Origin of the sequence: Aquabacterium sp., assembly GCF_029946005.1 — a bacterium.
GTDB lineage: Bacteria > Pseudomonadota > Gammaproteobacteria > Burkholderiales > Burkholderiaceae_C > Aquabacterium.
Genome location: NZ_JAQSDR010000002.1, coordinates 1 through 228152, shown reverse-complemented (window position 1 = coordinate 228152; position 228152 = coordinate 1). Strand labels below are relative to the sequence as shown.

Here is a 228152-nt window from a genome sequence, read left to right as displayed (position 1 = left end):
CTGTCAGGTTCTCCAGTGACAAGCCGGCGTCGTAAAAGCCTTGGGCTGGGTCGATGGTGTCGTCATCGTCGTTGTCGCCCACCAGGGTGTAGGCACTGCCGTCCTTGAGCCACAAGGTGAGGGTGGGGTCAAAGTTCAGGCCGTGGGTCCATGAGTCGGTCCACAGGCGGACTTGGCTGCTGTCGGCGTCGAGGGTGAAGGCCACCCGCACCACGTCGGTGTGGTGGGCGATGTCGCCCGCGAAGCTGAAGTTGGCGGCCTGGGCGTGCAGGCTGCTGAAGGCCAGCGCGGCGGCGATGGCCGCAGGGCGAATGAATGACAGGGCTTGCATCATCAGATTCCTTTGAGGTGAAGCGCGTTCAAGGCGCCAGTGCTGGAGCGGTGGCACGCGGCGTGGTCTGGGCCGAAGGCGCCAATCGGTTGCTGCCGTCTTGCACTTCAAACGCGGTGCCAAAAGTCTGCACATGGCTGACGCTGGCCACGGTGTCCACGAACCACCATTCACCCACCACGCGGCTGGGGTTAGCGTCGATCAGCATGTAGCCGCGCTGGTTCAGGTCGATGTACTTGAAGTGGGGGTTGACGCCGCGCAGGAAGGCCGCCGTGCTGCCTTGCGGGTCGGGGATGCCGGGCGAGGTGATGGAGGTGCCGACGAACTCGACCGCGCGCGAGCCTTCGCCAGTCAAGGGGTTGTAGCCCCCGGTGGTCACGATGGGGTTGTTGGGGTCCTGGCTCAGGTCGGCGGCCCAGGAGCTGTGGATGTCGCCGGTGAGCACGACCACGTTGTTCACAGCCGGCAGGCCGTTGGCGCCTTTGAGGATGTCGTACACGCGGTTGCGGGCGGGCTGGTAGCCATCCCATTGGTCGGAGTTAAGGAACAGGCCACCGCCTGCCGCATTGGCTGCCGCCACGCCCTTGAGCTGGGCGAACATCACACCCTGGCCCAGAAAGCGCCAGCGCGTGGCTGAGCCGCGCAAACGTTGGGCCAGCCAGGCCTCTTGCGTGCTGCCCAGCAGCGTGCGCGTCGGGTCCGCGAAGCTGCCTGTTTGTGTGAACAGATTGCCCAGGCCAGGCACCGGGATGGTGGCCTGCAATTGTTGCGAGCGTGCGCTCAGGCGTTCTTCCAGCATCACCAGGTCGACCAGGTCGCCGTACTGGAAGGCGCGGTGGCTGCGGGTCAAGTCCGCCGTGTCCACGGGGCGCACCGGCATCCATTCGTAGTAGGCCTGCAGGGCCGCATTTCGGCGGCCGATCCAGGTGCCTTCGGCGCCTTCAGTGTGGTTCTGCGCGCCATCCTTGTAGGCATCGTTGGCCGTCTCGTGGTCGTCCCAGATGATGACCCAGGGGTGTTGGCGGTGGGCCTCTTGCAGGTCGGCATCGCGCTTGTATTGGGCGTGGCGCTGGCGGTAGTCGCTCAGGGTGAGGATCTCGGTGGCGGGCTCCGTGGGGCGCACGTTGCCGTACTGGCCGTCGCCATACTCGTACAGGTAGTCGCCCAGGTGCATGACCAGGTCCAGGTCGGCGCGCTCGGCGATGTGGCGGTAGGCGTTGAAGTAGCCGTAGGCGTGGTTGGAGCAGCTGGCCACGGCCATGCGCAGGTGCTTGGTGTTGCCCACGGGCAAGGTCTTGGTGCGGCCAATCGGCGAGCTGCTGCCTTCAGCGTCGAATCGGTAGTAGTAGGTGGTGTTGGGTTTGAGGTGGCCGGCGTCTACCTTGACGGTGAAGTCGCGGCTCGGGTTGGTCTTGGTGGTACCGCGCAGCACGACCTGGGTCAAGGCCGGGTCGGTGGCGACGGTGTAGATCACCGTGATCGCGGCGTTGCGCGGCGATGAAACACGGGTCCACAAGATCACGCGGTCGGCGAGCGGGTCACCACTGGCCACACCATGTTGAAACAGCTTGCCGGTGTGGGGCGCGGCCAAGGCGTTGCCAATGGGCAGTGCAGGGCCTGCGGCCAGGACCATGGCCGCTGATCCGGAGCGCTTGAAGAACTCGCGGCGATTGGTGCCCTGCGGGCGTGGCGTTTGGCGTTGTGGGCGACCCATGGTGTTTCCTTGCTTGCTGGCTGACAGAACGCCAAAGCGGGCATCGCTTTGGCGTCAGGCAAGTATGGAAACCTTGTTTGACAGGCTGGCGACAGTCGCCAGCCAGACAGATCATGGACGGCCCAAGCAGGCCCTCACTGAGTTTTCTCGGTGGTTCGCCATGGCGCGCGCATGCCGTTGTCGTGTCGCCTCTCTCGGGCCTCTTCGATCAAGCCAGACGATTGCAGGGTGTCCGCCATGTCCTGCGGGCCTTGCTGAAACTTGCAAACGCGGGCCAGGGCATCGAGTGGGGTGAATCCATTGACGAGCAGCAGCAGCCGACGGTGTTCGTCGTTCATGGAGGGCGTTGCCGACGGCATGGCCGCAGCTTGCCCTTTTAGGGTGCGGCGGTAGACAACATTGGTGCGTGAAGATGCTTGCGGGTTCATGTTCATTACTCCGGTGCGTTGGGTGAATGACGAGAAGACATCGGCACATCCGCCTGGTGCGAGGAAACAACAGCGCGGGTGAGCGGGCCGCGAGCATGCAATTTTCATGCGCAAAAAACAAGGAGTCACAAGCGGCGGCGCATGAACAAACCTCCGGCCATCAAGCTCAGCAAGGCGAACACCGCAGTGCTGGGTTCGGGAACGGCCGAGGTGAGTGCCACATTGTTCACGGTCAACAGCGAGCTCTTGTCACCCGCCTCCAGGTCAGCGACGGCCAGCGACAAGGTCACTGAACCAGCGCTTGCGAAAGTGTGGCTGAACTGGTGCTCACCTGTTTGCAGCAAGTCACCGTTGCCGGGCACAGCGTTGATGGCCTGAGCGGCATTGCCCAAAGCGAGTACCTGCAGGCCGTTGGCCAAGTGCGTGTCGATCACGATGAAGGCCTGGTCGGCAAAGTCGCGGTCGGCGCTCAGCAGGTTCCAGTCAAAGTGCAAGGTGTCGCCCGCCTGCACAGTGAAGCTTTGCCGCACGGCCGAGCCTTCCCATAAAAAGCTGGTGTGGTTGACCGGGTCCGGGTCGAGCGAGCCCAGCGCGACGCTGACGAAGTCCTCCAGGCCGCCAGGCAGGCCGATGGCGCCTGCGTCCTGGCCTGACACGTTGTAGTGGCCATCGGCGAAGGGGTAGTCGTCAGAGCCCAGGGTGGCCGTGCTCAGCACCAGGGTGCTACCAGTGATGGGCAGTGCCAGGCCGACGGGGCTGCTGCTCAAGGCGGCCGCGTCACCAAAGGTTTGCCAGCCAGTCAGGCCTGCAGAGAAATTGCCGTTGCTGATGCCTGCATGGGCCAGGGTGCTGATCATCAGACTGCCCAGCAAGGCAGTGATCCGCGTGAGGTGTGGTGTGAAATGGTGCATGTTGTTTCCTAGGGTGCTTCAAGGGATCACAAGATCAGGTCGCGGGCCGTTTGCAACTGGCTGGCGACCACACCGCGCAACACGGCCACGGCCTTGGGCACGGCCGGGCCTGCACTGCCATCGGCGTCGATCTGCACTTGCACGCCAGCGCTGCTGTTCACCAGGCGCACGAAGCCGCCCGAGATCGCCTGGGCCGAAGGCACGCCCAAGGTGGCCAGCAGGCCGCTCAGGTCGATGCGGTCGGCACCGGGGGCAAAGTCGGTGACGGTGTCCAGACCATCGCGCAGGCTGGCGTAGACCAGCACGTCGCGGCCGACTCCGGTGGTGATGTTGTCGCTGCCCTCTCCGCCGCTGATCAGGTCATCGCCTGCCGTGCCGGTGAGCGTGTCGCGGCCGGGTGTGCCGTTGACGGACTTGAGCAGGTTCAGGCCCACGATGACAGGGTCGTGGTCAGAACTGCGGTAGGGCAATGCGCTGTAGTAGTCGGGGCCGCAGGCGGGGCAAGCCGGTTGCTTGAACTCGGTGTTGTAGTCGATCACCGAGGGCTCATCCGCGTTGATGTGCCATTCAATGGCGCGGGTGACTTTGGTGGACAGTGTGGGCGTGGTGATAGCGTGGTCGAGGCGACCGGCGGCGCCGTCAAAAACGTAGGAGTAGCCGAAGCTGTTGAAGCGCGCGATCTCGTCCACGTAGCCATGGCTGGTCAGCTCCTCGATCGGGTCTTCCTTGGCGTAGGCGTTCAGGTCACCGATCACGATGACGTCGGGGTTGCCGCTGTTGGTCTGCACGGTGGTCACGAAGTTGCGCAGGCGCGCGGCTTGTTGAACGCGCTGGTCGTTCCAGCAACCTTGCAGATCGCCTTGGTCAGCATCCGGATCAGAAGCGCTGCTGGGGCAGCTGCCCTTGGACTTGAGGTGGTTGACCACCACCGAGAACTTCTCGCCATTGGCGGCGACAAAGGTCTGGGCCAGTGGTGGGCGGTTGTTGATGGCGTCGGTGTCCGACAGGGCCGCGCCCGACAGGCTCAGCTTGGCGGGCTTGTAGATCAGGGCCACGCGGATGGCATCGGTGCCGGTACTGCCCGCAGGGGCGGGGACCACCGCGTAAGTGCCTGAGCCCAGCTGGGCGTTGAGTGCGCTGACCAGGTTCAGCACGGCGGTGTCGGCATTGGCGCCCGAGCCACTGGCGTTGGGCACGTTGTTCTGGATCTCCATCAGGCCCACCACGTCACCGTTTGCGCTGGCGATGGCTTGCACGATCTTGGCGCGCTGGCGGTTGAACTCGGCCAGGTTGTTGGCGCCACGGCAGTTGGACGCTGCCACCGCGCCACCCAGGGTGCAGCCTTGGCCACTGAGGCCTGCGGCCGTGTTGCCATCGGTGAAGGTGGTGAAGAAGTTCAGCACATTGGCACTGGCCACCTTGATGTTGCCGCCCACCTCTTCAGGCACGCTGGTACGCACATTGATGCGGGTGAAGGTGATGGGCTGCGTGGGGTGGATCTTGTAGTCGGCCAGACCGGTGTTGGTGGTCGTGGCCAGGCCGTAGTCGATCACGCCGGTGATGGCATCCACCGTGTCGCCAGCGCGCAAGGTGTTGTCCACCGCGAAGTAGGGTGTGGGATTGGGGTTTTGCTGTGTGGTGCCATCGTCCAGCATGATGCTGCTCAGGGCATTTTGCTGTGCCAAGGCTTGCGCGCTCGCACCAGGGCGGAAGCGGTTGGTGGGCACTTCAAGGCGGCCGTTGGCCGACAGCGTGACCTGGCCAAAGCGGCCCAGGAAGAAGTTTTGCGACGCGGTCAACTGGCTGTTGATGGTGACCAGCATGCCTTCCACGCGCTCCAGTTCTGCATCCGTGGCCACCGGCAGGGTGATCGGCGTGGGCGTGATGCTCTGGCCGCTGCCCTGAATGGTGACCGTGGGGGTGGTGATCTCAGTCACGGTGTGCGCCAGGGTCTGCGCGTTGCTGGCAGCGCCCACGTTGAACTCGGCCACTTTGCCGCTGACCTGGACCAACTGGCCCGCCGTCACAGTGGGGGCCGTGCTCGTGAACACGAGGATGCCGTCCGAGGTCAAAGGGTTGCCGTCGCCCAAGGGGTCTTGCACATAGAAGCCGTTGTTGGTGACCTTGGTGACCACACCGCTGGTGACGACGTTGGCGTTGACAAAGGGGCTGGTGCTGCCCGTGCCCTGGATCTCGTGGATCTTGAGCGCGCTGCCCGTTGAGCCACCACCCGTTCCGCCGCCACCACCGGTGCCGTTGCACACGTTCAATGCCGTGGCGGTGTTGCGAGGGGTTGGCGCGCCAGCCACAAAGTCAGCGCCGTTGACGTCGGTGTCGGTGCAGCCAGCGTTCAGGCGGATCACTGCGGTAGTGTTTGATGGGGCGGGTGTGGGGCTGGCGCCTTCCGACGCATTGGCGTTGGCACCAAAGCCCACATAGTCGACCACGGTCGGTCCGGTGGGGGAGGTGCTGGGCAGCGCGCTCGTCGAGCTGACCAGCGCAACCTTGCCAGCGGTGCCTGACATGGCAATGGTGTTTGGCGTGCCTGACTGGGCATCGGGTGTGGGCAGCGCGGTGCTGCCGCCGTTGCCCTGGGCTTCTTGCACAAGGTAGTACTGGCCCGGCTGCAGCAACACATTGCCCAGTGCGGTCATCTGCCAGCTGGCCCCAGTGGCCGAAGCGTACTGAACTGACCAGCCGTTCAGATTGACCGGTGCGTTGCCGGCGTTGAACAACTCGATGAAGTCGTGGGTGTACGTGGCGCCGGTGTTGCCGCCCCCGCCATAGACTTGGCTGATCACCACCCCACTGGTGGAGGCTTGCGCCATCAGGCTGATGGTGGCGAGCGCGACGGCGCTCAGCAGGTGCACCGCACGGCGCGAAGAAGCAGCAGCTGACATGAAAGAGATCCTCAGTTGGATGGGCAACAGCGAGCAGTGTTTCAAGAATGTGTGTCAGCCGTTGACTTGTCCTGGTGTCAGCCCGTGGGTCGAATGGATCTAAAATTTTCAGGCATGAAAAAAGCCACCCCGCCCAAAAAGGCCGAGTGGCTTCGTCCAATCAGATCGAACGGGTGTCAGTTCTGGCGACGGCGACGCAGCAAAGCGACGGCGCTCAGGCCCAGGGCGGCCAGCACCATGCTTTCCGGTTCCGGCACCGCTTGGGTGTAGGCAAAGTTGTCCATCACCACGCCGTCACCTTGCACGGTGATGTAGGCGATGTCGGCATGGGCCAGGCGGATGCCTTGCGTCACCGAGAAGTTGGTGGAGTAGATCAACTGGCTGTCATCCAGGTCCACGCCATCCAGCGAGGTGGCGAACGAGCCCAGGGAGAAGCTCTCCGAGCTGCCGTCGATGCCGTAGGCCGTGACCGTGGTCAGGCGGTTGTCGTTGGCTTCTTCGTACATGCTCCAGTCGGCCAGGAAGGCGCGGGTCTTCAGGCCGTTGAAGTCGATGCGCAGGGTCATGTCGCCAATCTTGTCGAACGACAGGAAGGACTTGCCCGCACCCCAGCTGCCATTGATGCCCAGGTCGGTGGCGATGCGCTGGCCGACGGTGAAGTCACCATCTTGCGAGCTGAGCGTGACCGGGGGGAGGTTGGCGCTGTAGGACGAACCGATGCCGATGAACAGGCCGTCTTCCGCGTTGAAGTCAATGACTTGTGCGGGGGCGGGCAGTTGGCTGGGCTGGGTGATCAGCGCGGCTTGGGCCTGGGCCTGGAAAGCCATGGAGGCGAACCCCAGGGCGGCGATGGTGAAAATGTGACGCATGTGGATACTCCTTGATGGGGGCGGATCAGCTGCCGACGATGCCGCCGTTGGCCTTGGTGATGACCACGACGCCCGAGCGGGGGCGACCGCCGACAACGGTCTGGCCCGCCGAGTTGGTGGTGAATTGGCTGGCAGGCCAGTTCGAGAACTGGGTGGGGTTGGCCGGGTTGGCGGCTTCTTCGCCGGGGTGTTGCAAGCCCACGAACATGCTCTTGCCGTCCGGGGTCATGGTGATGCCGGTGACTTCAGACTGCATCGGGCCGGTCAGGAAGCGCTTGATGGCGCCCGTGGCCGGGTCGGCACACACCATGCTGTTGGCGCCGATGTTGACCCAATCGCCCGTGGCCGTGCCGACCTGATCGGTCTGTACCCACAAGCGGCCAAACTGGTCGAACCACAGGCCATCGGGGGCGCCGAAATCGGCCGTGCCATTGGGCGTGTCGTTGATGTTGCCGACGTAGCGGGTGGCAGGCGTCTTGGCGGTGGCCGTGTCGCCGCATTGCACAAACAAGTCCCACGCGAAACCGGTGGCCGTGACGTTCTTGCCCGCTTCGCGCCAGCGGATGATGTGGCCGTAGATGTTGTCGGCACGGGGGTTGGCCGCGTCCACCGCAGGGCGGGCACTGGCGGCGGTGGTGGAGCCATCCGCGTTGTTGCTGCTGGGCGTGGCCGAGGAGCCGCGGCGGTTGTTGTTGGTCAGGGTGCAGTAAATCTCGATCTCGTCGAAGCCGCAAACCTTGGGGCGGGCACCGGTCCATTCAGGGCGGTCCATCATGGTGGCGCCCAGGGCGTCGGCGGCCATGCGGGTTTTGATCAGGATCTTGGCCAGCACTTCGGCGTCATTGGCGCCCGCGAAGTTGGGGTTGTCGCGAAGGGCCATGCCATTCACGCCGATGGAGCCTGGCACCAAGGGAAGCCACAGGCCCATGCCGGTGTCCAGGAACTTGGCCACGTAAAGCACGCCGCTGTCCAGCAGGTTGCGGTTGGCGCCACGGTCGGTGGGGTTGTAGCGGCCCGCGGCCACGAACTTGTAGATGTACTCGTTGCGCTCGTCGTCGCCCATGTACACGGCCAACTCGTTGTTGGGGCCGAGCACGTATTGGGCGCTTTCGTGCTTGATGCGGCCCAGGGCGGTGCGCTTGACGGGCACGCTGTACGGATCGAAGGGGTCTACCTCAACCACCCAGCCAAACAGGTTGGTTTCCAAAGGGTTGCTGGCGGCGTCGAAGCGGGGGTCCACCTTGTGCCAGAAGTAGCTGAAGCCGGCGGCAGTCACGCCATAGCGGTTGTGCAACTTGCCGATCTCGGTGCTGGTGGCGGGCAGGGTGGCATCGCTGCCAAAGTTGCCGTTCCAGTTCTCTTCGCAGGTCAGGTAGGTGCCCCAGGGCGTGTAGCCATGGGCGCAGTTGTTGATGGTGCCGTTGGCTTCAAAGCCGTTGTTCACACCGGTTTCGGTGGACGCGGTGGCGCTGATGTCGAACTTCTTGGACTTCATCAGCGCATGGCCAGCAGCCGGGCCCGAAATGCGCATGGGCGTGTTGGCCGACAGGCGGCGGCCATAGGCCGAGTTGGCCACCACCGACCAGTTGCCTGCGGTCTTGCGCACTTCAACGACGGACATGCCGTGGGCAGCTTGCGACTTGCGGGCCTTGGCGATGGTTTGGTTGTTGGCGTTCAGGCCATCGGTGTGCAGGATGGCTTCGTGCGTGTACTCGTTGTTCACGCACAGCAGGCCGCGCTCGCTCGACTCGACGCCGCGCGAGTTGAAGCCGAAGTAGTGCATGCCATCGTTGTGCTCGCCAAACTGCTTGAGCTGTTCGGCGGCGGTCTCGGAGGCGTCGCCACGGAAGGTCGTGCCGCCGGGCATGATTGGGTCGCCCCAGGCGACCAGCAAGGCAGCCTGGTGGCCGGTGGCCACGCGCACGGCGTCCACCACGGGGGCCAGGGCGGGCGACAGGTTGTCAAAGCCAATGCCCACGGTGGTGTTGGCCACGCCACAGGTGCCAGCGGCTTGCACGGTGCCAGCCAGGCCCGACAGGGTCAGGCCACCAGCGGCGCTCAGCATGGAAGCAGATGCGGCGCCCTTGATGAAGGTGCGGCGGCTGGCGTTGGCACGTTGGGCCACGTCCAGGATCGACTCGTTGCCTGACGGGTTGATCGTCAGGTCATTGGTCGGGTGGTTGATACCTTTCATACTGCGTCTCCGGCTGGTAAGTGGATGTGAATGGAGCGCAGGATAGAAAAGTTACGTGTCAGCATGAAGACAACTGGCGCGCTGAAAGGGCTTGTCACAAAGCTGTCAGCAATGGGCCGATAGGATCATGGTTCTTCCCGTCGCGAGGTTTGGCGGGGTATGAAGGATCCCCCTGATGAACAAGTGCAAAACGCCCCGAGGTGGGGTGTTGGTTGAGCTCGTCCCCAAGTTTCGCCAGTCGGGCTTCACCTTGCTCGAACTGCTGGTCGTGCTGGTCATCATTGGCCTGCTGGCAGGCTACGTGGGCCCGAAGTTCTTTGCCCAGATCGGCAAGTCTGAAGTCAAGACGGCGGCTGCGCAGCTGGACGCGCTGGGCAAGGCCCTGGATCAATACCGCCTGGACACCGGCCACTACCCCGCGACCGAACAGGGCCTGGGCGCCTTGTGGGTCAAGCCCGGCGACGAGACCCGCTGGTGGGGGCCCTATCTGCGCAAGGCGCCACCCAAAGACCCCTGGGGCCGTGAGTACCAATACCGCGCGCCGGGCGAACATGGCGACTACGACGTGTTCTCGCTGGGCAAGGATGGCCGCGAAGGCGGTGAGGGCGAAGACCAGGACATCACCAATTGGTGATGCAGGGCCCGACCATGAGCTTTCCTTCCCTCAACACCTTGTTCGCGCCGGGCACGCCTGCGTTGCGGGCCAAGGACTTCCCGCGTCGCCTGTTCTGCCAGGAGCTGGCGGTGCTGCTGGATGCCGGCATTCCCTTGCTGGAATCCTTGATCACGCTGCGCGAGAAAGAGGCCGCCAAGCCCGTGGTCCAGGTGCTGACATCCTTGATCGAGGCCTTGTCGGAAGGCAAGACCTTGTCGCAGGCCATGCGCCTGACACCAGTGGCCTTCAGCTCATTGTTGATCGCCTCCATTGAAGCCAGCCAACGCACCGGCCAGACGCCCGAGGCCTTGCGCCAGCATGCCGTCTACCTGGCCTGGTTGAGTGGCCTGCGCGACCAGCTGGTGGGCGCGGCCATCTACCCGGCGATCCTGATCAGCGCCAGCTTTCTGGTGATCACCTTCCTGACCGTGTTCGTGGTGCCACGCTTTGCCGACATTTACGAGGGCATGGGCGGCGAGTTGCCCTGGTTGTCAGGCGTCTTGCTCAGCACGGGCAAGGCGGTGGGTGAGCACCCCTGGCTGGTGCTGATGGGCTTGGGTGCTTTGGTGGCAGCAGCGATGGCGGCCTGGCGTGCGCCCACGGTGCGCGCGGCGGTGTCCGACTGGTTGTGGCAAGTGCCTTATGTGGGCGAGCGCTTGCGCCTGGTTGAATTGGCCGCGCTGTACCGCACCTTGGGCCTGCTGCTGCAAGCCGGTGTGGCCGTGGTGGCGGCGCTGGAGGCCTCGGCCGAGCTGGTCAGCCCTTCATTGCGCCCGGCGCTGGCCTCAGCAACGCAACGGGTGCGCGAGGGCGCGCGCCTGTCCGACTGCCTGCACCAGCATCAACTGACCACGCCTGTGTCATTGCGCATGATGCGCGTGGGCGAACACACTGGGGAGCTGGGCCCGATGCTGGACCGGGCCGCCACCTTCTATGACGAAGAACTGGCCCGCTTCACCGATTGGGTCGGGCGCGTGGTCAGCCCGGTGCTGATGCTGATCATGGGCGTGTTGATCGGTGGCATCGTGGTGCTGATGTACCTGCCCATCTTCCAGGTGGCGGAGCAGATCCAATGAGCGCGGTCTTGCAGTCGGTCCTTCATCAGGCGCCTGAGCCTGTGCCTGCGCAGGATCACCAGCCGGATTGGTCCCGCTGGTCTTTGGCGCAAGCCATGCGCCTGCGCGTGGTGGTGGCCCGTGATGCGAGCCAGGTCCTGTGGGCCCTGAGCCCCACACCCGACGATGTGATGTTGCGCGATGCCGTGGGCCGCCAGGTGGCCCAATCCATGCGTTGGCGGCAGGTGAGCGATGAGGTGCTGTCGGGCTTGCTGGCCCTGGGTGAAGCCGACTTCGAAGCCCGGGGCACCTTCGCCCACGTGGGCCACGATGAGCCGGGGTCGGAGGAGGCCGGTCATGCGCTGTCGGTAGACACCATCAGCCGCCAGAGCAGCCCCGTGGTGCGTTTGCTGGACGCCACCTTGTTCGATGCGCTCAAGGCCCAGGCCAGTGACCTGCATTTGGAATCCACCGCGACAGGCATGGTCATCCGCCACCGCCTGGATGGCGTGATGGTGAAGGTGGGCGACGTGGGCTCACGCGAAGTGGCCGAGCAACTGGTGTCGCGCCTGAAGGTGATGGCCGAGCTGGACATCGGTGAGCGCCGCTTGCCGCAGGATGGCCGCTTCAAGCTGCGCGTGCAGCAAAGCACCGACAGTGGCGTGCGTGATGTCGATTTCCGCGTGTCGATCATGCCGTCGAGCTTTGGCGAAGACGCGGTGCTGCGCATCCTGGACCGATCGCGCTTGTCAGCCGAGGCCGAAACCCTGAGCCTGGAAGGCCTGGGCTTCGATGCCGACGACAGCGCCGTGGTGCGCCGCCTGGCGGGCAAGCCTTACGGCATGCTGCTGGTCACCGGCCCCACCGGCAGCGGCAAAACCACCACCTTGTACGCCGTGGTGCAAGAGATCAACGATGGCCGCGACAAGATCATCACCATCGAAGACCCGGTCGAGTACCAGCTCAGTGGCGTGGTGCAGATCCCCGTCAACGAGAAGAAAGGCCTGACCTTCGCGCGCGGCCTGCGCTCCATCTTGCGGCACGACCCAGACCGTGTCATGGTTGGCGAAATCCGCGATGCCGAAACCGCGCAGATCGCCTCGCAAGCCGCGCTCACGGGCCACCTGGTGCTGTCCACCATCCACGCCAACAATGTGTTCGACGTGGTGGGGCGCTTCATGCACATGGGGCTTGATTTGTACAACGTGGTGTCGGCCTTGAACGGCGTGGTGGCACAGCGCCTGATGCGCAAGCTGTGCACGCATTGCGCCAGGCCCTGGCAGCCCCAGGCCAGCGACCTGAAGACGGCCATGCTGCCGCTGGACACCCACGGCAAGTTCCACCAGGCCGTGGGTTGCCCGCAATGCCGTGGCACGGGCTACCGGGGGCGCAAGGCCATCTCCGAGATCCTGCTGATGGATGACACCTTGCGTGACCTGATTGTGAGCCGTGCCTCGCTCATCAAGATCAAGGCGCATGCCCGATCCAGTGGCACCCGCCTCTTGCGAGAATCGGCCCTGGCCTGCGTGCTGCGGGGCGAGTCCACGCTGGACGAGCTCAACCGCGTGACCTTGGCGGAATGATGCGCTTGACGACGAGCTGGCGTCCCCACCAGGTGTGCTTGCGGCCATTGAGCCCGCAGGCGGGGCACGAGGTGGCGCTGAAGGCGTGGGCCCAATGGTGCGAGCAGAACGCGGGCAGCACGTGCGAGCTGGCCTTGTCGGGCCACTGGTTGATCACGTGCGCCGCACCACGGGAACAGGCTTTGGCGCAATGGGACCACTACCTGGGCTTGAGCGCCATCGCCCTTGAGCAGGCCTGGGTGCTCCGCTCGGTGCAGAAACCCACCTTGAACCTCAGCTGTGCCGCCCCACGGGCGCTGATGGAAGGCATCCAAAAAATCGCACGTGAGCACTCGGTGAAGCTGCAGTGGGTCGGGCCCTGGTGGGCACGCGATGCGCAGCGGTGGCTGACGGCCCTGGGCAAAGCACCAGCCTCGTCTGGGGATGAACAAACCTTGCAGGCGCTAGAGCCTGGCTTGAACACGCACCTCACAGTCGGCCTGGACGACCAAGGCAAGCGCTGCCTTCGCCAAGTTTGGGCAGAGGCCTCTGATGAGGCCGGTCCGTCGAATGCCGTGGTGCCCACTCAAGCGCGCACCGAACAGACCAGGCTGGACATTTCCGCCGACACGTCGCTGGCCCCTTGGCCTAACCCGGGGTCCAGCACCTGGCAGTCTGGCTGGGCCGACGAGTTGGATTTTGCCGGGCCCCGCGTGCGCACCGCGTTGTGGTCCTGGGCCCTGTTGATCCTGGGCGTGGCCGCTTGCATGGCCGTGGCCGAGCAAGCCCAGGAAGCCGCTGTGGCCCAAGCCGAGGCCCAGGCCATGCTGCACCGGCTTGAGCGTGCCCAGCACCAGCAAACGATGGCACGCGCGGCACCTCGCGCGGCTTCGGCGGCGGGCCCGGCTGCGCGCCAAAAACTGGATGAAGCCGCCACACGCCAGGCGGCCCAGGTGGCGCAGTGGCTGGCCTATCCCTGGTCAGCGGTGATCGGGCGTGTGGAGCAATCGGCGTTGCAAGAGCGGGCGGTGTTGACTGGCTTCAGCCTGGACATCAGCAGCCTGGGCGCCGCCAAGCTGGATGTGCGCCCGCCCGTTCGCCTGCAGGCCGCGTTGCGCGACGATGCGTCCGCCTTGCGCTGGGTGGCAGCGCATGGTGAAGGCGCTCAAATGCTGGGGCGCAGCGCCTTGAGCACGCCCTTTGAGGCCATGACAGGCCACTATGGTCTGCGCGCCGAGGCCACCTGGCCCGCCGGGGCGACGCCATGATGGCCAGCACGCATTTGAAGCGCCTGGGCTTGCCCGGACTGCTCGGCATCTTGTTGCTCAGCGGTGCGGCTTGGTGCCAGTGGGATCGGTTGCCTCGGCAGCGCGAGCAGGCCGAAGTGCACGCCTCCAAAGCGCGCCAACTCCGGCACGAGTTGCTGCAGGCCGGGCCAGCGGCCGCAGGCGCCGTCAGCATCCAGACGCCCGCCGAGGCCTGGCAGACTTTGTGGCAAACCCTGCCTGAAGCAGCGCAGCGCACACCCATGCAATCCGCCGTGATGGCCTCGGCCCGCGAGCGTGGCTTGATCTTGACGACGGTGCAGTTCACTGGCGCCGCGCAAGGCACCACGGGGCTGTGGCGCCAGCGTCTGATCCTGCCGGTGGAAGGCCGCTACGCAGACGTGCGCTCCTGGCTAGGCCAGTTGTTGAGCCAACCCGCCTTGAGCCTGGATGCGCTGGACCTCCAGCGCACCGACGTGATGAGCGACACCGTCCAGGCCAAGGTGAGCGTCTCGCTGTGGTGGCGTCAGGCGCCCGTGTTGACCAAGGGAGTGCGCTGATGCGGCCGCCCATGTTGATTGCTTTGACCCTGGCTTTGGCATTGACCGCCTGGGTGGCCTTGCAAGGTGACGAGGCCACCGTGGAGCCCGTGCGCCAAGGCGCCAACGCTGAGCGCCGAGGCGGCGGGGCCCCTGCCAGGCCCCCCGCCAAGGCAGACGAAGACCAAGCCCAACGGCTGGTGACCAGCGTGGCGCAATGGCAGTCTCGCCAGCCCCTGCCCCCTTTGACACCGGACACCGCCATGCCGTGGGGATCACAACGGCCCCCGCCGCCACCTGTCACTGAAGTGGTGTCGGTCGCCCCGCCACCGCCCATGGCGCCGCCATTTCCTCACGCGTGGGTGGGCCGCTTCAATGACCCGGCCCAACGCGCCATCGTCTCCGGCACGGATTCAACGTGGGTGGTGGCCGTGGGCGACGTCATCGATGGCCAGTGGCGCGTCGATCAAATCCAAGAACGGCAGATGAGCCTGACCTATCTGCCGCTGCAGCAACACCAGACCGTTGCCATGAAAGCACCATGAAGCATTTCCTACCAACGCTGGCCTGCGTGGCGGCCTTGCTGCTGAGCGCCTGCGCCAATCCGGCCTTGCGTGATGCCCAGGCGCTCAGCCAGGCCGGGCAGCACGAGGCCGCCCTGGCGCAGTTGCAGTCCGCCCTCAAGCAGCGGCAAGACGACCGTGAGTTGCGCATCGCCGTGCTCAAGCAGACCGACACCACCGTGGCCTACCTGATCTACCAGGCCGATGTGGCCCGCGCGGCAGGCCGCCTCGACGAAGTCGAGGCCGTGCTCAAGCGCCTGGAGGCAGCGGCCCCAGAACACCCGCGGGCTGTGTGGCTGCGCAGCGAGGTGGACCGGCTCAAGCGGCACCAACGCTTGCTCAGCGAGGCCCAGCAGTCCTTTGACTCGGGCGCTTACGAGCGTGCCGAAGTCACCTTGCGAACCATCCTGAGTGAAGACCTGGGCAACACCTCGGCCCGCAGCATGCTGACGCGCGTGGAGGAACTGCGCGCCAACCAGACGCGCCAGGTCAGCACGGTACAACTGGCGACGGCGGGCAAGCCCATCACGCTGGAGTTCCGCGAGGCCAGCTTGCGCAGCGTTTTTGAATCATTGGCCCGGGCCGCCAATGTGAACTTCGTGTTCGACAAGGATGTGCGGGGAGATGCCAAGGTCACCCTGTTCTTGCGCAACACCACCGTGGACGAGGCCCTGCGCGTGATCCTGAGCACGCAGCAACTGGGCTCCAAGCTGTTAAACGACAACACCATGCTGGTGTTTCCCAACACCGCGCAGAAACAGCGCGATCTGCTGGACACCGTCACGCGCAGTTTCTACCTGGTCAATGCCGACCCCAAGCAGGTGCAGACCCTGATCCGCTCCGTGGCCAAGTCCCGCGATGTCTACGTGGACGATCGGCTCAACCTGGTGATCGTGCGCGACACGCCCGAGGTCATCCGCCTGGTCGAGCGCCTGGTTCAAAGCGTGGACCTGGCCGACCCTGAAGTCATGCTGGAGGTTGAGGTGATGGAAGTGTCCAGCAAGAAGCTCACCGAGATCGGCATCACCCCGGTGGACAAGGCCAGCTACGGCGCGCTGCCCACCACCATCAACACCCTGACCTCGCTCAAAGGCCTGCAGTGGAGCACCACCAACCCGCTGGCGATCGCGACCCTGCGGGGCTCCAGCGGCAGCACCAACATGCTGGCCAACCCCAAGATCCGGGCCCGCAACCGCGAGAAGGCCAAGATCATGCTGGGCGAGAAGCTGCCGGTGTTCACCTCCAACCTCGTGGCCGGTACCGGCGGCGGGGCATCCACCACCATCACCTACCTGGACGTGGGCCTCAAGCTGGACATCGAACCCCAGGTGCAGCTGGACAACGACGTCACCATCAAGATCGCCTTGGAGGTGAGCACCGTGACCGGCCGAGTGGATGGCCCGGCGGGATCGGGCTCGTCGGCCTACCAGGTGGGCACGCGCCAGGCCACCACCACCTTGCGTTTGAAGGATGGCGAAACCCAGATCCTGGCCGGCCTGATCAACGACGATGAAAGCCGCAGCTCGGCGGGCATCCCCGGCTTGCATGACCTGCCGGTGGCGGGGCGCTTGTTTGGCACCACCAAGGATGAGCACAACAAGACCGAGATCGTGCTGCTGGTCACGCCGCACATCGTGCGCAACCTGCCACAGCCAGACACCGCCGGGTCGTCCATGCCTTCGGGCACCGAGGCCCAGCCGGGGGCTGCGCGCTTGTTGATCAAAGAAGGCACGGCCGGCTCCAACGCCGGCCAAGGGGCATCGCCGCGTGGCGCGGTGCAGAACCGCTTCCGCCCCGGGGCCGCCGCCAAAGCACAACCCGAAATCACCGGCCCTGAAGAAGTCATGCCGGGCGCCTCTTTCCAGGTGACGGTGCGCAACCCCACCGACCTGCCTTTGCAAACCACCGTGCTGTTTGATTCTCAATGGCTCGCCGGGCCCGGGGGCGCCGAGGGCGGCGTCGCGATTGAGGTGCCACCGCAGGGCACGCAGGTGGTCACCTTGTCGGCCAAGCCATCCAGCGGCCCGGCCGAGGCTTCGGTGAGCCTGGCCAGTGGTGGCGGGACACTGTTGTTGCGCATCCGCCCAGCTGGCGGTGTCGAGGCCCCGGCTGTGGCCGAAGACCCGGTGGCCCCCACCCCGGACCGCTGACATGGCCTCCAAGCCATCCCGCCAGCAACGCGGCTTCACCCTGATCGAGATGGTCGTGGTGGTGATGATGGTGGGCATCCTGGCCAGCGCCGCCATGCCATTGGCCGCCTTGCACAAGCGCCGCGCGCAAGAGGCCGATCTGCGCCAGGCCTTGCGCACCGTGCGCACCGCCATAGACGACTACAAGCGCGCCTGGGACCAAGGCCGCATCGAGAAGAAAGCCGATGAAACGGGCTACCCACCCAGCCTGGAGGCGTTGGTGCAGGGGGTGCCCGATGCCACCTCGCCCAAGGGTGAGCGCATCTACTTTTTGCGCCGCCTGCCCCGCGATCCCTTTGCCGATGACCCCAGCTTGCCGGAGGCCGCCACCTGGGGACTGCGCAGCTACGCCAGCCCACCCGATGCACCCGCTCCGGGCAAAGACGTGTTCGATGTCCATGTTCTGCGAGACGGAACGGCCATGGATGGCACGTTCTACCGTGATTGGTGAGGTGGCCATGAAGAAACACCGCGGCTTCACGCTGATCGAACTCATCGTGGTCATGGCCATCATTGCGCTGCTCGCCAGCATCACCGCCCCACGCTACTTCCGGTCGGTGGAGAACGCCCGCGAGGCCAGCTTGCGCACTTCGCTCAATGTCATGCGGGATGCCATTGACAAGTACCTGGGCGATCGCGGCACTTACCCGGCCTCTCTGGATGACCTGGTTCAGCGCGGCTACATCCGCCAGATCCCGCCAGACCCGGTCACCGGGCAGTCGGACAGCTGGCAGATGTTGCCGCCGCCTGCGGACAGCATGAACCAGGGCGGCATGGCCGATGTGCGCAGCGGCGCCTCGGGCAAAGGCCAGGACGGCGTCCCCTTCAGTGAATGGTGAGTCAGTGCCCATGCTTGCGCGCACCAAGCGCCTTGGCGGCTTCACCTACCTGATGTTGCTGTGGTGGGTGGCCGTCAGCAGTGTGTTGCTGGCGGCTTTGGGCCAAAGCTGGGCCATCGAGGCACGCCGCCAACGTGAAATGGAGCTGGTGTTTCGCGGCGAGCAGATCAAGGCAGCTTTGCTGTCTTACCAGGAAGCCTCGCCCACGCTGCCCAAGACCTTGCCGACACGGCTGGAGGACTTGATTGAAGACCAGCGAGGCCCTGAGGTTAAACGCCATTTGCGGCGCTTGTGGCCCGACCCCATCACGGGGTCCCTGACCTGGGGATTGGTGCGCGAGGGGGGTGTCATCACTGGGGTTTACAGCTCATCGAACCAACATCCTTTGCGAGCACCTGCTGGCGTGACGCGTTACGACGAATGGCGCTTTGAAAACGGCCCTTGATGGATTTTTCATGTCGTCAACAAACCGTCATGCGCTATTTCTAGAATGTGCTCTTCCTGTCATCGGCCCACCCATGTCATCACCCACCATCGCGCCGGAAAACTCGGAGAGCCTGTTGCGCCTCATTGAGGCAGCGCCTCAGGTTTGCAGGAGATTCCAATTTTTTGTGTGGAGCCAAGGCGATTTGCAGCGTTGGTTGCCGCACAAGATCTTGGTGTGCGGATCCTATGATCGGGATCACCGCGAAGTGGTCTTCGACATCTTCAACAGCGTTCCCTTGCCTGACCAGGTGGTGATGTCCTTGAAGGACACGCGCTCTGCCTTGATGGCCGTGGCGGTTCAGATCTGGCGCAAAGGCCGTCAGCAAGCGGCGCGCATCTCCTTGAGCCAGATGGACGCTTCAGATGGGCTGTGGTCGTCATTGATGCAGGAGGGGTACGACCAGATTCTGGTGCATGGCCTTTGTCGACCCGGGCGCCCCGAGGAAATCGAGAGCTTCTTCGTTTTTGCGCAACCGGGGCATGTCTATGACGACAGTGCCGTGCACGCGCTGGACATGCTGTTGTCCTGTGTTCACTTGACTTACCAGCGTGTGTGCGTGACCGAGCGCCAGATGTCGAGCACGCGCCAACCTGCTGGCCCCCAGGCGGTCACCACCTACCAACGCCAAGCGGTGATCACCCTGCGAGAGCGCGAAATCCTGCTGTGGGTTCGTGATGGTTTGAGCAACCAGCAGATCAGTGAGCAATTGGGCATCAGTGCGCTCACCGTCAAGAACCACGTTCAGAAAATCCTGCGCAAGCTTGGCGCCGCCAACCGCGCGCAAGCCGTGGCCAAGGCCATGACCATGAATGCTTTTGGCACGACCCAGGTGGGTTCGGGCGACTCTTACATTTGATCTGCGAAAACCATGAACCGGAAGAAGGCTTTTGCTGTTGGTTTGATGACTTTGCTGGGCACGTCGCTGTGTGTGGCCCAGGTCAACAATGGAGGTGGCGTGAATGAGTGGGCATCCTTCCTGGTGCCGCCCGTTGAGCCTGACCGAGTGGGCCCTGTACCCGACCATCAATTTCAAGCCTTGAAGCAAAGCGGTCCTTGGCAGCCTGAAGCTGCAGGTGCTTTGGCTGGCAGCGAACTGCAGTTGATGACCATGGCTCGGCAAGGGCGGTGGGTCGAGGCCTTGGCACTGCTCAAGGCATCCAATCCAGATCCCAATGTGAGCGATGAACGGGGCGTGACGCCCTTGAGTTTGGCGGCGGGAGGCGGCCAGACAGAACTGGTGAAAGAGCTTTTGCGCCGGGGCGCAAGGCCTGATCAGCGTGGCGCTGGAGGGATGACCCCTCTGGGTGTGGCCGCCTTCAACGGGCATGAGTTGGTGGTGCGTGAACTGCTCAGGCAAGGCGCGCGCACCGATGTGCCGGGCGCCACGGGTCAATGGCCCTTGCACTTGGCCTGCGCCACCGGGCAGCAACGCATCGTCAAGCTGCTCTTGGGGGCGGGCGCGGATCCGCAGGCACCCAACCGGCAAGGCCGTCATGCTTTGGCCGAAGCGGCGTACTTTGGGCAAGTGGGCGTGATGCAGCAACTGGTGGACACCGGTGTGAGTGCCGACCTGCTGGATCAATACGGGCGCAATGCCCTGCACGCTGCGGCCATGGGTCAGCAAAGCCAGGCGGTGGCTTGGTTGGTTCAGCGGGGCGTTCAGCCCACCAATGCCTTGACCCAGGTGCTGCTGGACCAGGCTGATCAATGGGGCAATGGCGCATTTGGCTCACCCTGAGGCCTGCACGCCAGTCACAGGCCGACCGCACGATGGCACTTCTTTTACTGAAGGGAGATCCATCAAATGAAACTGCAAACCATCCTGGCTGCTGCAGCCATGGTCTTGACCGGGGCTGCAAACGCCAGTCTCGATCAAATGAACGGAGGCTCGACCTTCGGTGACAGCTCGCTGATCTTTGTGAACCTGGACAGCACGGGGGCCCGCACGCAATCCTTGACGGTTGACCTGGGCTTTAACTTAAGCTATTTCACCAGTGGCATGAATACCGGCCACTGGTTCGGTGGTGCGGACATTGTTTGGGATTTCAACGCAAACACCATCACCCACAACGGCACGATGCTGACAGGCATCACCAACGACTGGGCTGCGCAGCGAAGCATCTTTCTGGCCAATTCTGATTTGGCTGAATCGAAATGGGCCGTTTTGGCGGGCTCGCAAAAAGGTAACGCACCTGGCAAGTTCCTCGCCACGGGCAGTCCCACTGCCACGCAATTGGTGCAGCACACGGCCACCAACACGGCCAATATGGTGCAGGTCAACCAGCCTTTGCTCGACACACTGGTCACGGGCAACAAGGGCACGATCCTGTCGGCTGACAACGGCGCTTATGCCTCAGGCGCGGGCGAGGCCTCTTACGTTGGCTCGGCTTACAGCTTGACGGCCATCAATGGCTGGAAGAACAACATCAAGTGGAAGACCTGGGGCGTCTCGGGCGAGGCCTTGGGGTTGACCCTGTTGAATGCCAATGGCACTGAGCTTGGCTTGGATGGCCAGTTCATGTTTGACGCCGACGCAGGCACGTTGATTTACGGGGTCTTGCCTGAACCAGAAGGCTATGCACTGGCCTTGTTGGGCCTGGCAGGTGTGGGCTTCATGGCTCGCCGCCGCCCAAGTTAATTTTTTTCCCCAGGCTCAACTTAAACGCCACCTGCGGTCAAGCAGGTGGCGTTTTGCTTTGTGCTTGGAATGCGGGATACCCCTTGATTGAGGGGGTTGGGTCCCAGAAACACCTGCGAAGGGGCAACTGTCACCGTCAGTGGTCCGAACGGACCATGGTTGGCGGATTTTGCAGGGCATTCACCCGTCACTTTGCGTAGCTATCTTGGGTGAATGGGCCATGAGCCGATTGCTCAGGGGTCCAAACGGATCACGCCTGCTCAGGGTTCACCCGCAACGGCTGTCACACGCGGTCCCGACACTGCAAACCACTTGAGCAAGCCGTAACCGCGCAAGTACCCAAGAAATTAATCCTTCCCTATTTTTCATTCTCCGGAGATCAAGCAAATGAAACTGCAAACCATCGTGGCCGCTGTGGCCCTGACCCTGGCTGGCGCCGCAAACGCTAGCATTGACCAAATCAACGGCAACACCGTTTTCGGTGACAGCTCCTTGGTGTTCATCAACCTGGACAGCACCGGCGCCTCCACGCAATCGCTGACGGTTGACCTGGGCTTCAAGTTCAGCCAAATCGCTGATGGCGGCGCTTTGAACACGCCCGGCCAAACGATCGTGTGGGACTTCACTGCCAACACCATCACTCAAAACGGCACCTTGCTGACGGGCATCACCAATGCTTGGTCCGCTCAACGCGACATCTTCCTGGCCAACTCCGACGCTGCTGAAGCCAAGTGGGCCATCGTTGGCGGTTCGCAAAAGGGCAACACGCCCGGCAAGTTCCTGGCCACAGGTAGCCCCACCGCCTCGCAATTGACCCAACAAACGCCTACCCAAACAGGTGGGTTTGTGTCGGTCAACCAGCCTTTGATCAACACCCTGGTCACTGGCAACAAGGGCACCATTCTGTCGGCTGACAATGGCGCGTACTCTGCCGGCTCTACTGACGGTTCCTACGTCGGCACCGCCTACAGCCTGACCAGCATCAATGGCTGGAAGAACAGCGTCAAGTGGAAGACCTGGGGCGAGTCTGGCGACACGCTGGGTCTGACCCAACTGAACGCTAACGGCACCGAAATCGCTTTGACTGGCGAGTTCAGCTTTGACGCCGCCTCTGGCCAGTTGACCTATGCAACGGCTGCCGTTCCTGAGCCAGAAAGCTATGCCCTGGCCCTGATCGGCCTGGTCGCCATCGGCGCCATCACCCGCCGCCGCGCCAAGTAATTGACGCTTCAGGGGTCATGTCATGTAAGGCATGACCCTTGTTGGTTGCCCCACTGCCCCCGCTCGCTCCCTACTCATTTCAAAGGTCAGTCATGAAACTCACCCAAATCGTCGTCGCTTCGATGGCCCTGTTCGCCGTCGCTCAACAAGCCCAAGCCGTCACCCGCATGACCGGCGCTTCGGCCACCTCCATCAACCTCGTTGAGGCCCTGTCCACCAACAACGTTTGCGCCAGCAACAACGTGTCCGTGTTCAAGCGTGGCTCGTCCACCTCGGCGCTGGGCAACAACTTCACCGTCAAGTGCAACTCGGGCAACTTCGGCACCTCTGGCGAAAGCGAAGTTCAAATCGACGTGACTGGCGGTTCGGTCAACGCCATCCTGTTCTCGGCCGCTGGCGCTGCTGAACCTGGTGCGGGCAACGGCGGGTTCCTGCCTTCCACCACCACGGGTTGCACCGGCGTGGCCGGCACGGGTGCTTTGAGCTTCCTGACGGGCACCAAGTTGAAGAACTGCGCTGCCGCCGCCCCGCTGACCACGGCCAAGTCGGTCGGTGGTTTCATGGACGTTGAGCCAGCCTTGTTCGTGGCCAGCAGCGTCATCACGGGCGATTACACCGCCAGCATCGTGCCTGCCACCTTCAGCCAAGTGTTTGGCGTGGCTGTGAGCAAGGACCTGTACGAAGCCCTGCAAGGTGCGCAAGGCCTGACCGTTGGCATTGCCAACGCCACCCCAGCCAACCAGCCCACGATCTCCAAGGCGCAACTGACATCGTTGATCAACAACATTGACTTCAACGATGCCAAAAACCTGGGCCCCAAGTTCCTGGTGCCCACCACCACGCAAACCAACCTCAGCTACTGCCGCCGCCCGAACACTTCGGGTACGCAAGCCGCTGCTGAAGCCTACTTCCTGGGCAACCCTGGCTTGACGGGTGCACTGGTTGGTGCTTTGAACATCCACGATCCAGTGGCCGATGGCGCTGCCAACGTGGTGGTTGACAACGGCACGGGCAACTTCGTGACTTTCAAGATGAACAGTGGTTCGGGCAACGTCAGAACTTGCTTGAACACCGCTGGCTTTGCTTTCGGCTTCCTGTCCGCCGAGAACAACCCCATCGGCACGACCGACACCTACCGCTTCATCAAGCTCAGCCAAGCCGAGTTTGCTGAAGGCGCCGCTGGCACCTCGCAAACCGCAACCGCCGTCAAGGGTGCTTACGACTACGTCTTTGAAAGCGTGTTGTTCAACCCCACCGGCAGCGCCGTGTTGGACCTGATCAACGCTTCGATCAAGACCGGCCCCACCACCCCTGGCGTGTTCCTGAACATCAACTCGGCCACGCCCGAGTCGAACTTCACCCGCGGTGGTAACTCCGTGGCCCCTTACGCCTCTAACTAAGAATCGGCAGCTTTCAAATCCTCGGTGCTTATTGCGCCGGGGATTTGAACAAAGCCTGAGATTTGAATGTGTTGTTTTCGCAGTCCCCACCCCGTGTGGGGACTGCTCGTTTGTGTTCAAAGCAAAATGAAAAAACTGGCGTTTGTTGTAGCTTGGTGTTTCTGTGTGGCGGGGTCCATGGCCGCGGACGCGCCAGTCCGTTTTGATGTGCTGGAGTTCGTCATCGAGGGCAACACCGTGTTGCCAAGCGACGTGGTTGAGAAGACCGTGACCCCATTCATGGGCCCGGACAAAAACTTCAAGGACATCGAGTCCGCCCGTGAGGCACTTGAGAAAGCCTATCAAGACGCAGGCTTCCTGTCGGTGGTGGTCAGCTTGCCGAATCAGCGCGTGGATGCTGGTGAAGTTCGCCTGGAGGTGACCGAAGCCGCTGTCGGCAGCCTGAACATCGCGGGGGCCAAGTACCACCGGCCCAGCAAGCTGCGCGATCAGGTGCCCAGTTTGGCTGAGGGGCAAACACCTTACTTTCCCCAGGTTCAGCAAGAACTGGGGCGACTGCAATCTGCCGACGTGCAGGTCACTCCTTTGATCGGAGCTGGCTCTGAGGCTGACAAGATCCAGGTCGATCTGAAAGTGCAAGACAGCTTCCCCTTGCATGGTTCGGTCGAGGTCAACAGCCGCCAAAGCTTCAACACCACCCAAGGGCGGCTGTCTGCGGCCATGAACTACGGCAACCTCTTTCAATTGGGCCATCGGGTGGGCGTGAGTTGGCAGTATGCGCCGATGCGCCCTGGCGATGCCAACACCCTGTCGTTCATCTATGGCTTGCCTTTGAGCGATCAGGACGACCTGACGGCGTCCATCACCAACAGCGAAAGCGACACCCCCACCAATGTGGGCGCCGGAGGCAGCACGCTCACGCGCGGCAGCTTCTATGGCCTGCGCTGGCAGCGTGAACTGGGTGCCCTCAACTGGCCTGTGCGCCACAGCATCTTCACCGCCATTGACTACAAGAGCAATCGCGACAAAACAGACATCACCGATGAGTTGGCAAGCGAAAAACCGCCTCTAAAGTACACCGCTTTGTCCGCGGGCTACAGCCTGACCTGGATGGGCAGCGATGACCGCACGGTGGGGGCCTCCACCTCCGTCACCACCTCCACCGAAAGCCTCTCGGGGCGCCAGGTGAACTGCGATGGCCGACAACTGGATCAATTTGAATGCAAGCGGCAGGGTGCCAGCCCCGACTTCCTGGCCTGGAAAGCTGGCTTGGATTACCGGGGGCCCGCCTGGGGGCGTTGGCGCATCAACGCCTCCGCCGATGTTCAGGTCTCTTCCGGCCCCCTGGCTTCGGGTGAGCAGTACAGCGTGGGTGGGCCCGACACGGTTCGCGGCTACTACGACTACGAGCAATCGGGCGACTGGGGCTGGAACACGCGGTTGGAGCTGGTGTCTCCCCCATGGCTTGAGTTGGGGAGCTGGCGCTCGACGGCGTTGGGCTTCTATGACCGAGGTTTTGTGTTGTTGAAAGAGCCCCAGGTCGGCCAAGCCTCGCGCGTGCACCTGGGCAGCTATGGCCTGGGTTGGCGCCTGGACAACGGGCAAGGCCTGCAAGTGTCCGCCGATGTGGCCATGCCCATTTATGAAACGGCCCGCGCTGCCGACAGTGGTGGCTATGAAGCCGCCACCAAGCGCGAAATCCATTGGTATCTGAGCATTCGCCAAGCGTATTGAGGAAGTGTTGTCATGAACAAGCAAGTACACCGTCTGGTATTCGACCGCAACCGTGGCATGCGCGTGCCCGCAGCCGAGCATGTTCGCTCAGCGGGCAAGGCTGGCGGTGGCCAGACCCGCGCCGTGGCGGTGGCTTGTGCCTTGACCTTGGCGGGGATGGTGGATGCCAGCGTGGCGGCCACTCGATCGCTGAACACGACCGTGCCGCGTTCTGCCACGGTCTGGGCCAACCGCACCAATCCCGGCGCCAGTTTGCCGGTTCGCAGCACGGCGGTTGGGCGGATCGCTGGTGACCGGGGGCGCTTTGTCATCTCCAATCCCGATGCCACGAACCTGCTGGTTGAGCAGAGCGACAAAAGCATCGTCATCAACTGGGACAGCTTCAACATTGGGCGTGGTTATGGGGTGCATTTTGAGCAGCCCAAAGACGGCACGGCCCTGAACAAAATTTGGGACCTCAATCCCACGGTGATTCTGGGCAAGCTCACGGCCACAGGCCAAGTGATTCTGGAGAACACCAACGGCGTGATCTTTGGCCCCACTGCCCGTGTCGAAACGCAGCGCTTTGTGGCCACGGCGCTGGCTTCGGCAAAAAATACGCGTGACGATCAACTCAACACCGACGACAACGGCAGGACGGCCGCCTTTGGCGGCGATGACGCCAACCCCTACGGCTTCGTGTCCGTGGAGCGCGGGGCTGAAATCAAAGCCCTGGCCGGCGGGCATGTGATGCTGATTGGCCCCAAGGTCTACAACGAGGGCCGCATTGAAACCCCCGATGGCCAGACCGTTCTGGCCGCAGGCCAGAAGGTGTACCTGTTCAACTCCCAGGATGCCAATCAGCACGGCTTCCTGGTGGCGGTGGACTCATTTGCTTCGGGGCCTGAAGGCGTCAACACCGTTGAGAATGCCCAGGCCCAGCAGCCCAAGAACGACGATGGCACCGACGATCTCTCTCAGCAGATCAACGCGATCGTGGCCGAGCGCGGAACCATCAATCTGGTGGGCCTGACGGTTCGCCAAAATGGCTTGCTCACCGCGACGTCGGCGGTGGCTGATGGCAAAGGCGGCATCTACCTACACGCGCAGAAGGCCACCAAGTTTGATGAAACCACTCAGCGCCGCGTGGTCACCGAGCTGGGCACGGTCGAGCTGGGTGCCACCGGCCAGACACGGGCTCTTCAAAGTCAAGAGCAACTGGACAGGCTGACCGATCCCACGGCCAATCTGACAGAGCTGGGCAATCAGCTTTCTGCGACTCAGGCAGAGCTGCAGGATCTCCAGCAGCAAAAAGTAGCGCTGGAAGAAAACTTGCGAGGTTTGCTGGAGCAGGCGGCACAAGCCGAGCCCCCAGCCGAGTTACCTTCGCAGATTGCGGATGCCAAATCCCAACTGGCCGTGATCACTTTGGGCGTTGGGAAGAAACAAGCCGATTTGGATGTCGCTCAAACACGAGTGACGGACCAACGAGCCGTGGTGAGCCAGATTGGCAACCACCTCAACCAGAGCCTGGTGGTTGACATCCAGGCCAAGAACATCGTCAATGGTCGCCAAACGGGCGCAGCCACAGGCGGTGAGGTTTTGTGGGCGAACTACCAGATCGACCGCCCTGATTGGCTCAACCCCACGGCATCGGCGTTGTTCAGAGCCATCTCGGTTCAAGATGGCACCAATGTGCTGATCCAGCAAACGCAAGACCGGGCCATATTCACGTGGGACAGCTTTGACATTGGGCAGGGCATGAGCGTGGCGTTCGAGCAGCCGTTGAAGGCGTCAGTGCTGAATCGAGTGGAGGGCGTGTCTCCCAGCACCATTGCCGGAAAACTCAAGGCCAACAGCGAACTCATCGTTGAGAACCAGGCAGGGTTGACCTTCGAATCAAGCGCGCAGGTTGAAGCGGGCCGGTTTGTGGCCACGGGCTTGAGGGTGGACGACGCGGCTTTCAACAAGGGTTTGCGCAAAGACATTGGTTCCGGTGTTGTTTTTGGTGGCGATTCGGCCTCCAGCAGCAGCTTTGTGCACATCCAGCAAGGCGCGACCATCACCGCCCGTGCGGTGGAGGGCCAGGCCAGCGATGTGCTCATCGTGGGGCCTCAAGTGACCAACGCCGGAACAATCACGACCCCTGACGGGCAAACCGTGCTGGCCGCGGGTCAGAAGGTGTTCCTGAGCGCCTCGATCGACCAATCGGCGCGCGGCCTGAATGTGCTGACCGACGGCTTTGAGCAACCGCCCGGCAGCCAGCTTGATCTGCCCGTAGGCACCAACACCGTGGTCAATGAAGGCACAGTGAAGGCCGAGCGCGGCACCATCACCCTGGTGGGCGAAGCCATTCGCCAGAATGGCCAGTTGCTGGCTACCACGGCGGTCAAGGGCAAGAATGGCTACATCTCCCTGCACGCCAGCAAGAAGAGCTACAACGCCAATACCGAGGTGCCTCGCGAGCTGGATCAGCTTGGCAGCATCGAGTTTGGCGTCAACAGCGTCACTGCCATCACGCCCGAGTACGACAATGGGGCGGGCGCCAAGCAAGCCACCCAGAAGGACTCCGACAAGTTCTACCGCTCGCGCATCGACGTCATTGGCAAAGAAGTGCGGGTGCGGGCTGATGGAGCCCAGGGCGCAAAGATCATCGCCAAGGCAGGCGACATCAATTTGTTGGCCCTGGCCGGTACAGGTAAAAGCACGTCGAACAACTCACCGATCGTTGGGCCAGCGATCGGAGATATTGTGGCGGATGACAGCCATCTGGTGGTGGACAGTGGCGCGTTGATCGATGCGTCGGGAGAGCGCGATGTGGCCGTGGCCATGGACCGCAATCAGCAGTCTGGGCGCCTGTTCAAGATCGAATTGGCGGATTCTCCAGTTCAGCGCGGCGGTGTGCTGTATCGAAGCACGGTGTCGTTTGACGCCAGCAAGGCCATTGGCATTGCTGATGTTTCAGGCTTTTATAACGACATTGAGCGCGACGCGAAAGAGCTGTCCACCCGCGGCGGCAATGTCCGCATGGAGTCGCAAGGTGCGGTGGTGGTGTCCAAGGGCGCCACAGTGGACATCTCCGGTGGCAGCATCAAGTACCAGGATGGCGTCGTGTCGACCTCGTTCCTTCGCCAAGGACAGCGCCTGGTTCGCTTGAGCGATGCCAAGGCGGGCCAGCGCTATGACGAGTTGATCAACAGCACCGGTACCACTGTGCAACTTGGCTATGTGGAGGGCTTTGATGCGGGCACCTTGACCGTGGCGGGCATGAAGAGAACGGCAACGGACTTGTCTGGGCTCAAGGCGGGTGTGGTGGTGGGGCCGAAGCAGCGCAATGGACGGTCTTTGAAACTGTCTGAGGCCGAGCGTGAACTGTTCAAGAAGAAGTTTGGAGTTGAACCGGAGTCGTTTGAGAACCTGATTGAAAACGACAAGAAGGCAACTCCCGTCGTGCCTCAGGCGCGCCCCACGCATGTCGAAGTGGCATCGCTGTTGAAGCTCTATCCTCATCTGTATGGATCGGTGAAACCGCAAGCGGGACTGGTCACCGTTGGGAAAATTTTTGGCGATGATGCTCAGTCTCAGCTTTTGAACCAGGTAAATGTGGTCCAAACGCGCACCGCTGCCGTCGGCAACGTGCCGATGGGTGCAGCTGCCATGGCTGATTTCATCAACGCCTTGCAGGCGTCCACGGAAGTGGTCATTGATGAGCTCAAGAGTTCGAGCCTGGGCAGGCTGACCTTGAATGGCAACCAGGTTGCCGTGAGCCAGGGGGCTTCATTGAACCTGGGCAGTGGCGGAGAATTGGCCATCAATGCCAATGACCGTATCACGGTGGCAGGCAGTGTGAAGGCAGAAGGGGGCAAGTTCACAGCCAAGCTCAAGAAGGCCGGCGACTTCCTGTTGAAAAGTGGCGCCATGGTCGATCTGTCTGGCCGTCAGCTCGACGAGCTGGGCACCCCTGGGGGTACCGACGCCTTGTCGGTGGACGGTGGCATCTTCGAGGTCAAAGCCGGGCATTCTGCGGTCTTGGCGGCAGGCAGCCAGGTGGATGTGTCTGCAGGGGTGTGGAGAGCCGGATCCGGCACCCTCACCAAGGGATCGGCGGGCAAGGTTGATGTCGGGGCCAACACCAGTGAGGAGCCCTTTGTCGAGAATGGCCAGTTGAAGACTGGCCAGGTGGTGCTGGATGGCACTTTGTCGGCTTTTGATTTCAACAAAGGCGGCACCTTGAGCGTCAAGGGCATGCGCACGCTGGCCATTGGCGGTGAGGCCTTCAACGGTGGGCTGGCATTGACGCCAGAGTTCTTTTCTGCCAGCGGGTTTGGTGCGTTTGACCTGTCGGCCTTGGGCGACGTGCGCGTGGCGGACAACACCCAACTCACCCCGGTGTTGAGCAATCTGGTGATGGGCACTGGCCGAGGCGGTATGACTGGGAAAGCGGTGCTTGACCCAGGCGCAAGGCAGTCGACCAAGTTGGCGCTGACCGCCAGTTTACAACCCTATACCCCTGACAGGTTGCCTTATGAAGGGCTGGACGACGGTAGCAGCCTGACCATCGGTACCAATGCGTTGGTGGATGTGGGGGCAGGTGGTCAGATGACACTGAAGGCCGGGCGCAATCTCGTGGTGGACGGGCGCCTTCAGGCCCACGGCGGGGCAGTGTCTTTGTCATTGCTGGGCGAGCGTGGTGGATCCGACGCTCAAGCGAGCCTGGACAAAGTCGGCTACCTGGCAGATCAAGTCATTTTGCTCAAAGCGGGCTCGGTCATTGATGTGTCGGGTACCACCAAGGCCAATTCGGTCAATGGCCGCATGATGGGCGAAGTGTTGGGTGGAGGCACGGTCAACCTCAACTACGCGCCTGAGAAAACCGCCGTGCGCGGCCGCGTGGTGACGGAGGGTGCATCTGAAACAGAAGCCGCTTCTGAAATCAATGTCAGCGGCGCGGCAGATGATCTGAACCTCAATGCCGGATCAAGGAAAACGCGCATTAGCAAAGGCGCGGGCGCCATCAACGTGGGGTCCACCGATGGCTTCTTGCTGCAAGGCACCATGACGGCCAGCAGGCCCGATGCCAGTGTGGCGGGCGGGCAGTTCTATGCCTCCATCAGCCGTGCGGGTGCTGGCAGTGCCGTGGTTTCAACAGGTGTGAATTACCCAGAGCAGAATGACCCTTCGATCAAGCGCGAACTGATTGTGGAGGCGACCAATGACCAGCTGGCGCAACATGCCCAGAATGGTTACGCCAAGGGCGTCGTGTCTGCCGCACAACTGGCCAGCGCCGGATTTGACCGCATCCAGCTGCGCGCGGATGACCGCATTGTCCTGGGCGAAGGCGCCAGCTTGGGTGCCGCCGAAGGACAGCAACGCTTGCGGACCCTGGTGCTGAACACACCGGTGCTGCAGGCCTTGGGCTCGGGCAAAGCAGGCGAGCACACCCTGCAAGCCAGCCATGTCTCCTTGGGTGATCGGGATTTGAAACCCCCATTTGGTTCATCAGAGGCCTCCAAGCCGCAAGCATCCACAGGCGACGCCACGCTGGCCGTCAACGCAGGCCTGATCGAGCTGAGCGGCCACAGTGCCTTGCAAGGCGTGAAGGAAACCACGCTGGCTGCCACCCTGGGCGCGGCTGATCATCAGCCAGGTTCGCGCACCGATGGCGAGATCCGCTTCATCGGGCGCCCATTCGATGTCACCACGTCCAAACTCGAAGGCTCTTTGAACTTTGCGGGAGACCTGAACCTTCAAGCCGGGCAAATCTACGCCACCACCTTGTCTGATTTCAAGGTCACCGGCTTGCCGGACCAATCAAAGTTGACGGTGTCGGCCCTCCAAGGCGGCTCCACCAGCCGCACGCCTTTGTCGGCCTTGGCAAAGTTGACTTTGGATGCGCACGATGTGCTCATCAAAGGCGTCATCCGGCAGCCCTTTGGCCTGATCACCATCAAGGGCGCCACCACGCCAGTGCTGAGCGCGGACAGCGTTCTGTCGGTGACTGGCGATGGCGTGACGGTGCCTGTGGGCACCATGCTCAACGGCAGCAAATGGGTGTATGGCACCCAAGGCACGCAAGACAACGACAACGCAGTGCCTGACACCACCGTCAAGCAGCTGGATGGCCTGACCATGGCCAAGGGCATCACCATCAGCGGCAACAGCCTGTCGATTGACGGGCAGTCTCAATTGCTGGCACAGGCAGGCGGTGATTTGCTGGCCACGGAGTTTGTGGCCGGTGCGGGCGGCAGCACAGATACGCTTAAGCGCGCCAATGTGTTCGCGGTGCTGCCCAACTACAGCTACGACTTTGCCCCCTTTGACACCGAAATCAACGCCAACACCAAGGTGAATGGCGTCAGCCTGACGGCCGGTGACCAGTTCAGCGTCACCACCGACAACGGGGTATTGGCCAAGGGCATCTACACCTTGTTGCCCGCGCAATATGCGGTGTTGCCCGGTGCGGTGCTGGTGTCCGAGGCCACCTTGCCTGCCGGCGTGAATCTGACCAAGGCCTCGATTCAAGACGACGGCAGCGTGCTGGTCATGGGCCACAAGACTGCGGTGGGCACCACCATCAATGGCGGTCAAGACCCGCGCTTGGCCCTGTTGCTGGAGCCTGAAGCCACCTTCCGCGCCAAGTCGGAGTTGCAGAACACGTCCATCAATGGTTTGTTGGCAAGCCAGGCCAAGAAGCAGGGCACGGCCATGCCCAGCCGACCTGGCGACGCGGGGCGCGTGTCGCTGGAGGCCACGGGCGCGGCTTTTGACTGGGCAGCCCAGTACAACCTGGCCGGGGCCGAAGGCTTTGCCGGCGGCCAGTTTGATCTGGCCATGACCGATGCCATGGCCTTGATCAAGCAGGGCGATGCCAAGCCCGAGGGTTTCAGCGCAACGGTCACGGCCGATGCGCTGAAGGCCACGGGTGCCGAGAGCATTCTCCTGGGCGGCATCCGAACCACCAATGACGATGGAGACACCGTCATCCAAACCAAATCAAGCAAGGTGCTGTTGGGAGCAGATCTTTCAATCGGCGAGTTGCTGGCGGTGGCCAAAGACCAGGTGGAAGTGGCCGACAAGGTGAGTTTGACTTCCACTGTGGCATCCAGCGACCAAGCCGCGCCACTCGTCGTGCAGGGTGGAGGCGCCGCCTTGGTGGTCAGCAACCGCATTGACACCGACCTGCAGCGTGATCTGTCCGCAGGGGATGCCACTGCACCCCTTGGTCTGCTGAAAATCGGCCAGGATGTGAAGCTGGCAGGCCAAGCGGTTCAGCTGGATGCCAGCCAGCAGGTGAGCGCGGATGCCAGTCTTCTGATTGACGCCAAGTCACTGGGGCTGGGTTCTCAGCGCATTGCCATCGGCGGGGCTTCGGATCATGCCGACGCTTTGGTGGTGGACAGTGCCCTGCTGGACAACAAAGAACGCTTGCAATTGCGCAGCTACAGCAGCATTGACATGGTGGGCTCTGTTGCCTTGGGCAAAACTGCCACGGATGGCACGCCCACCCTGAAGAAGCTGACGCTGGACGCCCCCGTGATTCGCGGCGTGGGCCAAGCGGGTGACGCGGTGACGGTGGTGGCCCAGCAGGTGACCCTGCGCAATGGCTCGAAGCTTGCGCCATCTTCTGCGCCCACTGATTCCAAAACCACCTTGTCGATTCTGGCCAAACCGCCTGTCAAGGATGCCACGGCTGAAGGCATCACCTTGGGTGGTGGCCAGCAGCACCTGGCCTTTGCGTCAACCCAACTGACGACCACCGGCGACGTGGTAGCCCGTGACAACGGCAAGCTGACCACGCAGGCTGACGTCACCATCAAGTCCGCCCGCCTGACCGCAGGCACAGGCGTTGACCAAGCCATTGAAAGCCAGGCCGGTGTGCTGACCATCGCGCAAGCCCCGGTGGCCAATGACCAGGCCCGAACCCTGAACGACCGGGTTGGCGCTGGTGCCAAGTTGAGCTTGACCGGGCAGCGTGTTCTGCAGCAAGGCACCATTGACTTGGCGTCAGGTCAGATCAACATCACTGGCAAGGGCCAGGATGGCCAACTCGAAACTGTGGTGTTTGCCGAAGGCTCCAAAACCTTGGCCAAGGGTTGGGTTGCCTCGGCAGGCAGCACCTGGTCCACCGCCGCACCAGGTGGCAAGATCAGCGCCTTGGCCGATAAGGGCAACATCGTCCTCAATGGCTTGCTGGATGTATCAGCGCCCTCGGGCGCCGCTGCTGGTGCGGTCAACTTGACGGCGGCCAAGGGCCAGTTGGTGGTGGGCAGCGCGGCCAACCTTCAAGGCGGTTCCACCAGCCAAGGCACTTCCGGCATCGTCACCGTTGATGCGGGCAATTTGGTCAGAAACAGCGGTGAAACCACGGCAGTCGCCAATGCCAACCAGGCACTGGATGACCTGATCAAGCTGTCTCAAAAGGGCGGCTTCCAACGCGAGGTGGAAGTGCGCGTTCGCGAAGGCAACCTGTCCCTGAACGAAACGATGGCGGCCACACGGGTAGTCATGAGCGCCGACAAGGGCAGCCTGACATTGAACGAGACCGCCAAGATCGATGCCCATGCCGAACGGGGTGGCGTGGTGCAGTTGTCTGCGCGTGACGACGTCATTCTGAAGAAGGGGAACCTAGGCGCGGCCCAGATCGTGGCCGACTCATCACCCGATGCGGCTGTTGGCGCCAATGGTGGCGACATCCTGCTGGCTTCCACGCAAGGCAAGGTCATCCTGGCATCGGGCGTGACCGTGTCGGCCAAGGGGGATGATGCCGAGGATGGCCGGGTGGTCATCCGCGCCAAGCGAGACAGCGCCACCACCTTTGGGGCTGATCGCGTGCAGCTTGATGCTGACGACGTCGTGGCGGGCGAGGTGGTGATCGAAGCGGTGCAGACTTACAGCGGCGAGAAGCTGGCCAGCGGTACATCGGTGGCGGCGACCAAGACCATCGGGCAAGAGACGCTGAAAACGGACACCAAGAACTTCATGGCCAAGAAGGCCAACGTCTTGAATGCTCTGGGCCTGACCGCATCAAAAGTGCAATTGCGCGCTGGAGTGGAGTTGCAGTCCGATGGCGATTTCCAGGTCGCGAATGACTGGAACCTGTGGGAAGCAACTAGGGCCGGAGGCGAGCCCATCACGCTGACCATTCGCGCCAAGGGTGACCTGAGCATCAACGGATCGTTGAGCGACGGCTTTGCGACAGCCACGCGCGCGGCCGACAATGCCACGGCACCCACGGAGATCAAGTCGGGTGATGCCGCGTCGTTCCGCTTGGTGGCTGGGGCTGACACGAAGGGGGCCAATGTGCTGGCCACGAACGGCCCGGCCACCACGGGGTCTCTGACGATTGCAGGTGGCAAGATAGTGCGCACCACCTCTGGATCGATCGATCTGGCGGCAGGCAATGATGTGGTGCTTGGCGCGGGCACGGGGCCAACGCCTGTACAGGGCGTGGCCTATGTGGCCGGGCGGCCTTCGGCCAAGCCTGCCAATCTGGCGATGGCGGCAAGCGGCCTGCCCAAATGGGGGCAGTTCACGGAACATGGTGGCCGCTTGAGTGTGGCGGCGGGGCGCGACATCGTGTCGCCATTGGCCAAGCAGTGGATCGGCAACTGGTTTTATCACACGGGTAAGGATGCTTCATCCGTCACCTGGTGGTCGGCCTTTGACGGCTTCAAGCAAGGCTTGGGGTCGATGGGTGGTGGCGATGTGCGCGTCACGGCTGGTGGCGACATCAGCAACCTGGGTGTGGTGGCGCCCACGTCTGCCCGAACGGTGCGGAATACCGTGGGTGGGGCATCGGCCTTGAGCCAACTCACCCAGAACGGTGGCGATGTGCTTGTGCGTGCCGATGGTGACATCTCGGGCGGGATTTACTTCCTGGGGAAGGGCCGAGGTCGCATTGAATCGGGCGGGACCGTTGACAAGGGCGGTGCGCAGAAAGAGTCCGATCTGGGCTTGGTGCTGGGGCTCATGGATGGCCAGTGGGCTGTTCAGGCCGGAGGTGACGTTAATCTGGCGTTGGTTTACAACCCGACCATGTTGGATTCGACCGCGCCACGAGCCACGGCGTCTGCTGATTCTGGGGCCTATCTGACCTATGGGGATACCGCTGCGGTTTCGTTGCTCAGTGTTCATGGGGATGTGGTGTGGGCTGCCAACAGCGTGACTTCCAAAGAAGCCATTGAGGAGTTCCATGGCAACAGTTCCATCCCTGTTCAGGAAAGACTTGCCCTGGCCAGCAGAGCCAGCGTGGTTCGGGACACACTGAATCTTGCCCCCGGCACCATGAGCTTGTCTGCCTTGAGCGGGGACGTGGGGATTGAGTGGTCTGGCAACCTGTATTTGGCACCAAGCGCCGTGGGGGACTTGAGCATCTATGCCGGAGAGGATGTTCGCCTTGGTACGCAGGCAAGCAAACGGTTGGGGCTGTTGGACACGGATGTGACCAACTGGAATGCCTGGACCGTGAGCAAACCAGCTTTGAAAGCATCGGCACAGATCATTCTGGAGGGCAACCTGGCGAGCGGCATGTTGGACGATGGCAAATCGGCCCCCAAGATGTTGCATGAAGCTGATTCACAGCCAGCAAGCGTTCATGCGAATGGCGATCTCTTGTTCCAATCCTCAACCAGTCTCGTCATTGCCAAGCCAGCAGACATAAGCGCTGGCGGAGACATCGAGAATATTTCGTATGTTGGCCAGAACTTCAAGAACGCTGACATCACGCGGATCGTGGCTGGTGGCAACGTCAACGGGGTGGTCAATGTTGACCCGACGCGTCCTAACGGGAAAATCCAGCTTGGTGGACCTGGTGAGCTTCAAATTGAAGCTGGGCATGACATCAACTTGTTCAATGCTTATGGCATTGAAACCATTGGCAACCTTACAAATCCTGCGTTGTCAAACCAATCTGCCAGCATCCGAGTGGCAGCAGGCATGGACAAAAAGGTCGATGTCGATGAGTTTGCAGCGCAATACCTGAACACAGACAGCGCTGCGCAAGCCGCCTTGGTGACCTTTGTCCAAAAGCAGATGCAGGTATCTGGTCTGACCTACACCCAGGCTTTGGCGTACTACCGGGACATGACGCCGGCGAACCAGAACAAGTTTGCCGATGACCAGTTGCTGCCCAAGTTCCTGGCCACGTACATCACGCCAAAATCATCCAGTCTGGTTGCTGACTACGCTGCTTACAAGCAGGCGCAACTCCAGGCGAATGACATCGCGCAGACCTTTGTGCCCAGCAGTGCGGCCGAAGAAGCGGCCTTGATTGCATTCGTCAAGCAAAAGCTGGTGAGCCATGGCTGGTCTGAAGCAGAAGTCAATGACTTGAATGCTGACCAGGCTCTGCGCCGCTACCGCGGCGAGACCCTGGCGGGGCACCGCCCCATGAACAGTGCCGACCGGCTGGAGTTCGTAACCGATCAGGTCTTGCTGCCGCGTTTTGTGGCCACAACCTTGAGCACCGATCCCGCCAAGGTGGTCAACATTTTGTCGGAGCACATGGGCAGTCAGCCCGGTTTGGCCCTCGGCGAGTTCGTTTCGTGGGCTTGGTCGGGCGATGCCGGTGTGCGCGATGCGGTGCTCGGCTTCGTGGAGTCCAAGGGCGCGGTCGGCAAGGTGGGCCAGGCTCAGGCCCTGGACGTCTTCCGTCAGATGCCACTGGCCGATCAGCAGCAGTTCGCCACCGGGCAAGGCCTGGCGCCGTTCATGTCGGCCTACCTTCAGTCGTCAACCTATGCCCAGGCTTGGTCTGCGGCGGCAGCCCAGGCTGGCGTGGCTGGCACGGGCAATGAGTTCACCTCGGCCCGCTTCCGCCAATTCAAGGACGATGTGATGATGAAGGAGATCCAGCGCCTGGGCTCCAATGTGACCAGCGTTGCCTTGTCCAGCAATGCCATCGAGAACGCCCAACGCTTGGCCACCAGGCAGGTGGTGTGGGACTTGATGAACAACACCATCGGCCTCACAGGCCTGGGGGCAGGATTTGACTTCACGGGCGACATCAACCTGGCCGGTAGCAAGGTCCAGACTCAGGGGCCTGGTGACAAGAGCAGTGGCGGGATCGACCTGTTCGCCCCGGGTGGGCAAGTGTTGGTGGGCTTGACCAAAGCCACCGCCTTTGACCGCCAGCAGGGCGCCACTCGCGGTCTGATCGCGGCCCAGGGTGGCGGCATCCGCTCGTTCTCGGATGGTGACTTCCAGGTCAACTCGCAAAAGCTGTTCGTGGTGGGCACGGGCGATGTCATGCTGTACTCGGCTAATGGCGACATCGATTCAGGCCGTGGGTCGAACACCGACGTGGCCGCGATTGACGTTCAGGTCGGCCAGGATTCCTTCTTTGGCGACACGGTTTACACGGTCAAACCGCCGGTGACCGGTAGCGGCATTGGCATCGTGCGAAATGGCCAGGGCGAAGCCGATGGCAGGGTCAGCTTGCTGACCCCGAATGGTGAAGTGAGGGCCTTGGATGCCTTCATCCAGGGGCCCGGCAAGATCGAGATTCCCGGCCCAGTGCTGGGTGCTGACAATTTGAAGGGTGCAGTGGTGGGCCAGGCAGCCGCGCCGGTGGTGACGGTCAATCTGTCGGTCAACACGGGCCTGGGTACCGAGACGGCGGCGGGTGAAGCCGTCTCGGCCGAGGCAACGCAACGCGGCAAGACGAAGGAGCGCAGCTCGCTGCTGACCGTGGAGTTGCTGGGGATGGGGGACCAGGAAGGTGCGGGGGCTGCACCCGCAGAAAAAGTCTGCCCGGACGACAAGGAAAAGAAGAGCGGCAAAGACAACTTGAATTGTGTGAAATAGCCGCTGTCGATGTCAGCTCATGTGTTGCTTTGCCCTGGCAGCACATGAACCAACCTCCGAGCTCATTCCTGTCTCAATTTTCCTGACGCTCGTTTCCCAAAAGGCGGTGAATGCCCAAACCAACCATCGCCCCCACAAGCTGCGCTACCGCAAACGCAAGCACGCCGCTGGGCGCGATGCCGGCAAACGTGTCAGAGAACATGCGGCCGAACGCTGCAGCGGGATTGGCGAACGAGGTCGACGCCGTGAACCAGTACGCCGCCCCAATGTAGGCCGCGACCAACGATGGCGCTTGCGCCTTGGGCGCTCGAAGAATCACCAAGAGCAGGCCCGCCGTGGCCACCGCCTCGGCCAGCCACTGAGCGTGCCCGGTGCGAACTTTGGCTGACCATTGCAGGATGGGCAAATCGAACATCGCGTGCGCCAACCATGCGCCGCAGGCGGCACCCATCAATTGAGCAACGACGTAAGGCGCCAAGTTTGACCATGGCAACTCGCGTCGCATGGCCATGACCAGGCTCACGGCTGGGTTGAAATGGGCCCCGCTGGCAGGGCCAAAGGTATGGATGAGAAAGTAAAGGCCCCAAACCGTGGCCAAGGTGTTGCCCAGCAAAGCAATGGCCGTGTTGCCGGCTGAGAGCCGCTCGGCCATGATGCCGCTGCCGATCACGATGGTGAGCAGCAATGCGGTGCCCAGGGCTTCGGCCATCAGCCGGCGAGGTAGTGCAGTCATGTCAACGCTTCAGCCTTCGCAGATAGAGATCAAAGCCCGCTGAAGGTCTTCATTGCTCATGGTTTCCAATGGCAACTTCAGCAGTTGGAGCATGCGATAGCCAATGGCTTGTCGCGTCAATTCAAAGGCCTGGCGCTTGCCATCGTCCCCACCTGGGGCATTGGAAGGGTCTGCATAGCCCCAGTGCACCTTCACAGGGCTGCCGGGCCAGTATGGACACGTCTCTGCAGCAGCGCTGTCGCACACGGTGATGACGATGCGCATTTCAGGAGAGTTGGGTGTTGTGAACTCATCCCAGCTTTTGCTGCGGTAGCCGGTGATGTCAATGCCAGCATTGGTGAGTGCTTCCAGCGCATAGGGATTCAAACGTCCGCTTGGCGCGCTGCCCGCGCTGTAGGCGCGCACATCAAGCCCCCATTGGTGGGCCCAATGGTTGAGCATGCCTTCGCTGAGGACGCTGCGGGCGGAGTTGTGGGTGCAAAGAATGAGGACGTTGGTGGTCATGGCTTAGCAGGCATTGGCTTTGTAATTATTTGATAATATTTGAAATATCAAACCATTGCAATGGGCCAGCCAATTGGCGTCTCCCTGGCCAAAGGTGTTGTCACATGACAAACCGAGAATGAATTTGGTTTTTCCAACACACATGAAATTCAGGGAATCGATCATGAATGGTGCTCATGCATTCGGCGGAAAGTCAAAGCCCGTCTGGTTACTGGTCTTCGGCATCGTAGCCAGCCAAACGTCGTGGGCCCAGGCTCCCACGCCCTTGAAGATACCCAGGGCCTCCATTGGGGCCAACGAGCTGGGCATCGTGATCGCCCAAGGCGATCCGGTCTCCGAGGCGCTTGGCACCTACTACCAATCGGTTCGAGGCATCCCCGAAGCCAATGTGGTCCGCATTCCCTTGACCACTGGTGGCGAGCAGATCACTGCCACTCAATTTGCTCAACTCAAATCGCTGGTGGACAGCCAATTGCCAAGCAGCGTTCAAGCGACCCTTCTGACGTGGACCAAGCCGTTTCGGGTGGTCGGCAGTTCTTGCGGCATGGGCATCACCAGCGCCTTCGCGTTCGGTTACGGCTGCTACGGCCTAGGGGCCCCATCTCCCTACTTCGATTCGGTCAGCACCAAGCCCTGGAGCGACCTCAAAATCAGGCCGTCCATGATGCTTGGCGCTACCACCTTCGAGGCCGGCAAGAAGATCATTGATCGCGGCCGTGCCGCCGAAGCCACCTACCCCTCGGGTAAGGGGCGTCTGGTCACCACGACGGACTCGGCGCGCAGCAACCCTAGAGCAGCGGACTTCGCGGCTGTGCCACCTCGGTGGGCGTTGCCCGGCGGCTTGAGCATGCTTCACGTCAACAACGCGGCGGGAACGGGCTCCAACCTCATTTCCAACGAAACAGACATCCTGTTCTATTTCACGGGCCTGACCTCCGTTGGTCTGCTGAATACCAACACCTACCTGCCTGGCGCGGTCGGTGATCACCTGACCTCTTTTGGTGGCATCTTGACGACCACCTCAGGCCAAATGCCCGCGACCGCTTGGCTCGACGCCGGCATGACCGGCAGCTACGGTACCGTGGAAGAACCCTACGCTTATGAACAAAAATTTCCCAAGGCCTCCGTCATGGTGGACTGGTACTTTCGTGGTGCCACTTTGATCGAAGCCTATTGGAAGTCAGTTTCGTCTCCGTGGCAGGGCCTGTTCCTGGGTGATCCCTTGGCCCGGCCCTTCCCGGACGCGCCGTCGTCCAGCGTGGGCAACGGGCAGTACACCTTCAGCACCCGTTCTTTCAGGCAAGGCGACAGATACTGGGTTGAGTGGCGGCCCACCGACTTATCCGACTGGAGCACGATGACCGCCCTGTCCGTGCCGCAACACGGACAGCAGACTTTCGTCGCCCCGGCTCCGTCCTCCAGTGCGGACGCCCGGGTGATCGGTCCTTGCAAAGTGAACTACCGTGCCCTCATTGATGTGCCCTCGCCCTTGGAGGCGGTGGCGCAAGGCGGCAGGGCTCAGAATCTGTACGCTCAGACCAGCATCGTCATCAATGACAAGGTGGGTTGCGCGCAAGACTTGAACCTGAAAGCCGAGACTCTGCCCAACGGATCGACGGTCTCGTTCGAGCCAGCGTCGGTGCGTCTGACAGGAGTAGACAGTGCTTATGTCACCGCGAAGATATCGGTGCCAGCGACTGTCGCGATGGCGTCTGACGTGAGCTTTGCCGCGCCGCTGCAGATACAGAGCCGTCGCCTTGGCATCATTGAAGGCAGCTCGCAGATGAATGTGCGCATGAAGGCTTCTACCGCGCCTCTTTCGGAAGAAGCACCGCTGCTGCGCATCGCCAGACCCCAGGCCGACTGGTATGTGGCTGATTTTCCGGAGCCCCACTCGACCTTGTCGTACTCGATACCGGTAGAGCTTGACATCAGGCCGGGCTCCGGGATCGTCAAGGTCAAAATCGCCTTCGAACCCGTTGAACTGACAGATCCGCTGGCCGTCGTTGCCACTGAATACATTGAGGCTAACACGGAGGAGGCACAGTTCCGGGCCGAGTTCATTCCCAAGTTTGTCGCGAGCGGCTACTACAAATTGACGGCCACGGGCTTGAACGCCGATGGGGTGAGCGTGGCCTCGAAGGAAATACCGTTGGCAGTAGCCGGCGACTTCAAGACCCATGTTGGCGGTAGCGCCAATGGAGGCCGCGACGTGATGGTGGGCACCATGGCCAACGACGTCTTCATCGGCGCCTTCGGTGCCGACACCCTGACTGGTGGCGGCGGCAAAAACCTGTTCGTGTACCGCTCGATGGTCGATGGCAACGATGTCATCACCGATTTCAAGCCGGGGGTTGACCAGATCGATTTGCGGCCCTTTCTCAGCCGGTTTGGTTGGACCCGATTCGAGGCCAGGAGCAAAGGGGTGGTCGTGCTGACGGACACAGCCGGGGGCTTGCAAATCTCGCTTGACCACGATGGCTTGGCCGGTTTGTCGGCGGCCAAACCCATGGTGCTGCTCAAGGATGTCACCCTGAGCATGATCGATCCGGTTCGTGATCTGGGGCTCTGATCTGCCCGAAGTCGGGCTTGGTACCTACGACGCCAAGGCGTGGTGCCAAGCTTGCCGGTAGGCAGATTCAACGCCGTTGGTGAAGCTGTGTCCCGCTGTTAAAGAACCCTGGGCCATACGCGGGCGCAAGTTTTTGCGCAACTGTTCCAGCATCCCGATGTTGCCCACCAGCGCCTGGCATTTGCCCACGAAGGCAAGCTGAGTACCCACCGCGTGGTCTGCTAGGCCCAAGGCCGTCAATAAGGTTAAGCCTTGGCGCGATGCAAAGGTGCTGCCCACCAGACTGACCACCGGCACGCCTTGCCAAGCTGCCTCGCATGTGGTGGTCACGCCGTTGTAAGGCGTGGTGTCCAATGCCACGTCAATCTGGCCATACAGCTCAAGGTGGTTGGCGGTGGCAGCCTCCCAGCCCCGAAGCTCAATGCGGTCGGCTGCCACGCCGTGTTGAGCAAAGCGCGCCAGCGTGCTTTGCCTCACAGCTTCATCGGTCAGTGCCTTGGTTTTGAGCAGCAAGCGCGCGTTGGGGATGGCCATCAATACCTCGCTCCACAAGGCCACGCACGAATCGCTCAGCTTGCTCAGGGCATTGAAGGAGCCAAAGGTGGGATGCCCATTGCGGCGCATGGGCAATGGCGTGGGGTCGGGTGCGTCAGCGGGCGGCTCAAAACACACATAGTGGCCTGGTAGCCGCAGGGGTGCTTCAGTGGCCCAGGCCTCGGCTCCGGGGGCGTCCACAAAACAGTCGGTCAGCCGGTAGTCCATGGTGCTCAGGCCGGTGGTGCCCAGGTAGCCTAACCAGCCGATCTGCACAGGGGCGGGTTTGAGGGCCATGGCCTCGATGCGCCCGCCATCGGTCAAGCCAGACAGGTCCACGAGTATGTCGATCTGGTCCGCCCTGATCAACTTGGCCAGGTCGGCCGGGTTGAGGTGGTGAACTTGTCGCCAATGGGGGATCAAGCGTTTGAAGCGGGCCGTGACAGCGTCCTCAACTGGCTCGGTGGAGTAAGCGTAAAGATGGAACTGCTCGCGGTTGTGGTGAGTGAACAGCGGTGCCAAGAAGAAAGCGCATGAGTGCAGCCGGAAATCACCTGACACATAACCCACGCGAAGGGGACGGTTCGGGTCCTGGTTGTTGGCGTGTGGCACTTGGGCTTCCCCATGGCGTTGCAATGAGCCAATCAGCTTGCGTGCCAACGCCAGCTGGGCGGGCGCGTCGAAGCTTGAATCGTAGTTGGTGGTGGCGCAAAACGTGACCCTGGGCGGAACCGTCTCTGGCGCTAATTCAAGTGAGCGGTGATAGTGCGCCAGGGCGGTGGACGTGTCGCCAACCTCAAAGTGAAGGGCACCCAGCAATTGGTTCGCATTGGCGAATTGCTCTGGCGTTTGGCATTGCTCCAACAGCGCTTGTGCGCCCGCCATCGATGCGCTGATCCGGCCCTGGTCTTTGAGGCACAAGGTTTGCAGGTAAAGGCATTCGCAAGACAGCTCATGTTCGGTCGTCAGTTTGGCGGCGCGTGCCAGAGGCTCGATGGCCTCATCAATGCGCCCCATCACCCGCAGCGCCAAGCCCTGCGTGTAGTGGCCGTAAGCGTAGTCCGCATCGAGTTGCACAGCCAGCCGTGCGCACGCCTCGGCATCCGTGCCATGGCCGCTGTCGCACAAGATCTTGGCCAGCAAGGCCAAGGCCTGGGGCGAACTGGCGTCCAGGTTCAGGCCGCGTTTGAGGGCCTCCGCCGCAGCGGCGGGGTCGTCATCACTGAGCAAAAAACCCAGGTTCAACCAGGCTGCAGAGAAATCGGGTTTGGTCTGAACGGCCTGGCGAAAGCAGATGGCCGCTTCGTGATGGGCGCCACGCGCTTGCAGCAAGTTGCCCAGGTTGTGGTTGACGATGGGGTCGCGTGGTGTCAACGCCAGCGCCTGGCGGTAGGTGCCCTCGGCTTCGTCCAACTGGCTGGCGGCGCGTTCGGCCATCGCCAGCTCGGTCATCAACGCGGTTGATGCTGGGGTGACTTCCAAGGCTTGCTGGTAAGTGTGGATGGCCGCCTCGAATTGGCCCAGAACCCTTTGGGCGCGGCCCAAGCCCGCCAGCGCCGCGCCGCGCAGGTGCGGCACCGAGATCAAGGTACAGAATAAAAGGGAGGCCCCTTGGGCATCTCCGTTGCGCAGCCAGGCCATGGCCTGCTGCAACTGGTGATCGGGTTTTTGCAGGGTCATCGCACGATGCTAGCGACGTCGTGCGTCCGATTTTTGACATGCAGGCCCTGAATGAGGGGGTGGGTGCGATTGTGACAATTGCATGTCATTCTCATGGTGCAAAACATGGTCTGTATGGATCATTCTGGGCTCACAGGGACGACACACGTGGCTTTGACAATATGAGGCTGTACTGAGCTCTGTTGGGTGTCATGAAAGCTGTTAAAAAATCGCTGTTGCTGGTCGCTCTGTGCGGCGGCCTGTTGTCCACGTCGGCCCACGCTTGGTGGGATGCAGGCTTCAAGCACCGCACCAAAGTGACACTCAACACCACGGCCCAGGGCATCGAAACCAAAGAGGCCCTGTCTGGTGCGGTGGTACCTGTTCGCCTTCACTCAGGCAACTTTGACTTTCTGTCGGCCAAGCCTGATGGCTCAGACCTGCGGGTGGTGGCGGCCGATGACAAAACACCAATGAAGTTTTGGGTGGAGCGCTTTGACGGCACCAACGAATTGGCCGTGGTGTGGGTGCAGTTGAGCAGCGTGGCGCCTGGAACCGACAAGAACCTGATCCATGTTTACGCTGGCAACGAGAAGGCCGTGGCCGAGTCAACAAGCCCTGCCATTTTTGATGGCGCCATGGGTGCGGTGCTGACCTTTGCCGAGAAAGATGGACCTGCGGCTGATGCATCCGGTGTGATCAAGACATCCTTGCCCGTGGTGCGGGAGTTGACCGGCTTGATTGGTGCAGCCGCCAAGCTGGATGGTGAGCAATCCTTGACCCTGGCGGCCAATGACAAGCTCAAGGCACCTGCCGCGGGCCCCTACAGCATCAGCTTCTGGATCAAGCCTGAAACCGCTACTGGCGCGCTGGTCAAGCAAGGGCCATTGGCCGTGCTGCTGGATGCCGACAAGTTGTCGGTAACGCTGGGATCGGCCAAGGCCACTGGTGGAGATTTGCCGGTCTCATCGTGGGCCCATGTGGCGGTGACGGTGGGTGCTGGCAAGCTGACGCTGTATGTGAATGGTGCCCAGTCAGCGCAAGCTGACTTGCCGGCAGAAGCGGCGGCCATTGAGGGTGACGTGGTGGTCGGGCAGGGCATAAAAGGCCTGGTGGACCAACTTGAAATTGCATCCACCGTGCGAAGTGCCGATTGGCTAAAATTTTCCCATGCGGCTCAAAGCGCTGATGCCAAGCTGGTGGTGGCTGTGGGGCAAACCGAGGAAACCGCCAGTGAAGGCGAGGGTGGTGATCCCGGCTACTTCGGCATCCTGGTAGGCAACCTGACGGTTGATGCATGGGTGGTGATCGGCATCCTGGCCGTGATGTTCGTGATCTCGCTGTGGGTGATGTACGTCAAGGCGCTGTACGTGGGACGTGCTGACAAGCACAACCGCGTGTTCTTGAAAATGTTCCGAGAAGCCCGTGATGTGATGGCCGTTCAGGCCAAAGGTCTGGAGCACTCGTCTTTGCAGCGTCTGTATGCAGCAGGCCTTCACGAGCTGCAAAAGCGCGATGTGGGCAAAGAGGGGGCCAAGCCCTTATCCGGTGCGTCCATTGACGCAGTGAAGGCCGCCATTGATGCCGACCTCGTGCGTGAAAGTCAGGACCTGAACTCCAACATCGTATTGCTGACCATTGCCATTGCCGGTGGTCCGTTCCTGGGTCTGCTGGGCACCGTGGTGGGCGTGATGATCACCTTCGCAGCCATCGCAGCGGCCGGCGACGTGAACGTGAATGCGATCGCCCCCGGCATCGCGGCTGCGCTGCTGGCCACCGTGGCTGGTCTGGCGGTCGCCATTCCTGCCCTGTTCGGCTACAACTACCTGGCATCGCGCATCAAGAACATCTCGTCGGACATGCAGATCTTCATTGACGAGTATGTGACGCGCGTGGCTGAGATTCACGGCGCCCGCTGACCGGAGTCACCATGTCGGCCGATATCAAGGAAGACAACCAGCCCTACGACGAGATCAATGTCACGCCGATGTTGGACTTGGCTTATGTGCTGCTGGTGGTCTTCATCATCATGACCACCGCGTCGGTGCAGGGCGTCAAGGTACAACCTCCGCTGACCTCAGTGGCGAATAACCTGGCCAAGCCTCAGACCAAAGGCATCACGATCACTTCTGATGGCCAGGTCTACCTGGATGCCTATCCGGTGAGCATGGATCAACTCAAGTCGACCTTGGCTCAATACAAGGCCGCCAACCCCAACCTGCCAGTGGTGCTCAAGGCCGATGCGGCCACCCAGTACGACAAGGTGATGGAGGTGCTTGAGATAGCCAAGCGCCTGGACATCACCGAGATTGGCTTGGCGACCAAGCGCGTTCAGTAAGGGGCACAGGCGATGAAAGTTCAAGATCAAACCAAGCCCTACGACTCCATCAACGTGACACCCATGTTGGACCTGGCTTATGTGCTCTTGGTCGTTTTCATCTTGATGACCACGGCTTCGGTGCAAGGTCTGCACGTCAGCATGCCCAAGCCCAGCAACAAGCCCAGCACCGAAAAGCATGAGTTGAAGGTGGTTCAGGTGATGCCCGATGGTGGCTTGATGATCAATGGTGTGACCGTGAACCTGGCAGACCTTGAATCGCAATTGCTGCAGGCTAAAGCCCGCGATCCAAAGATGAGTGTGGCCATCAAAGGCGATGCCCGCGCGCAGTATGCCAAGGTGGTCGCCATCATTGATCTTTGCAACAAGATCGAGGTGCCCATGGGGCTCATCACGTCGCGCATCGGGACCTGAGCCATGAGCGATGTCGAGAAAAAACCTTGGGGCAAGTGGGTTGTGATGGCGGCAGGCTTGCTAGCGCTGTTGATGCTGGGCTACTGGGCTGCCACCTCCTTCAAAACCGGCAAGTCGGGCGCCAAGCGACAGACCGTGAAAATCGCGGTATTGCCCGATACCCCTCCGCCACCGCCACCCAAAGTGGAGAAGCCGCCCGAGCCCGAGAAGCAGGAAGCCAAACCGCAACCTCAGCAAGAGCAGCCCAAGGTGCAGCAGGCGACGCCTGAGCCCCAGCAGCTCAAGATGGATGGGCCGGCAGGCGACGGGCCCAGCGCATTCGCAGCTGGACAAGTCAGCAGCGAATACAAGGGCGGAGACATCGGCACCGGGACGGGTGGCGTCAACCGCTTGCAGTTCGCCTTGTTCACGTCGCAACTGCAGCGGCACATCCAATCCAGCCTGGCCAGGAACAACGGCATCAAGCTGGGCGATTACCGCGTGAATGTGCGCGTGTGGCTGACGCCTTCTGGCGAGTTGCGTGTGGAGCTGGCCTCACCCTCTGGCGACGACAAGACCGATGAGGCGCTCAAGCAGGCGTTCACTCAATTGCCGGCGATCAGCGAAGTGCCTGCCAGCTTGCCTCAACCCATTCGTTTACGCATTACCAACCGGATGACTGGTTGAACATTGACTTTGACATGAAAACTTTCAAAAGATCCTGGTGGCCAACGCTCACCGCCCTGAGTCTGGCCGTGGCGGCTTCTGTTGCCAAAGCCGACGAGCGTGAATCCTTGGAAGCTTTGCGCCAGACCACGCTTGGTTTGATCAATGCGCTGGTCGACAAGGGCGTGCTGACCCGCGAGGTCGCTGACGGCATGCTCAAGCAAGCCCAGACCAAAACGGTTGATGCCACAGCCGCCAACGCCCCGACCGCGTCGGCCAAGCCTGTGCAGCGCGTGCCTTATGTGTCTGAGGCGATGAAGACTCAGATTCGCAATGAGGTCAAGGAAGAAGTGCTGACCCAAGCCAGGGCTGAGCGTTGGGGTGTGCCCAACGCCACGCCTTCTTGGGTGGACCGGATAAAAATTGATGGAGATTTTCGGTTTCGGTATCAACAAGACAGTCCAAGCAGCGATAACTTGCCGGCGTCTTACTACGTTGAGAGTGTGCTTGGCCGTGACGGAACCATCCGTGCGCCTGACTTCGGAACCTACACTTCAACGGGCTTGGTGACGACTTCCACGAATGAGGGCCGTGATCGCGAACGTTTGCGTTTGAGGTTGGGGCTCACTGCCAAGGTGACAGATGAGGTCGGTGTCGGGGTTCGTTTGGCCACCGGCAATGACAGCGACCGAGTGTCCACCAATCAGACTTTGGGGCAAGGCTTCAACAAGTACCCACTTTTGGTTGATCGGGCGTTCGTTCGCGTTGATCCCACTGAATGGTTGAGCGTCCAAGCGGGCAGGCTGCCCAACCCCTGGTTCAGCACAGACATGATCTGGAGCGAGAACCTGAACTTCGAAGGTGTCGCGGCCACCACCAGGTGGGTGAAGCCCGAGGCAACCTTTGAGCCATTCGCCACCATGGGGGCGTTTCCTTTGAGAGAGGACAGTCCGCCGACGCGTGATGGTCGGTGGCTGTATGGCGCGCAGATCGGGGCTGCTTGGAGTCCCGCATTGCGCACCAAGCTGAAGTTTGGTCTGGCCTACTATGGCTACAAGAACATCGAAGGACGGGCTGACAACGATTTCAACGGCACCACGCTGACGCCAGGAGTGAGCTACGGCCAGTATGAGTACTCAAAGGGGCTGCGTCAGAAGGGCAACACGCTCTTTGAAACCAATGCCAGTCTTGACACTTCGTTGACGCAAGCCAGGAACTGGGGGTTGGCCTACAAGTTCCGCCCTGTGGCATTGACGGCGTCTGCGGAACTGACTCATTTCAGTCCCTACAGCTTGTTGCTTTCTGCCGAGTATGTAAAAAACACAGCCTTCGATGTGAATGACTTTCAGCGCCGATCGGGGCTTGTTGGAGATCCGGGTGGAAAAGACGATGGGTACCAGTTCAGGATGGCATTTGGAGCCTCGGACGTGCGAGAAGCAGGGCAGTGGCAAGCTTCGGCCACTTACCGACATCTGGGTTCTGATGCGGTCCTGGATGCCTTCACCGACAGCGATCTTGGGCTGGGGGGTACCAATGTTCAGGGCTATACCTTGGCGTTTAACTATGGCCTTTTCCGAAACACCACCTTGGGTGTGCGCTACCTGGCCTCAAGCACGATCGATACCCCTTTGAATCAGACTGTGGTCACCAGTGGGGCAGAGACCATTGACTACGGTAAAGCCAAGTTCAAGGTCAACTCCTTTCAGGTGGATTTCAATGTTCGCTTCTGACAATCCGCATCGCCTACGTGTCGGGGCTCGCTTGCTCATGACCTTGGTCTGCGCAGCATTTGCCACCTCAGCTACCTTTGCGCAGTCCAATGACCGCGAGCAAGAACAACTCAAGCGCTTGAAGCTGCAGATGCGCCAGGTCCAGCAAGAGAAGACCTCGCTGGAGGAGGCCCAATCCAAAACCGCGCAAGAGAAGGCAGCGTTGGAGCAGGCCTTGAAGTCGATTCAATCAGAGGCCAGCAGCCAAAAGGCCTCGGCCAATGCGTCAACGCGTAAGCTCAATGGGCTGAACACCGAGGTGACGTCGCTCAAGCAGGAACGAACCGCTTTGTCCGAGCAGGTGGTGGCGTTGCAAAAGCAGCTCGATCAAGCGAAGACTGAGGCCAGTGCTGAGCGCGGAAAGGCTCAGGCCGGTGAGCTGGCCTTGAGCAGCCTGCAGTCAAAGCACCAGCAACTGATGCAAGGCAACAGCGCCTGCCGCAAAGACAATGCAGCGTTGGTCAGTCTTGGGAAAGACCTGCTGACGCGCTATGAAAGCAAGGGCGTTGCTGATGTTCTGGCTGCTAAGGAGCCGTTTTTCCAGGTGGCCCGAGTGACCCTGGAGAACCAGGCTGCCGAGTACCGCAGTAGGCTGGATGCAGCAACCGTAAAGCCATGAAAAAGGCCACCTGATCAAGGTGGCCTTTGAACATCTCACCGCGATTTTTATCGCTGGCGATACCGGCGCAAAGCTCCCAAACCTGCCAAGCCCAGCACTGGCAGAATCCACGAAGCTGGCTCAGGCACCGCCGTGATCTCGGTGTAACCCGTCAAGGCAATGGTGTCCTTGGCCGACAAGGTGAACTGGGTCTTGAAATCCCAGTAGTTGTAGTTGCCAGTGCCCGTGGTGTCGGCGCTGTCATTGCCGTAGGCCTGGCTGCCAAAGGTGGTGGAGGTGTACGCGTTGCCCACATCCACGCCGCCATTGACAAAGGTCGTGCCCCCGTCGCTGGACAAGCGAACCGCCTGCAGCTTGGTGAAACCAGGCACTTGCGAAACGTTGATAGCACCCGTTCCGGAAGGATTGGTCACGCCGCCAGAGATGTCGGCGTGCAAGGTGTAGTTGCCGTTGATGGTCGGAGCGATGGATTCGCCATAGTTGACCGTGTAGGTCTGGGTCGTGTTGGTGTTGTTTTTGGCGAAGAAGCCGTAGGACATGTCGGGATCGATGTTGCCCAAGGCAGTGAAGGTCACGCTCGTGCGCCATGGGTTGCTGGGGTCGGCCGCACCAGAACCGATGGTGCCATTGACCGTGGCCCAGCTGTGCCATGAAATGCCGGGGATGTTCACATAGGTGTCGGTCTTGGTGTCATAGACCTGGGTGGTCCCCTTCTTCCATTCGCCAAGCGCATCGCTCACTGGCGTTTGAACGCTGCTGAGGTTGAGGCCAAAATTTCCGGTGCTGGCGTCATAGCTGGAAAAGGGCGTCAGGTTGAGGTCCCAATTGAAGCCTGCTTCATCGGAGATCTGGACCGACATGGCTGCGTGGCCTGTCGGGTAGGACCCCGCCAAGGCTTGGCCACTCAAGGCCATGGTGGCCAAGGTGATGGCCGTGAGGTGTCGAATGGTTTGCATGGTTCCCTCTGAGATTATTGGTTAAGAGTCGATGGTGATCGGATCCGGGGCCAGCAACTCGTCGAGCTGCTGGATCCACTTGCCCAGAACAGACTTCTGGGCCAGGTGGTCTTCTGCGAACCGCCGGGCCAGCAGGCCCAACTCATGGCGTGCATCAGGCCGATTGGCCAGTGACTCGATGGCGTCGGCCAGGGCCGGGTGGTCATCGGGCGGCACCACGATGCCGCAGCGAGACACCACGTGTGCCATCTCCGTGCCTTCACGACACGTGGCCACCACGGGGCGACCGCTGGACAACATGCCCGACAGCTTGGAGGGCAGCACCAGGTCTTCCGCCTCGGGGCACTGGGGCAGCAAATGGATGTCGGCCAGGCCCAGCAACTCGCCCAGGCGCTCGACGGGTTGCAAGGGCAGCAGCCGCACATTGCCCAGGTCCGCACAGGCGGCTTCGAGCTGGGGCTTCATCACCCCATCGCCGCAGATTACGAACTCAACGTCCGTGCGATGCGCCAGCAGCCTGGCGGCCTCGGGGATCATCATCAAGCCTTGCTTGCTGCCCAAGGTGCCCGAGAACAACACCACCGTGGCGCTTTGCGAAATGCCCAGCTCTTCGCGGTAGGCGCTCACATGGCCCAAGGGGCGCACCTTGTCCACATCGACCCAGTTGGGAAAGTGCCGAATGCAGTCGCGGTCCACGCCCTTGTTCCGCAAGCGGTCCACCATGCGCATCGAGATGGACGACACTACATCGAAGCGCCTGAGCATGCGCCGCTCCAGCCATAGCAGGGTCTGGCGCGCGCCTCGGCCTTCCATCAGGCCCATTTTGAAGGCCACGTCGATCTCGAAGTCCTGCACATGCAGCCAGGCCTGGGCGCCAGACAAACGCGCGGTCAGCCAGCCGGTGGGGGCGCACACAAAGGCGGGTGCCACGGTCAACACCACGTCCGGGCGCCAGCCCACTTGCCGCAGCATCACGGGCAATGACGAGGCCGCGAAGGTCAGAAGATGCAGGATGCGCTTGAGGCCACTGGGTTTGGCGGGCACCCACAGCGGGGCGCGCCACACGCGTGCGCCTTTCCACATCTCGTGGCGGTAAGGTGGCCATGCATAGCCTTCGGCGATTTTCCAGTCGGGGTAGTAAGGCGGTGCGGCCACCACGCGAACCTCGTGCCCTTCGGACACCAACCACTCGGCCATCTCGCCGGAGTACTTGCCAATGCCTGTCGGCTCGGGGGCGAAATTGGCGCTGTAAATGAGAATCTTCACGGATGTTCTTTCAGCGCTGACTGTTCGTGTGACTCCAACAGGCGTGACAAAGCCGCCGCGTGGTCCACATGGATCACGGGATGCATCTGTCGGTGTTGGAGACCTGTCGACTCTTTGCGCTGTGCCGCTAAGCGCGCTGAGTTCTTAACGAATGGTGACGTTTCAAGTTGTCATCTTCATGAACTCGGGGGGTGCCGAATGCCGCGTTGCGCGGACATGGACAAGGCCATCATCTTTCGCACGGTGGGTGTGTGCCGTTCGCACAGCCACCACACCACATGCCCAGCCAGAATCAGAACCCCCAGCCAACCCAGCATGACCGTCCAGGACAGCAGGGATGGCTGCATGCGTTCATCAAGGTAGGCACTGGTGCCGATCAGCATGACCAAAGGAAAATGCGACAAGTACAGCGAGAAGGACATGTCTGACAAGCGCTCAATGGCGTGCCGCATCCAGCGAGGCCATGACCGTGATGACGACAGAGGCCCGCAGTGGTAGACAAAGTAGGCGACACCCATGCCCAGCACGAAGTCTCCCCATGGCGCATTCCAGTTTTTTGGGGTGGCCCATTTTGAAAATCCAATGGCGGCCAGGAATGCCAAGCTGGCGATCGCGGGTTGCAACCAGCGGCCTGGTCTTGTTGATCGGCCCGAAGATGGCCTGTGGACGCGGGGCGTCACAAATGCGACGACACCCATGAGCCATATGGCGTAGCCGCACAGAAGATCGGCGGGCAGAAGAACACCCAGAGCCAAAGTCAATGCCGCAGCAGTCCATCTTTGGCGTGCTGTGATGCCGGTCTTCTGGCCAGCGAATGCGATGAACATGAGTGGGAAAAGCACGTAGTACCAGAACTCGTTGGCCAGGCTCCACAGTGGGCCGTTGCTGCCAAAAACAGGTACCTTGATGGTCTGCAAGAAAACCAGGTTTCCCAACAACGTGCCCAGTGAGGCATCGTAGTGATCGGGCTGCGGCGCCGAATGCCAGAGCGTCGCATAGGCACCTGAAAGTACTTGCGGGGCCAGCTTGACAATGGTTTGATCGACGGCCCAAGTCAGGGCCAGGCATGGCAGCAGCACGGTCCACAGTCGACTTAATCGCGCTTGTGCATAGGAGCGCCAACTGAAGCGCGAGCCTGCGGTCAACACGGACCCGCCCACCAGGTAGCCGCTCAAAACAAAAAACACCATGACCGACTGGTGGCCCAGGCTGGTCAGGGCATACAGAAAAGTGTCAACCAGACCTGGCGATTCGGCAGTGCCCAGGTCCACCATGGTGGCGGCGCGCAGGTGGCCGGCACAAACCAGCACGGCCGCAAGGCCTCGCATCAGATCGAGCAAATGATGGCGGCCCTTGGTCACCTCAAGACTCCAGCGCAAACACCGACTGATAAATCGAGAGATAGCCTTCGATGGCCTTGTGCGTGGTGAACTGCCCGGCCCAGGCAATCCGGCTTTGCCGCTGTGAAACCTGTTCGCCCTGATCCACCTGAAGCAATGCCTCCAGCACATCAGCGCCTTGCTCTGCCCACGCGCCGATGTCATCCCCCGGTTTGAGTATGGGCAAGTAGCTGGCCAGCGGCCCGGCGATCTCGTTCATGGGGGCATCGTCGGTGGTGATGACCGGGCAGCCGCAGGCCTGCGCCTCCACGATGGGCCAGCCAAAGCCCTCGGCCAGACTGGGGAACAAGAATGCCCTGGCCACTGAATAGGCGGCCTCCAGGGCTGCGTTGTCAATGCCTTGGTAAAACAGAACGCAGCCTTGCGCAGGCACTTGCTTCAGGGCATCAAGAACCTCCGGGTTGGAGGGGTGAGGGCTGACCATCCACAGCGGCAGTGGGTTGTCATGCCGCGCGGCGTACCGTGCATACAGGTGGATGACCCCAGCGGTGTTTTTGTACCATTGGCCACCGCCAACGTGCAGGATCATGCCTTCGTCGGTGGCCGGCAGGCCGGCTCGGCTCAGCTTTTGAAAAGCCTTGGCGCGGGGTACTGGCTTGTAGGGATAGTTCAGGCCGTTGTAGACCACGCGCGATGTCTGGGCTTGTACCTGCCCATGCTCTACCAGGTCGTTCTGCGTGCGCTTGGACACAGAAATGAAATGCCGGGCTTGACGGAAGCCGCGGCGAATGTAGCGTTGGTATAGCCGACCTGTGCTGGACGTCGGGTTTTGGGGGATCTGCCCCAGGGCTGAGCGCAGTGCCAGCAAATCATGGGCATGAACCACATGGGGCAGGTGCTTGACCAGCGGAACCCATGGGCCGAGTGCCTGGTCGCAAAACACGAACAAGGTGCCGGGTGGTTGGCGAAGCAAACGAGCCTTCACCTGGAGCGGAAAGACCAGGTACTGATCCACATAGCCCGCCCATTTGGCCAGCCGTGTTTTGTCGAAAAAGGTGTGGACCCAGGCCTGTGGCGCCCAGTAGGCAACCTCGTAACCTTTGGCCTGCATGGCACCGCCAATCATGCGTGCAAAGCGCGGCATGCTTTGCGAGCGCATGAACGAGGGGTGGCAGAAAAATACGAGCTTCATGCCGCACTATTTTGGCCATCGCGTGTGACGCCATGACGACGTTGCAGGCTGGAAGCGCGTCATGGCGCCGTCAGCCACTGGGCAGTGGCTTGCTGCCAGTGGCCCAGTGGCTGGGGCGAGGTGAGATGTGGACATTGATGGCCCGCATGATGGGCCGCTCAATGCGCGCATGAAAAGCCATGGCAACCAATGTGCAGGTTGACACAATGAAGATTTCAGCCACCCAGGCGCCCAAGGGGCCGGACATGCCCGACAGAACCGCGATTTTGCAAAGAACGGACATGATGGGAACATGCAAAAGATACAGCGAATAGGATGCATCGCCGATCTTGGCCATGAAGCTGCTTGTTGATATTCTGTTGCCACCGTCCTCGTGTTTGATCAGGCCCAATACCAAAGATGAACTGAAAATTCCATAGGCAATGATGTGGTCAATGGGGCCCCAATCTTTGCCATAGATGTTCTCTGCGATTGCAAGTGCTGCAAATCCCAGGGCGCCACCCCATGCGAGGACCAGGGGGTTAGGTATTCGACATGAGCTTTTGGCGGCGTAGGCCACCAAAACCCCCATCCCAAATAAAAAAATACGAATATTGGAGAGGTATTCCTGATAGAAGCCTATGCTGTCAAATACATTAAAAAAGAAATTGATCAAAAAAAGCGCAGCAGGTATAAATAATAACCATTGGCGAATAATGCCAAGCCCAATTGCTGCATAAAAAATAATTTCGTATTGAAGTGTCCAGGCCACGAATAAAACGGGTGCGCCCACACCCCCAACGACATTCTTGTCTTGCGGGAGTAATAAAAGTGAGCGAAGCAATGTAGCTACGTCGGTAGGAAGCGTTTCTCGCCAAGAGGGGGTGGTATACGCAACTGCGTAAACTGCCAAAAATACTATCCAATAGGATGGGTAAATTCTGACAGCTCTTTTAACAAGGTATTGGCCTAGTTTTTTAGGGTGATTGAAGTCCTGAAAGTGGGCCCACGTCACGATGAATCCGCTCAGAACAAAGAAAAAAGGTACTCCAGCATCGCCAAAAAAAAACACACTGAGGGTGTCGGCATCACGGCCGAAATAATTTTCTTTGTGCAGGTTGCCCCCCACATGGAAGCACACCACCATCAGGGCTGCCAAGGCTCTGCATATCTGAATTGATCCGTACATGCGCCGCCCATCCGTTGGCTGTGTTCAAAATTGTTGCCTAACGCAACTGTGCTGAACGCTAGCAGGTTGGCATGAATGGCGTGTGACATTGGTTAAAAATGGCCTGCAATGAACATGTCATCATGATTGGTCAGACTGGGGGCGTGCTGACTTGGCAAAGAGAATAACGTGTTCCGTTCGCGGCGTAGGGGTATGGCCAACCAAATGACATCCATTGCCAGTCAATTGCCAAAACGGACGGTTTTTCCTGTGTTGGACGGATTGCGTGCCGTGGCGGCCTTGAGCGTCTTCGGTCATCATATTTATCAGCAATTTTCGGAACAGTGGCCAAATAGGTATCTCGAGTCCGTGATGGGCCACCTCGGTCCGTGGGGAGTCTCTGTTTTTTTTGTGCTCAGCGGCTTTTGCATTCATTGGGCCAGGCTGATGGATGAAAATCGGGGCATTGCCTTTCAGCGCAAGGCTTACGCGATCCGGCGATTTTATAGAATATATCCGGCATTCTTTTTTTGTGTCATCTTGTCATTCGTGCTGGGGAAATTTTATTCGTCGCACTTGTTGCCTCAGGCTGCCAGTAACTCGGTGTTTGCACATTTAAGTTTGCTGAGCAGTTTTTTTGCTGAGCATCGAGTCGCTGTGAATAATGTTCTGTGGTCAGTAGTGGTTGAGTGTCACTTCTATTTGTTGTATGCAGCGTTCTGGCGCCGCTTTGACGGGCCCCGAAAAACAATGAGGATCCTGGCCCTGGCATGGTTGATCAGTATCCTGACTTTTGGAATTTCTTTCAGTATCTTGCCCACGGGGCCAAATCGAGTGGTGTTGCAGAATATCTTCCTGGCAAGTTGGTGGGTTTGGTGCCTAGGCGCATTACTCGCTGAATGGATTCATCAAGGCAAATCGTTGAAGGTCAGCCAGCGGCATGGCCGCATGGTCTGGATGACCTGTTTGCTGCTGTCGCTGCTGATTGGGCTGTTGCCTCACCCTATCGATCTGCAAGCTCGTCGTTTTTTGCTTCCACTGTTGGTTGCAGGTTTCCTGTATTTCTTGCTTCAAGATGAAAGGCAGGATAAATTTCGAATTCCATTTTTAATGTCTTTGGGTGCCATGTCTTATTCGCTGTACCTGTTTCACCCTTTGGCCATCTGGCTTGGTTTGTACGTCGAAGCCGAGGAGACATGGCCTGCTATTGGCATCATGCTGTTGGCTGGCGTGGCAATGGCTGCAGCGGGTTATCGCTGGATTGAAATGCCCTTTGTGGCCCTTGGGAAAAGGGCCTTGTCACGATGACGGTCAGGGCTTGTCGCTGTATTCACGCACCTTGAGCACAATCATGTACTCGTAAATGGCACGCAACAGGGCATAAATGAAACCAGATTTGCCATCAAGAAAGCCGCGTTTGCCGATGTACAGCACCGAAAACATGATGAGCGGCCTGAAAGGCATGCGGTAATAGAGTTCCTTTTGATGGAATCTCCTGACGTTCAAATCTTTGGCAGTCAATGCCTTGATCAGGCTGAAATCACCTCCGCCCGACTTGGTGTTGTCAATGATCTGACCTGCTTCGAAGGTGCTGTAGGAGTTGTGTTTTTCAAACCAGAACTTGATGCCCTTGCTGAAAGGGTAATGCACAAAGTGCTCAGAGATGTTCCCCACGGGGCCATCCACCTTGGACACCGGATTGGTCAGGCGCTCGTAGCGCAAGCGCATTGGTTTAAACAGGCGGATGTTGAACGGGGATGGCGTGACATGCTTGAGCCAGGTTCCAAACAAGTAGTCGCGCCGTTTGATCCGAAAGGCTACCGCGTCACCTGGGTTCTGGATGGCCGCCTGCATGGCCCGCACCAACTCTGGCGTGACGCGTTCATCGGCGTCGCTGTAATAGACCCATGGGTGCTTGAACGGGATGTTGTCCAGGCCCCAATTCTGGTGTGACGCCCAGTTGTCGAACGGCCGCTGCGTGACCTTGGCGCCATACCGTTCGGCGATCGAAACTGTCGCGTCGGTGCTCATCGAATCATAGACATGGACGTCATCCGACCACCCCATCGTATCGAGGCATCCAGGCAGATCCTGCTGCTCGTTTTTGGTCAGAATGATGACTGATATACCGCTCATCGTTGCACCTGCTCGCGCGCTCTGTCTCCGACCTTTTTGGCCGGCACGCCTGCCCAGACCCCCCACCCGGTTTGCACGGATTTGGACACGACGCCACGTGCCGCAATGACAGTGCCCTCAGCGATATCGACCCCCGGGCAGACAAACGTGTGGGCGCACAACCAGGTGTACTTGCCGATGGTGATTGGCGCTGTGGTCAACTGCATGTTCCTTGAATTGAAATCATGGGATCCCGCGCACAGGTAGGTGCCTTGTGACACCACGGCGAAGGAGCCGATGTGGATTCGATCCATGCTGTAGATGACAGCACCTTCGCCAATGCCCACGTAGTCGTCAATGGTCAGGTTCCAAGGCGCCCAAACCTTGACTGAGGGATGGATGTGGACGTACTGGCCCAACTTGGCCCCGAACGCCTTCAACAGAGCCCGCCTCCACCCATGCATGAGGCGAGGCGTGGGCCTGAACAACAGCATCCAGGTGATGTCCCAAAGTTGTCTGGCCAGGCGTTGCTTGAGCGAGAACGAGGGGGAGGTGTAGGAGTCTTGGCCTTCAAGGATCATGGCCGGTATTGTCTTGATCGAATATGACAAGACTCCACTTGCTGAACCCTTGGCTCAGCCGATGTCGCAGTCAGACAGCTGCAACAAACCCGCATGACGCAGGTCGGCTGAAAAATTTGATTGCCCATGGGTCATCACGCAGATGGGCAGTGAGCGGTGGTGCACCAGCTTCTTCAGCCCATAGTGCAAACGGGTTTTTGAGGCGTCCCACGGTGTGTTCAAGTAGATGCCAGCGTATTGGTGCGCCTTGAACTCATGCCGAAATATTTTACGAATTTCAGCAGCAGCGTTGAAGGTGCCTAGCCTTGCATCATGGCTTCCAAAATCAGAAACCATGAGCACGCGGTACTTGCCCAAGTGGTAGTCGCGCGTCGCCATTGAAAAATCTCCGCGCCGAAAGAAGGCGTAGCGCCTTGAGTCCAGCCCAAAAAACCGCCACTGAAAATACGCTTCAGAAAACAGGTTGAGGCGTTGGCGATCTTTCGCATGCATGAAAAAATCGTGACCAGAAATTTGGTATGAATCTGCACGTCTTGAAAGGTCATCCTGAATGCCGCCTTGGGAGGGGCGGCGGTGCTGGGCTACCAAGCCGGTGAGGTTGGGTGACAGCATGAAGTGCGAGCGCTCGTCATCGATGATCTCAAAACCCAGTTTGGCGTACCCCGGGGTGGATTGCGCGTTGGGCGTGCCATACACGGCTTGAGCACCCTGCTCAAAAGCATGGGTGGTGCACAGCTTCACCAGCCGGCTGAACAATCCCTTGCGTTGGTGTTCCGGAGCGGTGCCCGTCTCGCCAATCTCGTAGGCCTTGTACCTTGTCCCATTGAGCACCAGGGCTTTGCCTGACAGATAGCAGGTCGCAGCCACCTGGTCTCCAGCCAATGCGACTGCGAAGGCGCCACCATGCGGGTTGTCAAAGCACCACCACTTTCGGCGGGCCTGCGTGGCGGCATTCACGGGGGCGTTGATGTTGGAGTTCACCAGGCGTTGATAGGCGTCAAAGTCCTTCGACGAGAAAATGACGAGCTTGTAGTCCGACATGCCGAGACGCTAGCCGATGTGGTTGAAGTTGATCAGGCGGGTATGGCTGTCAGTGAGCAGAGACGCAAAGCGCTGGTCCAACAGCGGGCGTGTCTCATCATGCCGCCAGCTTTCGCCATAGCCAGGATGCACCGCCAGTTCAGTCGTGCCTGGAGGCAGGAGCGTGAGCAAGTGTTTGAACCATTGCCCCTCATAGTTCGAGATCGTGAGGAAGTGATCAGTCAAGGTCAATGCATTGAAAAATGGCGTTGACAACCGATTGATGACCTTCGTGCTCATTCTCGATCCAGGACCATAGAGATTCTGTGGTCGCCTAACTCGATGGATGTTTCTTTGCTGAAGCGCCTTCTTCAACGCGGTGATCACGCCCGGAAACTTGTGCAAATGACCATGGCTGTCAATGTGCGACACCTTCACGCCCTTTGCCTGAATGATGTCAAGTTGAGCCAGCAACTCGGTTTGCAAATCCAGGGGAGCCAGTTGCCACAACATGGCCCTCTTGCGCTGCTGGCCGCTTCGCCGAAAGGTTTGTGTGCTTTGATCGATGAGGCTGATCTGGTTTCTGGAGACAGGCCTGTGCTGGTCGACGATGTTGAAGTGGAGTCCGAACGAAAAGCGATGCGCATTGGCAGCTGCGTACGCGCAGGCCATGTGGGTGGCTGGTCGACCCGTCATGATGGTGGCGCTGGTGATGGCGCCGGCTTCCATGCAATCAATGGTTGCCTGGCACGAGTCTTCATCCCATCCGAAATCATCGGCATTGATGATCAGCTGTTTTGAGTAGTTCATGTATGCCACGCGTCCGAAATGATCGACTTCATTCTGACCAATGGATATGACGGCATGAAGACGATGCTTCCAGGTGACAGTCGTAAGGAGGCGTAATGCCAAGCGCTTATGTGCTTTTTCTCTGGGACATGAAGTGCCTCCATGCCGGATCATGTTGGCTTCAATGTGGATGCCGAGGGATCGTGGCGATGTTTTTTTCCAGCTGTCGTGATGGGTTGAAATGGTTGGCGGTCGCCCTGTCCACCTTGACCGTCATGGCGTGTGGCGGCGGAGGCAACACATGCGCTGAATGCGGTGTTGGCTCCGTGCCCCCGATGAGTCCGGCACAAGCCGAGCAGATCGCCGCGCAGCTTGCTCTGGCAGAGGCTGTCGCCCCGCCACCAGTCAACTCATCCCCAACACGCCAAGCGGCGACGCGGTTTTTAACGCAAGCCACCTTTGGTGCCACCCAGCAAGAGGTTGATCGTGTCAGGGCCATTGGTTATCAAGCCTGGCTCAATGAGCAGTTTGCCGCGCCCGTGTCGTCCATGTCTCACTTGAGCGCCTGGGATGCCAGTGACAAGGCGATTCGGGCCATCGATGCGGGCTCAAGGGCCACCAAGGGGAACGTGGTCAGCAGCTTTTGGCGAGAGGCAATCACGTCGCCGGATCAGCTGCGGCAGCGCGTCGCGTTCGCACTGTCCGAGATCTTCGTCATCTCGGTCACCGACAGCTGTGGTGACAATGCATTCAGCCGCGGCGCGGCGGACTACCTGGACACACTGGGCAGGCAGGCTTTCGGAAGCTACCGGGCTTTGCTGGAGTCGGTCGCCATTCATCCGATCATGGGCTGCTACCTGTCCCACATCAAGAATCAGCCCGAAGACACGCCCACGGGACGGGTGCCGGACGAGAACTTCGCCCGAGAGATCATGCAGCTTTTTTCTATCGGGCTGTATGAGCTGAACGCGGATGGCACCCACAAAACCGATGCGCATCAGCAACCCATCGAAACCTACAGCGCCAGCGACATCTCCGGCATGGCGAAGGTGTTCACGGGTTGGAGCTGGTGGTGCTCGCAAGGGCAGACAGCGGGGTGCTTTTTCTCGAACCCCAACCACCCGGAGCAGTTGGTCACCAGCATGCGTGGCTATGCCCTGTACCACTCGACCGCCGAGAAGAGCTTTCTGGGTACCGTCATCCCTGCCAGCACGTGGGCCACGCCAGAGAGCAGTCTGAAGGTGGCACTCGACACCTTGGCAAGCCACCCCAACGTGGGGCCCTTCATCGGCAAGCAACTCATCCAGCGCCTGGTGACCAGCAACCCCAGCCCCGCCTATGTGCAGCGGGTGGCGAACGCGTTCAAGCTTTCTGGCGGCAGCATGAAAGCCATGGTCACCGCCATCTTGCTGGACCCCGAAGCGCGTGACATGGCCAGCCTCGGCAGCGATCGGTTTGGCAAAGTCCGTGAACCTGTCCTGCGGTTTTCTGCCTTGCTGAGAAGCATGGGCGCTCACTCCGACAGCGGCATGTTCCTCATCATGGCCACGGAGGATCCGGGCTTTGCCTTGGCTCAGTCGGCTCTGTCATCGTCGTCTGTGTTCAATTTTTTCCGTCCTGGGTATGTCAAGCCTGGCTCCCAGTCGGCATCGGCCTTACTACTGGCACCCGAGCTTCAGATCGCCACAGAAACCAGTTCGGCCGGCTACGTCAACTATCTGATGTATTTTTTGCGGCATGGCACCGGGTTGAACGGCTACGACCGCAAAGCCTCGCGTGCAGATGTTCAGCTTCTGGCCAACATTGATCCTGACCACGCTTTGCTCACCTTGGCTGACAAACCGGCTGACTTGGTGGAAGAAATCAACCAGCGCTTGATGTACGGGACCATGCCCTTGGCGCTTAAAACGGAGATTGTTGGTGCGGTGCAGAGCGTGGGGGCTGGCCTTTTATCAAATCTCAGCGTTGAAAAACTCACTGAAAACCGTCGGCGACGTCTGTGGTCAGCTTTGCTGCTGACCATGGCTTCTCCAGAGTTCCAGATCCAAAAGTAGCCGACATGACTGATCAATCACACAGCGCATCACGCCGACTTTTTTTGCAGCAGGCCCGTGCATTTTCATTGGTGGGTGCGGGCGCGCCCCTGGCCATGGGGCTCACGGCCGCCAGCGCCATGGCGGCCACCGGCGCAAGTGACTACAAAGCTTTGGTCTGCATATTCCTGTACGGTGGCAACGACGCTTTCAACACGGTGCTGGCCAGCGATGATGAGTCGTGGGCCAATTACACCTCGGTCAGAAATCAGCAGCCCGAGTCCATTGCACTGTGGCGCAACAAGCCGGCTGACAAGACCCAAACGCCCGGCTCACCCGCGTGGTTGGGCGGGGTATTGCCGATCTCGCCCGCCACAGTGCAGGCTGGCCGCAGTTTTGCGCTGCATCCCATGTTGTCGGACGTGCAGGGCATGTTCAACACCACCAAGCGCTTGGCCATCGTGGCCAATGTGGGGCCTTTGGCCGAACCCTTGAAAAAATCCGACTACGCGAGTGGGCTCAAACAGAAGCCCAAGAAGCTCTTCTCGCACAACGATCAGCAGAGCACCTGGATGGCCTTGGCGCCAGAAGGGGCCACCGTGGGCTGGGGTGGGCGATTGGCGGATGCGGTTGTGGGCGCTAACAGCAACAGTTTGTTCACCGCCATTTCGCCCAGTGGCGGCTCGGTGTGGCTGTCAGGTAAAACGGTGCAGCAATACCAGACCGGCGATGCTGGTCCTATTCGCCTGGGCCCTGCACCTGCTCCGAATGGCATCAAGTGGGTTTATGACTCGGATGCGGTCGGCGTGGCGCTTGAGCGCATCGTGACCAGCTCGCGCAGTAGTCATCTGATGGCCGTCGATCTGGCTGACATCGGGCGTCGCGCCATCAGTGCAGAGCAAACCATCAGCGCGGTCTTGCCTTCGGCTTCCAGCGCGCCATACGGGCCTGCGGGGGCGCTTCAGTGCGATGCTTTGGCAGGAGGAAAAGTGCAAAACCCTCTCGCTCAGCAACTGCAGACGGTGGCCCGGATCATCTCGGCACAGTCAAAGCTGGGCATCAAAAGGCAGGTGTTCTTTGTGGGCTTAGGGGGCTTTGACACGCACAGCCAGCAAAATCGCAGCCATGCGGAACTGCTGAGTCGGTTGAACCATGGGCTCAAGTACTTCGACTCAGTATTGAGCGCCATGGCGCTGACCAACCAGGTGACGACCTTCACGGCTTCTGACTTTGGTCGGTCGTTCACGAGCAATGGTGACGGGTCTGACCACGGCTGGGGCGCGCATCACATGGTGATGGGCGGTGCTGTGCAGGGTGGGGATGTTCATGGCGACTTCCCGATCCTGGCCAAGAAGAACCGCGCGAACAGTGATTTTGACGGTAGCCCTGACCAACTGACCAATGGCGTGCTGTTACCGAAGGTCTCCATCGAGCAGTATGGGGCCCCTTTGGGGCGTTGGTTTGGTTTGAGCGACAGTCAGCTCAAAGACGTGTTCCCCAATCTCAGTCGATTCTCAGGCGTGTCCGGCTTCATGAAAGCTTGAGGCGATCAATGGCCCGTTTCATACCGGCAAGGCTCAAGATAGATCCAGATTTTGACGGCTTGCTGCTGTACCAGACGTAGGCAAGGCGCAGAAAATAGGTGGCGATCAAGGCTATCGACAAACTGCGCAAGGTGCTGAGGTACTGAGAAACACCCCCCTCAACGTTGAGCAGGCTGTCGGCTAACGATGCGGCGATGATGAGGTGACCAGCGGCGCCAAACCTGCGGGTATTGCGCAAGATCACGCTGTAGATGCCCGCCTGCAGCAAAGAATAAATGAAGATGCCAGGGATACCGAAGTCCGCTGCACCTGCGGTGGCGATGCTGTTGGCATCGTCCTCCGGCGAAAGACCGAAATGAGGATTGGCCACGGACTCTTCAACGCCCAAAGCGATGATCTTGTACTTCTCCGGCCAAAGGACCGATGGAACATTGATGGCGATGTCAAATACCAGCACATCCCCATACAGGGGTTCCTGAAGCTCCAGGGCGCCTACCAGTTCGGCAAGGTAGCCAATGATGAAGGTGCGGCTCTTTTGGTTCTCTGCCACTTCCTCATCCAGACCAGTATCCTGAGCGTTGATCAGAACATCAAAACCTTTGCTCAGCATCGCGACCGTGTCACGCGTGCTGCCCAGCTCCCACACAGCCATGCGCATCGCGAAGAAGGCCTTGGACGCAAACATGATGAGCGCCGCAGACAACGCGAAAGTCAGCAGGTTCTTGAGGGTGAAAAGTCGTTTGGGTGGATTGGCCGCAAAGTAGCACATCAGGCACACGACCAAAGAGTAGATGAAAACCCGGCGACCTTGGTAGAACTGAACCATCATCAAGACGATCAGCACGGACAGCATGAGATAGCGCTGCCAGCCATCAAAGCGCCGCCACACAAAGCTGGTCAACGCCGCAGCGGGAACAATGGCCGCCACCGTCAGAGCAGCCAGGGGTGAGACACGCACGCCTTCGCCGGTCATGTCCTGGTGAAAGCCGATGCTGCCCGTCGCAATCTGCACAATGGATGCAGCCGCGATCGTGGTGACGAAAGCCAGGATCGGCTTCAGATGCGCGGGGTTGATCGTGAGCTTGCCGAAGAGGTGGTTGCGGTCCAGGCTGGAAGCCACGCACAAAGTGGCGCCAAGCAGCATCAGCAGTCCTGCCGCCTTCATGACGTGCTTGGGATGGGCGGTTGTCAGACTCAGGTAGTCCGAAGGCACGCGCAGCCATGTCAGCTCTGTGTTCAGCGTGCCCAGTCCATAGGCCAGGCACAGCGCGGTCAACAACAGGTCCCAGGGAGTGATGTGCGATGACCTGAGGATGCAGTGGACAAGTCCTGCTAGCCCAATGCCGGTGAAAATGAACAATCCGCCCAGGTACACCTCGCGCTCACTGAACAGCAGCACTGCGCAGCCTGCCATGGTCAGGGCGACAGCCTGTGCCCACAGCACCGGGTTGGTGTCAAAAGACAAGCGTGTGTTCATGCGAAAGCCACCTCAAGAACATGGCTGAGCACGCGCTCATTGACATAACCACTGTGTCGGAAACGATTTTGACCGCGCTGAGCCATGGCTTGTCTGCGAGGTTCATTCGACAATAGATCAAGGCACACGTCAGCGCATTCGCGCGCACTGTTCCAAAAAGCGGCCTCCTTCCCCTCCAGGTACAAGAACTGGTGTTCGGTGGTGCGTTCGGCGCACAGCAGACTGCCCAGCGATGGCACTTCAAACGAGCGTGTCGTGTGAAGATCCCGGTTGCCCTGGGATAACAAACCCAGGCTAATGCGCGCTCCCTGGAGAGCATGGGCATAGTCGTCGCCGTGAACCGCGCCGCCTTTCCAGCATGGCTTCAGCACTGGCCATTGGGGGGCCTTTTGCCAGTGTGTGCCCCTGATGGTGAGCGGAATGCCTCGTTCAATCAACTCCGCCAGAAATGGGCCGCGCTCGGGCATCCATGTTCCCAGGAACAGGACGTCGGAGTGCCAGGGTTCGATCTGCTGTGGTGAGGTCTGTCGTGGTGCGTGAGTGACTTCGTCTGCCGACATGAATACACGCAGAACACGCCTCGCTCCCAGTTGTGTTGCCTCGACAACGTTGGCTTCTCGCATCACGATGGCCAAGTCATAGAAGGGCAGGGCCTTGCGGTAAGCCTGAAATCGTCTGCCATCCCGAGGGCCAGTGGGGTCGTCAATGCAGTAGTTGATGACCTTGCCGGCATGTTGGCGCAGCAGCGTAATCACATCGGCGGATATCCACTCGCCGCAGTCCACATGGCACAGATCGAACCGCTGGCCCGACAGCACTGGCTTGAGCTGCCGAAGCAGGTAGCCAGCCCAAAAGCTGCCACCTACCTTCCAGGTAATGCGGTCTGTCCAGCCGGTACTTGGCAGCAGTTTCCTGGGATCCAGGTGGGTGACATGGTGCCCAAGACGCTGGTAGGCCCGTGCCCTGTCAAGACAGGTTCCACTTTGAGTGCCCAGGTAGAGAATGCGAAGCGCACTCATGTCAGCAGGCCCTGGAAGATGTTGGACGCGGCTTGCCCGTAGTCGCGCCAACCGCCCGCGCTTTGCACGCGCATGAGCGCCTTTTGGCTCATGTCCTGGCGAAGATCGGGGCAATCTGCCAGCAATTGCAGCCGCTGGGCGATGGCCTGGCTTTGACGGATGGGCACGATGAAGCCCTCCTGGCCGTCATCAAACAAATCCTGGGCACCGGTGTGCTCCGACCCGATGACCACGCACCCGCAGGCCATGGCTTGGGACAGCACCATGCCAAAGCCATCTTGCACGCTGGGCAGCACCATGGCATGGCTGCGGCTCATCAGCTCCTTGAGCTCGGGTTGGGGTACATGGCCCAGCAGGCGGATGTCATCAGGCCACAGCCGATGGGCTTTCATGCGTTCAATGAACTGCAATGAGGGAACGCCTGCCAGCGTGAGCGATTTGAGCGGATGCTCCAGCATCCGATAGGCTTCCAGCAGATACGGTATGCCCTTGTTGAGGTTCATTCCACCGACATACAGCACATCGAATCGGTGGGCTGCTGGTGTGCCGGTGGGCTTGAACATGTCCAGGTTGACCCCATAGGGCAGCATGCTCAGCTTGTGGGCAGGAACGCCTGCCTGCACGAATGAACGCACACTGAAGCTGGAGGGAACGGTGATGCGGTCGGCTTCCGCATACTCTGCTTCTTCACGCTCAATGACGCGAGGGTCAATGCCTTCAAAGGCGATACCCCAGCGTTGGGATTCTTCTCGCAGCAAGGTGTCTTGCAGGCGGATGTGGGACGAACCCCGGTCGCACACATACTTCGCGCCGCGTGATCGTGCTTGCTGGCCGCTGCGCAGCGCTGATCCAGACAGGCCCACGAACACATCACACTCAGGCATTTGCCGAGCCACATGCGCATCCAGGGTGGTCTTGGCCAGCCACTCCCATTCGCGCACGAGGCGCGCACCGAGCCAATGCCTTTTGGGCATGGCCATGTAGGAGCCCTGTACCCAGGGCCATGTGTGGATCTTGTCGTCGGGCAGTCGCTCGTTGTCCAGCTTGAATCGCGGATACCCCGTGAAAATGGCTTTCAGGGCATGCCTGGAATGAAGTTCTCTGGCCAAGTCAAAGGTGTGAAACTTTCCGGGCACTGACAAGACAACATTCATGATGCTCTGACCAAACGATGAGCAATGAGCCCGCACAAAATCGCAATCACGGCTTCCGCCAGGAACATGCCCAAGCCAATCCCCGCCGCGCCCCAGACTTTGCCAAAGAAGTATGACAAAACGAACGCCAGGCTTGCCGCAAAGAGTGACCACTGCGCCAGACCAATGTGCTGGTTGGTTGCCATCAGCAGCACCCTGGGCACATGCCAGCTTCCGCACACTGCGGCGTAGGCCAGCAGCAAAGCCATCAACACGGGCTCGAAGGGGACGACGCCGTGAGTCCACACTTCCAGCAACAAGGGGCCGCAGACGTAGAGCCCCATGCTCAGAGTGATCGAGATGCCCAACCCAAGCCAGGCCGACCGGCGATACATTTTGGCCACGGCCGGTGCGCCACCTTGGCCAAATAGCCTTGAAAACTCCGCCCACAGGGCGTGGCCGAATGTGCCGGTGACCTGGACCGCCACGCGTGCCACAGTACGGTATGTGTTGAACAGCGCCACCATGGCCGGGCCAAACTGCTGGCCAACCAACAGCGTGATGCCTTGAAAGCTGATGGCATTGGCCAAAGGGAACAGCATGAATGACATAGCGGGCTTGACCATGGATCTGATCTCTGCAAGGCAGGCATGCTGGGTGCCCCACTGCAGACCCTGATTGTTCTGGCGGCTCAGCACACCCATGGCAGTCACCCCCAGCAACCGCGCGCACAACCCCCCCAAGGCCACGGCGGTGAAGCTGCCCCACACCAGCAGCCCCAGCACGAAGCCCGCCCACTCGAAGAAGCGAATCAGTGTGCCCAAGGTGGTGCCCAAGGCGTAGCGACCTGTGGCCTTGAAAATGGCTTCGGCCAAACCACCGAACAAGGCCAACAGAACGCCGCACACCAAGGCCGCCAGGGCCATGCGCTCGTCCAGCGTGTTCAGCCCAGGAATCGGGGCCCACATCACGGCAGGCAGCGACAGCACCGCGAAGCCACTGCAAGCCACCAGCATGAAAACCAGAGCGCTTTGAAACACCGCGTTGGCTTGTGCAACCTGGCCATTGCCCATGGCCATGGTCATGCGGTTCCCGGCGGTTGACACCATGCCCACGTCGGCCATCGACAGGTAGGCTGGCATGGCTGAGAGCATCAGCCACGTGCCGTAGGTGCTCATGTTCCATTGATGGAGAAACAGGGGCAGGGATGCCAGCTGGATGACGATGTTGGTGGCTTGCCCAAAAGCATTGGCCCCCAATGCGGCCACGATCCGACGGATCAAGGGGTTCATGTCAGGTGCCGACACTTCCGATGATGCGTCGTCGACCTTCTGGACTCAGCGAACCCAGCAGGTCATTGATGAACTGGTCTTGCAACTCGTAGGCGCCATCCCGCTTGGTCACCTCGGATACCCGAAACAACATGCCATCCACACGGTAGCCCCGGAGTGCCATCTTGACTCGGGCCAGGTTACGGTCGCGCGAGCCTCGGGCCACCTCATCGCCAACACGAATGAAGAAGGTCAAGGGTTCGGTGCGTCGAGCGCCCATCGTCGTCATCAACTGCACGGATTCGAGAGGGCCAAATTTGGAGGCCACAGTGTGCTCGGTCCGGCTTTCAACCCGGAAACCCTGCGATGGGTAGCAGGCTTCAGGCGTGTGCAGTTGGGTGTCGTTGGCCTGGTCTCGTCCATACGCGATCGACAGCATGATGACGCGCTTGGTTCGCGCATTTCGGTAGGATCTGGCGAAGGTCTCGCTGTAAAGGCGCATGAGATTTTCTTCTTGCACCGGATTGACCATGGTCTTGCCGCCATTCGGGATGGCTTGCCAGTCACCAAACTGCATCGGAATCAGAGTGCTGTAGTGGGGCTCGCCAATGACATCGGCCCAGTACTTTCGGGGCTTGACCATCTCAGCCAAGGCCACCGATCCCAGCATGAAAATCAGGGCTAGGGCCAACAGGTGGTTTTTGATCTGGGATGGCTTGAACAACATCGGATCAATCCTGAGATTTTGCAAAGTGGGTTGATGTCCAGCGAAGCAAAGCATCCAGCGATGTGATCAACCCCAATCCCACCAGAAACAGAACGGCGCCCGCAAAGCCATGCAGAAAGCCTTGGCCTACCTCATCACCAAAGTGGTAGGTGAGCAGCGCCAGGAAGATCACGCGGATCATGTTCGAGGTGAATGAGATTGGCACGATCAGCAAGCCCAGCGTGATATTGCGCAAAGCCGAGGAGTGTCGGGCCACGTTCAAATAGAAGATGCCCATGGCTTCAAGCATGAACAAGGTGCGCATGCCGGCACAGGCATCGGCCACCAGCAGCTGATAGGGGCCGATGTTGATGACCACCCCTGTGTGGGAGATGGGGTATCCGAAGAACCAGAGAATGTTGGTGACAGCAGTGGAGATATGAAGCTTGATGAATTGACTGAAGGGGTCAAGTACAAAGCCGGGAATGGGCACCATGAAGACTAGGAAGAACAGGGGAAATTTTAGTTTTCTCAGCAGGGGTGTGCCCCCCGACAGCAAGACCATGCCAACCATCATGGGAATGAAGGCGAACACCTCGAAATAGATGATGCCCAACGCCCGACCCAGCACAAAAAAGATGCTGCCAATGCCAAGCACGGGCCAAGCCAGCATGGCACCTGTTGCCGGGCCCGTCGCTCCTTTGAACTCACGCCAGCGGGTGATCAGCAGCCACATGGCCACTGCCAACATGATCGGGCCATGGCTGTGTGCGTCTTTGGCCCACAAGCCGGCTTCGTTGTCCCTGAACAGGTCTTGCAAGGTCAATGAAAACATGGCCAACAGGCCCATGCTCAAGACGACGATGTCGGTCGGCAGTGGCAGCCAAGGCTTGGATGACGATGACTCTGTCGAGCCAGCGATCATGGGATTACTCGTGGTAGTCATAAGCTTGGTATCCCGCTGACTTGACGAGGTTGTCACGCTTGGCAGAGGTGTAGTCGCTGATCACCATTTCGCGCACCAACTGTTCAAAAGTGGTCACGGGCGTCCAGCCCAGTTTCTGCTGAGCTTTGCTTGGATCCCCCAGCAGCGTTTCAACCTCTGTGGGTCGGTAGTAGCGTGGGTCCACTTTGACGATCACATCGCCCACCTTGCAGCAAGCCAGTTGTTCGCCATTGACCGGTTCAACCGCGACCACATAGCCAACTTCCTGATCGCCTTGTCCTTCAAAGGCCAGACGCACGCCCAGTTCGGCCGCCGACTGCTCCACAAACTGCCGAACGCTGTACTGCACGCCGGTGGCAATGACGAAGTCATCGGCGATGTCTTGCTGCAGCATCAACCACTGCATCTCAACGTAGTCACGGGCATGACCCCAGTCGCGCAAGGCGCTCATGTTTCCAAGGTAAAGGCAGTTCTGAAGGCCCAGCGCAATGCGGCTGATGGCGCGCGTTATCTTTCGCGTCACGAAGGTCTCACCACGCACCGGGCTTTCGTGGTTGAACAAAATGCCGTTGCAGGCGTACAGGCCGTAGGCCTCGCGGTAGTTCACCGTGATCCAGTAGGCGTACAGCTTGGCCACCGCATAGGGGCTGCGCGGGTAGAAGGGCGTGGTCTCCTTCTGGGGTGTTTCTTGCACCAGGCCATACAGCTCGGACGTCGACGCTTGGTAGAAGCGCGTCTTCTTCTCCAGGCCCAGAATACGGATGGCTTCCAGCAAGCGCAGGGCCCCGATGCCATCGGCATTGGCCGTGTACTCAGGCTCTTCAAAACTCACGGCCACGTGGCTTTGAGCGGCCAGGTTGTAAACCTCGTCGGGCTGCACCTTTTGCATGATGCGGACCAAGCTGGTGGAGTCGGTCAGGTCGCCGTAGTGCAGGATGAAGTTGCGGTTGTCAACGTGCGGGTCCTGGTACAGGTGATCGATCCGGTCGGTGTTGAACAGGCTGGAGCGGCGCTTGATGCCATGCACCTCATAGCCCTTCTTCAACAAGAATTCGGCCAGATAGGCGCCATCCTGACCGGTGACTCCGGTGATCAAGGCAACTCGTTTTTGGGTCATGGTGCTCATCAGTTAAAACTCATTCATCAAAACGCCAGCGAGCTTGACCGAGCCTTTGGTGAGCTGCTTGACCAACTTCTGCAAGTGAGGCGCGGAGCTTCGGTTCTTGCGCCCGATCACCAGCGCTGATCCGCAGTGCGTGGCAATGATTCGCGCATCAGACCCATGGGAGGCCGCGGGGGTGTCGACCAGCACGTAATCGAACTTCTCTTGCAGATCGCAGAGCAAGAGGCTAAACGCCGATTGTTGCAACAGTTCGACAGGGTTGGGGGCATCTACACCGGCGGGCAATAAGTACAGATTGGGCAGGTGGCCCACAGGCTTGATGACGTTGGCTTCGGCGCGTCCTGCCAGGATGCTGGTCAACCCGGATCCGGCGTCAACCCCGAACAGCTTGTGAAGGCGGGCTGCGCGCAGGTCGGCGTCAATCAGCAAGGTGCGTCCTGGCAACTGGCTGAAGGCCACGGCCAGATTGGCTGCGATGAATGACTTGCCGTCGCCCACGTCGGGGCTGACCAACGCCAGGGCACTGCGGGTTCCGTGGCCACTCATCACGGACATCAAGAGCTGTGATCGCAAATCTCGGAAGGCCTCCACCTCTTCGCTGAAGGGATCGTTGGCCACCACCAACTCTTCGTTGAGGGTTTGCTCTTTGGTCGGGGTGTAGGGGTAGTGAAATTGCTGTGACAAGGCCCAGACAATGTCTTCCGGCCGAGCCAGACCCAGGGCCACGATGGCATCGCCAAAGCGGACTTTGTGTTCGTGCTGATAGTCGAGGGCCTGCTTGACCTGGTTGGTCGTGAGCCCTTTGGTGGTGCGCAGGATGTCGCCGAGTGAGGCGTCCACTTTGACGTCGCGTTCAGGTGCATTCATGGTGTGCGTTTCTTATCTGCCCAGGGCCTTGAGGCCGACGGGAGGCAGGTGAAGTCGGCGGGGCAGCTCCGTGGCTTTCTTTCGGCTCTTGAAGGCGGGAATCAATCCCACGGCAGGCAGATTCGTGAGTGTCTCGATCTCGTTGAAAGTGCGCAGACGCCGGTCTTTTCGTTCCATCAGAAGCGCGGCCATCAAGGCCAGCACGGCGCCCGCCAGCGCGCCCAGACCAATGTTGTTGAAAACGCGTGGGCCTGAGGGAACTGAGGGGGCCGTCGCGTACTCCAGTGCGGCCACGTTGTCCAGAAAGGCCTGGCTTTCCAAGTTGGTTGTGTTCTGGCGCAGCACCACGTTTTCATAAACACGTTGGGCATTGTCGACATCTCGCTGCAGCATGGCGGCCTGGTCGCGCACAGCCTTCATCTGGAGCACTTTGTTGCGCTGTGCTTCCAGCGCAATGCGGACCTGGCTTTCTCTGGAGACATTGACCGAGTTGCTGATGCCAAAGCTTTTGCTGACGCGCTGCACTTCGGTGTCGAGCTTCTTGCGCATGTCGGCAATGCTGTTGCTCAACTCCTTCACCTGGGGGTGTTCATCGCCCAGCTTGGTGCTGAGCAGTTGCATCTGGTTTTCTTGTTGTGTCAGATTGCTCTTGAGCGTGCTGACAAGCGGGTTCATCATCACGTCTTGTGTTTTGTCACCTTGCGCGTTGACGGCGGCCTGCCGGCTGCCTGAATCGGCCACTGCGGCTTGCATCTGCACTTGTTGGCTGGACAGCTCATTCAAGCGGGCCATCTCAACGTCCAGGCGTTCGTCCGTGACCACCAGTCCCTGGTCTTGCTGAAACTTCGACAGCTTGGCCTGCGCCACTTCAAAATCTTCGCGCAATTGCTTGCCGTTGTTGTTGAAGAAGCGGGTGTACTGCTTGGCAGGCTCTGTGCGCAGCTGCTGGTTGACCTCAAGGTAGGCCTTGATGAAAGCGTTGGTGATGGTGGCCGCGAACAGAGGGTCAGCGCCGGTGAAGGCCACGTTGATCACGTTGGAGCCCCGCGATGGATGCACCTCCAGAGAATGGCGAAACAGGTCGGCCAGCCAGCCTTTGAAGTCCCCCACGCCTTTGGTTGATTTCAGCCAGTTCTCACGCAGAGAAGAGATCTCGTAGAGCTTCAAATCCGACACCACCTTCAGCGCCACCCGCTGACTGGTCATGACGTCAATCTGCGTCATCAGATAGCTGGGTGATGCAGCGCCTGACAGCACCATGCCAGCAATGGGATCGGGTGACTTGATGTCAACGATCACCGAACCTATGGCCGTGTAGTCCTTGGCCTTGAGCAAGGTCTTGGCAGTGACCGCTCCCAACACCACCAGGAACACGCTCAAAGCGAGGATCCAGCGTGCTTTCAGGATGGAAAATATTTGCTCAAATGTCATTGGTCTCTCCAATGATCACGAGGGATACGGCGTACGGCATGTCAGTCAATCAAAGTGGTCCGAACGGAGTGTAGAAATCTTCTGTGACAGTTCTTCCAGTCTTGATCAGTGAGGATGCTTGCTTGATCACGGTGTTGTCACAGTCCATGGGTACGCTTGGTCTCCATGTCAAATGGTCTAGCTCTATCCGCGCCAAATCGCTCTTTTCGAGTGAGGCAGTTCTTGGTGGTTCTGACTGCCATTTCCCTGTGTGGCTGGGTGGACTACTTCACGGGCTACGAGGTGTCGGTGTTCGCCGTGTATGCCTTGCCCATCATCTTGAGCGTGCGATCCTTTGGGCTCGTGGGTGGGTGCCTGTCGGCATTCCTGTGTTCCCTGGTCTGGATCGCCGCCGATGTGGGGGCGGGTCACCAATATGCGCAGTGGTGGGTGGTCTACTGGAATGCGCTCCATCGATTCATTTTCTTTTTGTGCGTGGGGGTTGGCTTCCACTACACGCGAGCGGCGCTGGGGGCCCAATCCCGCTCCTCGAGTGCCTTCGCTGGTCCCTTGCCTGTTTGCACCCAATGCCACCGTATTGGGGCGAAGGATGGTCATTGGCAAAGGTTAGAAAGCTATCTTTGCGAGCATGCCGGGGTGCAGCCTTTGCCCAAAGTCTGCCCTGACTGTGCCCGTGAAAGCTATGCCAAGGCGGGCTTCATTGAGCGCGCTTCCAATCGCTAAGAACAGGCCTTCGCTTCATGTCATTTCGCATCCTCCATTGCATTTCATCGGTCAACCCCGTGGGAGGTGGGCCCATTGAAGGTGTCAAGCAGTTGTCTGCGGTCAACCAGCGGCAAGGGCACACGGTCGAAGTGGTCTCGTTGGATGACCCGGACAGTCCGTGGGTCAAGAACTGCCCCATCAAGTGCCACGCCATGGGCTCGTCAGGCGGCGGGTACCGCTATTCGGCCAAGCTGGTGCCCTGGCTTCGCCAGCACCGCAGCGACTACGACGTGGTCATCGTCAATGGCATCTGGGAGTACCACTCCTTCGGAGCTTGGCGTGCGCTGCAAGGCTCGCCCACACCATACTTCGTGTACACGCACGGCATGCTGGACCCCTGGTTCAAGCGCACTTACCCACTCAAACATCTGAAGAAGTGGCTTTATTGGCCCTGGGCCGAATACCGCGTGTTGCGTGACGCCACCGCTGTGCTGTTCACCTGTGAAGACGAACGCCGCCTGGCCCGCCAGTCCTTCTGGCTCTACAAGTGCGACGAGTACGTGCTGAACTACGGCACCAGCGCCCCCGTGGGCGACGCCGAAGTGCAACGCCGGGTGTTCCTTGAGCGATTTCCGCACCTGGTGGGCAAGCGCTGCTTGTTGTTCCTGGGGCGGGTGCATGTCAAGAAGGGGCCGGATCTGCTGCTGAACGCCTTTGCCGCCTTGCTCAAGCGCCTCCCCTTTGATCAGGCCAGGGACTTGCACATCGTCATGGCCGGCCCGGCCGATGATGCCTATGGGGTGGAGATGAAAGCCTTGGCCACCTCGCTGGGGCTGGAGCGCCACATCACCTGGACTGGGATGGTGTCGGGCGACCTCAAGTGGGGCGCGTTCCACAGCGCCGATGCCTTCATCCTGCCTTCGCACCAAGAGAACTTTGGCATTGCCGTGGCCGAGGCACTGGCCTGCGCCGTGCCGGTGCTGATCTCCAACCAGGTCAACATCTGGCGCGAAGTGCAACAGGCGGGTGCCGGCCTGGTGGATTCGGATGACCTGCCGGGCACTCAGCGATTGCTGGACCGTTGGGTGCAGGCCGAACCGGCTGCCTGGGCGCAGATGAAACGCGACGCCCTGGCCTGTTTCAACCAGCGCTTCGTGATCGAACGCAGCGCCGAATCCTTCATCAAGGCCATGGAGATTTATGGTCTGCGTCGGCATGTGCCGGCCAGGGTTTTTGTCAGTGGGGCGCACAATGAAGTCGGAGGTACCTCATGACATTCAAATTCAAATCCCAAGCCACCGGTGACCTGCTGATGCTGACCGCACACGCGCAGGCCTTGTTGCACCACATCGGCAAGTCGTCCGACCCCAAGGGCATCCTGACGCCGGAAGAGATGCCGGCCGCGCTGGCCGCGCTCAGGTCTTTACCCTTGGATGAGCTCTCCGAGGAGGGCACGTCAGCGAAGCAGGGCGGTGACGACGAGCAGCCTGAGGCCGATGCAGTGGACCTGCGCCGACGCGCCTGGCCCCTCATTCAGATGATCGAAGCTGCGCACGCGGCCAAGGAGGCCATCGTCTGGGGTGTTTGACCGGCCAACTCGGGCATCATGGGTGACATGAGCGATCACATCACCCGCCTGCTGGTCATTCGCCATGGCGAAACGGCCTGGAACCTGGAGGCGCGCATCCAGGGCCACACCGACATCCCCTTGAACGAGCATGGCCGCTGGCAGGCTGAGCGCCTGGCGCTGGCCTTGTCCGATGACGGACTGGACGCGCTCTACACCAGCGACCTGCAGCGCGCGCGCGACACCGCGCAGGCCGTGGCGCGTGCCACTGGCCTGCCCTTGCGGTTGGACCAGGGCCTGCGTGAACGCAACTTCGGCCGCTTGGAAGGCATGACCCAGAACGAGGTCGCCTTGCAGTGGCCCGAAGAAGGCCGGCGCTGGCGCGAGCGCGATCCCAGTTATGGCCCGGAAGAGGGCGAGACCTTGCAGTCGTTCTACCAACGCTGCATTGACACCGCCGAGCGCCTGGCCCGCTTGCACCCTGGTCAAACCGTGGCCCTGGTGGCCCATGGGGGCGTGCTGGATTGCTTTTACCGTGCCGCCAACCACATCCCTTTGCAGGCGCCGCGCACCTGGACGATTGGCAACGTCAGCATCAACCGCCTGCTTTACAGCCCTGAGGGCTTCAGCCTGCTGGGCTGGGCCGACACCCGGCACCTGGACGATGAAGTGGGCCTGGACGAGACCAGCGATGGCGCTGTGGCCTTGAGCCCGGACAAGTAAAGGTCGATGGCCTGTGCCCCGGTGCGGGTGAGGTGGAAGAGTTTGTCGTCCAGCATCCAGGTGTTGATCAAGCCGCTCACCAGCGCCTGCAAGCCCACGGTCATCACGCGGGCGCTGGGTTGGGCGGCCACCAGGCCCAGCTTCTGCGCGCGCTTCAGTGCCGTTTCCAGGTGAGCTTGGCAGTTGAGGTGCACCCTCACATGGCGGGCACGCACATCGCTCAGCTCGTCCACGTACTCGACCTTGTTGACCGCGATGCCGATCACACGGCGTGTGCGGGGCTCAGTGGCGATGCGCCTCAAGGCGTCCATCATGGCCGCACGAACCTGCGCCAGCGGGTCTTCGGTGGCCTCTTGTCCTACTCGGCCGATGGTCTCTTCGATGGGCGAGGTGCTTCTGTCCATCATCGCGTTAAAAAGAGCGGCTTTGTCCTTGAAGTGCCAGTAGATGGCGCCACGGGTCATGCCTGCCGCCTGGGCAATGTCTTGCAGGGATGTTCGCGAGACGCCTTTGTCCGCAAAGACAAGTTCGGCGGCATCGAGTAGTTGTTCTCGCGTCAACAGGGCGTCTTCTTTGGTGCGGCGCATGGGGCGGTGTCCGGTTTCATAACGTCAGTCAAATCAATGTGATTGATTGTGACCGATTTCATTTCATACATACAAGAATGTATGTATAGTTGCCAAATTGATTGACCAGACAAGTATTTTTTGAAGAGGTGATCCATGGCGAGCCATGACAAGGGAATGATTCAGCGCAGCAGCGCGTGGGCCGTGCTGGCCGTGACCGCCTCCCTGCTCGCCGCTTGCGGGCCCAAAGCGGCAGCGCCTCCCGCAGCACCTGGCGGTGGCATGCCACCGGCCCAGGTGGGCGTGATCACCGTGCAACCGCAAACCGTGCCCATCATCACCGAGTTGCCAGGTCGGCTGGAGGCTTCGCGCATTGCGCAGGTCCGTGCCCGCGTGGCCGGCATCGTGCAGCAACGAAACTTTGTGGAAGGCTCCGATGTGAAGGCTGGGCAGGTGCTGTTCCAGATCGACCCGAGCAGCTTCAAAGCGGTGCTTGACAGCGCGCTGGCTTCGCAGGCCAAGGTCGAAGCCAACTTGAACCAGGCCACGGCCTTGGTGGGTCGCTACCAGCCGCTGCAGGCCGCCAAGGCCATCAGCCCGCAAGAGTTTTTGAACGCCCAGGTGGCGCAAAGCCAGGCGCAAGCGGATGTGGCTGCGGCCAAGGCCGCCGTGCAAACCGCGCGCATCAACCTGGGTTACGCCACGGTCACCGCGCCCATCTCGGGCCGCATTGGCCGGGCGCTGGTCACTGAAGGCGCGCTGGTTGGGCAGGGCGATGCCACGCAACTCGCCTTGATCCAGCAAACCCATCTGCTGTATGTCAACTTCACCCAATCGGCGGCCGAGGTGCTCAAGCTCAGGCAGGCCATGGCCCAAGGCAAGCTCAAGCGCGCCGGTGGGCAAGCCGCCAGCGTGCGCGTGCTGCTGGACGATGGCACCGAGTACCCATTACCCGGCAAGCTCTTGTTCTCTGACCTGAGCGTGGACAGCACCTCGGGTCAGGTGTCACTGCGCGCCGAGGTGCCCAATCCCGACGGCGCCTTGATGCCTGGCCTGTACGTTCGCGTGCGTCTTGAGCAAGCCCAGGTGGATGGCGGCATCTTGCTGCCCCAGCAGGCGGTGACCCGATCAACCCAGGGCGACACGGTGATGGTGGTGGGTGCCGATGGCATGGTCAAACCCCGCCCGGTCAAGCTGGGTGGCGCCAAGGGCAACCAGTGGGTGGTGCTGAGCGGCTTGAAGTCTGGCGAGCAGGTCATGGTTGATGGCTTCCAGAAGATGATGAATCCCAAGGCGCCGGTCAAGGCCGTGCCCTGGCGGCCCACGGCGGTGCCGGGTGCCGCGCCGGCCCCTGCGTCTGCGCCGGATGCAGCCGCTTCGCGCTGAGGGAGCCTGACATGCCTCGCTTCTTCATCGACCGGCCCATCTTCGCGTGGGTGATCGCCTTGTTCATTGTGGTGTTTGGCGGTGTCGCCATCACCCAGTTGCCCATTGCCCAGTACCCCACGGTGGCGCCGCCTTCCATTGTGATCAGCGCCACTTACCCCGGTGCGTCGGCCAAGACGCTGGACGACAGCGTGGTCAGCGTCATCGAGCAGGAGCTCAACGGCGCGCCAGGTCTGGCCTACATGGAATCGGTCAGCCAGGCCAATGGCACGGGCTCTATCACCGTGACCTTCGAGCCCGGCACCAACATCGACCTGGCCCAGGTGGAATTGCAGAACCGCTTGGCGCGTGCCTCGCCGCGCTTGCCGGCGGCGGTGACGCAGCAAGGCGTGAGGGTCGACAAATCGCGCAGCAACTTCTTGATGTTCGTGATGCTGTCGTCCACCAACCCGGAGCTGGACCCCGTGTTCCTGGGTGACTACGCTTCGCGCAACGTCATCCCCGAGTTGCAGCGCGTGCCCGGCATTGGCCAGGCGCAGTTGTTTGGCACCGAGCGTGCCATGCGCATCTGGGTGGACCCGGCCAAGCTGGTGTCCTTCGGCCTGACCGCCGCCGATGTCAACAACGCCATCAGGGCGCAAAACACCTTGGTGCCCGCGGGTGGTATTGGCGAGCGGCCCAACATCGTGGAGCAGACTGTGGCAGCCACCGTGGTGGTCACCGGCCAGTTGGCCAACGTGGAGCAGTTCGGCAACATCGTGCTGCGCGCCAAGACCGATGGCGCCGTGGTGCGCATGCGCGACGTGGCCCGCATCGAACTGGGCGCGCAAACCTATGGCACTTATGCCCGCCTGAACGGCAAGCCCGCCAGCGGCATTGGCCTGCAGTTGTCGCCCACCGGCAATGCGCTGCAAACTGCCGAAGCTGTGCGCAAGCGCATGGCCGAGCTCAAGCAGTACTTCCCCAAGGGCGTGGACTTCTCCATCCCCTACGACACCTCGGGCTTCGTCAAGATCTCCATCAGCCAGGTGGTTGAAACGCTGATCGAGGCCGTGGCGCTGGTGTTCGTGGTGATGTTCATCTTCTTGCAGAACCTGCGCTACACGTTGATCCCCACCTTGGTGGTGCCGGTCGCGCTGCTGGGCACCTTCGGTGTCATGTCGGTGGCGGGTTTCTCGATCAACGTGCTGACCATGTTCGGCATGGTGCTGGCCATCGGCATCCTGGTGGACGATGCCATCGTTGTGGTCGAGAACGTCGAGCGTCTGATGGCGCAAGAAGGCCTGTCGCCACTGGAAGCCACGCGCAAGGCCATGGGCCAGATCAGTGGCGCCATCGTCGGCATCACCGTGGTGCTGGTGTCGGTGTTCATCCCGATGGCCTTCTTCAGTGGCTCGGTGGGCAACATCTACCGGCAGTTCTCGTTGTCGATGGTGTCGTCGATGCTGTTCTCGGCCTTCCTGGCCTTGTCGCTGACGCCCGCCTTGTGCGCCACCTTGCTCAAGCCGATCCCCGAGGGGCACCATGAAAAGCGCGGCTTCTTCGGCTGGTTCAACCGCCGTTTCACCGCCACCACGCATGGTTATGAAAGCTCGATCGCCAAGCTGGTCAAGCGCGGTGGCCGCATGTTGATCGTGTACGCCGTGTTGGTGGGCGTGGTGGGTTGGTTGTATGTGCGCATGCCTTCGTCCTTCCTGCCCAGCGAAGACCAGGGCAACCTGATCGTCAACGTGCAGTTGCCGCCGGGTGCCACCTCCAACCGCACCGAGACCGTGATCGCGCAGGTTGAGAACTACTTCCTCAAGCAACCGGAGGTGCAGTCGGTGGTCGGTGTGGTGGGCTTCAGCTTCTCCGGCTCGGGCCAGAACGCCGCCCTGGCTTTCGTGACCCTGAAAGACTGGGACGAACGCAAGGGCGCTGGTCACTCGGCGCAGGACCTGGCGGGCAAAGCCTTTGGCTCGCTGATGGGCATCCGCGATGCCTTCATCTACCCGCTCAACCCGCCGCCGATCCGTGAACTGGGCAATGCCACCGGCTTCTCGCTGCGCTTGCAAGACCGTGCTGGCCTGGGCCCAGCTGCCTTGCTGGCCGCGCGCAACCAGATGCTGGGCATGCTGGCGCAGAATCCCAAGGTCACCGGGGTCCGCCCCGATGGCCTGGAAGACGCGCCGCAGTTGCAGGTGGACATCGACCGCGACAAGGCCAACGCCCTGGGCATCGGCTTCGACGCGATCAGCGCCACCTTGTCCACGGCGCTGGGCTCCAGCTACATCAACGACTTCCCCAACCAGGGGCGTCTGCAACGCGTGGTGGTGCAGGCCGAGGCCAAGGACCGCATGCAGGCCGACCAGATCCTGCAGCTCAACGTGACGAACTCGCAAGGCCAAAGTGTGCCGCTGTCCTCGTTCGCGACCACGCGCTGGATCACCGGCCAGATGCAGGCGGTGCGCTACAACGGCTACCCCGCCATGCGCCTGTCGGGCGACGCGGGCAAGGGCTTCAGCACGGGCCAGGCCATGGACGAGATCGAGACCCTGGCCAAGCAGTTGCCCCAAGGCATCGGCATCGAATGGACCGGCCTGTCGCGTGAAGAGAAGTTGTCGGGCTCGCAAGCGACCCTGCTGCTGGGCTTCTCGCTGCTGGCGGTGTTCCTGTGCCTGGCGGCCTTGTATGAAAGCTGGACCATCCCGCTGGCGGTGCTGCTGGTGGTGCCGCTTGGCTTGCTCGGCTCCTTGCTGGGGGCGTCGTTCCGCGACCTGCCCAACGACGTGTACTTCAAGGTGGGCTTGATCACCATCATGGGCCTGTCGGCCAAGAACGCGATCCTGATCATCGAATTCGCCAAAGAGCTGCACGACAAGGGCATGGGCCTCATCGAGGCCACCTTGCAAGCCTGTCACCTGCGTTTCCGCCCCATCATCATGACTTCGCTGGCCTTCATCCTGGGCGTGTTGCCCCTGGTGCTGGCCAACGGCGCAGGTTCAGCCGCGCAGCGCGCCATCGGCACGGGCGTGATGAGTGGCATGATCGCGGCCACGGTGCTGGCGGTGTTTTTCGTGCCGGTGTTTTTTGTGGTGGTGATGACGTGGCTCAACAAGGGCTCCAAACACCCCAAGACCCCCAACGCCTCCGAGGCAGAGGTCGTCCCTCATGACTAAATTCACTGCTGTCAAATCAACCCTGGCCCTGGCGGCCATCCTGGCCCTGGGCGCCTGCTCGCTGACGCCCAATTACCAGCGCCCCGATGCGCCGGTGGCCACCGACTGGCCTCAGGCGCCGGTTGCTGCCGCTTCTGCGGCTGATGCCGCGGCGGTCCAGGCCACGGAGCTGCCCTGGAGCACCTACTTCCCGGATGCCCGTCTGCAGGGCCTGATCCGCAAATCGCTGGAGAACAACCGCGACCTGCGCGTGGCCGTGCTCAACATCGAGCAGGTGCGGGCCCAGTACCAGGTGACGCGCGCGGACCAGTTGCCCACGCTGAACGCTTCGATCACCGGAACGCGCCAGCCTTCAACGATCGCGCCTTACCCGGTCACCACGGTGGCCCAGGGCGGCGTGACCATCACTGCCTTCGAGCTGGACCTGTTTGGCCGCTTGCGCGCGCTCAGTGCCGCTGCCAGCGCGCAACTGTTCGCCACGGAAGAGGCCCGCAAGTCCGCTCACATCAGCCTGGTGGCTGCGGTGGCCAACACCTACTACGCCATCTGGGCCGACCGTTGGCAGCTGGCCCTGGCCGAGCAAACCTTGCAGGCGCGCCAAGGCTCGATGAAGCTGCAGCAACTCAAGTTCGACAACGGCGTCCTCAACGAGCTGGATTTGCGTTCGACGCAATCGGTGCTGGAAGCCGCGCGCATCAGCCGTGCGCAGGCGCAGCGTCAACTGGCGCAGGACACCAACGCCCTCAACCTGCTGCTGGGTGAGACCGCCCCGGCGGACCTGCTGCCGCCTGCGCCTGTGCTGCCCACCGCCAGCGCCATGGAAGACCCGCAAGCCGTGTCTGCCCTGGTGCGTGATGCCTTGTGGCCCGGTTTGAGCGAGCTGCCCGTGGGCTTGCCGTCCGAAGCCTTGCTCAAGCGGCCAGACATCGCGCAGGCCGAGCAACAGCTCATCTCCGCCAACGCCAACATCGGCGCAGCCCGGGCCAACATGTTCCCGCGTATCAGCCTCACGGCCAGCGCCGGGGTGGTCAGCGATTCGCTGTCGGGTTTGTTCAGCGATGGCCGCAGTGCCTGGAGTTTCTCGCCTGGCGTGGTGCTGCCCATTTTTGACATGGGCCGAAACATCGCCCTGGTCGACAGCGCCAAGGTCAAGCGCGACATCGCCGTGGCTCAGTACGAAAAAGCGCTGCAAAGCGCCTTCCGTGAGGTGGCCGACGCCTTGGTGGCGCGCAGCAGTTTTGCCGACCAGGCCCAGGCCCAGCAAAACCAGACCGATGCTGAAGCAGCCCGCCTGCGCCTGGCCACCTTGCGCTACAGCAGCGGTGTGGCCAGCCAACTGGATTTGCTGGACGCACAGCGCAGCCTGTTCGCTTCGCAGCAGGCCTTGATCTCAGCGCAACTGGCGCGCCAGCAGGCCCACATCACGCTGTACAAGGCGCTGGGTGGTGGCTGGACGCCGCCGCCAGAGCAACAATCGTCAGTTCGTTAACTTCCGGATCAAGCGCGCGCCCAGTTTGTTGACGTTGTTCAATGACAGCAAATGGGCGTGGATCCAGCCCAATGCGCCGTTGTTGAACAGCTCCTGCACGGTGTCCGGCGACAGCTTGTGCAGTCGGTCTTCATCGACCACCTTGAAGCCGTTCAGCGTGATGTGCTGCTCGGCCAGCTTGAAGTCGATGTTGCGGTCCACCAGCAACTCCAGCTCAACCAGGCGCTTGGCAAACGCCGTGGTGCGCTGCATGTCGTTGTGGAAGTCCATCAGAAATTTCTGCAACTGCTGCAGGTAGGCTGTGTCTTTACCTTCGGCATCGAACAGAGCTTCGCCGTCGGTGGCGTTCAGGCCGTCAAAGGCTTCATCCACGCACACCGTCAGCTGCGTGCTACCGGGTTGCTCGGCCAGCACAAAGGGATAACGGCGGATGAAGGCGGGTACGTAGCAGTGCATGTCCCAGGCGCCATGGTCGTCGACCAGCAGGTTTTCCTTGTCGCGCAGGCCTACCACGGACACCAGGGTGTGCTGATCGCCCGTGGCCACGAACACGCAGGGAAAATCCAGCGCAGCCAGCGGCAGCTCGGTCACGGCCAGCAACACGGAATTGGTTTCGCGCGCAAAGTTCAGCTTCTTGTCGCTGGCTTTGACTCGCAGATGGCGGTGCTGCTCTCGGTTGACCGGCACCAGCTTGTCGTACATCAACAAAGTTTTCATGGCACATCCCTTTCGGTGGGGCCAGGATCGGCCCGTGGCAGATTATGGTCAGTTTCAATGACGCCCCAGTGTCGCGATAATCCCATCCTGTGAACACCTCTGGTTTGCCCCTTCCCCGATCGCGCTGGTCGCTTTACCTGGACCTGATCCGCTGGAACCGCCCGCAGGGTTGGTTGCTGCTGCTGTGGCCCACTTTGGCCGCCTTGTGGTTGGCTGCGGGTGGCTTTCCGGGTTGGCACCTGCTGCTGGTGTTCACCTTGGGCACCATCCTGATGCGCAGCGCGGGCTGCGCCGTCAACGACGTGGCCGACAAGGACTTTGACCGCCACGTGCAACGCACCGCCCAGCGGCCGGTGACCAGTGGGCAGCTGTCGGTGAAAGAGGCCTTGGCGGTGGGCGCGGTGCTGGCCCTGGTCTCGTTCGCCCTGGTGCTGACCACCAACGCGCTGACCATCGCGATGTCTTTCGCGGCGCTGGCCATCACGGTGATCTACCCCTTCACCAAGCGTTTCGTGTCCATGCCGCAGGCCGTGCTGGGCGTGGCCTTCAGCTTTGGCATCCCCATGGCCTATGCGTCGGTGGGCGATCACATCCCGGCGCAGGCTTGGTGGTTGGTCGTGGGCAACCTGGCTTGGGTGCTGGCCTACGACACCGAGTACGCCATGGTTGATCGCAACGATGACCTCAAGATCGGCATCCGCACGTCGGCCATCACCTTGGGGCGTTTCGATGTCATCGGGGTGATGGGCTTTTATGCGCTGTGCATCGGCTGCTGGGCCATGGTGGGCCATGAGGCTGGGCGCGGCGTCTGGTATTTCGCAGGCCTGGCGGCGGCTGGCTTGCAGGCTCTTTGGCACGGTTGGTTGATCCGTCGGCGTGACCGGGAGGGCTGCTTCAAGGCTTTCCGGCTGAACCACTGGTTGGGTTTGAGCGTGTTCGTGGGGTTGGTGCTGGACAGTGCGCTGGCGGGCTGAGTTGGCGAGCTTTGGCTGGGAGCGCGAGGCGGGGATGAGGCGGTGGCTGGCAGGGCTCCTATGGTGGCGGTCCACCGCTTCGCGATGGACTTCTCTGCGGTGCTCGCCTGGGGCGGGGATCGTCCGAAACTCGCCTTCGGCTCAAACAACGGACGATCCTTTTTCCGCCCCAAGCTGCGCTCCTCGACGCCCCCGAAGTCGCCCTGCCAGCCACCGCCTCATCCCTGATCGCCTCGCTGGTGGCGTGGCACGAAAAAGAACCGTGCTGCGCCACCAGCGGGGCGAAACAAGGGCTGGGGCGGCATCCGGCGGGGCGCCTGGCTTGGTGCTGAGAAGCACAGCGCCGAGGTGGGCGCGCGATAGCGCGCCTCGTCATCTGACTGGCCGTGGTTGTTTGAGCGCAGCGGCCAAAGGCCGCGCAGCGAGTTCCACGGCCCCACCTCGGCGCGAGCATCGCAAGGCAGTCCCGCTTTCAGCGGGACCACCAAGCTGAAGCCCCGACGGATGCTGACCCAGCCCTCGCCCCGCGTTGCACCGATCAAGCGCTCAAAACGTCGTCGGCCAACCCAGCTTCAGCGCCCGAACTCGTCGCCCAACTCGCCCGCCCTCTGTTGCGCGGCGCGCATGGCCGACACGAAGGCGGCCTTCACGCCACTGGCCTCCAGACTGCTCAGCGCCGCGTAAGTGGTGCCACCTTTGGACGTGACCCGCTCGCGCAGCACCGAAGGCGGCTCAGTCGATTGCGACGCCAAGGTTGTGGCGCCCGCAAAGGTGGCCAAGGCCAAGGCGCGACCTTGCTCGGCATCCAGGCCCATGTCCGCCGCCGCCTGCACCATGGCCTCGATGAAATAGAACACGTAAGCCGGACCCGAGCCCGACAGCGCCGTCACGGCGTCCAGGTCGCTTTCCTGTTTCACCCAAAGCCATTGGCCGGTGGGCGCCACCATGTCCTGCACGGCCTGCTTTTCTGCCTCGCTGACCTCGGGCCGGGCAAACAGCCCCGTGATGCCTTGCCCGACCAAGGCCGGGGTGTTGGGCATCGCACGCACCACGCGCGGAGTGCCCAGCAGCCGGGCCATGTCGCTGGTGCGCAGACCGGCCATCACGCTGTAATGCAGGGCCTGGCTGGTGTGGGCGGCGCACGCGGCCGCCGCGTCCTTGAACTGCTGCGGCTTCACCGCCCAAACCACGGTGGACACGGTAGACAGCGCCCCGTCGGGCAAGGGCAGGGCAGTCACGCCCAGTGTTTGCTGAAGTCGCAGGCGTTGGTCTTCGCTGGGGTCGATGACCAGGATGCCGCTGGCCGCGCGTCCTTGCCGCAGCAGGCCGCCGATGATGGCGGTGGCCATGTTGCCGCCGCCGATGAATGCGATGTCAAAAGAAGAAGTGCTCATGGGGCGTGATCATGCCGCATCCAGGATGCGGATCAACTCGCTCGGGTTGAGTGGTTTGCGCAGCAGCGTGACCCCCACGCTGGCCGCGCGCGATCCCAGGTCGGCGGTCGCGTCGGCCGTCAGCAGGAAGGCGGGCAGGTCTTCGCCGAATTCGTAGCGCAATTGGGCGATGGCCTCCAGGCCGGTGATGGTCAAGCCCAGGCGGTAATCGCTGATCACGGCCACGGGCAGATCGCCCAAGGGCATCTCGCCGGAGGTTTGAAGCGCGGCCACGGCTTCCACCGCGATCTCCGGGGTGTGTCCGGTGGCGGCCTGCCAGCCGTTCTGACGCAGCACCAGTGCCATGCTCTCCAGCACTTGCGGCTCGTCGTCGATCACCACCACCACGCCGCGCTGATTCGGATCTTTAGGCGCGTCCTGACCGGCGCCGATCGAGTTTGACGATGGTGCCGCGATGGCCTCGCGCAGCGGCAGCCGCAGTGAAAAACACGATCCGCGCCCCAGCTTTGACCTCACGGTGACCTGAACGCGGCCCAGGCGGGCCAGGCGACGCACCACTGCCAGCCCCAGTCCAAGGCCCTCGCCTGAACGGCGCGCCGTGGTGTGGGCCTGAAAATAGTCGTCAAAAATGCGTTCTCGGTGCTCGGGAGCCACGCCCACGCCGCTGTCCCAGACCTGGCAGAGAACCCACCGCCCCCGCACCCGGGCACGCAGCCGAACCCGGCCCTGGTTGGTGTAGCGCACGGCATTGTTGAGCAGGTTGCGCAGGATGCGCTCGGTGAGGTGTGGATCAGCCTGCACCCATGCATCGGTGGCGTCCACCTGCCAGCTCAGGCCCTTGTTGTGGCACAGCACCGCGAATTCGTGGTCGAGGCGCCGATACAAGGTCGACAGGGCCAGGGCCTGGGGTTGGTGTTCGACCCGGGCGGCGTCGATGCTGGCCACGTCGAACATGCGCTCGAACAAGGTGCTCAGCGAGCGCAGGGAGGTGCTGATTTTGGACAACAGGTCCTGCCCCTCGGCCTTGGGCACCCAGGGGGTGAGGGCGTTGGTCAGCAGCATCATCACGTGCAGGGGCTGGCGCAGGTCGTGGCTGGCGGCGGCAAAGAACTCGCTCTTTTGCCGGTCGGCGCCCTCGGCCAGGGCCTTGGCCAGCGTGACCTGGTTGATCTCATGGCGCAGTTGCAGCACCAGGGCGGCGTTTTCGTGGCGCAGCAGGGCACCTTCGCGCAGGCGGCGGCTGATGCCTGAGGAGATGAACATGCAAGTGATCATGGACAGCAGCAGCACCACGGCCAGGTAGACGGAGCTGTCCTCGTGGTCCACCAGCAGGCGCATGCTGACCAGCAATAGCAGCGGAAAACTGCCAAAAAAACCGACGATCCAGTCGTGCACCAGCACCAGCATCAAGGTGTAGCCATACACGACCACGGCCGCCACCAGGCTCATCTTCCAGCTCGGGGTGGCCACACTCAGCAAGGCCACGCCCATCAAACCCCAGAACACGCTTTGAAGCAAATGCCACCCGACCAGGGTGGCGCGCCAGGTGCGGTAGCCCGAGGCGGCGATGCCAAAGCGCTGAAACTGCCGGGCCATCAGCCCCACGATGGCCCACACGATCAGCAGGCCGATGGCCGGGGCGACCCAATGCCAGCGCGGCAGCGGCGAGTCCTTCACCATCCAGGCCAACAACAACAGGGCGGGGATCTGCGGCAAGACCGAGCCGGGCGTGATGCGCCAGCTGTCTTGAAGCAATTGCAGGTCAATCCGGGACTCGATGGGCGCGAGCCCCTTGAGGGAGCCGCGCCACCAACTCACGGTAGCTGCTCCTCAGCAGGCGCTTGGCGTGAGCAGAGCAGCACCAGTTGGGTCCGGCTGTGCACCTTGTAGGCCCGGAAGATGGCACTGACATGCAGCTTCACGGTCTCGGGGCTGATGCCCAGGGCCGTGGCGATCACCGGGTTGGAGCAGCCGCGCGTGATCCAGGTCAACACGTCTTTCTGACGAGGCGTGAGCTTGATGCTGGGCAGCAGGTCTGGCGAATCGGGCAGGGTGGCCGCCGGGCTGGACAACAGGTCGGCCGGGAAGTGCAGCCGCCCCTCGACCAAGGCCTGCAGCGCCGTCATGAAGCCATCCAGCTCGCCCAGCTTGGGGATGAAGCACGAGGCGCCGTGGTGGATGCACTCCAGCGCCAGTTGCGCGTCGGTGCTGCCCGTGATGATGCCGATGCGCTGCGTGGTGGCCACCTGGCGCACGTGCTTGAGCGTGTCCACGCCGCTGCTGTCGGGCAAGCCCAGGTCCAGCAGAACCGCATCGATGGGGTCGGCGGCCGAGTTGGCCAGGTGTGACAGGGCGCTGCGGCAGGTGTTGGCCTGCGAGAAGCGCGCCAGCGGTTGCAGGCCTCTGATGGCGTGCATCATCCCTTCACGGATGAGGCTGTGATCATCAACTAACAGGTAATGCGGAGATTGGTGATCCATGGCGCCTTCTTCAGGGCGTGATCTTATCTGCGCCGTCAGCGTTGTCCAAAGATGGCCGAGCCAATTCGTACCATGGTTGACCCTTGTTCCACGGCCATTTCGAGGTCGGTGCTCATGCCCATCGACAAAGTATCCAGTGTTAACCCGTGATCACGCAGTTCATCGAACACTTCTCGTATCTTTTTCAGCGCCTGGTGTTGGGTGAATGCGTCGGTGCTGGGCGCGGGCAGGGCCATCACCCCCCTCAAGTGCAGGTGGGGCAGTTGGGCCACGGCTTGCGCCAGGGCCAGGGCCTCAGCCGGTTCGACGCCGCTTTTGCTGGCTTCGCCGCTGGTGTTGACCTGCACGCAGACCTGCAGCGGCGGGAGGTGAGTGGGTCTTTGGTCGCTCAGGCGCTGGGCAATCTTCAGGCGGTCCACCGTGTGCACCCAATCGAAGTTTTCGGCCACCACGCGGGTCTTGTTGCTCTGGAGCGGGCCGATCAAATGCCATTCGATCTGAGGACGCAAGTCTGCCAGCTCGGCCATCTTGTCCACCGCTTCCTGCACATAGTTTTCGCCAAAACTGTGCTGTCCGGCCTGAAAAGCCTCGCGCACATCGGCCGCCGGAAAGGTCTTGCTGACGGCCAGCAATGTGACACCATCGGCCGGACGGTCCACTTTTGAACAAGCCTGCGTTATTCGGCTTTGCACGAGTTGTAGCTTGCTGGTGATCGTCGCCATAATGGTCTGTCAAAGAAATCCCGGCCCCAATCATCCATGGATATCACCCAACTTCTCGCCTTCTCGGTCAAGAACAAAGCGTCTGACTTGCACTTGTCGGCGGGTTTGCCCCCCATGATCCGGGTGCACGGCGATGTGCGGCGCATCAACGTCGATGCGCTGGACCACAAGCAGGTCCACGAGATGGTGTACGACATCATGAACGACGCCCAGCGCAAGATGTACGAAGAGACGCTGGAATGCGACTTCTCCTTCGAGATCCAGGGGCTGGCGCGTTTTCGGGTCAACGCCTTCAACCAGAACCGGGGCGCTGGCGCCGTGTTCCGGACCATTCCGTCCAAGATCCTGACGCTGGAGCAGCTCAACGCGCCCAAGATTTTTGCCGACCTGTCGCTCAAGCCGCGTGGCCTGGTGCTGGTCACCGGCCCCACCGGTTCCGGCAAGTCGACCACGTTGGCTGGCATGGTCAATCACCTGAACGAGTCTGAATACGGCCACATCCTGACGGTCGAAGACCCGATCGAATTCGTGCACGAGTCCAAAAAATGCCTGATCAACCAGCGCGAGGTCGGGCCGCACACCATGAGCTTCTCGAACGCCTTGCGCTCAGCGCTGCGCGAAGACCCGGACTGCATCCTGGTGGGCGAAATGCGCGACCTGGAAACCATCCGCCTGGCCCTGACGGCCGCTGAAACCGGCCACTTGGTGTTCGGCACCCTGCACACCTCCAGTGCCGCCAAAACGATTGACCGTGTGGTCGACGTGTTCCCTGCTGCTGAAAAAGACATGGTCCGCGCCATGTTGTCCGAATCGCTGGTCGCGGTGATCTCGCAGTCGCTGTGCAAGCTCAAGGACGGGACGGGCCGCGTGGCCGCCCACGAAATCATGGTGGCCAATGCCGCCATCCGCAATCTGATCCGCGAAAACAAGATCGCCCAGATGTATTCCGCCATCCAGACCGGCAACAACGCCGGCATGCAGACGCTGGACCAGAACCTGTCCGACCTGGTTCGCCGCAACCTCATTTCTCCCGCCGAAGCCCGCTCCAGGGCCAAGTCGCCTGAGAACTTCCCGGGTTGACATGAGACGTTTGCTGGATCGATTCAAAAGCACGAGCCCTGGCGATACCTTTTCCGAGCGCGAAGCCGACGACGAAGGGTTCTTCTCCACGCAGTTCATGGAGCGGCCCGAAACCTCGCGCGCCGCTTCGGCCTGGACCTCGCGCGCCCTGGCCGTGGGCGCCCAAAGCCTGGATCCGCAGGTGGGGGTGGCCTTGCTGCTCAAAGCTTGGTCCGACGACACCTTCACCAGCCTGATGGGCGAGGCCGAGTGCGACAAACTGCGCGCTCACCTCGAATTTGTCACGGTCCCGGCCGGCCGTGAGTTGATCGTTCAGGATGAAAAAGGCGACTATGCCCTGGTGATCCTGGAGGGCTTGGTGGCGGTCGATCGCGTTCAGCCCACCGGTGAGCGGGCTCGCCTGGCCGAACTGCGTGAAGGAGACGTCTTGGGTGAAATGTCCTTGCTCGACGCGGGGTCGCGTTTCGCGTCCTGCCAGACGCTGAGCCGCTGTTCCCTGGTCATCATCACGCGCAGCGCGCTGGACGAATTCGCCATCGAAGAGCCCCGCCTCGGCTTTGCCTTGATGGCCGGCGTGGCTCGCCGCTTGTCCCTGCGCATGCGCCAACTCAGCGCGCGCTTGGGCGCCTTGCTGACGGCCGGTTGATTTACAGTCCACACAACAACAACACCATCGTCGTCTAAGACATTCACCGGGATTCACGCCATGGAACGCGATCAGGCCTCCAAATTCATCAACGATCTGCTCAAGCTGATGATCGCGCGCGGGGGTTCCGACTTGTTCCTCACCGCCGAGTTCCCGCCCGCCATCAAGGTGGATGGCAAGGTCACCAAGGTGTCGCCCCAGCCCCTGACGGCCCAGCACACCATGGCCTTGGCCCGTTCGATCATGAACGACAAGCAGGCCGCCGAGTTCGAGCGCACCAAGGAGTGCAACTTCGCGATCTCGCCGGGCGGGGTGGGGCGCTTTCGGGTCAATGTGTTCGTGCAGCAAAGTTTTGTGGGCATGGTCCTGCGGACCATTCCACAGCAATTGCCGTCGGTCGATGCCATGGGCCTGCCGCAGATCCTGAAAGAAGTGGCCATGAACAAGCGTGGCCTGGTGATCCTGGTGGGGGGCACGGGCTCGGGCAAATCGACCACGCTGGCCGCCATGGTGGACCACCGCAACGAGAACACCTACGGCCACATCATCACCATCGAAGACCCCGTGGAATTCGTGCACCCGCACAAGAACTGCATCGTCACCCAGCGCGAGGTCGGCATCGACACCGACGGATGGGAAATGGCGCTGAAGAACACCCTGCGCCAGGCGCCCGACGTGATCCTGATGGGCGAAGTCCGCGACCGCGAGACCATGGAGCACGCCGTGGCCTTTGCCGAAACCGGCCACTTGTGCATGGCCACCTTGCATGCCAACAGCGCCAACCAGGCGTTGGACCGCATCATCAACTTCTTCCCGGAAGAGCGCCGCACCCAGTTGCTGATGGACTTGTCGCTGAACCTGAAAGCGCTGGTCTCGCAACGCCTGCTGCCCCGCCAGGAAGGCAAGGGCCGCGCGGCCGCCGTCGAGATCCTGCTCAACACGCCGTTGATCAGCGACATGATCTTCAAGGGCGAGGTCGGCGAGATCAAGGAGATCATGAAGAAGTCGCGCGAGCTGGGCATGCAGACCTTCGACCAGGCCCTGTTCGACCTGTTCGAGAACAACGACATCACCTTTGAAGACGCCCTGCGCAACGCCGACTCGGTCAATGACCTGCGTCTGCAGATCAAGCTGCACAGCCAGCGCGCGCGCAGCCTCGACTTGGCTTCAGGCACCGAGCACTTCAAAATCGTCTGATGCCCGTGAGCAAAACCTACGAAGCCGTGGTGCCGCACAAGGTGGCCTTCCTGGGCCTGGGCACCATGGGCGCGCCCATGGCGGTGCACCTGCTCAAAGCCGGTCACCAGGTCACCGTCTACAACCGCACGCAGGCCAAGGCCTTGGCCTGGGTCGCCGAGCACGGTGGCGCCTGGGCCGTGTCACCGCGCGAGGCGGTGCGCGAGGCGCAGATCGTGTTCAGCTGCGTGGGCAATGACGACGACTTGCGCAGCATCACCGTGGGCCCCGAGGGTGCCTTCGGGGCCATGCCGGATGGCAGCGTGCTGGTCGACCACACCACCACCTCGGCCGAAGTGGCCCGCGAGCTCGCTCAAATCGCTGGCCACCAAGGCCTGCATTTCATCGATGCCCCCGTTTCGGGCGGCAACCTGGGCGCCCTCAATGGGGTGCTGACCGTCATGTGCGGTGGCGAGGCGGCGGCGTTCCACCGCGTCCAGCCCGTCTTGCAAGCCTATGCCCGAGCGGTCACCCACCTGGGCGCCAGCGGCTCGGGCCAACTGGCCAAGATGGTCAATCAGATCTGTGTGGCGGGTGTGCTGCAAGGCTTGTCAGAAGCCATGGCATTTGGTCAGACCGCAGGCTTGGACATGCAAGCCGTGCTCGGCGTCATCACTCAGGGCGCGGCCGGCAGCTGGCAAATGCAAAATCGCGGTCCCACCATGGTCAACGACCTGTTCGACTTCGGTTTCGCGGTCGACCTGATGCGCAAGGACCTCGGCCTCTGTCTGGACGAGGCCAAGCGCCTGGGCGCTCGCCTGCCTGCCACGGCCTTGATCGATCAGTTCTACGCCGATGTGCAAGGCATGGGCGGCGGCCGCTGGGACACCTCCAGCCTCATCCGCCGCTTGCGCTGAACCCCCTCATCAGGGATTGGAGGCTGCCGTAGCGGGTCGGGGTGGTGGCAGCTTGCGGGCCAATTCATCCTCCGTCATCAGCTGGAACACCTTGACCACCTTGGTCACGCCGCTCACCCCAGAGGCCAGCTCGGCCGCGCGGTTCGCTTCGCGTTCGGTCACCAGGCCCATCAAATAGACGTCACCGCGCTCCACCACGATCTTGAAGGCGTTGGAGAACATGTCGCGCGCGTCCACGAAACTGGCCTTGATCTTGCCTTTGATCAGCACATCGCTGGAGCGTGAGCCCAGTGTGCTGGCGCCCATCACGGCCAGTTCGTTGACCACGGATTGCACGTTCTCAACCCGCGCCACGGCTTGCTCGACGGCGGTGCGATCCGCCTCGGAGGCCACTTCGCCCGTCAACAAAATTAGGCGGTTGTAGGAGGTCGCGTTGACGTGGCCACTTTCGCCCACCGTTTCGCGGATGCGCGACGAGGCCTTGATCTCGATGCCCTGGTCTTCCAGCTGCGTGCCAGAGGTGCGGCGGTCCGAGGCCATGAACGCCCCGCCAATGGCCGAGCCCAGCACCAGCGGCGCGCAACCAGCCGTCAGGTTCAAAGCCAGTGCCAGCGCCGTCCAGCGGCCCAAGCGCCCCAGGTTCTGCAATGTGTTGATTTTCTTCAAGCCACGTCTCCTAGCAAATGGGTGTCCACGGCCTCGCACAGGCTGTGCAGGGCCAACCAAGCCACGGCAAAAAGCCGGGCCGCCTGGTGTCCGGGCAAAGGTACCCAGACGTCGGTGTCCCTCAGCAGCGGGCCCAGCACCGAAGCGGCCTCGCCGGTGAAGAGCACCAAAGTCAAATCTTGCTCACGTGCGGCCTCGGTGGCCGCCACCAACGCGGGTTCATCGCGTTCCAGCGAGAACGCCAGCCAGATGTCGCCCGGGTGGCCCAGGGCACGAACCTGCGCGACGAGGTTGTCATCCTTGCCTGGCACGGCCAGCGCGGCCAACGGCGGGCGCTCACGGCTCACGCCCTTGACCAGCAGGGACGCGGTTTGCTGCGCCAGCCATTCGGCTTCGGCCACGCCCGCGCACAGCACCTTGCCGCCCGCCGTCAGCGTGTGCGTGATGGCCTGGGCGGCGTAGTGCAGATGCAGCGCCAGACGATCCGCCGACTGGTAAAGCACATCGGCGGTCTCAAGGAAGGGCTGTTGCGAGAAAGGCTGTTGAAATGGTGTATCCGACATGAAGGTCGATGATAAGGGCTATGCCGAGGTGTCGAAGGCGGCCACGATCCATTCCAGCGCATCGCCGTCAATCGCCACCACGTCGAAGCGGCAGGGCGGCCAGGGGTTCAGTTGCATCAGGTAGTGCCGCGCGCCCCGAATGCAGCGCTGCTGCTTGCCGCGCCCGATACTGGCGGCCGCGCCACCGTGGGCGGCACCACTGCGCTGGCGCACTTCCACGAACACCAAAGTGCCGTCTCGATCATCGCGCATGATCAGGTCTACCTCTGCGCCGCGTGCCGAGGGGCCGCGCGCCACCCGATAATTGCGCTCAACCAGCTCCAGACCCTGCGCCTGCAAATAGGCCAGGGCGCGGCCCTCCGCTTCATCTCCCCGGGATTTCGTTGTGACCTTCGATGCCAATGTGCTGCTCCAGGCCGCTTCTCATGCCGCCGCCGGACAGCAGTATCCCAAAGGGGCGCTCTACTTGGTCGCCACCCCCATCGGCAACCTGGCCGACATGACCTTGCGCGCCATCCAGGTGCTCGTCCTGGCCGACGTGGTCGCCTGCGAGGACACACGCGTCACGGGGGGGCTGCTGCGGCACCTGGGCCTGGATAAACGCATGATGGCCGTTCATCAGCACAATGAAGCCAGTGCCGCGCACCAGGTCATCGAAGCTTTGCAGCTAGGCCAGCGCGTGGCCTACGTCAGCGATGCTGGCACGCCCGCCGTGTCCGACCCTGGCGCGCAGTTGGTGGCCCGGGTCCAGGCGGCAGGCCTGCGCGCCGTGCCCATTCCCGGTGTGAGCAGCGTCACCACCGCGCTCAGTGTGGCAGGCGACACCGCCAGCACCGGCTTTCATTTCATGGGCTTCCTGCCCGCCAAAGGCGCCGCGCGCGCCACGGCCCTGACCGAAGCCTTGGCCTGGCCCGGCAGCCTGGTCCTGTTCGAAGCCCCCCACCGCATCGAGGATCTGGCCCGCGACCTGCAAACGCATGCTGCCCACCGCCAAGTCACCCTGTGCCGCGAGTTGACCAAACAATTCGAAGAAATTGCCACCCTGGGCGTGGCCCAGTTGCCCGATTGGATCAAGGCTCAACCGCACCGCGACCGGGGCGAATTCGTCGTGGTGGTCCACGCCGCCGGTGCGGTCGCGGCCGCTGACGAGTTCTCAACCGAAGTGCTGGCGCTGCTCCAGGCCCTGTCGTCGCATCTGCCCATCAAGCAGGCGGCCGGCCTGGTCGCCGATGTCACCCACCTGCCTCGCAAGGCCCTCTACGAGAAAGCCCTGAGTTGGCGCCAGGCCGACGAGCAGGCCTGACAGCCTTTGTTCCCCGAGCACTGATTCGCGGGGTGGGCAAACCCCGGATTCAAGGGCTAACCCGAGCGACTTGCCAATTATTTAACGGAATACTCGCTCCATCGTTCATATAACGATTTGCGTCATAACTTGACTGCACCGCAACAACACGGTGCGAGTGACTTCCCTAGGAGATTTGCAATGAAATTCGGATTCACCATGCGCGCCGTGTGTGCCGCTGTCGCCCTGGCCGGTGCTGCCATGACCCCCGCCGCCCACGCTGGCACGGCCTCCAAGACCAAGTACCCATTGGTGCTGGTCCACGGCTTCATCGGCTTTGACAACATCCTGGGCATCCAGTACTTTTACACCATCCCCGGCGCCCTCCGCGACGACGGCGCAACCGTCTACATCGCCTCGGTCAACCCTTCGCAAACCACGGAATTCCGTGGTGAAGAGTTGATCCAGCAGATGAAGCAATGGGCCGCCAAAGACGGCGTCAAGAAGTTCAACCTGATCGGTCACAGCCATGGTGGCCCCACCGTTCGCTACGCTGCCGGCACCGTGCCGACCATGGTGGCCAGCGTTTCCACGGTCGCCGGTACCCACTTCGGCAGCAAGGTCGCTGATGACATCCTGGCGGGCACCACCCCCGGCGGCGCCTTTGACCAAACCGCCACGGCTGGCTTGCAGCTGATCTCCTGGCTGACCGGCAACAAGACTACCGCCGATGCCAATTTGCTGGTTGCCTTGAACGCCCTGAGCGCCCCGGGCGCCGCCGCCTTCAATGCCAAGTACCCCGCTGGTGCGCCCACCACCGTCTGCGGTCAAGGCCCCAGCAGTGCCAAGGTTGCTGGCAACAGTATCCTGTTCTATTCCTTCTCGGGCACCTCACTCAAGACCAACACCAGCGACATCTCTGATGCGCTGCTGGCCTACACTGGTGACTACTTCAAGGGCGAAGCCAACGACGGCCTGGTGTCGCGTTGCTCCAGCCATTGGGGCAAGGTCGTCAAAGACAATTACCCGTGGAATCACCTGGACGAAATCAATCAGGTCCTGGGCGGCATCGGCAAGGGTGCACCAGAGCCTGCCGCGTTCTACAAGCAGCACGCCAACCGCCTGAAATGGGCTTTCCTGTGATGGGTTGATACTCCGGGCTGAGCACCTCAGCCTTTGAGTCAGGCAAGGGTCGCCTCCACAAGAGGTTGGCCCTTGTTGTCGTTTGGCGTCATAGGTTTCCCGGGTGTGGTGTGCGCGACTTGCCCGAATAATGCGGGCAGCCGGGAAATTCCCTTGGCTTTGACAGGACGTGTGTGATGCAAGTGCGTGGAATGTGGGTGACCGGGTTGTTCGCCGTCGTCATCGGGGTGGGCAGCGTCGTGCTCTGGCAACGCTCGCCCACCGAAACCTTGCCCTCTGGGCGGTCGAGCGCCAGCCATGACACCCAGGGTTGGGATCTCATCAGCGGCGCCAAAGAGACCGTGGCCAGTGGCGCGGCCGCAGCCGCCCCAGTGCGCACGCCGGATCAGGTGCGCGTGCGCCTGTTCAAGGAAGGCTCTTTCGCCGGAACCGAGCCCGCCGGCAGTTGGTGTGTGAGCGACCAAAAGCTCAAGCCCTGCCCGGAGCTACGCAGCCGCTTCGAGTACTACGTCCTGGGCCTGGGTGAGGTCACCATCGAAGAGGTCCGTGGCCTCATCCAAGAGGAGGCCAAGCGTGCCAACGGAGAGGTCCTCGCTGCCCAGATCATGGCCATCTGGGACAAATACTGGCAAGTTCGCACCTACGCCTGGCGCCACAAGTTCATCCAGGCTGACCGCAGCACCTGGATGCCGGTGTTCGAGGAGCAACGCTCCGTGCGCCGCCAGATCCTCGGCCAACCCTGGGCCGAAGCCTTCTTCAAGGAAGATGAGCAGCACTTCCAAGAGTACTACGCCCAACTCGAATCTGGCCTGCCGCCCCCGCCCGACCCCGGCGAACCGGTGCCTCAGATGGCCCCGGGCAAAGATCCCGCCGCCGTCCGTGCTGAGCGCATCGCCCGCTACGGCGAAGCCGCCGCCGATCGCCTGGACAAGGCAGATGCCGAATGGGCCGACTGGGAGCGCCGCCTGAACGCCGCCAAAGCCGAATGGGATCGCCTGCAAAAGTCCACTAACCTGTCGGACGCCCAGCGCAAAACCGAGATGAGTGCCTATGTCAAAGCCAACTTTGCAGCCGACGAACAACTTCGCGTGCAGGCCCTTTTGCACCTGTGATCTCCGGGCATCAAGCAAGACTCCTACAATGACTCCATGATTGCTGTTGACGCCACCATCGAACGACTCCACACCGCCCGCGAACTCCTGCTCGCACCCTACGGTCTGGACGAATCCACCCTGCTCAAGGCCCTCAAGGTCATCACGGAACACCGTGTTGACGATGCTGACCTGTACTTCCAGTACACCCGCTCCGAGGGTTGGAGTCTGGAAGAGGGCATCGTCAAATCCGGCAGTTTCGGCATTGACCAGGGCGTCGGCGTGCGCGCTGTCTCTGGTGAAAAAACCGCCTTCGCTTACTCAGACGACATCTCCGAAGCGGCCCTGCTTGACGCGGCCCGCACCGTGCGCACCATCGCCTCGGCCGGCCAAAGCCGCCGCGTCAAGGTAGGCGCCCACACTGTGGCAGGCGGTCGTCGCCTTTACCCCGCTTTCGACCCCATCGCCTCGCTCGACAGTGCTGAGAAGGTCGCCCTGCTCGAAAACATCGAAAAGCGCGCCCGCGCCAAGGACCCCCGCGTCGTGCAGGTCATGGCCGGACTGGGCTGCGAATACGACGTCGTCATGGTCGCCCGTGCCGATGGCACCCTGGCCGCCGACGTGCGCCCGCTGGTGCGCCTGTCGCTCACCGTCATTGCCGAGCAAAATGGCCGCCGCGAAGTCGGGTCCTCCGGTGGTGGGGGCCGCTTTGGCCTGGCCTACTTCACCGACGACATGCTCCAGCGCTACGTTGACCAAGCCGTGCACGCGGCCTCCGTCAATCTGGAAGCCCGTCCCGCGCCGGCTGGCGAAATGACCGTCGTGCTGGGCAATGGCTGGCCCGGCATCTTGCTGCATGAAGCCGTCGGCCATGGCTTGGAAGGCGATTTCAACCGCAAGGGCTCCAGCGTGTTCTCGGGCCGCGTCGGCCAGCGCGTGGCCGCCAAGGGCGTCACCGTGCTCGACGACGGCACCATCCCTGACCGCCGCGGCTCCCTGAACGTTGACGATGAAGGCTGCGCCACCGAGCGCACCGTGCTCATTGAAGATGGCATCCTGCGTGGCTACATTCAAGACGCCACCAATGCGCGCCTCATGAAGACCAAGCCCACGGGCAACGGCCGCCGTGAAAGCTATGCCCACGTCCCCATGCCCCGCATGACCAATACCTACATGTTGGCCGGCGACAAAAATCCCCAAGAAATCGTGGCCTCCATCAAGCGGGGCCTCTACGCGGTCAACTTCGGTGGTGGCCAAGTCGACATCACCAGCGGCAAGTTCGTCTTCTCGGCCTCCGAGGCGTATTGGGTTGAGAACGGCAAGATCCAGTACCCGGTCAAGGGCGCGACCCTGATCGGCAACGGCCCCGACGCGCTCACGCGCATCAGCATGATCGGCAACGACCTTGAGCTGGACAGCGGCGTGGGCACCTGTGGCAAAGATGGCCAAAGCGTGCCTGTCGGTGTCGGCCAACCCACTTTGCGCATCGATGGATTGACTGTTGGCGGAACCGCTTGACACTCTTTCCAAAAGTAGTGCATAATCGAATTCTTCGCTGAAACAAGGTTTGAGTTCCAGCCCAAGTCCCTCGATTGACCTGATGCAAATTCAGATCGGTTGCTGCGGCGGGTAAATCAAGGGCTCAGACTTTATTTCAGATCCGCCCGTTCTACGGGCCCAAGACTGACTGTTCGTTGTTGTGCAATTTTTGTGCAGCCGAAAAGCCAAGTTGGGGTAAGTACACCATGATTCAAATGCAATCGCGACTTGACGTCGCTGACAACACGGGTGCCAAGAGCGTCATGTGCATCAAGGTGCTCGGTGGCTCCAAGCGTCGTTACGCCGGTATTGGCGACATCATCAAGGTCAGCATCAAAGAAGCTGCTCCTCGTGGTCGCGTCAAAAAAGGCGAAGTCTACAGCGCTGTGGTCGTCCGCACCGCCAAGGGTGTTCGTCGTCAAGACGGTTCGCTCATCAAGTTTGATGGCAATGCAGCTGTGCTGTTGAACGCCAAGCTGGAGCCCATCGGCACCCGCATCTTCGGCCCCGTGACGCGTGAACTGCGTACCGAGCGCTTCATGAAGATCGTGTCGCTGGCTCCTGAAGTCCTCTGATCCTCTGGCGTAGCTGCAAAGGACACACAGCCCATGAACAAGATTCGTACAGGCGACCAGGTCATCGTGTTGACCGGTCGTGACAAAGGTAAGCGCGGCACCGTTTCGGTCCGCGTGGATGAAGACCATCTGGTGGTCGATGGCGTGAACATGGTTAAAAAGCATGTTCGCCCCAACCCCATGAAGGGCACCACCGGCGGCATCGTTGATAAGACCATGCCCATTCACCAGTCCAACATCGCCATCTTCAATGCCGCTACCGGCAAGGCTGATCGTGTTGGCATCAAGCTCCTGGCTGACGGCAAGAAAGTTCGCGTCTTCAAGTCCAGCGGCGAAGAAATCAAGGCTTGAGGTTCAAGATGACTCAACAAACTGCACGCCTGCAAGACTTTTACCGCGAGACTGTCGTTCCGGCGCTCGTTGAAAAGTTCGGCTACAAGTCCGTGATGCAAGTGCCCCGCCTGACCAAGATCACCCTGAACATGGGTGTCTCGGAAGCGGTGTCCGACAAGAAGGTCATGGAGCACGCTGTGAGCGACCTGACCAAGATCGCTGGCCAAAAGCCCGTGGTCACCATGTCGCGCAAAGCCATCGCCGGTTTCAAGATCCGCGAAAACATGCCCATCGGCTGCATGGTCACCCTGCGTGGTGTCCGCATGTACGAATTCCTGGACCGTTTCGTCACCGTTTCGCTGCCCCGCGTTCGTGACTTCCGCGGTATCTCGGGTCGTTCATTCGATGGTCGTGGCAACTACAACGTCGGTGTGAAAGAACAGATCATTTTCCCGGAAATCGAGTACGACAAAATCGACGCGATCCGTGGTCTGAACATCAGCATCACCACCAGCGCGAATACCGATGACGAGGCCAAGGCCCTGTTGACGGCATTCAAGTTCCCTTTCAAGAACTGAGGTAGAGAACGTGGCAAAACTGTCTCTGATCCAACGCGAAGAAAAGCGCGAAAAGCTGGTGGCCCAATACGCCAAGAAGTACGCCGAACTGAAAGGCATCATCAATGATGCCAAGAAGTCCGACGAAGAGCGCTACGCCGCTCGTCTTGAGCTGCAAAAGTTGCCCCGCAATGCAAACCCGACCCGTCTGCGCAATCGTTGCAGCTTGACTGGTCGTCCGCGCGGCACGTTCCGCCAATTTGGCTTGGGTCGTTCCAAGATCCGTGAATTGGCTTTCGCTGGCGACATCCCCGGTGTCACCAAGGCAAGCTGGTAATCGGCTAGGGCACGAACAGGAGTTATTCCATGAGCATGAGTGATCCCATCGCCGACATGCTGACTCGCATCCGCAACGCACAAATGGTCCAAAAAACCAGCGTCACGATGCCGTCATCAAAGTTAAAAGTCGCGATCGCCCAGGTCCTGAAGGACGAAGGTTACATCGACTCTTACGTCGTTGCAGGCGAGGCTACCAAGCCCGCGCTTGAAATTTCGCTGAAGTATTACGCCGGTCGCCCGGTCATCGAGCGCATCGAGCGAGTCAGCCGTCCCGGCCTTCGCATCTACAAGGGTCGCCACGACATTCCTCAGGTCCAAAACGGCCTGGGTGTTGCCATCGTGACGACGCCCAAGGGTGTGATGACCGATCGCAAAGCACGTGCTGCCGGTATCGGTGGCGAAGTGCTCTGCTACGTCGCCTAACCCTTAGGAGCATCGCAATGTCCCGCGTAGGAAAAATGCCGATCGCCGTCCCTCAGGGTGTGGACGTGCAGATCTCTGCAGAACAAATCACCATCAAGGGCGCCCTGGGCACCTTGAGTCGCCCTCAGCACCGCCTGGTCGCCGTTCAAAACGACGCCGGTGTGTTGAAAGTGTCCCCGGCTGACAACAGCACTGAAGCTGATGCCATGTCGGGCACGATCCGCGCCTTGTTGAACAACATGGTCAACGGCGTGAGCAAGGGCTTCGAGAAAAAGCTGACCCTGGTCGGTGTGGGCTTTCGTGCCCAGGCCCAAGGCCAGAAGCTGAATCTGCAAATCGGATTCTCTCACCCAGTCGTCAAGGACATGCCCGCTGGCATCAAGGTCGAGACCCCGTCTCAGACCGAAGTGCTGATCAAGGGTGTGGATCGTCAGGTCGTCGGCCAGATCGCCGCAGAAGTGCGTGCTTTCCGTCCCCCCGAGCCCTACAAGGGCAAGGGCATTCGTTATGCCGACGAGCGCGTGGTCTTGAAAGAGACCAAGAAGAAGTAAGGAGCTGATTCATCATGTCTACCAACAAGAAAGAACAGCGCCTGCGCCGCTCGCGTCAAACCCGTGCACGCATCGCGCTCCAGGGCGCGGCCCGTCTCTCGGTGTTCCGCACCAACCTGCACATCTACGCCAGCGTGATTTCTGGCGATGGCAACACTGTCATCGCCTCGGCCTCAACCGCCGAAAAAGAAATCCGCACCCAATTGGGCGCGGCTGGCAAAGGTGGCAATGTGGACGCCGCCACGCTGATTGGCAAGCGAATCGCCGAAAGGGCGAAAGCTGCTGGCGTCGAGAAGGTGGCTTTCGACCGTGCGGGCTTCGCCTACCACGGCCGTGTCAAGGCATTGGCTGAAGCGGCTCGCGAAGCCGGTCTTCAGTTCTAAGCCGCGTCTGGCAACCGGAAGGAATTCAAATGGCTAAGTTTCAACCCAAGGTCGCTGACGAAGGTCGTGACGACGGTTTAAAAGAAAAGATGATTCAAGTGAATCGCGTGACCAAAGTGGTCAAGGGCGGTCGGATCATGGGTTTCGCCGCGTTGACCGTGGTCGGTGATGGTGACGGCAAAGTCGGCATGGGCAAAGGCAAGGCGCGTGAAGTGCCCCTGGCCGTGTCCAAGGCGATGGAACAAGCTCGTCGCAACATGGTCAAGGTCAACCTGAAGCAGGGTTCGGTCTACCACACGGTGTTCGGCGAACACGGCGCGGCTCGCGTCATGTTGGCTCCCGCGCCTGCTGGTACCGGCATCATTGCTGGCGGCCCGATGCGTGCTGTGTTCGAGATGATGGGCGTGACCGACATCGTGGCCAAGAGCTTCGGTTCGAGCAACCCCTACAACATGGTTCGCGCCACGTTTGACGCCTTGAACAAGTCGACCACCCCGGCCAATGTCGCTGCAAAGCGTGGCCTGTCGGTTGAAGACATCTTCAACTGATCGCCGGAGAACCGTCATGAGCGAAAAGAAAACAGTCACAGTCAAGCTCGTTCGCAGCGTCATCGGTACCCGTCAGGACCACCGTGACACCGTGCGCGGCTTGGGTCTGCGTCGCTTGAACAGCACCGCTGTCCTTGAGGACACCGCTGCCGTTCGCGGCATGATCAACAAGGTCAGCTATCTGATTCAGGTGATCTAATGGAACTCAATACCATCAAGCCCGCCTCGGGTTCGAAGCATTCCAAGCGCCGTGTTGGCCGCGGGATCGGTTCGGGTCTGGGCAAGACCGCAGGTCGCGGTCACAAAGGTCAAAAGTCACGTTCGGGTGGCTACCACAAGGTTGGTTTCGAGGGCGGTCAAATGCCTTTGCAACGTCGCCTGCCCAAGCGCGGTTTCAAGTCGCATCTGCTGAAGTACAACGCGCAGATCACTTTGACTGATTTGGAATTGCTGAGCGTCGGCGAAGTGGACATCCTCACCCTGAAGCAAGCCGGTCTGGTGCCGCAAATTGCCAAGGTCGTGAAGGTCATCAAGACTGGCGAACTCACCAAGAAGGTGTCCCTCAAGGGCATCGGCGCGACTGCAGCTGCAAAGGCGGCCATTGAGGCTGCTGGCGGCGCGATCGCTGAGTGATGATGTCTGACTGAACGGATTCAAGCGTGGCGACTTCTCCCAATCAACTGGCTCAAAGCGGAAAATTCGGCGACCTTCAACGTCGTCTGGTTTTCCTGCTGCTGGCGCTGGTCGTTTACCGCATCGGGGCGCACATCCCCGTGCCTGGTATCGATCCTGCCCAGCTGCAACAGTTGTTCAAGGGCCAGCAAGGCGGCATCCTGAGTCTGTTCAACATGTTTTCGGGTGGTGCGTTGTCGCGCTTCACCGTCTTTGCGTTGGGCATCATGCCGTACATCTCGGCGTCCATCATCATGCAGATGATGGGCTACGTGGTCCCCACCCTCGAGGCCTTGAAAAAGGAAGGCGAGGCTGGTCGGCGCAAGACGACGCAGTACACACGCTACGCCACCTTGGGTTTGGCCTTGTTCCAGTCTTTCGGCATTGCCGTGGCGTTGGAAGGAACCGCTGGTCTGGTCATCAGCCCAGGCATGGGTTTTCGCTTCACCACGATGATGAGCCTGACGGCAGGCACGATGTTCCTTATGTGGCTGGGTGAACAAATCACCGAGCGCGGTCTGGGCAACGGTATTTCGATCCTGATTTTTGGCGGTATCGCGGCTGGCTTGCCAAGTGCCATCGCTGGTTTATTCGGATTGGTTGGCAACGGTGCGATGAGCATCCCTGCGGCGATTTTCATCGTGTTGTTGATCGTCCTGGTGACTTATTTTGTGGTCTTCGTTGAGCGTGGGCAACGCAAGATCCTGGTGAACTACGCCAAGCGTCAAGTGGGCAACCGCGTTTACGGTGGACAATCGTCACACCTGCCGCTGAAGGTCAACATGGCGGGTGTGATTCCCCCGATCTTTGCTTCGTCGATCATCTTGCTGCCCACCACAGCAGTCGGTTGGTTCGCCACGGGTGAGAGCATGCGTTGGTTGAAGGACTTGGCTGGCATGTTGTCGCCTGGTCAACCGATCTACGTGCTTTTGTATTCTGTTGCCATCGTCTTCTTCTGCTTTTTCTATACCGCGTTGGTCTTCAACAGCCGTGAAACTGCAGACAATTTGAAGAAGAGCGGTGCCTTCATTCCCGGTATCCGCCCTGGTGATCAAACGGCGCGTTACATCGACAAGATTCTTGCCCGTCTGACCCTGGTGGGTGCTGTTTACATCACGGCCGTGTGCCTGCTGCCCGAGTTCCTCGTGCTCAAGTACAACGTCCCTTTCTATTTCGGCGGGACCTCGCTCTTGATCATCGTGGTTGTCACGATGGACTTCTGGGCCCAGGTTCAGTCTTATCTGATGTCTCAGCAGTATGAATCGCTGCTGAAAAAGGCAAACTTTAAATCGAGCTGATCGCGGTGACGCAGGTCAATGCAACTTAGGAAAACATGTCGAAAGACGACGTCATCCAGATGCAGGGTGAAATTCTGGAAAATCTCCCGAATGCCACCTTTCGCGTGAAGCTTGAGAACGGGCACGTGGTTCTCGGTCACATTTCCGGCAAAATGCGCATGCACTACATCCGCATCCTGCCAGGAGACAAAGTGACCGTGGAGCTCACACCCTATGATTTGAGTCGTGCTCGCATCGTATTCCGGGCGAAGTGAGTTGAGTTTTTGTTGACCCCGGAAACGTGGGCGAATTTCCGTTGAGTTTCAACGGTCCAGGAGAAGATCATGAAAGTTTCGGCTTCCGTCAAAGTGATGTGCCGCAATTGCAAAATCATCCGTCGCAAGGGTGTGGTCCGTGTCATCTGCACGGATCCCCGCCACAAGCAACGCCAGGGTTAAGCCTGGTTTAGCGACGACACACGCCTTCAGAGGACAGTTATGGCACGTATTGCTGGCATCAACATTCCGCCGCACAAGCACACCGAAATCGGTTTGACTTCTATTTACGGCATCGGTCGCACCACTGCGCAGAAAATCTGCACGGTGAGCGGCATCCCGTACAACAAGAAGATCAAAGACCTGACGGACGGCGATTTGGAAAAAATCCGGGACGAAGTGGCAAAGATCACCATTGAAGGTGACCTGCGTCGCGAAATCTCGATCAACATCAAGCGTTTGATGGACTTGGGCTGCTACCGCGGCTTCCGTCACCGTCGTGGTTTGCCCATGCGCGGTCAACGCACCCGCACCAATGCACGTACCCGCAAGGGCCCGCGCAAGTCGATCGCTGGTAAGAAGTGATCGTCTGGGTGTCGCCGTTCATTAAGATGAGAGAAGATAACCATGGCTAAAGCACCTGCCAACACGGCAGCACGTCGTGTGAGCAAGAAGGTCCGCAAGAACATCGCGGACGGCATCGCTCACGTGCATGCGTCGTTCAACAATACGATCATCACGATCACCGATCGCCAAGGTAATTCCCTGGCGTGGGCGTCGAGTGGTGGTCAGGGTTTCAAGGGCTCACGCAAGTCCACTCCCTTCGCTGCCCAGGTGGCTGCTGAAGTGGCTGGTCGTGCTGCCCAAGAACAAGGCATCAAGAACCTGGACGTCGAGATCAAGGGCCCCGGTCCTGGTCGCGAATCCTCGGTTCGCGCTTTGGCCGCTCTCGGCATCCGGATCAACATGATCTCTGACGTGACGCCAGTGCCGCACAACGGCTGCCGTCCTCAGAAGCGTCGTCGTATCTGATGTGACATCGGGCCTCGTGCGTGTCCTGTTCAGGACGCGGGCGAGGCTTCATTGTTTGGGGCGTTCACCCCAGGCGATGGTTCGGAAAATGCTCAGTGAATCTGTTCGCAGTTTCTTGAGTATTTTTTTGCAACTGTTATACTCGCGAGTTCTCTGCACCTGACTGGGTGCGCTTTGTGTTGGTGAGCCGTCAAGGCCCTTGACATGTTGGCGTGCAAAGGCAGGTTATCGAAGCCCACCGTCTGAGCGATTCGAACAATATCCGCCAGACTCGCGTCGGCCATTGATGGATTTCCAATCCTCAATCTGACGTCAGACAGACCCCAAGGAAAAGCACGTGGCACGTTACCTCGGACCCAAGGCCAAACTGGCCCGCCGTGAAGGCACCGACCTGTTTTTGAAGAGCGCTCGTCGCCCCATCAGCGACAAGTCCAAATTCGACACCAAACCCGGCCAGCACGGCCGCACGTCTGGTTCGCGCACCTCGGACTTCGGTCTGCAACTGCGCGAAAAGCAAAAAGTCAAGCGCATGTACGGCGTGCTGGAGCGTCAGTTCCGCCGCTACTTTGCCGAAGCCGATCGCCGCAAGGGCAACACGGGCTCGAACCTGTTGTTTCTGCTGGAATCGCGCCTGGACAACGTCGTTTACCGCATGGGCTTTGCCTCCACCCGCGCCGAAGCTCGTCAGCTGACCTCGCACAAGGGTGTGACCGTGAACGGTCAAGTGGTGAACATTCCTTCGTACAACGTCAAGACTGGCGATGTGGTGGGTGTGCGCGAAAAAGCCAAGAAGCAAGTTCGCGTTCTGGAAGCACTGAAGCTGGCCGAGTCCATCGGCATGCCAGCCTGGGTGCAAGTGGACAACACCAAGCTTGAAGGTGTTTTCAAGAAGACCCCGGACCGCGATGAATTTGGCGCCGACATCAACGAATCGTTGATCGTCGAACTGTATTCGCGTTGATTCACACATCAGCTGCGCTTCACGGCCGTGGGTCGTGTCGCGCGGCTTTGTGCGTTTTGTTTTCAAGACCGGAGCATGTTGCTCCGGTTGGTCCAGCAGCCTTATCGGTGTAACGAGCCGAGGGTATTGACAGGAAGAGCTCATGCAAACCAATTTGCTGAAACCCAAAGCCATTCAGGTGGAGCCCTTGGGCGGCCACCGCGCCAAAGTGACCCTCGAACCGTTCGAGCGTGGCTATGGCCATACCCTGGGCAACGCCTTGCGCCGCGTCCTGTTGTCATCGATGGTGGGTTTTGCTCCGACAGAAGTGACCATCGCGGGCGTGCTGCACGAGTACTCGACCGTTGACGGCGTTCAAGAAGACGTCGTTCACATCATGTTGAACCTCAAGGGTGTGGTCTTCCGTCTGCACAACCGCGACGAAGTCACGCTGGTGCTGCGCAAGGATGGCGAAGGCCCTGTCACTGCCGCCGACATCCAGACGCCTCACGACGTCGAGATCGTCAACCCCAACCACGTGATCGCGCACTTGTCGCACGGCGGCAAGCTGGACATGCAGATCAAGGTGGAAAAGGGCCGCGGCTATGTGCCGGGCAACATCCGCCGCTATGGCGACGAAAGCACCAAGGCCATCGGCCGCATCGTGCTGGACGCGTCCTTCTCGCCGGTTCGCCGCGTGAGCTACACGGTCGAAAGCGCCCGAGTGGAGCAGCGCACCGACCTGGACAAGCTGGTCATGGAAATCGAAACCAACGGCGCGATTTCGCCTGAGGAAGCGATCCGTGCTTCGGCCAAGATCCTGGTGGAGCAACTTGCAGTGTTCGCGCAACTGGAAGGCAGCGAAATCGCCGCCTTCGATGCACCTGCCAAGTCGGCTCAGAACTTCGATCCGATCCTGCTGCGTCCTGTCGACGAACTGGAACTGACCGTGCGTTCGGCCAACTGCCTGAAGGCCGAAAATATTTATTACATCGGCGACCTGATCCAGCGCACCGAGACCGAGTTGCTCAAGACCCCAAACCTGGGTCGCAAGTCGCTCAACGAAATCAAGGAAGTGCTGGCTTCGCGTGGTTTGGCCCTGGGCTCGCGCCTGGAAAGCTGGCCGCCTCAAGGTCTCGACAAGCGTTGATTTTTTGAAAGTGGGTGGTGAGTTTGTTTCAACAAACCGCTGCCCGGTGCACCCGGCGGTACCTTGAACCGGCCGCCGGTTTTATAAAGTAAGAAAGGACAGCACCATGCGTCACGGACACGGACTCCGCAAACTCAATCGCACTTCGTCGCACCGCTTGGCGATGCTTCGCAACATGGCGAACTCGCTGATTCAGCACGAAGCCATCAAGACCACCGTCCCCAAGGCCAAGGAATTGCGCCGTGTGGTCGAGCCCCTGATCACTTTGGCCAAGAACCCCACCCTGGCGAACAAGCGCTTGGCGTTCGACCGCCTGCGTGACCGCGACAACGTGGTCAAGCTGTTCAACGTGCTGGGCCCCCGCTTCGCCGCGCGTCCTGGTGGTTACACCCGGATCCTGAAGATGGGCTTCCGCGTGGGCGACAACGCCCCCATGGCGTACGTTGAGCTGGTTGAGCGCACCGAAGGCACCGAAGCGGTTGCTGACGACCAAACCAACGCGTAAGTCAGCCAAGCGCTGTTCACTCAGCGTTTGAACAAAGGGCCGACATTGCTGGCCCTTTTCACTTTTGGCGCACGATCTGCACAAAAAGCGTGACAAATATAAAAAGCATGCTATAGTCTAATTCTCTGTCGCGGGGTGGAGCAGTCTGGTAGCTCGTTGGGCTCATAACCCAAAGGTCGTAGGTTCAAATCCTGCCCCCGCAACCAAAATTAAAGCAGAAGCCGATCCTTGGGTCGGCTTTTGTCATTGGGCATTGGGAATGCGCTCATGCAAGCGGCTGCCCACCAGGCGGCACGCATGCCCAAGCTAAAAATCAAACGCCACACGACTACAATCGAAGGTTTTCCGGCGGCACCCCTGAGTGCGACAAGGCCGGTTGTCAACGAACGAATACTTAGACAATTCCCGAAAGGACTTCCCATGTCGATGGACGATCGCGACGGCAAAATCTGGATGGATGGCCAGATGGTGGAATGGCGCGATGCCAAGATCCATGTGTTGACCCATACCTTGCACTACGGCTGCGGCGTGTTCGAGGGCGTGCGTGCCTACAACACGGCCCAAGGGCCGGCGATCTTCCGCATTCAGGAGCACACCGAGCGCTTGTTCAACAGCGCCAAGATCCTGCGCATGAAGATTCCTTTCAGCTTCGACGAGGTGGTCAAGGCGCAACTGGACGTGGTCCGCGAGAACAAGCTGGAAAGCTGCTACCTGCGTCCGCTGGCATGGCTGGGCTCCGAGAAGATGGGCGTGAGCCCCAAGGGTGCCAAGGTGCACCTGATGGTGGCTGCCTGGCCCTGGGGTGCCTACCTGGGTGAAGACGGCCTCAAGCGCGGCATCCGCGTCAAGACGTCGAGCTACACGCGGCACCATGTCAACATCACGATGACTCAGGCCAAGGCGGTGAGCAACTACACCAACTCGATCCTGGCCAACTTGGAAGTGACCGATGAGGGTTATGACGAGGCGCTGCTGCTGGACTCCAGCGGTTTCGTCAGCGAAGGTGCCGGTGAGAATATCTTCATCGTGAAAAACGGCAAGCTGTACACACCCGATCTGTCGGCTGGTGCGCTCAATGGCATCACCCGCAACACGATCTTCGCCATCTGCCAGGACCTGGGCCTGGAGATCCGTGAGAAGCGAATCACGCGCGACGAGGTCTACATTTGCGACGAGGCCTTCTTCACCGGCACCGCCGCCGAAGTGACGCCCATCCGCGAACTTGACCGCATCGAGATCGGCGCGGGCGCGCGTGGGCCCATCACCGAGAAGATTCAGAGCGCGTTCTTTGACATCGTCAACGGCCGCAATCCCAAGTATGCCGAGTGGTTGACCAAGGTCTGAGGAGCGTCACGCCATGAGCACGACTGCAAAAGCCAAAGCCGTGGTTGAAGTCACCGCGCAGGAGCTGCAAGGCCCGGGGGTGGTGTTCTGCCCCAACCCAAAAATGCCTTTGTGGAGCACTCATCCACGCGTGTACATCGACGTGGTCACGGCGCCCGAAGGTGGTCAGTGCCCTTACTGTGGCACGGCCTACAAGCTCAAAGCGGGCGAGAAGGTCGGCCACGGCCACTGAGCGCCAACAAGGCGAAGCGGGGCCCAGTCTGATCGTTGGACGGGGCCCTGTGGTGGTGCGTTGACTGCGTGGGCGGGCCATTTTGGGCGGCCTTTGCCCACATCTGCGATGTGGGCCCCTACAATCCCGCCCATCATGAATATCAAGCGCGAATTCGTCCTGACCCTGTCGTGCCGAGACACGACGGGCATTGTCCATGCCGTGTCGGGCCTGCTTTACCAGGCCGGTTGCAACATCATCGACTCACAGCAGTTTGGCGATGTACAGAATGAGGACAGCACCGGTTTGTTCTTCATGCGCGTGCATTTCGAGGCGCCCGAGCATTTGGCGGACGAGGCCACGTTGGCCAATTTGTTTGGCCATGTGCGTGAGCAGTTCGCCATGACGGCGACGATTCGCGTTCAATCTCGCAAACCGCGCATGCTGATCATGGTCAGCAAGCATGGGCACTGCCTGAATGATTTGCTGTTCAGGTGGCAGTCAGGTCAGCTGCCGGTGGAAATCCCGGCCATTGTCTCCAACCACCCTGACTACGCCGAGCTCGCGGCCAGTTACGGCATCGCGTTTCACCATCTGCCATTGCCTATCGGGGCGGGCCCGGAGGTCAAGCGTTCCCAGGAGCAGCAGGTGGAAGCGCTGGTGGAGCAGGAGGGCATCGACTTGGTCGTGCTGGCGCGTTACATGCAAATCCTGAGTCCGGAGTTCTGCGCTTTTCTCAAGGGGCGGGCCATCAACATTCACCACAGTTTTTTACCCAGCTTCAAGGGGGCCAAGCCCTACTATCAGGCGCATGATCGTGGAGTGAAGCTGATTGGGGCGACGGCGCATTATGTGACGGCAGATCTGGACGAAGGTCCGATCATTGAACAGGATGTGGAGCGTGTCGATCACACCTTGAGTCCGGAAGACTTCACCGCCGTCGGGCGAGATGTGGAGTGCGTGGTGCTGGCGCGTGCCGTGAAATGGCATGTCGAGCACAGGGTGCTGATGAACGGTCACAAGACCGTGGTGTTCCGTTGAGTCCTGGATCGTTGTGTTCAACCTGTCTGACGCTTGACAACCCATGAGTGATCCCCGCGCCCGCAAAGCTTCCCAGGCCGCGCTCATGGCGTCGGCGGACGATACCGAGGCCACGTTCTACGAGGCCTTGCAGCAGGGTGACCTGGAGCGTCTGATGTCGGTCTGGTCCGACGATGAAGATATCGCTTGTGTGCACCCTGGCGGGCCTCGGGTGGTGGGTGAAGTGGCCATTCGCGGCACGTTCGAAGCCATCTTTGCGAATGGGCCGGTGCAGGTCACCCTGCAGCAGGTGCGCCGACTTGAAACCGGCCATTGCGAGGTACACCATGTGCTGGAGAGGGTGCAGGCACTGACCCCCGATGGGCTGCAGACGGCGTTTGTGCTGGCCACGAATGTGTATTTGCGGACCGCGTTGGGTTGGCGCATGGTTCTGCACCACGCCAGTCCCGGTCAGGCGCATGAGCTTCAGGAGCTGGCCGAACCGACCGCCACCTTGCATTGACATTGGGCGACATCATGCAGTCCTATACGGCGCCACGTTGGCTCAAAGGGCGGGGCAGTTGGGGGGGCAATGTGCAGACCATCTGGCCCGCGCTGCTTTCTCGACCACACGCCAGTCCCTACCCCGCCAACGTGCCATACCAGCGGCAGCGATGGGACACGCCCGATGGGGACTTCATCGATGTGGACCTGCTGCCTGCGCTCAAGGTCGGCGCGGCCTCCACGCCTTGCCTGGTGCTGTTCCATGGGCTGGAAGGCTCATCGCACAGCCACTATGCGCTGGCATTCGCTCATTGGGCCCGGGCGCAAGGCTGGTCGTACGCGGTTCCGCATTTCAGAGGCTGCTCGGGCGAGTTGAACCTGGGCCCCAGGTCCTACCACTCGGGCGATTTCGTGGAAATCGATTGGATCTTGCGCCGCTTGTTGGCCGCTCATGGGGGGCCGATGGTGGTTGTGGGCATTTCGATGGGGGGCAATGCCTTGCTGCGCTGGGCTCAGGAGTCGGGCAACGAAGCGCGGAAGGTGGCCAAGGCCGTGGCAGCGGTGTCTTCCCCATTGAACTTGGCGGCGGCAGGCGAGGCCATTGGGTGCGGCTTCAACCGGCAGGTTTACACCCGCATGTTCCTGAAATCGATGAAGCCCAAAGCCTTGGCCAAGTTGGCGCAGTTTCCAGGTTTGTTCGACGAGCAGGCCCTGCGCGCGTCTCGGGATCTGTTTGAGTTCGACAATGTGTTCACCGCGCCGCTGCATGGGTTCGCAGGGACGCTCGATTACTGGGCCCGTTGTTCGGCCCAACCGCGTTTGAATCTGATCACCGGGGTGCCCGCGTTGGTGATCAATGCCCGCAACGATCCTTTCATCCCCGGGGCCAGTTTGCCCAGGCCTGGTGAGGTGGGAAGCTGGGTGACTTTGTGGCAGCCTGAGGAGGGTGGCCATGTGGGTTTTCCAGCCGGCCCCATGCCGGGCCACGTGACCACCTTGCCAGAGGCCGTGGGGCCCTGGCTGGCCCAGCATCTTTGACCGACCAACAAGGGATTCCATGGATGACATCGTCAAGGCCGCTTTGAAGAAGTGGCCCAATGTGCCGAATTGCCATGGCTGGTTGGCCCTGGATGCCCGGGGTGACTGGTACATGCGGGATGACCGGGTGCAGGCCGCCGGGCCGTTTCCGCAGGTCAAAGGCAGCCGCATCACGCACGACAAGCTGATCGACTTCATTAACCGCAATTACGAGTCTGATGAGCGAGGCGCGTGGTTTTTTCAGAATGGCCCGCAGCGGGTGTACCTAGAGCTGGAGGCCGCGCCTTGGGTGCTCGGGGTGCAGCGCCAGGGGGATTCTTTCAAGGTGGACACGCACACCCGCCAGGTTGTGGGCGAAGTCCGCGGGGCCTGGTTGGACGAGCACGGTCGCTTGTTCCTGGAGACGGAACTGGGGCTGGGCGTGGTGCGTTCAATGGACATGGATGCCGCAGCCAGCGCGGTGGAGGCGGGGGTGTGGGATCCGCAGGACATCCTGTTTGTAGAGTTGCCGCAACGATTCGCGTATTGCCTGAACCCCCAGCCAGCCCCGGCCCCTCAGGCATGAAAAAGCCGACCCTTGAGTCGGCTTTTGATCCACGCTGAGCGTGGTTTTTATTTGACGTCGCTGGCGGGGGGCGCAGCCTCTGAGGCCGCAGCAGCGGGCGCCGCAGGCTCGGTGAATTTGGCGCCGCCAGCGTTGGCCAGGTAAGCCACCGCGCGGCTCACTTCCAGATCGCTGAATTCGCCACCCGCTTGTGGCGGCATGGCGTTCTTGCCCTTGAGAGCAGATTGAATCAAGGCTGCCAGACCGGTGCCAATGCGTGGCCCCCAGCCTGCGGCATCGCCCAACTTTGGAGCGCCCATGGCACCCGATTCGTGGCAGGCGGCGCACTGCGCCTTGAAGACCTCTTCGCCTGAGCGCGGCCCAGCATTGGCCGAGACCATTTTGACTTCGACCGAGCCCACAGGCCTGATACGCTGGGCTGTGGCCTGCTCGGACAAGGCATCGCTGCCCGAAGAGCCGGTGCCACTGGATGCCACGAACTCGACCAGCAGGATGATGATGATGATCGGCACAATGAATGCCAGCCCCACGGCCACGGCCAGTTGCTTGGGTGTCTTGATCGGGCCTTCGTGATCGTTGTCGTGAGAATTGGGCACTTGGCTCATGGGATCCTCAGGGGCGCTGGTTATCGTGGGCGCAGGCCTTGCGGCTGCTGAACATGGCAGAAAATCCTGCCACAAAGGCCGGATTATAGAGGGGCTTGTCGCTGACCCACTGTTAGAATCTGCCCCTGCGTTGCGCCCGTAGCTCAATGGATAGAGTACTGCCCTCCGAAGGCAGGGGTTGCTGGTTCGATCCCAGCCGGGCGCACCATGTAGATCAAATGCTTGCGCCGCCTTCAGGTCCGCTTAGGCCGGATGCAGTGTGGCGAAATACACAGCATTTCCTCATTGTGGGCACCGATGCCGCGTTGAACTGGATCACGCCAGCCACAGGCTATATCCTGTTCACATTACTGTTGCCGTGATGTGTTGGCCATTTGCATCTGAGTTTCAGTGTTCGGCCAGCGCAATAAGCTGCAAGATGCATGATGCCGCCTGATTCCAAATAAGTTGGCTCACCGGAGAGATGGATGTCGGCCATTGATTCAGAACTTGCATTACTGCTGGAGGATTCCGGTCGAAAGCCCAAACTCTTGGTAGTGGATGACCAACCGACTAATATTCAGGTGCTCCACCGCGCTTTCTCGGCGGACTATCAAGTTTTCATGGCAACCAATGGCCCCCAAGCTTTGTCGGTTTGCCGTGATCAACACCCAGACTTGGTGCTTCTGGATGTGGTCATGGATGGCATGGACGGGCATGAGATTTATCGGCAAATCAAGGCCGACCCAGCCATCAGCGACACCCCGGTGATTTTTGTCACCGCGCACAATGATCCCTTGCAGGAAACCCAGGGATTAGAACTTGGCGCGGTGGATTTCATTTCCAAGCCCATCAACCCGGATGTGGTCAGGGCCAGGGTCAAGACCCACATCAAGCTGAAACTGCAATCTGACCTCTTGCGCAAGCTTGTCTTTGTGGACGGATTGACGGGCGTCTTCAACCGACGCTATTTCGATCATCGCCTGTCGACGGAGTGGTTGAGAGCCAGCAGGAGTAAGAGCTCGCTGGCCTTGATCTTGATCGATGTGGACCACTTCAAGCGTTACAACGACCGTTACGGTCATCAGGCAGGGGATGACTGCTTGAAGAAGGTTGCACAAGCCCTTCTTCGCGGTTTGCACCGGCCTGCTGATGTGGTGGTGAGATACGGTGGTGAAGAGTTTGCGTGCTTGTTGCCTGAAACCGAATTGGCGGGGGCGATGCAAGTCGCGCATCATTTAGAACAAAGCGTCCGCGATCTTGGGGTTGTTCACGAGGACTCGGCGGTCGCTGACAGGGTCACGATCAGCCTGGGGGTCGCCGTGAAAACCGCCAATTCCCCTGCCACATTTGAAGAGTTGCTGACCACGGCTGACGAGCAGTTGTACAAGGCCAAGAATGCTGGACGAGCCCAGGTGTCTGGCACCGAATGGTGAGTGAGGGCTCAAGCCAGGGGAGTGGGGGCCGATAACAGTTGAGGCGCCTGGTGCCCGTGGGATTGCAGCTTTCAACGAAGACACGAGGTGTGGACATGAACGTGCGTGACTGGCAGGCCGTGCAGGCTCAAGGGGCGGCGGGCACCCTGATGAGGTTGGGGCATCGCCGTTTGTCGTTCTTGAGGGGCGCAGACGCGAGAAGAAGGCCTGATCTGCAAAGAGTTGTCTCGCGCGAGTGGAAGATTGATGCGGTGTCTTGCGGGTCGCTGGGCGAGGCAGTTCAGGTGCTCCCTGCTGGGGGGCAGTCAGGTCGATCACTCCGGGCTTCACGCCCGACGTTGTTGATCGTTGACGATCAACCGGGCAACGTCCAGGCTCTGTATCACGCACTCAAGCAGGACTATCAACTGTTGGTGGCCACCAATGGATTTCAGGCGATTGAACTGTGTCGTTCTGCCAAGCCGGACATGGTGTTGTTGGATGTCGTGATGCCGGGCATGGATGGCTACGCGGTCTGCAAACGCCTCAAAGCGGACGACACCACATGCCGCATCCCGATCATTTTCATCACGGGCAGTACCACGACCTGGGATGAAAGCCAGTGTCTGGAGGCGGGCGCAGTGGATTTCATCTCCAAACCTGTGAATCCGTCGGTTCTGCAATCGCGTGTCCGCACTCACCTGACTTTGAAGCACCAAGCCGACCGTTTGAGGCATAGCAGCGAAGAGTTGGCCAATGCTCAAAGGCTGGGTAAGGTGGGCAGTTGGCATTGGGACCTGCTCGCGGATCAATTCGACATGTCTCAGCAGTTGCGCAGCATGTTGGATGTTGAGCAACTTTCTGGCAGCCTTCAGATTCAACGAGCCCGCGCTCAGTTTGCCAGCGTGAGTTGGTGGCGTGGTCTCAGGGCACTGGCCAGGGCCAAGGCGGGTGAGTCCACGGAGAACATTGAACTCGACCATTGCCGATCAGACGGCACGATGGGCCATCTGCTTTGCAACATGGAGGCGATGACGAGTGCGGCCGGAGAGGTAATCGCTGTGAGTTGCACGCTGCTCGACATCACCGACCGCATGCGTGTGGAACAACTGCGCATCGAAAAAGAAGCGGCTGAATTGGCCAGCGAACACAAAGACCGGTTCTTGTCGAGCATGAGCCATGAGCTTCGCACGCCGCTCAATGCTGTCCTGGGTTTTGCGCAGCTGCTGAGCTTCGAGCCCTCCATTCAAAGCAACCGGGGGCTGCAAAGCAAGGTCGGGCACATCCTGCATGCTGGCAATCACCTGTTGTCGATGGTGGCGGAAATCTTGGACTTGGCTTGCATCGATGCAGGCAAGATTGCCTTGACCATGACTTCAGTTGATGCTGTTCAGGCCATGCGAGATGCGCTGGAGATGACCGCACCCGAGGCTCAATCCAGAAATTTGTGGGTGGGCCCGACGTTTGGCGAAGGGGCGCATTGGGTTCAGGCCGATCAGCGGCGCTTGCATCAGATTCTGCTGAATTTGCTGTCCAACGCGATCAAGTACAACCGCCATGGTGGCGAGATCCGTTTGTCCGTCCGCAGCATGGCGCGGGAGGTTCAATTCGCCATTTCAGATACCGGCAAGGGGTTGAGTTCTGAGCAGGTCAGGCATTTGTTCGAGCCCTTCAATCGGCTGGGCTCCGAGAATTCATCGACCCAAGGAACTGGAATCGGGTTGGTGCTTTGTCGGCATCTGGCAGAGGCCATGGGAGGCAGAATTGAGGTGAGCAGCGTGCCAGGCGCCGGATCGACGTTCACCTTGTGCCTGCCTCAGTGGTTGCCGCCAGATATTCGCCTGAGCAACGAAAACGCTTGAACCATGCAGTCAGCACCCCTGCGCGACAACGAAGCAGATGCGCTGGCAGCACTGCAGCATTTGTCGGTGCTGGACAGTGCCCCTGAGGCCGAATTCGATGCTCTGGTGAGGGCCGCATCGGCGGTGTGTGGCGCCCCCATCTCGGTGATCAGCCTCATCGACTCAGATCGGCAATGGTTCAAGGCCAACATAGGTTTGCCGGGTGTGACGGAGACCTCCCGAGATGTGGCCTTTTGCGCGCATGCAGTGCTGGGCGGCGAGTTGTTCGAGATACCGGATGCGGGGCAGGATCCCAGGTTCGCCGACAACCCCCTGGTGACCGGTGCGCCGCACATTCGCTTTTATGCGGGCGCGCCACTGCGTTTGAGCGACGGGATGCGCATTGGCACCATTTGCGTGATTGACAGGCAACCCAGGCAATTGAATGACATGCAACGCGAGGTGCTGCGCTGCTTGGCCGAGGCGGTGACCAGCGCGCTTCAAGGTCGACGAGCAGCCTTGGCCACCAAGGCTGCAGCTCATGAATTGGCCCGCGCTGCTCTGGTGGAGCAGCACAGCGCTGACGCGATCATTGGCCTTGATGCAACAGGGCATGTGAAGCGGTGGAATCCGGCGGCGGAGGCCATGTTTGGCTACACCGCCGCCCAGATCATCGGCCAGCCGTTTGACAAGCTGCTGCCTGATCCGAGCGGACAGCAGGTCTTGGCAGCCGCAGCCAAGCTGAACGGCCATCAAGCGTTCAGGCAAGAGGGCGTGTTGCGGCACCAGACGGGGCATCTGGTTCATGCATCAACCACCGTGGTTCCCGAGCCCGCGCCTGAAGATTTGCCATCGGGTTTGACCTTGTTCGTTCGTGATGTCTCTGCGCAAATTCTGGAGGTCAGCAAGCTGGCGGCCAATGAAGCGTACGCGCGCGAGATGTATGAACGAACACCCGCGATGCTTCACTCTGTGGATGCCACGGGGCGTTTACTGTCGGTCAGCGACAGGTGGTTGCTGAAGTTGGGTTATGCCAGGGATGAAGTCTTGGGGCGGCCCAGTGTCGATTTCCTCACGCCTGCGTCGCGAGCCTACGCCTTGAGTGATGTACTGCCGACCTTCTTTGCCCACGGGCGGGTCGACGATGTGCCTTACCAGATGCTCACCAAGGATGGGCAGGTGCTTGACGTGCTCTTGTCAGGCATTTTGGAGTACGACGCTGACGGAAAACCCGTGAGGAGCCTGGCGGTCATTGAGGACATCACCGCCCGCAAACGCGCTGAACGTGCGCTGCAGGCCATTTTGGATGCTGTGCCCTCGCAGATTGGCTATTGGGACCAGAACCTCATCAACCGCGTCGCCAACAAAGCACACCAATCCTGGTTTGGGATTGATCCTGACGCCATGCGGGGCATGCACATCAGGGAGTTGCTGGGCCAGGACGTCTACGAGCGCAACCTGCCGCATCTTCAGGCGGCTTTGGGTGGTGAGGCGCAGTCCTTTTACGGCAGCGCGGTTCGTGCGCTTGATGGCTCTGGCGTTCGTCACACCATGGTGAACTATGTGCCCGATGTGCAAGGCGACGACGTTCTCGGCATCTACACCCTGGTGCATGACGTCACAGAACTCGTTGAAGGACGAACCTTGCTTGCCGCCGCCCAGCGCGACAGCCAGGCCTTGTTGAGCATCTTGCATCAGCACGCCATCGTGTCGGTCGCAGACCGTGCCGGCCGCATTTTGGAGGTCAACGACAGTTTTTGCACGATTTCTGGTTACAGCCGGGATGAGCTCATCGGGCAGAACCACCGCATTGTCAATTCAGGGGTTCATGCCCCCGAGTTCTGGGTGGACATGTGGCGCACCATCAGCGGTGGCCGCTCCTGGCGGGGCGAGGTTTGCAACCGCGCCCTTGACGGCGCTTTGTATTGGGTGGACAGCATCATCGCGCCGTTCATCGGGCAAGATGGGCGCATCGAAAAGTACATTTCCATTCGATACGACATCACCGGGCGCAAGCGCATTGAAGACGCCCTGCGATCCACCAACGAGAGAAACGAGATTGCCTCTGAGGCGGCAGGCATCGGTGTCTGGGAGTATGACGTCGTCGCTGGCACGCTTCAGTGGGACGATCGCATGTTCCAGCTCTATGGCCGAGAATACATGGCGGGCGACGCACCTTACGAGTTGTGGCGCAGTAGCTTGCATCCTGATGATCGAGAGCGCAGCGAGCAGGTGTTGGCGGGAGTCTTGCGGGGCGGTCAGAAATTTGAAAATGAGTTTCGCATTGTTCGACCCGATGGCGAGGTGCGCCATTTGAAGGCCACAGCGCGGGTTTTCCGCGACGAGCAAGGGCATCCCCTGCGCATGACGGGCGTCAACATGGATGTCACTGATCGGGCAGACGCCGAGCTTTTGCTGCGTGAGGCCCTGCACAAAGCCAAGCAGGCCAATCTGGCCAAAAGTCAGTTCTTGGCCAACATGAGCCATGAAATCCGCACGCCGATGAATGCGGTGATCGGTCTGTCGTACCTGCTTGAGCGATCCGCGCTGAGTGCGGAGCAGAGCTCGTTCGTGGCCAAGATCAAGGTGGCCAGCAAGGCCTTGCTGGGCATCATCAATGACATCCTCGACCTGTCGAAGATTGAAGCTCAAGAGTTGCACATTGATCGGGCGCCCTTCGATCTGAACGCGGTCTTGAGTGATTTGACGGATTTGCTGTCTTCCCAGGCGCAGGCCAAGGGACTGGTCTTTGCGGCCGAGTTGCCTGCCAATTTGCCAACCTTGTTGGAAGGGGATGCAGCAAGGCTGCAGCAGATATTGACCAACTTGCTGTTCAACGCCGTCAAGTTCACGGCGTGTGGGACGGTGCAGCTGCGGGTCAGCGAAGTCGCGTCCTCGGACGCTGCCATTCGTTTGCGATTTGCCGTGAAAGACAGTGGCATTGGCATCCAGCCTGATGTATTGCCCCGCCTGTTCACGCCATTTGCCCAGGCAGATGAGTCCACCACCCGGCGATTTGGCGGGACAGGGCTGGGGTTGTCGATTGTCAAGCAGTTGGTCGGCCTGATGGGGGGCGAGGTGGGCGCGTCCAGCACCCCTGGCGTTGGCAGCGAGTTCTGGGTTGAGTTGAGCTTTTCTCTGTGCGAATTGGCGACCTTGCCCCAGTCTTTGACGTTGAGTTCGACCATCCGGGGGCCAGGGCTGGTTGGCGTGCGTGTATTGGCGGCTGATGACAATGCGATCAATCTGGAGGTCGTCAAGCGCATCCTTGAGATGGAAGGTGCGCAGGTCAGCCTGGCCAGCAATGGACAAGAGGCTGTCGATCATCTGCTTGCCCAGCCCCAAGGGTTCGACGTGGTTTTGATGGACGCGCAGATGCCCGTGCTGGATGGCTATGACGCCGTGAGACGCATCCGTGGTGGCTTGGGCTTGACGAGTTTGCCCATCATTGCTTTGACCGCAGGTGCACTCACCAGCGAGCAGCAATTGGCCAAAGAGGCGGGCATGAATGACTTTGTCAGCAAGCCTTTCGATCCACAGGCCTTGGTGCGTTGCATTCGGCGTCATGCAGGGCGGGGCGAACAGGGTGCTGTACTTGGAATCGACCAAGTGGCTGACCAACCCGCGATGGCTGGCTGGCCGCAGATCGAGGGCATCGACACGCAGGTCGCCCATGTGCACCTGAGTGGGCATTTGGATTTGTTTGATTCGACACTCAGGCGCATGTTGAATGACGTCGTGCACTTTGATGTCTTGCCACTGAGTGGGGATGTCTTGAGTGCCATGGCTGTTCGCTTGCACACCTTGAAAGGCCATGCGGGAACGCTCGGTGCCAAAGGCATTCACTTGGCTGCAGGGCAGGCCGAGCGCGCCTGTTTGGCGGGGCAGGTGGGGCCGGTGTCGCCATTGATGCGGAGCCTGGTCCTCCAGTTAGAGCAGCTTCGCTTGAACGCTGCTCCTTTTCTGGAGCGCGCCGTTGGGCCGGCCCTGCTATCAGCGGATGAGGCCCCCGACGCACAAGACGACGACCCGCAGAAAGTGGCCGATCTGTTGCAACTGCTGAGGGCGAGCGACCTCAGTGCCATGGACCAGTTTGCCGTCTGTGCGCCGCAACTGCGCAGGCAGCTGGCCCCAGCCGCCTATGCCAGTTTGTGCAGGCAGATGGAGAACCTTCAGTTCGATGAAGCTCTCCAGACCTTGTCGGACCTGGGTTTTTAGTCTTTGCTGTCGCGGGCGGTGTTCAGCAGCACCAACGCGCTGGCGAAATCAAAGCTCTCGATGCTTTGCCGCAATGGACCAACAACCGTGGTGCCCCACAAGGTGAGCAAGGCAGGCGCGATGCGTTGGAAGTGCTCCAGGGCCGCAAGGTCTTGTTGTTTCAGCATCGTCACCAGACGTTCGAGGTCCTGAGGCTCCAGCGATTGAGCCGCATCGGGGGGCGCGTCGTGATGAACCTCCTTGTGACGGTGCTCGGCCAACGCAGCTTGGGCTGAGACGGCCAGGGCCTGCAATGCCACGCACAGTGCGGCCATGCTCGCACCCACATCTGGGGCAGGCGCTTGGGAGCCCATGGAGGCTTCAATCGCCCCTGCCAGTTGGTAGATTTTTTGCGCGCCCAGCAAGCCAGCGCTGCCTCGCAGATTGTGCATGCGTGCGGCCAGTGCTTGGCGTTCAGTGGCCTGTTCGGGGATGGGCAAAGCCAGCAGCGTCCCGGAGTCAAACTCGTGCAGCAATCGGTCGAGCATGGCCAAGAACAGGCTTGAATCGTTGGAGAGCCGATGTGCTGCGCCTTTGCTGTCAATGCCTTCGATCTCTGGCCAGTGGTGGGGAGCTCCGGCCCGTTTGGTCGACGCCATTAATTTCAAAGGCTGCCCTCGGGCTCGTTCAACGCACCTCCGCAGGGTTCGAACCAGGTTGGCGGGGTCGAGCGGTTTGGTCAGGAATTCGTCCATGCCCGCTTCGTGTGCTTTGCGGCGCTCTTCCCCCAAGGCCCCTGCCGTCAAGGCCAGCACCGGCAACTGACGCAAACCCAGCTCATTTCGCAGGCGACGCGTGGCTTCATAGCCGTCCATTTCAGGCATCTGTACATCCATGAGCACCGCGTCAAAGTGCGTTGGTGCGGCGCGCAGGTGCTCCAGGGCTTGGGCCCCATTCAAGCAGGTTTGCACGATGGCCCCCTCGCGTTCCAGCAGGCGGCGTGCCACGTCCAGGTTGATGGTGCTGTCGTCCACCAACAGAATCTTCAGGCCCGTCAGCCACTCCGCATCGACGCCATCCATGGAGGTGGACTGCATCACGCGGTCCGTGTTGCCGGTGTGGCGCGCCACACTGCTGTTCACGGCATTGAACAGTTCGGACGCTTCGACGGGCTTGCACAGGATGTGATCGGCCACTTGGTGAACGTCCATGGCGTGGATGGCTTCTCGTTCGTGGGCCGAGATGATCAAAGCGGCGGGTAAGCGGTGGGGAGTGAGCTGGCCTGCCAGCACGGTGAGGGCCTGCAAGCCATCCAACTGCGGCATTTGCCAATCGACCAGCAAGGCATCTGGCAATGCCTTGCCCTCGGCGATGGCATCGCGCAAATGATCGATCAATGCTTGCCCCGACGCCAGTTCGATGGATCTCCAGCCAAATGCGCGGCACATGCCCGATAACACCCTGCGGTCATCCGCGCGGTCATCGACGACGACCACATCCAGGCCGCTGCTGCCATGCTTGGCTTGGAGGTGCTGGTGTTCGTCCGCGATGGTGAAAGGCAGATCAACCCAGAACTCGCTGCCCCGTCCCAAGGTGCTGGTCACGCCGATGCTGCCGCCCAGCATCTCTGCCAATCGCTTGACGATGGACAAGCCCAAGCCTGTGCCGCCGAAACGGCGGGTGGTTGACGCGTCAGCCTGAGTGAACGGGTCGAACAGCGTTTCCAGTGCTTGCGGTGCGATCCCCAGCCCCGAGTCACGCACGGACCAGCGCAGCCACAGCGTGTGTCCATCCATGCGTTGCTGTTCAACCTGAACAGCAACGCCGCCATGCTGCGTGAATTTGATGGCGTTGCTGGCGAGGTTCACCAGAATCTGACGCAGGCGCAATTCGTCTCCCTCCAACAAGCCGGGGAGGTGGTCGGCGCCAAGCACTTCGAATGTGATCCCTTTGTCATAGGCGCCGGATGTGAACAATGCGGTCAAATCACCCAACAGCTGATTTGGATCGAAGGTCGCCAGCTCCACCCCCATTTCGCCCGCTTCGATCTTGGCCAGATCAAGCACGTCGTTGATGATGCCCAGCAACGATCGTCCTGCCACCTGAAGGTTGGCCAGTAACTGGCGTTGGTCTTCATCCAGCTTCGTGGTGGACAGCAGGTGAGCCACGCCAATGACCGCATTCATGGGGGTGCGTATTTCATGGCTCATGTTGGCCAGGAACATGCTCTTGGCGGCGTTGGCCTCTTCTGCCGCCGTTTTGGCTTGACGCAAGGCCGCGTCTGTTCTGCTGCGTTCGGTGATGTCTTGTGCGATGCCCAGGTAGCCACTGAGCTGCCCATCCACGGTTTGGATGGCGGTCACGGCCAGAGAAACGCGCAAGTGCGAACCATCCTTGCGCACATAGGTCCATTCGCGGGTTTCTGCGCCATCCAGTTCGGGCTGGTGAATAAACACGCGGAAGCCCTCAATCGGGGTCCCGTGCTGCGCGCTGAGTTCTTGACCCCGGGTCATGACCTCATCTGCCAGATGCAGTAATGCCGGGGTGCTTTTGCCCACCATGTCGTCCGCGTGGTAGCCCAGCATGTGCTCGGCGCCTCGGTTGAAGATGGTGATCAGCCCGTTGGTGTCCGTGGCGATGATGGACAACTCGGTGGCCGACCGGAGCACGCTGTCCAGCAAGGCGGCAAAGCGCGTGACCTCGGACTGCGCATTCTTCGTGACGGTGATGTCTTGATGGGTGCCGTACATCCACTCTGGTTGACCATCCGCCGTTCTGGTGAACACGCGTCCCCGGTCAAGCACCCATACACAGTCCCCGTTCTTGTGACGCATGCGGCTTTCGCACGCGTAGTAGTCAAGCTCACCCGAGAAATGACTTTTGAGCAGTGCCTCGGAGCGGGCAAGGTCATCTGGATGCGCATGGCTCAGCCAAGTTTGAATGCTGACCGGCGCCAGTTCTTCAAGCTGGTAGCCAATGATGTCGGCCCATCGTTCATTGAAGTGTGCTTCACCGGTCTGGACGTTCCATTCCCAGGTGCCCACATGGGTGCCTTCAATGATGTTCCCCAATCGTTCGCGCTCTTTCGCCAGGGTGATGCGCCCCTCGGTGATCTCGGTGATGTCATGCACCACCACATAAAACCCCTGCACCTGCCCGTCCACGATGTCGGGCAGGTAGTTGGTGAGCGCATGTCTGCTCCCTTGCCCGTCGGGCCTGGGAATGTCACGCTCAAATTGTTGGGGTTCTCCGCGCAAGGCGCCTTCGATGTAGGGCAGGTTGCGTTCAAGCAGGTCTTTGCCCAGCAGGTCGCGCAGGTGCTTGCCGACCAATGCTGACGGGGGGACGCCGAACCAGCGTGAATAGGCCTGGTTGGCCACACGGTTGCGAAGGTTCTTGTCCCAGTACCCGATCATGGAAGGCACGGCGTCCAGCACGGTTTGCAGATCTCGCCTTGCCGTTTCCAACTCGGCAGTTCGTGCGTGGACCTGTCTCTCCAAGGTGAGGGTGAAGTCCTGACGCTGCTGATCGGCAGCCTTGCGGTCGCGAATGTCGCGGATGAGCTTGGCCATGCCAATGACTCGCCCATCCGGCGACCGGATGGGCCCCGCAGTGATGGACACGTCCAGCGAGGTGCCGTCCTGATGACGCCGGGTGGTGTCAAAAGCCGCAAGCGCATTGCCTTTTGCAATTTCTTCCAAGAGCGTGGCATCTTCGTGCTGTCTTTGCGGCGGCAACAGAATCGAGGCCAATGGTTTGCCGATGACTTGGGATGCACTATGACCGAACAATTGCGTTGCCGCCTGGTTCCACGACATGATCAAACCATCCATGGACTCGCCGATGATGGCGTCTGCAGAGTGCTCCACGATGGTGGCCAATTGCGCTTTCTGCAGGGCGGCGCGCTGCTCCCGCTCTCGTCCGAGGCGCATCGCGCCGATCAGGGCCGCAGAGATCAAGGTGATCGCGGTGCCCATGAGGAAGACCGTGTGGGGCTGCAAGGGGTCAAGGCGCTGGGCAAAGTGTGGCGTGGCGTTCAGTTCGACTTGCCAGCGCCGCCCATAGACATCGAGATCAATGACTCGCTTCATGCCGGTGGCTGTAGCGCTTTCTGTTGAGGCCGAGTTGTAAAACTCATCCGGGTGTTGGGGGTTGGTGGTGTCCCTCAGGACCAACCAGACATCATCATCAAGGGCACGAAAATCCGCGAGCACTTCTTTCAATGACAGGGGTGCGTAGCTCCACCCCCAAGCGGCCGTTTCCCGCTGTTCAGGTGTCGCCCTGGCCATGCCATCGCGATAGATCGGAAGCAGGAACAACACGGATTTTTGTCGTCCCCCAACCGCTTGAACCAGCGTGATGGGGCCGGTGATGGTGGCTTGGCCGGAGCGCATGGCGGCGATGGCAGCTTGGCGGCGATTGGCTTCAGAACCAATGTCCAGGCCGACAGCCGCTTGATTGCGCTCAACGGGCTCGATGTACTGAATCACGAAGCGCTCGCCCTCGTGCGGCGAGAAATCGCGGATCGCAAAATCGGGCTTGCCATCCGATCTGGCCTGAACCAAAAACTGCGCTTGCTTGTCGGCAGGTACCCGGCGAATGAGGCCGAATCCTCTCGCCCCGGGGAATTCTTTGTCGATGTCGCGCGATTCAGCGTATTTCCGAAAGAGTGACCGAGAAATAGTTTGCTCGCCTACCACCAGCGCGGCGCCTCGAGCGCCCCGCACGCCGTATTCATACAGCCGCATGCGCATGGAAAGCTGTGCAGCGACCTGCTCGGCTGTCTTGACAAACACCGCTTGCGCATTGCGCTGGTTGTGTTGCCCTTGTTGCCAGGCCAACAGGGCGCTGAGCGACAGGCCCAGGACCAGGGCGCCGAGCACCCAGCCGATGACCTTGGTGGGGAGGGAGGGTTTCATCTGGCCTTGCTCTCCAGCGCCGCAGCGTGATTGATTCGGTATGGCTTAGCAGTATCGATCACGGCAAGCCCGCTTGGCCCCTGTCGCCAGCAGTTATTGCAGCATTCCGAGCAATTCGTTGGCTTGTGACCCAGCGCAAGACGATTGAAGACGAACTGAGCCGACACCGCTTGGGGCCTTGCGGCAGGCACGACAAGCTCGCTTTGACGCGGTGCTGGTCAAGCCATTTCCACCTTGACGTTTTTCAACGTCATCTGCCTGCCATGGATGAACCGCCTGGACCATCGGGCCTCGATATTCCCAGGATTCATCCGATATCACTGGCATGTGGACGAAGGTGCAGTAGTGATGTTGACAGAAACCGAACGTTTGATGGCGGTGCGTGCCCATGAAATCCTGGACACGGCGCCCGAGGCTGAATTTGACGCCTTGGCCAACCTGGCCGCGCAATTGGCTGGCGTGCCCCTGGCCTGGCTGGCCTTCATGGGGGAAAGCCGGTGGTGGTGCAAATCAAGCGTGGGCCTGGGTGACCGCGAATGGCACCAAGGCTTGAGTCTGGAGGATGCCAGCGGTGTGCAGGAATCCCTGGTCTGCGAAGAGCTGAGGCGCGATGCGCGCTTTGAGCACCACCCTTGGGTGGCGGGCGAGCCGGGCCTGCGGTTTTACGCCAGTGCGCCCATCGTGGATCAGCAAGGCCATGCCCTGGGCACGATCGCGGTCGCGGACATCCACCCCCGGGCGTTCACCGAAGGGCAAAAGTTGGCCTTGGCGGACCTGGCCACGCTGGCCATGGCCGTGCTGGACGGGCGCCAGCGCGCGCGCCAACTCAGCCACCTGGCGAAGACCGACCACCTCACGGGCGTGGCCAACCGCGCCCAGTTCGACTTGGCGCTGGACGTGGAAATGCGCCATTCCATGCGCGCTGGCGAGCCCTTCACCGTGCTGTGCATGGACCTGGACGGCTTCAAGGAAATCGTCGACGGCTTTGGCCACGCGGCGGGCGATGCGGTGCTGTGCGAAGTGTCGCGTCGCCTGAACCAGCAGGTTCGCCTGGGCGACGTGCTGGCCCGCCTGGGCAGCGACGAGTTCGGCGTGGTGATGCGCCATGGCGCCAAGGACTCGGCCGAGGTGCTGGCCAAGCGCATCGTGCGCTCGGTGTGCCAGCCCATCACCCTGCCCACGGGCGACGCGGTGGGCGTGGGTATCTCAGTGGGCATCGCGGCCTACAACGACTCGGTCGAGTCGGTGAGGTCTTTGCTGGCCCAGGCCGATCAGGCCTTGTACGACGCCAAGAAGCAGAACGAGCGCCGCTGGAAGATGTTCGTGGGCGGGCGCTGAGCGCTCAATCAGCGCGTGACCTGGATGGAGGCGTTGCCTGCAGCGATCGGGTCGCCGGTGCGGTTGAAGGTTTCCAGCCACACGTCGTAGCCCTGCATCTGGCCGGTTTGCCAGGGGTGAAAGCCGGGTTTGAAATAGGCCATGAAGTGACCCAGGATGGGCATGTACAGGCCGCCCGGCTTGTACAGCCACCACAGGCCCTTGGCCATCAGGCCGACGCGCTTGAAGAAGCCGAAGCCATCGGCCTTGAGCATTTCGCTGATGACCACGAAGGTGCCGATCGGAAAGCCGATGGTGGCCATGATCAGTGCGAAGACGCGGCGCACATAACCCACTTTGGCGACTTTCTGCATCACGTCGAAGGCCACGGCCTTGTGCTCGACTTCTTCGATGGCGTGCCAGGTGTACATGGCGCGGATGCGCGGGTCGGCCTTGTCCATGACCTTGGCGGCTTCGAATCCGTGGGCCATGAGCGCGGTCATGTGTTCGAACGCGGCGGTCAGGGCCAGCGTGGCCTTCTTGGGCAGGTAGACGCGCAGGAGCTTGAAGAGCACGAACACTGTGAGGCGTTCGATGCGGTCGACGTCCACGCCCTGCGCTTTGACGCGGTCGTTGAACTGGCGGTGCACGATGCCGTGCTGGCCTTCTTGCCGCGTGAAGTCTTTCACGTCCGCCAGCAGCTTGGGGTCGGTGATCTGGTCACGGAAGTCGCGCACACATGAGATGAAGAAGCGCTCCCCTTCGGGGAAGAAGGTGGACATGGCGTCGAAGAAGCGCGACTTGAACGGATCGTTGTCGAGCCAGAAACGGGGGATGTCGCCGTCGAGCCCAAAGTTGAGGTTCTCGCGCGGGACGATGGGGTGGTCAGTGGTGGTGTTCATCATCACAGGCCCAGTTGCTTGGCGATGATCTCGTTCATGATTTCATGCGTGCCGCCGCCGATGGACAGGATGCGGTTGTCACGGTACAGGCGCTCGACCAGCGATTCGCGCATGTAGCCCATGCCGCCGAAGATCTGCACGGCTTCGTAGGTCACGTAGTCGGCCACGTCGGTGGCGAAGTTTTTGGCCATGGAGACCTCGGTGATCGCTGGCTTGCCCGCCTGCATTTGCGCGGCGCAACGGTACGAGTACTCACGCGCAATGCTCACGCGCGTGGCCATCTCGGCCAGCTTGTGGCGGATGACCTGGTGTTTGGCCAAGGGCTTGCCGAAAGTCTCGCGGGTTTTGACATAGGCCATGCATTCTTCCAACGCCAATTGCGCAGTCATGTAGGCCATGACCGCCAGTGACAGCCGCTCGGCCTGGAAGTTCATCATGATCGTGAGGAAGCCGGAGTTCTCGGGGCCCAGCAAATTGCCCACGGGCACGCGGCAATCGCTGAAGAACAGCTCGGCCGTGTCGGAGGCCCACCAGCCCATTTTTTTGAGCGGCTGGCCAACCGAGAAGCCCGGTGTGTCGCGGTCGATCAGTAGCAGCGAGACGCCCGCGTAACCAGCCTCGCCGGTGCGCACGGCCACGGTGTAGTGGTCGGCGCGCGTGCCCGAGGTGATGAAGGTCTTGGCACCGTTGACGACGTAGTGGTCGCCATCCTTGACGGCGCGGGTGCGCAGGTTGGCCACGTCGGAGCCGCCGCTGGGCTCGGTGATGGCCAGGGCGGCGATCTTGTGGCCGCTGAGCACGCCGGGGACCACGCGTTGCTGCAGTTCTTTGGAGCCCACGCGCCACACGGGCGGCAGGCCGATGTCGAGCGAACCCAGGCTGGCCACGAGGCCGCCAGAACCGCTGCGCATCAGCTCTTCGCTGACGGCCAGCTTCAGGAAGACGTCGTGCTCGCCCGTTCCGCCCCAGGCTTCAGGGTGGCCGATGCCCAGCATGCCCAGATCGGCCACTTGCTTGTACAGCTCGCGCGGAAAGGTGCCGGCCTCTTCCCAGTCGTTGATGTGCGGCTTGATGACCTGGTCAACGAAGCGCTTGGTGGCGTCGCGGGCCTGGCGGTGCGTGTCGTTGAAGTAATCAACGAATGGCGATGAGTCGGTCATGGTGTGATGGTCCAGGGCTGGCGAGCCTGCTCGTCGGTGAACAGGGGGTGGGCTTGGGCCTCACCCAAGGTGAGCACGGGGGTGACGCAGGCGTCGACCTCGGCGAAGCGTTCGGCCCAGTGGGACAGGGGCTGCGTGGCGATCAACGCGGCCAATTGATCGCGCAGTTGGTTTGATTCTGGCGAGTTGGGCATGAGACCCCGTTGCCAGTGTTGCTGGGACCAGTCGGGCTGTTGCAGCACGTCGCAGGTGGCTTTCCAGAACTTGTGTTCCAGCGAGCCGATGGCCAGCGAGCGGCCATCTTGCGTGGTGTAGAGGTTGTAGCAGGGCAGGGCGCCATTGAGCAGGTCTTCGCGTGCGCCGGGCAGCTTGCCCAGCATGGGTGCGAGCATCGCGCCGGTGGCTTGTGGCATGACCTGGTGGGCCCACAGGCCGTGGGTCATGCTGACATCGACATGGCAGCCGATGCCGGTTCGCTGGGCGCTGAACACCGCCGCCAGCGTGGCGATGCAGGCCATGGAGCTGCCGCCCGCCAGATCACCCCACTGGATGTTGGACAAGGTGGCCTCGCCCTGCGCGCTGCGCATCTGGTCGAGCGCGCCGGACATGGCCATGTAGTTCAGGTCGTGTCCGGCACGGTGGGACCACAAGCCTTGCTGGCCGTAGCCCGTGATTGAGCACATGACCAACTTCGGGTTCAGGACCTTCAGGGTTTCAAAGTCCAGGCCCATGCTGGCCATCACGCCAGGCCTGAAGCCTTCAAGCAGCACGTCGGCGCTGGCCAGCCAGTCGCGCAGTTGAGCGCGGTCCGACTCCAGCTTGAAATCGAGTGTGCGGCAATCCTTGCCGTCGTTCAAGGACTTGAACAGCGGGCCCAGCGCACGCGCCGGGTCGCCTTCAGGCGGCTCGACCTTGATGACCTCGGCCCCCAGGTCCGCCAGCATGCGCGTGGCGAAGGGGCCGGGCAGGTTGCGCGTGATGTCGATCACTCGCAAGCCTGACAGCAAGTGGCTGCCTGCCATCATGCGCCGGCGTCTTCGAAGCGACCGCCTTCTTGCGCCTGCTTGACCACGATGGCCGCGGGCTCGAAGCGCGGGCCATACTTCGCGGCCAGTTCGCGAGCGCGTTCCACGAAATGCTTGGCGCCCACGGCGTTGATGAACTGCAACGCCCCGCCCTGGTTGGGCGCGAAGCCCCAGCCGAAGATCGAGCCGATGTTGGTGTCGGCCACCGAACGCACGACCTTCTCTTCGTAGCAGCGCGCGGCTTCATTGGCCTGGGCATAGAGCATGCGGTCCACCAGTTCTTGCTGCGAAGGCTGATTGGCCACGGGCGGGTAGACCTCCAGCAGGCCGGGCCACAGTGACTTCTCTTTGCCGCTGTAATCGTAGAAGCCCTTGCTGGCCTTCTTGCCGATGCGCTCAAGTTCGCCGCCAATCTTCTGCACCACGGCAAAGCCCGGGTGGATGGCGGGCAGCGGACCGCCTTCGGCGATCAAGTCCTTCTTGGTGGTCTCGGCGATGTACAGCGACAAGCTCAATGACACTTCATCTTGCAGGGCCAGCGGCGGCATGGGCATGCCCGCCTTCATGCCCGCCACTTCGATGGAGCGCGGGTGCACGCCTTCGCCCAGCATGGCCATGCCTTCCATGATGTAGGTCGTGAACACGCGAGAGGTGTAGAAGCCGCGCTTGTCGTTGACCACGATGGGCGTCTTGCCGATCTGCAGCACGTAGTCGAAGCCACGCGCCAGGGTCTCGTCCGACGTCTGCTTGCCAACGATGATCTCGACCAGGGGCATCTTGTCCACCGGCGAGAAGAAGTGCAGGCCCAGGAAGTTGGCAGGCCGCGCGCTGGCCTTGGCCAGGCCCGTGATGGGCAAGGTCGAGGTGTTGGACGCGTACACGGCAGTGGCCGGGATCACGGCTTCGGCCTTTTGCGTGCAGACGGCCTTGATGTCGCGGTCCTCGAACACGGCCTCGACAATCAGGTCGCAGCCAGCCAGGTCGTCATAAGACGTGGTGGTCTGGATGCGCGCCAGCAGCGCGTCACGCTTGTCCGGCGTGCTGCGGCCACGGGCCACGGCCTTGTCCAGCAGGCCTTGCGAATAGGCCTTGCCCTTGTCGGCGTTGTCTTGCGTGGTGTCCAGCAGAACCACGTTGATGCCGACCTTGGCCGACACGTAGGCGATGCCCGCGCCCATCATGCCGGCGCCCAGGATGCCGACCTTCTTGACCTGGCTCTCGGCCGGGCCCTTGGGGCGCGACTGGCCCTTCTTGATGGCGTTGAGCTGGTGCCACAGCGTGCCGATCATGTTCTTCGAGGTCTGCGACACCACACAGGCGGCGAAGTAGCGCGACTCGATCTGCGAGCCGACATCGAAGTCCAGCAGGCAGCCTTCGAACAGGCAGGACATGATGTGCGTGATGGCGGGGTAGTTGCCATGCGCCTTGGCATTGGCCATGGACGGCGCGATGGCCAGCACCTGCACCACGGCCGGGCTCTTGCTGTCACCACCGGGGATGCGGAAGCCTTTGACGTCCCAGGGCTGCGAGGCCTTGGGGTTGGCGGCGCACCAGGCGCGCGCCTTGGCCAGCAACTCGTCGCGCGATGAAGCCAGCTCGGTCACCAGGCCCATCTCTTTGGCCTTGGCCGCGGTCAGTTCCTTGCCTTGCGTGATCAGCTCAAAGCTCTTCTGGATGCCGATCATGCGCGGCAGGCGCTGCGTGCCGCCACCACCGGGCAGCAGGCCCAGCTTGACTTCGGGCAGGCCCAGCTTGAGCTTGGGATCGTCCAAAGCGATGCGGGCGTGGCAGGCCAGCGCGATCTCCAGGCCGCCACCCAGGGCCGTGCCGTTGAGCGCCGCCACCACGGGCTTGCCGCACTTTTCCATGCGGCGCAGCATGCCCTTCAAGTCTTCGCAAAGCTTGAAGGCTTCTTCGGCGGTGGTGATCTGCGTGAGCTGGTCAATGTCGGCGCCGACGATGAAGGTGGGCTTGCCTGAGGTGATGACCAGGCCCTTGATGGACTCGTCGGTTTCAAGGCGTTGAACCAGTTCGGCGAAGGGCTGGACCAGTGTGGGGTTCAGCACGTTCATCGCGCGGCCGGGCATGTCGATGGTGACCAGGCCGATGCCGTTGGCGTCGATGTCAAATGTGAAGGCTTGTGGTTGAGTCATGGTGTGTGCCTCGGGGATCAGACGCGTTCGATGATGGTGGCGATGCCCATGCCGGCACCGATGCACAAAGTGGCCAGCGCGGTGGACTTGCCGGTGCGCTCCAGTTCGTCCAGGGCCGTGCCCAGGATGATGGCGCCCGTGGCACCTAGCGGGTGGCCCATGGCGATGGAGCCACCGTTGACGTTGACGCGGTCCATCGACACGCCCAGGTCGCGGGCGGTCTTCATGGGCACGGTGGCGAAGGCCTCGTTGATTTCCCACAGGTCGATGTCGCCCGGGGTCATGCCTAGCTTGTGGAGCGCCTTTTGGCAGGCGGGCGTGGGGCCAGTCAGCATGATGGTGGGCTCGGAGCCGATGACCGAGCACATGCGCACCCGGGCCCGTGGCTTGAGGCCTGCCTTGATGCCGGCTTCCTTGCTGCCCAGCAGCACCAGGGCGGCGCCATCGACGATGCCCGACGAGTTGCCCGCGTGGTGGCTGTGGATCACCTTCTCGATGGTGGTGTACTTGTCGAGCGCGGTGGCGTCAAAGCCCATGGCGCCCATCATCTCGAACGAGGGCATCAGCTTGGCCAGCGACTCCACCGAGGTGCCGGGGCGAACGGTTTCATCGCGGCCCAGCATCAGCAGGCCGTTGAGGTCCTTGACGGCCACGATGGATTTGTCGAAACGGCCCTCGGCCTGCGCCAGGGCGGCGCGGCGGTGGGACTCGGACGCGTACGCATCCAGGTCGGCGCGGCTGAAGCCTTCCAGTGTGGCGATCAGGTCGGCGCTGATGCCTTGAGGCACGAAGGCGGTGCCGCTGTTGATGCGCGGGTCCATGACCCAGGCGCCGCCGTCGCTGCCCATGGGCCAGCGGCTCATGGATTCGACGCCACCAGCCACGATCATGTCTTCCATGCCCGAACCGATGCGTTGAGCCGCCTGGTTCACGGCTTCCAGGCCGGAGGCGCAAAAGCGCGACAGCGTCACGCCCGAGACGGATTGCGCCCAGCCAGCGTCGAGCACGGCGGTGCGCGCGATGTCGGCGCCTTGCTCGCCCACGGGGGTCACGCAACCCAGCACCAGGTCATCCACCAAGGAGGTGTCCAACTGGTTGCGGCTTTGCAGCGCCAGCAGCAGCGTGCGCAGCAGCCACACAGGCGTGGCCTGGTGCAGGCTGCCGTCTTTCTTGCCTTTGCCGCGCGGTGTGCGCACGGTGTCGAAAATGTAGGCTTCGGTCATGGAGAAGCTCCTTGCAAAAGGTAAAGGGATCAGAGGAAGCGCGAAGCCAGCTCTTTCATGATTTCATTGGTGCCGCCGTAGATGCGTTGCACGCGCGAATCGGCCCACAGTCGGGCGATCGGGTATTCCTTCATGTAGCCGTAGCCGCCGAAGAGTTGCAGGCATTCGTCGATCAGCTTGCACTGGTTGTCGGTGATCCAGTACTTGATCAGCGCGGCGCGGTCCACGCCCAGCTTGCCTTGCAGGTGCTCCACCATGGCGGCATCGACCAAGGCGCGCGAAGCCAGTAGCAGGGCCTGGCATTCGGCCAGCTTGAAGCGGGTGTTCTGGAAGCTGAAGATGGGCTTGCCGAAGGCCTTGCGCTCTTTGGTGTATTCGAGCGTGACCTTCATGGCCAGTTCCATGGCAGCGATGCCGGCCAGGGCAACCAACATGCGCTCTTGCGGGAGTTGTTCCATCAGCTGGAAGAAGCCCATGCCTTCAGCGCTGCCGATCAGGTTCGTGGCGGGCACGATGACGTCGTCGAAGAACAGCTCGGAGGTGTCCTGGGCGTCCATGCCGATCTTGTCGAGGTTGCGCCCACGGCGGAAGCCGGGTGCTTCGTTGGTCTCGACCACGAACAGCGAGATGCCTTGCGCGCCCTTGTCCTTGTCGGTCTTGGCGACCACGATCACCAGGTTGGCCAACTGGCCGTTGGTGATGAACGTTTTGCTGCCGTTGATGCGGTAGGTGTCGCCTTCCTTGAGGGCCAGCGTGCGCACGGCCTGCAGGTCGGAGCCGGTGCCCGGCTCGGTCATGGCGATGGCGCTGACCAGCTCACCGGTGGCCAGGCGCGGCAGCCAGCGCTTCTTCTGTTCTTCGGTGCCGTAATGGAAGATGTAGGGCGCGACGATGCCCGAGTGCAGCGAGCCGCCGAAGCCGCCGATGGCCGCCTCGCCCTGGGCCAACACCAGCGCGGCTTCGTGGCCGAAATCACCGCCGCCGCCGCCATATTCTTCAGGGGTGGAAGCGCACAGAAACCCGTTGGCGCCAGCGTCAAGCCAGGCCTGGTGGTCCATCACGCCGGCGTGGCGCCAGGCTTCGTCTTTGGGGCCCCATTGCTCCTTGAAGAAGCGTGTGGCCGATTCGAACACCATCTTGTGTTCATCGGTCATCCAGGCCGCGGGGAAATTTTGAATCGCCATGTGGTGTGTCCTCGGTCGCGATGTGGTAATTTGGATTACCGTTTTGTGGGGCCGCCCCTGAAGGGTTCGCAAAGTCTGGCGATGTTGGCGGCAGCCTCCTGGCTTGGCAAGTGGCAATCGTCAGGATTCCACGCGTTTGAATCATTTGGTAATATTGATTTCCATCCCGGAAAGACCGCACGCCATGAGTTCAGATGCCCTTGACGACCGGCAGGTCATGTTGGCCACGATGCGCCCCGACACGCTCAAGCGCATCGAGAAGGCCGTGCTGGAGTTGTTCTCGCGCCAGGATTTCCACGAGGTGAGCCTGCTGGACGTGGCCAAGTCGGCCAATGTGTCGCTGCAGACCATCTACAAGTACTTTGGCAGCAAGGAAACCTTGGTCTACGCCATGCTGGACGTGATGCTGGGCCGCCTGGCCGAACGCATGATCGACCACTTGCAAGGCATCGACGACGCGCGTGAGCGGCTGCGAAAAACCTGCTGGGTCACGCTGGACTACATGGACAAACACCCGGCCGTGATGCTGTTGCTGTTCACCGCGGTGCCGGTGTCGCGGCACAAAAACATCCGCATCTACGAAAGCCCCGAGCTGATGGGAGCCTTTTTGGGGGTGTTCAAAGATGGTCAGCAGCGCGGGGTGCTCAACAACCAGGTGTCCAGCAAGATCCTGCTGGACGTGTTCATGGGCATCATCGGCCGCGTGGTGCTGATGCACATCGTGCGGCGCGAGGATCGCTCCCTGATCGACCAGTTCGACGAGCTTTTCAACATCCTGTGGCGGGCCATGTCGTCGCCGGAGTAGGCAATCGCGTCGATTTTCCCGCTGATGCGGGCAGATACTCGTCAGGCGGGGCGTTTCATGAATAAAATGTGAGCGCTTGCCTTCGCTTTACAAGGGTAATCCCATGAGCCGCTTGCCTCCACTGGCCCACGACCAGCCCGATGCCGCCGACGCGGCGGGCACGGCGTCCAGCCGACGGATTCATGCTCGCTTGGCCATCAGGCGGCCCATTGGCCTGATCATGTCCGACGGCAGTGTCCGCTCGGCCACCACGGTCGATGTCAGCCAAGTCGGGTTGTCCATGACCACCGACAAGCCCGTCGCACCGGGGAGCAAATGCCAGGTGCGCCTGGAATGGCAGTCGGGCGACGCCTTGCAGTCGTTGGAGTTGACGGCCAAATCGGTCTATTCCTCCTACACCTCGCCCAAGAACTTTCGAATCGGCCTGGTCTTCCTGGAGGCCCAAGGGGTGGATCTGTTCCTGCAGGAGTTGACCGGTTCGGCGGCCAGTCCTGCGTCCAAGAGCAAGCCCTGACTGACCGGTCAAGCCCACCCTCAGCACGTCGATGGGTTCGCCGACATGCAACACCTCCCTGCGGTTAAAAGAACAGAATGAGCGCAAACCCAAACTGCCGTCATTCAATCTGAGAGGGCTTATGCCAAACGACAACAACCAAGCCCCGGTCACTGAAGTGGGATTGCGATCGCTCAAACTGCGCCCTGGCGTGGCCTTGCAGACGCAAGGTGTCGCGCCTGGTTCGCCCAAGAAGGAGGCGCAGTTCCTGGCCGCCATTGAAGGCAAGGGCGTGATGGTGGGGCCCCATGCCGCGTCCAGCGGCAAGGCCTCGCCCCTGAAGGCGGGAGAGGAATACACCGTGCAAGGCTTCACAGGGCAGCACGATTTCTCGTTCAAGGCTCAGGTCATCCAGATCTTCGAAGTGCCCTTTGTGTACGCGCTGCTGGTCTACCCCAAGGTGGTCCAGGCCCGTCTGGTGCGCCGCTCACTGCGCATGAAAACCTCCTTGCCGGCGAAGCTGTCCTTGGCGGGTGGCAGCGGTGCCATCAATGCCACGTTGATCGACGTGAGTCCATTTGGGGCCATGGTGCATGCGCCCAGCCCCGTCGGGGTGATTGGCGACGTGGTCAACCTGGCCGTGGGGGTGAATTTCGAGGGCGAATTGGTGGGGCTGGAGATCCCCGCCAAGCTGTGCCACAGCCACAAGGCCGAGGCCGGTGATGGGGTGCACGTGGGCATGTCTTTCAAGACGGTGTCGCAGCGCGACAGGCTGATCCTGCACTACCTGGCCCAGTCATCGACCGAAGCCGTGTGAGTCTCCTCAAGGGGCTTGGACCGCCTCGACCTGGATGCGCAGGGCCACGTCCATCTTGAAGCCATAAGGCTTGCCGGCATCGATGCCGAAGTCATCGCGGTTGATGGAGGCTGAGGCATCGGCGCCGCACAAATCACGCTTGAGCATGGGGTGCGGGATGCACTTGAAGCTGTTGACCTTGAGCACCACGGGCTTGGTCACGCCATGCAGCGTCAGTTCGCCGACCACCTGGGTGGGCGCGCCGTTGACGAAGGCGTCCAGCTTGCCCTTGTAGCGGACATGAGGGTATTTGGCGGTGTCGAACAGCTCGGCGCTCTTGGCCTTGTCGTTCATGATGTCCAAACCAAAGTCCACGCTGTTGGCATCGATGGTCACGTCGATCGTGCCGCTGCCCTTGGCCTTGTCCAGGGTGACCTGGCCACTGGTCTTGTTGAACTTGCCGCGCCACACCGAGATGCCCATGTGGTCGGCCTCGAAGCTGGGGAAGGTGTGGGTGGGATCGATGGTGTAGGTGATCGGGGCGGCCGAGGCTGCGCCGGTGGCCAGGGTGCACAGCAGCGCGCCAAGAAGCTTGTTCATGGGGAGTCCTCTCTGGTGATGAAGGGGCCCAGTTTAATCACGGCGACACCCGGGTTGAAGGGTGGGAAAACCGGGGCTTGATCCGGGTCTTTCCGTCCCTATATGCTGAGGGTGCCCACGCAAGTTCTCGAACAGGAGTTGTCCGTCATGACTCAGCCATCCCCCAGGGCGGGTTCCGCCCAGTTGTCGATCATCGAAACATTGGCCTATGCGCTGGAGCGCGTCGAGCGCGGCTTCAGTTCGGTCAGCGCGCTGCAGTACCAGCAGTTGACGGCGCGCCTGGTTGAGGCGCTTCGCACGGCGGGGCCGGGCGTGTCGCTGCAAGCCTTGCTGGATGCGTTTCCCGCCACGGCGGAGTTGTACGAGAACGTGAATTACGAGCGCGCCGGCCTGTGCCGCTCGCCCTTGCAAGCCAGCTCGGATGCCGAGGTGATGGCGCGCACGGTTTTGGCCCGCGCGCGTTGCGCCGAAGGCTGCTGATCAGCGCGTTTTGGTTTTCGACGACGAGCGCTTGCTGTCCAGCATCTGGCGGCTGCGCTCGTTGATCAGCCGCAATTCGGCGAGCGAGGTGTCGATCTCGGCACGCTTGGATTCCAGGTCGCGGATGGCCGCGTCGGTGGTCTCGATCACGTAGGTGAGTTGCTGCACGCGGCCTTCACCCTGGTCGCCATACATGTCGAGGTAAACCTTGACCTCGGACAAGGGCATGCCCAGTGACTTGGCGCGCAGGATGCGCGACAGGCGGGCGCGATCCACCTTGGAATACACCCGCGTGCCATTCAGGCGGCGCGGCGCCAGCAAGCCCTTGGTTTCGTAAAAGCGCAGGGTGCGGGGCGAGACCTCGAAGGCTGTGCACATCTCGGCGATGCCCATCAGGGCCTCGCTGTCGCCAGGGGTCTTGTCTTCCGTCATCCGCGCATTATGGACGATGCCTTCCCCATGGGTTCGAGGGATTACCCAATGGTGCAGCTTGTTGACGTTAACGTCAGCATGGCCTACAGTTTGTGCTGATCCCTCAACACCAGCCCAGGTCATGACGCATTCTGCCGACGCCCAGTCTTCGAAGCCCCATCACTACGACAGCGTTCTCAAGCCTGGCTTGTTCCAGGGCGAGGTGCACGTCATCACCGGGGGCGGCAGTGGCATTGGACGCTGCGTGGCGCACGAGTTGGCCGCCCTGGGCGCCACCGTGGTCATCACCGGCCGCAGTGTTGAGAAGCTGACCAAAGTCACGGCCGAGATCCTGGAGGATGGTGGCAAGGTTGATTCCATCGCCTTCGACATCCGCGACGAAGAAGCCGTGAAGAACGCGGTGAAAGAGATCGTGGCCAAGCATGGTCGCATCCACGGCCTGGTCAACAACGCGGGTGGGCAGTTCCCCTCGCCGATGGAGGCGATCTCCAAGCGCGGTTTCGAAGCGGTCGTGGCCAACAACTTGACGGGCGGTTTTCTGATGGCGCGCGAGGTTTACCTGCAGTCCATGCAGAAGCAAGGTGGTGCCATCGTCAACATGACCGCCGACATGTGGAACGGCATGCCGGGCATGGCGCACTCGGGCGCGGCGCGCGCGGGCATGGTGAACCTCACCAAGACGGCGGCCTTTGAATGGGCCGGTGCCCGGGTGCGCGTCAATGCGGTGGCGCCAGGCTGGATTGCTTCCAGCGGCATGGACGCCTATGGTCCGGCCATGGCGCCCGTCATCCGTGGCCTGAAAGACAACCTGCCGATGCGCCGCATGGGCCTGGAGGCCGAGGTCAGCGCGGCCATCTGCTTTTTGCTGAGCCCGGGCTCGACTTTCATCACCGGCATCACCTTGCCGATCGATGGCGGCGCGCCTTTGCACAGCGCGACCTGGCCCTCGATGGGGGGCCAGCCCGCACCGGCCTTCGATGGCTTCCACCGCTCCAGCGTGCCCAAGGTGCTGCAGGACATTGCGGCGCAAGACGCCCAAGATCAATCCAAGAACGGGAAAGCCTGACCATGCCAGCTCTGCGTTCCGCCTTGAACCCCAAGGCCGAGGCCTTTCAGAACAATGTGAAGCGGATGAGCGAGCGCCTGGCCGAGGTGCAGGGGCTGGAAGAACAGGTGCGCCGCGAGTCGGCCGCCAAGCGCGAGAAGTTTGACAAGCGCGGCCAGTTGTTGCCGCGTGAACGCGTGGCCCGTTTGCTCGACCGCGACTCGCCCTTCCTGGAGCTGAGCACGCTCGCGGGCCTGCGCATGCACGACGACGACGGCAAGAAGAATGTGCTGGGCGGCGGCACCATCATCGGCATCGGCATTGTGGGTGGCAAGCGCTGCCTGGTCACGGCCAGCGACAGCGCGCTCAAGGGGGGCACGATCTCGCCCATGGGCTTGAAGAAAGCACTGCGCGCGCAAGAAATTGCCCGTGAGAACAAGCTGCCCATCATCTGCCTGGTGGAAAGCGGCGGCGCCAACCTGATGTACCAGAGCGAGATCTTCGTGGAAGGCGGGCGCAGCTTCGCCAACCAGGCGCGCTTGTCGGCCATGGGCATCCCGCAGATCGCGGTGGTGCATGGATCATCGACCGCTGGTGGCGCTTACCTGCCGGGCCTGTCGGACTACGTGATCCTGGTGCGCGACCATTCCAGCATCTACCTGGCCGGCCCGCCTTTGGTGAAAGCCGCCATTGGCGAAGACACGACCGATGAAGCTTTGGGCGGTGCGCAGATGCACGCCGAAGTGACGGGCTTGGGCGAGTACCTGAGTGAGGACGATGCGCACGCGCTGGCCTTGTGCCGTGAGCTGATCGACAAGTTGCAATGGGACAGCGTGCCTGCCGCCGTGGCGGTGCCCGCGCCCTTGTTCGATGAAGAAGAGCTGCTGGGCTGCATCCCTGCCGATGACCGAGAGCCCTTCGACACCCGCGAGGTCATCGCCCGCATCGTCGATGGTTCTGACTTCCTCGAATTCAAAGCCAACCTGGCACCCGAGACCTTGTGTGGCCATGCCCGCATCAATGGGCACCTGGTTGGCATCCTGGGCAACAACGGCCCCATCCAGCCGAATGGTTCGACCAAGGCCGCGCAGTTCATCCAGCTGTGCGACCAGAGCGGCACGCCTTTGCTCTTCTTGCAGAACACGACCGGCTACATGGTGGGTTCGGCGGCCGAGCGCGCTGGTGCGATCAAGCACGGCGCCAAGATGATCCAGGCCGTGGCCAATGCCCGTGTGCCCAAGCTGACCATCGTGCTGGGCGGCTCGTTTGGTGCGGGCAACTACGGCATGTGCGGCCGGGGATTCGACCCGCGCTTCATCTTCTCGTGGCCCTCGGCGCGCACGGCGGTGATGGGCGGCGCGCAAGCGGCCAAGGTCATGGACATCCTGACCCGCAGCAAGCTGGAGCGCGCGGGCCACCCGGTCAATGAAGACATGCTCAAGGGCATGTCCGATGTGTTGCGCGACCGGCTGGACGAGGAATCGGCGGCCCTGTTCGGCACGGCCCGCCTGTGGGACGACGGGATCATCGATCCACGCGATACACGCCGCGTGTTGTCGATGTGCCTGGACCTGGTCAAGGAAGCCGCACAACGCAGTTTGAGATCGAACACCTTTGGCGTGGCACGCCTTTGACCTGACGCTAGAACCCGAGGAGACAACCCCATGAAATTCACGCCCGAACACATCCAGCTGGCCGACACCGTCAAGCGCTTCTGCGAGCAAGAGATCAACCCACACGTCAAGGAGTGGGAAGAAGCCGAGATCTTTCCGGCGCACGAGGTCTTCAAGAAAATGGGCAACTTGGGCCTGCTGGGCGTTAAGTACGACCCGGCCTATGGCGGCATGGGCCTGGACTTCTCGTACTCGATGGTGGTGGCCGAGACCCTGGGCGCGATCCCTTGTGGTGGCGTGCCCATGGCCATTGGCGTGCAGACCGACATGTGCACCCCGGCCCTGGCCCGCTTTGGCTCCGATGAACTCAAGCGCGAGTATTTGGCCCCAGCGATTGCGGGCGACATGGTGGGCTGCATTGGCGTGAGCGAGGCCGGGGGCGGCTCCGATGTGGCAGCTTTGAAGACCACGGCCCGCAGCGATGGCGACGACTACGTCATCAACGGTTCGAAGATGTGGATCACCAATGCGATGCAGGCCGACTGGTGCTGCCTGCTGGCCAACACCTCCGAAGGCAAGGTGCACGCCAACAAGTCGCTCATCATCGTGCCGATGGATGCCAAGGGCATTGAGAAGCAGAAGATCAAGAAGATCGGCATGAACTCGTCGGACACCGCTCAGATCTTCTTCGACAACGTGCGCGTGCCCAAGCGCAACCTGGTTGGCGTGGAAGGCACGGGCTTCATGATGCAGATGCTGCAGTTCCAGGAAGAGCGCCTGTATGGCGCGGCCAACTCGCTGAAGATGCTGGACAACCTGATCGATAAAACCATCGAGTACTGCAAAGAGCGCAACACCTTTGGCAAGCCTTTGATCGATAACCAAGTCATCCATTTCCGCCTGGCCGAGCTGCGCACCGAGGTCGAATGCCTGCGTTCGCTGACCTACCGTGCGGTCGATGAGTACATCGGGGGTGCCGACGTGACCCGCCTGGCCTCGATGGCCAAGCTCAAGTGCGGCCGCTTGATCCGCGAAGTGGCCGACAGCTGCCTGCAGTATTGGGGCGGCATGGGCTTCACCTGGGACAACCCGGTCTCGCAGGCCTACCGCGATGGCCGTCTGGTGTCCATAGGTGGTGGCGCCGACGAGATCATGCTGGGCATCATCGCCAAGCTTGAAGGCACTTTGCCCAAGAAGGCCCGGTAAGCCATGACGCCGTCTTCCACGATGAACACGCTGTTGTTGCAGCAATCGGGCGGCGTGTTGAGCATCACGCTCAACCGCCCCGAAGTGCGCAATGCCATGTCCCTGACCATGGTCAACGAGCTGATCCAGGCCTTGGCCCAGGCGGAGCAAGACCCAAGCGTGCGCGTGGTGGTGCTGCGCGGCGCGGGGGGGCACTTCTGCGCTGGGGGCGATCTGCAGGACATGGCCAAGGCGCGCATGGCCTTGCCCGAGCCGGGCGTGGACGCGGCCGCCGAGGTCAACGCGCAGTTTGGTCGCTTGTGCCTGGCCTATGCCCGATCAAGCCTGCCCATCATCACCGCGCTGGAAGGCACCGTGATGGGCGGAGGCTTTGGCCTGGCCTGCGTGTCCGATGTGACGCTGGCCTTGGGCAACGCGGTGTTCCGCTTGCCCGAGACCTCGCTGGGGGTGATCCCTGCGCAGATCGCACCCTTCCTGGTTGAGCGCATCGGCTATGCCGAGGCCAAGCGCCTGTCGGTGACGGGCGGCAAGGTCTTGGCCGCGGAAGCCTTGGCGATCCGCCTGGTGCACGAAGTGCATGCCGATGCGGCCTCGCTGGACGCGGCTTTGCGCGAGGTCATCGAGCGCATCATGGGCTGCGCGCCCGGGGCCATCGCCGCCACCAAGGCCTTGCTGGCCCGCACCCGCTTTGAGCCACCTCAAGACCTGATCCAGGACGCCGCCGCGATGTTCTCGCGCGCCGTGCAAAGCCCCGAAGGCGTGGAGGGCACGACGGCCTTCATCCAGAAACGCAAACCCAACTGGGTGCCGCCAGCATGCTGACCAAAATCCTCATCGCCAACCGCGGGGAAATCGCCTGCCGCGTGATCCGTACCGCGCGCAAGCTGGGCTACCGCACCGTGGCCGTTTACAGCGATGCCGACGCGCAAGCACCCCACGTGGACCTGGCCGACGAGGCCGTGCACATCGGTGGTTCGGCGGCGAGCGAGTCCTACCTGCGCATCGACGCCATCCTGGAGGCCGCGCGCAAGACCGGCGCCGATGCCATCCATCCCGGTTACGGTTTCCTGTCCGAGAACGAAGCCTTTGCGCAAGCCTGTCTTGAGGCGAACGTGACCTTCATCGGTCCACCGCCGCAGGCTATCCATGCCATGGGCGACAAGGCACGCGCCAAGAAGCTGATGATCGAGGCCAAGGTGCCGACCGCGCCGGGATACCTGGGCGAGAACCAGGATGATCAGCACCTGATCAAGGAAGCCGAGAAGTTGGGCTACCCCTTGCTGGTCAAGGCTGTGAGCGGTGGTGGGGGCCGGGGCATGCGCCTGGTCCACGCCAAGGACGAACTGGCCCAGGCCATCGTCAGTGCCCGCCGCGAAGCGCAAAGTGCCTTTGGCGACGGCACCCTGATGCTGGAGCGCCTGATCGAGAACGGCCGCCACATCGAGATCCAGGTGTTCGCCGATGCGCACGGCAACGCGGTCTACATCGGCGAGCGCGATTGCAGCGCGCAGCGCCGCCGCCAGAAGGTGATTGAAGAGGCGCCATCGCCCATCGTGAGCGCCGAGATGCGCGCCAGCATGGGCCGCGATGCCGTGGCCGCCGCGCTGGCCATTGGCTACCGGGGCGCGGGCACCATCGAGTTCATCGTCGACGCCGATTTGAACCACTACTTCCTGGAGATGAACACCCGCCTGCAGGTCGAGCACCCGGTCACCGAGATGATCTCGGGCCTGGACCTGGTGGAGTGGCAGTTGCGCGTGGCCGCAGGCCAGCCTTTGCCCTTGAAGCAAGACCAGATCACGCTCACTGGCCACGCCATCGAAGCCCGCCTGTACACCGAAGACCCTTACGCTGATTTCGCACCGCAGACTGGCCCGATCCGCTGGTGGCGCCCGGAACGTGCGCTGCACGACGGCGTGCGCATCGACGGCGGCATCCGCGAAGGCGGCGAGGTTTCGCCTTTTTACGATCCCATGGTGGCCAAGCTCATCGTGCATGGCCGCGACCGTGACGACGCCATCCGCCGCCTGATCGCCACGCTGGACGACGCACCCCTGCTAGGCCTGCGCAACAACAGCCGCTTCTTGCGCGACCTGATCGACCACGCCGCTTTCCGCGACGGCGCCATGACCACGGCCTTGATCGACCAATGGGGCTTGGACAAGCAGCCCATCCTGAACCGCCCGGTGGCCAGCCAAGAGGCCTGGCTGATCGCCGCCGCTGCGTTTGCGCTGAAGGGCCGCAAAGACGCACGCGCCCTGAGCCTGCGCTCGGCCAGCGTCACCGACTACGAACTGAAACTGGCCTGCGATGGCGTGCAGCACCGCCTGCACATCCGCCCCGGACCGCAAGGCGCGATCACGCTGAGCATCGACACGGACCTGGCCGCGCACACCCTGCGCGTCATTGGGCACGAAGGTGATGAGCAAGGCGGCACCCTGCGCTACGAGATCGATGGCGTGCGCAAGCGAGTGCTGGCCGTGTGGATCGACAGCGCGCTGCACCTGGTCATCCAGGCCGCCACCTTTGTATTCGCCGAGGTCTCGCCCTGGCCCAGCAAGGACGTGGCCAACGACCCCAGCCGCGCGGTTTCGCCCGTGGCCGGCGTGGTGGCGCAGCTGCTGGTCAAGCCCGGTGACACCGTCACCGAAGGCCAGCCGCTGCTCAGCGTTGAAGCCATGAAGATGGAAATGTGGCTCAGCGCGAAGGCGCCAGGCGTGGTCAAGGCCGTTCACGTTGCCGTGGGCGAGCAAGTGCAATCCCAGGCCCTGCTGGTTGAGATCGAACTCAGCCAGCTGGACCTGACCGACACCTCAAAGGAATCATGATGGACAAAGCCATCCTCACGTGCGCGCTCACTGGCGTGTTGACCGACCCCGCCCAGCACCCCGTGCCTGTCACCGCCTCAGAGATGGCCGCCGCCGCGCGCGAGGCCTATGACGCGGGCGCCTCGATCATGCACGTGCACCTGCGCCAGCAGACGCCCGGCATGGGCCGCTTCCCATCATGGGATCCCGAGGTCGCGGCCGAGATCGACACCGCCATCCGCGCAGCCTGCCCCGGCGTCATCATCAACCTGACCACCGGCGTGATGGGCCCGGACATCTCCGGCCCGGTGGCCTGCATCCGCCGCGTGCGCCCCGAGATCGCCGCCTGCAACGCGGGCAGTCTGAACTACCTCAAGATCAAGGAGAACGGGCAGTGGGCCTGGCCGCCCATGCTCTTCGACAACACGGTCGACAAGATCAAGGGCATGCTGGATGTGATGCACGAGACGCACACCCGCCCCGAGTTCGAGTGCTTCGATGTGGGCATCGTGCGGTCAGTGGGCATGTTCCGCAAGGCCGGCATGACCGAGCACCTGGAGTACAACTTCGTGATGGGCGTGGCCTCGGGCATGCCGGTGGATGCCGAGCTGCTGGCCCTGCTGGTCAAGTACCGCGAGCCTGACACCGTCTGGCAGACCACGCTGATTGGCCGCGAAGAGATCTGGGCCGTGCACCAGGCCACGGCCGACCTGGGCGGCATGCTGCGCACTGGGGTTGAGGACACCTTCTACCTGCCCGGCGGTGAACGCACCTCTGGCAATGGCCCGTTGATCGAGGCCCTGGCAGCCTGCGCCAAACGCGCTGGTCGCGAGGTCGCTTCACCCCAGGAAGCCCGCGCCATGCTGGGCCTGCGCGCTCAGGCGTTGCACGGCGCCCTGGCCCCGTGAGGCCACGCCAGGCCTAGTCCTGGCTGTACACCGCCACGGCCTCCACCAGGCGCTCGGCCTGCGACTTCAGGCTCTCAGCGGCGGCAGACGATTGCTCGACCAGCGCCGCGTTCTGCTGGGTCATCTGGTCCAACTGCGACACGGCCACGTTGACTTGGCGGATGCCGGTAGATTGCTCCAGCGTGGCCGATCCAATCTCGTTGATCATGTCGGCCACGCGCTTGACGTGGCCCACGATCTCGTCCATGGCTTCACCCGCATGGTCCACCAGTTGCGTGCCGGAGGCCACTTTCTCAACGCTGTCGCCAATGAGGGACTTGATCTCCTTGGCGGCATCGGCCGAGCGCCGCGCCAGGACGCGAACCTCCCCGGCCACCACGGCAAAGCCACGTCCCTGTTCGCCCGCCCTGGCGGCTTCCACGGCCGCGTTCAGCGCCAGGATGTTGGTCTGGAAGGCGATGCCATCGATCACGCCGATGATGTCGACGATCTTCTTGCTGGCCGATGAGATGGCCTGCATGGTGCCCACCACCTGGCCCACCACCTGCCCCCCCTTGGCGGCGGCGTCTCGGGCACTGCCCACCAGCACGGTGGCCTGTTGAGCGGTGTCGGCGTTGCTGTTGACGGTGGCCGTCATCTCCTCCATCGAGGCGGCGGTCTCCTGCAAATTAGCGGCTGCCTGCTCGGTGCGTGAACTCAAGTGGTTGTTGCCCTGAGCGATCTCGGTGCTGGCCGTGCGCACGCCCGAGACCTGCTGACTGACATCGTCCACCAGGGAGCGCAAGTTCAAGCCGGATTGATTCACCGCGCGCAGGATCATGCCGATTTCATCCACGCGGTTCAGGTGGATGTTCTCGGCGGGTTGTCCCGCCGCGACGTTCAGCGCTTGCGCCTGGATCACGGCCAGGGGCTTGGCGATCTGGGCGTTCAACCACCCGCCCACCACCAGGCAGGCCAGGGCCATGCCCAGCGCAAACAGGGCCAGCGCGCCGCCGCCAAGACCCAGGGTCAACGCCCCGGCCAGGCCGGTGGCCCCCAGCACGCCCACGCCCAGGCGGAGCCGCCAGCGCACCGGCATGGTCTGCAGGGCCGATGTCCAGCCCCACAGGCCCGTGCGCACCAGCAGGCCCTGGTGAAAAGCACGCTGACCCGCCTTGCCCTCGCGAAAGGCCCGGTAGGTCTCCTCGGCTTGCTTGACCTCGTCGCGCGTGGGCTTGGTCCGCACGGACATGTAGCCCATGGTCTTGCCGTTGCGGATCACCGGCGCGGCGTTGGCGCGCACCCAATAGTGATCGCCATCCTTGCGCCGATTCTTGACCAGCGCGGTCCATGACTTGCCCGCCTTGAGCGTGCGCCACATGTCGGCAAAGGCCTGTTCGGGCATGTCGGGGTGGCGCACCATGTTGTGCGGCTGGCCCAGGATTTCCTCGCGGGTAAAGCCACTCACCGAAATGAATGCCGCGTTGGCATAGTTGATGTGGCTTTGGGTATCGGTCGCGGACATGAGGATCGCGTCGGCCGGAATTTCGTACTCGCGTTGGGTGACAGGCAGGTTGACACGCATTTGAACCATCCCTTATTAGTCTCGGTGCAGTCATGGTTTCACGGACATCGAAGCCCGTGCAATCAGCAAACGAGGGTTTGATCCATCAGCGAATCCGGAATGTTCATTCAGGAAGTCCTGAATGACAGGGCCTCAGACCAACAAGCCCTGCTCTGACGCGTACAACACCAGCTCGCTGATGTTCTGAATGCCCATCTTTTGCATCAGGCGGGCCTTGTGCGTGCTCACGGTCTTGGCCGACAGGTGCAGTTCCAGGGCAATGTCATTGATGCTTCGGCCCCGGGCGATCGCCATGAAGATGCCGAACTCCCGGTCTGACAGCAGGCTGTGGGGCACGGCCGAGTTGACCAGCGATGAGCTGAACACCAGCTCGGTGGCCAGCCTGGGATCGATGAAATGCTTGCCGCTCGCGACCTGCCGGATGGCGGCAATCAGGGTCTCGGGTTCATTGTCCTTGGTCAGGTAACCTGAGGCGCCCGCCTTGATGATGCGCGACGCGATCTGGCCTTCGGCGTGCATCGAGACAACCAGAATCGGCACCTGGGGGACCAGGGACTTGATGCGTTTGACCAGGTCCACCCCATTGGGGCCGGGCATCGACAAGTCCAGCATGATCAGATCGGGCGCGTCGGCGCGCAGCATCTCCAGCACTTTCCAGCCGTCCGAGGCCTCGCCCACCACCGACACGCCTGGCGCCTGGTGCAGCACCTGCTGCAAACCGCGGCGAACCAGCGCATGGTCGTCGGCAATCAGGACGCGGATCATGCGTTAGCCCCTTGCGCCAATGGGACGAGCACTTGAAGCGTCGTGCCACCCAACGTGCGGCGTGCGATGGTCAGTTCACCACCGAACTCCAGGGCACGTTCGCGCATGCCAATGATGCCGAAGGCCTTCTTGTGGGGTGTGGGCAAAGGGTCGAATCCGATGCCGTTGTCGCAGGCTTGCAGCAGCAAGTCCATGGCCTGCAGGCTGAGGGTGACTTGCACGTGTGTTGCCCGCGCATGGCGAGCCACATTATTGAGGGCTTCCTGCAGGATGCGGAAGATGGCCGTGGCGCGCTGATCGTCCAGCTCGATCGACTCGTGAGCGCAGATGAGCGAACCTCGGATGCCAGTGCGTCGCTCAAACACCGCCAGCGCCCATTCAGCCGCCGCCACCAGGCCCAGGTCCAGGCAGGCGGGCCGCAGGGCGGTCGACACATCGCGCACCACCTCAATGGTTTCATCGATGGTCTCGGTCATGCGCTGCACGCGCGCCATCATCTCAGGGTGAGCTTTGCAGCAATTCGCGCCCAGTAGCACGGTCTCCATGCGCAGGGCGGTCAGGTGCTGGCCCAGGTGGTCGTGGATTTCGCGCGCGATGCGCGTGCGCTCTTCTTCGCGCAGCTTGTCATTGTGAGCGGCCAGATCACGCAGGGCCTGGCGAGACAACAACAACTCTTGCTGGCTGGCATGCCAGTCGCTGATGTCCTGGACTGTGCCGACCACCTCGACCACCGCTCCGAAGGCATCGCGGACCATCTCGGCTTGCTCGCGGACCCAACGCACCTCGCCGGCCGAGATGATGCGGTGCCGGATGTCATAGCGTGCGCCCAGCAGGGCCTGTCGCCAGGCCTGGTCGACAGCTTCTCGGTCCTGCGGGTGGATGCAGCTCAGAAAGAATGGGTAGTCCACCGAGGTGCCAATGGGCACACCGAAGATGCGGTGGGTCTCGGCGCTCCATTCGATGTGGTGGTTGTTCAGGTCGTAGCGCCAACTGCCCACCTGGGCCACGGCTTGCGCACGCGCCAGATTGGCTTCGCTGTTGACCACCTTGGCCTCGGCGGCCACGCGCTCACCGATGTCACGCACGGTGGCGATGTACTCCCGGGTGCGGTCGTGCGTGGGCGTTTCAATGCGTTGGCAACTGGCCTCCGCCCAGGTGATCTGGCCGTCGGGCCGCTGCAGTCTCAGTCGCGCCAGGAAGGCCCGTTCACCGGCTTCGGCCGCGGCAAAAGCTTGCCGCGCGAGGGGCTGATCCTCCAGCACGCAGAAATCGAAGGCGCTGGATCCCAGGATGGCGTCTGGGGGCAGGCCGAGCAGCGTCACGCAGGCAGGAGAGACATAGTTCACCACCGCGTTGGAGGACAGGCGCAGGATCATGTCGGACGAGTTGTCGGCCAGCATCCGGTAACGTTCCTCGCTTTCACGCAGGCTCTTGGCCACTGCGTGGCGGGCGCTGATGTCTTGCGCATTGATGACCTGGTACCGAACCTGGCCTCGCTCGTCTTTCACGGCGGTGATGTCCAGAAACACCGGGAACTGGCTGCCATCCTTGTGCAGATGCCAGGTCTCCCAAAGGTGGTGACCTTCGTCATGGGCTCGGCAGATGTGCTTGTCCAGATCAGGGCGGGCCTGCGGGGCAAAGACGTCGGCCATGGGGCGCCCGGTCAGCTCGGCCACGGTGAAGCCGTGCATCTGGGCAAAGGCGGGGTTCATCTGCTCCAGCGTCTGGCCGTCGGCGCTGCTGACCACCACGCCCCATTTGGCGTTGTCGAACACATCCTGCCAGCGGTTGAGGGTGGCCATCAGGTTCTTGCGTTCCGTGGTGTCGGTGAACATCACGACGGCCCCGGTGATCTGGCCATCTTCCCAGATGGGGGCCGCCACGATGTCAACGTGCACGGGGTAACCGTCTTTGTGCCAGAACGCCTCGTCGATCGAATGCCTGATGAGGCCATCGCGCAGCACTTCGAAGGACTCGCACTCTTGCGCGGGGTAGGGCGAACCGTCCAGGCGCTTGCTGTGGACCAGCTCATGCATCACCTGCCCTCGCGCCTCTTCCCAGGCATGGCCCAGCAGTTTTTCGGCTGCAGGGTTCCACAGGGTGATCCGGCCCTGGACGTCCAGCGCGCAGATGCCGTCGCCGGCGTACTTGATGACCAGTGACCAGCGTGTGGATGAGCGCAGCAGGTCATCTCGGGCCTGGTGCACCTTTTGAGCCATGGGGTGCAACACCACGCCGACCAGGGCCATGCCTGCACCCATCAGCGCGAACAGCGCAGTGCAGGCCATCAGCAGCACCCGGGCATCGGTCTGGTGGCGCCATACCGACGCACCGAGCACGCCTGTCGTGACCACGAGCAGGCCCCCCGCGACTTGCACCCATTTTTTTACTGCCAATGACATCATGCAAGCGAGGCTGATCCTGATCGTCTAACGCGCGGTTCTTATTTTCCAGGGGTGGACCCGATGTTGGTTGGCTTTAATGTTCCCAACCTTTGACATTCGTCAAGCATGCCCATGTCGGGGCGTTTCACGTATCAGGAAATGGCGCTTCCTGGGGTCAGGAAATCCTGAGTGGTGGGCAGCTCAAGCCAGAAGGTGCTGCCCATGCCTTGCTGGCTGCGAACGCCGACTGCTCCGTGCATGGATTCGGCCAGGCCCCGGCAGATGCTCAAGCCAATGCCGGTGCCCTGGGCATGGTGGTGGGTGCCTTCCAGCCGGGTGAAGGGTTTGAACAGCCGATCGAGCTGATGGGCTGCGATGCCCAGGCCCGTGTCGCTCACCTCAATGCGCAGCTTGTCAGCCCCGATGGGCAGGATCTGGATGGACACCTCACCGCTGGGGCGGTTGTACTTGATGGCATTGGACAAGAGGTTCAGCAGGATCTGCTTCAGGCGCATGCGGTCCGCCTGCACCGTGGCTCGGCTGGGGGCGACCGGATGCAGGCGAAGGGACCTTTGATCGGCCAGTGGTTGGGTCAGGCGCAGGCACTCCGCCAGCACCTCGTCCAGGTCGACGCCGGTCAGGGTAAGGCGCGCCTGGCCGGATTCGATCTTGGCCAGATCGAGCACCTCGTTGATCAGCGCCAGGAGGTGATGGCCCGCCGAGTGGATCTCATCGGCATAGCGCTTCTGACTGGTCGTGAGCGAGCCGTCACGCTGCAGCAATTGGGCAAAGCCCAGGATGGCGTTCATGGGCGTGCGCAACTCATGGCTCATTGCGGACAGGAATGACGACTTGGCCTCGCTGGTGCGCTCTGCCTGCTCCTTGGCCTGGCGCAGGGCCTCCTGTTGGAGCAACTCTGGCTCGTGGTCGCTGAAGATGTCGAACACAAACTGCGGCGCCCCATCCTGGTTGGCGATCACGCCGACGCTGCTCAAGGAGGGCAGGATCGTGCCGTCCTTGCGTTGCAAAGGCCACAGGCCGTGCCAGTGGAAGTCTGCGCGGTCAATGGTTTGCAGGGCACGTCGGGACTGTCGGCGCACCCGCGGCGCTGTGAACTCCCAAAATGGCTTGCGTTGGATCTCTTCAAAGCTGTAGCCCAGGGCGCGCTCAAGGGCCTGGTTGGTGTAGATCACCTGCCCGGCCAGGTCGGCCACGCCGATGCATTGTTCGGTCAGGTCAAACACGCTGGACAGCAGTGCCGTCTGGGCTTGGTCGTGGGGGGTGTTCAGCTCAACGCAGGCTTGAAGCAGCGCCATCACCCGCTGGCGATCAGGCGTTTGAGCCACTTTCAGGTGAGTCACGTCGGTGCGGATAGACACGCACTCCATCAATGCGCCTTGCTCGTCGTGCAGGGGCACGATGGTCGATTGAACCCAGTAAGGCGTGCCGTCCTTGCGGCGATTGCAGATCACGCCATGCCAGACTTGCCCCCGGTGGAGGGTGTGCCACATGTTCTTGTAAAACGGCTCGGGATGCTGGCCGGACTTGAGGATGCGGTGGTTGAACCCGATCAGTTCCTCACGGGCGTAACCGCTGATGAGGCAGAACCGCTCATTGACGTCGGTGATGGTCCCGCTGGCATCCGTGACGCTGACGATGGCATGGTGCTCCAGGGCGGTCTGGGTCTTGGTGAGCAGCGCCATGGCCCGCCCCACCGTCTCCGGCAAGCCGCGCGGACTGTTGGGTGACCCCCTTTGACTCCCCATGTGATCGACACTCCCTTTGCAGCACGCCGTGAGTGATCGTATAAACAAGGCCTGGACCGCGTCTGTCAGCGGAGGATGCAATCCGACTCAGAATTACCTGAAAGTTCAGCAGGGAATTGGACGGTTTCGCGCCGATATTCCGATGTTTGCCTCAGTGCGGCTTGCGGCCCAATCAACCGATGAGCGGTCTTCGCTCTCCTGCTTCATTTTGATTGATAGGGTTGTCTCCATGCCGGTCGACATCACTTCTGCGCCTGTCTCGGGTGAAAACCCCGCCGTCACCCTGGACTACCTGTTGCGGCGCATGCGCCACAAAAGCGATTTCCCGACCCTGTCGGCCTCGGTCTCACGCATCCAGTCCCTGTCCGAGTCGGAAAACGAAAGCCTGGGCGGCCTGTGCGACGAGATCCTCAAAGACGTCGCGCTGACCCAGAAACTGCTGCGCCTGATCAACACCCCGCATTACCGGCGCGGTGGCGGTGACGCCATCAGCACCGTCTCGCGCGCGGTGTCCCTGATCGGCCTGGCGGGTGTGCGCAACCTGGCCTTGTCCCTGATGCTCGTCGAGCACATGGAAGACAAAAAGCATGCCCAGCAGCTCAAGGAGGAGTTTTTGCGCACCGTGATGGCCGGCACCCTGGCCAGCGAGTTGTGCACCAATTCGCGTGATGCGGAAGACGCCTTCATCGGCTCCCTGTTCCGCAACCTGGGCCGCTTGCTGGCCGAGTTCTACCTGCCCGACGAAGCCGTGGAGGTGCGTGAACTGGCCCGCCCGGCCCCCGACGGCACCCCGGCTGGCATGACCGAGGCCGCCGCCTCCGCCCAGGTGCTGGGCATGCCCTTTGAGGACCTGGGCCAGGCTGTGGGCCAGACCTGGGCCTTGCCCGACCGCTTGCTGAACACCATGAAGGCGCCCACCGGCACCGTGCCCAATCGGTCCATGCTGGGCAAGCCCGAGCACCAATCCTGGCTGGCCACTTTGGCCAACGCCGCCGCCGACGCCATGCTGTTTTCACCGCCCGAAGAGCTGGGCAAGCGCCTGACCGTCCTCAACCAGAAATACGCCGCCTCGCTGGAGCTTAAGCCCGAAGCCGTGCAGGAGGCCGCCGCCCGCGCGCGCAAACGCCTGACCGAGCTGACCAAGGCGCTCAAACTGGAGCTGCCCAAAAACGCCCAGGCCGAACGCCTGCTGGACCATTTCTATGTGGACGCACCCAATGCCGGCCAGACCGAAGGCCCCGGCCCCGAGGCCCTGGGCCTGGCCCACACCGACGCTGCAGGCGAACTGGACCGCGACCAGGTGGTCGTGGCAAAAAACTCGGCCGATGTGCTCACCAGCGGCATCCAGGACATCACCAACACCATGGTCGATTCCTTCAAGCTCAACGACATCCTGCGCATGATTCTGGAGACGATCTACCGCGCGCTTGATTGCCGCCGCGTGATCTTCTGCATGCGCGACGCCAAGACCATGCAACTCATTGGCCGCATCGGCCTGGGTCATGGCGCCGACGGCATGAAGTCGGCTTTTCAGATCCCCTTGAAGCTGGCACCCGGCGCGCAGGCCGACCTGTTCACGGCCGTCAGCCTCAAAGGCGCCGACACGCTCATCTCTGACGCCAGCGCCGAGCCCATCCTGAGCCGCCTACCCGTGTGGTTCCGCGACCGCGTGCAGGCACCCACATTTTTGCTGTTGCCCATGTCCATGAAGCACCAGGGCAAGGACATGGTGCTGGGCTTGATTTACGCCGACAAGGCCCAGGCTGGCAGCCTGCAGATCAGCGAGAAAGACCTGTCGCTGCTGCGCACGCTGCGCAACCAGGCCGTGATGGCCTTCAAGCAAACGACCGGGGGATAATCGCGGGCATATGTTCCGCATCGTCCTCGTCGAACCTGAAATTCCGCCCAACACCGGCAACGTGATCCGCCTGGCGGCCAACACCGGCTGCGAGCTGCACCTCATCGAGCCTCTGGGTTTCTCGATGGACGACAAGCTGCTGCGCCGTGCGGGCCTGGATTACCACGAGCACGCCCCCGTGCGGCGCCACGCCCACTGGCAGGCCTTCATCGATGCCATGCAGCCTGACCGCTCTCGCATGTTCGCCTTCACCACGCGCGGCAGCCGCTTGTTGGGCGACTTTGCATGGCAGGCGGGCGACTGGCTGGTGTTCGGATGCGAAACGCGTGGCCTGGACCCGGCCCTGCGTGAGCAGTTTCCGCAAAGCCAGCGCGTGCGACTGCCCATGCTGCCCGAGCAACGCAGCCTGAACCTCAGCAACGCCGTGGCCGTGGCCGTGTTCGAGGCCTGGCGCCAGAACGGTTATTCGAACGGCGTTTGAAGGCGCACACCGGCGGTTTCGGCCTTGGCTTCGCGGCTCATCAACTCGCCCACCGCCCTGGCTGGTGTGATTCGGCCTTCCAGCACGGCCACCACGGCTTCGGTGATGGGCATGGCCACGTCCAAAGCCTTGGCGCGTTGCAGCACCGTGGCAGCGCTGTACACGCCTTCGGCCACATGGCCCAGGTCGGACAGGATTTGCGCCAGGGGCAGCCCTTCGGCGAGTTTGAGGCCCACCGTGCGGTTGCGCGACAGGTTGCCCGTGGCGGTCAGCACCAGGTCACCCAGCCCAGACAGCCCCATGAAGGTGTCGGTCTGTGCGCCCAGGGCCACGCCCAGGCGGGTCATCTCAGCCAGGCCTCGCGTGATCAGGGCGGCGCGGGCGTTCAGGCCCAGTGACATGCCATCGACGATGCCGGTGGCAATGGCCAGCACGTTCTTGACGGCCCCGCCCACTTCCACGCCGATGGGATCGTTGGAGGTGTAAACGCGCAGGCTGTCGCTGTGGAAGGCGGCCACGGCCTGGTCGCCCAGGGTGGTGTCGAAGCTGGCGGCCACCAGGGCGGTGGGTTGGTTGGCCGCGACTTCATTGGCGAAGCTGGGGCCGGACAACACGCCGCAGCGGGCATGCGGCCGCAGGGCCATCGCAATCTCGTGGCCCAAGCGCCCGGTGCCTTTTTCAAAACCCTTGCACAGCCATAGCGCGGCCACGTCTTCGGGCAGGGATTGCAGCATGCCATCGAGCGCCGCCATGGGCGTGCCGATGATCACCAGGCCGCCATGCTGGCCTTGCGCCCGCGAATGCGCCACGGCCTCGCACAGGTCGTGCGTCACGCGCAGGGCGTCGGGGAAGGGCGAATTCGGCAGGTAGCGGGCATTGCGCCGCGCGGCCTGCATGTCGCGCGCCTGGGCCTCGTCGCGGGCCCACAGCAGCACGTGGGGGTTGTGGCGGGCGGCGCTGATGGCCAGCGCCGTGCCCCAGGCCCCCGCCCCCAGAACCGTGAGGTTCATGCGGGTCAGGCCGAGATCAGGAATTCAGGGTCTGAGGCGCGCCAGCGGCGGCTTGTTGCAGCTGGGCTTCGTACATGGCCTGGAAGTTGACTTCGGTCAGGTGCACGGGCGGGAAGCCGGTGCGGTTGATGATGTCGGCCACGGTGGCGCGCAGGTAAGGGTAAACGATCTGCGGGCAGGCGATGGCCACGATGGGCTGCATCTGCTCTTGCGGCACGTTGCGGATCTCGAACAGGCCGGCTTGCTTGGCTTCCACCAGGAACAGCACCTTGTCGTTCACCTTGGTGGTGACCGTGGCGGTGACGGTGATCTCGAACAGGCCGTCCTTGACTTCTTCGGCGTTCAGGTTGAGCTGCACGTCCACCTGGGGTTGGCCTTGCTCCAGCAGGATGGCGGGCGCGTTGGGCTGCTCCAGCGACAGATCCTTCAGGTAGATGCGCTGGATGTTGAAGGAAGGTTGGCCGTTGTTGGCTTGGTCGGTCATGGTGAATCCTTGGGATGAAGCGCAGCTGTCAATTGAGCTGCGCCAGACAGATGAGGTGATCGGGCTGGATTATGGCCCAGGCTGATGACACCACTTCGGGGTGGATAACCCCCCTGCGCTTGCCATGTTGTGGCGTAAACCGCTTGTAAAGCGATGGTGTGATGTGCAATGATTGTTTGTGATTAGGAGTAAATCAAATGGCATCACCCGACACCCGTGTCATGACAGCGCACATCCCTGCGCCCCTGGCTGCAAAAGTAGACATCCTGGCCGAGCGCCTTGAGCGCTCGCGTGGTTGGGTGGTTAAGCAAGCCCTGGCTGCGTGGGTCGAGCAAGAAGAGGAGCGTTATCGCCTGACATTGGAAGCCCTGGCCGAAGTGGAGGCTGGGCAGGTGGTTGATCACGCTGATGTCAAGGCGTGGGCCGACAGTTTGGGCGCGGCCAAACCTCTGCCGGTTCCTCAATGCAAATAAATTGGACCAGCAAAGCGCTTGGTGATCTCGGGCGCCTTCATGCCTTTTTGGCGGAGGTGAATCCACCTGCAGCGGCGAAGGTGGTTGTGTCCATCACAGATGCTGTGGACCGCTTGCCCCGCAATCCTCGGCTTGGCGTGCGCCTTGACGAGTTTGAACCAGAGGAAGTGCGCCGCATCATTGTTGGGCAATATGAGGTTCGGTATTCGATTGCGGGTGGGGTGATTTATGTGCTGAGGATTTGGAGTGCCAGGGAGGATCGGTGAGGGTTTTTTAGGGATGGGTTTGACTGTTGATCGGTTTATTAATTGGTCAGATCGCATATCCCGATCATCTAGACTCAGTTGTTTGGCGGGGCGCCCTGTCGCAACGTTCCGGTCAGATCGCATATCCCGATCATCTAGACTTCGACAAGCAGCGCAATGGCGAGTGGGAAGGGTTCCGGTCAGATCGCATATCCCGATCATCTAGACTCATGTGGGGCGCTTGTGCTGGCGCGAGGAAGTTCCGGTCAGATCGCATATCCCGATCATCTAGACTACTGGTGACATCGTTCATGTCGAAGGGCCTGTTCCGGTCAGATCGCATATCCCGATCATCTAGACTTGCGCATCTTCGTGTCGTCGCCTTGCGCCAGTTCCGGTCAGATCGCATATCCCGATCATCTAGACTGGCGGCTACAAGATTGAGGCGAGTGAATTTGTTCCGGTCAGATCGCATATCCCGATCATCTAGACTTACCTACCTGCAGTGCGCCTGGCTGCGCTTGTTCCGGTCAGATCGCATATCCCGATCATCTAGACTATCACCAGATCCAGCAGGGTGAAGCGGTGTGTTCCGGTCAGATCGCATATCCCGATCATCTAGACTGCCGATGGCCAAGAAGCGCATTGCGGCGGGGTTCCGGTCAGATCGCATATCCCGATCATCTAGACTCAGCATCAGTAGCATAAGCAGCAGCATAAGGTTCCGGTCAGATCGCATATCCCGATCATCTAGACTATGCGACGACCACGGCCTTGTCCTCTGCCGGTTCCGGTCAGATCGCATATCCCGATCATCTAGACTCCTGCTCAAGAAGGGCCACAAGTTTGACGAGTTCCGGTCAGATCGCATATCCCGATCATCTAGACTATATCTGTTGGTCTAAATCGTAATCAACTAGTTCCGGTCAGATCGCATATCCCGATCATCTAGACTAAGGCCGAGGCCGAGCGCAACCGCATCCTGGTTCCGGTCAGATCGCATATCCCGATCATCTAGACTCAGCGCGCCAAACTGCAACGTGCCCTGACTGTTCCGGTCAGATCGCATATCCCGATCATCTAGACTATGGACGAAAAAGGCCGTTGCGAAGGTCAAGTTCCGGTCAGATCGCATATCCCGATCATCTAGACTTGGCGCAATGCGAAGCTCCTCTGGCTTGATGTTCCGGTCAGATCGCATATCCCGATCATCTAGACTCTGCCTGCTTTTCAAGCAAGCGCAGTAAGTGTTCCGGTCAGATCGCATATCCCGATCATCTAGACTAGGGCAGTTCGATCAGATTCGCAGCCGGGTGTTCCGGTCAGATCGCATATCCCGATCATCTAGACTCTACGCGGATGAGAAGGGCCTGACCCTTGAGTTCCGGTCAGATCGCATATCCCGATCATCTAGACTCAACCAGGCGGTCGGCATCCGTCTCAGCCAGTTCCGGTCAGATCGCATATCCCGATCATCTAGACTGCTTTCGATCTACCTTCGCAAAGAGCCCAAGTTCCGGTCAGATCGCATATCCCGATCATCTAGACTCATGCCGATCCGAAGGGACGGATTGGGTGAGTTCCGGTCAGATCGCATATCCCGATCATCTAGACTCGAGGGCATCCGTGGTCTGGATGAGGGCCGGTTCCGGTCAGATCGCATATCCCGATCATCTAGACTTGCTTCCTTGTCGGCCTGGGCCTGCTGGTAGTTCCGGTCAGATCGCATATCCCGATCATCTAGACTAGGAATGAGATAACCCCTTGATTCGTCAAGGGGTTATTCTCATTCTGGGTGAGCAAAAGGCGGTTTTTCATCAAAAAAGATCGAACTGATCCGGCGATTTTTTGGCCGGCTGCTTGGCTTGCCCGTGAAAAGAGACAATGCGCTCGTACTGTTTGTCGGTGAAAGTGAGGATATTGACCTTGCCGCCTTCTGGCAAGGACAACTCGACACGTTTGCTGTACGTGTCCACCTGCGACTGGCTGGTGCAAAAGCGCATGTACACAGAGAACTGAGACATCTCGAAGCCCATGTCCAGCAATGAGTTGCGGAACGCCGCCGCCGCCTTACGCTCGGTTTTTTCAACCACAGGTAAATCGAACATCACAACCATCCACATAAGTCTGTAGCTGCTGAGCATGTCGGTGGGTTGATCGGCGCTACTCGTCTTCGCCAAGGCTGGCAGCCAAAGCCAGCGGCAATCCGGGTAGTGGGAGGTCCAGCTTCTCTCGCTCCCCAAGGTAGACCTGGGCAAGTGAGGTGGCCAGCTTCTGAATGCAAGACATGACGGGCGTGGCGCCAACGCTGGTTTGCATGTCGTCATACAAGGTCCGAACCAAGGCTCGCTTGGTGTCTGGGGTGATGTACTTTTCACCTTGCCGAGCCAGTTGCCAAACGCGAAGATCAATGACTGGGCGGAACGGCTCCATGACATCGTCAATCAATCGCATGGCGTTGCCTTCGTTGCTGTGGAACACGCCCAGGGTGGGATGCAGGCCCGCTGCCACTACCGCGCGTGCCGTGGCAGCCCGCAAGACGGTGTATCCATAGTTCAACATGGCGTTGAGGCCTTCTCCGTCTTGCCGGCGGCGAAAGTCATCCCCAAACAGCAAGCCCCAATATCGCCGAGCACCTTGAGCTTCCATGTTGTCGGGATCACCTGATCGAACTTTGGCGACCAATGCAGACAAGGGGACCGATGGTGCGCCTGTGGCCTCCAATGCCGCCGCCTGCTGCTGTAGCTTGGCTTTCACGATGTCAGCCCATAGACGCTTGTGCAAGGGCTTGCTGGCGGCGATCTGTGCATCCAGCCGTTTAGCTTGCTGGAAGTTCCCGTCGATGGACAGGAGCATGCCCACAGCGTTGTGATTGGCGCCACAAAGCACAAAGGGTGCGCCTCGTTCGGCCAGTGCCACCAGCAGATTGTTGGTGTAGCTCAGGCCATGGGCATTGGCGATGACTGCGGCGATGTCATCGAGGGGAACTTGACCGAGTTCCTTGCGTGAACCCTCGGTGTCTTGCACCACCATGAAGCCCCGCGACATGAACAGGTGTCGGCGGTCATCGGCTACTTCGACGATGCGGCCAATCATGATTCAACTCACAAAGCCGCAGTCACGAAGCTCACCAATTGGCGAAACGATCACCATCCTGCCTTTGGCTTTTTGCAGTGAGCTTGGATACTTGGAAACATATGCAAATGAGTCTTGCTTATCAGAGTTTCTAGAATCCACGTTGGCTTCGAAGTGGTCGCACATGAAAAATTGGCCACTCCCGAAGATCTTGACCACTTTCATCGTCCTTTCGAGATCCTCAACTTCCAGGCGGACTGTGTCGCCAATCACTACCCTCATGACCAAGGGGTGGTTTGATTGGCTCAGCTTTGGATGTCGGAGTTTTGCAAGTCCAGCGACTTCTCCGTGTTGCCGAACTACTTGATAAGCATCAAATGTAGACACTACATCGCCATTCCACTTCCCCTTCTCATCCCGCCAGATCTCCAAGCAGTAGTTGCTCCCGCCCACATAGCCTTTGTAGGCTTTTGCTTGCCCCGCGTCATCAAGCCCATGCCTGTCTGGGTTGCTGGTGCTGCTGATGGCCACCAGATTTTTGTTCTTGACCTCGCGTATGCGAGCACCACCGCCTTCAGGCCTGACTCTGCGTGTGACTTCTCCATTTTCTCGGAAGCCCCATGCGGTCTCTTCATGCATGGCACCCTGATAGCCATGGTCAGGCTTGTGGCTGATCACAATATTTTTCAGAGCGCGTTCAACGTGCTCTCTGTAAGTCGGCCAAGGCAATGGCATCTCTTCAACCAACCGATCCAGCTGACGTGCCCGAGCGCTCTCGCTGGCCTTGGCAAATCGTTGCAGAAGACCCTGGTCTGTGATGCCAATCACGGCGGCGTCCAGTGCATGGTGTCGATGGTCGTTGCGGTTCTTGAGCTGGTTGCCTGACAGCAGTTGATTCAAGCCAAACTTGCCGCGCAGTAGCGCGGTCATTCTTCCGGGAATGGCTCTAACGCGATTGGGTGGGCAGATGAGCGACAGGTACTCTTTTGCGATGCGTGAAAGATAGGCGGTGTCATTGAGTGCCCGAGCCAGGAAATCCTTGTTTTCTTTCAGCCAGCGTTGATAGCCATCGGGTGCGAAGCGTTTGGCCTTTTCCTTGTTCATGAAAGAGGCCCGATGAACGATGGCCTCGTAGTCATACCCTGGTTCGGTGTTCTTGCCAAATGCATCGAACGGGGTGCGGTTGCCCTTGTCTCGGTTGGAGCGACGCATGGCAACGGTCTTGTTGTTCATGCTGTCATCCAGCGTGATTGAATAAGGCAGGATGTGTTCGATCTCTACTTCATATGACAGCAGGCGCTCAATGCTGATTTGCTCTCCGGTGTAGGGGCAACGGCGGTCTGCGGCATCCTTGGGATTGAGTTCAACCCAGAGCTGCATTTTTTGAGACAGTTCCCGTCGCTTGCCCCGGTCCAAGTTGGCCGGGGTCAAGCTCAGGGCGGTGCACGCATCGGCCACGAGCATGTCGTTTCGCCATTGCTTTTCAGCTTGCTCCTTGTTGATCTCCAACTTGAGTTCCCGGCTGATCTTGAGGTCGCGGGTGACCTCCACGATCACTTCGCTGGGGTGGCCATAGCGCCTGATCAGCGCGTTGACCACTTTGCGCAACTCGTTCAGCCCGATGTGGACGGTCGGGTTGGCGATCTTGCCGAATCGTTCTTCGTCATTGCGCGGGTTGTCTTTGGCAAAGGCAACATGGCGGCGCAGCGGTTCCCCGTAGTAGGGCAGTGCTTCCATGATTTCGCCCGTGGATTGAGCGTGTGACAAGGCGCTGTGGCTTTCAAAGCCTGCGCGAATGACGGCTTCTGAATAAACCACGACGTCATTGACCAGTTGAGGCAGCACGCGAGCAACGGCCGCGCGGCTGAGGCTGCCATAGCCTTCGGGCAGTCCTGTGCTGGCGATGCGTTCGGCGGCTGCTTCATCCACGCCGGTGTGTTGTTGAAGCCACTCAACCAGCACAGATTCACTGGCTTCGTTGAGCAACTGTTCGACGATGCTGTCTTGCTGTTCAAGTGGAAACTCATGCCAGCGTTCGTCAAAATGCTGGGCTTTGGACAGCGTGGCGGTGGTGGCGTTGCCTTTGAGCCGATCGCGTTTGATGTCTTCCAGGTTGAATTTGGTATGGCCTGGCAGTTTCAGTGCCTTGACCATGGCCGTGAAGCGAACCTCGCCTTGACGCTCCAACAAGTCAGCGATTTTGTCGCGTTGCTCTTTGGTCAAAGCGACCTCGCGCAGGTCGGGTGTCAACAACCGAAGGTTGTTGACCTCTTGATAGATGCGAAACCGTTGAATGGAAGGTAACGCTTGCGGTGCGCGCTCCTCATCGGGCAGCAAGGTGCAGCGACCTGGTTTGACCGGTTTGAGTTGGCGCTGAAACAGCAGCACATCTTTCAACTCAATGGCGGCAGCCTCGGTGAACAAGCTGGGATTCAATTTTGATTGGGCTGCCCACAGGGCGTCAAACTCATGCTCGATCATGGCGCGGTCGGCATAAAAATCGTAGGCCTTGTCCTTCTGCGTTCTGCCACGCAATCTGGCGCGAACGCTTTCTCTGGCCTCATGGCGCTTTGCCAGCCACTCACCCAGCGTTTGGCAGTTTTCTTCGACCAGTTTGTTGCGCAGATCCTTGATGGCTTTTTTCAGTGCGCCGCTGTCGTTGTCCTTCTTGTCCGTCTTGCGATTGCTTAGAAAACCTCTGCGCTGATTGATGTGAAACAGTGCTCGCGCAAACTCAGGTCCGGTTAGGATTTCATGCAGACCTTTTTTGCGGAGCACGTAAGGGTCCAAAGTGACCAGTGCTCTGCGCTGCACTTCATCGGTGGGGAAAAACCCCAGGCGCGTCAGCGAGGCCAGCATCTGCTCTTTTCGCTTCAGCAAACGATCACGCCTGCGTCGCATTTGACGAGCGGCTCGCCGTGTGACGGCCAAGGAGCTGCCGTCTTTGGGATTGCGCCCATCTGGGAAAATGCGAGCGCCCATGCGGATGATGGCCACCGGAGCCTTTTCTGCATCCAGGCGAATCATGGCCCACCCAATGGAGGTTGTGCCAAGGTCCAACGCCAAGCGGTAGCGCATTTTAGGCAGCATGCCTTTTCTCCCTGCATTTGATTACAACGGTAGCAGGCTACAGCATATACTCGGCATCACGTTAGATGATCGGGATATGCGTTCTGTCCGCTAACAAGCTGAAGAGCACCAAATGAGAAGGCCGCTACATGCGGCCTTCTGTCTTTTTCGCCCAGCAAAAATTAAGCGCTCAAGCCGGTTTCCCCCAACGCCTTCTGCGCCATCAAATAAGCCGCCGCATTCCAGCTCTGCCCCGCCATGCCCATGGGTTTGAGCGTCTGCCCATGAAACCACTCGGTGAAGCGCCAGTCGTCCAGGCTGTTGACATGCGCCAACTTGGCCAGCTCCTGCTCGGCCCAGGCCTTCTTGCCCATCTCGGCGAGCATCAGCGCCCAGAAGCCACCAATGAAGGGCCAGATGCCGCCGTTGTGGTACTGGTGCGGGTGGTTCTGCTGGTGGCGGCCCATGTAGGCGCGCCACAGCTCGTGGTCGGTGTCGATGGGGGTGGTCACGGCGCGCACTGGGTAGGGCTCGGCCACGGCCGCCGTTTGCAGGGTCTTCACCACCTCCTTGGCCATCGAATCGTCCGCCAGGCCATAAAGCACGGCCAAAATGTTGCCAAACACATCGCCCTCGTCGCCCACGAAGGACAGGTTGACGAAGCTGAGGTACAGGCCCGGGTTGCGTTGGCCGCGCCGTGCGTAGTGGCTCAGCAGGCGGCCACGCCGGTACTCGGGCAGGTCGCGCTTGAAAGGGTGGAACAGGTGGTTGAAGTGGTAGTGCGTTTCTTCCAGGCAGGGCAGTTCGAACAGCAGCTTGACGCGGTACCACAGGGCGTTGGTGTACAGCACGAAGCCAGAGCGCGGCATGATGTCGGCCCAGTCACTGGCCTCGTTTTGCTGCAGCAAGAAGAACTTCTGATGCTCTTGCGCCATCAGCCAGTTGATGGCCAGATCAACCTGCGGCTGCCACCGCTGGGCCATGTCGGGCCATTGGCCATGGCGGCGAACGTGGTCCACCGCGATCAACCACCACAGGGTGGCGTCGATGCAGCCCAGGTACCAAAAATCGGCATCCTGGCCTTCGGGGTCCACGTACTTGGGGATCTGGCCGTTGCGGGCTTGCAGTTCGGCCAGCGAGTCGAGGCTGGCCACCGCGCCTTGCTCCAGCGCGGCATCGCCACTGCCCGCCATGGCCAGCACGCAGATGGCGGCATCCCGGCCAAACACGCGGGTGTAGCTGCGCGCTTCGGCGGCCTCGGTGCGGCTGGCCGCGAGGATGCCGCGGGGCGTGAGGTTGCGGCGCAGCAATTCGAGGGATTCGGTGGTGCAGAGCTGGACCAGCGACTCTTCGACCAGGGCAGCGTGGTTGTTCATGGCGGTCTCCATCGCAAGATCTGACGACAGGCATGTTGACACCCATCTTGGCAGGCCGTTCTCAGGAACAACCGGCGATCAGGGGATCTTGTCCCGCTTGCTGGTGGGCCACCACTCTTCCAGGCGGGCCGCAGCCCATTCTCGCCCGCCCAGGCCAAACGCCAGGGCGATGGCCAGAACAACGCCACCCAGCACGATGAGGAAAGCATCGCGGATGATGGTGCCGCCCACTTCCATCTGGTCCAGCGCGATCATCACCACAAAGGCCATGATGGCGTACCGGGCCAGGCGGGATAGCGAGTCGCCATCGTGGATGCCAGCGTTTTCGCAATAGGTGTAGACCGCGTTGGCCACGAAGCGCGCGAAGTAGGCGCCAAAGGCCAGGATCAGCAGCGCCACGATCACCTTGGGCACGAACCACATCACTCGGCCCAGCAACTCGGTCACATGGGTCAGGCCCAGGCCATTGAAGGCCACCACCAGCGCGATCAAGATGACGAGCCAGTAAGCCAGCAGGCCGAACAGGTCCACCGTGTCGATCAGGGTGCCGCCCTTTTTAAGGAAGCTGTCCATGCCCGAGCGTTTGGTCAGGATGTGGAAGTTGATGGCGCGCAGGCCGCGCTGGATGGCAAACCGCGCGGCCTTGGCCAGCAGGATGCCGAGCAGCATCACCAGGATGGCCACGCCCAAGCGGGGCAGGAAGGCGCCCAGCTCAAACAGGAAGGCCCTGACAGGTTCAAGGTACACGTCGACTCTTTCCATGGATTTTTTCTCCTAGCCTGGCATCTTGAGGATGCCGAGGATGCCCTGCAAGGGGATGCGCACCCAGTCGGGGCGATTGTTCAGCTCGTAGCGCAGTTCGTACAGCGCTTTTTCAAGTTCGAACAAACCTAACAAACCTTGGCCTGCTTCCAGGGCTTCGTGAAGGCCGGACCCTTGGGTAGCTTGCGCATAGGCACTCAGGAAAGCGGCTCGGGCCTGGGCCTCCCACTCGACGGCAAAGGGGGCCAGGGTGTTCAGCTCTTCATCGTTCACGGCGGAGCCACGCAGGGCGCTCACCCTGGCGTAGCTGAAGGAGCGCAGCATTCCGGCGACGTCGCGCAAGGGCGATTGCTTGACGCGGCGCTCATCAAAGCTGCGGCCCGGCTCGCCTTCGAAGTCGATGATGACGAAGTCGTTCTTGGTGAGCAGGACCTGCGCGAGGTGGTAATCGCCATGGAAGCGCGTCTTGAGGGCCCGGGGCGTGCCGACGGTGAAGCGTTCGATCCGCTGTTGGATGTCGTGGCGTGCAGCCAGCACCTGATGCGCTTCCGCCTGGGCTTCAACACTGCCCAATTGGCCCAGGCTGTTCTCGAGCAGCATGAGCACGGACCGGGCATCAGCGCTGATGTGCTGGCGGTAGGCTTGCAGGTCGATCGGGGTCAGAGGCTCGGGCTCGAAGGCGGGATGGCCGGTGCGTTGGGCCAGGGCCAGGTGCAGTTGGGCGGTGCGCAGGCCCAGGGTTTCGACCAGAGCCAGGTAAGCACCGTGCACACCTTCGGGCACGGACTCCAGGCTGGTTCGGCGCATTTCCAGGTAGCGCTGCAGGTAGCCGGTGGTGTAGGTCCAGCCATCGCCTTGGTTGGGCACATAGCCTTGAACGATGGACAAGGTCATGACCGAGCCATCGTTGCCGGCGTACTCCAGCAGGCCCGCCACGGGCACGCAGTGCGGAAACTTGACCACCTCGGTCAGGTGCCGGCCGATCTCGACTTCCGGGTTCAGGCCCGCGCGGACGCGGCGGTAGCCCTTGAGGAATAGCCGCTCATTCACGGTGACGATGGTGTTGCTGCTTTGCGCCTGAGGCTTGCCGATGGCCATGGTGGCGAGCTCATCGCCGACCAGGGTGTTGAGCACGGTCGTGGCGCGAAAGCGCAGTTCGCCTTGGCTGGTCTCCACGGTTTTGTTGGTGGCGATGGCTTGCAGCAGCGCGCGGCAGAACACCTCGTCCGCGAAGGCGTCGGCCATCAGGCCCACGCTGGCCTGTTGCCGAACCCGCGCCACGGCCGACATGGCCAGGCCGCGCATGCGTTCTTCGTCCTTGTCCTCCCAGGCCATCGCCAATGGAAGGAAGTAAGCGGAGCCGTCCTGGCCTGTCCCGTCGATGTCCACCACGGGCAACAGCCAGCTGTGGCGGCCTTCTTCCCACACGGCAGAGTCGACGATGACCGCGCTCTTGATGGCCGTGCCTTTGGCAGCGTACCAGCGCTGGGTTTCGATGTAGCGAGGCAGCATCTCGTTTTCGAACTGAGCGCGGGTCTTGATGGCCAAGCCGATGCGCCAAGGCACCACCTGGTCGCGGAACAGGCTGAGCCAGCCATCAAACAGCACCAGCACGGGCAGCTCTTCGGCGGGCGTTTGGTCGCGGTGCCAACTGGGCACACTCACATCGGTGCTCAGCTTGAACCAGTAGAAGCCGTGAGCTGGAATGGTGAGCAGGTAGGGCAGGTCGCCGATGGGCGGAAAGGCGGTGCGGCCCAGCATCTCGACGGGCACACGGCCTTTGAAACGCGACAGGTCAAGCTCGACCGGCTGGGCCGAGCGGCTGAGGTTGGCCACGCAGAGGATGGTGTCGTCGCCATGCTCGCGCAGGTAGGCCAGCACCTTGCGGTTGCCGGGCTTGAGGAACTTGAGTTCTCCGCGGCCGAAGGCGTGGCTGGTCTGTCGCACGGCCAGCATGCGACGCATCCAGTTGAGCAGCGAGGACGGATCTCGCATCTGCGATTCGACGTTGACGGCCTGGTAGCCATAGACCGCGTCCATGATGGGCGGCAGGTAGAGGCGTTGCGGGTCGGCGCGCGAGAAGCCGGCGTTGCGGTCGGGGCTCCACTGCATGGGGGTGCGCACGCCATTGCGGTCGCCGATGAAGACGTTGTCGCCCATGCCCAGCTCATCGCCGTAATAGATGATGGGTGAGCCGCGCATCGACAGCAGCAGGCTGTTCATCAGCTTGATGGTGTCGATGTTGTTTTCCATCAAGGGCGCCAGGCGCCGGCGGATGCCCAGGTTGATGCGTGCACGCGGGTCGGCCGCGTAGGTGTTGTACATGTAGTCGCGCTCTTTGCTGGTCACCATCTCCAGCGTGAGTTCGTCGTGGTTGCGCAAGAAGATCGCCCACTGGCAGCTGTCGGGGATGTCCGGCGTCTGCTGCATGATCTCGGTCAGGGGGAAGCGGTCTTCCTGGGCGATGGACATGTAGATGCGCGGCATCAAGGGGAAGTGATAGGCCGCGTGGCACTCATCGCCATCACCGAAGTACTCGCGCACGTCTTCTGGCCATTGGTTGGCCTCGGCGAGCAGGAAGCGGTTCTGGTAGCTGGCGTCAATGGCGGCGCGCAACTGCTTGATGATGTTGTGCGTCTCGGGCAGGTTCTCGTTGTTGGTGCCGTCGCGTTCGATCAGGTAGGGGATGGCGTCCAGGCGGAAGCCGTCCACGCCCATGTCCAGCCAGAAGCGCATGGTTTTGATGATGGCCTCCAGCACCTGCGGGTTGTCGAAGTTGAGGTCGGGCTGGTGGCTGAAGAAGCGGTGCCAGTAGTAGGCCTTGGCGATCGGGTCCCACGTCCAGTTCGACGTTTCGGTGTCGGTGAAGATGATGCGGGTGCCGAGGTACTTCTGGTCGGTGTCGCTCCAGACGTAGAAGTCGCGCTCAGGTGAGCCGGGCGGCGCATGGCGCGCGGCCACGAACCAGGGGTGCAGGTCAGAGGTGTGGTTGATGACCAGCTCGGTGATGACCTTGAGGTCGCGCTTGTGGGCTTCGGCCAGCATCAGCTTGAAGTCGTCCAGCGTGCCGTACTGCGGGTGGATGTCGTCGTAGCCGGAGATGTCGTAGCCGTCATCGCGCAAAGGCGAGGGGTAGAAGGGCATCAACCAGATGGTGTTGACGCCCAGGTCTTTCACGTAATCCAGCTTGGCGGCCACGCCTTTGAAGTCGCCCATGCCATCGTCGTTGGAATCAAAGAAGGCTTTGACGTTGAGCTGGTAGATGACGGCGTCTTTGTACCAGAGGGCGGCGTCCGTCACCGGGGTGGTGGCGCCTTGTTCGGCTTCTGCCAGGTGCGGTGTTCGCGGTGAGTTCATCTAGGCGCTCTCAGGCGAAATTGTCGAAGTGGCGCTCGTCCTGCACCCGCTTTCGCAAGCGGAAAACGTGGGCAGGCGCTTGTGTCGGATCCAGTATGACGAAGTTGCGCAAACCCTGCCAGGTGAAGCGCTGCGCGCTCAACAAGTCATGCACTTCATACTGGGAAGCAGGGTCAAGGTTCATGGCTTCGGCATCCAGGTTGATCCAACCGGACTGCGGGTTGTGCGGGTCCAGGTTGACGACGACCAGGATGATGTTGTCACCATCGGCCGTCTGCTTGACGTAGGCGATGAGCTGGTCGTTGTCGGTGTTGAAGAATCGCAAGCTGGCGTTCGATTGCAAGGCGGGGTTCTCGCGCCGGATGGTGTTGATCTGCGCGATGAGCTGGGCCAGGCTGTCGGGCCGGGCCACGTCCCACTCGCCCCAGTGGCGCAACTGGTATTTTTCGGAGTTGAGGTACTCCTCGCTACCGGGGCTGCGGGGTGCGCTGTCCAACAGCTCATAGGCCGGGCCGTAGACGCCATAGTTGGAGGACAGTGTGGCGGCCAGCACCAGTCGCAGCGCGAAGATGGGGCGACCGCCTGCGTGCAGGTGTTCGTTGAGGATGTCGGGCGTGTTGGGCCACACATTGGGGCGGAAGTAATCGTTGCCGGGGCCTTGGGAAAGTTCGGTGAAATAGTCGGTCAACTCCTGCTTGGTGTTGCGCCAGGTGAAGTAGGTGTACGACTGCGAGTAACCCAGCTTGGCCAGGCGGTGCATGACCTTGGGCCGCGTGAAGGCCTCGGCCAGGAAAAGCACCTCGGGATGTTCGCGCTTGATGGCGGTGATGGCCCACTCCCAGAAGGGGAAGGCCTTGGTGTGCGGGTTGTCCACCCGGAAGATGGTCACGCCCTCGTTGATCCAATGATCAAACACGCTTTTCAATTCTTGCCACAGAGCGCGCCAGTCGGTAGTCTCGAAGTTGAAGGGGTAGATGTCCTGGTACTTCTTGGGCGGGTTTTCGGCGTATTGCACCGTGCCATCCGGGCGCCATTTGAACCATTCGGGGTGGGCCTGCACATAAGGGTGGTCGGGGGCGCACTGGAAGGCGATGTCGAGGGCGATCTCCAGGCCCAGATCGCGGGCCTGGCTCACCAGGGATCGGAAGTCTTCGATGGTGCCCAGCTCGGGCAGCAGGTCTTTGTGGCCGCCTTCCAGTGCCCCGATGGCCCAAGGGCTGCCAACATCACCAGGCTCGATTGTGAGTGCGTTGTTGCGGCCTTTGCGCTTCTCGCGCCCGATGGGGTGGATGGGTGGGAAATACAGCACGTCAAAGCCCATCGCTGCCACGTAGGGCAGGCGCCGCGCCACGTCCTGGAAGGTGCCGTGCTGGCCGGGCTCGAACGAGGCCGATCGCGGGAAGAGCTCGTACCAGCTGCTGTAGCGGGCGCGCGCCCGGTCGGCCACCAAGGGCAGTTCGATGGGGAAGTGGGTCGCCAGTTGGCGGTCGGGGTAGCGGCGGGCCACGTCGGCCTGAGCCTCGCCTAGCGCCAGGGCTTTCAGGGTCTGGGCATCGCCTGGGTGTTTGCGCAGTTGCTGGGCCCAGGCCCCCAGTTCGGCCTTGTCGGTGGCCTTGGCGCGCTTGGCGGCGTCGTCGATCAGTTCCGCCCCCACCAGGGCTGCAAGGCGAATGTCTTCCTCGTCCACGCGTCGGGTCAATTCATGGCGCCAGGACTCGAAGGGATCGACCCAGGCCAGCACACTGTAGAAGTAACGGCCGGGCTTTTCGGGCGTGAACTCGGCGAACCACTCGTCGTTGAAGGCCAGCTTCATCTCGATGTCTTGCGGCGTGGTGTCGTGCTCGGAGCGCCAGCGCAGCATCACGCGCAGCACATCGTGCCCGTCGGTGAAGCAATTGGCCTGGATGCGCATGGGCTCGCCAGCAATGGTCTTGACCGCGAAGCGGCCAGCGTCCACCACGGGCAGCACTGCGTCGATCACCGCGCGTTGCCGCCCTTCGCGCTGGCTAGGTGGTTTCCGAGATGCCATGCGCTTCCAGTTTAAGGATGAGGGTGGACAGGGGCGGCAAGATCAGCTGCAGGGAGTGCGGCCTGCCGTGCGACTCTTCAGGACTGGTGTCTGCCCCGCCCAGGTTGCCCCAGCCAGATCCCCCAAACTCCTTGGCGTCGCTGTTGAAAATCTCGCGCCAATGGCCTGCCAAAGGCACGCCCACCTGGTAATGCTCGCGGGGCAGGGGGGTGAGGTTCACTGCCACCAGCAAGGGGGCGGTGCCGACCTGGCCTTTGCGCAGAAAAACCACCACCGTGGCACTCACGTCATTGCCTTCGATCCACTCAAACCCCGCGTCACTGAAGTCGATCTGGTGCAAGGCGGGCTCGCTGCGGTAAACGCGGTTGAGTTCACTGACCATCCGTTGCACACCCTGGTGCGCCGGGTCCTGCGTCAAGCCCCAATCCAACTGGCCTTCGTGCGTCCACTCGCGCTCCTGCGCGAACTCTCCGCCCATGAACAGCAGCTTCTTGCCGGGGTGGGTCCACATCAGGCCATACATGGCTCGCAGGTTGGCAAAGCGTTGCCATTGATCGCCCGGCATCTTGCCCAACAGCGAGCCTTTGCCATAGACCACCTCGTCGTGCGACAAGGGCAGCACGAAGTTCTCGTTGAAGGCATAGACCAGCGAAAAAGTCAGCTTGCCCAGGTGGTACTTGCGGTGGATGGGGTCTTCGTGCATGAAGGCCAGGGTGTCGTGCATCCAGCCCATGTTCCACTTCATGCCAAAGCCCAGGCCACCCATCGAGGTCGGGCGCGACACCTGCGGCCAGGCGGTCGATTCTTCCGCGATGGTGATGACATCGGGGTGCTCGCGGTAAACAGCCTCGTTGAGCTTGCGCAGAAAATCAACGGCTTCGAGGTTTTCCTTGCCGCCATGCTGGTTGGGGATCCACTCGCCATCCTTGCGCGCGTAGTCCAGGTAAAGCATGGAGGCCACCGCGTCCACGCGCAGCCCATCAAGGTGGTACTTCTCCAGCCAGAACAGGGCCGACGAGATCAGGAAGCTGCGCACCTCACCACGCCCGTAATTGAAGATGCTGGAGCTCCATTCCGGGTGGAAGCCCTGGCGCGGATCGGCATGCTCGAACAGGTGGGTGCCGTCGAAATACTGCAAGCCATGTTCATCGGTGGGGAAGTGCGAGGGCACCCAATCCAGGATCACGCCGATGCCTTGCTGGTGCAGGTGGTCCACGAAGTACATGAAGTCTTGTGGAGTGCCGTAGCGCGAGGTGGGGGCGAAGTAGCCCGTGGTCTGGTAGCCCCATGAACCGTAAAATGGGTGCTCAGTGATGGGCATCAACTCCACATGGGTGAAGCCCATCGTGAGGATGTAGTCGGCCAGCTCATGCGCCAGGTCGCGGTAGTTCACGGGGCCCTGATCGCGTCGCCATGAGCCCGCGTGAAACTCGTAAATCGACATGGGGGCATCCAGCGCATTGCGGGCGCCGCGTGTGCGCATCCAGTCGCCATCACCCCAGGCATGCTCCAGAGACCAGACTCGGCTACCTTTAGCCGGTGAAACTTCAGCGTACACGGCAAAGGGGTCGGCCTTGTCGGCCACGTACAAACCACCATGGCCCTGCACACGGTACTTGTAAGCCTGACCGTGACGTGCCTGAGGCACCTGGCCCTCCCACAGGCCACTGCGGTCACCGCGAAGCTGCAGTGGGTGGGCCAGGGGATCCCACTGGTTCCAATCGCCAATGACCGAGACACTCACGGCATTGGGCGCCCAAACCCTGAAGTGCGCCCCTTCCAGTTCTTGCGACAGGTGGCAGCCCAGTTGGTCATGCAAACGTGCGTGCGTGCCTTCGCCAAACAGATAGAGGTCTTGGTCGGTCAACACGTGGTGGGGTGCTCCATGGTTTTATGGGGTGTGCTGCAGGTTGTGGGGCAATCTGCGTACCCGGTATCTCAGTACCCCACGCACCGTTCTGATCGGGATTTTTTTCCGAACAATGTTCCGAGGCCTTGGCGCGCCCTGGGAACACCAGTTGCTGCAATTGCAGGATGAAAATAAAAATCAATGCAACGATGTTGGGACTGGCCTGTGTGGCCTTGCACCCGGCGTGGGCTGCAGAAGAACTTGCAGCCCACATTCAAACCTTGGCCGACTCGGTGGTGCAAACAAAAGACAGCCGAGGGCAACCCTTTGCCGTCATCGACAAGGTCCAGGCGCGGTTGTTCGTGTTCCATCCCGATGGGCGAGTGCAGGGCACCACGCCCATCTTGTTGGGCAGCGCCCGGGGGGATGATTCGGTGCCCGGCATTGGTCAGCGCAAATTGCAAGACATCCGACCTGCCGAGCGCACCACGCCCGCCGGTCGGTTTACGATCGAGGCCGGGCGCAACGCTCAGGGCGAAGACATTTTCTGGATCGACTACGACGCGGCCATCTCCATGCACCGGGTGCGGGCCACCAAGGCTTCTGAGCGTCGCCTGCAGCGGCTGGCCACGGCCACAACTGCCGACAACCGCATCTCGTATGGTTGCATCAACGTGCCGGTCGTTTTCTTCAACACGGTGGTGCAACCGACCTTCAGCGGGCACCAGGGCGTGATGTACGTGCTGCCTGAAACCCGGGCAGCTCGCGATGTGTTCTCCGATTTGAAAGCGAACAAACCGGGCTCGTGACCCGGTTTGTTCGCATCACTGAGTGGGGTTAACTCACTCAGTTGCGGTCAGCGCGTGGTGGGCGCTCGGGGTTGATCTGGCGTGCACGGGTAGACGTTTCATTGCCAGCGCTGGTGGCTGGCATGGTGTTCAAACCGTCATTCGCGGTGGTGCCGGTATTTTGTTCCAGGTTGGTGCTGGTGCTGTTATTGGTGCTGTTGGGGCCAGTGGTGTTGTTCATGGGCGCCACGCGGTTGTCGGTGGTGCTGTTCATGCCCGAGCCCGCAGGCGTGCTCACCGTGCCGTTGGTGGTGGCGCTGGGGTTGACCGCAGAGCCTTGCCCGGTACCGGACGATTGCGCGTAAGCCAGGCCAAAAGCGCCGGTCAAAGCGGCGGTCACGGCGGCGATGGTCAGTCCTTTGTTCAATTTGCTCATGATGTTTCCTCAAGTGGTTGATGGGACCCTTTTGGAGTGGCAAATCGCGTACCCGGCCAGCAACGATTGAGACATGAATGAAATTCAACTGATTGTGAAAACATGTCGCTTGATTCAGATCCTGCATTTGCTCAAACTGCGGCGCATCCCAACTCATTCCTCAGAGAGCTTCCATGGCCCGCACCCACATCCTTGGTTTTCCCCGCGTTGGCGCCCACCGCGAACTCAAGTTCGCGCAAGAGTCTTTCTGGCGGGGTGAGTCTGACGAGGCCCGTTTGCGCCAAGTGGGCGTGCAACTGCGCCAACGTCATTGGCAGGTGCAGAAAGACGCGGGCTTGAACACCGTGGCCGTGGGCGACTTCGCCTGGTACGACCAGATGCTGTCGACTTCCGCCTTGCTGGGCGCGTTGCCCCGGCGCTTTGGCTTCGACGCTAAGCAACTCAGCCTGGCGCAGTACTTCGAGATGGCGCGTGGCAACCCGGCGCAACCCGCGATGGAGATGACCAAGTGGTTTGACACCAACTACCACTACCTGGTCCCCGAGCTGGATGCACAGACCACCTTTGAAGGTGGCGTGGATTGGTTGTTCCAAGACATCGATGAAGCCCTGGCCCAAGGCCTGTCCGTCAAGCCGGTGCTGATTGGCCCACTCACCTATTTGTGGCTGTCGAAGTCGCACGTGGCGGGCTTTGACCGCTTGAGCCTGCTGCCCAAGATCGTGGCCGCCTACCAGCGCATCCTGACGCGCCTGGCCGACCGTGGCATCGGCTGGGTGCAGATCGACGAGCCCGCCTTGTGCCTGGACCTGGACGCCCATTGGCGCGCCGCCTATGCCCCGGCTTATGCCGACCTGGCAGGGACGGGCGTCAAGATCTTGTTGGCCACTTACTTCGACACGGCCGCGGACCACGCGGTGCTGGCCGCCCAGCTGCCGGTGCAGGGGTTTCACATCGACCTGGTGCGGGCGCCGCAGCAGCTCGATGCCTGGCGCCAGGTGCTGCCCCCGGACGCGGTGCTGTCCGTCGGTGTGGTCGATGGCCGCAACATCTGGCGCACAGATTTGCGCCGAGTGCTGACCCTGTTGCAGCCGCTGCAAGCCGAACTGGGCGACCGCCTTTGGGTGGCGCCTTCATGCTCCTTGCTGCACACGCCGGTGGCCCTGGCCAGCGAGCAGAAGCTGGATGCCGAGGTCAAGTCCTGGCTGGCCTTTGCCACCGAGAAGCTGGGCGAATTGAAGGTGCTGGGCCAAGCCTTGAACCAGGGCGAGGCGGCTGTGGCTGCCGAGTTGGCCGCCTCCGATGCGGCGCAAGCTTCGCGGCGCCAGTCCAAGCGCGTCGTCAATGCCGTGGTGCAAAAGCGCCTGGCGGCGGTGACCACCAGCATGGCCCACCGCGCCAGCCCCTTTGCCCAACGCATTGAAAAGCAACGCCTGGCTTTGCAGCTGCCGCCACTGCCCACCACCACCATCGGGTCCTTTCCGCAAACGGCGGCCATCCGCCAGACGCGAGCCGCGCACAAGCGTGGCGAGTTGAGTGCGCTGGACTACCTGCAACGCATCCGCAGCGAGATCGAGCTGGCCGTGCGCAAGCAGGAAGAACTGGGCCTGGACGTGCTGGTGCACGGTGAGGCTGAGCGCAACGACATGGTCGAGTACTTCGGCGAGCAACTGTGGGGCTACGCCTTCACCGAGAACGGCTGGGTGCAAAGCTATGGCTCACGTTGCGTCAAGCCGCCCATCATCTACGGCGATGTTTTCCGCCCCGAGCCGATGACGGTCGAGACCACGCGCTACGCTCAGTCGCTGACTGACCGCCTGATGAAAGGCATGCTCACCGGCCCCGTGACGATGCTGCAATGGTCCTTCGTGCGCGACGACCAGCCCCGCGAGACCACCGCGTTGCAACTGGCCCTGGCCATCCGTGATGAGGTGTCTGATCTGGAGAAGGCGGGCATCAAGGTGATCCAGATCGACGAGCCCGCCATCCGGGAAGGCCTGCCCTTGCGCCAGCGCGACTGGGCCGCCTACCTGGAATGGGCCGTGCGCGCCTTCAAGATCTCGGCCGCCAGCGTGAAGGATGAAACCCAGATCCATACCCACATGTGCTACGCCGAGTTCAACGACATCCTGCCTTCGATCGCGGCCATGGACGCCGATGTGATCACCATCGAGACCTCGCGCTCGGCCATGGAGTTGCTGGATGGCTTTGGGGCCTTTGACTACCCCAACGACATCGGGCCGGGCGTGTACGACATCCACTCGCCGCGCGTGCCCGGCGTGGACGCGATGCTCAAGCTGCTGGAGCGCGCCTGCGAGGTGATCCCGCCGCAACGCCTGTGGGTCAACCCGGATTGCGGTTTGAAGACCCGTGGCTGGACCGAGACCGAGGCGGCCTTGTCCAACATGGTCAAGGCGGCCAAGGCCCTGCGCCTGAAGGTGGGTGAGCAGGGCGACGAGGCCTGGCTGCGCGTAACAGCGTCAAGTCAGCGCAGCACGCTGCGGTAGAACAGCGCCATGCGCTTGCGCCGGGCCTCGGCGCATTGCTCGGGCGTGCCTTCTTGCTGACCGCGCAGCACGCGTGAGAGTTGGTCGCCCAGCACGCAGTTGATCAGGTGCACGGGCAACTGGTCTTCGGGCAGGTCATCGCGCAACTGGGCGCGCACATCGGGGCGTTGCAGAAAGCGCGCGATGGCATCGCGCGTGACGTTCGGCCCCATGGCAAAAAACGTCTCGACCAGTTCGGGGTTGGCTCGCGCTTCGGCGGCCAGCATGCGCTGCAGCGCCGTGGCCTCGGGTGAGGTCAACAAGCTGTAGAGCCGGGCCGCGAAATCATCAAGTACCTCGCGGATGGCGCGCTGGTCCTTGTCCAGGTCCATGTCGGCGAAAAACTGCGCGCGCTTGTCTTGCAGCAAGGCGCTCAGCAAGCCGTCCTTGCCGCCGAACTTGATGTAGATGGTGCGCACGGCCACGCGCGCTTCGCGGGCGATCATCTCCAGGCTCACCTTGCCGTAACCCTTGTCGAGGAACAGGCGGCCCGCCGTGCGCTTGAGGTCGGCCAGCCGGGCTTCGACTTCAGCGGCGCGCGGTCGGCCAGCGCCTTTGCTGGGTACTTTCTTGGCGGCAACGATCGCTTTGGACATGAACCGCACTTTACCCAACTATTTAATGAAATGAAAGCGTTTCATTTCTTGACACTCGCCGGTCGGAGGCAAATAATGCGCTGAATCCATTTCATTCTTAGAAGCGTTCGAGCCATGCAAACTCAGGCCAAGACCGAACCCGTCAATCCCGTTGACAAGCCGCCCTCCAAAGGCCGGGTGTTTGGCGTGCTCGGGGTGTTGATCCTGGCGGGCCTGGGCTTTGGCGGGCGCATGTATTGGCGCAGCCAGAACTTCGTCGAGACCGAGAACGCCTACGTGGCGGGCCACGTGCATCCCATCTCGGCGCGCATCTCTGGCGTGGTCACCAAGGTGCTGGTCGAGGACAACCAGATCGTGAAAGAGGGGCAGGTGATCGCCGAGCTCGATCCGGCTGACCAAGGCGTGAAGCTGGAGCAGATCCAGGCGCAGATTGCCTCGGTCGAGCAGCAGGTTCTGCAGGCCGATGCCCAGACCGCCCAGACGCGCGCTTCGGCCAGCGCCGCGCAGGCGCAAGTGGCGCAGGCGCAAGCCCAGTCGCTGCGTGCCCAGCAGGATGCCGAGCGCTATGGCCAGCTCTACAACACGCAGATGAAGGCCGTGGCCAAGTCCGAGCTGGACGCCGCCAACGCCGCCCGCACTGGCGCCCTGGCCGATGTGGCCGCCCGCAAGGACGCAGCCTTGGCGGCCCAGGCGCAGGTGGGCGCGGCCCAGGCGGCGCGCGAGGTGCTCAAGGCCCAGATCAAGGTGCTGCAGGCGCAGGCCAAGGATGCCCAGCTGCAAGTGAGCTACAACCGCATCGTGGCGCCGGTCGGTGGGCGCCTGGGCAAGCGCAACGTTGAAGTGGGCGCGCGCGTGCAGCCGGGCCAGCAACTGGCTGCCATCGTGGAAGACAAGGTCTGGGTCACCGCCAACTTCAAGGAAACACAGTTGGCGGGCCTCAAGCCCGGCCAGGAGGTGGACGTTGTGATTGACGCGCTGCCGGGCGAACACCTGAAGGCCAGGCTGGACAGCTTCTCGCCCGCCTCGGGCAACCAGTTCGCGCTGCTGCCGGCCGACAACGCGACGGGCAATTTCACCAAGATCGTGCAGCGCGTGCCGGTCAAGGTGACCTTTGCCGAGGCAGATTTGCTGCGCCTGGCTGGTCGCCTGGTGCCGGGCATGTCGGCCCTGGCCGAAGTGGACTTGCGTCAGTCGCCTTCCGAGCAGCGCTGAGCGCGGCGCAGCATGTCGAGCGCGGCCTCCCCTCCTGCCCCTTTCGTGCCCGCCCTGGCCGACCCGAACCAGCGCATTGAACTGCGCACCTGGTTCGCTGTCGCGGCCGGTCTGCTGGGCGCCTTCATGGCGGTGCTGGACATCCAGATCACCAACTCCTCGCTGAAGGACATCCTCGGTTCCTTGTCGGCCACGCAGGAGGAAGGTTCCTGGATTTCGACCGCCTACCTGTGCGCCGAAATCGTCGTCATCCCCTTGACCGGGCTGATGGCGCGCGTGCTGGGCCTGCGCACTTACATGGTCAGCACCACGGCCCTGTTCCTGGTCTGTTCCACCTTGTGCGGCGCGGCGTGGAACCTGCCCAGCATGATCGTGTTCCGCATGATGCAGGGCTTCACGGGCGGTGCGCTCATCCCCATGGCCTTGACCCTGGTGATGACCAAGCTGCCGCCGTCCAAGCGCGCGGTGGGCATGGCCATGTTTGGCCTGACTGCCACGATGGCGCCCACGCTGGGCCCGACCTTGGGGGGCTACCTGTCCGAGCTCTACGGCTGGCCTTCGATCTTCTACATCAACTGGGTGCCGGGCGTGCTGCTGATCTTGGGCATCTTGTGGGGCTTGGACAAGGAAGGCCGCAACTGGTCGCTATTGGCCACGGCCGACTGGGTGGGCATCGCCTTCATGGCCGTGGGCCTGGGCAGCCTGACCATCTTCCTGGAAGAGGGCAATTCGAAGGATTGGTTTGACTCCGACTTCATCCGCCTCTTTGCCACCCTCGCCGCCGTGGGCCTGGTCGGCTGGGTGGCCACCAGCTTGTTGCGCGACGAGCCTTTCGTGAACCTGCGCCTTTACCTGCGCCGAAACTTCTTCGTGTCGGCCTTGCTGGCCGCGGTCACGGGCATGGCCTTGTACGGCTCGTCTTTCTTGCTGCCGTTGTACCTGGGCCAGATCGCGGGCTACACGCCCATGCAGATTGGCGAAGTGATCATGTGGGCGGGCTTGCCGCAACTGTTCATCATGCCCGTGGCGGCCATCATGTCTTCGCGCGTGGACAACCGGGTGATGTGCACCATCGGCCTGGGCCTGTTCGGCACGTCTTGCCTGATGAATGGTTTCATGGACGCCTCGGTGGGCTATGACCAGTTGTTGGCCTCGCAAGTGGTGCGCGCGCTGGGCCAGCCTTTCATCATGCTCACGCTGTCGAACTTTGCCATGTCGGGCATCTCGCCCAAGGACATGCCATCAGCCTCCAGCTTGTTCAACATGACGCGCAACCTGGGCGGCTCCATCGGCATCGCCATGTTGGCCACCATGTTGACCAACCGCCAGCACTTCCACTCGGCGGTGCTCGGTGAATCGGTGTCGCTGATGTCGGCGGCCACCCAATCGCGCCTGGACCAGTTGACGCAAGGCTTCATCGCCAGCGGCATTGATCCATCCCGGGCGGCCGACCAGGCCATCTTGGTGATTGACCGCATCGTGCGCCGAGAGTCTTACGTGATGGCCTACAACGATGGCTTCCTGGTGATGGCGGGGGTGCTGTTCGCCTGCATTGCCGTGCTGTGGTTCGCCGACAAGGTGAAGTCGCCTTCGGGGGGCGGCGCCGGTGCCCATTGAGTTGATGCCGTTGAAAATCGCTGGAGAAAACATGTCGTTCATCAATCCCTTGAGCCGCAGTGCGGTCGCTGCGGCCACCTTGTCTGCAGTGGCCCTGCTGAGTGCCTGCACCACGGTGGGCCCTGACTTTGCCGCACCGAGGTTCGAGCCGGTGCCCAGCTACCGCCATGCTGCCAGCCAGGGCCCCGATGCCGCGCAGATGCCACTCGACAGCTGGACCTTGTTTGGCGACGCCACCTTGAATGCCCTGGAGCAGCGTGCCTTGCGCGACAACCCCAATGTGCAGGCGGCGGGCCAGCGCATGCTGGAAGCCCAGGCCCTGTTGGGCGTGGCGAATGCCGATGACGGCGTGAAGCTGGACGTCAGCACCTCCACCGCGTATTCGCGTTCGTCCGAGAACACCTCGCAAGCCATCATGCTGGGCCGCCACTCGGTGAAGGGCAGCCACTTCAGCCTGGGGGCTTCGTTGTCTTACGAGTTGGACCTGTGGGGCCGCGTGCGCCGCGCGGTCGAGTCGGCCGATGCCCAGGCCTTGGCCGCCCGCTACGACCGCGATGGTGTGCTGCTGATGCTGACCCACCAGGTGGCCGTGGGCTATTTCCAGTTGCGCGGCGCGGATGCCGAAATCGCCATCCTGGGCAGCGCGCTGGACACCCGGCGCGAAACTGAGCAACTGGTGAGCGCCCGCTTTGACACCGGCCTGTCGAACGAGCTGGATCTTTCGCGCGCTCGCATCGAGCGGGCCAACGCGGAAGCCGATCTGCATGAAGCACGGCGCCAGCGCCAGACGCTGGAGCACGGGCTGGCGGTGCTGGTGGGCGCCTCGCCCAGCGAGCCGCTGATCGCCAGCTTGGGCAGCGCGGCCAGGGACGCCTTGCCCGTGCCGCCTGCGATCCCCGTGGGTTTGCCTGCCAGCCTGCTGGCCCAGCGGCCGGACCTGTCGTCCAGCGTGGCGGGGCTGCGCTCCCTCAATGCCCAAGTGGGCGTGGCCGAAAGCGCCTTCTACCCTTCGGTGATCTTGACGGGCAATCATGGCTTCGCCTCCGAGAAGCTGCGCGAGCTGACCAACAGCGGATCGCAACAGTTCAGCGTGGGCCCGCTGGCGCTGTCCTTGCCCATTTTCGATGGTGGCCACCACCAGGCCAATCTGGCCGCGTCGCAGGCCCGGTATGCCCAAGCTTTGGCTTCGCACCGGGGCAAGTTGTTGACGGCCTTGCGCGAGGTGGAAGATGCCCTGTCCGATCTGCAGCAGCGCCAGTTGCAGGCCGATGCGCAGGCTCAGGCCCAGCAGGCCGCCGGGCGTGCTCATGAAGTGGCGCGTGCCCGCTACGAGCGCGGGGTGTCCAACTACCTGGACGTGACCGACGCGCAGCGCAGCAGCCTGGCCGCTGACCGCGCGGCCGCGCAGATTCGCACGCAACGCTTGCTGGCCGCGGTGAACTTGGCGCGTGCCCTGGGTGGCGGTTGGTCGCCCGAGGCGTCGCTGACGATCGCCAAGGCTGTGCAGCCCTGACAAGCTTCACTGCTGGTTAAGGCGCTCCAAGCGGTCCAGCCACTCGGCGACCAGTTCCAGGCGCCACAGCGGGTTGTCCAAGCTCATCAGACGCTGTCGTTCTGCCGCAGGCAGGGGCAGGCATTCGGCCCAGCGGTTGGACAGCCAGCCAGCGTCTTGCCAGCGAGGGTCGCCGGTTGACGCGGGTGTGGGTAGCGCACCTTCCTGCTCTGCCAAGGCGGTGAGGGCGTCTTGCAGGCGCTGGCTCAGTGACGCCAGTTCAGTGGGCACGGCGGCGGGTGTGTCGTTGGGCAGCAGTTGGGCGTGGCCAGTCCACAGGCCATGGGGCAGGCGGTGGCTGTGTTGCAGTTGGAAGCGTTGAGTGCCGCGCGCCTGGATCAGCATCAGGCCGGGTTGAGGGCGCTCAATGCGCTCCAGGGTGGCCAGGGTCCCGATGGGCGCCAGGGTTTCGGCGTGGACGCCCTGGCCTTCGGACTCGCCCGGGCGTGGCGCACGCCGCACTTCGTGGCCGCTTTGCAGGCAAACCACGCCGAAGGGCTCGCCGCTTTGCTCGCAGCGTTTCATGAGGTCCAGGTAACGGACTTCGAAGATCTGCAAGGGCAGCAGGCCCCCGGGGAAGAGGACGGTGTGCAGGGGAAAGAGGGGGAGGGCGGTGAGGTCCATGGGGTGCTCGGCGGAACTGCATGGTGCATGATGCATGCGCGCCTAACTGATTGGCCAAGCGGACGAAAAAACCACGTCAAGCATGGGTTTGATGGCGCTTTCTCTAAGAGGCATAATCGCCCAAAACTCATTAGGGAGTCAGCTTGCATCCAACAACTGCCCCATGAAATTTCGCACCATCACGCTTCCCACCGGTCTCGCCTTGGAGGTTCCTCAGGGCATCCAGCGCATTGATTCCCAGTCAACCCATGGTTGGCAAGTTCGGTTTCAGGGCACCAAGCTGTTCTCAGATGGGCCGAGCGCTGACCCCCAAAAGTCGCTGGCCAATGCGATGGCCGAACTGATCGCACGCGCGGCGGCCGTGCCGCCCCCTGTTGCCACCCAAAGGGCACCCAGCTCGAGCAAGACCTCTGATTTGCCTTCTGGCATTTCAGGCCCGATTGTTCGGGCTCGCCCAGGTCGGCCGATGGTCGCTGGGCTTTCCGTTCTGCTGCCGCGCTTGGGCCGTCCTTCGCAGATCAAAAACATCTACATCGGCAGCCAGAACACTTACACGGAATCCAAGTACCGTGCGGCTTTGGCCAAGGGCATTGAGTTGCGCCGATTGGCGGTGGCGCAGTATGAGCAAGACGCCCAGCAGGCCCACATAAAAGCCATTCAAGCCTTGAAAAGGCAACTCAGCGCGCTCAGAAAATCGAGCCTGTGATCGCGAGCCGCTGATGGCCGTCGTCCTTTTGGGCCGTTGCACAGCGCGGACCTTGCCGCTCATGCCCCCGCCGCAATAAAAAAGCTCGGCCCCATCCGACTCCAGCCCGCTGACCCCGGTGCCACTGGGCATGGCCAAGCGCTCCAGCACGGCACCGCTTTGCGGATGGATGCGGCGCAGCACCCGGCCGGTCTGCGGATCGACCTGGTGAATTTTGCGGTCTCGGTACTGCCCCACCCAAAGGCTGCCTTCGGCCCACGTCAAGCCCGAATCGCTGCCACTGCCGGGGGCGGGGATCGACGCCACCACCTGGCCGGTGGCTGGGTCGATCTTGTCGATGCGGGTCTCGGCGATCTGATACAGGTGGGTGCCATCGAAGGCCGTGCCGGCATCGCAGGCGACGTTCAGTGTGCGGCTGGCTTCGCCGCTTTGGGGGTCGAAGGCGAGCAGTTGGGCGCCCGTGGCCGCCCAAACGCGCTGGCCGTCGTGGGTGACACCGTGGATGCGATCAGCGTCGCCGAAAGGTCCGTACTCGCGCACGATTTCGGCTTGGTGGGCTGCTGGCTGGGTGCGGTCAGCATCGCTGGGCCAGGCGTCGGCGAGCGCTCGGGCCAGGGTGAACAACACGGGCCGACGCACCAGCGCTAACCAGGCATCGCCCGCGCGCAGGCCGTGGCGGCAGGCATCCAGCACCAAGGCGCCTGAGTCCATCAGTGCCGCGACCTCGTCCAGACGCAAGGCTTGCTCGCCTTGTGGCGAGAGTCGCCGAGCGGCCGTGTGTTCGAGCGAAGACCGCAGCTCGGCCACTTCGGCCAGCAAGGCCGGGACGCCCGCGTGCAGGGCCGCCTCGTGCGCACGGGTGAGTGCTGCCTGGGCCTGGTCCAGGGTGGCGGCGGCTTCGTCAAGTTGGCCCAGCAGCAGGAGCCGACGCACGGCGATCAGGCGGGCTTGCTGGGCATTGGCATGGTCGGCGCGTGCGTCCAGCGTGGCCGTTGCCGCGGCCAGCGCGCGCAGCGAACTGACGTGGCCACTCAGGTCGCGCATCGCGAGGGCCACTTCTGCTTCGGCCACCACGCAACGTGCACGCGCCAGTTCTTCCTTGGCGCCAAATCCACGGGCGGCGAGGCGCAGCAACTCCCGGGCGCGGGGGTGTTCCCCCAGTTGGGCCATGGCGATGCCGCGCAGTGCCAGCGCGGGTGGGTCATCGCGCAGGGCGACACGCTTGAGTGCACCGAGCGCATCGCCCGCTGCGAGGGCGCGCGCAGCGGCGGTGATCAGGGAGTCCATGGGGTCATCATGGGTTCAGTAGACTGGGTGGGCTTCTGGAGTCCTCATGCCTTTGCCTTCCCTTCACCTCAGGTCAGCCCTGCTGGCGCTGGCCGTCCTGTCAGGCTGTGCCTCGGGCCCCGCGACGCAGGCTCCCACCGACGTGCCCATTGAGCAGCGCTTCGCGCAATGGGTGGCGAACTACCGTGAAACCGCCCGCGCTGCAGGCATCGACGAGGCCACCTTGCACAGCGCCTTGGATGGCGTGCAACTTCGGCATCGGGCCGTCGAGGCGGATCGCGCCCAGCCTGAGTTCACGCGCACTGTCTGGGATTACCTGGACGCCGTCATCACGCCGCAGCGCGTGGCCACGGGTCAGCAAAAGCAGCTGGACTTGCGCCTGGAGGCTGAGGCGGCCACGGCGCGCCATGGTGTGCCCGGCCCCATCTTGATGGCGGTGTGGGGCATCGAAAGCAACTACGGGGGCAACTACGGCGATGTGCCCGTCATCGATGCCTTGGCCACACTGGGCTTCGAGGGGCGGCGCGAAACCTGGGCGCGCGGCGAGCTTCTGTCGGCTTTGAAGATCCTTCAGCAGGGTGACATTGACCGGGCCCGCATGATTGGCTCGTGGGCGGGTGCCATGGGCCAGACACAGTTCATGCCGTCGTCTTACCTGGCCTATGCGGTGGATGCCGATGGCGACGGGCGCCGAGACATCTGGGGCAGCATGGCCGACGTGCTGGCCTCCACCGCCAACTACCTGGCGAAGTCGGGTTGGCGGGCTGATGAGGGCTGGGGCCTGGAGGTTCAACTGCCCGCGGGTTTCGATCCGGCTCGCGCCGACCCAGCCGTGCTGCAGTCATCAGCGCAATGGGCGGCCGAAGGGGTGCGCTCCATGGGCGATGCGCCGTGGCCGTCGCTGGCGGATGCGGCCATCTTGATGCCCGCCGGGGCACGTGGGCCCGCCTTCATGGTGGGCCGCAACTACCGCACCATCTTGCGCTACAACAACTCGGCCAGTTACGCGCTCACCGTGTGCCTGCTGGCGCAGCGCATTGGCGGTGGGCCTGGCGTTCAGGCCCCCTGGCCCCTGGATTTGCGTGCGCTGACCCGTGGCGAAATGCTGGCCCTGCAAGCGGCCCTGAATCGCCGCGGCTTTGACAGCGGCCCACCCGATGGGCAAATGGGGCCCGCCACACGCAAGGCCTTGCGGGCGTTTCAAAGCAGTGTGGGTTGGCCAGCGGATGGCCATCCCACGGCCGAGTTGCTGCAGCGTTTGCAGCAGGACCAGTAGCGTGGCGGGCCTGGGGCGGCTGGGCAATTTTCCCCGGGCGGCGTTTCAGCGCCTGCGCCCGCTGGCGGTGGGTATCCTGTGCCTGGGCGTGCCCGGGTTCATGGGCTTGGCCTGGCTGGTGATGACCCAGGGACATCAGAATGGGCTGGACACCCAGGCCACCGAATGGGCCCTTCAATCGCGTTCACCCGCCCTGACGCAGGCCTTGCTGCTCATCACGAACCTGCATTCGGTCATGGCCATCTCGGTCTACACCGTGGGCTTGTCCGTGTGTCTGTGGGTGATGCGCGGGCACCGCCATTGGTTGCTGCCCTTGTGGCTGTTTTTCCCGGCAGGCTCCGCGCTCAATGTGTTGCTCAAGCATGGGTTCGCGCGGCCGAGGCCCGGCGCGGACGAGGCCCTGCTGCATTTGGCCACCTTCAGCTTTCCCAGTGGGCATGCGTCTGGCACCACCCTGCTGTATGGTTTTTTTGCGCTGGTGGTTTTGGTGCACGTGCGCGGCCCGGGGTGGCGATGGGTGACGGGCGTGGCCGCTCTGCTAGTGATCGGCCTGGTGTGCTGGAGCCGCGTGTACCTGGGCGTTCACTTTCTCACCGACGTGTTGGCCGGTGTGGTGGAGGCGCTGGTGTGGATGGCTTTGTGCGTCATCGCGCTGTCGGCACGTTCACGTCCAACCTGCTGACCAGCGCAAAGGCCGCGTGTTGTTGGTCGTAGTCCCAGCGCTCAATGGATGTGGCTTGACCGGGCATGCGGGCCCGCCGGATCAGATTGACCGAGTTGGCCTGGCCCCCCCGCACCCTGGACGACAAAGCCGTGCCCGCCTGCACCACCCAGAAGGCCCGTTCGGTGGCGCCGCCACAGCTGTGCTGCGGCACCACATAGGGCAGGTGGATGTGCCCACCCAGGATCAGATCCACACCGGCCGCGCCCCAGTTCAACAAGGCCGCTTCATGCCCCTTCAGCAGGTTCTCGCGATCGCTGTCGAGGGTCACGCACACTGGCTGGTGCACCACCACCACCTTGACCTGGCCTGGCTGCGCGGCCTTCAGCCGGTCGGCCACGTGGCCGATCTGCGCGGCCGAGACCTCACCATTTTTGTGGCGCCAGGGGCGCGTGGTGTTGACCCCGATCACCAGCCACTGTGGGGTCGAGATGCAGGGCGCCAGTTCCGGGCCGAAGGCGTGTTGAAAGTTGGCATAAGGCGCCAGCAGCCTCGCCGCCACGTTGAACAAGGGGATGTCATGGTTGCCGGGAATGACCAGGCGGTGAGGGGTCGTGATCTCATCGGCAAAGCGCCGTGCCGCGGAAAATTGCGAGCGCCGTGCCCTTTGGGTGATGTCGCCCGACCAGACGACGATGTCGGGCTTCTGCGCTTGGGCCAACCGCAGCAAGGCCGCCATCACGGGGGACTGCTCGGTCCCGAAATGAGGGTCGGAAATCTGCAGCAACACGCTCACATCGGCACCAGCAGCATCAGCGGCCGTGGTGAGGGCCGAAAGTGCAAGGGTGTGTTCATCCAGATCACTTCGCCGTCGGTGGCCACCTTCAGGCGCCGGGGCCGGTGAGGGCGCCGGGGTGACACGGTCAAACTGGTGAAGGCGAAGCTCGACACCTTGTCGGCATCGCCCAGTTGGCCCAGAGCGCCACGCAGCAGCAAACCCAGCATGGCCAGCTTGCCCACGGGCTTGACGGCAATGGCCACCAGTTGGCCATCCTGCAAGGCGGGTGCCTCGGGGATGCCGATCTGTTCCATCTGCAGCGCGTTATTGCCGACGAACAAGGTGGGCGTGACGATGGTGTGCGTGCTGTGGTCCAGCGTCAGTTTGATGACCCAGTCGCGGTGCTCGCGCAGCATGGTGGCCAGGCTGGCGAGCAGGGCCACGACCCGGCTGCGCCCAAAGCGTTGCTTGAAGGCTTCGCGGTCCTGCAGCAAGGTGGGGTACAAGCCCATGCTGGCGTTGACGATGAAGGCCTGTTCATTGATCAGGCCCACTTGCACCGGCTTGAGTTGGGCGGTCAGCAGTGAACGGGCCGCCTCTTCGATGTCAGACGAGATGCCTTGGTTGCGGCCGAAGTAATTGAACGTGCCCTGCGGCAAGATGCCCAGCGGCAGGCCCGTGGGCAACACCTGTTGCACGACCGCATTGATGGTGCCATCGCCCCCGGCTGCCACCACGGCGCCGTGGTGCTGCCTGGCCAGTTCAATGGCGCGCGCAATGGTGGGAGGCAGTTGCTGGGGATCGCTCACTTCCAACAGTTCGAAATGCCGACCAGCTTCCTGAAAAACGCGCCTCACCGTGTCCACCCTTTCCTGGGCCTGGATGTGCCCCGATCCGCCATTCAGCACCACGAACAATGGGGCAGTTTGGGACCACGGCGAGCCTTCGGCAATGGGTGCCTGTGCGGCAAGGGCGGGGCTGGTGGACATGTTGGGGCTTTCGTGGGCAGGGTGTGTGTCCACGATCATGACCAGGGGGCGGGCCCATTGCAGCCAGCCAGGACCTACGCCAGGCGTAGGCTCAGTCCGACAGGCCGCCATTGACGGGGCTGGGCCTCAGCACCGTCCCGATCGCCGGCTGCGCGGCTGCAATTTGTCCAGCTCGGTGATTTGCTGCTTGAGCAAAATCAGCAGGGTGCGCGCGTCATCGACCGGCAGGGACAGGCAGGTGGTGCCGGTGTGCTCATCACGCGCTGGCCGGGCTTGCACCAACACATCCACGCCGATTTCGATCAGGCCGTTGTAATGCTTCGCCGATTTAAGGCGCTGTATTTCAATGTCGTAAGTTTTCATGTGCTCAATCTCGTGCAGCAGGGCCAGCAGGCGCCCCATGTCGCCTGCGGTCAGTGTATCGGCTTGGCATGGGCACCTGGCCGCCAGCACTCATCCATGTGGGGCCGCGACCAGCCACAAGGCGGTCGCCATCAGGATGGCCACGAACGACAAGCGCATGGGCCGCTCAGGCAGGCGGTGGGCCAGGGCCACACCCGCTGACACGGTCAGCACGCCCCCGACGGCCATGGGCAGGCCCAAGGCCCAATCGACGTGGTGGGCCCCCGCGTAAGTGGCCAGGGCCACGACCGAACTGGGCGCGACCAGGGCCAGGGACAAGCCTTGTGCCGTGGTTTGGCGCTGCCCCAGCCAGCCGGACAGCAAAGGCCCCGCCATGAGGCCGCCGCCAATGCCGAGCAGCCCCATGCTGCAGCCACCGACCATGCCGACGAGGGGCAGCACGCGCAGGTTCAGGGGGCGCTCCACGGGCGGGGCGTCGGCTTGATGGTGCTGGGCGGTGTGCCACAAGCGAAGGGCCAGCACGACCATGAACACGCTGAAAATCACCCGCAGCACCAGCGGGTCCATCCGGGTGGCCACCTGGGCGACCAGCCAGGTCGTCAGCGAGGCCGACAAGGCGATGGCGGACATGGCCTGCCATTTCATGGGATGACGCTGGTGGTAGCGCCACCAGCCCACCAGCAGGTTGGGCGCCATCAGCACCAGGGCCGTGCCTTGCGCGATGGGTTGGTCCAGGCCAAAGCCCAGCACCAGCAAAGGCACCGCGATGATGCCGCCCCCGATGCCGAAGACCCCGCCCATGAAACCCAGGCTGGCGCCGATCAGCAAAGCGGTGAGCAGGGGGAGGATGGCAAGCATGCCTTCCATGGTATTGATGCGTAAAATAAATACAATCGACTTGTTCGCAATTCATCCTTGCGAAAGGCGCACGAATGAACACTGTCTCTGACCTGGCTTTCTTCGTGGCCCTGGCGCGCCAGCCCAGCTTGGCCGCGGCCGCCCAGGAGATGGGCATCACCCCGCCCAACGTGAGCCGCCGACTGGCCGCTTTGGAAAAGCGCCTCGGATTGCGCTTGCTCAACCGCACGACCCGACGCTTGAGCCTCACCGCCGAAGGGCAGCGTTACCTCAGCGAGGGTGAGCAGATCCTGCGCGACCTGGAGGGGCTGGAGGAGTCGTTGGCGGCAGACCGCCAAGCGCCCAGGGGCGTGCTGAGGGTCAATGCCACGTTCGGCTTTGGGCGGCGCCACCTGGCCCCGGCGATCTCCGATTTCACCTTGCGGTATCCGCAGGTGGAGGTGATCCTGACCTTGACGGACCACCCGCTGGACCTGATCGAGCACGCGATCGATGTCGGCATCCAGTTCGGCACGCCCCCCGATGCCCGCGTGCTGGCCCGGCGCGTCGCGAGCAACCGGCGATGGCTGTGCGCTTCGCCCAACTACCTTGCTGAGTTCGGGGTGCCGAGCGCGCCGCAGGACTTGGCCCAGCACCGCTGCATCGTCATCCGCGAAAACACCGCCACCTTCAACCATTGGCAGCTCACCAACGGCCAGGACCAGCTCATGCTGAAAGTGCGGGGCCCCTTGAGCACCAACCATGGCGAAGTGGCCCTGGATTGGGCCTTGGCTGGCCATGGCATCGTGCTGCGGTCGGAGTGGGACGTGGCCGCTTACCTGCGCAGCGGCCGCTTGTCTCGCATCCTGGCGCCTTGGGGGGGTGAGGTGGCGGACATCCACGCCATCTATCCTCAGCGGCATCACCTGTCGGCCAAGGTGCGCGTTTTTTTGGATTTCCTGGTGGAGCGCTTCGACTCGGCATCGACGCCGCCTTGGTGAGCCGCTGCTTGCCGACTGTTCTCCACGACAATGTCCGGCCACCCCACAAGGAACCCGATGAGTGATCTGCCGTCCTGCCCTCAATGCCATTCCCAGCACACCTACGCGGATGGCGATCTGTTCATCTGCCCGGATTGCGCTCATGAGTGGGGTCAGGACGCTGCCGTGGCCGCGACCGAGCCTCGCGTGTGGAAAGACGCCTACGGCAATGTGCTGAAAGATGGCGACTCGGTCACCGTGGTCAAGGACCTCAAGATCAAAGGCTCGTCCTCGGTCGTCAAGGTGGGCACCAAGGTCAAGAACATCCGACTGATCGAGGGCGACCACGACATCGATTGCAAGATCGAAGGCTTTGGTTCGATGCAGTTGAAGTCGGAGTTCATCAAGAAGGCGTGAGCCCGCCGTGGCTGCGGCCTTGGTCTCGCCATGCTTGCGGCGTCATGCCGGTCCAAGTTTTGAACGCGCGGTGAAAGCAGGTGACCGACGAGAAACCCAGTTCACCCGCGATTTGCTTGAGGGGCACCGCGGTGTCGGCCAGCCGGTTTTCGGCCATGAGTTGTCGGCATGCCTTCACCAGGTCGGTGTGGCTGGTGCCCAGACCGCTCAGGTGCCTGCGCAGGCTGCGTTGGCTCATGCCCAGCTGCTGGGCCACGTATTCCATCGACGGGGCCTCTTCAAACGACGCGATCAGCACGTTCTTGACGCGCTGGATCAGGTCTGTCTGCCTGGTCAGGGTGCTCAAACTCAACTCTGCCCTGGTCTTGAGTTCGAGGTAGCTGACCCGGTCATGCCAGGGCAGGGGCTGGTCCAAGGCCGCGCGGTTGAAAACGATGGCGTTTTCCGATGCGTTGAACACCAGGCCCGACCCGAAGTGCGCTTGGTACTTGAGGTGGTGTGCGGGCTGTGGGTAAGAAAAATGGACGCCCGAGATGCGGATCGCCGCGGCGCCGCCATACCGGAGCATCTGCATCATCGCCACGGCGATGAATTCAATCCTGAAGAGGGCGGCGGGCCCACGCTCCAGGATGGGGCTGATGATGACCTTGGCCAGATCGCCGGTTTCCTGAAGCGAGATCTCGGGGCGCTCCAGCAGCAGCGGAGTGAACTTCATGATGTCCGTCAGGCCCTGGCGCAAGCTCGGCATGTGCACGGCCAGCATGGGGTGCAGGCCATACCGGTGATTGGCCGGGCTGGTGCCCGCCGTCAAGCCCAGGTGTGGCGATCGCGTGTGCGCCATCGCCGTTTGCACCAATCGGTCATACCAGCTCAAGGGCACCCAGTTCGAATCATCCAGTCGTTCGATGGATTCAATCCCGCAGGCTTTCAAAACCAGCTTGGAGGCGTGGCCCTCCAGGTCAAGAACCGTGGCCAGGACACGAAGGTGGATGGGGGAGATCAACATGGTGAGCCGATGCAAAGAGCGATGCGCACAGCCTGACATTTTGGCTGCAATGGTCGGGCGCATTTTGGGGGCGATCGCTCACGGTTCAGGGCGTCGGGCCGAGGGGTTTTCCCTTGAGTGACGGGCCAGGGTGAATCTTTGGCCTGCGCGGTCAACCCGGCGGGGTGCTCAACCGGCTCTCAGCAGCGTCAGCATCTGAGACATTTCCTGCAGCTGCTCGGCGGCGATGGCCTTGGCAAAGCCACGAACCATGTCCGATGCCGCGTGCTCGGAGGTGAACTGGGCCATGACGATGGCCCCCTGATGATGACGGATCATCAACGCCAGGAAGGTCCGGTCGAATTGGTCTGGCAAGGACAAGGCCTCAAGCGCTTCCAGCTCCACGGGCGTGGCCAAGCCGGGCATGCCCTGGCCCTGGGCGCAGCTCTCGATGAACTGGTCGTAGGCCGGGACGCGCTGACGGGCCTGGGCATAGGCCGTCCTCATCCAAGTCATCTCGCCCGAGTCCGCGACGCTGGGGGCATTCCACAGCATCAGCCAGCCTTGCAGATAGCCGATCTCTTTCAACTGCTGGTTGATGATGCCTTGCGCCAGCAGCCGCACCTGGGGCGATCCTTGCGCCAGGGCCATGCGTGCCATGGTCAATGCCTGTTCGTGGTGCACCGACATGTCCTGGGCGAATCCGATGTCGACCGGGCCGTGGGCAAGGTGGGCGGGCGCTGTCTCCGTGGGGGCATTGGCAGCGGGCAGCCCCAGCCAGTGATGGCCGACGAGCGGGGCGGCGCCCGCTGCAAATAGAACCATCAGCACACAGGCATTGCGCCATGCGCCTTCAACGGGTGAGCGGGTAGATGCCATTGGTGAACTTGAGGACCATGAAGCCGTTGTCGTTGCAGGTCGTCCACAGCTGGCCATTGACGAACTGCGGTGCCGATGAGCACCAGTCGGCGGTCAGGTCTGGCAGCTTGCTCTTGCTGGCCTGGACCTGCAGCAAGGCTGGGTCCGTGATCCTGTTGCCCAGGATGCTGCCAAACACAGGCGAGCCCGCGTGGTCCGAGCCCGGCAACAGCGCGTTCTTGCCGGTCTGGGCGGGTGGGTTGAAGTAGGCGATTTCCTTGGGCTTGAACGGGTCGCGGATGTCAAACACCCGGATGCCGGATTGGAAATAGCCACAAGCCAGTGCCGTGGGCTCGACCTGGCGATCAAGGGCGCAGTAGTGCGCGTCGTACTTGAAGATGCCATTGCCAGCGCTGTCTTGCTTGGTGGTCTCGAAATTTTCTTTCAGCTGAATCGCCAGCCGGATGTGCGAGACGATGATCGGATTTCGCTCATCTGAAATGTCAATGAAGCGAATGCCGCCGCCCGATTTCTCAGCCCCGAGTTCGTCGATGGCGATCAGGTAGGGGCGGCCCTTGATCGTGGCGGGTACCGCCCGTTGCGTGGTGGAGCCGTCCTTCCAGGTGACCTTGGCGATCTGCCTGACCCGTGGGGCCGAGGCTTTGCGGTTCTGGATGTCGCTGACATCGAGGATCACGATGCCTGCAGGGAAGATGCTGGCCATGTACAAGCGCGTGCCATCGGCATTGAAGGACATGCCATGGTTGACAAAGATGGTGGAGCCGCCGAAATAGATGGTTCTGGGCTTGGTGGGGTTGTTCACGTCGATGGCCGTCAGGGCGCCTGCCGCCAGGCCTGAGGTCCAGTAGGTTCTGCCGTCGGGCGACCATTCACCCTCATGGGCAATGTTGTTCACGGGCAGAGAGTCGCCTTGTGCCGAACTGTTGAGCAACTTCGGGTTGGCGCAATCGGTGATGTCATAGAGGTCGAGCTTGCCAACGCCGAGGCCTCCGCCAACTCCGGCCCCTGCCAGCATCGTCCCGGCATCATTGACCTTCAGTGACTCCCAGGTTCCGTACTCGAAAGCGCGGGTGGCCAATGCCCGAACCAGGCTGGGCTTGGACGGATCGGACACGTCGATGACTTGCACGCCGGGTGATTTCTTGAGCGCGCGCCCTGCGTACGACGTGGCCATGTAGGCGCAATGGCCACCCACGGCGCTGATGGTGGCCGAGCCTTCGCCTTGGTATTGGCCGACCAGTTCCAGGTTGCAGGCATAGCCTTGACGGCTGCGGCCGTTGAGCCGGTCTTGGAGTGGCACTTGGCCTTGCAGGCCTGTTTCTGGCCGCGAGCCTGGCCCGCACAGTGCGGGGGGCACGGCGATGTTGACATCGGTGGCGTGGTCTTCGGCGGCGACGGCCGCACAGGTCAGGCAGTAAAGAACGGCCAGCATGGCAGCAGTGAGCTGAAGCGTGGGGCTTGAGTACCAACGTTGAAGTAGCGTGATCATGATTGCTTCTCGATGGTGGATTCGCGCCGAGCTCAGGGCGTCGACGGGCCAACTGCCAGGGAAGCTTTTCAGTATGTTGATGCCATGTTTGGGGCTGCATGGGCTAAACCCTTGAGCGCATGCCGTCGGTCAATACTTGGCCGTCTGGGGCAGTGCTGCAAGCAAGCCCAGGCGCTTGTCTGCGATCAGCGCGTGGGCTTGCCGCCCCGGCTTTCACGCCAATCCGACGGCGTCAGGCCCGACCACCTTCTGAAGGCGCGGTGAAAGCTGTGCACCGATGAGAAACCCAACGCGTCCGCGATCTGCTTGAGGGGCAGCTTGCCCTCGGCCAGCAGGCGTTGGGCCGTCAGGCGTTGGCACTCCTGGGACAGCTCGGCGTGTGTCGTGTCGAGCAGGCTCAAGTGCCTGCGAAAGCTGCGCTCGCTCAAGCCCAAATGCTCGGCGGTTTCCGCCACGGTGGGCTGCTTGGGGAACGCGCTCAGCAACCAGGCACGCACCGTGTTCGCCATGTCGGAGCCCGCTTTCATCGCGGCTAACAGCGAGTCGGCGCGCGTTTTGGCGGCCACGTAGGCGACTGGGTCGTGGGTGGGCAGCTTCGTGTCCAGCAAGGAGGCGTTGAAGGTGATCGCACATTCCTTTTGACCAAAGCTGAGGCGCTGGCCAAAGGTGGCCGCATAGCGTTGTTCATGCTCGGGCGAGGGGGTGTGCGGAAAGGTGACGTGGTGGATGTCGGCATGGCTTGCGCCCGCGAATCTCAGCATCTGAATGGAACTGGTGGCCACCTGCTCCAGGCGAAAGTGTCGGCTCAAGCCGTTTTGAACCGCGGGCTGCACCACCAGGCGGGCAGTGGCCCCGCTCTCTGCCAGTTCCACCTCAGACCGTTCGAGGGCCAGCACGGCAAAGCGGCGGATGTCGTCGAGCATCTGCCGAAGGCAGGGCGTGGCCAGCACCAAGGGCGTGAGCACGCCATAGCGCATCAGCGCGATGCTCTTGCCCGCCACCAGGCCAAAGGCCGCGTCGCCCGTCTCCTCGATGACGGCGGCCATCAGCCGGTCAAACAGTTCCAAGGGAACCCAAGCGCCTTCCTCTTGCAGATCGTCGGCCGATTCGATGCCACACCGCTGCAGGGCAGCCTCAGAGTTGAAGCCTTCCACTTCGAGGACGTAGGCCAGGATTTTTAGATTGAGGGGGGAAATTCGCATGAGGCACGGGTGCTGGCAAGGTAGGCAGCAGTCTGGGGGTTTTCCATGCAGCAATGCGCAAATCGCGGTCGGGGCTTTCCCTAGAACGCGCTGCTGATGGTCAATAAGTGGCCGATTGGGACAATGCGGGCGGTGCTGGTGGACCCTAGGCTTGTCGGATCCAAACAGGAGACCCCACCATGCAACGATCCAACCAGGGCGTGCGCGCCTTCGCACTCAGCAGTCTGGCCGCCGTCCTTCTCACCGCTGGCGTCACCAACGCCTTGGCTGCGACCACGACCACCCTGGGCACGCGGGGCAGCCTGAGCCAGACCAACACGGCGGTCACGGCCAATGCCAGTGGGGCTTGGAAGGATTATTCGCGCGCTGAAGAACATGCCAAGGCCGTCACCCTGCCGCTGCAGTTCATCACGATGAAGAATGGTCAAAAGCTGGCGGTGCTGGTCTCCGTGCCCGCCGATGGCAATGGCGTTCCCGTGCCTGGCGCCTTCCCCGCGGTCCTGACGCAAACGGCCTACCGCATTGACCTGGGCCAACTGCTGGGCGGCTTTGCCGTGACCGGCAACACCTTGCTGGTGGGTGGCAAAGATGAGTTCATGATCAAGCGCGGCTACATTTCGGTCGCGGTCGATGTGCTGGGCTCCGGCATGTCCGACGGGCAAGGTGCCCTGCTGGGCGCGGCCGAACAGGCCGCCTATGGCGAAGCGGTCGAGTGGGTGACCAAGCAACCTTGGTTCAACGGCAACCTGGGCCTGGCGGGCACGTCCTACCTGGGCATCACCAGCTTGTTCACCGCCGAGCAGCAAAACCCCGCCGTGAAGGCCGTGTTTGCCCAAGTGCCCATGGGCGACGCTTACCGCGGAACGGTGGGTGTGGGTGGTTTGCTCAACGCCCAGTTCATCAGCCTGTGGTTGCCCCTGACGCAGTCGCTGAGCGTGCAGAACGACATCGCCAAGAGCCTGCACCCCACCTTCGCCACGCAGATCGAAGCCGCCAACCAGGAACACATCGCGGCCATCGACAGCTGGTACCTGCCCACCGTCGACCGCGCCGTGAGTGGCCTGACGGGCTATGCCACCGACGACGGCGACTTCTGGTCGACCCGTTCGCCTTTGGAAAAAGCGGCCCGCATCAAGGTGCCCACCTTCATCGTGGGGGGCTCGAACGACATCTTCCAGCGCGACGAGCCCCTGCTCTATGAGCAACTGAAGAACCAGGTCACCACCAAGCTGCTGATCGTGCCGGGCGCGCACGTTCAGGCGGTGCTGAACGCTCAGAAGGATGAGAACGACAGCACGGCCAATGGCGCACCTCCCACCAAGTTTTTGATGCTGCAGTGGTTCGACCAATACCTGCGTGGCATGAACGTGGGCGCCGCTGCCTTGCCCAACGTCACGCAGTACGTGGAGGGCTACGGCATCTTGGGCAAGCGCTTTGCCAGCACCACCGACTGGCCGCATCCCCAGGTCACCCCGCAGCGCTATTACCTGCGCGGCAGCATGAAGTTGACCACCCAGGCGCCGTTCTGGCCTGAGGCCAGCCACACCATCGCCGAGCCCACGGGTGCTGTGGTCACCTACAGCGCCAGCGACACCGGCAAGACCGTGCAGGCCAAGGTGACCTTGAACGATGGCAGCGATTGCTCGTCCAGCTATGTGCAGTGGTCACTGGGCATTGGCGGCTTGTTGCCCAAGCTGTGCTACACCAACAGCAACACCGTCGAGAAAGCGCAGAAGGCGCTGATCTATCAAACGGCGCCCTTGACCGAAGACATGTACATCAACGGCCCCATGCAGGCGGACATCTGGATGTCGGCCACGAACACCGAAGCGGCTGTGGCGGTTCGCATCGATGACGTGGATGTGTGGGGCAATGCCACGCCCATCTCGACCGGCTTGCAGTCTGCCAGCCACCGCGCGGTGGACACCAGCCGCTCGCGCTACATCAAGGGCGTGATGGTCCAGCCTTGGCACCCGTTCACCATGGCCGCCAAACAAGCTGTGGTGCCTGGCCAGGCCATGCTGGTGCCTGTGGAAGTCTTCCCTGCCGCCGCCTTGATCCGCAAGGGCCACAAGCTGCGCATTGCCATCAGCGCCAGCAACCAGGCTCAGGGCATCTGGCCCACGCCGCAGCAGCTGAAGGCCAATGGCAACGTGAGCACCATCTACAACGACCCAAGTCGGCCCTCCAGCCTGGTGTTGCCTTTGGTGCCCCGCAGTGCTCTGAAGTAAAGACAGTTTGTGGTTTCAGGCCTGTGGGATCACAGGCCTTGAAGCTTCAACCGGGCCGCCTGCTGGCGGTAGAAAGCGACCGGGTCGGGGGCGCCCTTGCCCATCAAACCCAAAACCTGGTTGACTTCATCGAAGTGGTTCCAGGGGTAGTCGTTGCGCAGCACCTGCCCCCAGGCGGCTGAACACACCCCCACCAGGCCATCGCTGGGGACGTCACCGGCGGCCATCAGCAAGTCGGCCGGGTCCCAGGCATTGGTCTTGGGCACGTTGCCCGTGGCCGAGTAATAGATCACGCCATTGCTGGCCAGTGCCGGGCCGCTGGCGCACGGTGTGGCGGGCATGCCGGCGGGGAAGCGCGCGTTGAAGGCGGCGGTGTTCTCGGACCAGGCTTTCAGGGCGACTTCGTCAACCGGCAGATCTTTGTGGCCGGAAGCCCAGTCCACGAAATTGCCCAGGAAGGAAACCACGCCCACGTAGTTGTTCAGCAAGGTGCCGATGGCATCAACGCGGCCACCCACCGGGATGGTGTGGGGCGAGCCCACCGTGGTCACACTGGCGATCAATCCGGGCGCGATGCCGGCGGCATAGCGTGCCGTGGGGCCGCCCTGGCTGTGGCCGATCAGGTTGAACTTGGTGTAGCCCTTGGCGGCCTGCCATTCCTTGAGTTGCTTGAGCAATTGTTCGCCGCGCACATCGTTGTCGTTGACGGCCGAGACCTTGGCCACCAGCACGGTGGCGCCGTTCTTGCGCAGGTCGGCGGGGATTTGGTAGAAGTAGTCCAGGCCCAGGATGTCGTCAAAGCCCATCAGGCCGTGCACCAGCACGATGGGGTAGCGCGTTTGCGCCTCGGTGGGCTTGGGACCGAACAGCCCGGCATGGGCCGAGGAGACGGCGCCGCAGAACAGGCCGGTGGCCAGTGCCACGGCGGAGAAGGTTTGGGAGGAGCTGCGCATGGTGGGTGTGAGATAGTTATACAGTAGAACTATATTCACGCCCTGGGTGGTTCACGGCATCCCGTGGATTCCCTAGGCACGGCGGCCCTTCTCCCTGCACCCCCTCAGGTGAGGGGTGAGGCTTCAGGCGGCCAGCAAAGGCATCAAACCGCCTCGGTGGTCCAGGGCCATCAAATCGTCGCAGCCGCCCACGTGGGTGTCGCCAATGAAGATCTGCGGCACGGTGCGCTGGCCCGTGATGTCCATCATGTGCTGGCGCTGCACCGGGTCCTGGTCGACGCGGATTTCTTGGATGTGCTCGACACCGCGCTGCTTGAGCAGCATCTTGGCCCGGATGCAGTAGGGACAGACCTGGGTGGTGTACATCTTGACGGCTTGCATGGCGGCTCGGCTTAAGGCTTGAGTTCAATCCAGGTGACATTGTCCTGCGCTTGGCATGACCGTCTGATCTGTGGGGTCACCCACCGGGCGCCCCTTGTGTGGCATCAGGCCGATTTCTCGACCGGCAGGTTGGCTTCACGCCAAGCTTTCAGGCCACCGGCCAGCACCTGGGCCTTCTCGTAGCCCATGGTTTTGAGCTGGGCCACGGCCTTGGTGCTGCGGGCGCCGGTGGCGCACACCACCACCAGGGGGGTGGTTTTGTTGCCGGGCAGGCCTTTGACCTTGTCGGCCAGGGTGTCCAGGGGGATGTTCTTGGCGCCCACCACGTGGCCAGCGGCGAATTCGGCTGCATCGCACACATCAATCACCTGGGCTTTTTCGCGGTTGATCAGGTGCACCGCGTTCGCGGGCGTCAGGCCACCATTGGCGCCGCCCTTGATCTGGGGCCACAACAGCAGGCCCCCGGAGGCCAAGGCTGCGACAAGCCAGTACCAGTTCTCAAGCAGATAGCTCATGGAAAATCTTTCGTGTGGGTAGCAAACATGGGATTTTATAATCTCCGACTCCCTTTACGCGACCGGACTTGAAGCCATGTACAAGCTTGTGCTGATTCGCCATGGCGAATCCACCTGGAACCTCGAAAACCGTTTCACCGGCTGGACCGATGTGGACCTGACCCCCACGGGCGTCGAACAGGCCAAACAGGCCGGGCGTTTGCTCAAAGCCGAGGGCTACGAATTCGACGTGGCCTACACCTCGGTGCTCAAGCGCGCCATCCATACCTTGTGGCACACGCTGGACGAGATGGACCGCCCCTGGCTGCCCGTGGTCAACTCCTGGCGCCTGAACGAGCGCCACTATGGTGGCCTGCAGGGCCTGAACAAGGGCGAAACCGCCAAGCAGTACGGCGACGAGCAAGTGCTGGTGTGGCGCCGCAGCTATGACACGCCGCCGCCTGAGCTTGACGCCAACGACCCGCGCGGGCAACGCCAGGACATCCGCTACAGCAAGCTCAAGCCCGAGCAGATCCCGCTGACCGAATGCCTGAAAGACACGGTGGAGCGCGTGCTGCCCTTCTGGAACGAGGCCATGGCCCCGGCCATCAAGTCGGGCCAGCGCCTTGTGGTGGCGGCGCACGGCAACAGCATCCGCGCCCTGGTCAAGTACCTGGACAACATCGGCGATGACGAGATCGTGGGCCTGAACATCCCCAACGGCATCCCGCTGGTGTATGAGCTGGACGCTGATCTGAAGCCGATCAAGAGTTACTACCTGGGCGATGCTGATTCAATCGCGAAGGCGGCGGCTGCGGTGGCGAGCCAAGGCAAGGCCTGATTCAAGCGCTTTGCCGGGGAACGCGAGGCTGGGAATCGCCGGTGGCTGGCAGGGCTCCGATGGTGGCGGTCCACCGCTTTGCGGCGGACTGCTCTGCGGTGCTCGGGTCGAGGTGGTGCTGTGGAACTCGCTGCGCGGCCTGATGGCCGCTGCGCTCAAACAGCCACAGCAAGTCAGTTGACGAAGCGCACTTCGCGCGCCCACCTCACCCCTGCGCTCCTCGACGCCCCCGACGTCGCCCTGCCAGCCACCGACTCATCCCTGATCGCCTCGCTGGTGGCGCAGCACGAAAAAGGAACCGTGGCACGCCACCAGCGGGGCGGCACAAGGGCTGGGGCGGTCTCCGGCAGGGCGCCTGGCTTGGTGCTGAGAAGCGGAGTGCCAAGGTGGGCACGCGACAGCGTGCATCAACATCTGACCGGCCGTGGTTGTTTGAACGAAGCGGATGAAATCCGCGCAGTGAGTTCCACGGCCCCACCTCGGCACGAGCATCGCAAGGCAGTCCCGCTAACAGCGGGACCACCAAGCCGAAGCCCTGCCGGAGACCGCCCCAGCCCGCGCCCCGCGCTCCCCACCAAAAGCGCAGCAAGCTTCAAACGTCACGACCGCATCAGCGCCCCAACCCAGTCAAGCTGTAGACCACCGGACAGTGATCTGACAGCAAACGCCCTTGGTCCTCAGCAGCGAAGGGCACCCGCGTGAATTGCTTCTGTGCCGCGCGCGCAGCCAGTGACTCGCTGACCAGGATGTCGTCGATGTAGCGCGTGTGGCGGTCATCCTGACTGCAGGGCATGCTGCTCGCGCCCTCAGTGGCGCGTACCAGCACGGCGCCCGTCGGCTCGTTGTCGCTCAAGGCGTTGAACAGGTTCAAGGGCTGGGACTCATCCGGCCCGGCGGGATAGTGAGCGTCCTTGTCCAGGTGTCGGTTGAAGTCGCCCAGGATGGCAAAGGCCTTGCCTTCGCGCACGCGGGCATCGACCCAAGCTTCCAGCACAGGCACCTGCTGACGCAGCTTCTGGCAGGGCCCGAACTGGCGGTCCAGCTTGCCGTTGAAGCAACCGCTCTTCAAATGCACGGACAGCAGGCGCACCTCGCGGGGGGTGCCGGGGTAGAGCGTCATGTCGGCGCCAGCGCGGGTGCTGCCGTCGATGTCCAAGGCGCCCAGGTCGCCATTGCAGCGGTAGGGGGTGCCTTCGCGGATGGCGAAGCCCACCTTTTGCGGGTGGGCGCGGTTCACGAAGCAGTCCAGCTTCCAGCCTTGGCGGAACACCTGGCGGGCGGCCCCGGCGCCATCCACTTCCTGCAGGGCGACGACGTCGGCCTTGAGCGCATCGCGCAGTTGCTCGGCCGTGCGGGCCAAGGCGTCAAAGTCGGCCGAGGTGCGCGTGGGTGGCTGGGCCTTGCCCGGTGTGCAGGGCAAGGCGTGCTCATCGCTGCGGGGTTGCTGGCGCACGCACCGGCTGCCCAGCTCGGCTCGGTCGGCGGGGGTGAGCAGCCACTCCAGGTTCCAGGTGGCCAGGCGCAGGCCATCGCCTTGGGCGGCGCTGGTCTGAGAACAGGCGCTCAGCAAACTCAAGGCAGACGCGAACGCCGCCATCACGCTGAGCGCGTGGCGGCCGGTAGGGCAAGACATGGGGTGATTCCTCTGGATTTTTACAGGGGCGCTTCTGGCGAGCGCCCTCTGGTCGAACGATTGCCGAACGATCAGCCGGCCAGCAAAGCAGCGCGGTCGACCGTGTAGTTTTGCGGGCCCGACACGGCGATCTTGAGCGAGCCCATGCGGTTGGCCAAGGCCACGGACTTGACCAGGTCCCAGCCATTGGACAGGCCGTAGAGCAGGCCGCCACGGAAAGCATCGCCGCAGCCAGTGGGATCGACCACGGCGGTGGCCTTGACGCCCGGCACGTGGGTTTTTTCGCCCTGGATGTACACGTTGCAGCCTTCAGCGCCCAGGGTTTCGATCAGGCCCTTGAGGTGCGATTTGGAGATGTCGGCCAGGCTCTGGCCGGTGCGGTCGGCCAGCATCTTGCCTTCGTAGTCGTTGACGGCCACCCAACTGGCTTGCGAGACAAAACGCTTGAGGTCGTCGCCATCGAACATCGGCAGGCCCTGGCCCGGGTCGAACACGAAGGGGATCTTGGCGGCGGCCAGTTGCTCGGCGTGCTGGATCATGGCGTCGCGGCCATCGGGGCCAATGATGGCCAGTTTCACCTTGGGATCGGCGGTGATCTGCAACTGCGCGGCGTACTGCATGGCGCCGGGGTGAAAGGCCGTGATCTGGTTGTTGTCCTTGTCCGTGATGATGATGGCCTGGGCGGTGTGGCTGTCGGTCACGGTCAGCACGTGCTCCAGGCTGATGCCCCATTGCTGCATGCGGTCGCGATAGGGGGCGCCATCGACGCCCAGCGCGGCCATGACCAAAGGTTCGCCGCCCAACTGGTGCAGGCCATAAGCGATGTTGCCGGCCACGCCGCCGAACTCGCGCTTGAGCGTGGGCACCAGGAAGGACACGTTCAGGATGTGCAGCTGGTCGGGCAGGATCTGCTGCGCGAAGCGGCCGTCAAAGGTGCTGATGGTGTCAAAGGCCAGCGAGCCGCAAATCAGAACGGACATGTTTGAAAAATCCTCAGGGGTAAAAGAGCTCGGCGGTGTAGCCCGCCAGTTTCAGGTTAGGCGCCTGGAGGCGCCATTGCAAAGTGGTGCTGCGTTCGGCCGGGGCGGCCAAGGGCAGGGGGCCGGGGGCCACGTCGGGGTCGGCCCTGGTGTCGGCACTGTCCAGCCATTGGGCATCGCGTGGCGAGAAGGCACGGCGCGCCACGACGGCGCCATTGGTGTCGGTCAGGGTCAGGTCGACATCGGGCCAGGCCAGGCCGATGGGCGCGCGGTTGCGCACAACCACGACCAATCGGTAGGTGCCTTCGCCTTCAGAGCTGGTGCGCACCAGGGTGGCGCTTTCCACCTGCAGGCTGTCGATGCGCAAAGGCGCTTCGATCTTGCAGTCCATGGCCTCGCACCACTGCGCCAGGTAGGGGCGCGTCTCGGGGTAGTGGGCGGCCAGGGTGTTGCGAAACTGGTGCGCGGCTTGCAAGGCCAGGCCGGTCACCAAGGCCAGGCTGATCAGCGAGAGCACGGTGCGGGTGGCGGGATGGCGCCAGAACGCACGACGGTGGGCGCGGCGCAGGAACTCGGGGGTCTTGGCGGCGCCAGGGTCGCGGCCGCGCGTGCCGGGTCGGCCTTTGCGTTGGCTGGGCGGCTTGAGGGCCTGCTCAGGCACGAAATTTTCGCTCAGGCGGGAGGGCGCGGTCTCTTCCTCGACGGTGGCTTCGGGCGCGGCGGTGGCTGATGCCTTGACCGCCACCGAGGGCTTCACCGGGGGGGGCGGTGGTTCGTCGATGTAGGGCGTGGACGAAGGGCCGAAGTCAGAAGCCCAGTCATCCTGAATCGCGCCCACGGCGTCGGTGGGGAACTCGGCGTCCGCGAAATCGGGGCCTCGGCGACGGCGGCGGCGTTGCGGCCGTTCGGTGTCCGAGGGCATCAGGTAACGCGAGTCGAGCGCGTCGGACTCGTCGGTCACCGGCAGGTTGCTGGGCAGGAATTCAGGTGGGCTGGGCGCCTCGGGCTGCTGCGCGTAGAAGGTGGGCTCAGGCGCTGTGGGTGCGTAGGCCTCGAACGACGGTGCCGGTGGCTCGGTTTGGCCGGGCATGGCCACCGAGGTGTCCAGCTCGAAGTCGGTGGCCGACAGCAGGTCGTCGATGGGCGCGTGTGGGCGGTGGTCGTCCAGCCCAAAGTCGTTCTGCTCGATGTGCGGGGCGGGCGCGGTGCTGGGCCAGGTCGAATCCTGGGTGTCGGCCACCGGCTCCGGGGGCGGTGGCGCGTACTCGGCTGGCGGCTCGGGTGGGCGTGGCGGCGCGGAGGCGGGCCGTTGGGGCGGCGGGTCGCGGTCCAGGTCGAACAGGCCAGGCAGGGCGTTGAAGACCTCGTTGCAGCGGCCGCAACGCACCCAGCCTTCAGAGACCTTCAATTGGTCTTGCACGACCTTGAAGATCGTGCCACAGTGGGTGCATCGGGTAGCCAGGCTCATGGCGCTGGATGATGCCATGAGCCGAGGGGTGTTCCGACCCCGGTTAGCCCTTGGGGATGCTCAGGCCGCCTTTTGCGCCGTCATCAGGATCCAGCCATCGTCTTCATCGGCCACGCTCAGCTGCAGGCCAACGGCGCCGTAAGCCACCTTCAGTTCGTCTTCCTGACGGGCGAGGATGCCCGCCATGACGATGTGGCCGCCAGGCGCCACGTGGCCGGACAGCAAGGGCGACAGCAGCTTGAGCGGCGTGGCCAGGATGTTGGCCAGCACCACGGGGTAGGCCGCTTGTGCCTCGCCCACCAGATCGGGCAGGCCGGTGTTGAGCTGGGCGCCCACGTTCTTCAGATTGACCTCGGCATTGGCCAGGGTCGATTCCACGGCGGCGGGGTCGATGTCCACCGCGTCAACCACGGCCGCGCCATGCAGGGCTGCGCCGATGGCCAGGATGCCCGAGCCACAGCCGTAGTCCAGCACGCGCTGGCCCTTCAAGGCCGCCTCGTTGCGGGCGATCCACTTCAGGCACATGCGCGTGGTGGGGTGCGTGCCGGTGCCAAAGGCCAGGCCCGGGTCCAGGCGGATCACGGTTTTGGCCTCAAGCGGCACTTCATGCCAGGTGGGCACGATCCAGAAGGTGTCGGTGACGGGCACCGGCGCGAACTGCGATTGCGTCAAACGCACCCAGTCCTGGTCCTCGACCTCTTGAATGCCTTGCACGTGGATGTCGGTGGCCCAGTCCTGCGCCAGGATCAGGGTCACGGCTTCTAACGCTTGGGCTTCACCCGGGAACAGCGATTTGATGGTGGAGCGCTGCCAGGCTTCCTTGGTCACGGGCATGCCGGGCTCGCCCCACAGGGCTTCTTCTTGCTCGGTGTCGGCATCGGCATCCTCGACCGAGACCGACAGGGCTTCGAGCTCCATCAAGGCATCGCTGAGGATGTCGACCTGGGCTTCAAAGGCCAGCAGGGTGAGTTCATGCATGGTGTGCTGCTTGCTTTTGCGGAAAAGGTCAGCGCTGCTTGCGCGCCGCCATCCAGTGTTCAAGGTAATGGATGTCGGTGCCGCCTTCGACGAACTTGGCGTCCACCATCAGCTCGCGGTGCAGCGGGATGTTGGTCTGGATGCCTTCGATCACGGTCTCGGACAAGGCCGTGCGCATGCGGGCCAAAGCCTGATCGCGCGTGTCGCCGTGCACGATGATCTTGCCGATCATGGAGTCGTAGTTGGGCGGCACGAAGTAGCCGGCGTAGATGTGCGAATCGACGCGCACGCCAGGGCCACCAGGCGGGTGCCAGGTGGTGATGCGGCCAGGCGAGGGCACGAACTTGACCGGGTCTTCCGCGTTGATGCGGCACTCGATGGCGTGGCCGCGCATCTGGATCTGCTTTTGCGTGAAGGGCAGCTTTTCGCCAGCCGCCACGCGGATCTGCATCTGCACGATGTCGATGCCCGTGACCCATTCGGTGACGGGGTGCTCGACCTGCACGCGCGTGTTCATCTCGATGAAATAGAACTCGCCGTTTTCGTACAGGAATTCGAAGGTGCCTGCGCCACGGTAGCCGATCTTCTTGCAGGCGGCGGCGCAGCGGTCACCGATGCGCTCGATGGCGCGGCGGGGGATGCCCGGTGCTGGCGCTTCTTCGATGATCTTCTGATGGCGACGTTGCATGGAGCAATCGCGCTCGCCCAGCCAGACCGCACTTTTGAAGGTGTCGGCCATGATCTGGATTTCGATGTGGCGCGGGTGTTCCAGGAACTTTTCCATGTAGACCGCCGGGTTGCCAAAGGCAGCACCCGCTTCGGTCTTGGTGGTCTGCACCGCGTGGATCAGCGCCGCCTCGGTGTGGACCACGCGCATGCCGCGACCACCGCCACCACCAGACGCCTTGATGATGACGGGGTAGCCAACGGCCCGCGCGATGCGGATGATTTCCTTGTTGTCGTCGGGCAGGGCGCCCTCGGAGCCAGGCACGCAAGGCACGCCGGACTTGATCATGGCCTGCTTGGCCGAGACCTTGTCGCCCATGATGCGGATGCATTCAGGGGTGGGGCCGATGAAGACGAAGCCGCTTTGCTCGACGCGCTCTGCGAAGTCGGCGTTCTCGGACAAGAAGCCGTAGCCGGGGTGGATGGCCTCGGCATCGGTCACTTCGGCGGCCGAGATGATCGAGGGCATGTGCAGGTAGCTTTGCGCGGAGGCCGCAGGCCCGATGCACACGGCCTCGTCGGCCAGCTTGACGTATTTGGCTTCTCGGTCGGCCTCGGAATAGACCACGACCGACTTGATGCCCATCTCGCGGCAAGCTCTTTGTATCCGCAGGGCGATCTCGCCCCGGTTGGCGATCAGGATTTTCTTGAACATGGAAGCCTGCCTTATTCGATGACGAACAAGGGTTGGCCGTATTCCACCGGCTGGCCGTTTTCAACCAGGATCTTGGTGACCGTGCCCGCCAAGTCGGTTTCGATCTCGTTCATGATCTTCATTGCTTCGATGATGCAGATGGGCTGGTTTTCCTTGACCTGGTCGCCGACTTCGGCAAAGGCCTTGGCACCGGGGCTGGACGAGCGGTAGAAGGTGCCGACCATGGGGGACTTGACGACGTGCCCGGTCTCTTCAGGGACTTCGGCCACCACGGGTGCGGCGGCCACGGCGGGGGCGGCCATGGGCTGCTGCTGCGCCTGCATGGGTTGCATCATCACCACGGGGGCGGCGCCAGCCTTCACGATGCGGACTTTGCCATCGGCCTCGGTGATTTCCAGTTCAGAGACGTTGGACTCCGAGACGAGGTCGATGAGGGTTTTCAGTTTGCGCAAGTCCATGATCTGCGATCTCCAGCAAGTCGGGCGAGCAAAAGCTCAGGGATATTCGGGGTGCGGGGGCTTGTCGCTCAGCCGCGAGGAGGGACGCCCAGGCTCTCCAGGGCCGCGTCAACGGCCAACTGGTAGCCCAGCACGCCCAGTCCAACGATGACGCCTTCGGCGATGTCGGAAAAATAGGAGTGGTGGCGAAAGGGTTCGCGCTGGTGCACATTGGACAAGTGCACTTCGATGAAGGGCAGACTCACGCCCGCCAGAGCGTCGCGCAAAGCCACGCTGGTGTGGGTGTAGGCGCCCGGGTTGATGATGATGAAGCGGGTGCCGTCCAGGCGGGCAGCGTGCACCCGGTCGATCAACGCACCTTCGTGGTTGCTTTGAAAGGCCGACAGCGACGCGCCGCGAGCGGCGGCGTGCTGGGTCAGGCCTGTGTTGATTTGCTCCAGGGTGGCGGTCCCGTAGACCTGCGGCTCACGTGTGCCCAGCAGGTTCAGATTGGGACCATGGAGAACAAGAATCTGCATGCGTCGTTGACTTAGGGGGTGAGCCTTCAGTCAAGAAAATGAAAGTAAACGTATTTTACGCGCAATTGGCGTCAAAACCCTGGATCCCCCTTGACTGGGGCGGGTTGAGTCTACCAAAGCATCAGGCGACGAAGGCTTTGGCCCAGGCGGCCAGCTCTTCAAAACTCGTGGCGCCCATCTTGCGCTGGCGGATCCCGCCGTGGGCGTCGATCAGCACGGAAAAAGGCAGTCCACCGACGCTGTTGCCCAGTTCCTGGGCCAGCTCCGTGCCGCCAAATCCGGCCAGGCCAATCTTGAAAGCCACGGGTTTTTTGGCCAGAAATCCTCGGACCGGGGTGGGACTGTCGACCGCCAGGCCCAGCACGTTCCAGCCCTGGCCACTGAACTCGCGGTGAAAGCGGTCAAGCTCGGGCATCTCCTTGACGCAGGGCGGGCACCAGGTCGCCCAGAAATTGATCAGCAGGGGGCGGCCTTTCAGGCTGGACAGGGCCAAGGCGGGGCCCTCCAGGGTGTCGAACTGCTTGCCCCAGAAATCGGCGGGCAATGGATCGCCTGCGGATGCCTGGCCGCCCTCCCCGGACGAAGCCGCCTGGTGCTTCAGGGCCCACCAGCCGCCACCGGCCGCCGCGGCGAGTCCCACGCAGGCCAGGAGAGCGCGGCGGGTGTTTGGTCGAGAAGAATCAGCGGTCATGATGGTTGGGCTGTGGTGGCAAGCAGGGCACGCAAGGCGTTCAGGTCGCCTCGCTCGGTCTTGCCCTTGGCGTCGCTTTTGAGGGCGCCGCGCAGGTCGTCGTAATCCAGGATGGTCAGGTGCAGGCCGATCGGCTCGCCCAGCTCGGGGCAGTCCACAGTCAGACTCAGGCAATCGACCAGGTCGCCCCGGGGGCCGGGCACGCTGCCGACATCGTAGTCCATGCCCTTGTTGAGCAAGGCGATCTCGGCGGATTTGGAGTCGTCGCAGTAGAGCTGCAGGTGAACGTCGTTCAGGCGCGTGGCGGTGCCGCGCCAGATGGCGCCGCTCAGGTGAGGCCGAAACTCCTGCAGGCGTTCCATCCACACGGCGGCCAGGCGGCGCAGTGCGGCCAGCTCGGCCGGTTGGGTGTCGGCGCAGAACACGGCCAGGTATTCAAAAACGGCCGCCTCCATCAGGTCGTTGTCGGGCAGGTCGCCCCGGTTGCTCAGGCCCAGTTGTTTGGCGGCGCGGCGCTTGGCGGCACCGTAGTCCAGGCCTTCTTCCACCACCAGACGGGCGGCGGTGGCGGCGATGGCATCGGCGGGGGTGGTGTGGTCCAGGTCCATCAAGCCGCCTTCACGTGCACGCGCAGGCTGTTGAGGGCCGCGTTGCCGCTGATCCGGTCGGTCAACTGGTCGTCGGTCAGGTCGTTCAGGCTGACACCGGGGTACTGTGAGGCCACACCCAGCTTGACGCCCTGGCGGCCATGGCCCCAGCCGTGCGGCAGGCTGACCACGCCGGGGCGGATGTCTGCGGTGATGAAGACCGGGGCGTCAACCTGGCCCACGCGCGAGGTGATCTGCACGGTCTGGCCTTCGCTCAAGCCGCGTTGGGCGGCATCGTGGGTGTGCATCCACAGCACGCAGCGGGCTTTGCCAGACACCAGCCGCTCGCTGTTGTGCATCCAGGAATTGTTGCTGCGCACATCGCGTCGGCCGATCAGGGTCAGGGAGTCTGCGTCGGGCGTGGCCTTGGGCAAGGTGGCCGCCAACAAGGGCAGTTCGTTCGCGATGGCGAGGGGCAGCAGGCCGATGGCGCGTCCCTTTTTGAGCAGGCTTTGCGCCAGGCCCGGCCGCAGGGGCCCCAGGTCGATGCCTTGTGGGGCGGCACGCAATTGCTTCATGCGCAGCGGGTAGGCGCCTTTGCGCAAGCCCAGCGCCAGAAGCTGGTCGGGCCGCAGGCGGCTCATGGCCGAGCGGGTCAGCATGCCCCTCAGGCGCTGCACCGTGCCACCACGCTCCAGCGCCCAGGCGTGCTGAGCGTAGCGCTTTGCCAGCCCCGCGTAGATCTCCCAATCGTGCAGGGCGCCATCGGGTTTGGGCAGGATGGCCGGGCTGTAACGCGCCACGTTGCGCACCGCGAAATGCATGAACACCAAGTCGTAGTGATCGTGCTCCACCAAGCAGGTTGGGGGCAGGATGACGTGGGCGTGGCGCGTGGTTTCGTTGATGTAGAAATCGACCGAGACCATGAAATCAAGTTGCGACAGGGCCTGGTCCAGTTGTCGGCCGTTGGGCGTGGACAGCACCGGGTTGCCGCAGGACGTGACCATGGCGCGGATCTGGCCGGGCCCGGGGGTGAGGATTTCTTCGGCCAACACGGACACGGGCAGCTCGCCACCGAACTCGGGCGCCTTGCGCACTCGGCTGCGCCAGGCGCCCACGTGGCCCGGGCCGATCAAGCCGGTCTTGACCAGGTCGATGGCCGGGTGGGTGACCAGGGCGCCACCTTCCTTGTCCAGGTTGCCGGTCAGGATGTTGATGACCTGGATGGCCCATTGGCAGACCACGCCGTTGACTTGGGTGGACACGCCCATGCGCCCATAGCAGACGCCCGATTCGGCTTGGGCCAACTCGCGCGCCAGACGGCGGGTGGCGTCGGCGTCGATGCCCGATGAGGCGGCCGTGGCCTCGGGGGTGAAGAAGGCCACGGCGTGTTTCAGGTCCTCCAGGCCTTTGAGCAAGCCTTGCAGGTGGCCGGGCTGGGCCAGCGATTCGTGGAGCAGCACATGAACCATGGCCAGCAGAAAGGCCGCGTCGCCGCTAGGTTTGATGGCCAGGTATTCGTCAGCGATGGCGGCGGTTTCGGTGCGGCGAGGGTCAACCACCACCAGCTTGCCGCCACGCGCCTGCAAGGCCTTCAGGCGCTTGCGCACATCGGGCACGGTCATGATGCTGCCGTTGGAGGCCAGCGGGTTGCCGCCCAGCATGAGCATGTACTGCGTGCGGTCGATGTCAGGAATGGGGAGCAGGAACTGGTGCCCATACAGCCAGTACGAGGTCAGGTGGTGGGGCAACTGGTCGACCGAGGTGGCCGAAAAGCGGTTGCGCGTTTTGAGTTGCCCCATGAACAAGGGGCCGTGCGTGATGTTGCCCCAGTTGTGCACGGTGGGGTTGCCCTGGTAGATGCCCACGGCGTTGGCGCCATGCTGCTGGCGCACCTGGACCAGCTCGCGCGCCACCAGGTCAAAGGCTTCATCCCACGAGATCTCGACCCACCGGGCATCGGGCCCCTGGCCCACGCGCTTGACCGGGCGGCGGAGGCGGTCGGGGTCTTCGTGAACGTCCTTCAACGCCACGGCCTTGGGGCAGATGTGGCCGCGAGAAAACGGGTCGGCGTCGTTGCCCTTGATGGACACGATCTGTTCACCCTGAACCTGGAAGGTTAGCCCGCAAATGGCCTCGCACAGGTTGCAGACCCCCTGGCGGGTTTCAGGGGTCGTGAGGGCAGACGTTGTCGTAAGGATTTGCATCATGCCGACCATTGGAAGTCAAGGTGGGCATGATGCTATCCCTTTTAGGCCTGGGCTTGGCGGGGGCGCTGTTGGCGCACGCCGATCCAGGCGATGGCGCCCAGGCCCAACAGCATCATGGCGCTGGTTTGTGCCTCGGGGATGGCGGTGGGCGTGAGCAGGAAGCTTCTGCCATAACCTGTGACCAGGATCTGACCCGAATTATTCACGGCGATGGCTTCGGCGAAGGTGCCATCGTAGTCTGCTGCTACGTTGGCCAGGCTGGCCAGGCTGACCATGTCCTGGCCTTGTCCCGGGATGACGAAGGCTGTGGTTTGGGTGCTGTCGTAGGCATCGATTTGAAGAGAGGTGCCGACGATCACACCCTGGTCGTTGATGCCCGTGCCCCGGCTGAAATTGCCGCCCAGGGTGCCCAGTAGGGTGGTGGCGCCATTGGCCAGGGTGAGGAAACCGCGTGCGTCGCCCTCGTCGGTGAACACTTGGCCCACGACGTCACCCTGGTTGTTGAGGGCCAGGCCCGTGCCGACAGTCGGCCCCACTTGGCTGATGCCTTGGCCATTGGAGCCGGTGAGGAAGGTGTAGCCGCTGTCGTTGGTAAAGGCGATGCCCAGCACCTGTCCGCTGCCGTTGATGGCGGTGACCAGGCTGCCGAGGCTGCCTGGCAGGTTCACGGCCTGCAGTCCCGTGCCGTTCGGTCCGGAAGTGATGGCCGTCTGATCGGCCCAGCCAGCGTACTGCCCGTTGGCGTTGATGGCCACCAAGCTGACGGAGCCAGCGCTACCGTAGCTGACATCACTCGCGCCCTGACCACCAGCACTGGTGACGAAGCCGTGCGCATCGCCCGTGCTGGTCGTGTACTGGCCCACCACCTGTCCCTGGTCATTGATGCCGTAGGCCCAGGTACTGCTGCTGCCTTGAGGCGCGCCGAGGGAGGTGAGGCCCGTGCCGTTGGCGCCTGTGTAGAAAGCTTCGATCGTTGAGTAGTCGTCGGTGTACCGGTATCCGGCGACTTGACCCAGAGAGTTCAAGGATGTGCCAGTGACATTGCCCAGGTCCAGAACCGAGTAGCGCTGCGCCGTGGCAGATGACACGAAACCCAGGCACAGGCTGGCTGCTGCGATCGCGGCGACGGTTTTTCGGGTGAATTTCATGGGGCTCCCTGCGGCATGTTGCCAATCGTTGAATGTGGATGATTATCGCTTGGGATGACTCTGCCTTTAACCGCTAATATCGAGGGTTTTCGTGCGTGTTGGCGCCCGCAAGGAGGGGGCCGGACTCTGACCTGCTTCAGTGCCTGGGTTGTTGCGCGACGGCTTGCGCGGCGTGCGTCAGGGCCTGGGCTTCATCCACTGTCTGTGCCAGCCAACACCATGGTGGTGAGGGGCGACCACACGGCCAGGCTGAGCGCGCCCACGGTGACCCAGGCCAGGTGCTGTCAAGTAGCGCTTGCATCCATGGGGTGGTTGGCGTGGGCGGCCATCTGGAAGACCAGCGACAGCACCATGGCGAAGGTTTGCGGGCCGCCGCGCTTGCCCCAGGCGGTCCACATCACGGAGGTGAAACTGACGGCCAGCACGCACAGGGTCAGGGCGAACAGGTTCGCATGTGTGATGGCCACCAGCGCCGCCACCAGCGCGCTGCCGATCACGGCGGGCAACAATCTTGGCGCGCTGGGTGGACGCGGTGTCGGCCACGCTGGTCGCTGCCGCGCAGGATTAGGCGGCGACGGCAGGCGCCAAGGGAAGGGCGCGGGCCAGGATCACGCCGCGCGGTGCGTCAGGCTTCCCGACGCAGTGCTGGGAACAGGATGATGTCGCGGATGTTGGCCGCGTCGGTCAGCAGCATGATCAGGCGGTCGATGCCGATGCCGCAACCGCCGGTGGGCGGCAGGCCGTGTTCCAGCGCGCGGATGTAGTCGGCGTCGAAGTACATCGCTTCTTCGTCACCGGCATCCTTGGCGCTGGCCTGCGCGGCAAAGCGGGCGGCCTGCTCTTCGGGGTCGTTCAACTCGCTGAAGCCGTTGCCGAACTCGCGGCCGGTGATGAACAGCTCGAAGCGTTCGGTGATGGATGGGTTGGTGTCCGAGGCGCGTGCCAGGGGCGAGACTTCAACGGGGTAGTCGATGATGAAGGTGGGCTGCCAGAGCTTTTCTTCGACGAAGGCTTCGAACATGGCGAACTGCAGTTCGGCCAGGCTGCGGTGGGCGGGGGCTTCTTCGCCGTGGGCTTTGAGCTTGGCGCGCAGCACCTGCTCGTCATCGGCTTCAGGCGCGGTCAAACCGGCGTGGGCCACCAGCGAGTCGCGCACACTCAGGCGGGCGAAGGGCGCTTCCAGGTTGACGGGGTGGCCGCCGTAGCTCAGCTGCGTGGTGCCCGCGGCGGCGCGCGCGGCGTGGCGCAGCACCTGCTCGGTGAAGTCCATCAAATCGCGGTGGTCCCAGTAGGCCGCGTAGAACTCCATCATCGTGAACTCGGGGTTGTGCCGCACGGACACACCTTCGTTGCGGAAGTTGCGGTTGATCTCAAACACGCGCTCAAAACCACCCACCACCAGGCGCTTGAGGTACAGCTCGGGCGCGATGCGCAGGAACATCTCTTGATCGAGTGCGTTGTGGTGCGTGGTGAAGGGCTTGGCGTTGGCACCGCCGGGGATGGGGTGCAACATGGGCGTCTCGACTTCCAGGAAATCCTGGTCGACCATGAACTGGCGGATGGCCGAGATGGCGTTGCTGCGGGCCTTGAAGCGAGCGCGCGACGATTCGTCCATGATCAGATCAACGTAGCGCTGGCGGTACTTCATTTCCTGGTCGGTCATGCCGTGGAACTTGTCCGGCAGGGGGCGCAGGGATTTGGTCAGCAGGCGGATGCTGCTCGCCTTGACCGACAGCTCGCCGGTCTTGGTCTTGAACAGCGTGCCTTCAATGCCCAGGATGTCGCCCAGGTCCCAGTGCTTGAAGGCGTTCAGGGCGTCGGCGCCCACCAGGTCCAGCGTGATGTAAGCCTGCAGGCGGCCGCTGCCGTCTTGCAAGGTACCGAAACAGGCCTTGCCCATCACGCGCTTGAGCATCAGGCGGCCGGCGATCTTGACGGTGATGGCCTGGGCTTCCAGCTCGGGGCCTTCGGTGGCGCCATGCGCGGCGTGCAAGGGTGCAGCGTGGTGCGTGGGCTTGTAATCGTTGGGGAAAGCGATGCCTTGTGCCCGGATGGCGGCGAGTTTCTCGCGGCGTTCGGCCACCAGCTTGTTGGTGTCCACGGGGGCCTCGGTGGCTTGAGCGTGGGCGACATCAGGGGTGGTGGGGGCGTTGGGCGTGGTCATAGGTCTGGGCTTGGGTGAATGGGCGATTGTATGAAACCCTGGCCGCTCAGTGGGCTGGGCGACAATGCCACCCATGTCGATTCAAGTTTTGAGGGCTTTGAAAAATGCCTGGGCCAGCGTGCCTCGGGCGGCGTTGGGCAACCTGGTGGCCAAGTTGCTGATCGTGGGCCTGGGGCTGGGCATCACGGTGCTGGTGGCTCGGCAGGGGCCACGGGTGCAGGGCGCGTTTGCGCTGTTCGTGGCGGTCGAATCGATCTTGCTGACCTTGTTTTCGGGGCTGGGCCTGTGGCTGGCCCGGCAGATGTCGCGCCAGCAGACCGGGCAGTCGGTGCGCGCACGGCCCATGTTGCGCAGCCTGCTGCGGGCAGCGCTGGGCTTGGGTTTGCTGGCCTCGGGCGTGCTGCTGGCCGTGTCGTGGTGGGCGGACAAGATGCCTTATGCCCAGTTGTGGCTGCTGGCCTTGGCCGCGCCGTTCTTGCTGCTGGTGCCCACGGCCACGGGCTTGTGGTTGGGCCAAGGCCGCATGTGGCCCTTGAATGCCGCGCAGGTGGCCGCGCCCGCCTCGGTGCTAAGTGGCCTGGCCGTGGCATGGTGGTTCAGCCAGGGCGCCGAGCGGCACACATCCACCGTACTGGTGGTGCTGATGGCCTGGGTCAGTGGCAAATCGCTGGTGGCCGTGTTGACGGCCATCTACGCCTTGAACGATGCGGACCGGCGCGATGAATCGATCACCACTGAAGCGCCTTCGGCGGTGTGGTGGGACGATTGGCGCTTCGTGGCCACCATCGGGGTCACCAATGTGATCAGCCTGTTGAACTACCGGGCTTCTTTGTTCCTGGTGGAGCGCTTTCATGGCCTGGGGGCGGTGGGCACGTATTCAGTGGCGGTGACCGTGGCCGAGTTGCTGTGGCTGCTGTCGCAATCGGTCACGGTGTCGGCGTATTCTCGCATCGGCAATCCGGATGTGCGCGTGGCCTCCAGCATGACCGTGCAGGCAGTGCGCATCAATGTGCTGGCCACGGTGCTGGCCGCCCCGATTTTGCTGGTGCTGGCCCACTGGGCCTTGCCGGAGGTGATGGGCCCGGCCTACGCGGATTCGGTGGGGCCTTTGGCGGCCTTGCTGCCGGGTGTGGCGGCCTACGCGGCGGCATCGAGCTTGTCGGCGTTTTACACCAACCACCTGGGGCGGCCCCATTTGTCGGGCGGGATCGCCGGTCTGTCGCTGGCGGTGAGTTTTGGCTTGGGGTGGTGCCTGGTGCCTGGTTTTGGTGCCCTGGGTGCCGGTATTTCATCCAGCATTGGCTACATTGTGGCGATCACCGTGGCCTATGCGGTGTTCTTGCGGCAAGCGGGGTTGCCGGTGAAAGCGCTGTGGACGCCAGCGCTGACACGGCTTTAAGCCGACTGGGCGGACTGGAGCCCCGCACTCAAGGGTCTCCTGCCAGACGAGAAGCGGCGACAATACCGGGCTATACCGCCCACCCGCACTCGCCCGCCGCCTTTTCTACATGATGCCTTTGTTCCAGCACCTCAAGCGCTTCACCGCGCGGTGGCTTTCGGCCTTCACCGGCCCGCGCATCGTCTACGGCTGGCGCAACGCCAATGGCGTGTATTGCCCCCATACCCGCATCAGCACCCATGCGGTCTTGGAAGAAGCCAAAGGCCTGGTGCTGGGCGACCATGTCTTCATCGGCCACTTCAACCGCATCGACGGCTCCAACGGCCTGGTGATCGAAGAAGGCTGCCAGGTCACCAACTACGTGTCCGTCCTCAGCCACTCCAGCCACAAATCGGTGCGGATCATGGGGCGGCGGTATGTGAACAACCCCAATCCGGCCGGTTATGTGCGCAGGCCCACGCGCATCGGGGCCTACAGCTTCATCGGCCCGCACAGCGTCATCGCGCCGGGCGCGCGCATCGGCAAGGGTGTGATCGTGCAGGCCTACTGCTTTGTGTCGGGCGAGGTGCCAGACTTTGCCATCGTGGGCGCAGGCGCGCCGGGGCGGCCCGCCGAGGTGATTGGCGACAGCCGCAAGCTGGACGGCGCGCTGCTGCAAAGGCACCCTGAGCTGCAGCCCATCTACGCCCAGTGGGCCGGGCAGGACAATCTGCGCCGCGCGCTGGGCGGTGACCGCCCATGAGCCCAACCCGGCAAACGCCATTGCGCATCCTTTTCTTCGCCGACGCGTCCAGTGTGCACACCCGCCGCTGGGTCGCGTCTGCGGTCGAGCGCGGCGCCGAGGCCGTGGTCATCACGCGCCAGCCTGGCGAGGTGCCCGGCGCGCGCCAGGTCATCGCCATCCGCCCCGGGGCCGACAAGGCCTCGTGGTTCAAGGCCTTGCCCGAAGTGCGCCGCGTGGTGCGCGAGCTGGGCAAGAGCTTCCAGCCCGACCTGGTTCATGGCCACTACGTCACGTCCTACGGCATGTGGGCGGCAGCGTGCGGCCTGAGCTGCCCCAAGGTGCTCACGGCCTGGGGATCGGACATCCTGGTCACGCCCAAGCGAAGCCGCCTGATGCGCTGGGTGGTGGGCTGGTCATTGCGCCGCGCCGACCTGATCACGGCCGATTCCATGGACATGGTCGAAGAGATTGCCCGCTACCACCCGGCCGCGCCCGTGCACCAGATCTTGTGGGGCGCCGACACCGACAAGTTCACGCCCGCCACGCCCGCGTCCGACTTCGAAGTGGTCAGCCTGCGATCGTGGGAGCGCAACTACAACATCGACCTGGTCATCGAGGCCTTTGCGCGCTTCTTGACCTTGCGCCCGCATTCGCACGCACTGCTGCATTTGCTGGGCGGTGGCCCGATGGAGGCTGGCTTGCAAGAGCGCGTGGCCGCCTTGCGCCTGTTGCAGCAAGTGCGTTTTCACGGCCGCGTGGGCGACCAGGCCATGGTGCAGGCCATCCAGCGCTGCCGCGTGTCGGTCTCGGTGCCCACCAGCGATGCCACCTCGGTGTCGGTGCTGGAGTCCATGGCCTGTGGCCTGCCCATCATCGCGACCGACCTGCCGGCCAACCGCCAATGGGTCACCGAGCGGGGCGGCTGGATCGTGCCGGTGCGCGACGTCGATGCCGTGGCGCAAGCCCTGCTGACGGCCTATGACCACCCCGAACGCCTGGCCCAGATGGGTGCCCACAACCGTGACCTGATTGAGCGCCAAGCCTCGCGGCGCGGCCAGATGGATGCGATGTGGCGCCTGTATGAAAAGCTGCTGGCGCCGGTGGCCAAAGGCGTCAAGCGCAACGCGGTCGCCGACAAGGTGTCTTGAGGCCATGACGATGCGCGTCGTCTCGGTGATCGTGCCGTGTCGCCATGAACGCGACCACATCGAAGCGTTCTGCCGCAGCGTGGCTGCACAGACCTTGCCCGAAGGCTGGGCCTTGGAAGTGCTGGTGGCCGATGGCCAAAGCGAAGACGGCACGCGCGAGCGCCTGGCCGCCTGGTGCCTGAGCGACCCGCGCTTCGTCATGCTGGACAACCCCGGCCGCATCGTGTCTTGTGGCTTGAACCGCTGCATCGAGCGTGCGCGCGGCGAGTTCATCGTGCGCCTGGATGTGCACACTGTCTACGCGCCCGACTACATCGCGCAATGCCTGGCCACCTGGCAGGCCACCGGCGCCGACAACGTGGGCGGTCCCTGGCGGGCCGAAGGTGCGGTCGGGGTCAAAGGCACCGAGCAGCGTGCGGTCGCGGCCGCGTTCCAGTCGCGCTGGGTGGCGGGCGGCGCCTTGTCGCGGGATCTGGCCTACGAAGGCGAGGTCGACACCGTCTACCTCGGCGCCTGGCCGCGCCAGACCTTCGAGCGCTTTGGCGGCTTTGACGAGACCCTGGTGCGCAACCAGGACGACGAGCACAACCTGCGCATCCGCCAGGGCGGCGGGCGCATCTGGCAATCGCCCCGCATCCGCTCGACCTACTTTCCGCGTGCCAGCACGGGCGATGTCTTCCGCCAGTACCGCCAATATGGCTACTGGAAGCCCTTCGTGATGAAGAAGCACGGCCAGGCTGCGGCGCTGCGTCACCTGATCCCAGGTCTGTTCGTGGCCAGCATGGGCGTGTTGTTGGTGTTGCTCCTGGCGCTGAGCCTGTGGGCCGGTTGGGGCATCGAGTTGGACACCCTGCCTTTGCAAGCCGTGGCCTGTGCCGCCTGGTGGGTGCTGGCGCTGTGTGCTGCGCAGGTCTTGCTTTACGCGGGCGCCGTTGCTGCCGTCTGCCTGCTGATCGCCCGCCAGCAGGGCATGGACCTGTTGCCTCATTTGCCACGCGTGATCGCCGCCTATCATTTTGGCTACGGCCTGGGCTCCATCCGGGGCTGGTTCGACGCGCTGGTGCGCGGCCGACCCGACCCTGCCTTTGGCCGCCTCACCCGCTGAATGAATGAACTGTTTGAATTGGACACCCCATGAGCCAAGCTGACTTCCTGCCTTTTGCCCTGCCCGAGATCGGTGAAGAAGAGATCGCCGAAGTGGTCGACACCCTGCGTTCCGGCTGGGTCACCACCGGCCCCAAGGCCCGCCGTTTCGAGCAAGACTTCGTCCAGTTCCTGGGCGATGACTCCTTGCAGGCCATCGCGGTGAACTCGGCCACGGCCGGCCTGCACCTGGCGCTGGAAGCCCTGGGCATCGGCCCTGGCGACGAAGTCATCACCACCACGCACACCTTCACCGCTACCGCCGAAGTGGTGCGCTACATGGGCGCCGACGTGGTCCTGGTCGACATCGACCCGGCCACGCTCAACATCGACCCCAAGGCGATTGAAGCGGCCATCACGCCCAAGACCAGGGCCATCATGCCGGTGCACTACGCGGGTTTGTCGGTGGACATGGACGCGGTGATGGCGATCGCGCGCAAGCACGGCCTGAAGGTGGTCGAAGACGCCGCGCACGCGCTGCCCACCACCTTCAAGCAGCAGACCATCGGCACCTTGCAAAGCGACGTGACCGTGTTCAGCTTCTACGCCAACAAAACCATCACCACGGGTGAAGGCGGCATGCTGGTCACACGTGATGAGGCCATTGCCGCCCGCTGCAAGGTCATGCGCCTGCATGGCATCAGCCGCGATGCCTTTGACCGCTTCACAGCCAAGGTGCCCAGCTGGTACTACGAGATCGTGGCGCCGGGCTTCAAGTACAACCTGACCGACATCGCCGCCGCAATGGGCCTGCACCAGTTGAAGCGCGTGCGGGGCTTTCAGGTGCGCCGCGAGCAGATCGCCCAGCGCTACGACGAGGCCTTCGCCGACCTGCCGATCATCGCGCCCCCACGCCCCGTGAACGAGGGCGACCTGCACGCCTGGCACCTGTACGTTGTGCGCTTGTCGGACGAGGCGAAGATCAACCGCGATCAGCTGATCGAATCGCTGTTCGCCGATGGCATCGGTGTGAGCGTGCACTACATCCCGCTGCACCTGCACCCCTACTGGCGCGAGCGCTACAAGCTCCAGCCCGAGCAGTTCCCGCACAGCCAGCGCGCCTATGAGCGCATGGTCAGCCTGCCGCTGTACACCAAGATGACGGATGCCGATGTCGAGCGCGTGATCACGTCGGTGCGCAAGGCCTTTGGGGCATTGTGAGCAAGCGGCTGTTCGACTGGGTGCTGGCCTCGCTGGGCCTGCTCGTGCTGAGCCCGGCCTTGCTGTTGGTGGCGCTGGCCATCAAGCTGGATTCGCCCGGACCGGTGTTTTTCCGCCAAGAGCGCGTGGGGCGCTTTGGCCAGCCGTTTCGCATCCACAAGTTCCGCACCATGCGGCACGCTCCACAGAGCGTGGGCCCGCAGATCACCGTGGGCACTGATCGCCGCATCACGCGCATCGGCCATGCCTTGCGCGGCAGCAAATTCGATGAATTGCCCCAACTGATCGATGTGTGGCTGGGTCGCATGAGCCTGGTCGGGCCGCGCCCGGAAGTGCCACGCTACGTGGCCCACTACCCCGCCACGGTGCGCGACAAGGTGCTGTCCGTGCGCCCCGGCATCACCGACCTCGCCTCTATCGAGTACCGCGATGAAAGCAGGGTGCTGGCTCGGTCGCCAGACCCCGAGCAGGCCTACATTCACGAGATCCTGCCGCACAAGCTGGCTCTGGCCGTGCGCTATGTGGACCAGGCCTCGGTGTGGACGGACATTCGTTTGATCGCTCGCACGCTTGCCGCCATCGTCAAAGGCTGATCCAGCCGGGTCAGCATTCGACGATGTTGACCGCCAGACCGCCCCGCGCGGTCTCCTTGTATTTGCTCATCATGTCGGCGCCCGTGTCGCGCATGGTCTTGATGACCTTGTCCAGGCTGACCCGGTGCGAGCCGTTGCCGTGGAGTGCCAATCGTGCTGCGTTAATGGCCTTGACGGAAGCGATGGCATTGCGCTCAATGCAGGGGATCTGAACCAGGCCGCCCACGGGGTCGCAGGTCAGGCCCAAGTGGTGTTCCATGCCGATCTCGGCGGCGTTCTCGACCTGTTCGGGGGTGCCGCCCATCACAGCGCACAGGCCCGCAGCCGCCATCGAGCAAGCCACGCCCACTTCACCCTGACAGCCCACTTCGGCGCCCGAGATGGAGGCGTTTTCCTTGTAGAGCATGCCAATGGCCGCTGCCGTGAGTAGGAAGTCCTTCACGCCCTCGTCGCTGGCCGCTGGCACGAAGCGCCGGTAGTAGTGCAGCACGGCGGGCACGATGCCCGCGGCGCCGTTGGTGGGCGCGGTCACCACCCGTCCGCCCGCCGCGTTCTCTTCGTTCACGGCCAGGGCGTACAGGTTGACCCAGTCCATCACCGCCAGGGGGTCGGTCACGGGCGCTTGGGCTTGCGCTGACAAGGTGGCGAACAAGGCCGGCGCGCGGCGCGCCACCTTGAAGCCTCCGGGCAGGATCCCCGGGGTGATGCAGCCCCGCTCCACGCAGCCCTGCATCACCGACCACAGGCGCAGGAGCCCTGCGCTGGTTTCGGCATCACTGCGCCAATGCCGTTCATTGCGTCGCATCAGTTCGGCCATGCTGCAGCCCAACTCCTGGGTCAAGCGCAGCAGGTCGGCACCGCTGTGAAAGGGGTGGGGCAACACGCTGCTGTCGGGCGCGATGCGTTTGTGCTGGCTGCCATCGGACGCGACCTCTTCGCTGACCACGAAGCCGCCACCCACCGAGTAATACTCGCGCGCGCACAGCAACTGTCCTTCGGCATCGAAGGCGGAAAAGCGCAAGCCATTGGGGTGAAAAGGCAGGCTCTGGCGTTTGTTGAACACCAGATCTTGCTTGGCATCGAACATCACCGAGTGGTGCCCCAACACGGGCAAAGCCTGGGTTTGTTGAACCTCGGCCAGCCAGCCAGGGATGGCGTCCACGTCCACCGTGTCGGGTTCATGCCCCAACAGCCCTAAGAGCACGGCTTTGTCCGAGCCATGCCCCTTGCCCGTGGCGCCCAGCGAGCCAAACAACTCGGCCGTCAACCTGGCCGTGCCTGGCAGCAGGCCGTCCGCAGCCAACCGCGAGGCGAACAAGCGGGCCGCGCGCATTGGCCCCACCGTGTGCGAGCTGGAAGGGCCGATGCCCACCTTGAAGAGGTCGAAGACGGAGAGGGCCATGCTTTCAGCATAGTCCTTTTAGTGGATTTATGCACCAAATTAAGGCGTCCAACCGCCCGGTCGCGCAAGGTTGCCGCATATTGGTGCAAACGCGCATTTTTATCTGGTTATTTCCGATTAATCCAGTCGCCGCAGTGACCCACAGTGGCACGCATCATTCATCCACAAACCGAAAGCGGCTCAGGCCATGAACCGACTCAACATCAAGGCGCGCCTGTCTCTGCTGGTGCTGGTGCTGCTGGCCTTCCTGGCCTTGTCTGGGGCACTGACGCTGCGCTGGGTTGCTCGGGGCAATGATTCGCTGGCCACGGTGTACCAGGACCGCGTGGTCCCGTTGCAGCAGCTCAAGGTCATGGCCGATGCCTACGCCGTGAGCATGGTGGACGTGGCCCACAAGGTGCGCGATGGTTCGCTGAATGGCGATGAGGGTGCCAGGCAGTTGACGGCAGCTTTCGGCGACATCGACAAGCAGTGGGCGGCCTACACCGCCACCTACCTCGTGCAGGCCGAGAAAGACCTGGTGGCCAAGGCCTTGCCGCTGATGAAGCAGGCTGATGCCGGTGGGCACCAACTCCTCAAACTCATCCAGGCCAAGGACCAGGACGGTTTGAAGGCCTTCACCGCCAAAGGCATGTACGAAGCCATCGACCCCATCGGTGGCGTGCTGGACCAGTTGATCGGGGTGCAGCTTGACGTGGCCAAGGGCGAGTACGAGGCCAGCCAGACCGCTTACCAGCACACCATCTGGACCATCATCACCTTGACCTCGCTGGCCTTGCTGGCGGGCACGGGCCTGGCCTGGTACATCATCCGGTCCATCGTGGGGCCCATCAGCCAGGCCGTGATCGTGGCGCAGACCGTGGCCTCCGGCGACCTAACCTCGCGCATCGAAGTGCGCTCCACCGATGAAACCGGCCAGTTGCTGAGCGCGCTCAAACTCATGAACGACGGCTTGAGCCGCCTGGTCAGCGAGGTGAGCGACAGCAGCGAGTCGATCGCCACCGGCACGTCGCAGATCGCCACCGGCAACGCTGACCTGTCTCAGCGCACGGAAGAGCAAGCCTCCAACCTGCAACAGACCGCCGCCTCGATGGAGCAGCTCACCGCCACCGTTCAGCACAACTCGGAGACCGCGCAGCAGGCCACGCAACTGGCCTCCAGCGCCTGTGCCACGGCCGAACGCGGCGGCGTGGTGGTGGGGCAGGTGGTGGCCACCATGGACACCATCACCCAGGCCAGCAAGAAGATTGCCGACATCATCGGCGTGATCGACGGCATCGCCTTTCAAACCAACATCTTGGCCCTGAACGCCGCGGTCGAAGCTGCCCGTGCTGGCGAGCAAGGCCGTGGCTTTGCCGTGGTGGCCGCCGAGGTGCGCACCCTGGCGCAACGCAGCGCCCAGGCTGCCAAAGAGATCAAGAGCTTGATCAACGACAGCGTGGACAAGGTGGACACCGGCGCGCGCCTGGTGTCCGAGGCGGGCGACACCATGGGCGAGATCGTTCAGCAGGTCAAGCGCGTGACCGACCTGATCGCCGAGATCTCGCACGCCACGCGCGAACAATCGACCGGCATCAGCCAGGTTGGCCATGCCGTCACGCAGTTGGACCAGGTCACGCAGCAGAACGCGGCACTGGTGGAGGAGTCGGCCGCTGCGGCCGAAAGCCTCAAGCACCAGGCGGTGAACCTGGCGCAGATCGTGTCGGTGTTCAAAGTGTCGGCCTGAGCGGCCCGAGCCGACAGTTGATGCCTTGTGCGTGGGGTGTCCACGCAGGGGCACCTGAACACCACCTTCAGCTTCCCCAGTGGACACGCGTTTTCCATTGGTGGTGTTGACCCATGTGCCCCGGCCCTTGTGGCGCGGGGTGTTGGGGGCATGGGCCCTGCTCATCATCGGGCTGGTGTCGTGGAGCCGCGTGTACCTGGAGGTGCATTTCTTCACCGACGTCCTGGCCGGGGTGCTGGAAGCCCTGGTGTGGATGGCCTGGTGCGTGCTGGCGCTGTCGGTGCGCGATCAGCGTTGGCCGGCCGAACGCTTGGCAGGGTAGGGCCACCAATAGCCATTGGCCTTGCACCCGGCCAAAGTGGCTGTGCTGGCCAGTTTGCGGGACACGCGCTTGGCGTTGTACAAGGCCTTGGCCGTGGGGCCCACAAAGACGATGTCTTCGCCACGCAGCACGGCCCGCACAATGCGCTCGCCCACGACCGAGGGGTGCGCACCGGTCTTCTTGTAGTGCGCTTCGATCTTGTCCATCTGGGCATCAGGCACCACGTCGGCGATGGCGCGGCGGTTGCGCACGATGGGCGTGTCGATCACGCCAGGGCACACGATGGTGATGCCGACGGATGTTTTCGCCAGCTCCATCGCCAGTGCATCGCTCAAGCCCATGACCGCGTGTTTGGAGGCGCAGTAGGCGCTGAGGTTGGGCGCCGACCCAATGCCCATGGCCGAGGCCACGTTCACCACTTGGCGCGCATCGCCCGCTTCCAGCATGGCGGGCAGAAACGCCTGGCACAGGTGCACCACGCCCATCACGTTAACGTCCAGCACTTTTCGCCAGGCGTCCGTCGGTGTGTTGAGCAGGGGCCCCAGGAAGCCGATGCCCGCGTTGTTCACCAGGATGTGGGGGGCGCCCACGCTGGCGATCACGGCGTCGGCCACGCGCCGCACGGCAAATTCGTCGGCGACATCCAGGCCATGGCTCAGGCAGCGCACGCCCAGGGCCTCAATTTCGCGCTGGATGGGCGCCAGCCCGGCTTCGTTGATGTCGGTGAGGATCAGGTTGCTGCGCTGGCGTGCGAAGGCCCGGGCCGTTTCCAGGCCGATGCCCGAGGCGGCGCCGGTCACCAGCACCCATTTGCCCATCAATTGCGAAACGGCCATGTCAGTCTTCCAAGGTTTTGTGGATGCGCGAGGGTAGACCAAGAACTTCAATGAACTCAGCGCGCTGCCCCTTGAAACCTGGCCAAGCATCCCTATAATAGGTTTAGCACTCGTTAGGCTTGAGTGCTAACAACCTGCAAGGTTGCCCATTCGAGCTGCTGTAATGTGAGCATTCACTCACGTTGCAACCCAATGTCAAAAACCGTTGTCTGATCAGACAGGAGATACGATGAAACTTCGTCCTTTGCACGATCGCGTGATCGTCAAGCGCTTGGAACAAGAAACCAAGACCAATTCCGGCATCATCATTCCTGACAACGCCGCTGAAAAGCCCGACCAAGGCGAAGTCCTGGCCGTGGGCCCAGGCAAGCGCAACGACAAGGGCGACTTCGTCACCCTGAACGTCAAGGTCGGTGACCGCGTTCTGTTCGGCAAGTACAGCGGCCAGACCGTCAAGGTCGATGGCGAAGAACTGCTGGTCATGAAGGAAGACGACCTGTTCGCAGTCGTCGAGAAGTAAGCCTTCTCTCTTCAAGCACCATCCCCATCAATTTCAAGCATTTCCGGAGAATTCCAAATGGCAGCTAAAGACGTCGTTTTCGGCGGTGAAGCACGTGCTCGCATGGTCGAAGGCGTGAACATCCTGGCCAATGCGGTCAAAGTGACCCTGGGCCCCAAGGGCCGCAACGTGGTGCTCGAGCGCTCGTATGGCGCCCCCACCGTGACCAAGGACGGTGTGTCCGTGGCCAAGGAAATCGAGCTGAAAGACAAGCTCCAGAACATGGGCGCCCAGCTCGTCAAGGAAGTCGCTTCCAAGACTTCCGACAACGCTGGTGACGGCACCACCACCGCCACCGTGCTGGCGCAAGCCATCGTGCGCGAAGGCATGAAGTACGTGGCCGCCGGCATGAACCCGATGGACCTGAAGCGTGGCATCGACAAGGCAGTGACTGCCCTGGTCGCCGAGCTGAAGAAGCAATCGCGTCCCACCACCACGTCCAAAGAGATCGCCCAAGTCGGCACGATCTCCGCCAACTCTGACAACGACGTCGGCGAGATCATCGCCAGCGCGATGGACAAGGTCGGCAAGGAAGGCGTCATCACCGTTGAAGACGGCAAGAGCCTGGCCAACGAACTGGACGTCGTCGAAGGCATGCAGTTCGACCGCGGCTACCTGTCGCCTTACTTCATCAACAGCCCTGAGAAGCAATCCGCCCTGTTGGACAACCCTTTCGTGCTGCTGTACGACAAGAAAATCTCCAACATCCGTGACCTGCTGCCCACGCTGGAGCAAGTTGCCAAGGCTGGACGTCCTCTGCTGATCGTCGCTGAAGAAGTTGACGGCGAAGCACTGGCCACGCTGGTGGTCAACACCATCCGCGGCATCCTGAAGGTTGTCGCTGTCAAGGCGCCTGGCTTCGGCGATCGCCGCAAGGCCATGCTGGAAGACATCGCCATCCTGACGGGCGGCAAGGTCATCGCTGAAGAAGTCGGCATGTCCCTGGACAAGGTCACTTTGGCCGATCTGGGTCAAGCCAAGCGCATCGAAGTGGGCAAGGAAAACACGATCATCATCGACGGCGCTGGCGCCGCTGGTGACATCGAAGCCCGCGTCAAGCAAGTGCGCATCCAGATCGAAGAAGCGACCAGCGACTACGACCGTGAAAAGCTGCAAGAACGCGTGGCCAAGCTGGCTGGCGGTGTTGCCGTGATCAAGGTTGGCGCTGCCACCGAAGTCGAGATGAAGGAAAAGAAGGCCCGCGTTGAAGACGCCCTGCACGCCACGCGCGCTGCGGTGGAAGAAGGCATCGTGGCCGGTGGTGGCGTGGCTCTGCTGCGTGCCAAGCAAGCTGCTGGCGAGATCAAGGGCGACAACCCCGATCAAGACGCCGGCATCAAGCTGATCCTGCGTGCCATCGAAGAACCCCTGCGCATCATCGTCAGCAACGCTGGCGACGAAGCCAGCGTGGTCGTGAACGCGGTGTTGGGTGGCCAAGGCAACTACGGCTACAACGCCGCCAATGGCACCTACGGCGACATGATCGAAATGGGCATCCTGGATCCCACGAAGGTCACGCGCACCGCGCTGCAAAATGCGGCCTCCGTGGCTTCGTTGCTGCTGACGACCGAATGCATGGTGGCTGATTCCCCCAAGGATGAATCGCCTGCTGGCGGTGGCCACGACATGGGTGGCATGGGCGGCATGGGTGGCATGGGCATGTAAATGCCGACCTGAGCTTTTCAAGCTCTTGTCATCAAAAGGGCCGCAGCGATGCGGCCCTTTTTTCATGGCTGGAAAAATGACGTTGTTTATTCGAGCACCGTTAACCGTTTGCGACAATTCCCACCGAAACAGGCGGTTCGTCGAATCGTGTGCGCCTGCGACACTCCCGCGATCAGCGATGTTGCTGTGTAAGCGGTAACTCGCCGACGTCCTTGCCAGACGGTTTACCGCCGTGTTTTTGGC

The 228152-nt window shown here is 62.1% G+C and carries 197 protein-coding genes, 2 tRNA genes, 2 pseudogenes and 1 CRISPR repeat array (1 of these 202 running past the window's edge); of the genes and pseudogenes, 108 read left to right on the top strand and 93 right to left on the bottom strand.

Annotation, left to right across the window (positions count from 1 at the left end):
* The 7 genes from PSV38_RS01370 to PSV38_RS01340 all read right to left on the bottom strand — a co-directional run.
* On the bottom strand, positions 1–331 hold the 5' portion of the coding sequence (locus PSV38_RS01370; protein WP_300543982.1) for a DVUA0089 family protein. Its footprint begins 272 nt before the window's first position; 331 of the gene's 603 nt are visible here — the first part of the coding sequence; the start codon lies at positions 329–331; its stop codon lies beyond the left edge, outside the window.
* Positions 332–359: 28 nt separating this feature from the next.
* Positions 360–2045 (bottom strand): alkaline phosphatase D family protein, encoded by a 1686-nt coding sequence (locus PSV38_RS01365; protein ID WP_300543979.1) that lies wholly within the window; start codon positions 2043–2045, stop codon positions 360–362.
* Between the two features lie 134 nt (positions 2046–2179).
* Positions 2180–2473, bottom strand: a complete 294-nt coding sequence (locus PSV38_RS01360; protein WP_300543976.1) for a hypothetical protein — start codon at positions 2471–2473, stop codon at positions 2180–2182.
* A 125-nt stretch (positions 2474–2598) separates the two neighbouring features.
* Positions 2599–3384, bottom strand: a complete 786-nt coding sequence (locus PSV38_RS01355) for a PEP-CTERM sorting domain-containing protein (RefSeq protein WP_300543973.1) — start codon at positions 3382–3384, stop codon at positions 2599–2601.
* Positions 3385–3410: 26 nt separating this feature from the next.
* Positions 3411–6284: an ExeM/NucH family extracellular endonuclease gene (locus tag PSV38_RS01350; protein ID WP_300543971.1), complete on the bottom strand. Its 2874-nt coding sequence runs from the start codon at positions 6282–6284 to the stop codon at positions 3411–3413.
* A 176-nt stretch (positions 6285–6460) separates the two neighbouring features.
* Positions 6461–7153, bottom strand: a complete 693-nt coding sequence (locus tag PSV38_RS01345; protein ID WP_300543968.1) for a PEP-CTERM sorting domain-containing protein — start codon at positions 7151–7153, stop codon at positions 6461–6463.
* A gap of 25 nt (positions 7154–7178) precedes the next feature.
* Positions 7179–9347 carry a PhoX family phosphatase gene (locus PSV38_RS01340; RefSeq protein WP_300543966.1) on the bottom strand — a complete coding sequence of 723 codons (2169 nt, stop codon included), beginning with the start codon at positions 9345–9347 and terminating at the stop codon, positions 7179–7181.
* A 175-nt stretch (positions 9348–9522) separates the two neighbouring features.
* Between PSV38_RS01340 and gspG the strand changes: the two genes are divergently transcribed.
* The 17 genes from gspG (at position 9523) to PSV38_RS01255 (ending at position 38277) form a co-directional block, all read left to right on the top strand.
* A complete protein-coding gene (gspG, locus tag PSV38_RS01335; RefSeq protein WP_300543964.1) occupies positions 9523–9981 on the top strand; it encodes a type II secretion system major pseudopilin GspG in 459 nt (152 codons plus the stop codon).
* A 14-nt stretch (positions 9982–9995) separates the two neighbouring features.
* Complete coding sequence (locus tag PSV38_RS01330) at positions 9996–11078, top strand: type II secretion system F family protein (protein ID WP_300543961.1); 1083 nt, start codon at positions 9996–9998, stop codon at positions 11076–11078.
* On the top strand, positions 11075–12640 hold the full coding sequence (locus PSV38_RS01325; RefSeq protein WP_300543959.1) for a GspE/PulE family protein: 1566 nt from the start codon (positions 11075–11077) through the stop codon (positions 12638–12640). Before PSV38_RS01330 ends, PSV38_RS01325 begins: the two co-directional genes overlap by 4 nt.
* Positions 12641–12645: 5 nt before the next feature.
* Positions 12646–13887 carry a hypothetical protein gene (locus PSV38_RS01320; protein ID WP_300543957.1) on the top strand — a complete coding sequence of 414 codons (1242 nt, stop codon included), beginning with the start codon at positions 12646–12648 and terminating at the stop codon, positions 13885–13887.
* The gene (locus tag PSV38_RS01315) at positions 13884–14444 is read left to right on the top strand and encodes a hypothetical protein (protein ID WP_300543954.1); all 561 of its coding nucleotides are present in this window, start codon (positions 13884–13886) and stop codon (positions 14442–14444) included. Before PSV38_RS01320 ends, PSV38_RS01315 begins: the two co-directional genes overlap by 4 nt.
* Positions 14444–14968: a hypothetical protein gene (locus PSV38_RS01310; RefSeq protein WP_300543952.1), complete on the top strand. Its 525-nt coding sequence runs from the start codon at positions 14444–14446 to the stop codon at positions 14966–14968. The genes PSV38_RS01315 and PSV38_RS01310 overlap by 1 nt, the downstream gene beginning before the upstream one ends.
* Positions 14965–17136 (top strand): secretin N-terminal domain-containing protein, encoded by a 2172-nt coding sequence (locus PSV38_RS01305; protein WP_300543950.1) that lies wholly within the window; start codon positions 14965–14967, stop codon positions 17134–17136. The genes PSV38_RS01310 and PSV38_RS01305 overlap by 4 nt, the downstream gene beginning before the upstream one ends.
* Position 17137: 1 nt before the next feature.
* Complete coding sequence (locus PSV38_RS01300; RefSeq protein ID WP_300543948.1) at positions 17138–17626, top strand: type II secretion system protein; 489 nt, start codon at positions 17138–17140, stop codon at positions 17624–17626.
* Positions 17601–18014 carry a prepilin-type N-terminal cleavage/methylation domain-containing protein gene (locus tag PSV38_RS01295; RefSeq protein WP_300543946.1) on the top strand — a complete coding sequence of 138 codons (414 nt, stop codon included), beginning with the start codon at positions 17601–17603 and terminating at the stop codon, positions 18012–18014. Before PSV38_RS01300 ends, PSV38_RS01295 begins: the two co-directional genes overlap by 26 nt.
* Before the next feature lie 10 nt (positions 18015–18024).
* Positions 18025–18459 (top strand): hypothetical protein, encoded by a 435-nt coding sequence (locus PSV38_RS01290; RefSeq protein WP_300543943.1) that lies wholly within the window; start codon positions 18025–18027, stop codon positions 18457–18459.
* A gap of 73 nt (positions 18460–18532) precedes the next feature.
* Positions 18533–19357 carry an XrtB/PEP-CTERM-associated transcriptional regulator EpsA gene (gene epsA, locus PSV38_RS01285; protein ID WP_300543941.1) on the top strand — a complete coding sequence of 275 codons (825 nt, stop codon included), beginning with the start codon at positions 18533–18535 and terminating at the stop codon, positions 19355–19357.
* A 12-nt stretch (positions 19358–19369) separates the two neighbouring features.
* On the top strand, positions 19370–20239 hold the full coding sequence (locus PSV38_RS01280; RefSeq protein WP_300543939.1) for an ankyrin repeat domain-containing protein: 870 nt from the start codon (positions 19370–19372) through the stop codon (positions 20237–20239).
* A 66-nt stretch (positions 20240–20305) separates the two neighbouring features.
* Positions 20306–21139: a PEP-CTERM sorting domain-containing protein gene (locus PSV38_RS01275; RefSeq protein ID WP_300543937.1), complete on the top strand. Its 834-nt coding sequence runs from the start codon at positions 20306–20308 to the stop codon at positions 21137–21139.
* A gap of 387 nt (positions 21140–21526) precedes the next feature.
* Positions 21527–22360, top strand: a complete 834-nt coding sequence (locus tag PSV38_RS01270) for a PEP-CTERM sorting domain-containing protein (RefSeq protein ID WP_300543934.1) — start codon at positions 21527–21529, stop codon at positions 22358–22360.
* 92 nt (positions 22361–22452) lie between these two features.
* Positions 22453–23760: a hypothetical protein gene (locus tag PSV38_RS01265; protein ID WP_300543933.1), complete on the top strand. Its 1308-nt coding sequence runs from the start codon at positions 22453–22455 to the stop codon at positions 23758–23760.
* Positions 23761–23937: 177 nt separating this feature from the next.
* The gene (locus PSV38_RS01260; RefSeq protein WP_300543930.1) at positions 23938–25494 is read left to right on the top strand and encodes a ShlB/FhaC/HecB family hemolysin secretion/activation protein; all 1557 of its coding nucleotides are present in this window, start codon (positions 23938–23940) and stop codon (positions 25492–25494) included.
* A 12-nt stretch (positions 25495–25506) separates the two neighbouring features.
* On the top strand, positions 25507–38277 hold the full coding sequence (locus PSV38_RS01255; protein ID WP_300543927.1) for a filamentous hemagglutinin N-terminal domain-containing protein: 12771 nt from the start codon (positions 25507–25509) through the stop codon (positions 38275–38277).
* A gap of 73 nt (positions 38278–38350) precedes the next feature.
* Here PSV38_RS01255 and PSV38_RS01250 read toward each other — a convergent pair whose 3' ends face one another.
* Positions 38351–39010, bottom strand: a complete 660-nt coding sequence (locus PSV38_RS01250) for an MIP/aquaporin family protein (protein ID WP_300543925.1) — start codon at positions 39008–39010, stop codon at positions 38351–38353.
* A gap of 9 nt (positions 39011–39019) precedes the next feature.
* Positions 39020–39514 (bottom strand): arsenate reductase ArsC, encoded by a 495-nt coding sequence (locus PSV38_RS01245; RefSeq protein ID WP_300543922.1) that lies wholly within the window; start codon positions 39512–39514, stop codon positions 39020–39022.
* A gap of 265 nt (positions 39515–39779) precedes the next feature.
* On the opposite strand from PSV38_RS01245, the gene PSV38_RS01240 reads away from it, so the two are divergent.
* Complete coding sequence (locus tag PSV38_RS01240; protein ID WP_300543920.1) at positions 39780–42086, top strand: TIGR03790 family protein; 2307 nt, start codon at positions 39780–39782, stop codon at positions 42084–42086.
* Positions 42087–42110: 24 nt separating this feature from the next.
* On the opposite strand, the gene PSV38_RS01235 is transcribed toward PSV38_RS01240, so the two are convergent.
* Positions 42111–44300 carry a tetratricopeptide repeat protein gene (locus tag PSV38_RS01235; protein WP_300543918.1) on the bottom strand — a complete coding sequence of 730 codons (2190 nt, stop codon included), beginning with the start codon at positions 44298–44300 and terminating at the stop codon, positions 42111–42113.
* A gap of 191 nt (positions 44301–44491) precedes the next feature.
* Here PSV38_RS01235 and PSV38_RS01230 point away from each other — a divergent pair, with 191 nt between their 5' ends.
* The 6 genes from PSV38_RS01230 to PSV38_RS01205 all read left to right on the top strand — a co-directional run bounded on the left by PSV38_RS01230 (position 44492) and on the right by PSV38_RS01205 (position 50064).
* Positions 44492–46198, top strand: coding sequence for a DUF2341 domain-containing protein (locus tag PSV38_RS01230; RefSeq protein WP_300543916.1), 1707 nt, complete (start codon positions 44492–44494; stop codon positions 46196–46198).
* A gap of 11 nt (positions 46199–46209) precedes the next feature.
* Positions 46210–46617, top strand: coding sequence for a biopolymer transporter ExbD (locus PSV38_RS01225; protein WP_300543914.1), 408 nt, complete (start codon positions 46210–46212; stop codon positions 46615–46617).
* Between the two features lie 12 nt (positions 46618–46629).
* On the top strand, positions 46630–47031 hold the full coding sequence (locus tag PSV38_RS01220; RefSeq protein WP_300543912.1) for a biopolymer transporter ExbD: 402 nt from the start codon (positions 46630–46632) through the stop codon (positions 47029–47031).
* Between the two features lie 3 nt (positions 47032–47034).
* Complete coding sequence (locus PSV38_RS01215) at positions 47035–47697, top strand: TonB C-terminal domain-containing protein (protein WP_300543910.1); 663 nt, start codon at positions 47035–47037, stop codon at positions 47695–47697.
* On the top strand, positions 47694–49406 hold the full coding sequence (locus PSV38_RS01210) for a putative porin (protein ID WP_300543908.1): 1713 nt from the start codon (positions 47694–47696) through the stop codon (positions 49404–49406). Before PSV38_RS01215 ends, PSV38_RS01210 begins: the two co-directional genes overlap by 4 nt.
* Positions 49407–49620: 214 nt before the next feature.
* On the top strand, positions 49621–50064 hold the full coding sequence (locus PSV38_RS01205; protein WP_300543905.1) for a hypothetical protein: 444 nt from the start codon (positions 49621–49623) through the stop codon (positions 50062–50064).
* A gap of 47 nt (positions 50065–50111) precedes the next feature.
* Here the strand turns inward: PSV38_RS01205 and PSV38_RS01200 are convergent, their stop codons facing one another.
* From PSV38_RS01200 to PSV38_RS01180, 5 genes are all read right to left on the bottom strand, one after another.
* Positions 50112–51020 (bottom strand): PEP-CTERM sorting domain-containing protein, encoded by a 909-nt coding sequence (locus PSV38_RS01200; RefSeq protein ID WP_300543902.1) that lies wholly within the window; start codon positions 51018–51020, stop codon positions 50112–50114.
* Between the two features lie 21 nt (positions 51021–51041).
* Complete coding sequence (locus PSV38_RS01195; protein ID WP_300543900.1) at positions 51042–52286, bottom strand: glycosyltransferase WbuB; 1245 nt, start codon at positions 52284–52286, stop codon at positions 51042–51044.
* Positions 52287–52462: 176 nt separating this feature from the next.
* Positions 52463–53614: an acyltransferase gene (locus PSV38_RS01190; protein WP_366526630.1), complete on the bottom strand. Its 1152-nt coding sequence runs from the start codon at positions 53612–53614 to the stop codon at positions 52463–52465.
* Between the two features lie 34 nt (positions 53615–53648).
* The gene (locus PSV38_RS01185) at positions 53649–54818 is read right to left on the bottom strand and encodes a glycosyltransferase (RefSeq protein WP_300543895.1); all 1170 of its coding nucleotides are present in this window, start codon (positions 54816–54818) and stop codon (positions 53649–53651) included.
* Positions 54819–54888: 70 nt separating this feature from the next.
* A complete protein-coding gene (locus PSV38_RS01180; protein WP_300543893.1) occupies positions 54889–55986 on the bottom strand; it encodes an acyltransferase in 1098 nt (365 codons plus the stop codon).
* A 204-nt stretch (positions 55987–56190) separates the two neighbouring features.
* Here PSV38_RS01180 and PSV38_RS01175 point away from each other — a divergent pair, with 204 nt between their 5' ends.
* Positions 56191–57273, top strand: a complete 1083-nt coding sequence (locus PSV38_RS01175; protein WP_300543890.1) for an acyltransferase — start codon at positions 56191–56193, stop codon at positions 57271–57273.
* Between the two features lie 3 nt (positions 57274–57276).
* On the opposite strand, the gene PSV38_RS01170 is transcribed toward PSV38_RS01175, so the two are convergent.
* Genes PSV38_RS01170 through PSV38_RS01155 form a run of 4 tightly spaced genes read right to left on the bottom strand, consistent with a single transcriptional unit; the run spans position 57277 to position 60491 of the window.
* Positions 57277–58167, bottom strand: coding sequence for a glycosyltransferase family 2 protein (locus PSV38_RS01170; RefSeq protein WP_300543888.1), 891 nt, complete (start codon positions 58165–58167; stop codon positions 57277–57279).
* Complete coding sequence (locus tag PSV38_RS01165) at positions 58098–58661, bottom strand: putative colanic acid biosynthesis acetyltransferase (RefSeq protein WP_300543886.1); 564 nt, start codon at positions 58659–58661, stop codon at positions 58098–58100. The genes PSV38_RS01170 and PSV38_RS01165 overlap by 70 nt, the downstream gene beginning before the upstream one ends.
* A 54-nt stretch (positions 58662–58715) precedes the next feature.
* Positions 58716–59702: a GNAT family N-acetyltransferase gene (locus tag PSV38_RS01160; RefSeq protein ID WP_300543883.1), complete on the bottom strand. Its 987-nt coding sequence runs from the start codon at positions 59700–59702 to the stop codon at positions 58716–58718.
* A gap of 9 nt (positions 59703–59711) precedes the next feature.
* Positions 59712–60491, bottom strand: a complete 780-nt coding sequence (locus tag PSV38_RS01155) for a ChbG/HpnK family deacetylase (protein ID WP_300543880.1) — start codon at positions 60489–60491, stop codon at positions 59712–59714.
* Positions 60492–60805: 314 nt separating this feature from the next.
* Between PSV38_RS01155 and PSV38_RS01150 the strand changes: the two genes are divergently transcribed.
* Both PSV38_RS01150 and PSV38_RS01145 read left to right on the top strand, forming a co-directional pair.
* Positions 60806–62524, top strand: coding sequence for a DUF1800 family protein (locus PSV38_RS01150; protein WP_300543877.1), 1719 nt, complete (start codon positions 60806–60808; stop codon positions 62522–62524).
* A gap of 5 nt (positions 62525–62529) precedes the next feature.
* The gene (locus PSV38_RS01145; protein WP_300543875.1) at positions 62530–64047 is read left to right on the top strand and encodes a DUF1501 domain-containing protein; all 1518 of its coding nucleotides are present in this window, start codon (positions 62530–62532) and stop codon (positions 64045–64047) included.
* On the opposite strand, the gene PSV38_RS01140 is transcribed toward PSV38_RS01145, so the two are convergent.
* The 9 genes from PSV38_RS01140 to epsF form a co-directional block, all read right to left on the bottom strand.
* Positions 64034–65212 (bottom strand): hypothetical protein, encoded by a 1179-nt coding sequence (locus PSV38_RS01140; RefSeq protein ID WP_300543872.1) that lies wholly within the window; start codon positions 65210–65212, stop codon positions 64034–64036. The two genes, PSV38_RS01145 and PSV38_RS01140, sit on opposite strands and share 14 nt — an antisense overlap.
* A 308-nt stretch (positions 65213–65520) precedes the next feature.
* Positions 65521–66543 carry a glycosyltransferase gene (locus tag PSV38_RS01135; RefSeq protein ID WP_300543871.1) on the bottom strand — a complete coding sequence of 341 codons (1023 nt, stop codon included), beginning with the start codon at positions 66541–66543 and terminating at the stop codon, positions 65521–65523.
* A complete protein-coding gene (locus PSV38_RS01130) occupies positions 66540–67697 on the bottom strand; it encodes a glycosyltransferase (protein WP_300543869.1) in 1158 nt (385 codons plus the stop codon). The genes PSV38_RS01135 and PSV38_RS01130 overlap by 4 nt, the downstream gene beginning before the upstream one ends.
* The gene (locus tag PSV38_RS01125; protein ID WP_300543866.1) at positions 67694–68968 is read right to left on the bottom strand and encodes a hypothetical protein; all 1275 of its coding nucleotides are present in this window, start codon (positions 68966–68968) and stop codon (positions 67694–67696) included. Before PSV38_RS01125 ends, PSV38_RS01130 begins: the two co-directional genes overlap by 4 nt.
* Before the next feature lies 1 nt (position 68969).
* Positions 68970–69674, bottom strand: a complete 705-nt coding sequence (locus PSV38_RS01120) for an exosortase C-terminal domain/associated protein EpsI (protein WP_300543863.1) — start codon at positions 69672–69674, stop codon at positions 68970–68972.
* Positions 69675–69678: 4 nt separating this feature from the next.
* Positions 69679–70578 carry an exosortase B gene (xrtB, locus tag PSV38_RS01115; protein WP_300543861.1) on the bottom strand — a complete coding sequence of 300 codons (900 nt, stop codon included), beginning with the start codon at positions 70576–70578 and terminating at the stop codon, positions 69679–69681.
* A 4-nt stretch (positions 70579–70582) separates the two neighbouring features.
* Entirely contained in the window at positions 70583–71716 is a 1134-nt protein-coding gene (gmd, locus tag PSV38_RS01110; RefSeq protein ID WP_300543859.1) for a GDP-mannose 4,6-dehydratase, read from the bottom strand.
* Between the two features lie 12 nt (positions 71717–71728).
* Positions 71729–72589: a polysaccharide biosynthesis tyrosine autokinase gene (locus PSV38_RS01105; protein ID WP_300543857.1), complete on the bottom strand. Its 861-nt coding sequence runs from the start codon at positions 72587–72589 to the stop codon at positions 71729–71731.
* 12 nt (positions 72590–72601) lie between these two features.
* Positions 72602–74020, bottom strand: coding sequence for a chain length determinant protein EpsF (gene epsF, locus PSV38_RS01100; protein WP_300543855.1), 1419 nt, complete (start codon positions 74018–74020; stop codon positions 72602–72604).
* A 225-nt stretch (positions 74021–74245) separates the two neighbouring features.
* On the opposite strand from epsF, the gene PSV38_RS01095 reads away from it, so the two are divergent.
* Genes PSV38_RS01095 through PSV38_RS01080 form a run of 4 tightly spaced genes read left to right on the top strand, consistent with a single transcriptional unit; the run spans position 74246 to position 77015 of the window.
* Entirely contained in the window at positions 74246–74743 is a 498-nt protein-coding gene (locus tag PSV38_RS01095) for a hypothetical protein (protein ID WP_300543853.1), read from the top strand.
* Between the two features lie 17 nt (positions 74744–74760).
* Positions 74761–75999 carry a glycosyltransferase gene (locus PSV38_RS01090; protein WP_300543852.1) on the top strand — a complete coding sequence of 413 codons (1239 nt, stop codon included), beginning with the start codon at positions 74761–74763 and terminating at the stop codon, positions 75997–75999.
* On the top strand, positions 75996–76313 hold the full coding sequence (locus tag PSV38_RS01085) for a DUF1840 domain-containing protein (protein ID WP_300543850.1): 318 nt from the start codon (positions 75996–75998) through the stop codon (positions 76311–76313). The genes PSV38_RS01090 and PSV38_RS01085 overlap by 4 nt, the downstream gene beginning before the upstream one ends.
* A 27-nt stretch (positions 76314–76340) precedes the next feature.
* Positions 76341–77015 carry a histidine phosphatase family protein gene (locus PSV38_RS01080; protein WP_300543848.1) on the top strand — a complete coding sequence of 225 codons (675 nt, stop codon included), beginning with the start codon at positions 76341–76343 and terminating at the stop codon, positions 77013–77015.
* On the opposite strand, the gene PSV38_RS01075 is transcribed toward PSV38_RS01080, so the two are convergent.
* The gene (locus PSV38_RS01075; RefSeq protein WP_300543846.1) at positions 76901–77602 is read right to left on the bottom strand and encodes a TetR family transcriptional regulator; all 702 of its coding nucleotides are present in this window, start codon (positions 77600–77602) and stop codon (positions 76901–76903) included. The genes PSV38_RS01080 and PSV38_RS01075 overlap by 115 nt on opposite strands.
* Before the next feature lie 135 nt (positions 77603–77737).
* Here PSV38_RS01075 and PSV38_RS01070 point away from each other — a divergent pair, with 135 nt between their 5' ends.
* Genes PSV38_RS01070 through PSV38_RS01060 form a run of 3 tightly spaced genes read left to right on the top strand, consistent with a single transcriptional unit; the run spans position 77738 to position 83614 of the window.
* Complete coding sequence (locus PSV38_RS01070) at positions 77738–78967, top strand: efflux RND transporter periplasmic adaptor subunit (protein ID WP_300543844.1); 1230 nt, start codon at positions 77738–77740, stop codon at positions 78965–78967.
* Between the two features lie 11 nt (positions 78968–78978).
* The gene (locus tag PSV38_RS01065) at positions 78979–82125 is read left to right on the top strand and encodes an efflux RND transporter permease subunit (RefSeq protein ID WP_300543841.1); all 3147 of its coding nucleotides are present in this window, start codon (positions 78979–78981) and stop codon (positions 82123–82125) included.
* Entirely contained in the window at positions 82118–83614 is a 1497-nt protein-coding gene (locus PSV38_RS01060; RefSeq protein ID WP_300543839.1) for an efflux transporter outer membrane subunit, read from the top strand. Before PSV38_RS01065 ends, PSV38_RS01060 begins: the two co-directional genes overlap by 8 nt.
* Here the strand turns inward: PSV38_RS01060 and PSV38_RS01055 are convergent.
* Positions 83603–84331 carry a SapC family protein gene (locus PSV38_RS01055; RefSeq protein ID WP_300543836.1) on the bottom strand — a complete coding sequence of 243 codons (729 nt, stop codon included), beginning with the start codon at positions 84329–84331 and terminating at the stop codon, positions 83603–83605. The genes PSV38_RS01060 and PSV38_RS01055 overlap by 12 nt on opposite strands.
* Positions 84332–84420: 89 nt before the next feature.
* On the opposite strand from PSV38_RS01055, the gene ubiA reads away from it, so the two are divergent.
* Positions 84421–85305: a 4-hydroxybenzoate octaprenyltransferase gene (gene ubiA / locus PSV38_RS01050; protein ID WP_300543833.1), complete on the top strand. Its 885-nt coding sequence runs from the start codon at positions 84421–84423 to the stop codon at positions 85303–85305.
* Positions 85306–85877: 572 nt separating this feature from the next.
* On the opposite strand, the gene proC is transcribed toward ubiA, so the two are convergent.
* Genes proC through PSV38_RS01030 form a run of 4 tightly spaced genes read right to left on the bottom strand, consistent with a single transcriptional unit; the run spans position 85878 to position 89901 of the window.
* Positions 85878–86699, bottom strand: coding sequence for a pyrroline-5-carboxylate reductase (proC, locus tag PSV38_RS01045; RefSeq protein WP_300543830.1), 822 nt, complete (start codon positions 86697–86699; stop codon positions 85878–85880).
* A gap of 9 nt (positions 86700–86708) precedes the next feature.
* On the bottom strand, positions 86709–88517 hold the full coding sequence (locus tag PSV38_RS01040; RefSeq protein WP_300543827.1) for an ATP-binding protein: 1809 nt from the start codon (positions 88515–88517) through the stop codon (positions 86709–86711).
* Positions 88514–89179, bottom strand: a complete 666-nt coding sequence (locus PSV38_RS01035; RefSeq protein ID WP_300543824.1) for a response regulator transcription factor — start codon at positions 89177–89179, stop codon at positions 88514–88516. The genes PSV38_RS01040 and PSV38_RS01035 overlap by 4 nt, the downstream gene beginning before the upstream one ends.
* 35 nt (positions 89180–89214) lie before the next feature.
* Complete coding sequence (locus tag PSV38_RS01030) at positions 89215–89901, bottom strand: YggS family pyridoxal phosphate-dependent enzyme (protein ID WP_300543821.1); 687 nt, start codon at positions 89899–89901, stop codon at positions 89215–89217.
* Positions 89902–89937: 36 nt separating this feature from the next.
* On the opposite strand from PSV38_RS01030, the gene PSV38_RS01025 reads away from it, so the two are divergent.
* The 4 genes from PSV38_RS01025 to PSV38_RS01010 are packed head-to-tail and all read left to right on the top strand — an operon-like array spanning position 89938 to position 93720.
* Complete coding sequence (locus tag PSV38_RS01025) at positions 89938–90981, top strand: type IV pilus twitching motility protein PilT (RefSeq protein ID WP_300543819.1); 1044 nt, start codon at positions 89938–89940, stop codon at positions 90979–90981.
* Position 90982: 1 nt separating this feature from the next.
* On the top strand, positions 90983–91627 hold the full coding sequence (locus PSV38_RS01020) for a Crp/Fnr family transcriptional regulator (RefSeq protein ID WP_300543817.1): 645 nt from the start codon (positions 90983–90985) through the stop codon (positions 91625–91627).
* A gap of 60 nt (positions 91628–91687) precedes the next feature.
* On the top strand, positions 91688–92824 hold the full coding sequence (locus PSV38_RS01015) for a PilT/PilU family type 4a pilus ATPase (RefSeq protein WP_300543815.1): 1137 nt from the start codon (positions 91688–91690) through the stop codon (positions 92822–92824).
* Positions 92821–93720, top strand: a complete 900-nt coding sequence (locus PSV38_RS01010) for an NAD(P)-dependent oxidoreductase (protein ID WP_300544322.1) — start codon at positions 92821–92823, stop codon at positions 93718–93720. The genes PSV38_RS01015 and PSV38_RS01010 overlap by 4 nt, the downstream gene beginning before the upstream one ends.
* A gap of 9 nt (positions 93721–93729) precedes the next feature.
* On the opposite strand, the gene PSV38_RS01005 is transcribed toward PSV38_RS01010, so the two are convergent.
* Genes PSV38_RS01005 through PSV38_RS00995 form a run of 3 tightly spaced genes read right to left on the bottom strand, consistent with a single transcriptional unit; the run spans position 93730 to position 95351 of the window.
* Positions 93730–94377, bottom strand: coding sequence for a BON domain-containing protein (locus tag PSV38_RS01005; RefSeq protein WP_300544320.1), 648 nt, complete (start codon positions 94375–94377; stop codon positions 93730–93732).
* Positions 94378–94382: 5 nt separating this feature from the next.
* Positions 94383–94949, bottom strand: coding sequence for an SIS domain-containing protein (locus tag PSV38_RS01000; RefSeq protein ID WP_300543812.1), 567 nt, complete (start codon positions 94947–94949; stop codon positions 94383–94385).
* A gap of 18 nt (positions 94950–94967) precedes the next feature.
* Complete coding sequence (locus PSV38_RS00995) at positions 94968–95351, bottom strand: YraN family protein (protein ID WP_300543810.1); 384 nt, start codon at positions 95349–95351, stop codon at positions 94968–94970.
* Between PSV38_RS00995 and rsmI the strand changes: the two genes are divergently transcribed.
* The 14 genes from rsmI to rplO all read left to right on the top strand — a co-directional run bounded on the left by rsmI (position 95335) and on the right by rplO (position 104346).
* Complete coding sequence (gene rsmI, locus PSV38_RS00990; RefSeq protein ID WP_300543808.1) at positions 95335–96252, top strand: 16S rRNA (cytidine(1402)-2'-O)-methyltransferase; 918 nt, start codon at positions 95335–95337, stop codon at positions 96250–96252. The two genes, PSV38_RS00995 and rsmI, sit on opposite strands and share 17 nt — an antisense overlap.
* Positions 96253–96432: 180 nt before the next feature.
* Entirely contained in the window at positions 96433–97374 is a 942-nt protein-coding gene (locus PSV38_RS00985; RefSeq protein WP_300543806.1) for a triacylglycerol lipase, read from the top strand.
* Positions 97375–97550: 176 nt separating this feature from the next.
* Positions 97551–98486 (top strand): lipase secretion chaperone, encoded by a 936-nt coding sequence (locus tag PSV38_RS00980; RefSeq protein WP_300543804.1) that lies wholly within the window; start codon positions 97551–97553, stop codon positions 98484–98486.
* 36 nt (positions 98487–98522) lie between these two features.
* Positions 98523–99983: a metalloprotease TldD gene (gene tldD / locus PSV38_RS00975; RefSeq protein WP_300543802.1), complete on the top strand. Its 1461-nt coding sequence runs from the start codon at positions 98523–98525 to the stop codon at positions 99981–99983.
* Positions 99984–100210: 227 nt separating this feature from the next.
* Positions 100211–100579 (top strand): 50S ribosomal protein L14, encoded by a 369-nt coding sequence (gene rplN, locus PSV38_RS00970; RefSeq protein WP_125241506.1) that lies wholly within the window; start codon positions 100211–100213, stop codon positions 100577–100579.
* A 33-nt stretch (positions 100580–100612) separates the two neighbouring features.
* A complete protein-coding gene (rplX, locus tag PSV38_RS00965; RefSeq protein ID WP_300543800.1) occupies positions 100613–100930 on the top strand; it encodes a 50S ribosomal protein L24 in 318 nt (105 codons plus the stop codon).
* Between the two features lie 8 nt (positions 100931–100938).
* Positions 100939–101490: a 50S ribosomal protein L5 gene (gene rplE, locus PSV38_RS00960; protein WP_300543798.1), complete on the top strand. Its 552-nt coding sequence runs from the start codon at positions 100939–100941 to the stop codon at positions 101488–101490.
* Between the two features lie 10 nt (positions 101491–101500).
* A complete protein-coding gene (gene rpsN, locus PSV38_RS00955) occupies positions 101501–101806 on the top strand; it encodes a 30S ribosomal protein S14 (protein ID WP_300543796.1) in 306 nt (101 codons plus the stop codon).
* Positions 101807–101835: 29 nt separating this feature from the next.
* Positions 101836–102231 (top strand): 30S ribosomal protein S8, encoded by a 396-nt coding sequence (rpsH, locus tag PSV38_RS00950; protein WP_230180426.1) that lies wholly within the window; start codon positions 101836–101838, stop codon positions 102229–102231.
* 17 nt (positions 102232–102248) lie between these two features.
* Complete coding sequence (rplF, locus tag PSV38_RS00945; RefSeq protein WP_300543794.1) at positions 102249–102782, top strand: 50S ribosomal protein L6; 534 nt, start codon at positions 102249–102251, stop codon at positions 102780–102782.
* Between the two features lie 14 nt (positions 102783–102796).
* Positions 102797–103165: a 50S ribosomal protein L18 gene (gene rplR / locus PSV38_RS00940; protein WP_290663592.1), complete on the top strand. Its 369-nt coding sequence runs from the start codon at positions 102797–102799 to the stop codon at positions 103163–103165.
* Between the two features lie 29 nt (positions 103166–103194).
* Positions 103195–103713, top strand: coding sequence for a 30S ribosomal protein S5 (gene rpsE, locus PSV38_RS00935; protein ID WP_300543790.1), 519 nt, complete (start codon positions 103195–103197; stop codon positions 103711–103713).
* A 16-nt stretch (positions 103714–103729) separates the two neighbouring features.
* Entirely contained in the window at positions 103730–103912 is a 183-nt protein-coding gene (rpmD, locus tag PSV38_RS00930; RefSeq protein ID WP_230180430.1) for a 50S ribosomal protein L30, read from the top strand.
* Entirely contained in the window at positions 103912–104346 is a 435-nt protein-coding gene (rplO, locus tag PSV38_RS00925) for a 50S ribosomal protein L15 (protein ID WP_300543787.1), read from the top strand. The genes rpmD and rplO overlap by 1 nt, the downstream gene beginning before the upstream one ends.
* A 20-nt stretch (positions 104347–104366) precedes the next feature.
* Here rplO and PSV38_RS00920 read toward each other — a convergent pair whose 3' ends face one another.
* Positions 104367–104537: a hypothetical protein gene (locus PSV38_RS00920; RefSeq protein WP_300544339.1), complete on the bottom strand. Its 171-nt coding sequence runs from the start codon at positions 104535–104537 to the stop codon at positions 104367–104369.
* Between PSV38_RS00920 and secY the strand changes: the two genes are divergently transcribed.
* The 15 genes from secY (at position 104454) to PSV38_RS00845 (ending at position 114246) form a co-directional block, all read left to right on the top strand.
* Positions 104454–105683 carry a preprotein translocase subunit SecY gene (gene secY / locus PSV38_RS00915; RefSeq protein WP_300544318.1) on the top strand — a complete coding sequence of 410 codons (1230 nt, stop codon included), beginning with the start codon at positions 104454–104456 and terminating at the stop codon, positions 105681–105683. The two genes, PSV38_RS00920 and secY, sit on opposite strands and share 84 nt — an antisense overlap.
* A gap of 35 nt (positions 105684–105718) precedes the next feature.
* The gene (gene infA, locus PSV38_RS00910) at positions 105719–105937 is read left to right on the top strand and encodes a translation initiation factor IF-1 (RefSeq protein WP_011830996.1); all 219 of its coding nucleotides are present in this window, start codon (positions 105719–105721) and stop codon (positions 105935–105937) included.
* 69 nt (positions 105938–106006) lie between these two features.
* Positions 106007–106120, top strand: a complete 114-nt coding sequence (rpmJ, locus tag PSV38_RS00905) for a 50S ribosomal protein L36 (RefSeq protein WP_058086633.1) — start codon at positions 106007–106009, stop codon at positions 106118–106120.
* A 39-nt stretch (positions 106121–106159) separates the two neighbouring features.
* Complete coding sequence (gene rpsM, locus PSV38_RS00900; RefSeq protein ID WP_290663604.1) at positions 106160–106522, top strand: 30S ribosomal protein S13; 363 nt, start codon at positions 106160–106162, stop codon at positions 106520–106522.
* Positions 106523–106564: 42 nt separating this feature from the next.
* Complete coding sequence (gene rpsK / locus PSV38_RS00895; protein WP_230180434.1) at positions 106565–106969, top strand: 30S ribosomal protein S11; 405 nt, start codon at positions 106565–106567, stop codon at positions 106967–106969.
* A gap of 337 nt (positions 106970–107306) precedes the next feature.
* Positions 107307–107930, top strand: a complete 624-nt coding sequence (rpsD, locus tag PSV38_RS00890; protein ID WP_300543772.1) for a 30S ribosomal protein S4 — start codon at positions 107307–107309, stop codon at positions 107928–107930.
* Positions 107931–108072: 142 nt separating this feature from the next.
* Complete coding sequence (rpoA, locus tag PSV38_RS00885; protein ID WP_230180436.1) at positions 108073–109059, top strand: DNA-directed RNA polymerase subunit alpha; 987 nt, start codon at positions 108073–108075, stop codon at positions 109057–109059.
* A 106-nt stretch (positions 109060–109165) separates the two neighbouring features.
* Positions 109166–109564 carry a 50S ribosomal protein L17 gene (rplQ, locus tag PSV38_RS00880; protein ID WP_300543768.1) on the top strand — a complete coding sequence of 133 codons (399 nt, stop codon included), beginning with the start codon at positions 109166–109168 and terminating at the stop codon, positions 109562–109564.
* 129 nt (positions 109565–109693) lie between these two features.
* Positions 109694–109770, top strand: a tRNA-Met gene (locus tag PSV38_RS00875).
* A 214-nt stretch (positions 109771–109984) separates the two neighbouring features.
* Positions 109985–110908, top strand: coding sequence for a branched-chain amino acid transaminase (locus tag PSV38_RS00870; protein ID WP_300543765.1), 924 nt, complete (start codon positions 109985–109987; stop codon positions 110906–110908).
* 13 nt (positions 110909–110921) lie between these two features.
* Positions 110922–111140 carry a zinc-finger domain-containing protein gene (locus PSV38_RS00865; protein WP_300543762.1) on the top strand — a complete coding sequence of 73 codons (219 nt, stop codon included), beginning with the start codon at positions 110922–110924 and terminating at the stop codon, positions 111138–111140.
* 135 nt (positions 111141–111275) lie between these two features.
* Positions 111276–112160 carry a formyltetrahydrofolate deformylase gene (gene purU / locus PSV38_RS00860; RefSeq protein ID WP_300543760.1) on the top strand — a complete coding sequence of 295 codons (885 nt, stop codon included), beginning with the start codon at positions 111276–111278 and terminating at the stop codon, positions 112158–112160.
* A gap of 43 nt (positions 112161–112203) precedes the next feature.
* Positions 112204–112662 carry a nuclear transport factor 2 family protein gene (locus PSV38_RS00855; RefSeq protein WP_300543758.1) on the top strand — a complete coding sequence of 153 codons (459 nt, stop codon included), beginning with the start codon at positions 112204–112206 and terminating at the stop codon, positions 112660–112662.
* A gap of 14 nt (positions 112663–112676) precedes the next feature.
* Positions 112677–113681, top strand: coding sequence for an alpha/beta fold hydrolase (locus PSV38_RS00850; RefSeq protein ID WP_300543756.1), 1005 nt, complete (start codon positions 112677–112679; stop codon positions 113679–113681).
* 19 nt (positions 113682–113700) lie between these two features.
* Positions 113701–114246 (top strand): DUF2946 family protein, encoded by a 546-nt coding sequence (locus PSV38_RS00845; RefSeq protein ID WP_300543754.1) that lies wholly within the window; start codon positions 113701–113703, stop codon positions 114244–114246.
* Positions 114247–114293: 47 nt separating this feature from the next.
* Here the strand turns inward: PSV38_RS00845 and PSV38_RS00840 are convergent, their stop codons facing one another.
* Positions 114294–114851, bottom strand: a complete 558-nt coding sequence (locus PSV38_RS00840; RefSeq protein ID WP_300543752.1) for a c-type cytochrome — start codon at positions 114849–114851, stop codon at positions 114294–114296.
* A 132-nt stretch (positions 114852–114983) separates the two neighbouring features.
* On the opposite strand from PSV38_RS00840, the gene PSV38_RS00835 reads away from it, so the two are divergent.
* The 4 genes from PSV38_RS00835 (at position 114984) to PSV38_RS00820 (ending at position 122304) form a co-directional block, all read left to right on the top strand.
* Positions 114984–115059: transfer RNA gene (locus tag PSV38_RS00835), tRNA-Arg, on the top strand.
* 259 nt (positions 115060–115318) lie between these two features.
* Complete coding sequence (locus tag PSV38_RS00830) at positions 115319–116266, top strand: diguanylate cyclase (protein ID WP_300543750.1); 948 nt, start codon at positions 115319–115321, stop codon at positions 116264–116266.
* A 95-nt stretch (positions 116267–116361) separates the two neighbouring features.
* Positions 116362–118107, top strand: coding sequence for an ATP-binding protein (locus tag PSV38_RS00825; protein ID WP_300543748.1), 1746 nt, complete (start codon positions 116362–116364; stop codon positions 118105–118107).
* A 3-nt stretch (positions 118108–118110) separates the two neighbouring features.
* On the top strand, positions 118111–122304 hold the full coding sequence (locus PSV38_RS00820) for a PAS domain S-box protein (protein WP_300543746.1): 4194 nt from the start codon (positions 118111–118113) through the stop codon (positions 122302–122304).
* Here the strand turns inward: PSV38_RS00820 and PSV38_RS00815 are convergent.
* Positions 122301–127202: a PAS domain S-box protein gene (locus PSV38_RS00815; RefSeq protein ID WP_300543743.1), complete on the bottom strand. Its 4902-nt coding sequence runs from the start codon at positions 127200–127202 to the stop codon at positions 122301–122303. The genes PSV38_RS00820 and PSV38_RS00815 overlap by 4 nt on opposite strands.
* A gap of 348 nt (positions 127203–127550) precedes the next feature.
* On the opposite strand from PSV38_RS00815, the gene PSV38_RS00810 reads away from it, so the two are divergent.
* Positions 127551–128540, top strand: coding sequence for a sensor domain-containing diguanylate cyclase (locus PSV38_RS00810; RefSeq protein WP_300543741.1), 990 nt, complete (start codon positions 127551–127553; stop codon positions 128538–128540).
* Positions 128541–128548: 8 nt separating this feature from the next.
* On the opposite strand, the gene PSV38_RS00805 is transcribed toward PSV38_RS00810, so the two are convergent.
* From PSV38_RS00805 to PSV38_RS00780, 6 genes are read right to left on the bottom strand one after another with little or no spacing between them, the layout of a single operon-like run.
* Positions 128549–129421 (bottom strand): metal-dependent hydrolase, encoded by an 873-nt coding sequence (locus tag PSV38_RS00805; protein WP_300543738.1) that lies wholly within the window; start codon positions 129419–129421, stop codon positions 128549–128551.
* Positions 129422–129423: 2 nt separating this feature from the next.
* Positions 129424–130581: an acyl-CoA dehydrogenase family protein gene (locus tag PSV38_RS00800; protein WP_300543736.1), complete on the bottom strand. Its 1158-nt coding sequence runs from the start codon at positions 130579–130581 to the stop codon at positions 129424–129426.
* Positions 130578–131606, bottom strand: coding sequence for a CoA transferase (locus PSV38_RS00795; RefSeq protein WP_300543734.1), 1029 nt, complete (start codon positions 131604–131606; stop codon positions 130578–130580). The genes PSV38_RS00800 and PSV38_RS00795 overlap by 4 nt, the downstream gene beginning before the upstream one ends.
* Positions 131603–133759, bottom strand: coding sequence for a 3-hydroxyacyl-CoA dehydrogenase NAD-binding domain-containing protein (locus PSV38_RS00790; RefSeq protein WP_300543731.1), 2157 nt, complete (start codon positions 133757–133759; stop codon positions 131603–131605). Before PSV38_RS00790 ends, PSV38_RS00795 begins: the two co-directional genes overlap by 4 nt.
* Positions 133760–133776: 17 nt before the next feature.
* A complete protein-coding gene (locus PSV38_RS00785) occupies positions 133777–134982 on the bottom strand; it encodes an acetyl-CoA C-acetyltransferase (RefSeq protein WP_300543729.1) in 1206 nt (401 codons plus the stop codon).
* A gap of 29 nt (positions 134983–135011) precedes the next feature.
* Entirely contained in the window at positions 135012–136166 is a 1155-nt protein-coding gene (locus PSV38_RS00780; RefSeq protein WP_300543727.1) for an acyl-CoA dehydrogenase family protein, read from the bottom strand.
* A 184-nt stretch (positions 136167–136350) separates the two neighbouring features.
* Between PSV38_RS00780 and PSV38_RS00775 the strand changes: the two genes are divergently transcribed.
* The 3 genes from PSV38_RS00775 (at position 136351) to PSV38_RS00765 (ending at position 138281) form a co-directional block, all read left to right on the top strand.
* The gene (locus PSV38_RS00775; protein WP_300543725.1) at positions 136351–136971 is read left to right on the top strand and encodes a TetR/AcrR family transcriptional regulator; all 621 of its coding nucleotides are present in this window, start codon (positions 136351–136353) and stop codon (positions 136969–136971) included.
* A gap of 103 nt (positions 136972–137074) precedes the next feature.
* Positions 137075–137485, top strand: coding sequence for a PilZ domain-containing protein (locus tag PSV38_RS00770; RefSeq protein WP_300543723.1), 411 nt, complete (start codon positions 137075–137077; stop codon positions 137483–137485).
* Between the two features lie 121 nt (positions 137486–137606).
* Complete coding sequence (locus PSV38_RS00765; RefSeq protein WP_300543720.1) at positions 137607–138281, top strand: PilZ domain-containing protein; 675 nt, start codon at positions 137607–137609, stop codon at positions 138279–138281.
* A gap of 6 nt (positions 138282–138287) precedes the next feature.
* Here the strand turns inward: PSV38_RS00765 and PSV38_RS00760 are convergent, their stop codons facing one another.
* Positions 138288–138860, bottom strand: a complete 573-nt coding sequence (locus PSV38_RS00760) for a YceI family protein (protein WP_300543717.1) — start codon at positions 138858–138860, stop codon at positions 138288–138290.
* Positions 138861–139007: 147 nt separating this feature from the next.
* Here PSV38_RS00760 and PSV38_RS00755 point away from each other — a divergent pair, with 147 nt between their 5' ends.
* Positions 139008–139340, top strand: a complete 333-nt coding sequence (locus PSV38_RS00755) for a hypothetical protein (protein ID WP_300543714.1) — start codon at positions 139008–139010, stop codon at positions 139338–139340.
* On the opposite strand, the gene PSV38_RS00750 is transcribed toward PSV38_RS00755, so the two are convergent.
* Positions 139341–139772, bottom strand: a complete 432-nt coding sequence (locus PSV38_RS00750; RefSeq protein ID WP_300543711.1) for a MerR family DNA-binding transcriptional regulator — start codon at positions 139770–139772, stop codon at positions 139341–139343.
* 121 nt (positions 139773–139893) lie between these two features.
* Between PSV38_RS00750 and PSV38_RS00745 the strand changes: the two genes are divergently transcribed.
* From PSV38_RS00745 to PSV38_RS00720, 6 genes are read left to right on the top strand one after another with little or no spacing between them, the layout of a single operon-like run.
* Positions 139894–140838, top strand: a complete 945-nt coding sequence (locus PSV38_RS00745; protein ID WP_300543709.1) for an SDR family oxidoreductase — start codon at positions 139894–139896, stop codon at positions 140836–140838.
* Between the two features lie 2 nt (positions 140839–140840).
* Entirely contained in the window at positions 140841–142451 is a 1611-nt protein-coding gene (locus PSV38_RS00740) for a carboxyl transferase domain-containing protein (RefSeq protein WP_300543707.1), read from the top strand.
* A gap of 30 nt (positions 142452–142481) precedes the next feature.
* Positions 142482–143636 (top strand): acyl-CoA dehydrogenase family protein, encoded by a 1155-nt coding sequence (locus tag PSV38_RS00735; RefSeq protein ID WP_300543704.1) that lies wholly within the window; start codon positions 142482–142484, stop codon positions 143634–143636.
* A 3-nt stretch (positions 143637–143639) separates the two neighbouring features.
* Complete coding sequence (locus PSV38_RS00730; RefSeq protein ID WP_300543702.1) at positions 143640–144458, top strand: enoyl-CoA hydratase-related protein; 819 nt, start codon at positions 143640–143642, stop codon at positions 144456–144458.
* Positions 144452–146464: an acetyl/propionyl/methylcrotonyl-CoA carboxylase subunit alpha gene (locus PSV38_RS00725; protein ID WP_300543699.1), complete on the top strand. Its 2013-nt coding sequence runs from the start codon at positions 144452–144454 to the stop codon at positions 146462–146464. The genes PSV38_RS00730 and PSV38_RS00725 overlap by 7 nt, the downstream gene beginning before the upstream one ends.
* Positions 146461–147351 (top strand): 3-keto-5-aminohexanoate cleavage protein, encoded by an 891-nt coding sequence (locus tag PSV38_RS00720; RefSeq protein ID WP_300543696.1) that lies wholly within the window; start codon positions 146461–146463, stop codon positions 147349–147351. Before PSV38_RS00725 ends, PSV38_RS00720 begins: the two co-directional genes overlap by 4 nt.
* A gap of 13 nt (positions 147352–147364) precedes the next feature.
* Here the strand turns inward: PSV38_RS00720 and PSV38_RS00715 are convergent, their stop codons facing one another.
* From PSV38_RS00715 to PSV38_RS00700, 4 genes are all read right to left on the bottom strand, one after another.
* Complete coding sequence (locus tag PSV38_RS00715) at positions 147365–148915, bottom strand: PAS domain-containing methyl-accepting chemotaxis protein (protein WP_300543694.1); 1551 nt, start codon at positions 148913–148915, stop codon at positions 147365–147367.
* 132 nt (positions 148916–149047) lie between these two features.
* Positions 149048–149680, bottom strand: a complete 633-nt coding sequence (locus PSV38_RS00710) for a response regulator transcription factor (protein ID WP_300543690.1) — start codon at positions 149678–149680, stop codon at positions 149048–149050.
* Positions 149677–152082, bottom strand: coding sequence for a PAS domain S-box protein (locus tag PSV38_RS00705; protein WP_300543687.1), 2406 nt, complete (start codon positions 152080–152082; stop codon positions 149677–149679). Before PSV38_RS00705 ends, PSV38_RS00710 begins: the two co-directional genes overlap by 4 nt.
* 134 nt (positions 152083–152216) lie before the next feature.
* Positions 152217–153767 carry a PAS domain-containing hybrid sensor histidine kinase/response regulator gene (locus tag PSV38_RS00700; protein WP_300543684.1) on the bottom strand — a complete coding sequence of 517 codons (1551 nt, stop codon included), beginning with the start codon at positions 153765–153767 and terminating at the stop codon, positions 152217–152219.
* 292 nt (positions 153768–154059) lie between these two features.
* Between PSV38_RS00700 and PSV38_RS00695 the strand changes: the two genes are divergently transcribed.
* Positions 154060–155688: an HDOD domain-containing protein gene (locus PSV38_RS00695; protein ID WP_300543683.1), complete on the top strand. Its 1629-nt coding sequence runs from the start codon at positions 154060–154062 to the stop codon at positions 155686–155688.
* Positions 155689–155698: 10 nt separating this feature from the next.
* The gene (gene trmL / locus PSV38_RS00690; RefSeq protein ID WP_300543681.1) at positions 155699–156169 is read left to right on the top strand and encodes a tRNA (uridine(34)/cytosine(34)/5-carboxymethylaminomethyluridine(34)-2'-O)-methyltransferase TrmL; all 471 of its coding nucleotides are present in this window, start codon (positions 155699–155701) and stop codon (positions 156167–156169) included.
* Here trmL and PSV38_RS00685 read toward each other — a convergent pair.
* On the bottom strand, positions 156151–157179 hold the full coding sequence (locus PSV38_RS00685) for an NAD(P)H-dependent glycerol-3-phosphate dehydrogenase (RefSeq protein ID WP_300543679.1): 1029 nt from the start codon (positions 157177–157179) through the stop codon (positions 156151–156153). The two genes, trmL and PSV38_RS00685, sit on opposite strands and share 19 nt — an antisense overlap.
* 16 nt (positions 157180–157195) lie before the next feature.
* Positions 157196–157663, bottom strand: a complete 468-nt coding sequence (gene secB / locus PSV38_RS00680) for a protein-export chaperone SecB (protein WP_300543677.1) — start codon at positions 157661–157663, stop codon at positions 157196–157198.
* A 197-nt stretch (positions 157664–157860) separates the two neighbouring features.
* Between secB and PSV38_RS00675 the strand changes: the two genes are divergently transcribed.
* A complete protein-coding gene (locus PSV38_RS00675; RefSeq protein WP_300543673.1) occupies positions 157861–158136 on the top strand; it encodes a ribbon-helix-helix domain-containing protein in 276 nt (91 codons plus the stop codon).
* Positions 158127–158402, top strand: a complete 276-nt coding sequence (locus tag PSV38_RS00670) for a type II toxin-antitoxin system RelE/ParE family toxin (RefSeq protein WP_300543671.1) — start codon at positions 158127–158129, stop codon at positions 158400–158402. Before PSV38_RS00675 ends, PSV38_RS00670 begins: the two co-directional genes overlap by 10 nt.
* A 39-nt stretch (positions 158403–158441) precedes the next feature.
* Positions 158442–160128: a CRISPR direct-repeat array (repeat unit 36 nt; unit sequence GTTCCGGTCAGATCGCATATCCCGATCATCTAGACT).
* Between the two features lie 70 nt (positions 160129–160198).
* Here PSV38_RS00670 and cas2 read toward each other — a convergent pair.
* The 8 genes from cas2 to glgB form a co-directional block, all read right to left on the bottom strand.
* Positions 160199–160525 carry a CRISPR-associated endonuclease Cas2 gene (gene cas2 / locus PSV38_RS00665; protein WP_300543668.1) on the bottom strand — a complete coding sequence of 109 codons (327 nt, stop codon included), beginning with the start codon at positions 160523–160525 and terminating at the stop codon, positions 160199–160201.
* 19 nt (positions 160526–160544) lie between these two features.
* Entirely contained in the window at positions 160545–161477 is a 933-nt protein-coding gene (gene cas1, locus PSV38_RS00660) for a type II CRISPR-associated endonuclease Cas1 (protein ID WP_300543665.1), read from the bottom strand.
* Positions 161478–161480: 3 nt separating this feature from the next.
* Positions 161481–164546: a type II CRISPR RNA-guided endonuclease Cas9 gene (cas9, locus tag PSV38_RS00655; RefSeq protein ID WP_300543663.1), complete on the bottom strand. Its 3066-nt coding sequence runs from the start codon at positions 164544–164546 to the stop codon at positions 161481–161483.
* Positions 164547–164707: 161 nt separating this feature from the next.
* Entirely contained in the window at positions 164708–165901 is a 1194-nt protein-coding gene (locus tag PSV38_RS00650) for a glycoside hydrolase 100 family protein (RefSeq protein ID WP_300543660.1), read from the bottom strand.
* Between the two features lie 78 nt (positions 165902–165979).
* The gene (locus tag PSV38_RS00645; RefSeq protein ID WP_300543657.1) at positions 165980–166663 is read right to left on the bottom strand and encodes a hypothetical protein; all 684 of its coding nucleotides are present in this window, start codon (positions 166661–166663) and stop codon (positions 165980–165982) included.
* A 12-nt stretch (positions 166664–166675) separates the two neighbouring features.
* A complete protein-coding gene (treS, locus tag PSV38_RS00640; protein WP_300543654.1) occupies positions 166676–170020 on the bottom strand; it encodes a maltose alpha-D-glucosyltransferase in 3345 nt (1114 codons plus the stop codon).
* Between the two features lie 10 nt (positions 170021–170030).
* Positions 170031–172049, bottom strand: coding sequence for an alpha-1,4-glucan--maltose-1-phosphate maltosyltransferase (locus PSV38_RS00635; RefSeq protein ID WP_300543652.1), 2019 nt, complete (start codon positions 172047–172049; stop codon positions 170031–170033).
* Complete coding sequence (gene glgB, locus PSV38_RS00630) at positions 172027–173919, bottom strand: 1,4-alpha-glucan branching protein GlgB (RefSeq protein WP_300543650.1); 1893 nt, start codon at positions 173917–173919, stop codon at positions 172027–172029. Before glgB ends, PSV38_RS00635 begins: the two co-directional genes overlap by 23 nt.
* Positions 173920–174107: 188 nt before the next feature.
* Between glgB and PSV38_RS00625 the strand changes: the two genes are divergently transcribed.
* On the top strand, positions 174108–174707 hold the full coding sequence (locus PSV38_RS00625; RefSeq protein ID WP_300543648.1) for a L,D-transpeptidase: 600 nt from the start codon (positions 174108–174110) through the stop codon (positions 174705–174707).
* A gap of 37 nt (positions 174708–174744) precedes the next feature.
* Here the strand turns inward: PSV38_RS00625 and PSV38_RS00620 are convergent, their stop codons facing one another.
* Positions 174745–175122, bottom strand: coding sequence for a hypothetical protein (locus PSV38_RS00620; protein WP_300543645.1), 378 nt, complete (start codon positions 175120–175122; stop codon positions 174745–174747).
* Between the two features lie 173 nt (positions 175123–175295).
* Between PSV38_RS00620 and metE the strand changes: the two genes are divergently transcribed.
* Positions 175296–177626, top strand: coding sequence for a 5-methyltetrahydropteroyltriglutamate--homocysteine S-methyltransferase (gene metE / locus PSV38_RS00615; RefSeq protein ID WP_300543643.1), 2331 nt, complete (start codon positions 175296–175298; stop codon positions 177624–177626).
* Here metE and PSV38_RS00610 read toward each other — a convergent pair.
* Positions 177605–178261: a TetR/AcrR family transcriptional regulator gene (locus tag PSV38_RS00610; protein WP_300543641.1), complete on the bottom strand. Its 657-nt coding sequence runs from the start codon at positions 178259–178261 to the stop codon at positions 177605–177607. The two genes, metE and PSV38_RS00610, sit on opposite strands and share 22 nt — an antisense overlap.
* 114 nt (positions 178262–178375) lie before the next feature.
* Here PSV38_RS00610 and PSV38_RS00605 point away from each other — a divergent pair, with 114 nt between their 5' ends.
* The 3 genes from PSV38_RS00605 to PSV38_RS00595 are packed head-to-tail and all read left to right on the top strand — an operon-like array spanning position 178376 to position 182603.
* Positions 178376–179473 (top strand): HlyD family secretion protein, encoded by a 1098-nt coding sequence (locus PSV38_RS00605; protein ID WP_300543639.1) that lies wholly within the window; start codon positions 178376–178378, stop codon positions 179471–179473.
* Between the two features lie 12 nt (positions 179474–179485).
* Positions 179486–181090, top strand: a complete 1605-nt coding sequence (locus PSV38_RS00600; RefSeq protein ID WP_300543637.1) for a DHA2 family efflux MFS transporter permease subunit — start codon at positions 179486–179488, stop codon at positions 181088–181090.
* Between the two features lie 31 nt (positions 181091–181121).
* The gene (locus PSV38_RS00595; RefSeq protein ID WP_300543635.1) at positions 181122–182603 is read left to right on the top strand and encodes an efflux transporter outer membrane subunit; all 1482 of its coding nucleotides are present in this window, start codon (positions 181122–181124) and stop codon (positions 182601–182603) included.
* A 6-nt stretch (positions 182604–182609) separates the two neighbouring features.
* Here the strand turns inward: PSV38_RS00595 and PSV38_RS00590 are convergent, their stop codons facing one another.
* The 3 genes and pseudogenes from PSV38_RS00590 to PSV38_RS00580 form a co-directional block, all read right to left on the bottom strand.
* On the bottom strand, positions 182610–183266 hold the full coding sequence (locus tag PSV38_RS00590; protein ID WP_300543633.1) for an LON peptidase substrate-binding domain-containing protein: 657 nt from the start codon (positions 183264–183266) through the stop codon (positions 182610–182612).
* A gap of 730 nt (positions 183267–183996) precedes the next feature.
* Positions 183997–184515: pseudogene (locus PSV38_RS00585) on the bottom strand (hypothetical protein); the annotation flags it as partial.
* Between the two features lie 27 nt (positions 184516–184542).
* Positions 184543–185259: pseudogene (locus PSV38_RS00580) on the bottom strand (helix-turn-helix domain-containing protein); the annotation flags it as partial.
* Between the two features lie 46 nt (positions 185260–185305).
* Here PSV38_RS00580 and PSV38_RS00575 point away from each other — a divergent pair.
* Together PSV38_RS00575 and PSV38_RS00570 are read left to right on the top strand one after the other, a co-directional pair.
* Complete coding sequence (locus PSV38_RS00575) at positions 185306–186535, top strand: lytic murein transglycosylase (protein WP_300543631.1); 1230 nt, start codon at positions 185306–185308, stop codon at positions 186533–186535.
* A gap of 1 nt (position 186536) precedes the next feature.
* On the top strand, positions 186537–187217 hold the full coding sequence (locus PSV38_RS00570; protein WP_300543629.1) for a phosphatase PAP2 family protein: 681 nt from the start codon (positions 186537–186539) through the stop codon (positions 187215–187217).
* Here PSV38_RS00570 and PSV38_RS00565 read toward each other — a convergent pair.
* The 4 genes from PSV38_RS00565 to PSV38_RS00550 form a co-directional block, all read right to left on the bottom strand.
* Positions 187180–187992: a metallophosphoesterase gene (locus tag PSV38_RS00565; protein WP_300543627.1), complete on the bottom strand. Its 813-nt coding sequence runs from the start codon at positions 187990–187992 to the stop codon at positions 187180–187182. The two genes, PSV38_RS00570 and PSV38_RS00565, sit on opposite strands and share 38 nt — an antisense overlap.
* The gene (locus PSV38_RS00560; protein ID WP_300543625.1) at positions 187989–188963 is read right to left on the bottom strand and encodes a diacylglycerol kinase family protein; all 975 of its coding nucleotides are present in this window, start codon (positions 188961–188963) and stop codon (positions 187989–187991) included. The genes PSV38_RS00565 and PSV38_RS00560 overlap by 4 nt, the downstream gene beginning before the upstream one ends.
* Positions 188964–189089: 126 nt before the next feature.
* Positions 189090–189365, bottom strand: coding sequence for a hypothetical protein (locus PSV38_RS00555; protein ID WP_300543623.1), 276 nt, complete (start codon positions 189363–189365; stop codon positions 189090–189092).
* 51 nt (positions 189366–189416) lie between these two features.
* On the bottom strand, positions 189417–190184 hold the full coding sequence (locus PSV38_RS00550; protein WP_300543621.1) for a sulfite exporter TauE/SafE family protein: 768 nt from the start codon (positions 190182–190184) through the stop codon (positions 189417–189419).
* A 74-nt stretch (positions 190185–190258) separates the two neighbouring features.
* Here PSV38_RS00550 and PSV38_RS00545 point away from each other — a divergent pair, with 74 nt between their 5' ends.
* Together PSV38_RS00545 and PSV38_RS00540 are read left to right on the top strand one after the other, a co-directional pair.
* The gene (locus PSV38_RS00545; protein ID WP_300543618.1) at positions 190259–191164 is read left to right on the top strand and encodes a LysR family transcriptional regulator; all 906 of its coding nucleotides are present in this window, start codon (positions 190259–190261) and stop codon (positions 191162–191164) included.
* A gap of 57 nt (positions 191165–191221) precedes the next feature.
* Complete coding sequence (locus tag PSV38_RS00540) at positions 191222–191560, top strand: zinc ribbon domain-containing protein YjdM (protein ID WP_300543615.1); 339 nt, start codon at positions 191222–191224, stop codon at positions 191558–191560.
* Here PSV38_RS00540 and PSV38_RS00535 read toward each other — a convergent pair.
* The 4 genes from PSV38_RS00535 to PSV38_RS00520 all read right to left on the bottom strand — a co-directional run bounded on the left by PSV38_RS00535 (position 191547) and on the right by PSV38_RS00520 (position 196115).
* The gene (locus tag PSV38_RS00535; RefSeq protein ID WP_300543612.1) at positions 191547–192566 is read right to left on the bottom strand and encodes an AraC family transcriptional regulator; all 1020 of its coding nucleotides are present in this window, start codon (positions 192564–192566) and stop codon (positions 191547–191549) included. The genes PSV38_RS00540 and PSV38_RS00535 overlap by 14 nt on opposite strands.
* Before the next feature lie 168 nt (positions 192567–192734).
* Positions 192735–193424, bottom strand: coding sequence for a DUF305 domain-containing protein (locus tag PSV38_RS00530; protein WP_300543610.1), 690 nt, complete (start codon positions 193422–193424; stop codon positions 192735–192737).
* Complete coding sequence (locus tag PSV38_RS00525) at positions 193399–194913, bottom strand: hypothetical protein (protein WP_300543608.1); 1515 nt, start codon at positions 194911–194913, stop codon at positions 193399–193401. Before PSV38_RS00525 ends, PSV38_RS00530 begins: the two co-directional genes overlap by 26 nt.
* Positions 194914–195098: 185 nt before the next feature.
* Positions 195099–196115 (bottom strand): AraC family transcriptional regulator, encoded by a 1017-nt coding sequence (locus tag PSV38_RS00520; RefSeq protein WP_300543606.1) that lies wholly within the window; start codon positions 196113–196115, stop codon positions 195099–195101.
* A 179-nt stretch (positions 196116–196294) separates the two neighbouring features.
* Between PSV38_RS00520 and PSV38_RS00515 the strand changes: the two genes are divergently transcribed.
* Complete coding sequence (locus tag PSV38_RS00515; RefSeq protein ID WP_300543604.1) at positions 196295–198346, top strand: CocE/NonD family hydrolase; 2052 nt, start codon at positions 196295–196297, stop codon at positions 198344–198346.
* Between the two features lie 29 nt (positions 198347–198375).
* Here the strand turns inward: PSV38_RS00515 and PSV38_RS00510 are convergent, their stop codons facing one another.
* The 3 genes from PSV38_RS00510 to PSV38_RS00500 form a co-directional block, all read right to left on the bottom strand.
* Complete coding sequence (locus PSV38_RS00510) at positions 198376–199299, bottom strand: triacylglycerol lipase (protein WP_300543602.1); 924 nt, start codon at positions 199297–199299, stop codon at positions 198376–198378.
* A 123-nt stretch (positions 199300–199422) separates the two neighbouring features.
* Positions 199423–199680 (bottom strand): glutaredoxin 3, encoded by a 258-nt coding sequence (grxC, locus tag PSV38_RS00505; protein ID WP_300543600.1) that lies wholly within the window; start codon positions 199678–199680, stop codon positions 199423–199425.
* A 104-nt stretch (positions 199681–199784) separates the two neighbouring features.
* Entirely contained in the window at positions 199785–200195 is a 411-nt protein-coding gene (locus PSV38_RS00500) for a rhodanese-like domain-containing protein (protein ID WP_300543598.1), read from the bottom strand.
* Positions 200196–200271: 76 nt separating this feature from the next.
* On the opposite strand from PSV38_RS00500, the gene gpmA reads away from it, so the two are divergent.
* Positions 200272–201015: a 2,3-diphosphoglycerate-dependent phosphoglycerate mutase gene (gene gpmA / locus PSV38_RS00495; RefSeq protein ID WP_300543596.1), complete on the top strand. Its 744-nt coding sequence runs from the start codon at positions 200272–200274 to the stop codon at positions 201013–201015.
* 610 nt (positions 201016–201625) lie between these two features.
* On the opposite strand, the gene PSV38_RS00490 is transcribed toward gpmA, so the two are convergent.
* The 13 genes from PSV38_RS00490 to lysS form a co-directional block, all read right to left on the bottom strand.
* Positions 201626–202648 carry an endonuclease/exonuclease/phosphatase family protein gene (locus PSV38_RS00490; protein WP_300543594.1) on the bottom strand — a complete coding sequence of 341 codons (1023 nt, stop codon included), beginning with the start codon at positions 202646–202648 and terminating at the stop codon, positions 201626–201628.
* 71 nt (positions 202649–202719) lie between these two features.
* Positions 202720–203628, bottom strand: a complete 909-nt coding sequence (locus tag PSV38_RS00485) for a carbohydrate kinase family protein (RefSeq protein ID WP_300543591.1) — start codon at positions 203626–203628, stop codon at positions 202720–202722.
* A 13-nt stretch (positions 203629–203641) separates the two neighbouring features.
* Positions 203642–205114: a zinc-ribbon and DUF3426 domain-containing protein gene (locus PSV38_RS00480; RefSeq protein ID WP_300543588.1), complete on the bottom strand. Its 1473-nt coding sequence runs from the start codon at positions 205112–205114 to the stop codon at positions 203642–203644.
* A 42-nt stretch (positions 205115–205156) separates the two neighbouring features.
* Positions 205157–206074 (bottom strand): 50S ribosomal protein L11 methyltransferase, encoded by a 918-nt coding sequence (gene prmA / locus PSV38_RS00475; protein ID WP_300543585.1) that lies wholly within the window; start codon positions 206072–206074, stop codon positions 205157–205159.
* Positions 206075–206102: 28 nt separating this feature from the next.
* On the bottom strand, positions 206103–207455 hold the full coding sequence (accC, locus tag PSV38_RS00470) for an acetyl-CoA carboxylase biotin carboxylase subunit (RefSeq protein ID WP_300543582.1): 1353 nt from the start codon (positions 207453–207455) through the stop codon (positions 206103–206105).
* 11 nt (positions 207456–207466) lie between these two features.
* Complete coding sequence (gene accB, locus PSV38_RS00465) at positions 207467–207913, bottom strand: acetyl-CoA carboxylase biotin carboxyl carrier protein (protein WP_300543580.1); 447 nt, start codon at positions 207911–207913, stop codon at positions 207467–207469.
* Between the two features lie 68 nt (positions 207914–207981).
* Entirely contained in the window at positions 207982–208431 is a 450-nt protein-coding gene (aroQ, locus tag PSV38_RS00460; protein ID WP_300543578.1) for a type II 3-dehydroquinate dehydratase, read from the bottom strand.
* Between the two features lie 121 nt (positions 208432–208552).
* Entirely contained in the window at positions 208553–209122 is a 570-nt protein-coding gene (locus tag PSV38_RS00455) for a TlpA disulfide reductase family protein (protein ID WP_300543575.1), read from the bottom strand.
* The gene (locus PSV38_RS00450) at positions 209119–209730 is read right to left on the bottom strand and encodes a hypothetical protein (protein WP_300543573.1); all 612 of its coding nucleotides are present in this window, start codon (positions 209728–209730) and stop codon (positions 209119–209121) included. The genes PSV38_RS00455 and PSV38_RS00450 overlap by 4 nt, the downstream gene beginning before the upstream one ends.
* The gene (locus PSV38_RS00445) at positions 209730–211919 is read right to left on the bottom strand and encodes a molybdopterin-dependent oxidoreductase (protein WP_300543571.1); all 2190 of its coding nucleotides are present in this window, start codon (positions 211917–211919) and stop codon (positions 209730–209732) included. The genes PSV38_RS00450 and PSV38_RS00445 overlap by 1 nt, the downstream gene beginning before the upstream one ends.
* Positions 211920–211960: 41 nt before the next feature.
* The gene (locus PSV38_RS00440; protein ID WP_300543569.1) at positions 211961–213067 is read right to left on the bottom strand and encodes a PEP-CTERM sorting domain-containing protein; all 1107 of its coding nucleotides are present in this window, start codon (positions 213065–213067) and stop codon (positions 211961–211963) included.
* Positions 213068–213351: 284 nt separating this feature from the next.
* Positions 213352–213576, bottom strand: coding sequence for a hypothetical protein (locus PSV38_RS00435; protein WP_300543567.1), 225 nt, complete (start codon positions 213574–213576; stop codon positions 213352–213354).
* Between the two features lie 116 nt (positions 213577–213692).
* Positions 213693–215231: a lysine--tRNA ligase gene (gene lysS, locus PSV38_RS00430; RefSeq protein ID WP_300543566.1), complete on the bottom strand. Its 1539-nt coding sequence runs from the start codon at positions 215229–215231 to the stop codon at positions 213693–213695.
* A gap of 73 nt (positions 215232–215304) precedes the next feature.
* On the opposite strand from lysS, the gene PSV38_RS00425 reads away from it, so the two are divergent.
* The 6 genes from PSV38_RS00425 to PSV38_RS00400 all read left to right on the top strand — a co-directional run bounded on the left by PSV38_RS00425 (position 215305) and on the right by PSV38_RS00400 (position 221399).
* On the top strand, positions 215305–216630 hold the full coding sequence (locus PSV38_RS00425; protein WP_300543563.1) for a teichoic acid transporter: 1326 nt from the start codon (positions 215305–215307) through the stop codon (positions 216628–216630).
* 109 nt (positions 216631–216739) lie between these two features.
* Positions 216740–217372, top strand: coding sequence for an acyltransferase (locus PSV38_RS00420; protein WP_300543561.1), 633 nt, complete (start codon positions 216740–216742; stop codon positions 217370–217372).
* Complete coding sequence (locus PSV38_RS00415) at positions 217369–218502, top strand: glycosyltransferase family 4 protein (protein WP_300543558.1); 1134 nt, start codon at positions 217369–217371, stop codon at positions 218500–218502. The genes PSV38_RS00420 and PSV38_RS00415 overlap by 4 nt, the downstream gene beginning before the upstream one ends.
* Positions 218503–218512: 10 nt before the next feature.
* On the top strand, positions 218513–219607 hold the full coding sequence (locus PSV38_RS00410) for a glycosyltransferase family 2 protein (protein WP_300544315.1): 1095 nt from the start codon (positions 218513–218515) through the stop codon (positions 219605–219607).
* Positions 219608–219636: 29 nt separating this feature from the next.
* On the top strand, positions 219637–220806 hold the full coding sequence (locus PSV38_RS00405; RefSeq protein ID WP_300543555.1) for a DegT/DnrJ/EryC1/StrS family aminotransferase: 1170 nt from the start codon (positions 219637–219639) through the stop codon (positions 220804–220806).
* Positions 220803–221399: a sugar transferase gene (locus tag PSV38_RS00400; protein ID WP_300543553.1), complete on the top strand. Its 597-nt coding sequence runs from the start codon at positions 220803–220805 to the stop codon at positions 221397–221399. Before PSV38_RS00405 ends, PSV38_RS00400 begins: the two co-directional genes overlap by 4 nt.
* Before the next feature lie 10 nt (positions 221400–221409).
* Here the strand turns inward: PSV38_RS00400 and PSV38_RS00395 are convergent, their stop codons facing one another.
* Positions 221410–222801 (bottom strand): L-serine ammonia-lyase, encoded by a 1392-nt coding sequence (locus PSV38_RS00395; RefSeq protein ID WP_300543551.1) that lies wholly within the window; start codon positions 222799–222801, stop codon positions 221410–221412.
* A 187-nt stretch (positions 222802–222988) separates the two neighbouring features.
* Between PSV38_RS00395 and PSV38_RS00390 the strand changes: the two genes are divergently transcribed.
* A complete protein-coding gene (locus PSV38_RS00390) occupies positions 222989–224527 on the top strand; it encodes a methyl-accepting chemotaxis protein (RefSeq protein ID WP_300543548.1) in 1539 nt (512 codons plus the stop codon).
* Between the two features lie 79 nt (positions 224528–224606).
* Positions 224607–224849, top strand: coding sequence for a phosphatase PAP2 family protein (locus tag PSV38_RS00385; RefSeq protein WP_300543545.1), 243 nt, complete (start codon positions 224607–224609; stop codon positions 224847–224849).
* Here PSV38_RS00385 and PSV38_RS00380 read toward each other — a convergent pair.
* Positions 224816–225685, bottom strand: a complete 870-nt coding sequence (locus PSV38_RS00380; RefSeq protein ID WP_300543543.1) for an SDR family NAD(P)-dependent oxidoreductase — start codon at positions 225683–225685, stop codon at positions 224816–224818. The genes PSV38_RS00385 and PSV38_RS00380 overlap by 34 nt on opposite strands.
* A 229-nt stretch (positions 225686–225914) precedes the next feature.
* Here PSV38_RS00380 and groES point away from each other — a divergent pair, with 229 nt between their 5' ends.
* Positions 225915–226205 carry a co-chaperone GroES gene (groES, locus tag PSV38_RS00375; RefSeq protein WP_300543541.1) on the top strand — a complete coding sequence of 97 codons (291 nt, stop codon included), beginning with the start codon at positions 225915–225917 and terminating at the stop codon, positions 226203–226205.
* A 57-nt stretch (positions 226206–226262) separates the two neighbouring features.
* Complete coding sequence (groL, locus tag PSV38_RS00370) at positions 226263–227909, top strand: chaperonin GroEL (protein ID WP_300543539.1); 1647 nt, start codon at positions 226263–226265, stop codon at positions 227907–227909.
* The last annotated feature ends 243 nt before the right edge of the window (positions 227910–228152 follow it).

What these genes read in the sequence shown, in the direction of transcription:
- PSV38_RS01365 (WP_300543979.1), bottom strand. Translation starts at nt 2,045, where the DNA reads ATGGGTCGCCCACAACGCCAAACGCCACGCCCGCAGGGCACCAATCGC.
- PSV38_RS01360 (WP_300543976.1), bottom strand. Translation starts at nt 2,473, where the DNA reads ATGAACCCGCAAGCATCTTCACGCACCAATGTTGTCTACCGCCGCACC.
- PSV38_RS01355 (WP_300543973.1), bottom strand. Translation starts at nt 3,384, where the DNA reads ATGCACCATTTCACACCACACCTCACGCGGATCACTGCCTTGCTGGGC.
- PSV38_RS01350 (WP_300543971.1), bottom strand. Translation starts at nt 6,284, where the DNA reads ATGTCAGCTGCTGCTTCTTCGCGCCGTGCGGTGCACCTGCTGAGCGCC.
- PSV38_RS01345 (WP_300543968.1), bottom strand. Translation starts at nt 7,153, where the DNA reads ATGCGTCACATTTTCACCATCGCCGCCCTGGGGTTCGCCTCCATGGCT.
- PSV38_RS01340 (WP_300543966.1), bottom strand. Translation starts at nt 9,347, where the DNA reads ATGAAAGGTATCAACCACCCGACCAATGACCTGACGATCAACCCGTCA.
- gspG (WP_300543964.1), top strand. Translation starts at nt 9,523, where the DNA reads ATGAACAAGTGCAAAACGCCCCGAGGTGGGGTGTTGGTTGAGCTCGTC.
- PSV38_RS01330 (WP_300543961.1), top strand. Translation starts at nt 9,996, where the DNA reads ATGAGCTTTCCTTCCCTCAACACCTTGTTCGCGCCGGGCACGCCTGCG.
- PSV38_RS01325 (WP_300543959.1), top strand. Translation starts at nt 11,075, where the DNA reads ATGAGCGCGGTCTTGCAGTCGGTCCTTCATCAGGCGCCTGAGCCTGTG.
- PSV38_RS01315 (WP_300543954.1), top strand. Translation starts at nt 13,884, where the DNA reads ATGATGGCCAGCACGCATTTGAAGCGCCTGGGCTTGCCCGGACTGCTC.
- PSV38_RS01310 (WP_300543952.1), top strand. Translation starts at nt 14,444, where the DNA reads ATGCGGCCGCCCATGTTGATTGCTTTGACCCTGGCTTTGGCATTGACC.
- PSV38_RS01305 (WP_300543950.1), top strand. Translation starts at nt 14,965, where the DNA reads ATGAAGCATTTCCTACCAACGCTGGCCTGCGTGGCGGCCTTGCTGCTG.
- PSV38_RS01300 (WP_300543948.1), top strand. Translation starts at nt 17,138, where the DNA reads ATGGCCTCCAAGCCATCCCGCCAGCAACGCGGCTTCACCCTGATCGAG.
- PSV38_RS01295 (WP_300543946.1), top strand. Translation starts at nt 17,601, where the DNA reads ATGGCACGTTCTACCGTGATTGGTGAGGTGGCCATGAAGAAACACCGC.
- PSV38_RS01290 (WP_300543943.1), top strand. Translation starts at nt 18,025, where the DNA reads ATGCTTGCGCGCACCAAGCGCCTTGGCGGCTTCACCTACCTGATGTTG.
- epsA (WP_300543941.1), top strand. Translation starts at nt 18,533, where the DNA reads ATGTCATCACCCACCATCGCGCCGGAAAACTCGGAGAGCCTGTTGCGC.
- PSV38_RS01280 (WP_300543939.1), top strand. Translation starts at nt 19,370, where the DNA reads ATGAACCGGAAGAAGGCTTTTGCTGTTGGTTTGATGACTTTGCTGGGC.
- PSV38_RS01275 (WP_300543937.1), top strand. Translation starts at nt 20,306, where the DNA reads ATGAAACTGCAAACCATCCTGGCTGCTGCAGCCATGGTCTTGACCGGG.
- PSV38_RS01270 (WP_300543934.1), top strand. Translation starts at nt 21,527, where the DNA reads ATGAAACTGCAAACCATCGTGGCCGCTGTGGCCCTGACCCTGGCTGGC.
- PSV38_RS01265 (WP_300543933.1), top strand. Translation starts at nt 22,453, where the DNA reads ATGAAACTCACCCAAATCGTCGTCGCTTCGATGGCCCTGTTCGCCGTC.
- PSV38_RS01260 (WP_300543930.1), top strand. Translation starts at nt 23,938, where the DNA reads ATGGCCGCGGACGCGCCAGTCCGTTTTGATGTGCTGGAGTTCGTCATC.
- PSV38_RS01255 (WP_300543927.1), top strand. Translation starts at nt 25,507, where the DNA reads ATGAACAAGCAAGTACACCGTCTGGTATTCGACCGCAACCGTGGCATG.
- PSV38_RS01250 (WP_300543925.1), bottom strand. Translation starts at nt 39,010, where the DNA reads ATGACTGCACTACCTCGCCGGCTGATGGCCGAAGCCCTGGGCACCGCA.
- PSV38_RS01245 (WP_300543922.1), bottom strand. Translation starts at nt 39,514, where the DNA reads ATGACCACCAACGTCCTCATTCTTTGCACCCACAACTCCGCCCGCAGC.
- PSV38_RS01235 (WP_300543918.1), bottom strand. Translation starts at nt 44,300, where the DNA reads ATGACCCTGCAAAAACCCGATCACCAGTTGCAGCAGGCCATGGCCTGG.
- PSV38_RS01230 (WP_300543916.1), top strand. Translation starts at nt 44,492, where the DNA reads ATGAAAGCTGTTAAAAAATCGCTGTTGCTGGTCGCTCTGTGCGGCGGC.
- PSV38_RS01225 (WP_300543914.1), top strand. Translation starts at nt 46,210, where the DNA reads ATGTCGGCCGATATCAAGGAAGACAACCAGCCCTACGACGAGATCAAT.
- PSV38_RS01220 (WP_300543912.1), top strand. Translation starts at nt 46,630, where the DNA reads ATGAAAGTTCAAGATCAAACCAAGCCCTACGACTCCATCAACGTGACA.
- PSV38_RS01215 (WP_300543910.1), top strand. Translation starts at nt 47,035, where the DNA reads ATGAGCGATGTCGAGAAAAAACCTTGGGGCAAGTGGGTTGTGATGGCG.
- PSV38_RS01200 (WP_300543902.1), bottom strand. Translation starts at nt 51,020, where the DNA reads ATGCAAACCATTCGACACCTCACGGCCATCACCTTGGCCACCATGGCC.
- PSV38_RS01190 (WP_366526630.1), bottom strand. Translation starts at nt 53,614, where the DNA reads ATGCGAGGCCTTGCGGCCGTGCTGGTTTGTGCCGGCCACCTGCGCGCC.
- PSV38_RS01185 (WP_300543895.1), bottom strand. Translation starts at nt 54,818, where the DNA reads ATGAAGCTCGTATTTTTCTGCCACCCCTCGTTCATGCGCTCGCAAAGC.
- PSV38_RS01180 (WP_300543893.1), bottom strand. Translation starts at nt 55,986, where the DNA reads ATGTACGGATCAATTCAGATATGCAGAGCCTTGGCAGCCCTGATGGTG.
- PSV38_RS01175 (WP_300543890.1), top strand. Translation starts at nt 56,191, where the DNA reads ATGACATCCATTGCCAGTCAATTGCCAAAACGGACGGTTTTTCCTGTG.
- PSV38_RS01165 (WP_300543886.1), bottom strand. Translation starts at nt 58,661, where the DNA reads ATGATCCTTGAAGGCCAAGACTCCTACACCTCCCCCTCGTTCTCGCTC.
- PSV38_RS01160 (WP_300543883.1), bottom strand. Translation starts at nt 59,702, where the DNA reads ATGTCGGACTACAAGCTCGTCATTTTCTCGTCGAAGGACTTTGACGCC.
- PSV38_RS01155 (WP_300543880.1), bottom strand. Translation starts at nt 60,491, where the DNA reads ATGAACTACTCAAAACAGCTGATCATCAATGCCGATGATTTCGGATGG.
- PSV38_RS01150 (WP_300543877.1), top strand. Translation starts at nt 60,806, where the DNA reads ATGAGTCCGGCACAAGCCGAGCAGATCGCCGCGCAGCTTGCTCTGGCA.
- PSV38_RS01145 (WP_300543875.1), top strand. Translation starts at nt 62,530, where the DNA reads ATGACTGATCAATCACACAGCGCATCACGCCGACTTTTTTTGCAGCAG.
- PSV38_RS01140 (WP_300543872.1), bottom strand. Translation starts at nt 65,212, where the DNA reads ATGAAGGCGGCAGGACTGCTGATGCTGCTTGGCGCCACTTTGTGCGTG.
- PSV38_RS01135 (WP_300543871.1), bottom strand. Translation starts at nt 66,543, where the DNA reads ATGAGTGCGCTTCGCATTCTCTACCTGGGCACTCAAAGTGGAACCTGT.
- PSV38_RS01130 (WP_300543869.1), bottom strand. Translation starts at nt 67,697, where the DNA reads ATGAATGTTGTCTTGTCAGTGCCCGGAAAGTTTCACACCTTTGACTTG.
- PSV38_RS01125 (WP_300543866.1), bottom strand. Translation starts at nt 68,968, where the DNA reads ATGAACCCCTTGATCCGTCGGATCGTGGCCGCATTGGGGGCCAATGCT.
- PSV38_RS01120 (WP_300543863.1), bottom strand. Translation starts at nt 69,674, where the DNA reads ATGTTGTTCAAGCCATCCCAGATCAAAAACCACCTGTTGGCCCTAGCC.
- xrtB (WP_300543861.1), bottom strand. Translation starts at nt 70,578, where the DNA reads ATGATCGCTGGCTCGACAGAGTCATCGTCATCCAAGCCTTGGCTGCCA.
- gmd (WP_300543859.1), bottom strand. Translation starts at nt 71,716, where the DNA reads ATGACCCAAAAACGAGTTGCCTTGATCACCGGAGTCACCGGTCAGGAT.
- PSV38_RS01105 (WP_300543857.1), bottom strand. Translation starts at nt 72,589, where the DNA reads ATGAATGCACCTGAACGCGACGTCAAAGTGGACGCCTCACTCGGCGAC.
- epsF (WP_300543855.1), bottom strand. Translation starts at nt 74,020, where the DNA reads ATGACATTTGAGCAAATATTTTCCATCCTGAAAGCACGCTGGATCCTC.
- PSV38_RS01090 (WP_300543852.1), top strand. Translation starts at nt 74,761, where the DNA reads ATGTCATTTCGCATCCTCCATTGCATTTCATCGGTCAACCCCGTGGGA.
- PSV38_RS01085 (WP_300543850.1), top strand. Translation starts at nt 75,996, where the DNA reads ATGACATTCAAATTCAAATCCCAAGCCACCGGTGACCTGCTGATGCTG.
- PSV38_RS01080 (WP_300543848.1), top strand. Translation starts at nt 76,341, where the DNA reads ATGAGCGATCACATCACCCGCCTGCTGGTCATTCGCCATGGCGAAACG.
- PSV38_RS01075 (WP_300543846.1), bottom strand. Translation starts at nt 77,602, where the DNA reads ATGCGCCGCACCAAAGAAGACGCCCTGTTGACGCGAGAACAACTACTC.
- PSV38_RS01070 (WP_300543844.1), top strand. Translation starts at nt 77,738, where the DNA reads ATGGCGAGCCATGACAAGGGAATGATTCAGCGCAGCAGCGCGTGGGCC.
- PSV38_RS01065 (WP_300543841.1), top strand. Translation starts at nt 78,979, where the DNA reads ATGCCTCGCTTCTTCATCGACCGGCCCATCTTCGCGTGGGTGATCGCC.
- PSV38_RS01060 (WP_300543839.1), top strand. Translation starts at nt 82,118, where the DNA reads ATGACTAAATTCACTGCTGTCAAATCAACCCTGGCCCTGGCGGCCATC.
- PSV38_RS01055 (WP_300543836.1), bottom strand. Translation starts at nt 84,331, where the DNA reads ATGAAAACTTTGTTGATGTACGACAAGCTGGTGCCGGTCAACCGAGAG.
- proC (WP_300543830.1), bottom strand. Translation starts at nt 86,699, where the DNA reads ATGAGCACTTCTTCTTTTGACATCGCATTCATCGGCGGCGGCAACATG.
- PSV38_RS01035 (WP_300543824.1), bottom strand. Translation starts at nt 89,179, where the DNA reads ATGGATCACCAATCTCCGCATTACCTGTTAGTTGATGATCACAGCCTC.
- PSV38_RS01030 (WP_300543821.1), bottom strand. Translation starts at nt 89,901, where the DNA reads ATGGCGACGATCACCAGCAAGCTACAACTCGTGCAAAGCCGAATAACG.
- PSV38_RS01025 (WP_300543819.1), top strand. Translation starts at nt 89,938, where the DNA reads ATGGATATCACCCAACTTCTCGCCTTCTCGGTCAAGAACAAAGCGTCT.
- PSV38_RS01020 (WP_300543817.1), top strand. Translation starts at nt 90,983, where the DNA reads ATGAGACGTTTGCTGGATCGATTCAAAAGCACGAGCCCTGGCGATACC.
- PSV38_RS01015 (WP_300543815.1), top strand. Translation starts at nt 91,688, where the DNA reads ATGGAACGCGATCAGGCCTCCAAATTCATCAACGATCTGCTCAAGCTG.
- PSV38_RS01000 (WP_300543812.1), bottom strand. Translation starts at nt 94,949, where the DNA reads ATGTCGGATACACCATTTCAACAGCCTTTCTCGCAACAGCCCTTCCTT.
- PSV38_RS00985 (WP_300543806.1), top strand. Translation starts at nt 96,433, where the DNA reads ATGAAATTCGGATTCACCATGCGCGCCGTGTGTGCCGCTGTCGCCCTG.
- PSV38_RS00980 (WP_300543804.1), top strand. Translation starts at nt 97,551, where the DNA reads ATGCAAGTGCGTGGAATGTGGGTGACCGGGTTGTTCGCCGTCGTCATC.
- tldD (WP_300543802.1), top strand. Translation starts at nt 98,523, where the DNA reads ATGATTGCTGTTGACGCCACCATCGAACGACTCCACACCGCCCGCGAA.
- rplN (WP_125241506.1), top strand. Translation starts at nt 100,211, where the DNA reads ATGATTCAAATGCAATCGCGACTTGACGTCGCTGACAACACGGGTGCC.
- rplX (WP_300543800.1), top strand. Translation starts at nt 100,613, where the DNA reads ATGAACAAGATTCGTACAGGCGACCAGGTCATCGTGTTGACCGGTCGT.
- rplE (WP_300543798.1), top strand. Translation starts at nt 100,939, where the DNA reads ATGACTCAACAAACTGCACGCCTGCAAGACTTTTACCGCGAGACTGTC.
- rpsH (WP_230180426.1), top strand. Translation starts at nt 101,836, where the DNA reads ATGAGCATGAGTGATCCCATCGCCGACATGCTGACTCGCATCCGCAAC.
- rplF (WP_300543794.1), top strand. Translation starts at nt 102,249, where the DNA reads ATGTCCCGCGTAGGAAAAATGCCGATCGCCGTCCCTCAGGGTGTGGAC.
- rplR (WP_290663592.1), top strand. Translation starts at nt 102,797, where the DNA reads ATGTCTACCAACAAGAAAGAACAGCGCCTGCGCCGCTCGCGTCAAACC.
- rpsE (WP_300543790.1), top strand. Translation starts at nt 103,195, where the DNA reads ATGGCTAAGTTTCAACCCAAGGTCGCTGACGAAGGTCGTGACGACGGT.
- rpmD (WP_230180430.1), top strand. Translation starts at nt 103,730, where the DNA reads ATGAGCGAAAAGAAAACAGTCACAGTCAAGCTCGTTCGCAGCGTCATC.
- rplO (WP_300543787.1), top strand. Translation starts at nt 103,912, where the DNA reads ATGGAACTCAATACCATCAAGCCCGCCTCGGGTTCGAAGCATTCCAAG.
- infA (WP_011830996.1), top strand. Translation starts at nt 105,719, where the DNA reads ATGTCGAAAGACGACGTCATCCAGATGCAGGGTGAAATTCTGGAAAAT.
- rpmJ (WP_058086633.1), top strand. Translation starts at nt 106,007, where the DNA reads ATGAAAGTTTCGGCTTCCGTCAAAGTGATGTGCCGCAATTGCAAAATC.
- rpsM (WP_290663604.1), top strand. Translation starts at nt 106,160, where the DNA reads ATGGCACGTATTGCTGGCATCAACATTCCGCCGCACAAGCACACCGAA.
- rpsK (WP_230180434.1), top strand. Translation starts at nt 106,565, where the DNA reads ATGGCTAAAGCACCTGCCAACACGGCAGCACGTCGTGTGAGCAAGAAG.
- rpoA (WP_230180436.1), top strand. Translation starts at nt 108,073, where the DNA reads ATGCAAACCAATTTGCTGAAACCCAAAGCCATTCAGGTGGAGCCCTTG.
- rplQ (WP_300543768.1), top strand. Translation starts at nt 109,166, where the DNA reads ATGCGTCACGGACACGGACTCCGCAAACTCAATCGCACTTCGTCGCAC.
- PSV38_RS00870 (WP_300543765.1), top strand. Translation starts at nt 109,985, where the DNA reads ATGTCGATGGACGATCGCGACGGCAAAATCTGGATGGATGGCCAGATG.
- PSV38_RS00865 (WP_300543762.1), top strand. Translation starts at nt 110,922, where the DNA reads ATGAGCACGACTGCAAAAGCCAAAGCCGTGGTTGAAGTCACCGCGCAG.
- purU (WP_300543760.1), top strand. Translation starts at nt 111,276, where the DNA reads ATGAATATCAAGCGCGAATTCGTCCTGACCCTGTCGTGCCGAGACACG.
- PSV38_RS00855 (WP_300543758.1), top strand. Translation starts at nt 112,204, where the DNA reads ATGAGTGATCCCCGCGCCCGCAAAGCTTCCCAGGCCGCGCTCATGGCG.
- PSV38_RS00850 (WP_300543756.1), top strand. Translation starts at nt 112,677, where the DNA reads ATGCAGTCCTATACGGCGCCACGTTGGCTCAAAGGGCGGGGCAGTTGG.
- PSV38_RS00845 (WP_300543754.1), top strand. Translation starts at nt 113,701, where the DNA reads ATGGATGACATCGTCAAGGCCGCTTTGAAGAAGTGGCCCAATGTGCCG.
- PSV38_RS00840 (WP_300543752.1), bottom strand. Translation starts at nt 114,851, where the DNA reads ATGAGCCAAGTGCCCAATTCTCACGACAACGATCACGAAGGCCCGATC.
- PSV38_RS00830 (WP_300543750.1), top strand. Translation starts at nt 115,319, where the DNA reads ATGTCGGCCATTGATTCAGAACTTGCATTACTGCTGGAGGATTCCGGT.
- PSV38_RS00825 (WP_300543748.1), top strand. Translation starts at nt 116,362, where the DNA reads ATGAACGTGCGTGACTGGCAGGCCGTGCAGGCTCAAGGGGCGGCGGGC.
- PSV38_RS00820 (WP_300543746.1), top strand. Translation starts at nt 118,111, where the DNA reads ATGCAGTCAGCACCCCTGCGCGACAACGAAGCAGATGCGCTGGCAGCA.
- PSV38_RS00815 (WP_300543743.1), bottom strand. Translation starts at nt 127,202, where the DNA reads ATGAAACCCTCCCTCCCCACCAAGGTCATCGGCTGGGTGCTCGGCGCC.
- PSV38_RS00810 (WP_300543741.1), top strand. Translation starts at nt 127,551, where the DNA reads ATGTTGACAGAAACCGAACGTTTGATGGCGGTGCGTGCCCATGAAATC.
- PSV38_RS00805 (WP_300543738.1), bottom strand. Translation starts at nt 129,421, where the DNA reads ATGAACACCACCACTGACCACCCCATCGTCCCGCGCGAGAACCTCAAC.
- PSV38_RS00800 (WP_300543736.1), bottom strand. Translation starts at nt 130,581, where the DNA reads ATGACCGACTCATCGCCATTCGTTGATTACTTCAACGACACGCACCGC.
- PSV38_RS00795 (WP_300543734.1), bottom strand. Translation starts at nt 131,606, where the DNA reads ATGATGGCAGGCAGCCACTTGCTGTCAGGCTTGCGAGTGATCGACATC.
- PSV38_RS00790 (WP_300543731.1), bottom strand. Translation starts at nt 133,759, where the DNA reads ATGACTCAACCACAAGCCTTCACATTTGACATCGACGCCAACGGCATC.
- PSV38_RS00785 (WP_300543729.1), bottom strand. Translation starts at nt 134,982, where the DNA reads ATGACCGAAGCCTACATTTTCGACACCGTGCGCACACCGCGCGGCAAA.
- PSV38_RS00780 (WP_300543727.1), bottom strand. Translation starts at nt 136,166, where the DNA reads ATGGCGATTCAAAATTTCCCCGCGGCCTGGATGACCGATGAACACAAG.
- PSV38_RS00775 (WP_300543725.1), top strand. Translation starts at nt 136,351, where the DNA reads ATGAGTTCAGATGCCCTTGACGACCGGCAGGTCATGTTGGCCACGATG.
- PSV38_RS00770 (WP_300543723.1), top strand. Translation starts at nt 137,075, where the DNA reads ATGAGCCGCTTGCCTCCACTGGCCCACGACCAGCCCGATGCCGCCGAC.
- PSV38_RS00765 (WP_300543720.1), top strand. Translation starts at nt 137,607, where the DNA reads ATGCCAAACGACAACAACCAAGCCCCGGTCACTGAAGTGGGATTGCGA.
- PSV38_RS00760 (WP_300543717.1), bottom strand. Translation starts at nt 138,860, where the DNA reads ATGAACAAGCTTCTTGGCGCGCTGCTGTGCACCCTGGCCACCGGCGCA.
- PSV38_RS00755 (WP_300543714.1), top strand. Translation starts at nt 139,008, where the DNA reads ATGACTCAGCCATCCCCCAGGGCGGGTTCCGCCCAGTTGTCGATCATC.
- PSV38_RS00750 (WP_300543711.1), bottom strand. Translation starts at nt 139,772, where the DNA reads ATGACGGAAGACAAGACCCCTGGCGACAGCGAGGCCCTGATGGGCATC.
- PSV38_RS00745 (WP_300543709.1), top strand. Translation starts at nt 139,894, where the DNA reads ATGACGCATTCTGCCGACGCCCAGTCTTCGAAGCCCCATCACTACGAC.
- PSV38_RS00740 (WP_300543707.1), top strand. Translation starts at nt 140,841, where the DNA reads ATGCCAGCTCTGCGTTCCGCCTTGAACCCCAAGGCCGAGGCCTTTCAG.
- PSV38_RS00735 (WP_300543704.1), top strand. Translation starts at nt 142,482, where the DNA reads ATGAAATTCACGCCCGAACACATCCAGCTGGCCGACACCGTCAAGCGC.
- PSV38_RS00730 (WP_300543702.1), top strand. Translation starts at nt 143,640, where the DNA reads ATGACGCCGTCTTCCACGATGAACACGCTGTTGTTGCAGCAATCGGGC.
- PSV38_RS00725 (WP_300543699.1), top strand. Translation starts at nt 144,452, where the DNA reads ATGCTGACCAAAATCCTCATCGCCAACCGCGGGGAAATCGCCTGCCGC.
- PSV38_RS00720 (WP_300543696.1), top strand. Translation starts at nt 146,461, where the DNA reads ATGATGGACAAAGCCATCCTCACGTGCGCGCTCACTGGCGTGTTGACC.
- PSV38_RS00715 (WP_300543694.1), bottom strand. Translation starts at nt 148,915, where the DNA reads ATGCGTGTCAACCTGCCTGTCACCCAACGCGAGTACGAAATTCCGGCC.
- PSV38_RS00710 (WP_300543690.1), bottom strand. Translation starts at nt 149,680, where the DNA reads ATGATCCGCGTCCTGATTGCCGACGACCATGCGCTGGTTCGCCGCGGT.
- PSV38_RS00705 (WP_300543687.1), bottom strand. Translation starts at nt 152,082, where the DNA reads ATGTCATTGGCAGTAAAAAAATGGGTGCAAGTCGCGGGGGGCCTGCTC.
- PSV38_RS00700 (WP_300543684.1), bottom strand. Translation starts at nt 153,767, where the DNA reads ATGGCGCTGCTCACCAAGACCCAGACCGCCCTGGAGCACCATGCCATC.
- PSV38_RS00695 (WP_300543683.1), top strand. Translation starts at nt 154,060, where the DNA reads ATGCCGGTCGACATCACTTCTGCGCCTGTCTCGGGTGAAAACCCCGCC.
- trmL (WP_300543681.1), top strand. Translation starts at nt 155,699, where the DNA reads ATGTTCCGCATCGTCCTCGTCGAACCTGAAATTCCGCCCAACACCGGC.
- PSV38_RS00685 (WP_300543679.1), bottom strand. Translation starts at nt 157,179, where the DNA reads ATGAACCTCACGGTTCTGGGGGCGGGGGCCTGGGGCACGGCGCTGGCC.
- secB (WP_300543677.1), bottom strand. Translation starts at nt 157,663, where the DNA reads ATGACCGACCAAGCCAACAACGGCCAACCTTCCTTCAACATCCAGCGC.
- PSV38_RS00675 (WP_300543673.1), top strand. Translation starts at nt 157,861, where the DNA reads ATGGCATCACCCGACACCCGTGTCATGACAGCGCACATCCCTGCGCCC.
- PSV38_RS00670 (WP_300543671.1), top strand. Translation starts at nt 158,127, where the DNA reads ATGCAAATAAATTGGACCAGCAAAGCGCTTGGTGATCTCGGGCGCCTT.
- cas2 (WP_300543668.1), bottom strand. Translation starts at nt 160,525, where the DNA reads ATGCTCAGCAGCTACAGACTTATGTGGATGGTTGTGATGTTCGATTTA.
- cas1 (WP_300543665.1), bottom strand. Translation starts at nt 161,477, where the DNA reads ATGATTGGCCGCATCGTCGAAGTAGCCGATGACCGCCGACACCTGTTC.
- cas9 (WP_300543663.1), bottom strand. Translation starts at nt 164,546, where the DNA reads ATGCTGCCTAAAATGCGCTACCGCTTGGCGTTGGACCTTGGCACAACC.
- PSV38_RS00650 (WP_300543660.1), bottom strand. Translation starts at nt 165,901, where the DNA reads ATGAACAACCACGCTGCCCTGGTCGAAGAGTCGCTGGTCCAGCTCTGC.
- PSV38_RS00645 (WP_300543657.1), bottom strand. Translation starts at nt 166,663, where the DNA reads ATGGAAAGAGTCGACGTGTACCTTGAACCTGTCAGGGCCTTCCTGTTT.
- treS (WP_300543654.1), bottom strand. Translation starts at nt 170,020, where the DNA reads ATGAACTCACCGCGAACACCGCACCTGGCAGAAGCCGAACAAGGCGCC.
- PSV38_RS00635 (WP_300543652.1), bottom strand. Translation starts at nt 172,049, where the DNA reads ATGGCATCTCGGAAACCACCTAGCCAGCGCGAAGGGCGGCAACGCGCG.
- PSV38_RS00625 (WP_300543648.1), top strand. Translation starts at nt 174,108, where the DNA reads ATGTTGGGACTGGCCTGTGTGGCCTTGCACCCGGCGTGGGCTGCAGAA.
- PSV38_RS00620 (WP_300543645.1), bottom strand. Translation starts at nt 175,122, where the DNA reads ATGAGCAAATTGAACAAAGGACTGACCATCGCCGCCGTGACCGCCGCT.
- metE (WP_300543643.1), top strand. Translation starts at nt 175,296, where the DNA reads ATGGCCCGCACCCACATCCTTGGTTTTCCCCGCGTTGGCGCCCACCGC.
- PSV38_RS00610 (WP_300543641.1), bottom strand. Translation starts at nt 178,261, where the DNA reads ATGTCCAAAGCGATCGTTGCCGCCAAGAAAGTACCCAGCAAAGGCGCT.
- PSV38_RS00605 (WP_300543639.1), top strand. Translation starts at nt 178,376, where the DNA reads ATGCAAACTCAGGCCAAGACCGAACCCGTCAATCCCGTTGACAAGCCG.
- PSV38_RS00600 (WP_300543637.1), top strand. Translation starts at nt 179,486, where the DNA reads ATGTCGAGCGCGGCCTCCCCTCCTGCCCCTTTCGTGCCCGCCCTGGCC.
- PSV38_RS00595 (WP_300543635.1), top strand. Translation starts at nt 181,122, where the DNA reads ATGTCGTTCATCAATCCCTTGAGCCGCAGTGCGGTCGCTGCGGCCACC.
- PSV38_RS00590 (WP_300543633.1), bottom strand. Translation starts at nt 183,266, where the DNA reads ATGGACCTCACCGCCCTCCCCCTCTTTCCCCTGCACACCGTCCTCTTC.
- PSV38_RS00575 (WP_300543631.1), top strand. Translation starts at nt 185,306, where the DNA reads ATGCCTTTGCCTTCCCTTCACCTCAGGTCAGCCCTGCTGGCGCTGGCC.
- PSV38_RS00560 (WP_300543625.1), bottom strand. Translation starts at nt 188,963, where the DNA reads ATGTCCACCAGCCCCGCCCTTGCCGCACAGGCACCCATTGCCGAAGGC.
- PSV38_RS00555 (WP_300543623.1), bottom strand. Translation starts at nt 189,365, where the DNA reads ATGGGGCGCCTGCTGGCCCTGCTGCACGAGATTGAGCACATGAAAACT.
- PSV38_RS00550 (WP_300543621.1), bottom strand. Translation starts at nt 190,184, where the DNA reads ATGCTTGCCATCCTCCCCCTGCTCACCGCTTTGCTGATCGGCGCCAGC.
- PSV38_RS00545 (WP_300543618.1), top strand. Translation starts at nt 190,259, where the DNA reads ATGAACACTGTCTCTGACCTGGCTTTCTTCGTGGCCCTGGCGCGCCAG.
- PSV38_RS00540 (WP_300543615.1), top strand. Translation starts at nt 191,222, where the DNA reads ATGAGTGATCTGCCGTCCTGCCCTCAATGCCATTCCCAGCACACCTAC.
- PSV38_RS00535 (WP_300543612.1), bottom strand. Translation starts at nt 192,566, where the DNA reads ATGTTGATCTCCCCCATCCACCTTCGTGTCCTGGCCACGGTTCTTGAC.
- PSV38_RS00530 (WP_300543610.1), bottom strand. Translation starts at nt 193,424, where the DNA reads ATGGCATCTACCCGCTCACCCGTTGAAGGCGCATGGCGCAATGCCTGT.
- PSV38_RS00525 (WP_300543608.1), bottom strand. Translation starts at nt 194,913, where the DNA reads ATGATCACGCTACTTCAACGTTGGTACTCAAGCCCCACGCTTCAGCTC.
- PSV38_RS00520 (WP_300543606.1), bottom strand. Translation starts at nt 196,115, where the DNA reads ATGCGAATTTCCCCCCTCAATCTAAAAATCCTGGCCTACGTCCTCGAA.
- PSV38_RS00515 (WP_300543604.1), top strand. Translation starts at nt 196,295, where the DNA reads ATGCAACGATCCAACCAGGGCGTGCGCGCCTTCGCACTCAGCAGTCTG.
- PSV38_RS00510 (WP_300543602.1), bottom strand. Translation starts at nt 199,299, where the DNA reads ATGCGCAGCTCCTCCCAAACCTTCTCCGCCGTGGCACTGGCCACCGGC.
- grxC (WP_300543600.1), bottom strand. Translation starts at nt 199,680, where the DNA reads ATGCAAGCCGTCAAGATGTACACCACCCAGGTCTGTCCCTACTGCATC.
- PSV38_RS00500 (WP_300543598.1), bottom strand. Translation starts at nt 200,195, where the DNA reads ATGAGCTATCTGCTTGAGAACTGGTACTGGCTTGTCGCAGCCTTGGCC.
- gpmA (WP_300543596.1), top strand. Translation starts at nt 200,272, where the DNA reads ATGTACAAGCTTGTGCTGATTCGCCATGGCGAATCCACCTGGAACCTC.
- PSV38_RS00490 (WP_300543594.1), bottom strand. Translation starts at nt 202,648, where the DNA reads ATGTCTTGCCCTACCGGCCGCCACGCGCTCAGCGTGATGGCGGCGTTC.
- PSV38_RS00485 (WP_300543591.1), bottom strand. Translation starts at nt 203,628, where the DNA reads ATGTCCGTTCTGATTTGCGGCTCGCTGGCCTTTGACACCATCAGCACC.
- PSV38_RS00480 (WP_300543588.1), bottom strand. Translation starts at nt 205,114, where the DNA reads ATGGCATCATCCAGCGCCATGAGCCTGGCTACCCGATGCACCCACTGT.
- prmA (WP_300543585.1), bottom strand. Translation starts at nt 206,074, where the DNA reads ATGCATGAACTCACCCTGCTGGCCTTTGAAGCCCAGGTCGACATCCTC.
- accC (WP_300543582.1), bottom strand. Translation starts at nt 207,455, where the DNA reads ATGTTCAAGAAAATCCTGATCGCCAACCGGGGCGAGATCGCCCTGCGG.
- accB (WP_300543580.1), bottom strand. Translation starts at nt 207,913, where the DNA reads ATGGACTTGCGCAAACTGAAAACCCTCATCGACCTCGTCTCGGAGTCC.
- aroQ (WP_300543578.1), bottom strand. Translation starts at nt 208,431, where the DNA reads ATGCAGATTCTTGTTCTCCATGGTCCCAATCTGAACCTGCTGGGCACA.
- PSV38_RS00455 (WP_300543575.1), bottom strand. Translation starts at nt 209,122, where the DNA reads ATGACCGCTGATTCTTCTCGACCAAACACCCGCCGCGCTCTCCTGGCC.
- PSV38_RS00450 (WP_300543573.1), bottom strand. Translation starts at nt 209,730, where the DNA reads ATGGACCTGGACCACACCACCCCCGCCGATGCCATCGCCGCCACCGCC.
- PSV38_RS00445 (WP_300543571.1), bottom strand. Translation starts at nt 211,919, where the DNA reads ATGATGCAAATCCTTACGACAACGTCTGCCCTCACGACCCCTGAAACC.
- PSV38_RS00440 (WP_300543569.1), bottom strand. Translation starts at nt 213,067, where the DNA reads ATGAAATTCACCCGAAAAACCGTCGCCGCGATCGCAGCAGCCAGCCTG.
- lysS (WP_300543566.1), bottom strand. Translation starts at nt 215,231, where the DNA reads ATGACCACGCCCAACGCCCCCACCACCCCTGATGTCGCCCACGCTCAA.
- PSV38_RS00425 (WP_300543563.1), top strand. Translation starts at nt 215,305, where the DNA reads ATGTCGATTCAAGTTTTGAGGGCTTTGAAAAATGCCTGGGCCAGCGTG.
- PSV38_RS00420 (WP_300543561.1), top strand. Translation starts at nt 216,740, where the DNA reads ATGATGCCTTTGTTCCAGCACCTCAAGCGCTTCACCGCGCGGTGGCTT.
- PSV38_RS00415 (WP_300543558.1), top strand. Translation starts at nt 217,369, where the DNA reads ATGAGCCCAACCCGGCAAACGCCATTGCGCATCCTTTTCTTCGCCGAC.
- PSV38_RS00410 (WP_300544315.1), top strand. Translation starts at nt 218,513, where the DNA reads ATGCGCGTCGTCTCGGTGATCGTGCCGTGTCGCCATGAACGCGACCAC.
- PSV38_RS00405 (WP_300543555.1), top strand. Translation starts at nt 219,637, where the DNA reads ATGAGCCAAGCTGACTTCCTGCCTTTTGCCCTGCCCGAGATCGGTGAA.
- PSV38_RS00395 (WP_300543551.1), bottom strand. Translation starts at nt 222,801, where the DNA reads ATGGCCCTCTCCGTCTTCGACCTCTTCAAGGTGGGCATCGGCCCTTCC.
- PSV38_RS00390 (WP_300543548.1), top strand. Translation starts at nt 222,989, where the DNA reads ATGAACCGACTCAACATCAAGGCGCGCCTGTCTCTGCTGGTGCTGGTG.
- PSV38_RS00380 (WP_300543543.1), bottom strand. Translation starts at nt 225,685, where the DNA reads ATGGCCGTTTCGCAATTGATGGGCAAATGGGTGCTGGTGACCGGCGCC.
- groES (WP_300543541.1), top strand. Translation starts at nt 225,915, where the DNA reads ATGAAACTTCGTCCTTTGCACGATCGCGTGATCGTCAAGCGCTTGGAA.
- groL (WP_300543539.1), top strand. Translation starts at nt 226,263, where the DNA reads ATGGCAGCTAAAGACGTCGTTTTCGGCGGTGAAGCACGTGCTCGCATG.